Source organism: Polynucleobacter necessarius, assembly GCF_900095215.1.
In the GTDB taxonomy this organism is placed as follows: domain Bacteria; phylum Pseudomonadota; class Gammaproteobacteria; order Burkholderiales; family Burkholderiaceae; genus Polynucleobacter; species Polynucleobacter necessarius_H.
Genome location: NZ_LT606949.1, coordinates 1 through 226657 on the forward strand (window position 1 = coordinate 1; position 226657 = coordinate 226657).

Here is a 226657-nt window from a genome sequence, read left to right on the forward strand (position 1 = left end):
AAAGACGAAGGTGGCCGCCATACTCCATTCTTTAACAACTATCGTCCACAGTTCTACTTCCGTACTACGGACGTAACTGGTTCAATCGAGTTGCCAAAAGACAAAGAAATGGTAATGCCTGGGGATAACGTAACCATTACCGTAAAACTCATCGCTCCAATCGCGATGGAAGAAGGTTTACGTTTTGCGATCCGTGAAGGTGGCCGTACTGTTGGCGCCGGAGTGGTTGCAAAGATTTTGGCTTAAGTTTTACTAGTAATTAATATTTAGCGGTTTGCTAACCGGTGACATCAGTGCTGCTGATGTCACCGTGCTCTTTAGATGTATAACGTGGCAGCACCACAACGCTCTTTGGAATTAATATGCAAAACCAAAAAATTCGTATTCGTCTTAAAGCATTTGATTACCGTTTGATCGACCAGTCAGCAGCTGAAATCGTTGATACAGCTAAGCGTACCGGTGCAGTTGTTAAGGGTCCAGTACCTTTGCCAACCCGTATCGAGCGTTTTGATATCTTGCGTTCACCACACGTGAACAAGACATCCCGCGACCAGTTAGAGATCCGTACCCACCTTCGTTTGATGGATATCGTTGATCCTACAGAGAAAACTGTTGATGCCTTAATGAAATTAGACCTGCCAGCAGGCGTGGACGTCGAAATTAAATTGCAGTAATTTGTTGTTTCTAATCTTTTTGCTTGTCAAGACTGGGTTTTCGGGATAGAATTTAAGGCTTCGCTCAATTATTTTGGCGAAAATCTTAGTTTTATCAGCATCCAAAACGTTGGAAGTTATTGAGTTAGAAGTACTTTTACTTGTAAATCACTTAAATTAATTTTGCCGACCAATCGAAGTCGGCGTGGAGCATGAATATGAGCTTAGGCTTAATCGGCCGCAAGGTCGGCATGACCCGTCTATTTACGGACGAAGGGGAAGCGATTCCTGTCACCGTAATCGACGTGAGCGACAACAGAATCGCTCAAATCAAGACCCAGGCAACTGATGGCTATGACGCTATCCAGTTGGCACATGGCACACGTAGAGCTACTCGCGTTACCAAAGCAATGGCTGGTCACTTCGCTAAAGCGGGTGTGATGGCTGGTAATGCACTCAACGAATTCCAATTAGACGCAGCAAAAATCGCAGAAATGACACCAGGACAAGTTGTTCCTGCCGAAGCTGCATTTACTGCTGGTCAAAAAGTGGACGTGCAAGGCGTAACAATCGGTAAGGGTTACGCAGGCACCATCAAGCGTTATCACTTCGCTTCTGGTCGCGCATCACACGGTAACTCACGTTCACATAACGTACCAGGCTCTATCGGTATGGCGCAAGATCCAGGCCGTGTTTTCCCTGGTAAGCGTATGACCGGTCACTTGGGTAACGTTACACGTACAGTGCAAAATTTAGTCATCGCACGCATTGATGCAGAACGCAATCTCATCATGGTTAAAGGCGCTATTCCAGGTGCCCCAGGCGGTAAAGTTATTGTTACTCCAGTGGTGAAGACACCGTTGAAGAAGCAATAAGGAGAGCGAATATGGAACTTAAGCTTCTCCAGGACAACGGTACTTTAGGTGCGGGCGTACAAGCTTCACCAGAAGTATTCGAGCGTGAATATAACGAAGCATTGGTACACCAGGTTGTAGTCGCTTACCAAGCAAATGCACGTAGTGGTAACCGTGCACAAAAAGACCGTGAGCAAGTTAAGCACACAACCAAAAAACCTTGGCGTCAAAAAGGTACTGGTCGTGCACGTGCTGGTATGAGCTCTTCCCCGCTGTGGCGTGGAGGTGGTCGTATATTCCCAAATTCTCCAGAAGAGAATTTCAGTCAAAAAGTAAACAAGAAAATGTACCGCGCTGGCATGAGATCGATTTTGTCTCAGTTAGCTCGCGAAGGTCGTTTGAATGTGGTTGATCAATTTAATCTTGACGTTCCAAAGACCAAAGTTTTGGCCGAAAAAGTGAAAGCAATGGGCTTGGATTCAGTCTTGATCATAGTTGATCAGGTTAGTGAGAATTTGTACTTGGCATCACGTAACTTGCATAAAGTTGTCGTGGTTGAGCCACAGCACGCTGATCCATTGGCTTTGGTTCAATACAAAAAAGTATTGGTAAGCAAAGCAGCGATCGCAAAAATTGAGGAGTTGCTGAAATGAGCCAAGTCCGTAAAAACGATCACAACCTGATGAAGGTTCTGCTTGGACCGGTGATCTCTGAAAAAGCCACTATGGTTGCAGAGAAAAACGAACAAGTAGTTTTCCAAGTAGCTCGCGACGCAAACAAGAGCGATGTAAAACAAGCAGTTGAATTGCTCTTCAAGGTGCAAGTTGACTCAGTTCAAATCGTGAATCACAAGGGTAAGCCTAAGCGCTATGGCCGTTTTGAAGGTCGTCGTGACCACACCAAGAGGGCCTATGTGAATTTGAAGCCAGGTCAAGAAATTAACTTTGAAGCGGAGGCGAATTAATCATGCCTTTGATGAAAACTAAACCGACCTCACCAGGTCGTCGCTCAATGGTCAAGGTGGTCAATCCTGACCTCCATAAAGGTAAGTCTTTTGCACCATTGTTAGAGCCACAGTTTCAAAAAGCAGGCCGTAATAACAACGGTCATATCACTACTCGCCATAAGGGCGGTGGCCATAAGCATCACTACCGTGTTGTTGACTTCAAACGCAACGACAAAGATGGTATTCCAGCAAAAGTTGAGCGCTTGGAATACGATCCAAACCGCAGTGCAAATATTGCATTGATCGTGTTTGCGGATGGTGAGCGTCGCTACATTCCTGCTGCTAAAGGCATGACTTTTGGTCAGGCAATCATGAATGGCGCTGAAGCGCCAATCAAGTCTGGTAACAATTTGCCTATTCGCAACATTCCAGTTGGTAGCACGATTCACTGTGTAGAAATCATGCCTGGTAAAGGTGCTCAAGTAGCGCGTTCTGCTGGTGGGTCCGCAGTATTGTTAGCGCGTGAAGGCGTATACGCTCAAGTGCGTTTGCGCTCCGGTGAAGTTCGCCGTGTTCTGATTGAGTGCCGCGCCACTATTGGTGAAGTTGGCAATGAAGAGCATAGCTTGCGTCAAATTGGTAAAGCAGGTGCAAATCGCTGGCGTGGTATTCGCCCAACCGTTCGCGGTGTAGCAATGAACCCAGTAGATCACCCACACGGTGGTGGTGAAGGTAGAACTGGCGAAGGCCGTGTACCTGTATCTCCATGGGGCACTCCAACCAAAGGTTATCGCACACGTCGCAATAAGCGTACAACTTCGATGATCGTTCAACGTCGTCAAAAACGTTAAGCGATAAGGATAAATAGATATGACACGTTCAGCTAAAAAAGGCCCATTTTGCGACGCCAGCTTAGTAAAAAAAGTTGAAGTTGCACAAGCCAACACAGACAAAAAGCCGATCAAAACTTGGTCACGCCGTTCAACAATCCTTCCAGACTTTATTGGTCTGACGATTGCTGTACATAACGGTCGTCAACACGTTCCGGTATATGTATCAGAAAATATGGTTGGTCATAAGTTAGGCGAATTTGCCTTGACCCGTACTTTCAAAGGTCACGCTGCTGACAAGAAAGTAACAAAGAAGTAAGGGGATGATGATGGAAGTTAAAGCTATTCACAAGGGTGCCCGCATTTCTGCGCAAAAGACACGTTTGGTCGCCGACCAAATTCGTGGTTTGCCGATTGCTCGCGCATTAAACATTTTGAACTTCAGCCCCAAGAAAGCTGCCTTCATCGTGAAGAAAGTTGTTGAGTCCGCAGTGGCCAATGCTGAACACAATAAAGGTGCTGACATTGACGAGCTCAAGGTTGCAGCAATTATTGTTGATAAAGGCACTTCATTGAAGCGCTTTACCGCACGCGCTAAGGGTCGCGGTAATCAAATTGAAAAACAAACTTGTCACATTAGCGTGACCTTGAGTAACTAAGGAAAAATATGGGCCAAAAGATACACCCAACTGGATTCCGACTCGCGGTAACGAAGAATTGGACATCACGTTGGTATGCGAGCAACACTGACTTTGCGAAGATGCTGAAAGAGGACGTAGATGTCCGTAGCTATCTCAAGAAGAAGTTGAAGAATGCATCCGTAAGTAAAGTAGTGATTGAGCGTCCTGCTAAGAACGCACGCATCACCATTTACAGCTCACGTCCAGGCGTTGTAATCGGTAAAAAAGGCGAGGATATTGAAGTGCTCCGTCGTGAATTACAAAAGCGTATGGGTGTTCCAGTTCACGTGAACATTGAAGAGATTCGTAAGCCTGAAGTCGATGCACAATTGATCGCTGACTCTATTATTCAACAGTTAGAGAAGCGCATTATGTTCCGTCGCGCTATGAAGCGCGCCATGCAAAATGCGATGCGTCTTGGCGCGCAAGGCATCAAGATCATGTCTTCTGGTCGTTTAAATGGTGCGGAAATTGCTCGTCGCGAATGGTACCGTGAAGGTCGCGTTCCACTTCATACATTGAAGGCGGACATTGACTACGCAACATCAGAAGCTGAAACAACATACGGCATCATCGGTGTAAAAGTTTGGGTATACAAAGGCGACACATTGGGTCGTGGTACAGAAGCGCAAGTTGCTGCACAAGCTGCTGAACCAGCTGCCGAAGAAAAGAAAACTCGTCGTGTACAAAGCAAGACGGCTGCTCGTAAACCAGCTGCTGGCACAGACAAGCCATTAGTTGCTGCTAAACCAGCAGTAAAGCGTGTGCATAAGGTTGAAACACCAGCCGCAGATACGCAGAAGTCAGGAGAGTAAGCATGCTACAACCAAAGCGTCGCAAGTATCGTAAGGAACAAAAAGGCCGTAACACTGGCGTGGCAACACGCGGAAGTTCTGTAGCCTTTGGTGACTTTGGATTGAAGGCCGTTGGCCGTGGTCGTTTGACTGCTCGTCAAATCGAGTCAGCACGTCGTGCAATGACTCGTCACATTAAACGTGGTGGCCGTATTTGGATTCGCATTTTCCCAGATAAGCCAATTTCACAAAAACCTGCTGCAGTACGTATGGGTAACGGTAAAGGTAACCCAGAGTACTACGTAGCTGAAATTCAGCCAGGCAAAGTGCTTTACGAGATGGACGGTGTTGATGAGCAATTGGCGCGCGAAGCTTTCAAGCTTGCTGCTGCTAAGTTGCCTTTACAGACCACTTTCGTGATGCGCCACTTAGGTTGATCGGGGGATAGAGATTATGAAAAATACAGAATTAGCTTCAAAAGATCTGAACGCTTTAAATGCAGAGTTGACCGAGTTGCTGAAGACCGGTTTCAAGCTCCGTATGCAAAAAGGCACTCAGCAACTCACAAATACCAGTCAATTGGGTAAAAATAAGCGCGACATCGCTCGTGTGAAGACTTTTATTGCCCAAAAGACTGCACAGAAATAAGGAAAAAGGGATATGACAGAATTATCTAAACCCTTGCGCCGCACCATTGTGGGCCGCGTTGTTAGCGACAAAATGCAAAAAACTGTGACGGTGTTGGTTGAGCGTCAAGTTAAGCATCCTGTGATTGGTAAGTACGTTGGCCAGTCCAAAAAGTACCATGCTCATGACGAAGCTGGCACATATAAGATCGGTGATACCGTTGAAATTGCTGAATCTAAGCCAATGTCACGTACTAAATCTTGGGTTGTGACCCGTTTAGTTGAGGCTTCAGAGGGTCTTTAAAGAAATATTAGGGATTTTAGCGAAGTTTCTTCCCAAATCCCTGTTTTACGTAGTAAAATAAAAAGCTTCTCTAGTTTTATTGGAGAAGCGGTGTTTTTCATTAATTCCGGGTTTTAGTTTTCGTTAAAACCCATAGACGGAACCAAGACTGTTTGCCTTTGGCAAATAAGTTGGGGATTAGAAATGATACAAACCGAAAGTAGATTACAGGTTGCCGATAACACAGGCGCCAGTGAAGTGTTGTGCATCAAGGTATTGGGCGGATCTAAGCGTCGTTACGCCAGTATCGGTGATGTCATCAAAGTCAGCGTTAAGTCTGCTTCTCCACGTGGCCGTGTAAAAAAAGGCGACATTTATAACGCCGTAGTAGTGAGAACTGCTAAGGGTGTTCGCCGTCCAGACGGTTCATTGATTAAGTTTGATGGCAACGCTGCGGTATTGCTCAACGCTAAGTTAGAGCCAATTGGCACACGTATCTTTGGACCAGTGACGCGCGAATTGCGTACTGAAAAGTTCATGAAGATCGTTTCTCTCGCCCCCGAAGTTATTTAAGAGGCTGATATGAAAAAGATTCGTAAAGGTGATTCCGTAGTTCTATTGACTGGCCGCGATAAGGGCAAGCAAGGAACTGTTACAGCCGTTCTCGAGAACAAATTAGTAATCGAAGGCGTCAATATTTACAAAAAGAGCGTTAAGCCAAACCCAGCAGCCGGTGTTACTGGCGGCATGATTGACAAGACGATGCCTGTTCACATTTCTAATGTGGCTTTGGTTGACGGTAACGGCAAACCATCACGTGTTGGTATCAAACTCGTTGACGGTAAAAAGCAGCGTTTCCTCAAAACCACTGGCGCGACTTTAAGCGCATAAGGGGCACGGAGAAATTATGAGCACACGTTTTCAAGAGCACTATCAATCTAAAGTTGTTGCAGATTTGATCGCCAAATTTGGTTACAAGTCTGTAATGGAAGTTCCACGCATCACTAAGGTAACCCTGAGCATGGGCTTAGGCGATGCAGTGAATGATAAAAAAATTATCGAAAATGCAGTTGGCGATTTAACTAAAGTTTCTGGTCAAAAGCCAGTGGTAACTAAGGCCAAAAAAGCGATTGCAGGTTTCAAAATTCGTCAAGGTTACCCAATCGGCGCCATGGTGACATTGCGTGGTGCACGCATGTACGAATTCTTGGATCGTTTCGTTACTATTGCATTGCCACGCGTACGCGACTTCCGCGGTATCTCTGGTAAAGCATTTGACGGTCGTGGTAACTACAACATCGGCGTTAAAGAGCAGATCATTTTCCCTGAAATCGAATACGACAAAATTGATGCCCTCCGTGGTCTCAATATCAGTATTACGACGACTGCTAAAACCGACGAAGAAGCAAAAGCTTTGTTGGCAGCATTCAAATTCCCTTTCCGCAATTAAGAGGCTAACGTGGCAAAACTATCCCTAATTGAGCGCGAGAATAAACGCGCACAAACTGTAGAAAAGTACGCTGTTAAGCGTGCTGAACTCAAAGAGATCATTGCTGATCAATCACGCAGCGATGAAGAGCGCTATGAGGCTCGCTTGAAGCTACAGGCACTTCCACGTAACGCAAGCCCGATTCGTCAAAGAAATCGTTGTTCATTAACCGGTCGCCCACGCGGCACATTCCGTAAGTTCGGTTTGGCTCGTAGCAAGATTCGTGAAATCGCCTGCCGTGGCGAAATCCCCGGTTTAACCAAGGCCAGCTGGTAAGCGGCGAAAGAAGTAGGAGAACTCATGAGTATCAGCGATCCAATCGCCGACATGTTGACAAGGATCCGCAATGCGCAAGCAGTGCAGAAACCCGTAGTCTTGATGCCGTCGTCAAAAGTTAAAGTAGCCATCGCAAAAGTTTTGCAAGATGAAGGCTATATTGAAAATTTCGAAATCAAAGGTGAAGCAGCGAAGCCAGTGTTGCAAATTGATCTCAAATACTATGCAGGCCGTCCTGTTATTGAGCGTATTGACCGTGTATCAACACCAAGTCTACGCATCTATAAAGGCCGTCATGACATTCCAGAAGTAATGAATGGCTTAGGCATTGCAATTATTTCAACCCCTCAAGGCGTAATGACTGACCGTAAAGCACGTGCAACAGGCGTGGGCGGCGAAGTTATTTGCTACGTATCTTAAGGAGCGAAATATGTCCCGCGTAGGTAAATCACCAATTACAGTTCCTAAGGGCGCTGAAATCAGCATCAACGGTGAAAACATTACTGTTAATGGCCCTTTAGGCACGTTGACACACAACTTGCATCCTTCTGTTGGGTTGAAACAAGAAGATGGCGTATTGACTGTTGTTTTGAATAACGACACACCAGAAGCTGGTGCTCAGTCTGGTATCGCTCGTGCTTTGGTTAACAACATGGTTGTTGGCGTAACTACTGGCTTTGAGCGCAAGCTCAGCTTGGTAGGCGTTGGTTACCGTGCTGCTGCTCAAGGTGAGACATTGAAATTGCAGTTGGGTTTCTCGAACGACATTATTTACAACCTGCCAAAGGGTGTAAAGGCTGAGACTCCTACTCAAACTGAAATCATTATCAAAGGTTCCAACAAGCAGCAAGTTGGCCAGGTCGCAGCTGAAGTTCGCGCATACCGTTCACCAGAGCCATACAAAGGCAAGGGTGTTCGCTACGTGGATGAGGTTGTGCATCTGAAAGAAACTAAGAAGAAGTAAGCGAGATTAGAAAATGAATAAAGACGCATCCAGACAAAGACGTGCTAGGCAGACTCGTATTCGCATTGCCGAAGCATTGGCAAATCGCTTAACAGTTATCCGTAGCAACTCTCATATTTCTGCTCAGGTTTATAGCCCATGCGGAACCAAGGTTGTAGCAGCTGCTTCAACAATGGAAAAAGATTTGCGCCAAGCGATTAAAAACGGCGGCAACGCTGAAGCTGCAAAACAAATCGGCAAGTTAGTTGCTGAGCGTGCTGTTAAGGCAGGCGTTGTTGATGTTGCTTTTGATCGTTCCGGTCATCGTTACCACGGCCGTATTAAGGCCTTAGCTGAAGCTGCGCGTGAAGCCGGCCTGAAGTTCTAATAGGGTTTAGGAAAAAACATGGCAAAAATGCAAACTAAGATGCAAAACGAAGACCGTGATGATGGTCTTCGCGAGAAGATGATCGCTGTTAATCGTGTAACTAAAGTGGTTAAGGGTGGTCGTATCCTCGGATTCGCTGCACTCACTGTAGTTGGCGATGGCGATGGCCGCATCGGCATGGGTAAAGGCAAATCAAAAGAAGTTCCAGTTGCCGTTCAAAAAGCAATGGACGAAGCACGTCGCAAAATGATTAAAGTCACTCTACGTAAAGGTACTTTGCAGCACACGGTTACTGGTCAACATGGCGCGTCACGCGTTTTGATTGCTCCAGCTAAAGACGGTACTGGAATTATTGCTGGCGGCCCAATGCGCGCGATTTTCGACGTAATGGGCGTAACTAACGTGGTTGCTAAGTCACTCGGCTCAACAAACCCATACAACTTGGTTCGTGCAACCATTGATGGTTTGAGCAAGATGAGTACTCCTGCTGAGATTGCTGCTAAGCGCGGTAAGTCAGTTGAAGAGATTCTCGGTTAAGACCAAAAGATTAGGAATCTATAAATGACAACATCTACCTCCAAAGTCAAACTGCAATTAGTACGCAGCTTGATCGGTACACGCGAAAGCCATCGTGCAACTGTACGTGGCTTAGGCCTTGGTCGCATCAATTCAGTTTCTGAATTGGAAGACACTCCAGCTGTTCGCGGCATGATTAATAAAGTTTCTTATCTAGTTAAAGTCATTGGCTAATAACTAGCAAGTAAATAGGCGAAGAATATGCAACTCAACACAATTAAACCCGCAGAAGGCTCTAAGAAAAACCGTCGTCGCGTTGGTCGCGGCATTGGTTCTGGTCTTGGTAAAACTGCTGGCCGTGGTCACAAAGGTCAAAAATCCCGTTCTGGTGGTTTCCACAAGGTAGGATTTGAAGGCGGTCAGATGCCTATGTACCGTCGTTTGCCAAAGCGTGGTTTCGTGTCTTTGACGCGTCGTCATGCTGGTCAAATTACTTTGAATGACTTAGCAAGAATCAATTTGCCAGAAGTGGACTTATTGGTATTGAAAGCTCATGGCTTCGCTGGTGATCAAATCAATGCAGTTAAGGTTATCAAAACTGGCGAACTCAAGATTGCTGTAACCCTCAATGGCATCACAGCAACTGCCGGCGCAAAAGCAGCTATTGAAGCAGCTGGCGGCAAATTGGTTGAATTGGCTTAATAGGCTTTTAGTAGATATGGCATTAGCACCTACCAATAACGCAAGCACCGCAGCATCAGGTGGCAAGTTTGGCGAATTACGCCAACGCTTAGTCTTCCTGGTGTTGGCTTTGCTCGTGTTCCGTTTGGGTGCTCATATTCCAGTTCCTGGTATTGATACAGACCAATTGGCGCAGCTGTTCTCTGGTCAAAAAGACGGTATCTTGGGAATGTTCAATCTGTTCTCAGGTGGCGCTTTATCTCGCTTTACCATATTTGCTTTGGGAATCATGCCTTACATTTCCGCATCGATCATCATGCAGTTAATGACGATTGTTGTTCCTTCTTTAGAGTCTTTGAAAAAAGAAGGTCAAGCAGGTCAACGTAAGATTACTCAGTACACCCGCTATGGCACTGTGTTCTTGGCTACATTCCAGGCTTTAGGTATTTCTGTTGCATTGCAAGCTCAACCAGGTTTGGTGATTAACCCAGGCTTAATGTTTGAATTGAACACCGTGGTGACCCTAGTAACTGGCACGATGTTCCTCATGTGGCTTGGCGAGCAAATTACTGAGCGTGGTCTTGGTAACGGTATCTCCATCATTATTTTTGGCGGTATTATTTCTGGTCTGCCAAATGCATTAGCTAGCTTGTTAGAGCTGGTTCGCACTGGCTCAATGAATATTATTTCCGCATTGCTCATCGTAGTGATTTGCGTGGCGGTGACTTATTTTGTGGTGTTTGTAGAGCGCGGTCAGCGCCGTCTCTTGGTGAACTATGCTAAGCGTCAAGTTGGCAACAAGATTTACGGTGGCCAATCCTCTTATTTCCCATTGAAGTTAAATATGGCGAGTGTTATTCCTCCAATTTTTGCTTCTTCAATCATTTTGTTCCCTGCAACAATTGCTGGCTGGTTTACATCAGGCGAGCCAACCAATATGTTTAGCAGAATTATTAAAGATTTAGCAGCGACTTTAGCCCCAGGTCAGCCTGTTTACACAATTTTGTATGCAGCTGCGATTATTTTCTTCTGCTTCTTCTATACCGCTTTGGTATTTAACAGCCGTGAAACTGCTGAGAACTTGAAGAAGAGCGGTGCATTTGTTCCAGGTATTCGTCCAGGTGACCAGACAGCGCGTTATATCGATAAGATCTTGGTGCGTTTGACTCTAGCAGGCTCTATTTATATGGTTCTGGTTTGCTTGTTGCCAGAATTCTTGGTGTTGAAGTACAACGTGCCGTTCTATTTCGGTGGTACTTCATTGTTGATTATTGTGGTTGTTGCAATGGATTTCATGGCTCAAGTTCAGTCATTTGTTATGCAACAGCAGTACGGCTCTTTGATGAAAAAAGCTAACTTTAAGATGGGCGCTTAACTGAATGTCTAAAGACGATGTAATTCAGATGGCGGGAGAAGTTGTAGAGAATTTGCCGAACGCGATGTTTCGCGTGAAGCTGGAAAACGGACATGTGGTGTTAGGGCACATTTCTGGCAAGATGCGGATGCACTACATCCGTATTTTGCCGGGAGATAAGGTGACAGTGGAGATGACTCCTTACGACCTGACGCGTGCCAGAATTATTTTCCGTGCGAAGTAAAGATTAAGTAGTACCTATTTTTTAAGAGGTGAGTTATGAAAGTTTTAGCATCCGTTAAGTGTATTTGCAGAAATTGTAAGATCATTAAGCGCAAACGCGTTGTGCGCGTGATCTGTTCTTCAGACGCACGTCATAAGCAGCGTCAAGGCTGATCTGGTTAATTAAGAGGAAATCTTATGGCACGTATCGCTGGGGTAAACATCCCAAATCATCAACATACTGTCATCGGTTTGACAGCAATTTTTGGCATCGGCACAACTCGTGCACACCAAATCTGCAATATCACAGGTGTTGCAATAGACAAAAAAGTTAAAGATCTTACTGACGGTGACTTGGAAAAGTTGCGTGATGAAGTAGGTAAGTTCGTCACGGAAGGCGATCTTCGTCGTGCAGTAACTATGAGCATCAAGCGATTGATGGACTTAGGTTGCTACCGTGGCGTTCGTCATCGTAAGGGCTTGCCTGTACGTGGTCAACGTACTAAGACAAACGCGCGTACCCGTAAGGGCCCACGTAAGTCTGGCGTGCAACTGAAGAAATAATCAAGAAAGTTTATTGACATGGCACAACAAAAATCTGCTGCAGCTGCTTCACAGCGCGCTCGTAAGAAAGTTAAAAAGAACGTTTCTGACGGTATTGCACACGTTCATGCTTCGTTTAATAACACCATTATTACGATCACTGATCGTCAAGGAAATGTGCTTTCATGGGCAACTTCTGGCGGCCAGGGCTTCAAAGGCTCACGTAAATCAACACCTTTTGCGGCGCAGGTAGCTGCAGAAGTTGCTGGTAAGACAGCCATTGAATGTGGTATCAAGCACCTGGAAGTTCAGATCAAAGGCCCAGGCCCAGGTCGTGAATCAGCAGTTCGCGCATTGAACTCTTTGGGCATCAAGATCACCGAGATTCAAGACGTAACTCCAGTTCCACACAATGGTTGTCGTCCTCCTAAGCGTCGTCGTATCTAAGCTTGGAAGTTGGCAGTACAAATAGTTTCAGTAGTTTTTTTATTAAAGCCCACTGTTCGCCTGATTTAAAGGGTGAACTCACCGCCGGTCGTAAGACTGCGGCAAAGAAAGGAAATTAACGTGGCACGTTACTTAGGGCCTAAGGCCAAATTAGCACGTCGGGAAGGTATCGACTTATTTTTAAAGAGCGCACGTCGCGCCATGTCAGACAAGTGCAAGTTAGATACTAAGCCTGGTCAACATGGTCGTACATCTGGCTCAAGAACATCCGATTACGGCCATCAATTGCGTGAAAAGCAAAAGGTTAAACGTATCTATGGCGTATTAGAGCGTCAATTCCGTCGTTACTTCGCTGAAGCCGAGCGTCGTAAGGGCAATACTGGTGAAACATTGCTCCAATTGCTTGAGTCACGTTTAGACAACGTGGTTTATCGCATGGGCTTTGGTTCAACACGCGCTGAAGCACGTCAGCTGGTTGCTCACTGTGCAATTTTGCTCAATGGCCAACCCGTGAATATTCCATCCATTCAGGTTAAACCTGGTGATGTAGTTGCTATTCGCGAAAAAGCGAAGAAGCAAGCGCGTATTACAGAATCACTCAATTTGGTCGGACAAATGGCAGCTGTTACTTGGGTTTCAGTTGACGCAGCCAAGCTCGAGGGAACATTTAAGCAAGTGCCTGACCGCGAAGAGATTAGAGGTGAAATTAATGAAAGTTTTATTGTCGAATTGTATTCACGTTAATTTAGGCACTCTCAAGGAAAAAATATGCAAACAAATTTGCTCAAGCCAAAGATTATTTCTGTTGAAGCGCTTACCGCCAACCAAGCTAAGGTTGTTATGGAGTCGTTCGAGCGTGGCTATGGCCACACACTCGGAAATGCATTACGTCGTGTACTGTTGTCCTCGATGGTTGGTTATGCGCCAACTGAAGTAGCTATTGCTGGTGTTGTTCATGAGTACTCCACATTGGATGGAGTGCAAGAGGATGTAGTAAACCTCTTATTGAACCTCAAGGGTATCGTATTTAAGTTGCAGTCACGTGACGAAGTTACTATCAATTTGCGTAAAGAAGGCCCAGGCGTTGTAACCGCAAAAGATATTGATTTGCCACATGATGTAGAAATCATGAATCCTGATCACGTTATCGCTCACTTGTCCGCTGGCGGCAAGTTGGATATGCAGATCAAGGTTGAAAAAGGCCGTGGCTATGTTCCAGGTAACGTTCGTCAGTACAACGATGAAGCCACTAAGATCATTGGCCGTATTGTGTTGGATGCGTCATTCAGCCCAGTAAGCCGTGTTAGCTATGCTGTTGAGTCTGCTCGTGTTGAGCAACGTACTGACCTCGATCGTCTCGTAATGACTATCGAAACAAACGGCGTGTTGTCTCCTGAAGAGGCGATTCGTCAAGCGGCTAGCATGTTGGTTGATCAGTTAGCTGTATTCGCGGCTCTTGAGAGCAGCGAAGTTTCTGGTGATTTGACACCAAGCCGCTCTTCAATGGTTGACCCAATGTTGATGCGTCCGGTTGATGATCTCGAGCTCACAGTTCGCTCTGCAAACTGCTTGAAGGCTGAGAACATTTACTACATCGGTGACTTGATTCAACGTACAGAGAATGAATTGTTGAAGACGCCTAATTTAGGTCGCAAATCTTTGAATGAAATCAAAGATGTATTGGCGGCTCGTGGCTTAAGTCTTGGCATAAAACTCGAAAGCTGGCCTCCAGCTAATCTCGAGAAATAATTAGAAAGGAAGCATCATGCGTCACGGAAACGGCTTACGCAAACTAAACAGAACATCATCACATCGCTTGGCGATGCTGCGCAATATGTCCAATTCTCTTTTGGAGCACGAAGTCATTAAAACGACTTTGCCAAAAGCTAAAGAATTGCGCATGGTTGTTGAGCCTTTGATTACATTGGGTAAAAAAGATAACTTAGCAAACCGTCGCTTAGCATTTAATCGTACACGTGATCGCGATATCGTGACAAAGCTCTTCAAAGAACTCGGCCCACGTTACGCAACACGTCCAGGTGGCTACCTTCGTATTTTGAAGTTTGGCTTCCGTCATGGCGATAATGCACCAATGGCTTTGGTTGAGTTGGTGGATCGCCTAGAAGTTGAAGAAACAGCATCAGTAGCTGAAGAGGTGTAAGTCCTTTAGCTGCATTGAAAAGCCAGGCTCCGGTCTGGCTTTTTTCATTTATTGGTTTTTATAGATACAGAATGTCTAAAAATTCCCCGGCCTCTTCCAGCACGCTTTTAGTAGTGGCAACAAGCCTACCAAGCGTGGAGCTTGCCAAAACTATGGCTCGTGCCATGGTGGAAAACTATTTAGCCGCTTGCGTTCAGTTGACCGAGGGCATTCAATCAATTTATCGTTGGGAAGGTAAGATTTTCGAAGAGAAAGAGGTGTTGCTATCCGCTAAAACTACTGAAGCTAAGTGGCTTGAGATAAGCACCTTTATTAAAAATGCACATCCTTATGATCTTCCTGAGATATTGGCTTTTTCTCCTGAGCAATATGAAAAGCAATACGGCAAATGGGTAGAGTCTGAGGTAAATTTGAAGTCATGAGAATGCATTCATTCGTAGCAAAAATCGTTGCCCTGTTTGTACTCTTGTCTGCGCAAGTTTTTGCTGCGCCCGATGTTTTACCTCTCGAAAAAGCATTTCGCGTTGAGGCTACTTGGTTAGAAAACAGCAATCAAATTGAGCTGGAATTCTTGCCGGCTAAAGGCTATTACATCTATCAAGAATCGCTTAAGTTTCAGGCGGGTGTGCAGGCTGGAAAGCTAAGTAACATAAGGCCTTCGCTGCCAGTGGGCGTGGAAAAGTTTGATGAAACCTTTCAGAAAAAACTGCAGGTATACAAAGAGCCATTCTTAGTTATTTTGGATGCAAAACCGGCCACTGGAAAACCACTTCATGCTGAGGTGACGCTCCAAGGTTGCGCAGAAGCGGGTATTTGTTATCAGCCAATGACCCTTCAGTTTTTACTTGCTGCGCCGGACGTAAAAGCGGCCCCAATTCCAGAAGCTTTAAATTCCACCGCAGCAGCCAATGTTCAGGCCAATGGAGAATTTGGCCTCACTGATTTATGGCGTGAGCGCGATGACATTAATGCAATTGGCCGTTTTTTAGAAAGCACCTCAACTACATATTTATTTCTAGCATTTTTTGTTTTAGGCCTCGCTTTAGCGTTTACGCCTTGCGTACTTCCCATGCTGCCCATTCTCTCGAGCGTGATCTTTGGAACTCAGGGTGGCAAAGCAATGTCTAAGGGCCGTGCCAGCATTCTGGCGCTAGCCTATGTCTTGGGTATGGCTCTGGTGTATGCCTTGGCTGGCGTGCTGATGGCTGCTCTAGGAGGTAGCGTTCAGCGTGCTTTGCAAAGCCCGTTTACCCTAGGTGCCTTTGCATTGCTGCTTCTAACTCTTTCTGGCAGCTTATTTGGCTTATATGACCTCCGTTTGCCGCAATCATGGCATCACCATGTGGATAAACTCGCAGGGCGTCAAAAAGGCGGAAGTGTGTTGGGTGCTTTTGCTTTGGGGGCCATTTCTACCTTAGTAGCCAGCCCATGCATTACCGCTCCTTTAGCAGGCGTTCTGGCCTTTATTGCGCAAACTGGCTCCATGAGCCTAGGTGCAGGACTGCTCTTTGTGATGGCTATAGGAATGGGTCTGCCACTGCTTTTCATTGCCATTGAAGCGCGTATTTTGATCCCATCTACTGGCATTTGGATGGTGTATTTGCAACGCATGCTAGGCGTTTTGTTGGTAGCTACGGCTGCTTGGATTGCCTCACCGTTGCTACAAAAAAATGATGGCGTTGGCAGTACAAAAACTATCAATGGACAGAGTGTTCATCAAGTGGGTGATTTATCTTTTACGGTAATTCAGTCTCCAGCGCAGCTAGATGCGCAATTGAGCAAAGCGAAATCAGAAAATAAATTCGTTCTCTTGGATTTTTATGCTGAGTGGTGTATTAGTTGCAAGGAGATGGAAGTCAATACTTTTGCCAATCCAGAGGTGAGCAAAGAGCTAAAGCAGTTTGTGCTGATACAAGCGGACGTCACTGCAAATAGCCCTGAGAACCAGGCATTGCTTAAGCGTTTTGGTTTATTTGGCCCTCCGGGTATTTTGATTTTTAATCAAAATTCACAAGAGCAAAAAGATCAACGCGTGATTGGCTATATGCCACCGCAGCGTTTTATTGAACGCCTCAGGAATGCGTTGAAAAACTAAAGCAGCCATTCATTAATAAGAAGCAAGCAAATAACCAAATAGTTACTTGCTTGCTTTAATTAGGCGCGCAGCCTCAAGCGCAAAGTAAGTCAATACACCATCTGCACCTGCGCGCTTAAATGCGAGCAGCGATTCCATCATGACGGGATCATGATCTAACCAGCCATTTTGTGCAGCTGCTTTGAGCATGGCGTATTCACCGCTTACTTGGTATGCATAGGTTGGGTAATTAAATTCATCTCTTACGCGGCGTACGATATCCAAATAAGGCATGCCAGGTTTGACCATGACCATATCGGCGCCTTCGCTGATATCAAGAGCGACCTCCCGAAAAGCCTCGTCGCTATTGGCGCAATCCATTTGGTATGTCTTTTTATCGGCATTGCCTAGGTTCTTGGCAGAGCCTACTGCATCTCTAAATGGGCCATAAAAAGCGGAGGCATACTTAGCTGAGTAAGCCATGATGCGCGTATGAATGAGCTTCTTTTGCTCTAATGCTTCACGAATTTTTCCGATGCGACCATCCATCATGTCCGATGGCGCGACAATATCGACGCCAGCCTCTGCTTGCGCAATCGCCTGCTGTACCAAAATTGCGGTGGTCTCATCATTCAGAATACGACCTTGTGCATCGAGTACGCCATCTTGACCATGGCGGGTGTACGGATCTAGCGCTACATCGGTCATGATGCCTAAATTAGGAAAGCGTTTCTTGAGTTCACGCACAGCCTTCGGAATCAAGCCATTGGGATTAAAAGCTTCCTTGCCGTCGGACGTTTTTAATGTCGCATCAATCACTGGAAAGAGTGCTAGTACTGGAATACCCAAGTCGACACACTCTTGCGCGACTGGAAAAAGTAAATCTAAAGAAACGCGATTAACCCATGGCATTGAGGCAACTGCTTCAGATTTGCCTTGTCCTTCGAGTAAAAAAACTGGGTAGATCAGGTCGCTGGCAGAAACGCTGTTCTCCTGCATGAGACGACGTGACCAATCGGCACGACGCATGCGGCGTGGACGATGTCCTGGAAAATTAAGCAATGAATTAGCTGGTGATTTCATCTTCTTTAGTCTCTGCTTCAAATAACCGCTTAATAACAATGTTGTCGGCCTCTTCTAAGCCAATGCGTTTGGTGCTTGAGAATAATTGTGCCGTAAGTTGCTTGGACTCACCATGGCCATCAGGCAAAGCGGGGTCATATTGCTGTAATTGTTTGCGAACAGCTTCTAGGGCATGTTTGCACTCACTTTTGTTGAGTTTGTCGCATTTACTGAGCAAAACATGGATGGGTTTGCCGGTGGGCACAAACCACTGAATCATTTGTTCATCTAGGTCTGTAATGCCATGCCGAGAATCCACGATTAGAACCATGCCTACTAATTGCTCCCGCTCCTGCAAATAGTCGCTTAGGAGGGTGTTCCAGTGGCATTTGGTCTCATGGTTAACGGCCGCATAGCCATAACCAGGCAGGTCCACCAAATAGGCTAAGAGATCGTCCTTCGCGAAAAGGCCGAAATAGTTGATGTGTTGGGTGCGCCCAGGCGTTTTACTGGCAAAAGCCAGCCTTTTTTGGTTGCAAAGGACGTTTATAGCGCTAGATTTGCCCGCATTTGAGCGTCCAGCAAAGGCCACCTCACGCAGGGGGGTGGCAGGCAGGCAATGGGTGTCATTGACTGTGGTGGCGAATCGGGCTTGAAAGAGTTTAGACATATCCAGAAGCTATTGTAAAATCACGCAAAATCATGAAATATCTCATGGTGTTGGGTAAAAGAGGTTGTAAATGCAGGGCCCAAACACTTTTAGGAATTTTTGCCAAGGTAAACATAGTGCGTCAAACCTCTCAAATCTCCAAATTAACTAGCTTACGTGCTGGTTTGGCGGCTTTCTCTATTGTCGCCTTGATTGGCATTTCTGGCACAGTTTTTGCTGCTGATGCAGCTCCTGCCGCAGAAGCTAAGGCTTCTGTTCCAGGTAAGCCAAAGGTTGATGCAGCTGTTGGTGAAACTCTCTATTCGAATGGCGATGCAACGCGTGGCGTTACTGTTTGCTTGGCTTGCCATGGACCTAAATAGCAAAGCGCTGTTGCTACTTGGCCTAAGTTGTCTGCTCAGCATGCAGCTTATACAGCTAAGCAATTGAAAAACTTTAAAGAAGGCACTCGCGCCAATCCAGTCATGATGGGTATGGCTGCGACTTTGACAGAGCAAGATATGCAAAACATCGCGGTAAAAGGCGTGCCAGCGTGCGCTGCTTTCCATAGCCCAACTGGCGCCGGCATCCCTGCACAGTACCCACGTTTAGGTGGTCAGTGGGCCGAATATTCATCTGCGCAATTGGTTGCGTTTGGTAATGGCACACGCAAGATTGGTCCAATGATGACTACCATTGCTAGCAAGATGTCTGACTTAGCAATGAAAGCCGTTTCTGATTACATCGCTCGCTTACGTTAATTAGTCACCAGCACAATAAAAAAACCCCGCTCATGCAGCGAGGTTTTTATTGCCTAAACTTAATGAAGTTTTTAAATACGTCGCCAGTGTTTAATTTGGCAAAACCGCTTCAGAGGAAAATAAATCAGCGATTTTTTCACGCGCGCGAATAACGTAAACATTTTTTCCGTCAACCATGATCTCGGCAGGTTTAGGGCGTGTGTTGTAGTTGGAGGCCATTACAAAACCATAAGCGCCGGCAGACAGAATGGTCAGAAGATCGCCTTCTTCAACCGCTAGTTGACGATCACGTCCTAACCAGTCGCCAGATTCGCACACGGGGCCAACAACGTCATAGGTTAAAGCTTTTTCAGCTTTATTCTGCGCAGGAACAATGCCGTGATGTGCCTCATATAAGGCTGGGCGCATGAGCTCGGTCATTGCGGCATCGACAATGCAAAAGTTCTTTTCAACACCGATTTTTAAATACTCAACAGTCGTTAAGAGCACGCCAGCATTACCAACCAGCGATCTGCCAGGCTCAAGCACAACATCTAAATGGCCAAAGCCACGTTCGGCGACACAATTCAATAAGGTGTTTGTAAACTCGGTGATATCAGGCGGTGTTTCATCGCTGTAAGAGATTCCTAGGCCACCACCTAGGTCTAGGTGATGAATCACAATGCCTTCCCGTTTGAGATGCTCTACTAAATCCAGCACTTTATCGAGTGCATCTAAGTAAGGTGCGGTTGTAGTGATTTGTGAGCCAATGTGACAATCGATGCCAACAACATCAATTTGAGAAAGTTGCGAGGCTTCGCGATAAGTTTTTAAAACTTCGTGATCAGCGATGCCAAATTTATTTCCTTTTAAGCCTGTGGAAATGTAGGGGTGGGTTTGCGCATCCACGTCGGGATTCACTCGCAAGGAAATTGGAGCGCGTAGATTGAGCTCGGCGGCAACTTTATTAATCTTATGCAGCTCCGCAATGGACTCAACGTTGATGCATTTGACGCCAACTTTTAAGGCGGTCGCGATTTCTGCAGCAGATTTACCAACACCAGCAAACACTAAACTTTTGGGATCTGCGCTAATCGCCAGTGCGCGCGCTAACTCACCGCCGCTAACTAAATCAAATCCAGCGCCTAGTTTTTTAAAGCAATCGATTACCGCTAAATTGCTATTGGCTTTCATGGCATAGTGCACACGTGCACGACGCTTGCCATTGGCATCAACACAAGCCTTATCGTAGGCCTGGTAGGCGTCAGTCAACGCCTTTTTGCTATAGATGTAGAGTGGCGTCCCAAATTCTTTCGCTAGATCTGCGAGTGCAATTTCTTCGGCATACCAATTGCCATTGCTTTCGGTAAATCCAGATAACTTATGGAGTGGAAGCGCTTTACTTGTCATTATTTGGCTGATGAAGAATTGCTTGGGCTGGCGGGGGTTTGGGGCGGGTAGAGCTTGCCTTTAGGTTCTGGCTCTGTAGGAGCGGGCGGAACGGGTGGCACATTTGGCATATATAGCGGCCCTCTTACCCCACACCCAACAAGGGATATTAGTAGGCTAAGGCGGAGGGCTCTATTAAGAATCGCTATCATGAATGTCTCTAAAACGAATGATTGAATATAGCATGCAGGGCTCTAGTATGAATCCAAATAATTCAAACGTGGAAACCATTGATGACAAGCAGTTTTATCAACTGGGAAGTCATTTATTGCACTCTATAGAGGTAGCACTAGAGAAGGCGGATGATGAATTAGATCTCGATTTGGATGTCGAGCGCCAAGGCGGTAATGTCATCAATATTCGCTTTAAGGATAGGAGTCTGATTGTGGTCAATACTCAGCCATACTTACATGAAATTTGGGTCGCAACTAAATCAGGGGGTTATCACTATCGCTGGGCTGGCACGACCGCAAAACCTTTATGGCTGGATACCAAAACAGGTAAAGAGCTGTTGAGTGATTTATCCGACTTTGCTAGCGCTCAGGCAGGTCAGGCCGTAAAGATTCATCTAATCTGATTAGAGTTAAGCAGCGCCTGTAGCGTTTAGAGTTTCAAGGACTTGAGCATCAGCGACGCTTTTAATCTGAGCCTTACCAATTTTTTCTAAAACGACGTAACGAATTTGTCCGCCCTCAGTCTTTTTGTCAACCTGCATGAGTTCCATATAGCGTTTCGCGCCAAATTTTGGCGGAGTAATCGGTAGATTCATTGAGTGGATGATCTTAGTGAGGCGCTGTGCATCGGCTTCGCTAATGTAATTAAGGCGGCGTGATAAATCCGCCCCTAGCACCATGCCACAACCAACTGCTTCTCCATGCAACCATTCGCCATATCCCATGCCCGCTTCAATGGCGTGACCAAAGGTATGACCAAAATTCAAGGTCGCGCGAATGCCGCCTTCTCTTTCATCCGCGGAAACGACTGCGGATTTAATTTCGCATGAGCGCAGCACAGCGTGACCCATTGCCTCAGTGTCGCAAGCTAGTAATGCTGTCGAATTGGCCTCAATCCAATCCAAAAAGTGAGAGTCAGCAATGGCGCCATGTTTGATCACTTCAGCAAGACCTGCGGACAGCTCTCTTGGTGGCAGAGTCTTCGGGGTATTAAGGTCCGCAATCACGGCAGCTGGCTGATGAAACGCGCCAATCATATTTTTACCAAGCGGATGGTTGATGCCAGTCTTGCCGCCTACAGAAGAGTCGACTTGAGCAAGTAAAGTGGTTGGCACTTGAATAAAGCGAATGCCACGCATGAAGCTGGCTGCGGCAAATCCAGTCATATCACCTATAACACCGCCGCCCAAAGCGACCAGCATGGTCTGACGATCGGCGCCAAACTTTAAAAGATCATCAAAAATAAGCTGGAGATTTTTCCAGTCCTTGTAAGACTCGCCGTCAGGCAAAATGATTGTTCTGACAGGCTTGCTAAAGGTTTTTAGTGTGTTAGTGAGGCGCTCCGCATAGAGCGGAGCTACTGTGGTGTTGCTAACAATGTAAATAATAGATGTGGCTTTTTTACAGGCGCTAAATAAACTCGGTTGATCAATCAGGTCGGTGCCAATGTAAATTGGATAACTGCGATTACCCAGATCAACTTCAAGTGTTTTCATCATAGTGCCAATCTATTTAAGCGGAGAGTTCAAGTTGCATGATTAAGGTGTTAACCAGTTGATTGACGCTGGGTTTGCCAGTTTCAATAACGTGATCGGCTATTTCTCGATAAAGAGGATCGCGAATGGCATACAAATGTTCTAGAATTTTTTTAGCGTCGCCATTCTTCAGTAAGGGACGTCCTTCACTGCCTTTAGTGCGAAGCCAAAGTTCAATGGGGTTCGTATGCAAATAAATTACGGTACCGTGTTCGCTAAGTGCTTGACGATTTTCTGGCAACAAAATGGCGCCACCACCAGTCGCCAAAATAATGCCCTGCTCAGCGGTGATTTTGCGAATGGCTTGAGCCTCTCTTTTACGAAAACCCTCTTCACCTTCCATTTCAAAAATGACCGGGATTTTTACGCCGCAACGCTCTTCGATAACATGATCGGCATCCAAAAATCGACGCCCTAATTTCTTTGCCAGTACTTTGCCGACGGTCGACTTTCCGACGCCCATGAGGCCGATCAGAAAGATATTGTTTGTCGAAGAGTTCACTCTTCGATTTTATTAGGGTTTGTCGAGAACGGTCGGAGTTAAAAAGACAAGCAGCTCAGTTTTGTCTTGCAACTTAGATTTATGGCGAACAAAGTGGCCAATGAGGAGAATATCCCCTAGTAGGGGGATTGTGACTTCATCCTCTAGTTCGGTAGTTTGAAAGATTCCGCCAATAATCGCTGTTCCCCCATTTTCAACGGTGACCTCAGAGCTTAGGCTTTTAGTGTCAATCGTGTATCCCTGCTCTGTTTTCATACCTACCGTCTCCTTATTAATGCCAACTAGCATTGAAATCTTTCCATCGGGATGGATTTTGGGGAGAACCTCAAGGCGTAGATTAGCCTTGCTAAATTGCAATTTGCTGCCGTTTTGATTGGAGGTTTGGTAGGGGAGTTCAGTGCCTTGCTCGATCGTGGCTTTGACTTGGTCGCCCGTCATGATGCGAGGGTTAGGCAGAATTTTTCCTTGACCCTCTGACTCCAAAGCGGAAAGCTCAGCTTGAAGAATGCGACTGGCATTTCGAGAAACCAGGGTCGCAGCCACCGCTGCCGGATTAAAGCCATTTAATCCAGTGCCAGCTAGATCGAAATTACCCGTCAATGTTTGATCGGCATTGCCACCAAGCCCATTGACCTGATATCCCAGTTTGACACCCAATTCCCTAGCAAAACGCTCATCCGCCTCCACAATGCGTGCTTCAATCAGAATTTGCCTTGGGCTATTAATGTGATCTCCCCCAAAGGGGAGGGCAACATCCTCGCGACGGAATTTTTGAAAGGCCTGGATTTCGGCATGAGGCCCAATCCAATAAATATCGCTATTGCGAACTAGACGCAAACCACGGCTAGCCAGGATGGAATGGAGCGCGGTTTGCCATTGGGTGTTTTTGAGATTCACTGAACTCTTGCCCTGAATTGACTCGCTTAATAAAAAGTTGGTATTACCTAATTTAGCCAAAACTTGTAAAAGCGCTGTTGTTTCAATGTCGGTGAATTCCAGGCTAATGGGTGCTAGCAAATGACTTTTTGAAGGCGTGTTTCCACCTGCCGGATTGGCCAAAAAAAAGCATGAATAAAACAAATGCAATTCCAATGTCTTGTAGATATTTTTTTGAGGTTGTAGATGCTCAGCTTCATTCCCCTGATGCAGTCTTCAGAGTGAGAGATCTACCCTGGGGATGAGTAAAGATTGCTAGCCCATTTTCGAGTTTGTTAAGACGCCATTCCCCTAAAACCTGAGCACCTATTTCAAAGGCGATATTCCCTTTCGCAGTATTGAAAAATGCTTGATGAGTTGTGCCCATATGGGCCGCTCCTAGATGGCGCCAACGTCGCAATTCAGCTTCATGAGGGGGTGTCTGGGCTTTGCTCAAAATCCTAGTTTCAGGCCTTTTCTCTTTTAATGAGTGAATGCTCACTTCTATTTCGTCTATTACCATATATAAGTCATCTTGATTTATCCTGTTGAATTTCATCGCGCATCATGTCCAACTCCTTGCTTAAGTCGGAGATCTGCTGATGGGATTCTTCAAGGGCGCTTTGGGAGTGATTGTTTAAGGCGTTGTAGATCACAAAATAAGTAACTGCCGAAGCCATTAGGATCCCAATCAGAAGGGTAAGTAAGCCGCCCAATTTTTGAAAGTGGCCAGGAATTTGTAGCTGGGCAAGAGGGGTCTTAAAGGGCTGGTTATTGCTTTGGTTTGAGGGTCTTGATGGTGGGTTTTGTGAGGGAGTGGATTGATGAATTCCGTGGGGATCTGGGATGGCAGGGGCATCGCCAAGATCACTCAAAATCTCATCAAAAGATTGGTTGGAAATATGGCGTGCAGACATGCCCCTATTCTTCGATTTTGAGGGTTGAAAAACTATCGGCCCAATTTGATTCCCGTGTCAGAAATCCGGCCATCACTATTTGCAAAACAAGGGTTTTGGCGCTCTTTTAAGGAAATCGTCCAAGCACCCTATAATTTGGGAATGGCCTTACCTCCAAAAGACAAGCCGCCGCTAAATCGGCGTCCAATTCGTCCTTCCGATAGACGTCCTCGGCAGACACGTACTGAACCTGGCTTGCCACGCAAAAATTCCAGCAATCCACTAGTTAAGGGTTTGTTGATCATTGGGGTGGTTTTTGCTTTGGTGATTACCTTGCTGATGGGGTATGCCTTCTTGGTAGCCAAACCTAATCTTCCAAAGATCTCCGCCTTAACCGACTACAACCCTAAAACCCCTCTCCGCATTTACACGGCAGATAAAGTGCTCATTGGCGAGTTTGGTGAGGAGCGTCGCAAGGTAATCCCGCTAAATGAAATTCCTCAAAGTATGCGTAATGCTGTTTTGGCAATTGAGGACGATCGCTTCTATTCTCATGGTGGTGTCGACTATGCGGGCATTTTGCGCGCAACGGTAACTAATTTGCGCGGGCATCTTTCGCAAGGCGCCTCTACGATCACCATGCAGGTTGCACGGAACTTCTTCCTCAGCAATGAGAAAACCTTTAGCCGAAAAATTTATGAAGTGCTGTTGGCCTGGGAAATCGAGTCTCAATTAACTAAAGACAAAATTCTGGAAATCTATATGAACCAGATTTTCTTAGGGCAGCGGGCTTATGGTTTCTCTAGCGCAGCGCAGATTTATTTTGGCAAAGAGTTAAAAGACATCACTGTTGCTGAGTCGGCCATGTTGGCTGGTTTGCCAAAAGCCCCGTCCGCCTATAACCCCGTGAGCAATTTCCGTCGCGCCAAGATTCGTCAAGAGTACATTCTTCAGCGTATGCGCGATCTTGGCTACGTCACGCCCGAGGAATACCAAAAGGCGATGATTGAGGAATTGCATATTCGCGGTCTTGGGAATGAGTTTGCTGTGCGTGCTGATTTCCCGGCCGAAATGGTTCGGCAATTGCTATTCACGCAATATGGTGAAGCTATCTACTCTCAAGGAATCGATGTTTACACAACCATCCGGAAGGCCGATCAAGACGCCGCCTATAAAGCAGTCCGGAAGGGGATTTTTGAATACGATTTGCGTCATGATTATCGCGGTCCAGAAGGACTTATTGATCTACCGGAAGATTTAGTAAAACGCCAACGTGCGATAGATGAGGCATTGCTGGCATATCCACAGTTGGATGATTTGCAGTCTGGCGTTGTGCTTGATGTAAAGCCAAAAGAAATGCAGGTCATGATTGCTACTGGCGATACCATCACTATTAAAGGTGATGGTATGAAGTTGGCGGCGGCTTCCATTACCGATAGCACTCAACCCAAGAAACGCTTGCGCCCTGGGGGTGTAGTGCGCTTACTGTCTGACGGCGGGGTTTGGAAGTTGGCTCAGTTGCCACAAGTTGAGGCGGCTTTTGTCTCGATGAATGCGGAGACTGGCGCTATTCTCTCCTTGGTAGGCGGTTTTGATTTCCGTCGCAATCAATTCAACCACGTGACACAAGCCTTACGTCAACCAGGCTCTTCGTTTAAACCGTTTATCTATGCAGCCGCGATTGAAAAAGGCTTCACACCTAGCACGATGGTGAATGATGCGCCTTTATCTATCGGCAGCATGGAAACAGGAAGTCAAGACTGGGAGCCAAAAAACTACGATGGCAAATATGATGGGATGATGCGCTTGCGCAATGCCTTGGCGAAATCGAAAAACTTAGTTTCAGTTCGCATTATTCGCGCCATTGGCCCTTCTTATGCACAGGAATATATTCAGCGCTTTGGTTTTGAGCCTGAAAAGCATCCACCTTATTTAACAATGGCCTTGGGCGCGGGTTCAGTAACCCCGCTACAGATGGCCTCTGCTTATAGTGTGTTTGCTAATGGCGGTTATCGTGTCGACCCATTCTTAATTGACAAGATGGTGGATTCAAAAGGCACAGTGATGTTTGAAGCTAAGCCTACTCGTGTGCGTGAAGATGCTCCGCGTGTACTCGATGCGCGCACTGCATTTGTGATGGATAGCATGTTGCAGGAAGTAACTAAGACTGGTACCGCCGCCTCGGCACGAGGACAATTAGGTCGCAATGATATCGCTGGCAAAACAGGCACCACTAACGATTATCACGATGCCTGGTTTGCTGGTTATAACCCGAAAGTCGTTGCGATTGCGTGGATCGGTTTCGATAAGCCTGCGAGCTTAGGTGATCGGGAAACTGGTGGAGGTCTTGCGTTGCCGATGTGGATCTCTTATATCGGAACTGCCTTAAAAGAAATTCCACAAGAAGCGCGTGAGGTGCCGAGTGGGGTGACTCAAGTTGATGGTGACTGGTTTATTCCAGACTTCTCTCACAATGGCGGTGTGCGCGAACTGCAATAGTTCGTTTCCAGCATGGCACGGCAAGCGCGCACCGTAATACCTGGCAAAGCCATGCATGTGATGGTTCTTGGAAACAATCGCGAGACACTTTTTTTGTCGATGAAGATCGCCGAACTTATTTAGAGTGGTTGCGTGAGGCTGCTAGACAGTTTGGCTGCGCGGTACATGCCTTTGCATTAATGCCAAATCATGTGCATTGATTGATGACTCCGCAAAACGAAGACTCTCTTGCGAAAACGATGCAGTCATTGGGTCGTCGATATGCGCAGTATTTCAATCGGCAGCATCGTCGCTCCGAAACAATTTGGGAGGGAAGATACCGCTCTTCTTTGATTGAACCAGGCTATTTTTTGCGTTGTCAGCGCTATATCGAGCTTAACCCCGTTAGGGCTGGGTATGAATCAAACCCTCAAAGCTCTACCTGGACTAGTTTCGCAACCCATATTGGGGGTAAGACTGAACCCTGGCTTGTAGACAATCAATCCTGGTGGAAGTGAGGTCATACGCCATTTGAGCGGCAGATGGGCTGGTCTAATTTTGTCAAAGAGGGCTCTCCGCACTGGGAAGACCGTCAAATTACAGAATCCCTGATTCGCTCAAAGCCTTGGGTAAGTGATATTTATGCTAAAAAGATTTTGAAAGATGCCTCAGAAATTGCGGCAATACGACACCGTGGCCGCCATAGCAAAATAAATTCAGTCAATTCAATAGCTTAGAGAATTTCTAATACGCCCGAATTGGGATTTGGGTATTGAATATTTTGACTCCGTCCCCATATACATAATACATTTTGGTGCGACATCAAAATAAATGGGACAGGCTCATTTTATTTCTATTGCATCAGTGTGGGTATTCACCTATATTTGATCCTCCAAAAGTAATCAGGCCTTTGTCGCCCCTCGGCAATACTATGACTACAAAATTAAATTCAGATCTTCGCCCTATCGCTCAAGGTGTATATGATCCCAGTAATGAGCACGACGCTTGCGGCGTGGGATTCGTAGCGCACATCAAGGGTAAAAAATCCCATGAAATCGTTTCTCAGGGTTTCAAGATTCTTGAGAATTTGGATCACCGGGGAGCGGTTGGTGCCGATCCTTTGATGGGTGACGGTGCCGGTATCTTGATTCAAATTCACGATACTTTGTATCGCGAAGAGATAGCTCAACAAGGCGTGACATTGCCACCTTTGGGTGAATATGGCGTCGGTATGATTTTCTTGCCTAAGGAACACGCCTCTCGTTTGGCACGTGAACAAGAATTGGAGCGTACTGTACGTTTAGAAGGTCAGGTTGTTTTGGGTTGGAGAGATGTTCCGGTAGATGTGAAATTACCAACGTCGCCAACAGTGTAAATGACAGAGCCATTCATTCGTCAGATTTTTCTTGTCCGTGGTCGTGACATCATGACAACGGATGCACTTGAGCGTAAGTTATATGTGATTCGCAAAACAGCACGTCACGCAATTCAAGATTTGCATTTGAAGCATGGCAAAGAATATTTTGTTGCCTCTATGTTCGCTAGAACCATTGTTTATAAGGGTTTGCTGTTAGCAAACCAAGTGGGTGCTTATTACCAAGATTTGCAAGATAAACGCACTGTATCTGCACTCGCTTTAGTGCATCAGCGTTTCTCCACCAATACATTCCCTGCATGGGAATTGGCGCATCCATACCGCATGATTACGCACAACGGCGAGATCAATACTGTTAAAGGTAACGTCAATTGGGTGAATGCACGCGAAGGCGCGATTAGCTCCCCGGTGCTCGGCGATGATTTGCAAAAACTCTGGCCATTAATTTATCCAGGTCAATCAGATACAGCTTGTTTTCAATCAGATACAGCTTGTTTTGATAACTGTTTAGAGTTACTAGTGATGTCTGGTTATCCATTGACTCAAGCCATGCTGATGATTCCTGAGGCATGGGAACAGCATGCGTTGATGGATGACAATCGTTGCGCTTTCTATGAATACCATGCAGCCATGATGGAGCCATGGGATGGTTCATCGGCCATGGCATTTACCGATGGTCGTCAAATTGGCGCCACTTTGGACCGCAATGGTTTGCGTCCAGCACGTTATTACGTGACTGATGATGATCTGGTCATCATGGGCTCTGAAGCGGGCGTATTGCCAATGCCGGAGAGCAAGCTCGTTCAAAAATGGCGCTTGCAACCAGGCAAGATGTTCATGATCGATATGGAACAAGATCGCATTATTGATGACGTTGAGTTGAAGAATGCCGTTTCTAAAGCGAAACCATATAAGAGCTGGATCGATGCGGTTCGCGTGCGGTTGGACGAAGTGGACGCTAGCAAAGCGGACTTGATTGATGAAAAAACTACCATTCGTCCCGCGGCTAAATTATTAGATCGCCAGCAAGCGTTTGGCTATACCCAGGAAGATATTAAGTTCCTCATGGCTCCAATGGCCATGAATGGTGAAGAGGCAATCGGCTCTATGGGCAATGACAGCCCGTTAGCTGTTCTGTCTAATAAGAACAAGCTACTTTATAACTACTTCAAGCAATTATTCGCGCAAGTAACCAATCCTCCGATCGATCCGATTCGCGAGAATATGGTGATGTCCTTGGTGTCATTCATTGGGCCTAAGCCAACTTTATTGGATACCAACAACATTAATCTTCCAATGCGCTTGGAAGTGAGTCAGCCAATTTTGGATTTTGATGACATCACCAAGAGTCGTCATATTGGTCGCTACACCAACGGTAAGTTCCGTTCTTATGAGTTGGATATTTGCTATCCAGCTTCATGGGGTAAGGCTGGTATCGAAGCCCGCTTAGCCTCTTTGTGTGCTGAAGCGGCCGATGCTGTGCGCTCGGGTTACAACATTTTGATCGTGAGCGATCGGCAGGTTGACGAGAAGCACGTGGCAATTCCTGCTTTGTTGGCGACTGCTGCAATCCATCAGCATTTAGTGCAAAAAGGTTTGCGCACTAGTGTTGGTTTGGTGGTTGAAACTGGTAGTGCGCGTGAGACACATCACTTTGCACTCTTGGCTGGTTATGGTGCAGAAGCGGTGCATCGATATCTCGCAATGGAAACTTTGGCGGAAATGGCTAAAGGTTTGTCTGGTGATTTGTCTGCGGAAAAAGCAGTAAAGAACTTTGTGAAGGCAATCGGTAAGGGCTTGCAAAAAGTGATGTCCAAAATGGGCATCTTTACTTCTTATATGTCATACACGGGCTCACAGATTTTTGAAGCTATTGGCTTAAATCGCGACATCATTGATCAATACTTCAAAGGCACTCCATCGAATGTAGGGGGTATCGGCGTATTTGAAGTGGCTGAAGAAGCATTGCGCATGCATACAGCCGCGTTTGGTAATGACCCGGTATTAACCAATACGCTTGACGCTGGTGGTGAATATGCATTCCGTATTCGTTGTGAGAACCATATGTGGACTCGAGATACGATTGCGAAGTTACAACATTCAACACGTGTTGGCGCTGAAAAAGGCTATCAGACTTATAAAAGAGTACGCCAATATCATCAATGATCAAACCAAGCGTCAAATGATGTTGCGTGGCCTGTTTGAATTCAAGATCGATCCAGTGAAGGCTATCCCATTGGACGAAGTAGAATCTGCAAAAGAAATCGTCAAACGTTTTGCAACGGGCGCGATGTCTTTGGGTTCAATCTCTACCGAGGCGCACGTTACGTTGGCAATCGCAATGAACCGTATTGGCGGCAAGTCCAATACTGGTGATGGTGGCGAAGATCCAAACCGTTATGTGAATGAGCTCACAGGTATTCCAATTAAGAAGGGCGAGTCCTTGGCGAGCATCTTGGGTAGCGATGTAGTTGAAGCGAACATTCCATTGCAAGATGGTGATTCATTTCGCTCCAAGATTAAACAGGTTGCTTCTGGCCGCTTTGGTGTAACCACCGAATATTTGCGTTCCGCTGATCAGATTCAGATCAAGATGGCGCAGGGTGCCAAGCCTGGCGCAGGTGGTCAATTGCCTGGTCGCAAAGTTTTCGACTACATCGGTAAGTTGCGTGTCTCGGTACCGGGCGTAGGTTTGATTTCTCCCCCTCCGCACCATGATATTTATTCGATTGAAGATATCGCCCAGTTGATTCATGACTTGAAGAACGTCAATCCAAAAGCAGACGTTTCTGTACAACTGGTATCTGAAGTGGGTGTTGGTACTGTTGCTGCTGGCGTTGCTAAAGCTAAAGCGGATCACGTTGTGATCTCTGGTCATGATGGCAGTACAGGCGCATCCCCATTGTCTTCAATCAAGTATGCTGGTTCCCCATGGGAATTGGGCTTGGCTGAAACACAGCAAACCTTGGTTCTGAATGGTTTGCGTAGCCGTATCCGCGTTCAAGCTGACGGTCCCATGAAGACAGGTCGCGACATAGTGATTGGTGCTTTATTGGGTGCGGATGAATTCGGCTTCGCCACAGCGCCATTGGTCGTTGAGGGTTGCATCATGATGCGTAAGTGTCATTTGAAGACCTGCCAAGTAGGCGTAGCTACTCAAGATCCAGGGTTGCGTAAGCAGTGCTCGGGCAAGCCAGAGCATGTAGTGAACTTCTTCTTTATTGCTGAAGAGGCGCGCGAGATCATGGCGCAATTAGGCATTCGTAAGTTTGATGACTTAATTGGTCGCGTTGATTTATTGGATACCCGTAAAGGTATCGAGAACTGGAAAGTTCATGGCTTAGATTTCAGCAAGATCTTCGCTGAGCCACAGGTTGCCGCTGAAGTTCCGCGTTATCAAGTGTTGACCAAAGATCACGGCTTGGCCAGCGCTCTCGATAACATTTTGATCGAGAAGAGCGAGCCTGCATTAGAGCGTTGTGAAAAAGTATCTTTCATTGTTCCAGTCAAAGACGTAAACCGTACTGTAGGCGTAATGCTTTCAGGCGAAGTGGCACAACGCTATGGTCACGCAGGCTTGCCTGATGACACGATTCATATTCAGTTGAATGGCACAGCCGGTCAAAGTTTCGCAGCCTTCTTGGCGCGCGGCATCACCTTGGATTTGGTTGGCGATGGCAATGACTATGTTGGCAAAGGCTTGTCTGGCGGTCGCGTGATCGTTCGCGCACCTCATGAGTTCCGTGGCGATACAGTGCAAAACATCATTGTTGGCAATACCGTTCTCTATGGTGCGATTGCTGGTGAGGCTGTCTTTAATGGCGTAGCTGGTGAGCGTTTCACGGTCCGTAACTCTGGCGCTACTACCGTTGTGGAAGGTGCCGGTGATCACGGTTGTGAATACATGACCGGTGGAACCGTAGTTGTATTTGGTGCGACAGGATGTAACGTTGCCGCAGGTATGAGTGGCGGCATCGCTTATGTTTATGACGAAGATGGTTTGTTTGATAAGCGCTGCAATACCAGCATGGCGACCTTAGAAAAAGTGCTACCTTCAGCTGGGCCGATCGCCAAGATGCCGAAGTCTGAATGGCATGCCCCTGTTGACGTGAAAGACTGTGGCGAGCGTTTAACTGAAGAGCCAATTTTGAAAGGCTTGATTGAGCGTCATTTCCGTCGCACCCGTTCTGAGCGCGCAAAAGCGCTCTTGGCTGATTGGGAAAATGCCCGCGGTCGTTTTGTGAAAGTGCTTCCGACAGAGTACAAGCGTGCTCTAGGTGAATTGTGGGAAAAAGCTCAAAACAAAACTGTTTCTGCTTAATCAATAAAAACATTAAGAAAAGATACTAAGGATTCGAGATGGGTAATGTCACTGGATTTATGGAGTTTGAGGGCGTCGAGGAGTCATACGAAGCGCCGGTTAAACGGCTCGATCATTACAAAGAGTGTGTCGCCGCTTTAAATGATGAAGAGGCGAAGATGCAAGGTGCGCGTTGTATGGATTGCGGCATTTCGTTTTGCAATAACGGTTGCCCAGTGAACAACATCATTCCTGATTTCAATGATCTCGTTTTCCATAGCGATTGGAAGAATGCATTGGATGTTTTGAAATCAACTAATAACTTCCCAGAATTCACTGGCCGTATTTCCCCGGCTTCTTGCGAGGCTGCTTGTACTCTGGGAATCAATAGCACTTCAGTGGGTATCAAATCTATTGAGCACGCCATTATTGATAAAGGTTGGGAAAGTGGTTGGGTTAAACCAGAGCCATCTAGGGTGAAGACGGGTAAAAAAGTAGCGATTGTTGGCGGTGGTCCTGCTGGTATGGCGGCTGCTCAGCAATTGGCTCGCGTTGGCCATGATGTAACGGTATTCGAGAAGAATGATCGTATAGGTGGCTTATTGCGTTACGGCATTCCTGATTGCACAATGGAAAAGTGGTTAATTGATCGTCGTGTTGAGCAGATGCAAGCTGAAGGCGTTAAGTTTGAAACAGGCGTATTTGTTGGCAAAGAAGCAATTGGCGCTGAAGTGAAAAACTACTCTACTCAAACAGTTTCACCAGAACAGTTGATGAAGGATTTTGACGCGGTAGTGATTACCGGTGGTGCGGAACAACCGCGTGACTTTCCAGTACTAGGTCGTGAGTTGGCTGGTGTTCACTATGCATTGGAATTCTTGATTCCACAGAACAAAGAAAATGCTGGCGACTTCAAAAATGAAATTCGTGCGACAGATAAACATGTTGTTGTTATTGGTGGTGGTGATACCGGTTCTGATTGCGTAGGCACTTCTAACCGTCATGGCGCAACTAAGATCACTCAGTTTGAGTTACTCCCTCAGCCTCCAGCAGTCGAAAACAAGCCTTTGATATGGCCATATTGGCCAACGAAGTTGCGCACCTCCTCTTCTCATGAAGAGGGTTGTGATCGCGATTGGTCAGTTGGGACTAAGCGTTTTGAAGGTAAAAACGGCAAAGTTGAGAAGCTGATTGGCGTTCGTTTGGAGTGGAAAGACGGCAAGATTTCAGAAGTGCCCAATTTTGAATTTGAGATCAAAGCAGATTTAGTGCTTTTGGCAACGGGCTTTGCCTCTCCAGTACAGCAGGTGCTCAATGCTTTTGGTGTTGAGAAGGATGCGCGAGGCAATGCTAAGGCGACGGTAGATGGTCAAACCGCCTATCACACGAACGTTCCTACAGTATTTGCGGCTGGCGATATGCGCCGTGGACAATCTTGGGTGGTTTGGGCGATTCGAGAGGGCCGTCAATGTGCCCAGGCAGTAGACCAGTATTTAATCGGGTCATCTGTTTTACCCCGATAATATCGAGGATATGAATAGTGGCCAGCCAAACTCCTTGGATGTAAATAAGCAAGCTACAGGTGAGGTTGTCGTCTCCATTAAAGACGTCAACTTTGCCTATGCCCCAGGAGATCGGCAAATTTTGTCTGGACTCAATATGGAGTTTCGACGTGGTCAAGTAGTTGCTGTGATGGGCGGTTCTGGCTGTGGCAAGACCACCATCCTTCGATTAATTGGCGGTCAATTCACTGCTCAATCAGGGCAAGTTTTATTCGAAGTTCAAGACATTGGCAAGATGAGTGGCGCTGAGTTGATGGTGGCCCGTCGACGCATGGGCATGTTGTTTCAGTTTGGCGCTTTATTCACCGACCTCAGTGTTTTTGAAAATGTGGCCTTCCCTTTGCGTGAGCATACCGACCTGAGTGAAGAGCTCTTGCGCTCGTTAGTGTTGATGAAACTCAATGCGGTTGGTTTGCGTGGCGCGCGGGATTTAATGCCTTCACAAATTTCTGGTGGTATGGCAAGGCGTGTTGCGCTAGCTAGAGCGATTGCCTTGGATCCACCGCTCATCATGTATGACGAGCCATTTGCTGGTCTCGATCCTATTTCACTTGGTATTACCGCGCGCTTGATTCGCGATCTCAATAATGCTCTGGGAGCCACGAGTTTATTGGTGACCCACGATGTTGAAGAAACTTTTGCTATTGCAGATTATGTGTACTTTATTGCGAATGGCCGCATTGGCGCAGAAGGCACTCCTGAGGAGTTGAGTCGCTCAACAGATCCTTTTGTTAGACAGTTTTTAGATGCAGCTCCAGATGGCCCTGTACCTTTTCACTATCTCGGCAATAGCCTGGAAGAAGATTTTGGGATGACCGCGCGATGAATATGCTGCTCAATTTATTTGGTGATCTGGGATTTTTTGTTCGTCGCAATTTAAGTAGTCTTGGCTTGGCTGCTCGTATGTTGGTAGCGGTTATTGTACGTTCAGGATTCCTGCTAAAGAGACCGCGCCTAGTAATCGACCAAATTCTATTTGTTGGCAATCATTCATTTGTCATCATTGCAGTTTCAGGATTATTCGTGGGTTTTGTTTTGGGTTTACAGGGCTACTACACCTTGAATCGTTATGGCTCTGAGCAAGCGCTTGGCCTATTGGTTGCCATCTCTTTGACTCGTGAGTTGGGTCCAGTGATTACCGCCTTATTGTTTGCCGGCAGGGCTGGGACTGCATTGACTGCGGAAATAGGCTTGATGAAAGCAGGGGAGCAATTAACCGCCATGGAGATGATGGCGGTTGATCCCTTGGGGCGGGTGATTGCGCCGCGACTCTGGGCCGGCATTATTTCTATGCCAATTTTGGCGACTATTTGTACAGCAGTGGGTGTTCTGGGCGGCTATCTGGTCGGCGTTCCGCTCATTGGTGTGGATTCAGGTGCTTTTTGGTCTCAGATGCAGGGGGGAGTAGATTTGTTTTCCGACATCGGCAATGGCTTAATTAAAAGCATGGTGTTTGGTCTTGCGGTAACTTTTATTGCTCTCTACCAGGGCTATGAATCTAAGCCTACGCCAGCAGGTGTTTCGCAAGCGACTACTCGCACGGTCGTGATTTCTTCTGTATCGGTTTTAGCGTTGGATTTCTTGCTAACCGCGATGATGTTCTCAAATTAGAAAGAATAAACTGGGGCTCTTATGAAAAAAAGTGCAATTGATATTTGGGTGGGAATCTTTGTTGCCATTGGTTTATTGGGGGCGCTTTTCCTCGCGCTGAAAGTTGGCAATATGAATGCAGTTTCATTTGCTCAAACTTACAAAATTTCCGCGCGCTTTGACAATATCGGCGGTTTAAAGCCACGCGCGCCAGTAAAGAGCGCTGGTGTAGTGGTCGGCAGAATCGCGAATATCTCTTTTGACGATAAGACCTATCAAGCGACGGTGGTGATGACGATTGAAGACTCGTATAAGTTTCCAAAAGATTCTTCAGCCAAGATTTTGACATCCGGTTTATTGGGTGAACAGTACATTGGCCTTGAGGCTGGTGGATCCGATGATATGTTGACCAATGGCGAGAAGATTTCCCAAACTCAGTCGGCGATTGTTTTAGAAAGTCTTATTAGTCAATTCCTCTATAACAAGGCTGCAGATAGCGGCCAAGATAAGGGTGCCGCGAAATGATGTTTTTCTTGAGCAAGCTAAAACACTTGGCTTTGCTTGGGGCTACTATTGTTTGCGTCGGTTGCGCCTCCATTCCTCCTGGGGTTGAGCCTTCTCCGCAGGATCCATGGGAGTCGTTTAATCGCTCAGTCTTTGAATTCAATGAAGGCTTGGATGCTTATCTTCTAAAGCCAGTAGTTGCAGGTTATCGCTTTGTATTGCCTGAATTTGTTCTCGAGGGAATTTACAACTTCTTTAGCAACTACAACGATATCTATACCGCGCTCTATAACTTATTACAAGGCAAGCCAGATTACGCTTTCAATGATCTCATGCGCGTGGTGGTGAATACGACTATGGGTCTAGGTGGACTCTTGGATATAGCAACCCCAGGAGGTCTTGAAAAACATAAAGAAGACTGGGGTCAAACTCTGGGTGTTTTTGGTGTGCCTTCGGGGCCTTATGTGGTCTTACCCTTCTTTGGGCCAAGCAATGTGCGTGATACTGTTGGTATCGTGGCCGACTTGGAATCTGATTACTTATTGAGATTGCTGCCAGACGTTGCCTTGCGTAATAGTTTGACTTGGTTACGCGTAGTCAATGCGCGAAATACGTATTACGAAGCCGGTGATTTATTGGATGGTGCCGCAATTGATAAATACAGCTTTATGCGTGATGCTTATATTCAAAGACGGGCGTATCAAATTAATGAGGGGCGTGATGATGACGAGCCTCTCATGCCGGTTTACGAGAATCCATATCAATAAGCAATTCGCCAAGGCGGTTTTCAACGACTAAAATGTGTCTCAATATAGATAAAGATGGCGGACAGAGAATATGAAGAGTTTGAAAAGAATCTACAGCCTTGTTTTGACGAGCCTGCTATTGGTTTCCACCGCTATTGTTGCTCACACCCCTGATCAATCAACACCCCCAGATGCATTAATTAAGATGGTTGTTACAGATGTGATGACAACGGTCAAAGCTGATCCCGATATCCAGAAGGGCAATATTCCGAGGATTGTGGATTTGGTGGAAAAGAAAATTGTTTCCTATACCAATATGCGCCGCACAACAGAAATGGCAATGGGACCCAATTGGAAAAAGGCTACGCCCGAGCAGCAGGCGCAGCTGTCCTTGGAATTTAAGAATTTATTGATTCGCACCTACTCTGGTGCCTTGAGTCAGTTGCGTGATCAGACTGTGCAATTTAAATCTTTGCGTGCGGCACCAGATGATAAAGAAGTGGTCGTTAAAACTGTCGTACTCGGTCGTGGCGATCCAGTGCCTTTGGACTATCGCTTAGAGAAAACAGCCAATGGTTGGAAGGTCTATGACATGAACATCATGGGCGTATGGTTGGTTGAGGCTTACCGCAATCAATTTGCTAATCAAATCAGCCAAAACGGGATTGAGGGTTTGGTTAAGTTTTTACAAGATCGCAATAAACAATTGGCTGCAGCAAAGCCAAGCAATTAATTCACGAATAAAGACATCATGCCTTTTATTTTGCCAAAAATAGTCACGCAAAAAACTGCCTCGCAGTTGCAGAAGGAGGGCTTGTTAAATCCCCATAGCTTGCAATTGATTAATTGCTCAGCTTTAAAAGATTTTGACTCGACTGTATTAACTGTTTTATTGGCGTGGAAAAAAAAGCTCATGTCAGAGGGTAAGTCTATTTCAGTTGAGCATGCGCCAGAAAAGTTGAAAGTCTTGGCTGGTGTGTATGGTGTTGCCACATTGCTGGGTTTGTAATGACGATGCACTCCGCGATATCGATTCAGAATATATCTAAGCAGTACGGCGCACTTCAGGCTTTGGATGATGTTTCTTTGTCTATTGAGCCTGGAGAATTTTTTGGTTTATTAGGGCCGAATGGCGCCGGTAAGACGACTTTGATTTCGATATTGGCTGACTTGGTAAGGCCAAGTCGCCGTCATGCAGCCATGATGGGTGCGGATGTTCAGAAGGGTTTTCGTGAAGCCCGCAGAATGCTCGGCGTAGTTCCTCAAGAACTCGTTTTTGATCCCATCTTTACCGTTCGTGAAACCTTGCGATTTCAGTCGGGTTACTTTGGTGTACGCAATAACGATGCATGGATTGACGAGATCATGGCAAATCTTGATCTCACCTCTAAAGCTGACAGCAATATGCGTTCTTTATCAGGCGGAATGAAACGTCGGGTGTTGGTTGCCCAGGCCTTGGTACATAGGCCACCAGTCATTATTTTGGATGAGCCAACTGCTGGTGTTGATATCGAGTTGCGTCAGTCCTTATGGCAATTTATTAGTCGACTTAATCAAGATGGTCATACGATTGTTTTAACTACGCATTATTTGGAAGAGGCTGAAGCTTTATGTCAGCGCATTGCGATGCTCAAGCAGGGGAGGATCGTGGCTTTAGATACCACTGCGAATTTACTCAGTCGTTATAGTTCAGTTAAAAAAGATGGCGAAGGCAAAACCGGTTTAGAAGAAGTCTTTGTCAATATTATGTCCGGAGGCGCGCTATGAAGCATGGGCTGAATAGACCCCTGTTGGTGTATGGCAGTGGCTTTCCGACTTTATTGTTTAAAGAGGTCAAACGTTTTTATAAGGTGGCATTTCAGGCGATTGCAGCCCCAGTTCTGACTGCTGTCCTATATCTCATGATTTTTGGTCATGTGCTTGAGGGGCGCGAGGTTTATGGTCGCTTAAGCTATACAGCCTTTCTGATTCCCGGACTTGTCATGATGAGTGTTTTGCAAAATGCGTTTGCAAACACTTCCCCTTCTTTGATTCAGTCAAAAGTCACAGGGAACTTGGTATTTGTTCTCTTAGCACCTTTAAGCCACTTTGAGTTCTACGCTGCATACATCCTGGCTGCGGTTTTTCGTGGGATTGTGGTTGGCCTCGGTGTTCTGCTGATTACTTCTTGGTTTGCATTTTCCGCGCTTGAGTATCCGCTTTGGATTTTAGTATTTGCCTTCTTAGGTGCGGCAATATTGGGCAGCATTGGCTTAATCGCTGGTATTGGGTCGGATAAATATGACCAGTTAGCGGCTTTTCAGAACTTCATCATCATGCCTGCCACGATGTTGTCAGACGTTTTTTATTCCATCCATTCTTTGCCTCCGGCATGGTAAGTGGTTTCCAACTTCAATCCTTTCTTTTACATGATTGATGGCTTCCGCTACGGATTTTTCGGGGCATCTGATCACTCGCCATGGAGTAGTGTGGCAATTGTGTTTTGCTTCTTTGTGGTGGTGTCGGCTATTGCATTGCGCCTGCTGCAAAAAGGCTACAAGCTCCGTTACTAATGATTCATATCCCGATTCTTTAGGAAAATAAATGTTACCCACTCCGGCACAAATTGAAGCTTATATCAAGCAAGGTATTCAGTGCACGCATATACGGGTAGAGGGCGATGGCCAACATTTTTTCGCAACCATTGTGAGCCCTGAGTTTGAAGGAAAGCGTTTAGTGCAACGTCATCAATTGGTTTATGGCGCTATGGGTGATCGCATGAAGGCGGAAGTTCATGCGTTATCAATTAAGGCGTTTACACCTGAAGAATTTGCGCAAAATTCAGCAGCATAAAAATTACATCATTGCCCATACACATTAATTAATCACTAAGTTTTTATTGGAATCGTTTCATGGATAAATTACGAATGGTTGGCGGAGCTCCTCTCAAAGGAGAGGTCATCATTTCTGGCGCTAAAAATGCCGCATTGCCGATTCTGTGCGCTTGTCTATTGACCGATCAACCAGTGGTTTTGCGCAATGTTCCTGATTTACAGGACGTGCGTACGATGCTCAAACTTTTGCAAGAAATTGGCGTTACGGTTGACTTTCCCGGTGCTGGCGATCGCGGTCATGTAGTGTTAAATGCGGCCGTTATTAAGAGTTCTGAAGCAACTTATGAGATGGTGAAAACCTTGCGCGCTTCTATTCTGGTGCTTGGGCCACTTTTGGCCAGAATGCATAGCGCTAAGGTCTCTTTGCCTGGAGGGTGCGCGATTGGCGCGCGTCCAGTCGATCAGCACATCAAAGGTTTGAAGGCGATGGGCGCAAGCATCAACATCAAGAGTGGCTATATCCAAGCTGAAACAAAGCCTCAATCGGATCGATTGAAGGGCGCCTCGATTTTGACCGACATGATTACCGTGACTGGTACCGAGAATTTATTGATGGCTGCCACTTTGGCATCTGGCACTACGATTTTAGAGAATGCGGCACGTGAGCCAGAGGTTGGCGACTTGGCGGAGTTACTGGTGAAGATGGGCGTCAAGATTTCTGGGATTGGTAGTGACCGGCTGGTAATTGAGGGGGTTGAAAAACTTCACGGCGCAGAACACTCTGTCATCCCAGATCGTATTGAGGTAGGCACCTTCTTATGCGCGGTGGCGGCTACTGGCGGAGAAATCACAGTGAAGCACTGTCGCCCTGATACCTTAGATGCGGTAATCGTGAAATTAAAAGAAGCCGGCCTGCAGATGGAGATTGGTCCTAATTGGATTAAAGCCTCGATGCACAATCGTCCTAAAGCGGTGAATTTCCGCACCTCTGAGTACCCTGCCTTTCCGACAGATATGCAGGCGCAACTGATGACGGTCAATGCAATCGCATCCGGCAGCTCAACAATTACGGAAACGATTTTTGAAAATCGTTTCATGCATGTGCAAGAGCTCAATCGTTTGGGTGCGGACATTGCCATTGAAGGAAATACTGCTATTGCCCAAGGGGTCGAAAAGCTCTCAGGCGCAATTGTGATGGCGACCGATCTACGCGCCTCCGCTAGCTTGGTCATTGCTGGATTGGCTGCCCAAGGCGAAACCCAGGTGGACCGGATTTACCACTTAGATCGTGGTTACGACCGCATGGAGCAGAAGTTAACCCTTTTGGGTGCCAATATTGAGCGCGTGAAGTAAGGCTGATGGATAAGTAGTCCATGAAATTGACTTTAGCCATTTCCAAAGGGCGCATCTTCGAAGAAACCGCAGAGATCTTATCCAGGGTCGGTATCGTGCCGCTGGAAGATCCAGAAAAGTCTCGAAAACTCATTATTGAGACCACCAATCCGGATGTCCGTTTAATTATTGTTAGAGCCTCAGATGTGCCAACGTATGTGCAATTTGGTGGCGCTGATTTTGGTGTTGCGGGCCTAGACATTTTGATGGAAAAAGGTGCTGACGGACTTTACGTGCCATACGACTTAGATATTGCCAAGTGCCGCATGTCTGTTGCCGTGCGTGAAGGATTTGATTACGCCGCCGCAGTTAAGCAGGGATCACGCCTAAAAGTAGCTACGAAGTACGTCAATTGCGCACGCGAACACTTTGCCAATAAAGGTGTACATATCGATATGATTCAACTATACGGTTCAATGGAATTGGCTCCATTGGTAGGTTTGGCGGATGCCATTGTTGATTTGGTTGCGACAGGCAATACGCTAAAAGCAAATGGCTTGATTGAGGTTGATCCTATCGCCGATATCAGTGCTCGCCTGGTAGTGAACCAAGCTTCATATAAGCGTAAGCGCGCACAGTTGCAGCCTATTTTTGAGTTGCTGAAGTAATTAGCAGCCAATCCGCCGTCTATATGTCTTCATCAAGCAACGTTAAGCGCCTGAATAGCAAGGATACGGGTTTTAGGGATGCTCTGCGCTCAAGCCTTTCGCTGCCTTCTGCTGATGATGAGGCGATAGATTCCGCTGTAGTCAAAATCTTGGCTGCGGTTAAAGACAAAGGCGATGAAGCGGTTTTGAGTTTTACAAAACAGTTCGATCGTCTAAATATTGGAAGCATTTCTGACTTAGAAATTCCTCGTAAAGATTTAGAACTTGCTTACAACTCTCTATCAGTCGAGCAAAAAAATGCTTTGGATATTGCTGCGCAAAGAGTGCGCGCTTATCACGAGAAGCAAAAAATAGAAGCGGGTTGCCATTCTTGGGAGTATGAAGAGAAAGATGGAACGCGCTTAGGTCAAAAAGTTACTCCACTAGATCGTGTTGGCATCTATGTGCCTGGTGGTAAGGCGGCATACCCATCATCGGTATTAATGAATGCGATTCCTGCCAAGGTCGCAGGTGTTACCGAGGTCATTATGGTGGTGCCTATGCCTGATGGTGCTCGCAATCCTTTGGTATTAGCGGCCGCTTATCTAGCTGGTGTTGATCGCGTCTTTACGATTGGTGGCGCTCAGGCAGTTGGTGCTTTAGCCTATGGCACTAAAACCATTCCTTCAGTCGACAAGATTGTTGGGCCTGGTAATGCCTATGTAGCTGCAGCTAAGCGTAGAGTATTTGGTAGTGTGGGTATCGACATGATTGCTGGTCCTTCAGAGATTGTGGTTCTTTGTGACGGATCTATTAGCCCTGATTGGGTTGCTATGGATTTGTTCGCACAGGCTGAGCACGACGAGCAAGCGCAGTCTATTTTGCTTTGTCCAGATGCTGCATACATAGAACAAGTTCAAGCAAGTATTAATAAGCTTCTCCCCGAAATGCCAAGAGCCAAAGTAATTGAAGCTTCACTTACTAATCGCGCATTATTGATTCAGGTGAAAGACATGCCAGAGGCGTGTGAGATTGCTAATGCGATAGCCGCTGAGCACTTAGAAATTTGTGCGGCTGAATCGCGGAAGTGGGCTGAGCAAATTTGTCATGCAGGCGCCATCTTCATGGGGAACTATACCAGTGAATCCCTGGGAGATTATTGCGCTGGCCCTAATCATGTGTTGCCGACGGCACGTACGGCGCGCTTCTCTTCGCCATTGGGCGTCTACGATTTTATTAAGCGCTCGAGTATGATTGAGGTGAGTGAGGCTGGTGCTCAAATTTTGGGTGCAGTGGCTAGTACGTTAGCCCGTGGCGAAGGCTTGCAAGCTCACGCTCGCGCAGCTGAGATGCGCTTAAAAAAGTAATTCCAAAAAATTTAACTCAGAATTTCTTTTACAGCGGCGACAAGTTCATCGCTTTGTTCATCGGTACCAATCGTAATACGCAAAAACTCCTCAATGCGCGCAGATTTAAAGTGACGCACGATGATGCCTCGATCCCGCAAGGCTTGGTAGAGCTTCACGCCAGCATGTTTGGGGTGACGAGTGAAAATAAAGTTCGCCGTTGAAGGTAATGTTTCAAAACCCAAAGCATTGAGCTCTTCAATTAACTTGCTGCGAGTTTGCATTACCTTGGCGGAAGTTTCTTTAAGATGTGCTTGATCTTCAATGGCTGCAATGGCGCCAGCTTGAGCAAGACGGCCTAATGGGTAAGAGTTAAAACTATTTTTTACGCGTTCTAAACCCTCGATCAAGTCAGGGTGACCGACAGCAAAACCAACACGCAGACCAGCTAGGGCGCGTGATTTAGAGAGCGTGTGAACAACAAGAAGATTTTCAGGGTAGTCACTGCCACGCAATAGTGGAATGCAAGACTCGGTTCCATAATCGACGTAGGCCTCATCAATCACTACTACCGAGTCTTTGTTGTGCGTCAGCAAGGATTCGATTTCCGAACGAGGTAGAGATCTACCGGTTGGTGCATTTGGGTTGGGGAAAATAATTCCACCGTTTGAAGATTGGTAGTCAGTGGTGTTGATCTCAAACTTTTCATTTAATGCGATTGTTTGGTAATCAATTCCAAATAAGTTGCAGTAGACGGGATAGAAGCTGTAAGTAATATCTGGAAAATGCACAGGCTTGCTTTGTTTGAGCAGTCCAGCAAAGACATGGGCTAAGACCTCATCTGAGCCGTTGCCTAAAAAGACCTGTTTTGACTCTAAGCCATGTAATTGGGCAATCGCTTGTTTTAGGGATACACCTTTTGGATCTGGATAGAGGCGTAGATCGGCGGTGTTTTGACTCTCGATTGCAGCTAGTGCTTTTGGTGATGGGCCATAAGGACTCTCATTGGTATTGAGCTTGACCAGTCGCTGCATTTGCGGTTGATCCCCTGGAACGTAAGGAGTTAAGGTTTTAACAACAGGGCTCCAAAAACGGCTCATGGGGGTGCTCAGGTCAAAAATCAGGTCGAAAGTACGGCAATAGCGATATTTAAATCTTTTCTAGGAATGATATTATGAGGCTTCAATCAACACTTCGCCTCGCGGCGCAATGAAGTATGCGGCAATCCGACGTTACCCGAAACACTTCGGAAACCAAAATTCAGATTTCCATCAATTTAGATGGTACCGGTAAGGCTGAGCTAGCCTCCGGCGTCCCCTTTCTTGATCATATGTTGGATCAGATTGCCCGTTACGGGATGATTGACCTCACAGTGGTTTCCAATGGCGATACCCATATTGACGATCATCACACGGTTGAAGATGTGGGTATTACCTTGGGTCAAGCTTTTTCTAAAGCGGTGGGCGATAAGGCGGGTATTACTCGTTACGGCCACTCTTATGTACCGCTGGATGAAACCCTTTCTCGTGTTGTGATCGACTTCTCTGGTCGCCCAGGTTTGGAATTTAATGTTCCATTTACCCGCGCTCGTGTAGGTGACTTTGATGTGGACCTCAGTATTGAATTCTTCCGTGGTTTTGTGAACCATGCCGGAGTGACTTTGCATATCGATAACTTGCGTGGCATTAACGCGCATCATCAGATTGAAACGGTATTCAAGGCCTTTGGGCGTGCATTGCGTATGGCCTTGGCAGTGGATCCTCGTGCTGCCGGCTCTATTCCGTCAACCAAAGGCAGCCTCTAATCTAGAACTTCTAGGTGCCCGTTAGATAACAGCAAAGATAGGCTCAATTTTGGCGCAAACCATTGCGATTGTTGATTATGGAATGGGTAATCTCCGTTCCGTGTATCAAGCATTTCATCATGTCGCACCTAATCACAATGTATTGATCGCGCATCAGCCAGAAGAGATTCGTTCGGCTGATCGCGTAGTTTTGCCTGGCCAAGGCGCAATGCCCGATTGCATGAAGCATCTTGAGGAATCGGGTTTATTGGAGGCTTTACTAGAGGCATCTAAAACCAAACCGCTTCTGGGTGTTTGTGTGGGCGAACAAATGTTGTTTGATAGAAGCGCAGAGGTTCGTTCGATTGAGCCATGGACACCTTGTTTGGGATTGATTCCCGGAGAGGTGCGTCGCTTTGACCTAGCTGGTAAGAAACAGCCAGATGGATCTGCTTATAAGGTGCCGCATATGGGCTGGAATCAGGTGCGCCAAGATAAAAAACATCCTATTTGGTATGGCATCCCTGATTTGACGAGTTTTTACTTTGTACATAGCTACTATGTTGTGCCGCAGGGCAATGAAGATGCTGCTGGCTCAACTGAATATGGCGCTTGGTTTACTTCCGCAGTGGCGCGAGATAACATTTTTGCTACACAATGGCATCCAGAAAAAAGTGCAGAATACGGATTAAAGCTTTATCAAAATTTTGTTTCTTGGCAACCTTAATATTTATTACTCTTAGCTATGCTGCTGATTCCCGCGATTGATCTAAAAGACGGCCACTGTGTTCGACTTGAACAAGGTGATATGGATAAATCCACGGTTTTGTCAGAAGACCCTGGTGCGATGGCGGCGCATTGGATTAGTAAGGGCGCGCGACGTTTGCATTTGGTGGATCTCAACGGCGCATTTGCGGGCAAGCTCAAAAATGAATCCGCCATTAAATCGATTCTCAAGGCGGTGGGGGATGAGATTCCCGTGCAATTGGGCGGCGGCATTCGTGATCTAGAAACGATTGAACGTTTATTAGATGACGGTATCAGCACGGTCATCATTGGTACCGCTGCGGTTAAAAATCCTGGTTTTGTGCAAGATGCTTGCACCGCATTCCCCGGACACGTCATGGTTGGCTTAGATGCGCGTGATGGGAAGGTGGCAACCGATGGCTGGAGCAAGATTACTGGTCATGAAGTGATTGATCTTGCTAAAAAGTTTGAAGACTGGGGTGTTGAAGCCATCATCTATACCGATATTGGGCGAGATGGCATGCTCAAAGGTGTGAATATTGATGCCACTATTAAGTTGGCTCAAGCTATTCGCATCCCCGTTATTGCGAGTGGCGGCTTATCAAATAATCAAGATATTGATGCGCTCTGTAAGGCTGAGGAAGAGGGTGTAATGGGCGTGATTGCTGGCCGCTCTATTTATGCTGGTGATCTTGATCTTGCTGCGGCTCAAAAATACGCCGATGAGTTGATGCTTAAATATCAAAAGAAAATTGTCTAGTGTTAACTAAGCGAATTATGCCTTGCCTCGATGTCACTGCAGGGCGCGTAGTTAAGGGTGTGCACTTTGTTGGTCTTCGCGATGCAGGAGATCCTGTTGAAATCGCAAAACGGTATGACACGCAAGGCGCAGATGAGTTAACTTTTCTCGACATTACTGCAACATCGGATGCGCGCGATCTCATGTTGCACATCATTGAAGATGTGGCATCACAAGTATTTATCCCGCTAACAGTGGGTGGTGGTGTGCGTGCTGTTTCTGATGTACGTCGTTTACTCAACGCAGGCGCAGATAAAGTGAGTATGAATTCCTCTGCAGTAGCCAACCCTGATTTGGTGTCTGATGCGGCAGCCTATTACGGCTCTCAATGTATCGTGTTGGCCATCGATGCCAAACAAACAGAAGCGGGTAACTGGGAGGTTTTTACTCACGGTGGTCGAACTGCTGCTGGTATGGATGTAGTTACGTGGGCTAAAGAAGTGGCCATGCGTGGCGCCGGGGAGATCCTTTTAACCAGTATGAATCGCGATGGCAGCAAAGATGGTTTTGATTTGCCTTTAACTGCCGCTGTGAGCGATGCAGTCTCTGTACCAGTAATTGCTTCTGGCGGCGTTGGTAATTTGCAGCATTTGGTTGATGGCATTACCAAGGGTCATGCTGATGCGGTATTAGCGGCCAGTATCTTTCACTATGGTGAATACACCGTGGGACAGGCAAAAGAATATATGGCTGCCCAAGGAATCCCGGTTCGGATTTAACGAGGGTGATTAAGTGCTAATCGCCATATGAGCGATAAAGGCTGAGCGATTTTCACCAGCGGACTTAGCCTTCGCATCTAATCTAGCTAATACCCTTTTGGGTAATGAGATATTTACTCTTTCAATGTCGTCTGACAATAAAGCAGGATCAATCTCTGCAATAGCCCAGACATATCCTCTAAATTCTTTTTTCTTTTGTAAGCTAGTAATTGAGCTGGGTTTTGGGATGTCTTGACTTGCATCTAGTGCCGTTTCAATCCAAAGTTCGATTGCTTCCTTGGCATTTTCAATGGCTTCATCAATTCCACTGTCGGCAGCAGAAAAGCATCCTGGCAAATCAGGAACAATAACGCCCCATGCAGTCTTATCACTGCCAGGTTCGATAGCAATTGGATATTTCATAAGATTCCTGATTTAATGTCAGCTTGTTTGAGTAGTTTTTGAACTACTCCAATGCCCACATCCTTTTTGGGGTGTGGAATGGTTATATGACCTCCTTTGCAGAGATGATTAAACACATGATGAGAGCCTTTTGAGCTCCGCAACACCCAACCATCTTTTATCAATGCTTTGATGAGTTCTTTGCTATTCATCTACTATTTATACACATCATACACACAAATAAAAAACATGTCCATAAGCTGGGACGGGTTATTGCAATAGACCTTAGGCAGCCGCTTATTTCCTAGGGGCAAAACAATTCTGTCAAAATTGAGCAAATGGCAGATACCAATAGAAACTCACAAGCGCAGGCTTTACTGGAGGCTGTAACTTGGAATGAACAAGGCTTGGTTCCGGTAGTTGCCCAAGAAGTGGGTAGCAAAGACGTATTAATGATGGCCTGGATGAATCGCGATGCCCTTCTAGAAACTTTGCGTTTGGGCGAAGCAGTCTATTGGACTCGCTCTAGGCAGAAGTTGTGGCACAAAGGTGAAGAATCTGGCCACACTCAGAAAGTAAAAGAAATTCGCCTAGACTGTGATGGCGACACGATTTTGCTATTGGTTGAACAAAAAGATGGCATTGCTTGTCATACAGGGGAGCACGGTTGCTTCTTTTTGCGTTTGGACTCAGCAAAGGCCGTTTGGGTTGATGAGTCAGTTTCGAAAAAATAGAGAACGTCAGTTTGCTCTTAAACGACATAAAATGACCAGATGACTAGTTCTGAAAATACACCTTCTAATTTAGATTCCGCATTAGCTCATTTAGCTGATGTGGTGGATCAACGTCGTGATGCATTTAAGGCGGGCCAAGCAGATCCTAAAACTTCTTATACTGCTTTGCTCTTCTCCAAGGGTGATGATGGGATCTTAAAGAAGATTGGCGAAGAGGCTACTGAAGCGGTGATGGCTGCCAAGGATGCGCGTAACTCTCATCTAGCCGCCGACCAGCAAAAGCTGCTAGTGGGTGAAATGGCTGACTTATGGTTTCACTGTTTGATTGCCCTCTCTCAATTCAACCTTCGCCCAGAAGATGTGAGCGCTGAGCTTGATCGTCGCCTGGGAACTTCGGGTATCGAAGAAAAGGCAGACAGAAAAGCTGCTGGCAAAGAGTACTTACCAAATAACTGCAGAAGCGTTACGGAATAAGCATGTCACACGACCCCAATTGCCTGTTTTGCAAAATTTCTCAGGGATTGATCCCTTCTCAGAAGGTCTATGAGGACGAGGAAATCTACGCTTTTAAAGATATCAACCCAGCGGCATTGATTCACTTTTTGATGATTCCTAAAAAACATATACCCATGTTGGAGTCTGCAGAAAGCGCAGATGCGCCTTTGCTGGGTAGAATGATCGAATTAGCACCCCGTCTTGCCAAAGAACAGGGTTGCCGTCCAGGTAAGGATGGTGGCTTTAGATTAATGGTGAACAATGGTGCGGATGGTGGGCAGGAGGTTTATCACTTGCATTTGCATGTGATGGGCGGTCCCCGCCCCTGGAAAAAATAATCCAAGGAGATTAAAGATGGGTTCATTTAGCATTTGGCATTGGTTAATTGTTTTAGTGATCGTAATGTTGGTATTCGGTACCAAAAAATTGCGTAACATTGGCCAAGATTTGGGTGGCGCTGTTAAAGGTTTTAAGGATGGCATGAAGACATCTGAAGAGCCTAAAGAACAAATTCAACAAAGTTCTGCAGCAGCAGAGAAGACTGTTGATGTGCAGGCTAAAGACGTAAACAAATAAGCAGCAATCAATAATAAATAATTGAAGCGCAATAGAAACTCATGCAACTTTTAATGACTGAGTTAAATGATTGATCTCGGAGTTTCAAAACTTGCGCTGATTGCTGTAGTTGCTTTGGTGGTGGTTGGGCCGGAACGCCTGCCAAAAGTAGCGCGCATGGCGGGTAACTTATTTGGACGTGCCCAGCGCTACATGGCTGACGTGAAATCTGAAGTCAATCGCCAAATGGAAGTAGAAGAGTTCAAAAAGTTTCGAGAAGAAACTCTTGCCACTCTCAAGGAGGTTGAAAATAGTATTGGTTCAACAGTTCAGGAGGCTGGTGCCAACTTAAGTGATCAGGCTGATCTCTTCGAGACTAGCTTTGATAAGCCACCCCTTGATGAAAAAGAAGTGCTTCGTAAAACCAAGCGTCAAGGGCGCAATAGCTGGGGTGTACGCCGTGCGGCAAGACCAGTGTGGTTTAAGCGTTCCGCGGGTATTCGTACTCGTGTGCAATCCGGTGCTGCCAGAATGAAGCGCTTTCATCACAGCGCTGGCAAATAACAGTACAAAGCAAAAGAATAAAAACAATGACGCATGACTGAAAATCATTCAACTGAAGACTCTGGATTGCAAGAGACATTCCTATCCCATTTATTTGAATTACGTGATCGCGTCATTAAATCAGCGCTCGCTATTATTATTGTCTTTGTCTGTCTTGTCTATTGGGCGCCCGACATTTTTCATTTGTTTGCGCAGCCTTTATTAGAGGCTTTGCCTGCTGGCGGCAAGATGATTGTGACTGACGTCACGGGTTCATTTTTTGTGCCCATGAAAGTCACCATGTTGGTGGCCTTTCTGATTGCATTGCCAGTGGTGATGTATCAGCTTTGGGCTTTCATTGCACCCGGTCTATATCTGCATGAAAGAAAGCTCATTCTGCCTTTGGTGGTGAGTAGCTACACCTTATTCATCATCGGTATGGCTTTTGCTTACTTCTTGGTATTTCCAGCGGTATTCAAATTCATGGCTAGCTATAACGCACCATTAGGTGCGGAGATGTCTACCGACATCGATAACTATTTGAGTTTTGCGATGACCACCTTCTTGGCATTTGGCATCACCTTTGAAGTGCCTGTTGTTGTTGTTGTCCTAGTTCGCATGGGTATGGTGCCTTTGGCTAGGCTTAAGGAAATTAGGCCTTATGTCATTGTTGGCGCATTTGTGATTGCAGCGATTGTGACGCCACCCGATGTGCTCTCGCAATTGCTGCTGGCAGTGCCGATGACTTTGCTCTACGAATTAGGACTCGTGATCTCGCGCTTTTATGTGCCTAAGGCTTCAGAGGACGAAAGCAAGGCAGATTCTCCTGCTTAAGTAGTCTCTGTGTCGACTACATGCCCGGCGAAAGTTGTCTTTAACCACTCGGTCACTCGATCAAAACGATAGCGTCTTTGACGTAGATTTCCCTCTAGATCGATTTCGGAGCCAGCAAAAGCTTTGCCAGCAGCCAAAAGGGCGCGACGTTGCTGAATGGTTTCAATCTGAATCAATCTAGGCAATATCTTTGGCAATTCCCAGCGAATATCCACTACTACGCAGTGCTCATGCTGAAGTTGACCAACTTCGCATAACAATAATTCGGCTTTGCTGAAATTAAATTGATTCGCAATGATCAGGCGATGACAGGGTAGCAGCCAGTCTTCATCTAGTGTGTGCTCGGCATGATGATTTAATGCCTTCTCGGCAAACTGCGCCAGCTCAAACCATTCATTCTTTTTAGGATCAGGACAGCTTTCTAAAATTTTGCCGAGCAATTCTTTTGCTTCAGATATGCCTTGCTGATGTGCCTGCCAAACCCAGTAAGACGCTTGTAATCCACGCACTTTTTCTTCAGACTTTGCACGCTTACGCCAAAGATTGGCGCCCTTGCGCAATTGCGCTTCTGGGTGACCTAGGTCCGCGGCACGATCAAAGCAGCGATCACTTTCCGCAGCGTTATATCCAGAAAATTGTGGTCGTCGATAAATGTCACCGAGTGCATACCAGGCATCTCGATCGCCGTCTTTTGCGGCAAGCTCTAACCAATGTGCTGCTTTTTTAAGAGAAGCGTTGGATTTTGTTTCGATTGCCTCAGCTCTGCCGTCTAGTTGCGCGAGCCGCAAACCTAAAGTCAGTTTCGCAACAGTTAATCCCAGCTCCGCAGCCTGAGTCAGTGCATCTTCATTTTGTTCATCAAGCCAAACTTGCCACAAAGAAGCAAGGGCTTCATTTTTTGGCTGGAGCTTAATCAGTAATTCTTTTGCATTAGATACAAAAGCAGAATTACTTTCGGCCAGATCGTTTAAATATTTCTTTGCGATTTTCTGAAGACTGCCGAGATCTAATCCAGAAACCTTTTCTACTGACGTAACCCCATTAGCCTTTGTAAGCCAATCCGACAGTTTGGATTGAGTGTCTTGATATTGTGGATTGATGAGCAAGTTAACCAGTTGCCATTTGGCTGCAGATGAATGCTCCAAATCCGCATTGGATTCAGCAAGCCGCCAAAAAGAGTCCCAACCAAACCCAAATGCGGGGGAATTAACGGTTTCGACCAGGGGAATGCCGGCTACTTGAGTCAACACTTTAAAAATCTCAGGGCTACTTGAGCTTTGGTCTTCAAGTAATTGATTTGTAATGGAAAAATAGGATTTTTCTAACCAAATCAAGGCATTAGCAGGTTGAATAGGGGTTTTAAATGCGCCAGTTAGGTAGGCTTGAGCCAGATTTTGTTGCGCATACACATCACCTAATCGGGCTGCACTGAGGATTTTTAAGAATTCGCGGCTTGCCATATGACAATTTTGACATCTGAGGCCGATAAAAGACACAAAACAGGGGTCTTGTTGTCGAGATACAACGAAGAAAACCAAAAAACTGCCTTTTGACAAGCAAAAAGAGCTCCTAAATACCTTGATCCCCAGTCTAGTGGGGCAAAAGAAGCAAAATTCATAAGTCCCAGTTTTATTTGGGCATTACTTTTAATTTTTGGAGATTTAAAGAATGAAAAAATCGCTATTAGCAGTTGCAGCTATCGGTGCATTTGCATCTGCTGCTCAAGCTCAGTCCAGCGTAACCGTTTACGGTATCTTGGACGTTGGTTACATTGGTGCTAATTCACGTGTTAGCTCAAGTGCTATTACAAACAACGGTGGTCAGAAAAAAACTACAATGAACCAATTCGGTCAATCTGCTGAATCAACGTCACGTTTAGGCTTCAAGGGTACTGAAGATTTGGGCGGCGGCACTTCAGCTTTCTTTACGGCTGAATTTGAACTCTATCCACAAGAGCAAGACTTGTCTGGTAACACACGTGGTGGTTTGCGTAATCGCCAAACTTTTGTTGGCTTGAATAAGAATGGTATCGGTCAAGCAGCTTTCGGTACACAGTACACACCAGTATTTAATGCTGGTACAGCAACTAACCCTAACGGTCAAAACAATATGATCGGTGACTTGGTGTACGCTGGTGCGCCTGCTGTTTCCACGGCCGGTTACGATAATGGTGGCAGCGTTTCTGCTTCCCAAACTAACCGTACTGCAAACACATTAACAGCAAAGACGGCAACATTTGGCGGTTTCTCAGCAAGTGCAATGTGGGCGTTGGCTAACCAAAACCAATCTTCAGTTGTTGCAGCTTCAGGTGCTAGCGCTGGACAGATCACTTCTGGTGGCAATACAAATGCTTCTGGTTGGGGCCTCGGTGCAGACTTTACTTACAATAAGTTCTATGTAACTGCTGCTTACCAAGCATTGAATCAGTTAACTTCAGCATCTAACTACACAGTTGGTGCTGGTGCTCCTAATTTAACAATTTGGACTAGCGCACAACCTAGCTCTGGTTTGGCAGCTACTGACAATGCATTGAACATTCAAGATAATCAATTCTTGGCAGGTACAACTTATGACTTCGGTATCTTGAAGGCATACGCCCAGTACATTAGCCGCAAAGCTACTTCAACAGCAAGCACTAACTACTACATGAAGCGTTCTGCTGAGCAGATTGGTGTACGTAGTTACATCACTCCAACAATCGAAGCTTGGGCTTCTGGTAGCTTGGGTCGCTACACAGCTTACGGCGTTGGCTCACCTACAGTGAACATGAATGCATGGCAGTTGGGTTCTAACTACTACCTCAGCAAGCGTACTAACTTGTATGCGATCTATGGTCAGCAGATCAATGCATCAGGTGCAGCTGGTACAACTACTGGTAGCTCAAGTGCATCTAACTATGCAGTTGGTGTACGTCACACTTTCTAATTTAATGCTAGCCTGAGCTAGCTCTGAATTAGTTTGGTATTCAATTAACCCACTGTGGAAACACGGTGGGTTTTTTCATTTTGACCTGGGTTAACCTTAGAATATTTCATGAGATCTCCGTATGAATATAAAACTTTGGATGAGCGTATGAATCTCTATTTGAAACGTTGGGTTTTGGCCATAACCACTGCTTCTGTTGCTCTTGGGGCGCATGCGGCCTCAACGCTTGCCATTGAGAAGATAAAAACTTCTGTCCCAGTCACTATGGGTGTGCGTGAATCTTCCATTCCGATGTCCTATACCACTGGCGATAGTCGTTTTGATGCATATCATATTGAAATTTGCCGCATGATTTTTGCTGCTATTAAGGATCGTTGAACGCTGGGAACCCTGCGAATTAATTACCAACCTGTGACTTCGCAGAATCGGGTTCCTTTAGTGCAAAACGGTACCGCGGATATCGAGTGCGGCACAACTACTAATAATCTGGCTCGTTCAAAGGATGTTTCCTTTGCGAATACGCTCTATGTTGAAGAGGCGCGTATTGCCGTGAAAGCAAATTTAGGAATGAATTCGATTTCTCAGCTGGCTGGGAAAAAAGTAGCAACTACAACAGGCACAACATCGGTTCAGTTATTGCGTCAACATGAAAGAGCCAATGGGGTTAATTGTGATGAGGTTTTTGGCAAGGATCATGTTGATAGCTTCTTGTTATTGGAGTCTGGCCGCGCAGATGCATTCGTAATGGATGGCTCTATTTTGGCTGGCAATATTGCGAATTCAAAAAATCCAAAAGATTACAAGATTGTTGGTGAAGTATTGAGTACGGAGCCTATCGCAATTATGGTTCGCAAGGATGATCCTGAGTTCAAGGCCGCAGTGAATGAAGCAATTGATAAGATTGTGAAGCATGGAAATATGCCTAAGCTTTGGAATAAGTTGTTCTTATCGCCCATTCCACCGAAAAATATTGTGGTTGGTCTCGAGTTATCGCTTGCAACTAAAAATGCGTGGGCCAATCTCAACGATAAACCCGCCGAAGAGTATCAAAAGAAATAATGGCGCTAGATTTAGGGGTTTTTTGTAAAAGCACCTTAGATGGTGAGTTAGTAGAACACTGCTTTTCATCGATTTTCGGTCTTAGTCAGAATGTTGATCCTAGTTATCTAGATTGGTTGATAAAGGCTTGGGGCTGGACCTTGGCGGTTGCTGGCTTAAGTTTGATCATCGCCCTGGTCTTGGGTGCAGTCTTCGGCACTTTGCGCACCCTGCCTGATACAAGTAATGCGAATAAATGGCTTATACGTTTTTCTACGGCTTGGGTTGAATTATTTAGACATATCCCCCGTTCTAGCTCAAGTATTTCTTTGGTAGCACGTTGTTCCCGCATTTTTTCTACCTCTAAAGGCTCTGCCATCATATTGGTTGGTCAGCATTGCTTTAGGATTTTTTACCTCCGCCCGAATTGCGGAGCAGGTTAGGGCTGGTATTGAGTCATTGCCTGGTGGGCAGCGCATGGCTGCCACGGCATTGGGTTTGACCGCCTCACAAAGTTACCGCTATGTAATTCTGCCTGAGGCCTTGCGAATTGTTATTCCGCCGCTTACCTCAGAGAGCATGAATTTGATGAAACATTCTTCTGTCGCATTCGCAGTCTCGGTGCCGGAGTTAACCTTGTTTGCAATGCAGACTCAAGAAGAAACATCGCATGGAGTTGAAATTTACTTGGCAGTGACGTTGTTGCACGCTTCATCGGCATTTGCGGTGAATCGTTTCATGGCGCTAATTGAGAAAAAATCGCGCATCCCAGGATTTATCGCCAAATCTAATGATGCAGGGGGTATCACACTAAATGTTTGAGCTCGATCTAAATTTTTATAACTGGGAACTCTTCACAAATTACATTTTGAAGGGCTGGCTCTTTAGTATTCAGTTAACAGTGATTGCAACTATTGGTGGAATTGTGGTCGGCACTATTCTGGCATTAATGCGCCTATCCGGTAAGCCTGCTCTTGCTTATCCCGCTACGTTTTATGTAAATACCATGCGCTCGATTCCTCTGGTGATGGTGATTCTCTGGTTCTTTTTATTAATTCCCATGCTGATTGGGCGTCCCATTGGAGCGGATCTCTCCGCAACCATTACCTTCATCGCTTTTGAGGCCGCATTTTTTCTGAAATGGTCCGTGCCGGTATTCAGTCGGTTCCAAGTGGGCAGGGCTATGCCGCTGAGGCGTTGGGTATGACCTATGGTCAAAATATGCGCTTTATTGTTCTGCCGCAGGCTTTCAACAATATGATTCGAGTGTTTATGACACAGACAATCATCTTGTTTCAAGACACTTCATTGGTTTATGCAATCGGAGCATATGATTTGCTTAAAGGCTTTGAGATCGCGGGTAAAAATTATGGTCGCCCGATCGAGACTTATATTCTGGCCGCTTTTACCTATTTCATTATCTGTTTCTCGCTTTCAAAAATGGTTCGCAAGATTCATGCCAAAGTCGCCATTATTCGCTAACTAATTCTGAGTGATTCAAACAACATGATTGAACTTCGCAATGTCTCTAAGTGGTTTGGATCATTTCAGGTCTTAAATCACTGCACTGCATCGATGCAGAAAGGTGAAGTTGTGGTTATCTGCTGGCCTTCTGGATCGGGTAAGTCGACATTGATTAAAACCATTAATGCTTTAGAGTCTTTCCAGGAAGGTGAAATTATTGTGGATGGCGTGCAATTGCATGAATGACCCTAAAATAAACTTGCCGCAATTGCACGCTAGGGTGGGAATGGTATTTCAGCACTTTGAACTATTCCCACATTTGAGTGTTGCTGAGAACTTAACTCTGGCGCAAATGAAGGTCCTTGGGCGGAGTAGTGAAGAGGCAAAGAGTCACGGCCTGCAATATCTGGAGCGTGTAGGTTTATTGGCGCAGAAGGACAAGTTTCCTGGTCAGCTATCTGGGGTGCAGCAGCAACGCGTTGCGATTGTGATGGCGCTGAGTATGGATCCTATCGTTATGTTATTCGATGAGCCCACATCGGCCTTAGATCCTGGGATGGTTGGTGAGGTTTTGGATGTGATGGTCAAGCTGGCGAATGAAGGTATCACTATGTGTTGCGTCACCCATGAAATGGGCTTTGCTAGAAAAGTCAGTGATCGAGTGATCTTTATGGATCAAGGCCGCATCGTAGAAGATTGCAGTAAAGATGAGTTTTTTATAGCCGTGAAGCGCATTCATCCAGGGCTAAGGAGTTCTTGTCAAAAATAATGCTGCCATAGATATTCGAAGCCTTTAACTTTTTATATCAAGCAAATGAATGTCTGGCTAATTAATTGCAATATAGTCTGGCAATAAATCGTTTTGATATCTTTGATACATCTGTTCGCAAGCTAATTCACGATGTGTAGTAAATAATGGGGTATCAAATAAGGGCGCATTCAAAAGCTTGCGTATTAGCTTTTGTTTGATCTCTGCTAATTTATCTGGGTGATGCGCAAGTTCAATCGCAAGTGCTTCATAACTTTCTTGATTGGGCGAAATTAGCTCGGGAAGATTAACCGCAGTCAAAAGACTTGAGCCCACTCTGCTAGCAAAAGATTTGCCCGGTAATGTAAGAGTAGGTACGCCAGCTTTTAATGTATCTACCGCAGTGGTGTGAGCGTTAAATGGTAGCGTATCTAAAAATAAATCTGCCAGGCCATATCTCTTTAAATGTTCTCCTCCCATAGAGTTTAAGTATTTAGTAAAAATGATACGTTCAGATGGAATTCCAAGCATTGAAAACTCTTTAAGAAAGTTTTTCTTAAATGAGCCATTATTTTCGGAGATCCACAAAATACTTTCGGGGGTTTTGAGTAAAATTTTTTCCTAGCTTTGTAGGGTCTGTGGGTTAAATTTATAGCTATTATTGAAGCAGCAAAAAATAAATTTATTATCTGGCAAACCAAAATCGTTTTTAGTTAATTGTTTGGTTGACGGTAGTCTTATTGAGTTATCCACCATATAACTGTTTGGCAAGCACACCACTTTTTCTGTATAAAATTTTTGGGAGTGGGTTGGGATTAGTATTTTGTCGCCAATAATATAGTCAATATAGTTGGCTCCCGACGTCCCAGGGTAGCCAAGGTAATTCACTTGGATTGGGGTAGCCCTATATGAAAAAATGCCCATTCTTGAGTTTTGAGTATGGCCGCCTAAATTGATCGCAATGTCAATTTTGAGATCTCTTGAGAGTTGTGCGATTTCTAAGTCAAGTTTATTTTCAACATTTAAGAAATGATCAAATGCATTGAGAAGTCTTTGGCGCAACGGATCATTTTGATTAGCGGGCTGCAGTGAGAAAGCATACGTTTCAAAGCGGTTACGATTATGAAGTTCAAAAAGCTCTGCCATTAGCAATGGGTGGCTTTTAAAATCGGGTGAGAAATACCCAATACGAATTTTTGAATGCGAATTTCTTGATATTGGGGGAAGTGTATTTTTGCTGGGAAATTTATTATTAACCACAGTCTCTGCAGCCATCAAGTGCAGGCTAGGGTCATCAAGGAGAGAGGGCAGTGGAAATGGCTCGCTCACGTCTTGACCTAATGCTACTTTGCTGGTGATTGTCTCTAAGTCATAGGAAAAACGATCCCATTGCGCAATTACCATTTTGAAGTGTAATAGGTTTCCTAAAAATGGTGTCTCTTTAGGATTTAATTTAATTGCTTGCTCATAAGAAGCGATGACCTCTTCATGCCGTTTAAGTTCGTTTAGGGCATTGCCTTTATTGGACCAAGCCTCTGGATAGTTCGGATTAAACTTGATGGCTTCAATAAAATGTTGACAAGCAGATTCAAAGTTCTTGAGTTTTACTTGAATTAGCCCCAAGTTTAAATAGGCTTCAGCGCAATTCATATCGATTTTGATAGCGGTCGATAAATTAGCTATGGCATCGCTAAATTTATTTAATGCGATTTGTGCTGCTGATAGGTTGAGCAGGGTTGATATCCTATCAGGAATCAATTTCAAGGATTCCTGAAATTTTATTTCAGCCTCTAACTATTGTTTCTGTTGAAGTAAATCGATTCCATCCAAAAATAATGCTTTTGCAGTTTCAAAATTTTTCAAGATAGTTTTGGTAGAAATAATTAACAAAATTTAAAGATGTAACTGGACGTCTTTTAAAGACACCATTTTCAGGATAATTTTTTTGGCTTAGGTCTCTTGCCAGTTTGAACGGTCCATTCCACTTCTTTGTCCTTACGAAGGATTTTTAACTTAGCTTCGTTGCCAGGTGCGATCTGTGCAATTTGATTAAGAAGCTGTCTGACGTCCTTTGTTGGGTTGCCATTGACGGCAATCAGAACATCACCTGGCTTGATTCCACCCCGTGATGCTGGACCTCCTTCAAGCACCCCTGCAAGTAATACTCCCTGGGTGTTGGCGGGCAATCCCAGAGACTCCGAAAGCTCTTTAGAAAGGTTTTGCGGCTCAACTCCAATCCATCCTCGGGTGACGCTGCCATTCGACAGAATTGACTCCATGACCTGTTTGGCAAGGTTGATTGGGATGGCGAATCCAATGCCCATAGAGCCGCCATTATTGGAGTAAATGGCGGTATTGATGCCAATCAGATTGCCGCGAGTATCAATTAAGGCGCCACCGGAGTTTCCGGGGTTGATTGCCGCATCTGTTTGAATGAAATTTTCAAAAGTGTTAATGCCGACGTGATCTCTACCCAATGCGGAAACAACCCCTGAAGTAACGGTTGTGCCGACCCCAAAAGGATTGCCGATCGCGAGAACCACATCCCCAACGTGCACCGATTCAACTTTTCCTAGTGTGATTGGAGTGGGTAGCTGTTTGGCATCAATCTTCAATACAGCGATATCAGTTTCAGGATCGCTACCAATGACCTGTGCTTTTACCTTGCGGCCATCTGATAGAGTAACGTCAATATCATCTGCATCGCTAATGACATGATGGTTGGTCAAAATATAGCCTTCTGGACTTACCAAAACTCCAGACCCTAAGCTAGAGCTAGGCTCTTCCTCTGGTGGTTGATCTCCAAAGAAGAACTTAAACAAAGGATCTGCGGAATTGGGGTTGGCGCCCTTACGAGCTCTAGGCTTATTAGAGGCTTTACTGGTAAAAATATTGACAACGGCCGGCATCGAACGTTTTACAGCTTCGTGATAAGAGCCTGGGCTTAGTTGGCCGTCATAACCACTTTCTTTTAATGAGACAGTCTCTACAAAAGAACCAATTCTAGACTCCGAAAGCCACTCTGGTTTTAGAGTTGCCACAATAAATAGGGCTGCCAGCATGATGGTGACAGTTTGCGCAAATAGGAGCCAATATTTATTGAGTGAGGAGTTCATTAGAGGCGCACTTTAGTGAGTTGATTTTTGCATCTGTTTGAGTAGAAAATTTTCCAATGCCCTAATGGGCTCTAAATCATTAAACAAGATGTTTTGAGTTTGAGAAATTTTTTCTTTAATTACATTAAGTCGTTCTCGATTCTGAATTAACTCAACCGTTTTATCAATATATTCCCAATCGGATTTGCATACCAATTCTTTTAAATCTAATTTATTGAGAAGGGCGCCGGCTAAGCGGCCGCGCATCTTGGTTCCCTCTGTCGTCATCACGGGTAAGTTACAAGCAAGCACTTGAATTGCTGTATTCAATCTAGCAAAGCCAATGGTGTCGAGGTACAGATCGGATGTTTGAATCAAGCCATGAACCTCTGTCCTTTTCAAAAAGGGAATGAAGTGAACAAATTGAGAGGCGTTTAAATTCGCCATTTCGAAAGCCGTATAGAGACGTTCTTTTAGAATGGCGGTGAGATTCTCATTGAAGTTAAAAAAGACAAATTGGCAATTACCAAGTCTTTTGGCGATCTGGACCGGGATCTGATCATGTAGTGGAGAATATTTTGAGGGAGAGCCCGAACACAATAAGATGGGTGATTGTGAATCTATTCCCAGTTTTTCTAAATTTGGATCGACTGTATTTACAGGCTCATATTCAAAGTAGGTCCCTCAATTGGGGAGGGCAACGAGCTCTTCACTGTAATAGTCATGTGAATTATCTGGCTCCATGAGTTGGGCGGATAAATAGAAATCGATAGTTGAGAGCCCTGTTGTTTCTGGGTGCCCCTAACTTACCGCTTGAATGGGCGCTAAGCGTAAACAGGCAAGGGTTTTGCTTACAGCATCCATGCCAATCTCGGGATAAAGAATCACATCAAGATGTTGATCTGCGGTTGCTGGCGCTGCGCTTACAACATCAGTTCCGCAATTGTTATAACTGGAGACCCTGGATTTGGCTAGCTGAGTTTGCTCATCCTCTAGGCCATTGGTGTTGAAGATGTGAAGCTCAAATTGCTCATTATTGAGGTGGTGTACCCAACCTTTGGTGATGGCATGCCAGACTGGATGGTCGCAGAAATAGCACCCCACAATTCCCATCTGAATTTTGGGTGATCTTCCGATAGATTGAGGTGAGACTTTTATCTTTTGCTGCAGGGCGCGCGCCCTACTGACAGGGTGCCGTACTTGGCCAGCAGGGACTTATTATTTTCATCTTGATAGGCCAGATAAAAGGGGTGCTTGCCCAATATCGTGGTCATTTTTCCCCATTGAGATTTTATGGAGTGCTAGGCTTTCCAATGCGTCAAGCTGCTTTGTAAATGCTGACCTTGAATCACGTATTTCATCTGCATGTTTATATACCTTGGGAATTTGTGAGATGGCTAATGCAAAGTGCGCTTCAACATTTATTGGGTCAAGCTCTAAAGATTTGGCTAAATATGTTTTTGCTAACGCGCTATCGCCAGTGTCGTCATAGGATTCACCTAATAAATAAAATGCCTTCGCGCTATTGGAGTGTATTTTTAAGGCGTGCTGATAGCAATCAATTGCCGTTTCAATTTGCTTGCATTTCTTTAAGCTATTACCAAAATTAAGGCAGGCATCAAGAGATCCAGGATTAATTTGCAGAGCGCGCTCAAAGCACTGAAACGCATCTTCATAGCGCTGCATATGAGTAAAAGCATTGCCTAGATTGTGATAAGCAACTGCAAGGTTAGGATTGGCTTGAATGGCTTTTGCAAATAAGGCAATGGCTTTTTCTGGCTTACCCGATTCCAAAAATAAGGCGTCTTGATTGCTGAGAGTCTCGGCATAGTTTGGTCGCAGGGTAATGGCAGTTTCATAGGCCTCGTTAGCCTCAATATTTCTCTCGAGGCTTTTTAAGGCGTTCCACCGATTATTGTGAGCCTCTGGAAATATTGGGATCGTACTCAATGGCCAGATCAAAAAAATGAAGTGCTTCTGAAAATTCGCAGAGTGCGTTATGCGTCAATCCTAAATTACTTAATGTGTGTGGAGAATTGCGGTGAATCAGATTTGCTTGGTTTAAAAAATCCAATGCACTTTTGTAATCTTGTTTTTGATATGAGCGAATGCCCAAAAGATTAAGCGCATCCACATTTTTTGAATCTAGTGCGTAGGCATCTAAAAAAAGTTTATCCGTTTCTTCGAGCTTGCCTTGTTGAAGCAATCTCAAGCCATTTTGAAAAATGAGTTGAGATTGCGTCTGTGTTGCTTGGGCAATATTTGAGGACAAATTATTTTTTTAAGCTGTCACGCATCTCACGAAGTAAGACCACATCCTCCGGAACTGGTGGGGGAGGGGGTGCATCCATTGGTCGAACTTTGTTGACCACCTTGACCATTTGGAAAATAACGAAAGCCAACAGGATGAAATTAATCGAGATGGTAATGAAATTGCCATAGTCAAAAATCGGCACTCCTGTCTTTTTGAGAGCGTCAAATGTTCTCGGCACCCCTTCTGGGACATGTCCGAGGACGATAAAAAGGTTCGTAAAGTCGATATGGCCCCCTAAAAAGGTGGACATTACCGGCATAACGATGTCATTTACTAGAGAATCGACGATTTTTCCGAAGGCGCCGCCAATAATGACGCCGACTGCCAAAGCAATCACATTACCCTTGACGGCAAAGTCCCGAAACTCCTTTAAAACGCTCCATAAATGCCTTCCTTTGAATTTAGATCCAGATTAACCCCATAACTTTCTTGCTTACCCCACTTTTTACTTTAAAATCCTACCTTTAAGCAATTTCCACCCATAAATACCCTTTTCTAGGAATTTTGTAAAAATGAGTGACAAGCCCTGTATGGACAAGGATCGCCGCAACTGGTTGATCGCCACTGCGGCGGTTGGAGGCGTAGGCGCAGCCGCTGCCCTCTACCCTTTTGTGGAGAGTTTTGAGCCTTCTGAGCGCGCGAAAGCCGCTGGAGTCGCTGTTGAAATCGATATCGCTGGTATGCAGCCAGATGAGATGAGAATGGTTGAATGGCGCGGCAAGCCTGTTTGGGTGGTTCGTCGTACTCCTGAGCAAGTTGCTGAGTTATCCAAGATCGATAGCGAATTGGCTGACCCAGATTCATTGCGTGATCCAGCTCAATTTACGCCTCCATATGCCCAGAATCAGTGGCGCTCTATCAAGCCAGAATACCTTGTAGTTGTTGGTATTTGCACCCATTTAGGCTGCTCCCCAACGCCAAAATTCGAGGCGGGCGCTCAACCATCCTTGCCAAATACTTGGCCAGGTGGCTTCCTTTGCCCATGTCATGGCTCCATATTTGATATGGCAGGCCGTGTATTTAAAAACAAACCAGCCCCAGATAACCTTGAAGTGCCGCCACATATGTATTTGAGCGACACCAAGATTCTGATTGGCGACGATAAGAAGGCCTAAGGAGAGATAAATGGCATTCCACGAAAAAGAAGTCCCAGCGGACGCTCCAGTTGCACAGAAGGTCTTAGCTTGGGTTGATTCCCGTTTTCCTTTGACCTCCTCGATTAAGGCTCACTTAACCGAGTATTACGCACCTAAAAACCTCAATTTTTGGTACTTTTTTGGTTCTTTAGCGATCGTTGTATTGGCTTTGCAAATCATCACCGGCATTTTCTTGGTGATGAACTACAAGCCTGATGCAGCCAAGGCGTTTGAATCCGTCGAATACATCATGCGTGAAGTTCCATGGGGCTGGATGATTCGTTATCTGCACTCCACTGGCGCATCTATGTTCTTCGTGGTGGTGTATCTGCACATATTCCGTGGTTTGATCTACGGCTCATATCACAAGCCACGTGAATTGATCTGGATTTTTGGCTGCGCAATTTTCTTGTGCTTAATGGGTGAGGCATTCTTCGGTTACTTGCTCCCATGGGGTCAAATGTCCTATTGGGGCGCCCAGGTTATCGTGAACTTGTTCTCCGCGATTCCATTTATTGGTCCAGACCTTTCATTGTGGTTGCGTGGCGACTACGTTGTGGGTGATGCAACCCTCAACCGCTTCTTTGCATTCCACGTTATTGCTATTCCATTGGTCTTGATTGGCTTGGTTGCAGCTCACATCATTGCTTTGCATGAAGTTGGCTCTAACAATCCAGATGGCGTGGAAATCAAAGAGAACTTGGATGCGAATGGCCACCCGGTTGACGGCATTCTTTTCCATCCTTATTACACCGTGCATGATGTATTTGGTCTTGGCGTATTCTTGATGGTATTTGCTTGCATCGTGTTCTTCGCTCCAGAGATGGGCGGTTATTTCCTTGAAGCAAATAACTTCATTCCCGCAAACCCATTGCAAACGCCTCCGCACATTGCGCCAGTTTGGTATTTCACGCCGTTCTACTCCATGCTGCGTGCGACTACAACAAACTTCTTGTTGCCTTTGTGGATCTTCTTGGCAGTTATTCTGGGAATTTTTGCTACATCTTCTGAAGACAGACGAGTCAAGGTTGTTTGCGTAGCAATCGCGGTAATTTTGGCTGGCGGCTTCTATTTATTTGATGCGAAGTTCTGGGGTGTCGTGATCATGGGCGGTTCAGTTGTGATCATGTTCTTCTTGCCTTGGCTCGATAGATCACCAGTGAAATCAATTCGCTATCGTCCTCAGTTCCATAAATATATTTATGGCGTGTTCGTAGTGAGTTTCGTGATTTTGGGTTACTTAGGTATTCAACCACCATCACCAGTATTTGAAAAGATTTCTCAGGTATGCACTATTTATTATCTGGGCTTCTTCTTGGCAATGCCGTTCTGGAGCACGCTTGGTAAATTCAAGTCAGTTCCTACACGCGTTACTTTTAAGCCCCATTAATTTAGACACCAAAAGAGAAACTAGGAACTAGTATGAAACGAATTTTGCAAACCTTGATGGGCGTCTGCCAAGCAACAGTATTGGTCGCGGCCCTTGGTGTTGGTGTTAGCGCCAATGCAAACGAAGGTGGCTTTCCACTGGATAAAGCGCCTGATCGCGTAAGTAGTAACGCATCATTGCAAAATGGCGCAAAGTTGTTTGTGAACTATTGCTTGAACTGCCACGCGGCTTCAAGCATGCGCTACAACCGTTTACGCGACATTGGTTTGACTGATCAGCAAATTAAGGACAACCTCATTTTGACTGACGCCAAAGTGGGTGATTTGATGACCATCGCCATGACGCCAGAAGAAGGCAAGGCTCTCTTTGGTAAGAACCCTCCAGATTTATCAGTTGAGGCTCGTGCTCGTGGGACGGATTGGCTCTACACCTACTTCCGCACTTTCTACAAAGACGACACCACTCAAACGGGTTGGAATAACTTGGTTTACCCAAGCGTTGGTATGCCACATATGCTTTGGCAGATGCAGGGTGAGCGTGCCGCGAAGTTTGAAGAGCACAAAGACCCGCATGACGAAAGCAGGACAGAGAAAGTATTTGTTGGCTTTGAGCAGTTGACCCCTGGCACTATGAAGCCACAAGAGTACGACGACAACATTGCTGACTTGGTTGCTTTTATGTCATGGATGGCTGAGCCAGTTCAGTTAGAGCGCAAGCGTCTTGGTGTAATAGTGCTCTTGTTCTTGGCAATTTTCACCATCTTGGCTTGGCGCTTGAACAAAGCCTATTGGAAAGACATTCATTAATTGAGTTTGGTGAGCCCTGTGTCTGGGGCCCATTGGTAAGAAGATTTAACGCTGCTGTGCGTTTGTTGTATTGAAGTAGAAATTTAAGGAAATAAATTTATGATGGTGTTGTACTCGGGTACTAACTGTCCATTCTCGCAACGCTGCCGTTTGGTGCTTTTTGAAAAAGGCATGGATTTTGAAATCCGCGATGTTGACTTGTTTAATAAGCCAGAAGACATCTCTGTAATGAATCCGTACGGCCAAGTTCCTATCTTGGTTGAGCGTGACCTCATTTTGTATGAATCAAACATCATCAATGAATATATTGATGAGCGTTTTCCTCATCCGCAATTGATGTCGCCTGATCCGGTTGCTCGTGCACGTGCGCGTCTCTTCCTCTTCAATTTTGAAAAAGAGTTATTTGTACACGTTGCCGCTTTAGAAAATGAAAAGGGTCAGGCTGCTGAACAGGTTCATGAAAAAGCGCGTTTAGCGATTCGTGATCGCTTGACTCAACTGGCGCCTATTTTTGTAAAAAATAAGTACATGTTGGGTGATGAGTTCTCTATGTTAGACGTTGCGATTGCGCCGTTGTTATGGCGTCTTGAGCACTACGGCATTGATCTTTCACGTAATGCGGCTGCTCTCCTCAAATACGCTGAGCGTATTTTTAGCAGACCTGCCTATATTGAAGCTTTGACACCTTCTGAGAAGGTAATGCGCCGCTAAGTTTTCCTAGCGGCTCACGACGAGTCAGTATGTCTGGCATCCAAAGCAACAAACCCTACCTAATCCGTGCTCTTCATCAGTGGTGCACGGATTTTGGTTTTACGCCCTTCATTGCTGTATTTGTAGACGCCAGGGTGGAAGTGCCCATGGAGTTTGTTACAAACGATGAGATCGTGCTCAATCTCTCTCTGGAAGCGTGCCATCAGCTGCAGATGGAAAATTACTGGATTAGCTTTCAGGCCAGATTTGGTGGAATTCCACGAAAAATTATGGTGCCCGTCACTCATGTTCTGGCTATTTACGCCCGGGAGAATGGTCAAGGCATGTCCTTTCCATTCGATCCGGCCCAGGCTCGAGATATTCACATGGCCGATTCTGAGGACAATGCCCCAGAAAAGCCTAAAACTGCAAGACCGTCCTTGAAGATTGTGAAATAGGCTAAAATATCAACCGTTGCCCCTTTAGCTCATCTGGTAGAGCAACTGATTTGTAATCAGTAGGTGGTCTGTTCGAGTCGGACAAGGGGCACCAAATTCTAAAAGCTTCTAGGTAATCACTTAGAAGCTTTTTCATTTTCAGCGGGCCTTGCTAATTAATAAATTAGAATTTTCATATGCACGTACTTATTAATAATCTAATAACACTGGCAGTAGGCAATCTCCAAAATGGAGATTTGGAAAGTGCAGAGCGATTACTCAAGCAGTCATTGACTTTGGCCAAAAAGAATTCAGAGGTGTTGCGTTTATTGTGCGTTACATATGCCTTTAAAAAGGATTTGCAGGCGTCATGAAAGGCGCTAGATAAAGCAATTAAAGTTGATGCGAATAATTGGCTGGCCCATAGTAATATCGGCAATGTGCTTAAAGACTTCAAGCAATTCGATGCGGCGTTAAAGGCTTATCAAAAGACAATAGCCTTGCAACCAAATTATGCAGAGGCTGATAACAACATAGGCAATCTACATCAGGATTTAAATCGTTATGAGGATGCGGTAAAAAGCTATGATCGCGCCATTGCATTGCAGCCAAATTATGCAGAGGCTTATGGCAATGCGGGTAATGCGCTTAAGAAATTCAATTTACTTGAGCTTGCCCTGGCGGCATATGAAAAGGCTATGGCATTGGGTTGGGACAATGAGTTTGCTTTAGCCGCCTATCTAAGCTGCAAGATGCAGTTGTGTGACTGGGGTGGAAGTAAGGGGCGACTTCAGAAGATAGAGCGGGGTGATATTGCCCGCAAAGACTTGTTTTATCCTTTTCACATCCTTTCTATTTGCAATTCACCTGAAATAATTAGGGATGTGACTCAAAGCTATATGAGTGCAGAGTACCCCGCGAAAAGTGATTTAGGTGGACTTGGTAAAACCATTAGAAATGAAAAAATTCGTCTGGGTTATTTTGCTCCAGACTTTAGAAATCAGGCTGTTTCATTTTTAATTGCTGGATTAATTGAAGCGCATGACAAAGATCGCTTTGAAGTAATCACCTTTTTTATGGGCTCAGATAGGTCTGATGAAATGCATGAGCGTCTAAAAGCCAGTTTTGACCAATTTATAGATGTGTCATCTAAAAGTGATCTTGAAGTTGCCAAGTTAGCAATGGAGATGAAGATAGATATTGCCATTGATCTTGGTGGAATTACTCAGAATTCTCGCCCGAGTATTTTTGCTTATCGCGCGGCTCCAATTCAGATTGGTTATATCGGTTATTTGGGGACGATGGCTGCTTTCTATTTCGATTACATCATTGCTGATGAGATAATTATTCCGCCTGACTGTAGGGATGCGTATTCAGAGAAAATTATCTATTTACCTAGTTATCAGGCTAACGATCCTAAGCGCAAAATTTCAGAAAGAATTTTTACTCGTGAGGAGTTTGGTATACTCAAGGATTTATTTGTCTATTGTTGCTTTAACAATAATTACAAATTCACTCCAAGTATTTTGGATAGTTTGGTAAAAATATTGTTGTGGGTTGATAAAAGCATAATGCTTCTTCATGCGGAAGATGATACGGTAAAGAGCAATTTGCTACTGGAATTTGGTGATCGTGGAATTGATGCATCCAGAATATTTTTTGCAGAACGTTTGCCGAGGGCGGAATATTTATCTCGTTACCGTATAGCAGATTTATTTTTAGATACTTCGCCATACAATGCAGGCACTACAGCTAGTGATGCGATCTGGGCTGGATTGCCGGTTCTCACATTCCTGGGAAAACCATTTTCGTCTAGGATGGGTGGAAGCCTACTAAAGGCCGTTGGTTTGCCTGAACTGGTTTGCAGTTCTCAAGATGAGTATGAAGAGTTGGCACTTGCGCTTGGATTGGATTTGCCTCGAATTGTTGCCCTTAAAGAGAAGTTGGCTGCCAATCGGTTGAGAGCGCCTTTGTTTGATATAGAGTCATGTAACAGAAGCTTGGAAGATGCCTTTGAGTAGGCTTATAGACTGTATATAAATGGATTGCCCGCAGAAAATATTTTTATTCAATAATGTTCTGTGGTCTTAAAAAATTTCTCTTTCGCCAATAAATTAATTCAACTTGTTAAGTTTTCTCTATTTGTGTTTCTGGTAGATACTTAATGGCGATTGTCGCGCTAATTGCTAGAAAAATAGTTGGATACCACAGACCCGCAACACTACTGTCCCAATGTTGATTTATCCACGTCACAATCAATGGAAGTAGTCCACCAATCCAGCCCGCGGCTAGGTTATGCGGAAGTGTTGCCGCACTATTTCTGGATCTAGCTGGCAATAACTCGGCAAGTAAGGCAGTTTGTGGGTCTACCACTAAGGCCAGTATTGCCGATAAGCCAATTAGAATGATTCCAAGCAAGATTACGGATAAGTTGTTTCCATCTTTTGCATTTACTCCAATCTTCTCCAGCAAATCAAAGGCTGGAAGAGTAAGTAGCGCACCGAATATCAATCCACTAATTACAACTGGTTTCCTGCCAAGCTTGTCAGATAGCCAGCCCGCCGAAATAGTGAGCGGTAGGAGGGCAAGCGTAGCGTAGATGCTGAGTTGATCTGCAAGTGCTGTTGAAATCTGCACTGTTGTTTTTAAAAATATGGATGCATAAACTTGAACGCAGAAAAATAAAATGACGCCGCTTGACGAAACGCAAAGAAAAAGTAAGAACATTCTTTTTCTGATTTCAGCATCCCTAAAGTTATTGAGCAGTTGCGATTCAGTTTTTTTTTGACCTTGCTCTGTTAGTTCTAAAAATACATGCGTCTCCTCTAATGCCATTCGGACTTTAAATGCAATCATCAGTAACAAGATCGAAATCCAAAATGGCACACGCCAGCCCCAGGCCTGAAATTCTTCTTGTGATAGGTAGTGTCTAAGCAAGGCAATTTGCAAGGTGGAGACTAGGATTCCTAGTGGCCTCATGAGCTGGAGGAAGCTGGTTTAAATCCTCTGTATTCATTGCCGGTATGCTAGGTGAGGTGACTTGCGCTTCCACCGATTGCGCCGCCTGCATAAAGCCATTGGAGAAGGCGTAGGCTGACAAGCAAGATGGGTGCCCATATTCCAACTTGTGAATAGGTGAGTAAAAATCCTACGCTTACCGCCGTAATCCCCATTAAGGCAATGGTGATCATAAATACAGGCTTTCGGCCGATATGATCGCCCATGGAGCCAAATAGAGCTGCTCCAATGTGTCTGACCACCATACCAACCCCAAAGGTTGCCAGGCTTGCCAAAATGGCTGTATTCGGGTCGCTGACTGGAAAGAAGAGGGGCGCAAAAACCACCGCCAGACTGGCAAAGGTCAGAAAGTCATACCACTCTAAAAAGGTGCCAAAGCAGGCTGCAATAGCCACTTTTCGATAGGAATGAGAATCCTTTTTTTATCATTAGCTATTGATTATTTAGCATAAATTTGTTGCAAAGCAGCAAAAATTTCTTGATTTGTCACATTTCATCGGTTACAGTTTCATGGTGCAGTGCAATATTTAAGGCGTCTGAAATTTTCCACAAATCGTGCGCTTAATAGATATTTGTACCACTTAATTGCTGGAGAAATACATGAACCAAGACCAAATTACCGCTAAATTGTCCCAAATTAGCAACAAAGGCCTAGAGGCTACATTTTCTTTGAGCGAAGCTGCTTTGGAAAATGCTCAAAAATTGGCTGAGTTGCACTACGCAGCTTCTAAAGATGTATTGATAAATGCTCAAGCTGGTATTCAACAAGTGTTGACTGCTAAAGATCCAAAGCAAGTTACTGAGATTGTTACTGTCGATTCTTTTCAAGCCTCTGGTAACCAAGCTGTTGCTTATCAAAAGAAACAAAGTATTGCGTGATAGCAATAAAGAATTTGTAAACGTAGTTGATGCCAGCATCGACCAATTGCAAGACGGTTTCCAAGATTGGATCAACACTGTAGCCGCTAACGCGCCTGCAGGCTCTGATGCTTTCTTGTCTTCATTCAAGACTGTATACGGTAGCGCATTGCAAGGTTTCGAGCAGTTCCGTGCCGCTAGTACAGAAGCATTAGCAGCTGCAGAGAAAACTGCTGAGCAAGCCATTGAGTCTGTACAAGGTCAAATCGCTCAAGTGCAGAAAGCCGCTACACCTGCATCATGTAGCCGTAAAGCTGCTTAATTGATCGTTGATTAAGAGTAAATTCAGCAGTCAGTTTTAAATAAAAACCCCGCTTATTGTGAACTAGGCGGGATTTTTGTTTGCTTATTTTTGTAATATTCTTACGTTTTAGATGTTAGCTACTCAAAGTTCGATGAGGATTCAAGTAACGGCGCAGCTAGATTTTTACTGGGCTTGACACCGAGGTCTCTGACTCTTTCAGCAGAGCGGATGAGATTGCCTTTACCCGTTTTGAGTTTATTAAACGCGTCGTGATAACTGGTTTGCGCTTGATCTAGGCGTTGACCGAGTGTCTCTAGATCATCAACAAAACCAACAAACTTATCGTAGAGATTGCCACACTGTTTTGCGATCTCTAGAGCATTGCGATTTTGATGATCCTGTCGCCACAGATGAGCAACCGTTCTAAGCGTGGCCATTAAAGTGCTTGGGCAAACTAAAACAATGTTTTTCGCAAGCGCTTCTTGGTATAGATTCGGCGCAGTCTTCAGTGCAAGCAAGAATGCAGGCTCAATTGGCACAAACATCAACACAAAATCAACTGAGCCCACGCCATAGAGTGAGCTATAGTTTTTTCCAGAAAGCCCTTGGATGTGCTGGCGTAGCGATTGAATATGTGCCGCCAGCTCTTGTTCAGCGGTGGCGGGATCGGTAGTTTCGGTATGCCGGGCGTAAGCGGTGATCGAGACTTTGCTATCTACCACCAAGCTTCTACCTTCGGGCAACTTAATCACAACGTCAGGCTGGAGGCGTGAACCATCGCTTTGCGTATGGCTGTCCTGGACCACATACTCTTCACCTTTACGCAAGCCAGAGGACTCCAAAATAGACTCCAGTACTAGCTCACCCCAATTACCCTGAACTTTGGAGTCGCCTTTTAAGGCCTGCGTTAGAGAGCGTGTCTCATCTGACATTCTCAGATTGAGATTGGCTAAGCGCTCAATTTCACTTTTGAGGGCGTGGCGTTCGCGAGCTTCATTGCCATACGAGGTGCTGACTTGCTCTTTAAATTCAGTAAGCTTAGTTTGTAAAGGCTTTAGTAGGGCATCTAAGCTAGCTGCGTTTTGTTCTGTAAAACGCTTGGACTTATCCTCCAAGATTTCATTGGCTAAATTTTTAAACTGATTTGTTAAGGCTTCTTTCGCTTCATTGAGCGACTCAATTCTCCCCAATCCTTGTTTGCGTTCTGAATCCAATTCAGTCTCTAGGCGGATTGCGTTTTGCAGTGCCTGATCGCGCTCGGTGCGCAAGCTAAGAGCTAGAGCTTGCTCTGTTTGGACTTGTAACTCCGCGCGATTGAGGGCGGAGCGTAGATTCAAGGCATAAACTAAAAGGCCTGCGCAGACTCCAAAAGACAGGCCAAACAACAGAAGGGAGCTTAGGTCAAACGTCACAGCATCAACAGTCTCAGTGAAAAGATCAATTACGCTTTAACGAGTTTTTGCAGTTCACCAGACTGAAACATTTCAGTCATGATGTCAGAGCCGCCAATAAATTCACCATTGATATAGAGCTGAGGAATGGTTGGCCAATTGGTATATTCTTTAATGCCTTGACGAATTTCGGCGTCTTCTAATACGTTTACGGTGTGAAGGTTCTCAACACCACTAGCACGCAAGATATTCACGGCATTGCCAGAAAAGCCGCACTGAGGAAACTGCGCAGTTCCCTTCATAAATAGAACAACGGGATGGCTAGTAACGATTTCTTTAATTTGAGCTTGTGTGTCCATAAATTCTCTCTATCTATATTCGGTAAGGCGATCTTATTGCTAAGATGGTTTGCAATTCGGGCTTATTTGATTTTAAGACTTAATGCGAAAAAAGGTTATTTCGCCTTATTTTCTGCCTGAGGCAACACGGTAATGGCCGCCTAAATCCAAATGGGTTTGAATGTCATGAAGGCCTGTCTGCTTCATTAGATTAACAACGGCTTCGGATTGATCAAAACCATGCTCCACTGCAATCAAGCCATTGGGAGAGAGGTGCGGCTTGGCTCCAGAAATAATCGTTTCCAGGCAGCTCAATCCATGTTGGTGGTCGGTAAGCGCTGAGAGTGGCTCAAAGCGTAGGTCGCCTTGACTCAGATGCATGTCTTGGGAGTCTATGTATGGCGGATTGCTGAGGATGATGTCGAAAAAGTAATGCGGTTCTAGGGCTTGGTACCAACTACCCTGAAGAAATATTACTCTTGCGCCTACATTTAATAGTTGCGCATTGTGTTTAGCAATCTCTAGAGCTGCAATCGATTGATCCGTTGCGGTGAACAGGGATTGGGAGGCCTCATGCGCAATCGCCAAGGCAATTGCCCCTGAACCTGTGCCAAGATCCAGAATACTTGCGGGTTTGCCCAAGCATTTTATTTCTTGTAAGCCAATTTCAACCAGAAGTTCAGTTTCAGGACGTGGAATAAGAACGCCGGGAGCAACACGGAGCTCAATATTATAAAAACCTCTTTTACCTACTAGGTAAGCGATAGGCTCTCCATTTGCTCTTCTGGTTTCAAGATCCTTCCAGTGCGCTAAGGCTTCCGCATGAAGTTGCATATCATCGCGCGAGAGTAGTGCAGAGCGCGGTAGTTGGTAATGCTTTTCCAGAATGTAAGCCATCAGAATTTTTGCTTCAGCAGGAGCAATTGCCGAGGAGCTCAATAGTGAGCGTAGGCTTAAATCGGCATTCACAGATTTAGTGATCGTTTAGATATGACTTAGTTATCGCCAAAAGCGGCAAGCAATGCCGCTTGATGTTCAGAGGCGAGCGCATTGCAAAGATCATCAATATCACCATCCATCATGGCATCAATCCTGTAGAGGGTGAGGTTGATGCGGTGGTCGGTAATGCGACCTTGCGGGAAGTTATAGGTACGAATACGATCGCTACGATCGCCTGAGCCGATAAGGGATTTACGGGTCTGCGCCTCGAGCTGATGTTGTTCGCGTTCACGCGCATCCATGATGCGAGAAACTAAAACTTTCATCGCTTGCTCGCGATTGCGGTGCTGGCTTCGATCATCCTGGCACTCTACTACTGTGCGAGTGGGCAAATGAGTAATGCGAACCGCGGAATCGGTTTTATTAATGTGCTGACCGCCAGCGCCGGAGGCGCGGAAGGTATCAATACGCAATTCAGCAGGATTAATTTTGACCGCTTCAAGCTCATCTGCTTCAGGCATAACAGCTACAGTACAGGCGGAGGTATGAATGCGTCCCTGAGTTTCGGTTTGGGGAACGCGTTGCACGCGATGACCACCAGATTCAAATTTGAGGCGCGAGTAGACGGATTGACCCACTATGCGCAAGACCACCTCTTGATATCCACCTAAATCCGATTCGGCGGCGCTTACTACTTCCACTTTCCAACCTTGGCGTTCGGCAAAGCGGGTATACATGCGCAGCAGATCGCCAGCAAATAACGCGCTCTCATCTCCGCCAGTACCCGCCCGGATTTCTAGGAAGACGTTGCGTTCGTCATTCTCGTCTTTGGGGAGCAAGAGCTTTTGTAAGGCACCCTCAAGCACCTCCATCGTAGCAAGAGCCTGCTTTTGCTCTTCGTCCGCAAAGTCCTTCATTTCCGGGTCTTTGCGCATTTCTTCTGCCGCTTGAGCATCAGCCTCGGCTTGCTTGTACAGGCAAAATTGCTCAACCACAGTAGCAATATCGGAATGTTCGCGCGTGAGCTTTCGATAAGCATCCATATCTTTGGTTGCTTCTTCAGAAGTTAAAAGGGAGTTGAGTTCGGCTAAGCGCGTGTCTAGGTGGTCTAGCTTAGCCCGTATGCTGGGCTTCATCTAATGGTCTTCTGACTTGGAATGCGAGGCGAATAATTTAGGTAACAACTTAATCAAGGCGTCACGCTCAGCGCCATTCGAGTGTTGCAGCGCATGGAGTGAACCATGTAAGAATTTGTTGGTAAGACCTTGCGCCATGGCATTGAGGACTTCTTGTGGATCATCGCCGCGCATTAAACGCTTCATCGCGCGTTCGAGTTCCAGTTGGCGCAGTCGCTCACCTTGTTGCTGAATATCCTGAATCAGTGGCACAGCGTTGCGGCCTTGCATCCAATGCATGAAGTTGCCAACGCGATCTTCGATAATCGCCTCTGCTTGACTAACGGCTGCTTGACGCAAGTTGGCGCCCGTCTGAATCATGACTCCCAAGTCATCCACTGTATAACGATAGATGTCATCGAGACCGGAAATTTCTGGTTCAAAGTCGCGAGGCACCGCTAAGTCAATCATGACCATCGGCTTATGGCGCCGTTGTTTGAGAGCGCTTTCCACCATGCCAAGGCCAATAATGGGTAGAGAGGATGCGGTACTAGAAACAATGATGTCGAATTCATGCAGTCGCCCCGGTAGCTCTGAGAGCTTGAGGGATTCGGCTTTGACATCTTGCGCGGCAATGGAGTCTGCTAATTCTTGACCACGTTCAATGGTGCGATTCGCGATCGCGACATTTTTAGGTTTTCGCGCGACAAAATGCGTCGCGCATAGAGTGATCATGTCACCAGCGCCAATAAACAAAATCTTTTGATCTGAAATTTTTTCAAAGATACGCTCAGAGAGGCGAACCGATGCTGCTGCCATTGAAATGGAGTGAGCGCCGATTTCTGTTGAGACGCGCACCTCTTTGGCTACCGCAAAAGTTTTCTGAAAGAGTTGGTTGAGGTAAGTTCCCAAAACACCAGCATCATTCGCGGTGCGAACCGCATCTTTCATTTGACCCAAAATTTGAGTTTCGCCAATCACCATGGAATCTAATCCGCAGGCGACTCTGAAAGCGTGTCGTACCGTATCGGATTGCGGGAAAGAATAAAGGTGGGGCTCCAGACTACTAGGAGCGAGTTGCTGAGTTTTAGCGAGCCAATCAAAAGTCGCTTCATGCAAGATTCCAGCTGCATTGTCATCGTTGGCGGCGCAATAGACCTCGGTGCGGTTGCAGGTCGACAAAATAGTGGCTTCGGGCAGCCCAGCATGATTCGCGCCAACTAAATGTTGGCGAAGATCGTGCAATGCTTCTTGAAGAAATTCAGGGTCAAAGGCGACTTTTTCCCGAATGGCGACCGGCGCTGTGTGATGATTGATGCCGAGTGTCAACAACTTCATAATGGCGATTATAGATTTGATGGCAGCATTAATTGGGGTATCAATGGGGTTTTTGGCTTTTCTGGTGATTGGGGGTATTTCTGGGGTGTCAGCCTGGATTGTTTATCCCAGACCTTCCTTCGGGTTTAAACCTCTAAAAATCTTGATTGCCTTCTGAATTGGATTTATTTCAGCTACCGCAAGCTCGTATTTGGGGCAATACTGTGGCTTTTTCCAGTCTGCGCAAATTCTGGAGTGGGGCACTGCTATTTTTGCTTCTTGTGCACTGGCCCGTGTATTTACAGCCCTAGATAAAGAAGTCCGTCTGAGCGCCCTTTACCAGTCTATAGGGCGGCTTTTGTGTTCCGTAAGCCATTGATTGGCTATTGTGAAGTGATTGCAGCTTGCTTTGGCACCGGGTTCTAAAAAAGGCTTATCTGTTTTGTATACGCCCAAGCCTGAAGGGTGGGAGGATTGCAATACAAATTGGTCTTGGCCATTTTCAATGAGAGGTAGTTTGGATTGGGCATGACCACCCCATAGCATCCACACTAAATGTGGTCTAGCTTTAGATAGCCCGCTGATTAAATGATCAATGAGGCTTTTCCAGCCAAGGTTGGTGTGGCTACCAGCTTCACCAAGTTTGACGCTCAGGGCAGTATTTAGAAGGAGTACTCCTTGTTTAGCCCATTCGTGCAGATCACCATTGGGCAAATGACCAAAACCCTCCAACGCAAGCGCTTTGCTGATATTGCGTAGCGAACTGGGAAATTCTCGAGAGTGCACTGCAATCTCGGCAGGAATAGAAAAAGCCAATCCTTGCGCCAAGCCTGCTGAATGATAAGGGTCTTGTCCCAAAATAACTACTTTTACAGAATCTACGGGAGTAAGTTTGAGTGCTTTAAAAAAGTGTTGGGGCTCAGGTCTCACCATACTCGGATCAAGATTCAGAGCGGTGTGCAAATTCTTTTCGAGAGATTGCCAATCCGATGATTCGAAATAGTTTCCGAGCAATTCTTGCCAATCACTTGGGCTATCGTCTTTTGAAAATAAGGCTTTCAATTTCAATCAAGCATCTTTCTTTAGCGTTAATTCATATTGTGTGGGTGCTTGATAGGCTTGCAAGGAAACCATGCGCTCATGCTCAATATCGTCTCGATAAAAAGTGATGCGAGCATGGGCATTTTCAGAGAGGCTACCCAATACTTTGTCCGAGCGCGGGCTGGTAACTCGCTGTCCGTCAACGCTCGAGAGCAAGTCCCATGCTGCTAGGCCTGGGGCTTGAGCAATCCCATCATCCAGTACATGGGCGATCTTCAGCCAGCCATTTGCATCTGTATGGCGCATACCAAATTGCAACTTCAATTTTTCGAGGGTTTATAGGGTTTTTGATTTTACCACAACCCGGTTTGAGCCAATCCATTTTTGTAGCGGAATATCTTCAACGCCAAATACATAACGGGTTTGTATCCCATTCCAAAGTTTGCTAAAGCCGGCTCCTAGCAATTCAAGAATGGCTTCATCTAGGCCACCTTCCGAAATGCCATCTAAAGTGATGCCGTGCTTGCGCCAAATGAGCCGCATGAGATCATCAAGTGATTGTTTATTTTGAGTGAACGCGCGAATTTGCAAAGCAAGGCCGAGCGCTAGTAAAGCCCCCTGGCCGTAATAACTCACGACTGCATTGGGGGTGTTTTCATCGCTCTGGTAATACTTAGTCCATGCGTCAAATGAGCTGTCCAAGGCTTTGTTTCTGACGGTCATGACCGCGCAAGATGCCATTCCAATTGCCTGCAATAAGCTTTAAAGAAGTCTTGATATCAATTCGTTTACTGCGCAATAGTTGCAGATCATCGTAGTAGCTAGTAAAGCCCTCAAACAGCCAGAGTAAGCGTGTGTGATTGCGCTTTGCTAGAGCATAGGGCTGAAAAGCTTTTGGTTGAATGCGCTTAACCAACCATGCATGAAAGTACTCGTGACTGCATAAACCCAAAAACTCCCTGTAGGCAGACTCTTCAAAGAGGATATTTTCCTGCGGGATTTAATCTCGTCGACAGAGTAACGCGGTGCTATTACGATGTTCAAGGCCGCCATAGCCATTTAGTACTGCATTGACTAAGAAGAGATACTCTCCAAATGGGGCGCGCTTAGATTTGGGTTCGAAGAGATTAATAGTGGAGGTGCAAATAGCCTCAAGATCGTCCGCGCGGCGTTTAGCATAAACGATGTGATTACATCCCTGAATAGCCATGCGATGAGCAACCCCATTTGATTTCCAGTGAACCATTTGAAGCTCACCCATCGCGACAGGGTGATCAAGTAGGTCATCATAATTTTGTGCCAAATAAAAACCAAAGCCACGATCATCAGTTTTGACTGCTCTTAAGGTGGTTTGAATCATCCAATGGTCGGCAAAGGCAACTTTAGGCTCGGCAATGGCAAGAGAACAAGGTAAATGCTCTTGTCCTTTGACCGCAAGACAGAGGCTGCTTGCGTTAAAGAAGGCGCGCTCAGTATCTAGATAGGCTGCACGTACTGATGAGTCGAATGTATAAACGGTAGAGAGTACTTCTATAGGGCCATTGACTGGTGGCAAGCGCCAATGATCGTTATCAATCCGTTCGCGCGGAACTTTTTTCCTAGTGCTGTCCGCTGAAAAAGCCTCAATTGACTCTATATGCTTGCTAAAGTCCTGAATGAGATAACTGCCTGGTATCCAGGCTGGCATTTGTAAACCCCGACCCTAAGGGTCGGGGTTGGCAATATGCAGTTTGACGCGAAAGTGATGACCATGAAGGTCGACCGGCCAGACCGTATATTGAATTACAGGTAAGGCGGCAGAGTTCATGATGATTATTTCAGTGAGCTGAATTTCTTTTCGATATCAGTGATTTGTACCGCGCCAGGGAAGCGACTACCGTCAGTAAAAAATAAAGTTGGTGTACCTGTAATGCCATGGGTTTTGGCGAAAGCCATATTTTTAGCGAGGGGTGTGCTGCATTCACCTTTGCCGCTCGGTGCAATTCCATTAATCATCCAGTCAATATACGCTTTGTATTGATCAGATGAGCACCAAATTTGCTTTGATTTTTGCGCGGAATCTGGAGACAGAATCGGAATTAGGTATGTATAGATGGTGACATTGTCTAATTGCTGCAGGGATTTTTCTAGGCGCTTGCAGTAACCGCAATTGGGGTCTGAGAACACGGCTAATTGACGGCTGCCATTGCCACGGACATTTTTAATCGGATTGGCAGGGCTTAAGTCGCTCCATTTGAGGCGGTTTAAGTCTGCTTGCCTTTGTTCGGTAATATTTTTACCGCTCGTGAGTTCAATAATTTCACCTTGAATGAGGTATTTTCCAGAAGCATCGGTATAAAAAATATCGTTACCGACTAATACTTCATATAGGCCAGAAACCGGTGCTGGAGAAACACTTTTTACTTTGGCATTGGAGCCTAGCTTTTTTTGGATTTCAGTTTTTATTTGTTGCTCTGGTTGGGCGTGAGCTGGTTTGACGCAAAGCAGTGCGGCACCAATAAAAGCCATCGTGGATAAAAATTTATTCAAAATCAATTTCTCCTAAAGCGCGTTCAATTAAGCGCTGTTTAATAAAGTGGCTTCTATTCACGAGGCCTAATCCCCAGTTACGAAGTTGTCGTTCAGTGTTGCTGCTCGCGGAAAATAATTTCTTGAGTTTATCGGTGACCCATAAAAGCGCGCTAGTGTCACCCTGCCGTTGTCGTTCATAGCGACGCAGTAAGACGAGATCGCTTGGTGAGCGGAAGGATTCTCGTTTGCCAAAAATATTCAGTAAGACTGCAACATCGCGTAGCCCTAAATTAAGCCCTTGGCCAGCCAGCGGGTGCATGACATGGGCTGCGTCGCCAATGAGAGCCGCCTTTGGATGGGTATCTGGACCTATAAATCGTTTGGCCTGAATTTTGCACAATGGGAAGGCAGCCGGTGTTGAGTTGAGAGTCAGCTCACCCAATTGTTTTGCAACCGTACCGTTAGCAATGGATGAGAATTGGTCGAGCCATTGCGTTTGGTCGAGCTTTAATAAATCCGCTGCACGCTCAGGGGATGTAGACCAAACCATGGAGACTTGTTTTCCTGGCAATGGCAGCATGGCGACAATATCACCGCCTGGCAAGAACCACTGGAATGCAGTTTCTAAATGCGGGTAGGTGCAAAGCCAATTGGCGACGACTGCGCTTTGTGAATAGCTTTCTTTGCTGGCACGAATACCAAGCGCATTGCGAATGGGTGAGTTTGCGCCATCAGCAGCGATGACTAGTTGTGCCCGAATACTGTCGCCATTCTTTAAATGCAGTGTGCTTCCTTCGGCATCTACATTGATCTTTTCTACGACATCGCTAATGCACTCTAATTTATTTTGAAAGCGAGAGGCTTGGTCAATCGTGTGCTCAATTAAATTCGATTCTCCTATCCAAGCAAGTTGTGGCGTTCCCGCCTCAAATGCGGAAAGGTGGAGTTGATCATTTTTTTCACCACGATCACCATAAATCCGCATATCCCGGACCGGTTGTAGGCGGCTGTGATCAAGAGCGTCCCAAATTTGTAAATGGGCTAGTAATTTTTGGGTGCTTGGGGAAAAAGCGTAAATTCGTTGACCCCATTGACTGCCCTGTGGGCTGGGGATGTTTTGGCCTAAATCGGGGGCGATTTCTACGGTTTGCAGACCAAGTTGGGCTAGACCTAGGGCGCAAGCCTTACCAGTAATGCCTCCGCCAACCACCACAACGTCTGCTGTGCGCATTTGGGCGGTATGGCCTGTAGATTTGGGCAAGTGATTTGCGTGAACTTCTGACATAACTCGATGATATCGAAACCAGCCCCTTTACAATAACGCTATGTCTTTGAAATGTGGCATCGTCGGCCTGCCTAACGTCGGCAAATCTACCCTCTTTAATGCGCTTACCAAGGCTGGGATCGCAGCGGAAAACTATCCTTTCTGCACGATTGAGCCCAATGTAGGCGTAGTTGAGGTTCCTGATCCCCGTCTAGCCGCCTTGGCTGAGATCGTCAAGCCGGAGCGTATCCTGCCAGCAGCCGTCGAATTTGTCGATATCGCTGGCTTGGTGGCTGGCGCCTCTAAAGGTGAAGGTCTTGGCAATCAGTTCTTGGCCAATATTCGTGAAACGGACGCCATTACCCATGTGGTGCGGTGTTTTGAGGATCCAAACGTGATTCACGTCGCGGGAAAAATCGATCCTATTGCTGATATCGGCGTGATCGATACCGAATTGGCGTTATCTGATTTGGCAACGGTTGAAAAAACCTTAAAGCGCTCAAGCAAGGCTGCAAAGTCTGGCAATGACAAAGAGGCTGCTGCTCTGGTCGCAGTTCTGACTAAGGTGCAAGCGCATTTGGATTCTGCGCAGCCAGTGCGTAGCCTAGATTTAAGTGACGATGAAAAATTATTGATTAAGCCTTTGTGTTTGATTACCGCTAAACCGGCGACGTATGTTGCGAATGTGAAGGAAGATGGCTTCTCAAGCAATCCGCATCTCGAGGCGGTGAAGCAGCATGCCGCAAAAGAAAATGCTCCGGTTGTGGCCGTATGTGCTGCGATTGAGGCGGAAATCGCCGCCTTGGATGAGGCCGATAAGAGCGAGTTCCTAGCCGACTTTGGTATGGAAGAGCCCGGTTTAGATCGCGTGATTCGTGCAGGGTATGCATTGCTCGGCCTGCAAACTTATTTCACTGCCGGTGTTAAAGAGGTGCGTGCGTGGACCATTCATCAAGGTGATACAGCTCCTCAAGCCGCTGGTGTAATTCATACTGACTTTGAGCGTGGCTTTATTCGCGCGCAGACAATTGCTTATGATGACTTTGTTCAGTTTAAGGGTGAATCGGGTGCCAAAGAAGCGGGCAAGATGCGCGCTGAAGGTAAAGAGTACGTTGTTAAAGACGGGGATGTGCTGAACTTCTTGTTCAACGTCTAAGAATTCCGTCTGAAGCAAATAAAAAAGCCCTGAACAGGGCTTTTTGCTTATGCGCTTGAAGGCAATTGTTTTTTTAAATGGCTTTGGCGGCCTTTTCTAGGCGCTTAGACATTTCTTCATAGCGTTTTACAGCCATCTTGGTAGGAAGCACCTCTTTTTTGCGGCCACCTCCATTAGCTGCCATTTTGATGTAGCCCATCGCGCTGAGATTTTTTAAGCGACCATGTAAGGTGGCTTGTGATCCTAAGCCGGCGATAGAAATAATGTCACCAACCAAAATAGCTTGTTTTGCATGGGCACACACAACAATCTTATCGAGCAAACTTTCTTCTATGGAGTCTAGCTTCTTCCCCGGGTTGATGCGATCTATGGCATCAATCAGGTTCAGAAACTTGATGTAAGACGCAGTTTTTACAGTGGATATATCTCTGACGTTTGTTGAGTGCTAGCTACAGGGTTAATATAACTGTATTCCCTAGGCACGATTTTAGCAATTGACCCATATCAATTAAAACAATTAATCCATACTGATAGTAATGTCTCAATTATTCGCAATGTCTACAGAATGGCTTATTGAGTGTGCTATCAGTGCGGTGGCGTATGCTTTTCTGTTTTATTTCAATGGCTGGATAACAAGCAGTCTAGTTTTTGGTCTGGGTTTTAGTGGGATTTATCTTCCTGCTGGATTGCGCTTATTTCTGACATCGATTTTCGGTTTGCCGGGAGCTCTTGGAATTGTCTTTGCTTCATGCTTGATTAGCTATTACGGCGACTTTCCGCATGAATTCACTACCTGTATCGGTGTTGGGTTGATTTCCGGATTTACACCTTATTTAGCTCGATTTTTTGTCTTTAGCAATCTTCGTCTTGAGTCCGATTTAAGTAATCTGCATTTCCCAAAACTGATTGCTTGTATTTTGATTTATTCCTTGCTTTCTGCTGGGCTACATCAATGGTGGTTTTCTGCTATGTCTCTAGAGGATGCCGGCAGCGTCAATCATTTCCTGGTGATGTTTGCGGGGGATGTGCTGGGTTCCTTGCTTTTGATCTCTTTGATCAAATACTGCTTAGATCTTTTGAGGAAAGTTAGAAGAACAGCTCACTAAGGGCTACGCCTGGATCGGCCGCGCGCATAAAGGCTTCACCCACCAAGAAGGCGTTTACCTGGTTGTCACGCATCAACTGAACATCAGCCCGACCGAGTATTCCCGATTCAGTTACCAAAGTCTTATCCTTTGGGACCATTGATAGGAGCGAGAGGGTGATTTGCAGTGTTACTTCAAATGTCTTGAGATTGCGATTATTGATTCCAAGCAATGGCGTCTTTAGTTCGAGCGCTTGTTCTAATCCTGGTGCGTTATGAACTTCGACTAAGACGTCCAAACCAAGCTCATGCGCGCAAGCCTCTAGCTCTTTCATTTGATTGAGCTCTAAACAAGCTACGATCAATAGGATTGCGTCTGCTCCAATCGCACGGGCTTCATAAACTTGGTACGGGTCTATGGTGAAATCTTTGCGTAGCACTGGAATATTGCAGGCAGATCGAGCCTGCTGAAGAAAGTCATTGCTGCCTTGAAAGTATTCAACATCCGTTAGGACGGATAAACAGGCGGCGCCGTGATGTTCGTAAGATCGAGCAATCTCTGCGGGTATGAAGTTCTCACGCAACATCCCTTTGCTTGGACTTGCTTTCTTGATTTCGGTAATGACTCCTGCCTTGCCAGTGGAAATCTTGTTTTGAATGGCTTGGATAAAGCCTCTTGGCTTTAGAAGAACATCCTTATTGTTTGCATCCGCTTGCTCACGCTGATTGGCAAGCGATATTTTCTGCAGGCAATGCGCAACTTCAATCTTTTTGGTGGCAACAATTTTGTCGAGAATATCGCTCATGGATGTAATTTACTTTGACTGGGTTGCTGCAACAAATGCATCTAGTTTTTGACGAGCAGCGCCTGAAGCAATGGCTGCTTTTGCTAATGAAATACCGTCGGCAATATCTTTAGCTACTCCGGCGACATGGAGCGTAGCGCCTGCATTAAGACAAACAATATCACTTGCAGGGCTTGGGTTGCCATCAATCACATCTAGGACAATTTTTTTAGACTCTTCAGCCTTGGCTACCTTAAAACTATTGGTGGGCGCTGCACTTAAACCAAAGTCTTTTGGGTGAATTTCATATTCGCGCACAATGCCATCTTTGAATTCACCAACTAAGGTAGGTCCTTCTAGGGAAATCTCATCAAGTCCATCACGCCCATAAACCACTAGGGCATGTTCCATGCCGATGGCCTGCAATACGCGAGCCTGAATGCCTACAAGGTCGGGATGAAAGACGCCCATCAAAATACGTTTGGCGTCAGCGGGGTTGGTGAGCGGCCCTAAAATATTAAAGATGGTCCGTACGCCCAGTTGCTTGCGAATAGGCACTACGTTTTTCATCGCGGGATTATGATTTGGGGCAAACATAAATCCTGCGCCTACCGTTGAAATGCATTTGGCGACTTGATCGGCGGATAGCGCTAGATTGACGCCAAGCGCTTCCAGCACATCAGCGCTGCCAGATTTGCTACTGACGCTGCGATTGCCGTGTTTGGCAATTTTTGCCCCCGCAGCTGCTGCGACAAACATTGCCGCGGTAGAGATATTAAAGGTGTGCGCTCCATCGCCGCCGGTTCCGACTACGTCTACTAAATGGCTGCGGTCATCGACTTGAACCGCGGTAGCAAACTCACGCATCACTTGTGCAGCCGCAGCGATTTCACCAACAGTCTCTTTTTTGGTGCGCAGGGCGACCAATAATCCGGCAACCAGCTCGGGCGGCATTTCACCACTCATGATGAGCCGCATCATATCTGTCATTTCATCATGAAAGAGTTCGCGATGTTCAATGCAGCGTTGTAAGGCTTCTTGCGGAGTGATTGGCATAGCGCTGTAATTAAGGTGAATTACTTATTTAGTAGGAAATTCTTGAGCAAAGCATGGCCACGCTCGGAAAGAATGGACTCAGGATGAAATTGCACGCCTTCGACAGCGAGTTCTTTATGGCGCACACCCATAATTTCTCCGTCGGAGGAGGTTGCCGTCACTTCTAATGCTGCAGGCAAAGAGCTTTTCTCGATGGCTAGGGAGTGATAGCGGGTTACTTTAAATGGATCGGGTAAATTTTTAAATACGCCAACACCCGTGTGATGGATGCTATCGGTTTTGCCGTGCATGACCTTTTGAGCACGAATGATTTTGCCGCCAAATGCTTCGCCAATCGCCTGGTGTCCCAGGCAAACCCCCAGAATGGGAACTTGGCCTGCATAGCGTTGAATGGTTTCAACGGAGATGCCTGCCTCAGCTGGGCTGCATGGTCCTGGTGAGATGCAGATGCGCGCAGGGTTGAGCTTGGCAATATCGTCAACGGTAATTGCATCATTACGCAATACTTTTACCTCTTCACCCAGTTCTGCAAAATACTGAACGAGGTTGTAAGTAAATGAATCGTAGTTATCAATCATTAGGAGCATCAAGTCCTCCTTGTACTAGATCTGCCGCAGTAAGTGCCGCGCGTGCTTTAGCTTCAGTTTCTTTCCATTCGGCAGTCGGGTCAGAGTCGGCGACCACGCCAGCCCCAGATTGTGAATGCAATATGCCATCACGGATAACGCCGGTACGAATAGCGATAGCCACGTCCATATCGCCAGAGAAGGAGAGGTAGCCAACCGCACCACCATAAACACCCCGTTTCACAATTTCCATCTCATCAATGATTTCCATCGCGCGAATTTTTGGAGCGCCAGATAAAGTGCCCGCAGGGAAAGTGGCTCGCAATACGTCCATATTGCTCATATTGTCTAAAAGATCGCCTTCTACTGAGCTGACAATGTGTTGAACGTGGGAATACTTTTCAATAGACATTGAATCAGTTACTTTCACTGATCCTGTTTTAGCAATGCGACCCACATCATTGCGCGCTAAATCAATCAGCATGACGTGTTCAGCGATTTCCTTGGGATCCGCTAAGAGTTCTTTAGCCAGGCGCTCATCTTCCTCAGGGTTCGCTCCACGCGGGCGAGTGCCCGCCAGCGGGCGTATCGTGACAATTTTCTCAGCAGCGCGTTTTTCCTGGCGCACCAGAATTTCAGGGGATGAGCCCACGATTTGCATATCGCCAAAGTCATAGAAGTACATGTATGGCGATGGATTGAGAGAGCGCAGGGCTCTGTAGAGCGACAGCGGAGAATCAGTAAACGGTTTGCTAATACGTTGACCAATCACCACCTGCATGCAATCACCCGCCAAAATATATTCTTTGGTTTTCAGAACGGCGGTTTCAAAATCGGCAGCTTTAAATTTGCGAATCAGATCTGTTTTAACGCTTGGTAAAGATGCGGGCATATTCGCTGGATTACCAAGGCAAGTCATTAATTCTTTTAAGCGTGCTTGCGCTTTTTCAAAGCTGTCACTAACGCTAGGATCTGCGTAAACAATGAAGTAAATTTTTCTAGCCACGTTATCAAGCACCGCCAACTCTTCAGTTAACATCAATTGAATATCTGGGACGCCCAATTCATCGGGTAGTTGATGTTTCTCTAAACGGGATTCGATATAACGAACAGTGTCATAACCAAAGTAACCGGCGAGACCACCACAAAAACGCGGCATATCTGGTTGCAAAGCAACTTTAAAGCGTTTGAAATAAGCGTCTACAAAATCTAATGGATTGTCGGTGTTACTTTCAACTACGTTTCCATCGGTGACGACTTCGTTGATGGGTGAGCTGGGTGTGCCTACGGTTCTGACGATCGTCTTGGCAGGCAGGCCAATAAAGGAGAAGCGGCCAAAACGTTCACCACCCAATACAGACTCGAGTAGGTAGGTATTTTTCTTTCCAAAGGCTTGACTGAGTTTGACGTAAAGCGAAAGCGGAGTGTCAAGATCTGCTAATACCTCTTTTACAAGGGGAATGCGATTGAAACCCTCTTTAGCTATGGTATTGAATTCTTCGGGTTGCATTAGGATTTTCCTGGCTTTCCTAATTCAGTGCGCATCGCGTCAATCACTTGCTTGTAATTATCGTTTCCGTAAATGGCGGAGCCCGCAACAAAAGTATCGGCGCCGGCCTGGGCTACTTCTGCAATATTGTCGACTTTGATTCCACCATCCACTTCAAGGCGAACGTATCTACCGGTCTCAGCGTGATAGCGATCCAGGCGCGCACGCACTTGAGCGATCTTATTCAGGGTGCTTGGGATAAATGATTGACCGCCAAACCCTGGATTCACTGACATGAGTAAGACGAGATCAATTAATTCCAAGGTGCGATCCAGATGATCCAGTGGAGTTGCTGGATTGAATACCAGTCCTGTTTGGCATCCTTGATCGCGAATTAAATTCAATGTGCGATTGACATGAGGACTCGCCTCAGGATGAAAGCTAATTAAATTGGCGCCAGCTTTGGCAAAATCAGGAACGATGCGATCAACTGGTTCTATCATGAGATGCACATCAATTACTGCCGGTTTGCCATCTTTATGGGCATAAGGGCGAATGGCCTCACACACTAAAGGGCCAATAGTGAAATTGGGTACATAGTGGTTGTCCATTACATCAAAGTGAATCCAGTCGGCGCCCGCCACTAAAACGTCCTGCACTTCCTTGCCTAGACAGGCAAAGTCAGCGGACAAAATCGATGGGGCGATCACAAATTGACTGTTTGAGGATGATTTTTGGCTTTCCATCCCTAGATTCTAGCTTGCAGTTGGCCTTAGGATGGAGCAGAATTGGACCATGAATCCCCATGAAATGAGCATTACGGTCAAAGCCCAGTACCTTCCTGAGCAATCTGACCCCGATAATCGCCAATTTGCCTTTGCGTATACCGTCACCATCCGCAATACCGGGATGGCCAGTATTCAGCTGATTGGCCGCCGTTGGTTCATCACCGACGGGGACAACGATGTCCAAGGGGTTCGGGGTTTAGGGGTTGTGGGGCAGCAGCCGCTGCTACGTTCTGGAGAGCATTTTGAGTACACCAGTTTGGCTACTCTGCCCACCCCTGCTGGAACTATGCGCGGGGAATACTTCTGTGTCACTGAAGATGCGAAATTCTTTCAAGTTCCCATTCCAGAATTTGCTTTAGTAATGCCGCGCACTTTGCATTAACGCAGGGCGGTAACAATGCTATTTTTTGCCTTTGCCTGTCCAGAGAACAATAAACAACAAAAGTCCCAAGGCAACAATGCCTTCGAAGGCAAACAGTAGCATTGGGTATTCATCGAGTAAATTGGCGATCATGATTTCTAAATTTAAATTTGTTTCATTAAGTGTATTCGCATTCGTGCTAGCTAGTTTAATTATTGGATGCTCTACACCGCCTACTCGTGGCACTGGATATCGCTCAAGTGGCTCCGGTGCCTCACCATCAGGCTACAGTTCTTCGATTGCCAGTTTTAGCGCCGTCTCTTGGCAAGCGTTGCCTGGCTGGCAAGAGGATGATTTAACTCAGGCTTGGCCTGCGTGGTTGAAAAGTTGTGATGGTTTGCGTAAGAAAAGTGGTGAGCTTAATTGGCGTCAGGTGTGCGCACAAGTGAGTAATGTTTCAGGCTCCGACACCCAATCTATTCGTAAATATTTTGAGAGCAACTTTCAAGTGTATGAAATTCGCACTAGCTCTGGAAGTGATATGGGCTTCATGACTGGCTATTACGAGCCAGTAATGAATGGCTCACTCACCCGCACCAGTATTTATAACGTGCCGCTCTATGGCTATCCGAATGCTTGGCGTAAATCGCAACCCAATCCAGGCCCAAGCCGCGCTGACTTGATGAGTTCTGGTATTTTGCAGGGCTCTGAAATTGCCTGGGTGGAACACCCTGTGGCTGCGGCATTTATGCAAATTCAAGGCTCTGGAAAAATTCGCCTTGATGACGGGCGTATTTTGCGTCTTGGTTTTTCGGGAACAAATGATCAACCATTTAAGTCATTTGCCCAATGGTTGTTAGATCGAAAAGAAATTACGCGTAGTGAAGCGACGATGCAAGGTATCTCGCAATGGGCCAAACGCAATCCCGATCGCGTGAATGAAATGTTGAATGCCAATCCCCGCTTTGTTTTCTTCAAAGAGTTACCTGGTAATGTGGCTGCAGATTTGGGGCCGAATGGGGCTTTAGGAGTTCCGCTTACTAGCGAGCGCAGTATCGCAGTAGATTTGCAAGCTTTACCTCTAGGGGCTCCGGTATTTTTGGCGACGACCAAGCCCTTAAGTACGCAACCATTGCAGAAACTGGTGATGGCGCAGGATACCGGCAAAGCGATTGTGGGAGGCGTTAGAGCCGACTATTATTGGGGGTCAGGGGATGCTGCTGGAGAGATGGCAGGTCGCATGAAACAAAATGGCAGGATGTGGTTGTTGCTGCCACGTTAATTCAATATCTAACCGAAAGAGAGTCATGAGCTACAAAGAGAGTCATGAGCTACAAAACAATTTTGACTGAAGTCGATGGCAAGGTTGCCACCATTACTTTGAATCGCCCTGAAGTATTGAATGCGCTGAACGATCAACTAATGGAAGAGCTGGGCGCAGCGCTATTGGCTTTTGATGCGGATGACAATATTGGCTGCATGATTACACTGGTAGTGAAAAAGCATTTGCTGCGGGCGCGGATATCGCTTCCATGGCGAAATATGGCCTAAAGGATGGCTATCGAGGTGACTTGATTACCCGCAATTGGGAAGAAATTAAAAAAAGTACGTAAGCCAGTGATTGCTGCTGTTTCTGGATACGCTCTTGGCGGTGGTTGCGAGTTGGCCATGATGTGCGACACCATCATGGCGGCAGACAATGCGAAGTTTGCTCAACCTGAAGTAAAGCTTGGCATCATTTCTGGTGCTGGCGGTACACAACGTTTACCGCGCGCAGTTTCTAAAGCAAAGGCAATGGATTTAGCTTTGACGGGTCGGATGATGGATGCGGCTGAAGCTGAGCGCTCTGGTTTGGTTGCGAGAATCTTTCCTCAAGCGGATTTATTGAAAGAGGTAAAAGCAATTGCAAAAGGGATTGCTGATATGCCTTTATTGACCGCGATGATGGTGAAGGAAAGCATCAATACGGCGTATGAAACTACTTTATCTGAAGGCATTCATTTTGAGCGCCGCCTCTTTTATGCTTATTTGGTATGCATGATCAGAAAGAGGGTATGGCTGCGTTTATGGAAAAACGTCCAGCCAAATTTACGAATTCTTAAAAACGGCTATTTAAAAGAATTTAGTTTTTTTCCAGCAAGCGTTGAGCTAGTTTGACCCAATAGCTCGCGCCTACTGGAATCAAAGAATCATTAAAGCCATACGAGGGATTGTGGAGATGGCATGGCCTAATGCCATGACCTACTGAGCGATGATCGCCATCGCCATTACTCAGGAATACGTAGCAGCCTGGTTTTTCCAGCAACATAAACGCAAAGTCTTCTGCTCCCATCGTTGGGTCTATGGTGCTATTGACATTCTGCTTGCCAACTAATTCGCTCATAACCTCAGTGGCGCATTCCACTTCATTGGCGTGCTTAATGAAGGGTGGTAGTTACTGGTTTCACCCGCATGAAATTGGGTGATAGATAAAACGGCGGCGTCTACTGGGCGTTTATTGCGCGTGATGATGCTTTGTAAAGCAAGTACCACTTGGGCGCCAGCAAACACGGGGTCAGCGCTGTTGTGAGGTAGGGCTGCTGCCCACCTTTCCCTGTGAGGGTGATTTCAAAGATATTGCTTGAAGCTATCATTGGGCCAGGGTTAACGCCAAAATGACATTCTGTCAAACCGGGCCAATTGTGTAAGCCAAATATCGCGTCACATGGAAACTCTTTGAAGAGTCCAGCTTTAATCATTTCGTTAGCGCCAGCGCCACATTCTTCTGCCGGTTGGAAAATAACAATCACCGTGCCTTTAAAGTCGGGATGATTGGATCAATACTGCGCGGCACCGAGCAGCATGACAGTGTGACCATCATGGCCGCAAGCATGCATTTTTCCTGGATTTTTCGAAGCATGCGCGAAGTTGTTGTGTTCTTGCAGTGGCAATGCATCCATATCGGCACGCAGGCCAATCATCTTGCCTGGCCCCCAAGTCGCCATCTAAGCGACCAACAACCCCTGTTTTTCCCATACCGCGGTAAACCGTAATTCCCCAGCTGGAAAGCGCTTCCGCTACCAGGTCGGCTGTGCGATTTTCTTCGAAGCGTAACTCAGGGTGCGCATGAATATTGCGGCGAATTTCTTGAATGGCTTCTGCTGATTCGGTAATTTCTGGGATTAAATGCATTCCTTCATCTTATCCGACAGTCTTTTGAAATGCCCTCCAATTCAAATGAGTGTGGATTATTTCTGCGGTAATTGAATGTGCTTTGCAGCAAAAGTAAGTGCCTCAATGGAATAGGGGCTATTAATGGCTTTTGCAAGCGCTTTTGGAAGCGTAGGAATAAGCCCTAGAAAAGGAATATCCATTCTGAGTTTCAGAGTCTGCAAATTTTCTTGAAGACGTGGCATTTCTTCTGAAAGAGTATTGGCTACCCATCCTGCAATTTGAAGATTACGCGTTTTGATTGCTTCGAGCGTTAAAAGGGCGTGATTGATGCAGCCTAATTTCATGCCTACAACCAGGATAATCGGTAAATCAATTGCTTTTGTGAATTCACCCAAGTCTTCCGTTTCATTTAGGGGAACGAGCAAACCGCCCGCCCCTTTAGCCACAACGCAATCTGCGCACGTTTGAATAGTTTGAAAAGCCTCCGTCATCACAAATTGAAGCCCAACTTCTTGAGCCTGTGCCACAAGATGGAGGGCTGCTGCTTGATTAAGTACATAAGGGCACAAACTCACTTCGTTGGAGCTGAAGTGTGAGGCAATGCGCAAAGTTTCTAGATCTTCATTCTGGGTTTCGCCATGCGCATTTTGATAAGTTCCTGCGACTACAGGCTTAAAACCAATCGTTTTAATTCCTTGTTCGCGCAATTTCAAAATCAGTGCGCCACTCACTAAAGTTTTGCCAACTTCGGTGTCGGTGCCAGTGATAAAGAAACCATTAGCCTTACTCATGAGTAGCCTCAATGACAGTCTGCTCAATTTTTTGTAAAGTCGTGATGAGCCGACGTAAATCTGACTCACGGTGATTAGCAGAACAAGTGATGCGTAATCTCGCACTTCCATTGGGTACGGTGGGCGGACGCATGGCTGGGATCCAATAACCAGCCTCATCTAGTAATTTGGCTGCCAGCAAGGCATTAGCGTTGCTACAAAAAATAACAGGCTGAATAGCGGTGCAAGAAGGCACTTTTTCCCATCGGGAAAAATGCATTTCATCTTGTCAGATGCGAATGAGTCGATTAAGTTGAGTGCGACGACTGCTTCCCTCGGCTCCCTCGATGATTTCTAAGCTTTTACAAAGAGCATTGGCTATCGCTGGTGGCGTTGCTGTGCTGTAAATAAAAGGACGACCCTTTTGAATCAGCCATTCAATCAAGGTTTGATCTGCACAAACAAAAGCGCCGCTGACACCGGCAGCCTTACCAAGGGTGCCGATATACACGATACGATTGGAACAGATATTTTCTTGCTACAAAATGCCATGCCCATGTTTACCTAAAACTCCGCAGCCATGCGCATCATCCACCAAGAGAAATGCATCGTATTTCTCCGAAAGATTTAATAATTCTTTAATAGGAGCTTGATCGCCATCCATGCTAAATACGCCATCGGTCACGATGCTCTTTAGGGGATTTTTATCAATCTGAAGTGATTCGTTTAAAGAATTGACTTGTGTGTGATCGAACAAGGTAACGCTTGCTTGAGTTTGCGCGGCCGCTAAACGCATGCCATCAATGAGAGATGTGTGATTGAGTTTTGCAGAATAAATGCTCGTGGAGTTTTGTGGCGCAAGTCTTGCTAGTGCTGTAATGGCTGTCATATTGGCGAGATAACCCGTACTAAAAAAACAGGATGCGCGCATTTGGTATGTGTTGCTCTTGAAAAGCGGTTAATTTTTTTTCAAGCAGCTCATGAGCCACACTGTGACCGCTAATCAGATGGGAAGCTCCGCTACCAACCCCATACTTTTGGCCGCCTGACGCCAGTGCTGCGACTAAATCGGGATAGTTTGCTAATCCCAGATAGGCGTTTCTGCAAAATGCTTTTAGCTCTCGCCCCTCAAGAAATGCTTTGGTATCGCAGGGAGATTCAATGGCCTTGAGTTTGCGTTTCAGTAACTGCGCATCAAGATCCGCAATTTGTTCTTGCGCTAAATGCAGTGCCTTAAATGGGTTTGCAGAGCTCATGATGCCAAGGTCTTCTCAAGGGCGAGCTGTACAGCGGAACCTAACTGTACGGTTTCTTCTGACGACAAAATATAGGGGGCATGACATAAATCGTATTACCGATAGGTCTAATCAAGGTCTAATCAATACTCTCTTTTCTAAACTATTAGCAAACATCGTACGCGCAAATGTTTTGGAGTCTTTCAGGCAGTCATCTTTAACGTCGAAAGCCAAGATCATGCCTTGTTGTCGCCAGTGCTCAATGCGAGCATCAGTTTTCGCCAAAGCAAATGCCTTGGCTAAATCTTTTGAGCGCGCAATATTTTTTTTCTAGCACCTGTTCAGTCTCGAAACTTTCAAGACAAGCTAAAGCTGCCGCGCAAGCAAGTGGGTTGCCAGTATATGAATGAGAGTGTAAAAACCCTTGCTGAGTTTGATCGCCATAAAAGGCTTGATAAATGTTATCAGTGGTAAGGCAAAGCGATAGCGGTAGATAGCCGCCACTGATGCCTTTTGATAGCGTTAAGAAGTCTGGATGCCCGCATATTCGCAGGCAAAGAACTTACCGCCGCCCGCAACCAACTGCGATTTCATCGGCTATCAGATGTACTTCATAGCGATTGCATAGCTCTCTTACTAGACGCAGGTATTCGGGAGAGTACATGGCCATTTGTCCAGCGCATTGCACCAAGGGCTCCATAATCACAGCAGAAATATTGTGATGTTCTCTTGCCAATAATTCTTCTAGTTTTTTAGCGGCATACTTTGCTACATCTTCCGCATTCTCTCCGGTTTTTGCTGTGCCTGCGTCTGGCGAGGTAATCGTGAATACATCTTGTAAGAGTGACCCATAAGCTTCCCGAAAGATTGCTACGTCAGTTACCGATAAGACGCCAAGTGTTTCGCCGTGGTAGCCATTTTCTAAGCAGAAAAATTTTTTCTTTTGTGGCTGTCCATGGAGTTGCCAATAGTGATGACTCATTTTTAGCGCAATCTCTACAGCGGATACGCCATCAGATGCATAGAAAACATGCCCTAAATGATGATCGGTTAATGCGGAGAATTTTTCAGACAACTCCACTACTGGTGGATGAGTAAATCCCGCGATCATGACATGCTCAATTTTTTCTAGTTGTTCTGTAATTGCGTGATTGATGCGTGGGTTGGAGTGACCAAAGAAATTGGTCCACCAGGAGCTAATCGCGTCCAACAAGGCATTGCCGTTTTCGTCATATAACCAAGCCACTTTACCTTTGGTAATAGCAACTAGCGGAAAAGACTCATGGTGCTTCATCTGAGTGCAGGGATGCCAAACAGCGGCGAGGCTGCGATCAACGAGGGGGCTTGATTTAAATCAGAAATAACCTTCATGTTTGATATTTGACCACTAGTTTTTCCAATTTCAGACCTGTATCTGTTATGTTTATGCCCTGAATCCACCTAATTTCTGGAATTTACCCATGCAGGATGCTCAAACCGTTGAAAAACCCTTAACCCAATTCAAATCGAAGGCTGATTTGCATTAGGGCGCAAATGCGGAGACAGGAGCTGCTGGAGAGTGGTCGGTAGCCCAGATTGAAGCTTTATTTGCGCTGCCTTTCAATGAGTTAATGCTCAGGGCCCAAGAAACCCATAAGGCATATTTCCCAGAAGGGGATGTGGAATTGGCTACCTTGCTATCCATTAAGACGGGTGGCTGTCCCGAAGATTGCGGTTATTGTCCTCAATCGGCACGTTATGACACGGATGTTAAGGCTGAGAAGTTAATGGGCCTGGAAGAGGTTTTAGAGGCTGCTAACGCAGCTAAAGCAGCCGGTTCGAATCGTTTCTGTATGGGTGCTGCTTGGCGCGAACCTAAAGACCGCGATATTGAAAAAGTCACCGCCATGATCAAAGGCGTTAAGGCTTTGGGTCTGGAAACTTGCGCGACCTTAGGCATGCTGGAGGCTGATCAAGCCCAGGCTTTACAGGAAGCCGGCTTAGACTGTTATAACGATAATTTAGATACCAGTGAAGATTTTTACCGCTCTGTGATTTCCACCCGAGGTTACCAAGACCGCTTGGATACGATTTCTAATGTCCGCGCCGCAGGCATGTCGGTTTGTTGCGGTGGAATTGTCGGTATGGGTGAGTCCAGAGAGCAGCGGGCCGCATTCTTGGCGCGTTTGGCCAATTTGAGTCCTTATCCAGAGTCTGTGCCCATTAATCATTTGGTGCCAGTTTCAGGTACACCATTAGCCGAGCAAAAACCTTTGGATCCATTGGAGTTTGTCAGAACCATCGCGGTTGCTAGGATCACCATGCCCAAGGCTCGCGTGCGCTTATCAGCTGGTCGCCAAGAGCTGGGGAGAGCTGTTCAGGCCATGTGTTTCTTGGCTGGTGCCAACTCCATCTTCTATGGTGAGCAACTACTCACTACCGGTAATCCAGAGGCAGCACAAGACCGCGCACTCTTGGCGGAGTTGGGTTTAAAGACCAAGCAAAGCTGTAAAGCAGAGGTTCTGGTTTAGTGTGTCCTGCAATGTCTCCGATAGATCGTTTTATTCTGGAGTTTGATACCGCCCTTCGATCGGTAGTCGGGGGCGCTAATGCTCAAAGACCTACTCCGGGATCTGAGTTTGCGAATCATTCTGGCCTAGATGCCGCTGAACGAAAATATGCGGCAGGTCTTATGCGAGTCAATCATGTTGGTGAGGTTTGTGCGCAAGCGCTTTATCAATCACAAAAGTTAGTCGCGCGTAATCCAGAAATTCAAGAGATGTTGGATCACTCCGGTCAAGAAGAAATGGATCATCTTGCATGGTGTGAAATTCGATTGCAAGAGCTTGGTTCACACACGAGTTATCTCAATCCACTTTGGTACGCCGGATCCTTTGCAATCGGCTTGGCAGCAGGCTTGGCGGGTGATAAGTGGAGTCTAGGTTTTGTTGCTGAAACAGAAAAACAAGTTGAGAATCATCTGGAAAGTCATCTAGAAAAATTGCCAAAAGAGGACCAACGGTCTCGCGCAATTGTTCATCAAATGCGCATCGATGAAATTGCCCATGGGCAAGCGGCGAAAAATTTAGGTGGTATGAATTTGCCGGAGCCTGTTCAAAAAATGATGCAGGCGATTTCTAAAGTAATGACGACTACTGCTTACAACATTTAGAATTGAAATGGGATTTAATTCGTTAAATCTATTTCTGATTAATGTAGATATTTTTGTAGCATATTACTGTTTTTAAATACAGCATATTTAGGGGTAATCTAGCCAAACAGCTAAGATCTGTTCTTAAGTATATTTTCCAAGCCATTGTTTCCATTAGCTATTTTATTAACACCATTTTCTGAACACACGACGCTAAGTGTTTGTAAACACTAGAGAAATTCCTAAAAAAACTCCTAAAAACACTTGACCCTCTTAGGGTGACCCTCTAAAGTGGGAGGAAGTGTGAAAAAGTGGGGTCAATGGTGTTTCAAGGTGCGTCAGCTCTCAATTTAGATTCAAAAGGCCGCATGTCTGTGCCGGCTAAGCATCGTGACGCCTTGTTGGTACAAGGTGAGGGCCCAATCACACTCACAAAACACCCCGATGGCTGCCTCCTTCTCTTCCCTAGGCCTGAATGGGAAACCTTTATGGCGAGAGTTGCAAAGCTTCCAATGGATGCCCATTGGTGGCGTCGCATCTTTTTGGGTAATGCTGCGGAAATGGATTTGGATAGTGCTGGTCGTGTACTGGTGAGTCCAGAATTACGCGCAGCGGCGGGACTTGAAAAAGAAGTGATTTTGCTTGGTATGGGAAGCCATTTGGAATTGTGGGATGCGGCAACATACGCCGCAAAAGAACAGACTGCAATTGCGCAGGGCATGCTTGAAGTACTCAAGCAATTTAATTTTTGATGACAGGGTGCCATGAACATAACTCATCGCCCAGTGTTACTGGCCGAGGCGGTGACGGCGCTAGTTGGCGGTCCGCTGATTCAAAATCAAAATGCAGCAAAGCCTATTTTGGTAATCGATGGAACCTTTGGTCGCGGCGGTCACACACAAGCGCTACTCAACGAGTTGAATCCATCCGCTCGCATGATCTCGTTCGACAAGGACTTAGATGCGATTGCGGTAGCGCAGAAAATCAACGATCCACGCTTGAAGATTGTGCACGACAGTTTTGCGCAGATGGATCAGTACGCAGAGGCGGAATCAGTCGATGGAATTTTGTTGGACTTGGGCATCAGCTCGCCTCAAGTGGACGAGGCGCATCGGGGATTTTCTTTTCGTCGCGCGGGTCCGCTCGACATGCGCATGAATACCAATTATGGTCTAACTGCTGCAGAGTGGTTGGAGCAAGCGTCGCCGGAGGAAATCACACACGTGATTAAGACTTACGGAGAGGAACGTTTTGCATATCAGATCGCGAAGGCTATTGTGGCCAAGCGCGAAGAGGGACTGTCTCCCAAAACCACAACAGAGTTAGCTAGTTTGGTGGCAAGCGTTGTGCGTACACGTGCAGCAGGTCAAGATCCCGCAACCAGAACTTTTCAAGCCTTGCGTATTTTTATTAATCGCGAGTTGGAAGATTTAGAGCTTGGCTTAAAAGCGGCTTTGAAATTATTAAAACCTGGCGCAAGACTTGCGGTGATTAGTTTTCATTCGCTTGAAGATCGTATTGTCAAACAGTTTTTACAGGCTCACGCAAAAGTAGAGGTGCCACGTGGTTTGCCTGTGCGTGCGAAAGATTTGCGGCAAAGCGCATTAGAAATTATTGCTCGCGTTAAACCAAGTGATGCTGAGGTCTCTGAGAATCCTCGGGCACGTTCAGCCATTATGCGTGTCGCCGAAAAACGCATGGGATCGTTTGCATGAATCGTGCGACATTAACCTTGCTCGCTTTGCTATTGATCTGCGCTTTATCGCTGGTGGCAGCGCAGCAACGTGCGCGTAAGTTATTTATTTTGCAAGAGCGCGCGCAGATTGAAGAGCGCAAGTTGAATCAAGAATGGTTGCGTCTTGAGTATGAGCAACGCAATCTTTCGCAGTCCGCGCGCATTCGTGATGTTGCGCGCAATCAATTGCACATGTCTCCTATTAGCCCAGAGCGTACTTTGTACCTGAAGGCGACTAAATGAGGCCGGTCGGTTTTTCCACTACGCCAAATTTAGTGCTGCGTCTGCCCATGTGGCGGTCGCGCTTAATGCTATTTCTCTTATTCTTTGTTTTCATGATGCTATTGCTGCGCGCGTTTTGGATTCAGGGTCCAGGAAACGCGTTCTACGAAGCAAAGGGTGTGCGCGGTACGCAACGTGAATTGGAGTTGCCTGCTAGTCGTGGAAAAATTTTGGATCGCAATGGTCAAGTTATCGCAACTAGCTTAGAGGCGAAATCGGTTATCGCTTATAACGATACGGTGCCTGATGATTTGGCTGCTGACAAAGTACAAAAGCTAGCAAGCCTGCTGCAAATTAGTGAAGCAGAGTTGCGTAAAAAATTAAAAGAAGAACGTAAGCAAATCTTCTTAAAACGCCAAGTCGATCCAGCTGTTGCGCAGCAAATTAAACAGCTAGAAATTCCGGGTATTGGCCTGAACAATGAGTATCGCCGCTTCTACCCAGAGGGCGAGGCGATGGCCCATGTGGTTGGTTTCACTAATGTGAACGACAAAGGGCAGGAAGGTATGGAGCTTTCTCGTGAGAATGAGCTTGCCGGTCATCCTGGACAAAGACGTGTAGTGGTGGATCGTTTGGGTCGTGTTGTTGAGGATGTCGCGATCTTGCAGTTGCCACAAAATGGAAAAGACTTAAATCTGTCTATTGATAGCAAGATTCAGTTCTTAGCGTATAACGCGGTTAAGGACGCGGTTGCAAAACATCACGCTAAAGCGGGTGGCGCTGTCGTATTGGATACGCAAACCGGCGAAATCTTGGCTTTAGCCAATTACCCAGGCTACAACCCAAATGATCGACGATTTTTAACTGGCGAACAATTACGTAATCGCGTATTGACTGATACTTTTGAGCCTGGCTCAACCATGAAGCCTTTAACAATTGCGATTGCATTGGAAAAGGGCGCGGTTAAGCCAGATACCAATATGGTGATTGGCGCGAAATACTTAGTTGGACCAAAGCCAATTACGGATACGCATCCCTATGGAAATTTAACGGTTGCCCAAATTATTCAAAAGTCCAGCAATATTGGTATCGCCAAGATCGCAATGAATAATCTCTCTGCTGAAGAGATGTGGGATTTCTATACGGCAGTTGGCTTAGGCCAGACGCCGAAGATCGGATTTCCTGGCGCTGTAGCCGGAACCGTGCATCCTTATAAAAAGTGGATGCCTACCGATCAAGCGCGTATCGCATTTGGTTACGGTATTTCTGCATCGTTGTTTCAAGTAGCGCGTGCTTATACCGTTTTTGCCCGTGATGGCGAATTAGTGCCTTTGACGATTGAGCGTAGTCCAGAGTTCAAGCCAGGCACAAAAGTTCTCTCTCCAAAAACCGCGATTGAAATACGCAACATGATGGAGGCGGTTACTGAGCCTGGTGGCACCGCGATTAAAGCGCAGGCTGAAGGATTCCGCGTGGGTGGAAAGACTGGAACAGCGCATAAGTTGGTTGGCAAAGGGTATGGCAATAAATACCGCGCCTACTTTGCTGGGTTAGCCCCAATTAGTGCGCCACGGATTGTTGTTGCGGTAATGATTGATGAGCCTACTGGCGGAAGTCACTACGGTGGAGATGTGGCTGCGCCAGTGTTTTCAACCATTGTGAGTGAAACGCTGCATACCTTGAATGTATTACCTGATAGCAAAGTCAAGCAAATGGTATTGCAGGACAAGAGCCCGGCGGAGATTCAGGCTGCCAATGCGCAAGCGCAACATGTGGTTTTGAAAAGATGAGGGTGGCATTGAAAATAGACACCAATCATTTGATTGACCACCTACATACTTTGGCGAATGCTTCCGCTAAAGTATGTGGGGATAGTCGCCAGATTCAGTCTGGCGATATCTTTTTTGCATACCCAGTAGGTCATGGCAATGTGTTGCGTGACGGTCGCCAATTTATTGAAGCCGCTCTTAACAATGGGGCTGCTGCTGTGGTATTTGATCCGGCGGGTATGGGTAATCAATTTACTGAACATCCACAATGCTTTGCGATTGAAAATCTTGCAGGCAAAGCTGGTCAATTATGTTCGGAATGGTATGGGCATCCTAGTAAAGCATTAAATATCATTGGTGTGACAGGTACTAATGGAAAAACAAGCATCACGCAGTGGTTGGCTCAAGCTTTGGATGCTAGTAATCATCCCACTGCGGTGTTGGGTACTTTAGGCACTGGGTTCCCTGGGGCATTGGTTCAGACTGGCTATACCACGCCAGACGCCCCCAAGTTGCAAACTCAACTAGCAGAATTGCGAAGCGTTGGTGCAAAGCAAGTAGCCATGGAGGTATCTTCACACGCATTGCATCAAGAGCGAATTACTGGAACGGAAATTGCTTGTGCAGTGTTTACCAATTTGACACAAGATCATTTGGATTACCACGGTAATATGGCCGATTACGCCGAAGCTAAGGCTAAGTTGTTTCAACAGGCTGGCCTCAAGCATGCGGTGATTAATTTAGACGATGCTTTTGGCCGTGAATTAGCTATGAATCTCTTGGCTAAAGAAGGCTTAAAGGTTTGGGCGTACGCATTATCACAATCAGCGTTTGATGGCTTTGAAAAATTTGGTGATCGCCTGCAGCGTAGCTATGCAAAAGATGCTGTTCTGAGTGGCGCAGACTATAACGCAAAATTTATTTGCAATGGCGCAGACAGTGTTGATTTGCATATTCCATTATTAGGCGAATTTAATTTAAGTAATGCGCTTGCGGTATGGACGGTATTGCTTTCTCAAGGAATGAGTGGCGACCTAGCTGCCCAAAAGGTGAGTCAATTAAATCCAGTTGTCGGTCGCATGGAGTTGATTCGCTGCGGCAAATCGCAAAAAATGGATGGTTTGTTGGCGGTTGTGGATTATGCGCATACTCCAGATGCGTTAGAAAAGACACTGCAGGCATTGCGTCCAATTGCGGAGCAGCGTGGCGGGAAAATTTGGTGTGTATTTGGTTGTGGTGGTGATCGCGACGCGGGTAAGCGACCGCTTATGGGGGCTGTTGCTGAACGCAATGCCGATCACATCTTGATTACCAGTGACAATCCTCGCTCCGAAGATCCGCAGGTCATTATGCAAATGATTCGCGACGGCATTAAGAGCGATGGGAAAAGTATTCAAGTGATCGCTGATCGTGCGGCCGCAATTATGGCCGCCGTTCGCCATGCGAGCACGCGGGATATTGTTTTGGTTGCGGGCAAGGGGCATGAAACCACACAAGAAATCAATGGCAAGAAATTTGATTTCTCTGACCAAGAACATATTCGCTTGGCTGCTGTAGGCGGGGTCTAATGTCTGTTATGACAACCCTTGCGCAAGCACAGGCTATGTTGCCTGGAAGCACATTGCTCAACACTTCTACAGAAGCCGCGCGGGAAGTATCTATTTCTCGGGTGGGAAGCGATAGTCGTCAGATTGAGCGCAATGAATTATTTGTGGCGTTGGTTGGCGAACGCTTTGATGCGCATGATTTCTTGGTTGATGTTGCTAAAGCTGGCGCAGGCGCTGCTCTTATTAGCGAACAAAATAAATGCCTGGCAGATTTGCCAGCCATTTGCGTGTCCAATACCCGCGTTGGCTTAGGAAATTTGGCAAAAGCATGGCGTGCTAATCACCCCATTCCTTTAGCGTTGGTTACAGGTAGCAATGGCAAGACCACGGTTAAGGAAATGATTGCTTCGATTTTTAAGGCCGCAGTTGGCGAGCAACATACCTTGGTAACTAAAGGCAACCTCAATAACGATATCGGATTGCCATTAACTTTGTTGAAATTGCGATCAAGCGATCGCCTTGCCGTTGTTGAGCTTGGTATGAATCACCCTGGTGAGACAGCCCAGTTAGCTGCAATAGCGCAAGCCAATATCACATTAATCAATAATGCTCAGCGCGAGCATCAAGAATTTATGGCTACCGTCGCAGCAGTGGCGGAAGAGCATTCTGATGCGATTCGGGCTTTGCCAAGCGATGGTATTGCTGTATTCCCGGCGGACTCCCAATTTGGGGATGTGTGGCGCAAGGCTGCTAGTGGACGCAAGGTCATCGATTTTGTATTGTCATCAGGGCAAACTCAAGTATCGGCCGCAGCGACAGGAAGTGTATTAAGTAATGGTCATGTGCGAATTGAAACTGAGCAGGGCGTCATTGAAGTTCAGTTGAATACTTTAGGTAGCCACAATGTTCGCAATGCTCTAGCGGCAAGCGCTGTAGGCATTGCTGCTGGTGTAAGTCTTGAAAAAATTCAGCAGGGTCTCGAATCTTTCTCGCCAGTTAATGGTCGCATGCAATCCAAAGTGATGGATGCAAAGCACACCTTAATTGATGATAGTTATAACGCTAACCCAGATTCAGTAAGAGCTGCGATTGATGCTTTAAAGCAATCAGGTAATTTATCTTGGGTGATTTTGGGTGATATGGGCGAAGTTGGTAATCAGGGGCCAGAATTTCATCGAGAAGTCGGCGCTTATGCGGCTGAGCAAGGTGTCTCAAAGTTATTTGCTTTGGGTGCGCAATGTCAATTTGCTCTTCAGGGCTTTAATGAGGCCGCAAAAAAAGATGTCACTCTCTCTAAGGCGCAACATTTTGTGGACATAGATAGTTTGATTGCGCACTTGAGAAATGCATTACATGCGCAGTCCGGTGGTAGTAATGAACATTTAAATATTTTGGTCAAGGGTTCACGATTTATGCGTATGGAGCGTGTAGTGCAGGCCTTGTTAGAGGAGACTAAAACATGCTCTTAATGTTGGCGCAATGGTTGCAGGACGACTTTGGCTTCTTCCGGGTATTTAACTACATCACGTTTAGGGCGGTGATGGCGACAGTGACTGCCTTGTTAATTGGCTTATCTGCGGGACCATGGGTTATTCGTAAGTTGGCCACTTTGAAGATGGGTCAAGCGGTTCGCACTGATGGACCGAAAACCCATTTAGTGAAATCAGACACCCCAACCATGGGTGGGGTTTTGATTTTGATCGGCATCTTTATCTCATCCATATTGTGGGCTGATCTGAGCAATCGATTTATTTGGATTGTGATGATTGTGACTTTCGGTTTTGGTTTGGTGGGTTGGGTAGATGACTACCGCAAAGTGGTCTACAAAGATCCAAAGGGCATGGCCTCGAGAGCGAAATTCTTTTGGCAAACTTTAATTGGCTTGTTTGCCGCTATCTATCTTGCGTTCTCTGTTTCTGAGGTCAACAACCTCAAAGTGTTGCAATTGTTTTATGAGTGGCTCAGAAGTGGCTTTGCTTTAGATCTACCGGCAAAAACCCATTTGCTGATTCCTTTTATGAAAGAGATCAGTTATCCGCTGGGCATCATGGGTTTCATTATTTTGAGCTACCTAGTCATCGTGGGCAGCAGTAATGCCGTCAATCTAACGGATGGACTTGATGGCTTAGTCATCATGCCAGTAATTTTGGTAGGCGCCGCTTTGGGTGCTTTTGCTTATGTGATGGGTAACTCTATCTACGCAAAGTACCTTCTCTTTCCTTACATTCCGGGTGCTGGTGAGCTTATGATTTTCTGTGGTGCTATGGGCGGTGCTGGGCTGGCATTTCTTTGGTACAACACTCATCCAGCGCAAGTCTTTATGGGTGATGTGGGCGCGCTGGCCTTGGGTGGCGCACTCGGCACCATCGCCGTGATTGTTCGTCAAGAAATTGTGTTGTTTGTGATGGGCGGCATCTTTGTTGCTGAGACAGCATCAGTGATGCTGCAAGTATTTTGGTTCAAGTTAACCAAAAAACATTTTGGCGAGGGTCGTCGTATTTTTCGTATGGCGCCGCTGCACCATCATTTTGAATTGGGTGGTTGGAAAGAGACGCAGGTAGTTGCGCGTTTCTGGATCATCACTATTCTCCTGGTCTTAATTGGCTTATCTAGCTTGAAATTACGGTGATCCAAAAGTAATGTTGATTTTAGCAAACACCTTTGCGAATTCAGCCTTCATGAGTGATGAAGGCTATCAAGCGCCTAGCCGATTCCTAATCTTGGGTGTAGGTGAGACCGGCGTAGCAATGGCGAAGTGGTGTTTACGTAATGGTGCAGAGGTGCGATTAGCAGATACACGTGATCAATCCACTTTTACAGAGCGTCAACATGCTTGGCTGGAAGAGCTTCGTATTGCTGGTTTAAAAGATGTTTGTTTTGGTCCTCTGGAAGATGACTTGCTCAAAGAGATTGATGTGATTGGCATCAGCCCGGGCTTATCGCCAGTGCAAGACCCACCATACTCTTTCTTGGTAAAGGCTGAGGAAGCTGAAATCCATGTGTGGAGCGAGATTGAATTTTTTGCTCGTGCAATTGCAGCATTGAGCCGTATGGCGCAAGCGCAAGAGTCAGCTTATGAGACTGCAGTATTGGCTATTACTGGTACTAATGGCAAAACAACCACCACAGCATTAACTGGCCAACTCTGTGAGCGCGCCGGTAAAAAGGTTGCTGTCGCAGGAAATATTAGCCCTGCCGCTCTGGATAAGTTAATGAACTGCTTGGAGTTGGCGGATCAAATTACTGACATGCCAGATGTTTGGGTATTAGAGCTCTCGAGCTTCCAATTGGTTTATACCCACACGCTGAATGCTACTGCGGCAACCGTCCTAAACATTACCCAGAATCACTTGGATTGGCATGGCGATATGCACGCTTATGCAGAGGCTAAAGCGAGAATATTTGGGGTTGATACGGTCTGCGTTCTTAATCGTGATGATGCTCTTGTAATGGGATTGCTTTCCGAGGAACAAAAGTCAGAGAAATCAATTGTGACTTTTGGCTCTAATCGCCCGGATGAGCAGGGTGCTTTTGGTATTGAGCATGATTTGCGCGCTGGTGGAATTGATTGGTTGGTATTGGCTGAAGTAGATGAGGATGTTGATCCTAAGCCAAAACGCCGTCGCAAGTCCGCAGTGGTCGAAGATGATGAACCATTAAGGCTCAAGCGTTTGATTCCGGCGGATGCCTTAAGAATTCGCGGCAGACACAATGCATTAAATGCCTTGGCTGCGCTTGCTTTGGCCCGCGCTGCTAATTTACCAATGAATGTTCTGTTGCATGGCTTACGTGATTACCATGGCGAGCCGCATCGCGTGCAAAGCATCGCAATTGTTAAAGATGTCGAGTATGTGAATGACAGCAAAGGCACCAATGTGGGCGCGACTGTTGCCGCATTAAATAGTTTAGGCAGCAATGAGTCCGGAAAGCGCATTTGGTTAATTGCTGGTGGCGAGGGTAAGGGGCAGGATTTCAGTCCGCTACGTGAACCAGCATTGCGCTTTGTGAAGGGCGCTTTCTTGATCGGCAAAGATGGAGTTGCGATAGGTGAGGCTCTTGGTGCTGGAATTCAAAGTACCAATTGTGGTGACTTGAAATCTGCCGTTCAGGCTGCCGCTGCGCAAGCAGTATCGGGGGATTTGGTATTGCTCTCACCAGCTTGCGCAAGCTTGGATCAGTTCCGAGACTACATTGAGCGAGCCCAGATGTTCGTCGCGGAAGTGGAAGAGCTGGGAATGCAATTTGAAGGAGTTCAGGCATGAACTTAAAAGAGAAATTTTTTCCTGAAAATCGTCTTGGGCTAACTCGCTTCTGGAATTTTTCTCGAGGCGGAATTGATAATTTCCGTACGGGTTTACGTGATGCGGTATCAGGCGTAAAGCAGACGCGTTCACGCATGATGGAGTATGACCAGTTGCTTGTCTGGGCAGTTTTATCTCTGATGCTCATTGGTCTAGTGATGGTGTACTCCGCATCTATTACTTTGGCTGATGGCCCTAAGTACGCAAACTACAGCAGCAATTTTTTCCTTATTCGCCATTTGATTTCTTTAGCAATCGCAATTGGTGTTGGAATTTGGGCATTTAAGATTCCGACAAAGATATGGGACCGGTATTCGCCAGTCATTTTTGGATTTACTGTTTTATTGCTGATTGCCGTTTTAATTCCTGGCATAGGTAAGGGTGTTAACGGGGCTAAGCGCTGGACTCCCTTGGGTCTGATGAATTTCCAGCCTTCCGAATTGATGAAGTTCGCTGCCGTGATCTTTGCCGCCAGTTATACTGTTCAACGTCAAGAATATCTTCATTCATTTGTTAAGGGCATGCTCCCCATTGGTATTGCGGTTGCCTTGGTTGGCTGCTTGCTCATGGCTGAACCTGATATGGGCGCATTCGTAGTGGTCGCCTTAATTGCATTTGGCATTCTCTTTTTAGGCGGTATTAACGCTAAATTATTTGGTGGTTTGATTGCAGTTGGTTTGATGAGTGGCGCAACAATGATTGCGCTCTCACCATTCCGTCGTGGACGCATGTTAGCTTTTATGGATCCTTGGCAGGTCGATAACGCAGCCAACAAGGGTTACCAGCTAACGCATTCGCTCATGGCATTCGGACGTGGCGAATGGTTTGGTTTGGGACTCGGCGGTAGCGTAGAAAAATTACATTATTTGCCTGAAGCGCATACCGATTTCATTATGGCGGTGATTGGTGAAGAGCTTGGGTTTGTTGGTGTGGCGGTCATGATCTTCTTGTTCTACTGGATCGTGCGGCGCGCTTTCTTGATTGGCCGTACCGCTTTGCAATTGGATCGTAGTTTTGCCGGGCTTGCTGCTAAGGGTGTGGCCATTTGGATTGGTTGGCAGGCCTTCATCAATATGGGCGTGAATCTTGGTTTGTTACCAACCAAAGGCTTAACCTTGCCATTGGTGAGTTATGGCGGCTCTGGAATCTTGATGAATGCCGTTGCCATAGCAATGTTGCTACGGATTGATTACGAAAATCGCATTCTCATGCGCGGAGGGAAGCTTTGACGAAACCCTCAATCTTAGTGATGGCTGGCGGTACTGGCGGGCATATTTTCCCAGGCCTTGCTGTCGCTGAATATTTACGGATTTGCGGCTGGAATGTTTCTTGGTTGGGAAATCAAGCTGGCATGGAATATCGCCTCGTGAAGTCTTGCGATTTTCCATTTGAATCTGTGGAGTTTGGCGGCCTGCGTGGCAAGGGCTTAAAAGCCAAATTAATGCTTCCCATTAATTTGATGCGCGCTTGTATTCAAAGCTGGAAGATTGTGCGTCGCGTAAAGCCTAATGTCGTTTTAGGTATGGGTGGATACATCACCTTCCCTGGTGGTTTGGTCTCGAAATTTTTGAAGCGCCCCTTAGTCCTCCATGAGTCAAATTCTGTAGCTGGAAGCGCCAATCGTGTCTTGAGCAAAATCGCCATGCGCACTCTCACTGGATTTCCTGGCACGATGGAAAAGGCGGAGTGGGTTGGCAATCCGATTCGTGAAGAGTGTGACCATATGCTGGCACCAGCAGCTCGTTATGAACAGCGCCAAGGAGTCCTGTCGATCTTGGTAGTGGGTGGCAGCTTGGGAGCCGCCGCTTTAAATGACAATATTCCCGCTGCTTTGGCATTGATTCCAGCGGAATCACGTCCAAAAGTAATTCATCAAGCTGGCGACAAGCATTTGGCAGATCTACAAAAACGTTATGCGGATCTAGGCGTCGCTGCAGACATTCGTCCTTTTATCGACGATATGCCAGCTGCCTATTCGCAGGCGGACTTAGTGATTTGTCGCGCCGGCGCTATGACTGTCTCTGAAATCGCGGCCTGTGGTGTTGCTTCTTACTTAATTCCATTCCCATTTGCAATTGATGACCATCAAACCGCGAATGCGCAGTTTTTATCAAATGCAGATGCAGCGGTTTTACTGCCGCAGCCATTACTGAATCCACAAGATTTAGCAATGATGTTGCAAAACCTCAATCGGAGAGATTTAAAAGAGATGGCGCTACGTGCTCATGCCTTAGCGAAGCCACATGCAACTCAGCGGGTGGCTGAAGTTTGTGCGGGTTGTGCGGGAGTGGGTATATGAAGCATATCGTTCAGCAAATTCACTTCATCGGTATCGGTGGTGCTGGCATGAGCGGCATTGCCGAAGTGCTTTTGCACTTAGGTTATCAAGTATCGGGCTCAGATCTTGCCGAAGGCGCAGTGACTAAGCGCCTCAAAGAATTGGGTGCAGTCATTCATATTGGGCATGATCCTAAAAATATTGATACCGCCGAAGCTGTCGTGATCTCCACAGCGGTTGCAGGCAACAACCCAGAAGTATTGGCGGCGCGCGCCGCAAAGATTCCAGTCATCCAACGTGCCGTGATGTTGGGTGAGTTAATGCGCTTAAAACAAGGCATTGCCATCGCCGGTACCCATGGCAAAACTACTACTACCAGTCTAGTTGCATCGGTTTTGGCTGAGGGTGGCCTGGATCCAACATTTGTGATCGGCGGCAAACTCAATTCAGCTGGCGCTAACGCGCGTTTGGGGCGTGGCGATTTCATTGTGGTTGAGGCAGATGAATCCGATGCATCTTTCTTGCAATTATTTCCCGCAATGGAAGTGGTAACCAATATTGATGCTGATCATATGGATACCTATCAGCATGATATGGCCAGCTTAAAGCAGGCTTTTGTGCAGTTCATCCAGCGTATGCCGTTCTATGGTGTGGCGGTGCTCTGTATTGATGATGCTAATGTGCGCGACATCATTCCTTTTGTTTCACAGCCAGTATTGCGCTATGGCCTGTCGGATGATGCGGATATTCGCGCAAGCAATGTGCGTGCAGATGGCACACAGATGGATTTCACTGTTGATCGCCGGACAGTGCGCAGGCACGGCAATAAGCCTGGCCCACTTCATGTCACACTGAACTTGCCTGGATTACACAACGTACGTAATGCCTTAGCTGCAATTGGTATTGCAACCGAGTTGGGTGTGGGTGATGAAGCGATTATCAAAGCGCTCTCAGAGTTTGGTGGAGTGGGTCGTCGCTTCCAGCGCTATGGAGAGATTCCATTGGCATCGGGCGGTAGCTTTACTTTGATCGATGACTATGGGCATCATCCAGTAGAAATGGCGGCAACTTTAGCTGCGGCTAGGGGTGCATATCCAGGCCGTCGCTTGGTCCTGGCATTTCAACCACATCGCTTCACTAGAACTCGTGATTGCTTTGGTGAATTTGTGCAGGTGCTCAGAAATTTTGATGCTTTGGTGCTCACGGATGTATATCCGGCAGGCGAGGCCAAAATTCCGGGGGCAGATGGTAAGAGTCTGATGAAGGCTGCTATTGCTGAAGAGAAAAATTCGAAAGCTTTATTGGATTCAAGCGCGGTTGCCTATGCCGCAAGTATTGCAGAGATGTCAGAAAAACTAAGTCAGGTTTTAAAAGATGGAGATGTATTAATCACCATGGGCTCAGGATCAATTTCCGCGTTGCCGCATACCTTATCGGAGGCAAAGCATGTCTAAGGTAGGTGCTAATTTGAGCTCTTTTGGTGATCGCGTTAAGTCTAGCTTGGCCGAATTAGACATGAAGTCTTTGGGACGTGTTGGGGTATTACTAGGCGGTAAATCGGGCGAGAGAGAAATTTCTCTGATGTCGGGTAATGGCGTTTTAGAGGCTCTCCGCTCCAAAGGTATCGATGCTCATGCCTTTGATACAGGCTTGCGTTGTCCGACTGAGTTAGCTAACGAAAATTTTGACCGTATCTTTATCTCTCTGCATGGTCGCTTTGGTGAGGATGGAACTATTCAAGGTCTTCTGGAGTTGCTAGGTCTACCTTACACCGGTAGTGGCGTATTGGCCTCAGCTTTGGCAATCGACAAAATTGTCACTAAGCAAGTTTGGATTAGTAATGGACTCGCTACTCCTGAACATGAGGAGTTGACAGCCGATAGCGACTGGAATGCGGTTGTAAATCATCTAGGCTTGCCTCTCATTGTGAAGCCTGCGAACGAAGGTTCTTCTTTGGGTCTGACTAAAGTTCAGTCGGTTGAAGAATTGCCTGCGGCATACAAACTTGCTGCTGGATTAGATAAAAAGGTCATCGCAGAGATTTGCATCATTGGGGATGAATTAACTTGTCCATTGGTTGGACAAGGGAAAACTGCCGAGGCTTTGCCGGTAATTAAAATTATTCCGCCGCAAGCAAATTACGATTTTCACAACAAGTATTTCTCTGATGAGACTCAGTATTTATGTCCAACAGGACTTGCTCCCGAGGTAAATGCTGCCGTTCAAGAATTAGCCTTGGCAGCGTATACAGCCTTGGGTTGCCGTACATGGGGTCGTGCCGATGTGATGCTTGATCAGAAGACTGGGAAACCTTATTTGCTGGAAATGAATACTTCTCCTGGCATGACTTCCCATTCTTTAGTGCCAATGGCTGCAAAAGCGGCTGGTATTGAGTATGCGGACTTGGTGCTTTGGTTGTTGAGCCAAGCGCTAGAGCAAAAAGAAGGTCTTCCTGCATGAGTAACTTCATAGACCGCTTCGGTGAAATTTTCTCTATGTTAATGACTCCACTTCGGAATCATTCTGGCCGTATGGAGAAGTTGAGTCGGTTCTTGATGCGTTGTTTCGTGGTGATATTAGTAATTGGTATTTTGGTCTGGTTGAGTCAGCGCCCAGTATTTGCTTTAAAGCAAATTCAAATTGAGCCAGTTGCCGGACAAACGCTGAAGCATATTAATAAACCCATTGTGAAACAGCAGGTCCTTGAAACGGTGCAGGGCAATTTTTTTAGCGTGCGTTTAGAGGATGTGAAACGTGGCTTTGAGAGCATGCCCTGGGTAAGACATGTAAATGTTCGCCGCGTTTGGCCAAATGGGTTGGTAGTGAGTATTGAAGAGCAGAAGCCTTTTGGCACTTGGGGTGGGGTGGATAGTCACACTCTGATGAATACCCATGGGGAGCTTTTCGCAGGATGCGTTTCTGAGGTAGGTGACGATATTCATTTAGTGGATTTCTCCGGTCCTGCGGATGCTGGCAAAGAGGTGATGAGTCTTTATGAAAAAGCCAACAATTGGTTTAAGCCGTGGGGTGCTGAAGTAACTAGCCTTGTCTTGACGGAGCGCTATGCATGGCACGTCAGACTTTCCAACGGTATGAAGGTGGAATTTGGGCGTGATGAAGAAAGCTCCAATAAAAATTTGATTGAAGAGCGCGTTGCTCGTTTATTGAAATATTGGCCGCAAGTGCAAGAGAAATGGGCAAATCGAATTGATGCGGTTGATTTGCGATATGCAAATGGGTTTGCGGTTCATCTTGCCTCTGCAAGTGTGAAAAAGAATGAAGTAGATAGTAAAAAAAGCGTGCTGAAGCAATGAGGAATGGTAATGAGTAAAGACAATCGCGATATTTTGGTTGGTTTGGATATTGGAACTTCCAAGGTGGTTGCCTTGGTTGCTGAATTAGCTCCCGATGGTCAATTTAACGTTGTTGGCGTTGGTCAAACTGCGTCCAAGGGTTTGAAGAAGGGCGTTGTAGTCAATATTGAGGCTACCGTTCAATCGATTCAAAAGGCGCTTGAAGAGGCTGAGGTAATGGCCGATCGCCAGATTGTCCAAGTGTTTACTGGGATTGCTGGTAATCATATTGTGAGTTTTAACTCAAGCGGCATGGTTGCTATACGCGATAAAGAGGTTAGTGCCGGAGATGTGGAGCGTGTTTTAGAAACCACTAAGGCAATCAATATTCCAACAGATCAGCAGATTTTGCACATCCTAGTTCAAGAATTCATTATTGATGGACAGGAAGATGTGCGCGAGCCAATCGGTATGAGTGGCTTGCGCCTAGAAGTGAAGGTGCATATTGTTACTGGCGCTGTCAGTGCCGCGCAAAATATTGTGAAGTGCGTACGCCGTTGCGGGCTGGAAGTAAACGATCTTATTTTGCAACCTTTGGCCTCAGGTTTGGCAGTGCTAACCGAAGATGAGAAAGAGCTTGGTGTCGTATTGGTGGATATTGGTGGCGGCACTACTGATATAGCAATTTATTGCCAAGGTTCTATTCGTCACACCGTAGTAATTCCAATCGCAGGCGATCAAATTACAAATGACATTGCGATGGCATTACGCACGCCAACAATCGATGCTGAAGATTTAAAGATTGCACATGGTATTGCGCGTCAAGAAATGGCTGATCCTACTGCAATGATTGATGTGCCTGGTGTAGGTGATCGTGAGCCTCGCCCAATGTCTAAGCAAGCATTGGCCGCAGTAATCGAACCTCGTGTTGAAGAGTTATTTACGCTCGTGCGAGGCGTGGTGCGTGATTCTGGTTATGAGGATATGGTTTCTTCGGGAATTGTTTTGACGGGTGGCACTGCGCTTATGCCTGGCATGGTGGAGTTGGCCGAACAAGTCTTCTTAAGGCCGGCCCGTATTGGTACACCTGAATACCGTGGCCATTTGCATGAAGTGTTACGTAGCCCCAGATATGCCACCAGCATTGGTTTGTTAATGGAAGGCCAGGCGCAGTTATTGCGTGGTCGTCGAGTTTCTCAGTCAGGCGCGTTACAAGCTGTTATCTCGCGCATGAAAGAATGGTTCGCAGGAAATTTTAAGTTTTTTCGTCGTCGTCAATGTAGTACGTTTTTTACCTAGGAGGGTATATGGCATTTGAAATGTTAGATCAAGAAACAGCTGGCAAAACCATTATTAAAGTGGTTGGAGTCGGTGGCGCCGGTGGTAATGCTGTCCAGCACATGATCCGTCGTGGTGTTAACGGCGTAGAGTTTATTTGCATGAACACCGATGCTGGCGCGTTACAGCGTTCTGAGGCATCTGTGAATTTGCAACTGGGCTCTAGCGGATTAGGTGCGGGCGCTAAACCAGAAATCGGCGCAGCTTCTGCTGAAGAAGCGCGTGCACGTATTGCGGATACATTGCAAGGTGCGCATATGGTATTCATCACTGCGGGTATGGGTGGCGGCACTGGAACTGGTGCGGCTCCCATCGTGGCTCAAGTGGCTAAGGAAATGGGCATTTTGACTGTTGGCGTAATCAGCAAGCCATTTGACTTCGAGGGTGTGAAGCGCTTGAAGGTTGCTGAAAATGGTGCGGCAGAGCTCGAGTCTTATGTGGATTCATTGATTGTGGTTCTCAATGAAAAACTCTTTGAGGTAATGGGTGAAGACGCTGAGTTCGATAAGGCATTTGCTTGTGCTGATGACGTATTGCACAACGCTGTTTCTGGTATTGCAGAAATCATTAACGTTCAAGGTTTGATTAACGTCGATTTTGAAGACGTGAAGACAGTCATGGGGGAGCAAGGTAAAGCGATGATGGGAACAGCAACAGTTTCCGGCATGGATCGCGCACGCTTGGCTGCCGAAGCTGCAGTTGCATCTCCATTGCTCGAAGGTGTTGATCTCTCTGGTGCACGTGGAGTGTTGGTAAATATTACTGCTAGCCGTTCACTGAAGTTATCTGAGACTCGTGAAGTAATGGCTGCGATTCGTGGCTATGCTGCGGATGATGCAACCGTGATTTTCGGTACTGTATATGACGAGAGCTTAGGCGATGCCTTGCGTGTGACTGTTGTTGCTACTGGTTTGAATAATCCCCAAGCTCGTAAAAACAACCAGCCTGAAGTAGTTTGGAGACAAGCTACTGGTACGCATGATGCAATGCCAACAATGGCCGATCTCAATAGCTTTGCTCCTGATAGCCCATCAGCAGCTATCAGTAAGGTGAGCTTAGATGCTGCTTTAAGTACTAGTGCAGGCATGACTTTAACTGGCACTGGTAGCGCTCCAGCAATGGCAGCTCAGCCAGCAAGCTCTGGTGTTGACTACAGTCAATATGATTTGCCGCGGGTTTTTCGTAGCTCTCGTGAAGCGACTCCTGCGCCTACATTAGGTTCGGATAGTTCTCCGCAAGCTAAATCCATGTTGGATAAAGGGGCTGATTACTATGAAATCCCGGCCTTTTTGCGTAAGCAAGCAGATTAATTAACTGCTTAATACAATAGGTAATTGCAGAATGCCAGCGCCGCGCCCCTCCGGACGACGAATCCCGCGCTTTCGTTGGTATGCTTACTAACAATTATTTATTGGAGACGTCATGATTGCTGTTGGACAAAAATTACCGAACGCTACCCTTTACGAATTGTTTGATGAAGAGAGTGAAGGCTGCTCTTTAGGGCCAAATGCCTTTGAAGTTGAGAAGCTAGCGGCAGGAAAAAAGATTGTGCTTTTCGCATTGCCTGGTGCATTTACACCCACTTGTTCTGCTAAGCATGTGCCTGGCTATGTTGAGCACTACGATGCGATTAAGGCTAAAGGCGTTGATGAAATTTGGTGCGTTTCTGTAAATGATCCATTTGTGATGGGCGCATGGGGCCGCGATCAGAAGGCTGGTAAAAAGATTCGCATGCTAGGTGATGGTAGCGCCGAGTTCACCAAAAAGCTCGGTTTTGGGTTGGATTTAACCGCTCGTGGTTTCGGTGTTCGTTCTGATCGTTACGCAATGATTATCGAAGATGGCATTGTGAAGTCACTGGATCGCGAAGCTCCTGGCAAGTTCGAAGTGAGTGATGCGGCCTCTATTTTGAAAAAGCTGTAATTCGAATGTATTTAATAACCCATATCCCCTGAATTTAGATATCTCAATATGATGAAGCAACGCACTATCGCTACTCCGGTCAAGACCGTGGGGATTGGCTTGCATTCTGGGCGCAAGGTCACGATTGCAATTAAGCCTGCGCCAATCAATTCAGGGGTTCAGTTTGTTAGGGTGGATACGCCTGAGCAGGCTATTGTTCCCGCAACTGCTCTAGCGGTATGCGACACCAGACTGGCTTCCGTGATTCAGAAAGACGGCGTACGTGTTTCCACGGTAGAGCATTTGTTATCGGCTTGTGCTGGTCTAGGTCTCGATAATTTATTGATTGAATTGGATGGGGAAGAAGTGCCCATCATGGATGGCAGTGCTGCTTCATTTTTATTTCTAATTGAATCAGCAGGCATCGCCGAACAAGAAGCGCCACGACAATTTCTGGTAATTAAAAAACCAGTAGAGGTTCGTGAGGGCGATAAGCTTGCGCGTTTAGAGCCATTATTTGGATTTAAATTGGATTTCACGATTGACTTTAAGCATCCGGCGGTAGATAAAACAGGCCAGCGTTTTGTAGTCGATTTTGCAGAACATGCTTATCGCAGTGCGATTGGGCGCGCACGTACTTTTGGATTCGCTCATGAAGTTGAAGCGTTGCGCGAAATGGGTTTAGCGCGCGGCGGCAGTTTAGATAACGTAATTGTTTTGGATGAACACCGCATTTTGAATAACGAAGAACTTCGTTATGAAGATGAATTTGTGCGTCACAAGATCTTGGATGCGATTGGTGATCTCTATCTCATCGGGCATCCTATTGTGGGTGCTTACGTTGCCGAGAAGTCGGGTCATGCTCTGAATAACGCGCTTTTGCGTAAATTATTGGAAGACCAGAGTTCTTATGAAATCAGCACTTTTGCTGAAAATAAAGCTCCGGGAGCTTACTCTCACGAAAGTCAGCCCCTCTTTTTCTAAAGAGATACGGACTACTGTTGGTTACTTTGGCTTGTTTTTGAGTAGCTTCTCAATAGAGGAGCGTAAGCCCGAGTCTGGCCCTAATTTTTCTAAAAGAGACTCCCAGGACTTTTTCGCCACATCATTTAGTCCCGTGGGCTTTTCGCGTTGATCTAGGCGCGGCTTCACTTCCCACGCGGGTGGGGCGGGTTTTACCCGCACTTTCACTGCGCTACACTGCAGGCCATATTTCCATAACTCATTGATTAGGCTGGGTAAAATTTGCTGTAGGCGGCTGGCAATACTAGCGCTACTGACTAGTAAAACAAGCTCATTTTGCGAGCCAGAGCGCCATCCAGTCTCAATTTTCGAACTCAGATGCTCTAAATCAAGATTTGCGAGTGCCAAGTTAATGCTTGTCTTGAGTTTGGCTAGATCCTCGGTTTTGGCCAAAATACCCCCTAGACCATGGGACTCTCGTAGGTAATCCATCCAGTCGTGTGCTGTGTGCTTGCGGGATGATTTTGGGGTAAGGTTCATAAAACATGGGGTTGCGGGTGATAAACTGAATGACTTAATTTTCTTCGATATCCCATGGTAATCGGTCTTCTTAAAACCCTGGTCGGCAGCCGTAACGACCGCCTCTTAAAACAGTATCGCACAGTCGTTGCCAAGGTCGGCGCTTTTGAGGCGTCCCTGCAATCTTTGGATGATGCTGCGCTTACGGCTAAAACTGCGGAATTTAAGTCCCGTCTGGCTGCTGGAGAGTCGTTAGACGATATCGCAGCCGAAGCTTTTGCGGTCGTGCGTGAGGCAAGTGTGCGCGTCATGAAGATGCGTCATTTTGATGCCCAAATTCTGGGTGGCTTGGCTTTACATCAAGGCAAGATTGCTGAGATGGGTACTGGCGAAGGAAAGACCCTTACCGCTACTCTCCCAGTCTATTTAAATGCGTTGACTGGTAAAGGTGTCCATGTTGTAACGGTCAATGACTATTTGGCGCAACGCGATGCAGAGTGGATGTCTAAGTTGTACAACTTCTTAGGTATGAAGGTGGGTGTGAATTTATCCCAAATGGATCACACCACCAAGCAAGAAGCCTACACGGCGGATATTACCTACGGCACGAATAACGAATTTGGTTTTGATTATTTGCGCGACAACATGGTTCAGGATTTGAATCAGCGAGTTCAGCGCGGATTAGCTTACGCGATTGTTGACGAAGTCGACTCTATTTTGATTGATGAGGCTCGCACTCCATTAATCATCTCTGGACAGGCCGAAGACCACACTGATCTCTATATCAAAATTAATGCGCTGCCATCCCATTTGGAACGCCAGATTGGTGAAGAAAAAGTGGATGGCACTGGTGTTGAGAAGCCGGGTGACTATTGGGTAGATGAGAAGTCTCAGCAGGTTTACTTAACAGAGCAAGGTCACGATAAAGCCGAGGCTGTATTGGTGCAGCTAGGCGCGCTCAATGATGGCGATTCTTTATACGCGCCACAAAATATTACTTTGATGCACCACGTGTACGCCGCTCTGCGCGCACATTCTTTGTATCACCGTGATCAACATTACGTTGTTCAGAATGGCGAAGTGATCATCGTAGATGAATTCACTGGCCGTTTGATGCAAGGTCGTCGTTGGTCTGATGGATTGCATCAGGCCGTGGAAGCTAAGGAAGGTGTGCAGATTCAGAATGAGAATCAAACCTTAGCTACGATCACATTCCAAAATTATTTCCGCATATACGGCAAGTTGGCCGGCATGACGGGTACTGCCGATACTGAGGCGTATGAATTTAAGGAAATTTACAACTTAGAAACTGTTGTGATTCCTCCAAACCGTATGAGCCAAAGAAAAGACAAACAAGATCAAATCTACAAGTCTTCTCGTGAGCGTTATGACGCGGTCATTAAAGATATTCAAGATTGCTATGAACGTGGTCAGCCAGTATTGGTGGGTACCACTTCAATTGAGAACTCAGAGTTGATTGCGAATTTATTGGATCAGCGTAAATTACCGCATCAAGTCTTGAACGCTAAGCAGCATGCGCGTGAAGCAGAAATTATTGCTCAAGCAGGCCGTCCAAAGATGATCACCATCGCTACTAATATGGCGGGTCGTGGTACTGACATTATTTTGGGCGGTAATGTGGGCAAGCAGTCTGCATTGATTGAGCTTGATGACGCACTGTCCGATCCTGAAAAAGCGGCCAAGATTAAGCAATTGCAAGATGAGTGGCAGGGTATTCATGATCAAGTTCTGGCATCAGGTGGCTTGCATATTATTGGTACCGAGCGCCATGAAAGCCGTCGTATTGACAATCAGTTGAGAGGTCGTTCGGGTCGTCAAGGTGATCCTGGATCTTCTCGTTTCTATCTTTCATTGGATGATCCGCTCTTACGTATTTTTGCTGGTGATCGTCTGCGCGCCGTTATGGAGCGCCTCAAGATGCCAGATGGAGAGCTGATTGAGGCAGGCATGGTGACTCGTTCGATTGAGTCTGCGCAGCGCAAAGTAGAGGGACGTAACTTTGATATTCGCAAGCAATTGCTAGAGTATGACAACGTCGCGAATGATCAGCGTAAAGAAACTTATCGTCTCCGCAACGAAGTTCTTGAAAGTGGCGATATTGGTGAATTAATCGCTAACTTACGTGAAGATGTATTACGTTCCGTTTGCTCAGTGTATGTTCCGCTTGAGTCTATGGAAGAGCAGTGGGATCTTACTGGGCTCGAGAATGTTTTAGCTAGCGAGTGGGGTCTCTCAGTTGATCTGAAAGCTTGGGTTGAGGGCGCAGATACTGTAGATGATGCTGAGATAGTTAATCGAGTCTTGCGGGCTGCCAAAGAAGCTTACGATGCAAAAGTAGATCTCTCTGGTCGCGAATCCTTTGCTAGCTTTGAGCGCTCAGTTCTTCTATATAGCCTAGATAGCCATTGGCGCGAGCATTTGGCTGCCTTAGATCATTTGCGCCAAGGCATTCATTTGCGTGGTTACGCCCAAAAAGATCCAAAACAAGAATATCGTCGCGAAGCATTTGAGCTATATGGCGAATTGCTCAACGTTATTAAGAATGATGTTGTCAAAAGCATCATGACTGTTCAGATTCGTAGTGCCAGTGAGCTAGACCAGGCTTCTGAATCTATGAATGATGATTTAGCTAAGCTTTCTGATATTCAGTATCAACACGCTGATCCAGAGAGAGAGGTAGCGGGTTCAACGGGGGATCGCGGCGCTCCAATTGATATTCAGCCAGTCCCGCTTCGCACCGGACCCAAGGTAGGTCGAAACGATCCTTGCACCTGCGGTAGTTGGAAGAAGTATAAGAACTGCTGCGGCGCACTAGCCTAAATTAGATTGTTTGTCGCATTCATCACTGGGGGTCTTGTACCCCCATTTTTCTTATGGCAGTAAACAATCGATTTCAGGGCTTTCCCTAGCTATCTAGGTATATCAATTTCGAAGATTATGAGTCCTTATATGCAAAACATTGCATTTATTGGCAAAAGGAATCGACATGCAAAAGTCACTGCTCATCAACGCAGACAAATGTACTGGGTGTCTTCAATGTGAGATGGCCTGTAGTTATGAGAACTACGGGGTTTTAATACCTCTAAATCGCGCATTAAGGTATTTGAATTTCATAAAACCGGCAAAAAGGTGCCATACACCTGCACCCAATGTGATGAAGCATGGTGCTTGCAAGCTTGCCCTGTTGACGCAATTCGAGTGGACTTGGTTACAGGCGCTAAAGTGGTTTCTGAAGATACTTGTGTTGGGTGCAAGGTCTGTACGATTTCTTGCCCTTTTGGAACTATTAATTATGTTCAGAATACCGGTCAAGTACAAAAGTGCGACTTGTGTGGTGGCGATCCAGCATGCGCCACAGCATGTCCAACCGAGGCGATTACCTATGTGGATGCGGATTGGACTGGCTTAGACAGAATGCGTGAGTGGGCCGATAAGCTTGGCAACCAAGATAACGCTAACTAAAAAAGTATAGGAAAAATATCATGTCATGGGCTGGAAAATTACTCCGCGTTAACTGACGCAAGGGCACTTGCCAATCTGAACCTTTGAATATGAAGTGGGCCAAGGAATATTTGGGTTCACGTGGCTTGGCTTCAAAGTATTTTATTGAAGAGGTGGATCCTAAGGTAGACCCTCTTTCTCCAGAAAATAAAATTATTTGGGCTACTGGCCCTTTAACTGGAACCACAGCATCTACAGCTGGTCGCTACACTGTTGTTACTAAGGGCCCTCTAACATGAGCCATTGCTTGCTCTAACTCTGGTGGTTATTGGGGTGCGGAATTAAAGATGGCTGGCTGGGATATGGTGATATTGCAGGGCAAGTCGGCTAAGCCCGTATATCTTTATATCGAAAACGATAAGGCAGAACTCATTGATGCTTCTGACTTATGGGGCCGATCTGTTTGGGAAACGGAGCCCACAATCAAAATCAAATATCAGGACCCGCAGATACGAGTTTCTTGTATTGGGCGTGCCGGTGAAAGCCAAGTGCTATATGCGGCGATTGTGAATGACTTGCACCGTGCGGCAGGGCGTTCAGGGGTTGGCGCGGTGGTGGGCAGTAAGCATTTAAAGGCTGTCGCAGTTCGCGATACCAAAGGGGTTGGCAATCTAAAAAATCCAAAAGCATTTATGGAAGCAGTGGCGGCAGGTAAGGCGGTGTTGGCTGGTTATGCTGTTACTGGGCAAGGTCTACCTACGTATGGCACGCAAGTATTAATGAATGTCATTAATGAAGTAGGCGCACCTCCAACTCGCAACCACCAAGATGTTCAGGTTGAGGGTGCCAAAGATATTTCCGCCGAAGCCATGGCGACCCCTCGTGAAAGTGATGGCAAAGCGCACTCGGTAACCAATCAAGATTTCTTTGCTTGTACCATCGCGTGCGGTCGTATCTCAAAAATCGACGACACCCATTTTTCAATCGAGAATAAGCCTCAACATATGCACGCTTCTGGTGGGCTTGAATATGAAGCGGCTTGGGCACTTGGTGCGGCGAATGGTGTCAATGATTTGGAAGCTTTGCAATACGCCAATCAGCTGTGTAATGAACAAGGTTTAGATCCCATTTCTTTTGGAGCCACCATTGGCGCTGTGATGGAGCGTTATGAAATGGGTGTTTTAACCAAAGAGCAAATTGGTATTGAGTCTCCATTTGGATCCGCGAAAGCGCTTTGCTATTTGGCTGACATTCCAACTGAGGGCACCGGTTTTGGCAAAGAGATTGGTCTTGGCTCTGCGCGCTTGACGAAAAAATATGGATATCCAGATCTTTCTATGAGTGTGAAAGGGCAAGAGTTTCCTGCTTACAATGGGCGCGTGATTCAGGGTATTGGTTTAGCTTATGCCACCTCAAATCGGGGTGCTTGCCATCTTCGCGGCTACACCATTGCATCAGAAGTGCTGGGCATTCCTGTAAAGACTGAGTCAACTGAAACTCAAGGAAAGCCAGAATTGGTTAAAGCATTTCAAGATGCTACTGCTGCCTTTTATTCGGCGGGCATTTGTATCTTTACGAGTTTTGCATGGACCTTGGCGGATGTGGCGCCACAACTGCAAGCAGCGTGTGGAGATGAATTCACAGTAGAAAATTTAACGACTATTGGTGAACGCATCTGGAATATGGAGCGAGACTTTAATAATCGTTCTGGCTTTACAAATAAAGACGATAAGTTGCCTAAGCGTTTGATGGAAGAGGCTGCTAAAACTGGCCCAGGCAAAGGCGTGGTGAGTGGTTTGGATAAGATGCTTCCTGAGTACTACCAGGTTCGTTGTTGGGATGCTGAGGGTCGTCCAAGCGCCGAAACATTGAAGCGCTTAGGTCTTTGAGTCAGCATCAATGAAGCATGTCATTTTGGGCAATGGCCCAGCTGGCGTCATCGCCGCGGAAATCATTCGTAAGCGCTCTCCTCATGATCAGATCGTCATGATTGGATCTGAGGACGCGTCGCCGTATTTTCGAATGGTAATTCTATTTGCTGATGGGTAATATTCAAGAATCGGGCACTTATTTGCGTAAGGATCCCGATCATTACCAAAAACTGCAAATTGAGCAGATAAGCGGGCAAGCTGTTGCTGTTGATCATAAGACAAAGAGGCTAGAGCTCACGGATGGTCAATCTATTCAATTTGACAAGTTGTTAATTGCCACAGGTTCTGTTCCTGTCCGGCCGCCGATTCCTGGGATTGATTTGCCAGGAGTTCATCCTTGCTGGACTTTGGAGGATGCGCGCGCAATTGCCAAGTTGGCTAAGCCCGGTTCACGTGTTTTACAAATGGGCGCAGGCTTTATTGGCTGCATTATTTTGGAGGCACTTGCTAGCAGAAAGCTGGAGCTCACTGTAGTCGAGATGGGTGATCGAATGGTGCCCCGTATGATGACTGCGGTTGCTGGCGGCATGATAAAAAAATGGGTTGAGGGAAAAGGTGTTCAGGTCTATACCGACACAAAGGTTGAAGGAATTTCCCAATCCGCTAATGGATTGAGCGTCAAACTTTCGAAGGGAAAATCACTGGAGGTCGCTTGAGTAATTTCAGCCACAGGCGTGCGTCCCAACATTGCCTACCTTCAAGATTCCGGTCTGGAGATAAAGACGGGGATTTTGGTGAATGAGCGGATGCGAACTTCTCATTCTGATATTTATGCCGCTGGAGATGTGACCGAGAGCATTGATTTTTCAACGGGTCAGCGCATCGTCAATGCAATTCAGCCCAATGCTGCTGAGCAGGCTCGTATCGCCGCTATTGCCATGACTGGTGGGAATGCCAACAACCTGGTGGCGCTACAGATAAATGTTTTGGATACATTGGGACTTATCTCTTGCTCATTTGGTTTTTGGTCCGGTGCCGCAGGAGGAGACCATGTGGAAATCGTTGAGCCGCAGCTGTTCAAATACATGCGACTTGAATTCTTAGGAGATGTTTTGGTGGGGGCTACTTGTGTTGGAAGTACCGCCCATATTGGAGTGCTCAGGGGTTTGATCCAAGGCAAGATTGCGCTCGGAGAGCGGGAAGAGACTTTAATGGGTGATCCTACTAAAGCGATGGACGCGTATTTGGCGTCAAGACAAGCACAATCTGCGTGGATGAATGCAGCTCTAAGGATGCAGATTACCTTGAAGTTGTTTGCCAGCTTGGCAAGCTATTTACCATCCAATAAAAAAAGCAATGTCGCGACGGACATTGACTTGGCCGATGGTAGCACTATTGGTGACGTGATCATTCTTTATAAAATTCCCAGTAAATCAGCGCACTTAGTCATGGTAAATGGGGTTTATATTCAGCCTGAGGAACGTGATCAATATGCCCTCAAGTCGAATGACGCTCTGGCCATTTGCCCTCCGGTAGCTGGTCGCTAATTCCATTCTGTTTTGCTGAATGCCGCAATTTGAGCGAAAGATGGGCTGCACCCCCGTGGATTTACTGCGCTGGTTGCCTCAAGCTCTTGGCAGCCTTTATTCCAATACGAGTTTAGTGATAGACGGTAAGACTTGAATAGAGAGCGATGAACCTGAGTTAAGAATTTTTGGGTTTAGTCAGCAGGTCAGAAAAATTGCGCTTCTGGAGATACCGGTTTTGCTGGTGAGACTCCAGTTCTCTGAAAATTGGACGCAGAGCGATTGCGAGAATGCCCTCAATCGATTTGATCTTTATACTCGTAGAGGTGGTGGCTAAATTGAAGACCCACTTTAAATCTATTTATTGAGTTTTTATATGACCGTTAATTTACCTCTACCCCAAAAAGCCGAACTCAAACCTGTCACAGGTTTCCAGATGGGCATTGCCGCAGCTGGCATTAAAAAGGCAAATCGCAAAGATTTACTTGTAATGACCTTGGCTCCCGGTTCGCAAGTAGCTGGCGTTTTTACCTTGAATCGCTTTTGCGCCGCCCCTGTCCAGGTTTGTCGTGAACATTTGGCGCAAGAGGGTCGTCATGGCGAGATCAGGGCTTTGGTGGTAAATACCGGCAATGCCAATGCTGGAACGGGCGAGTCAGGCATGAAACATGCTTTGGAAACTTGCTCGGCCTTGGCCAAGGATCTTCAGATTAATCCAGAGCAAATTCTGCCATTTTCAACGGGCGTGATTTTAGAGCCACTGCCAATAGAAAAAATTATTTCCGCTCTCCCAAGGGCGGTAGCCGACTTGGGTGAGGACAATTGGTTTGATGCTGCTGAAGCCATCATGACAACAGACACTCAGCCCAAGGCTACTTCAGTGACTGTGCAAACGCCTGATGGTGCAGTAACCATCACTGGTATCTGTAAGGGTGCTGGCATGATTCATCCCAATATGGCAACAATGCTCGGATTTATCGCAACTGATGTAGGATTCGCGCCAGGTCTCTTGAGTAGTCTCACTCGCGAGATTGCCGACCTTTCATTTAATGCCATCACGATTGATGGCGATACATCCACCAATGATTCTTTCATCATCATGGCAACAGGACAGTCTGCGGTGCAGATTAAATCCGTTACGGCTCCTAGTTATGCCATTTTGCGTGACGCATTAATTGCCTTGACTAGAAAGCTGGCTCAAATGATTGTGCGTGATGGTGAGGGCGCGACCAAGTTTATGACAATTGAGGTTGTTGGTGGCAAAACTGCCGAAGAATGTCGCCTTGTTGCGAAAGCGGTCGCGCATTCTCCTTTGGTTAAAACAGCATTCTTTGCTAGCGATCCGAATTTGGGTCGTATCCTTGCGGCCGTTGGCTATGCGGGCATTGCAGACTTGGATGTCAATCGCGTGCAAATGTGGTTAGGGGATGTTTTGGTTGCTAAAGATGGTGGCCGTAATCCTGACTATCAAGAATCGGATGGTCAGCGAGTGATGCAAGCTTCAGAAATCACCGTCAAGATTGATCTGGGTCGTGGCGAGGCGACACAAACCATGTGGACATGCGACTTATCGCATGATTATGTATCTATTAATGCAGACTATCGCTCATAAAAGAAAATGATTGTTTGAAAAATGCATGAAAAATTAGATCGCCTTTTAGATCATCTCGATATTTTTTTGCCAAAGCCATTGACTGAAGAGCAGTGGAAGTCTTCTACTGCCTTTAGATGGCATCGTCGTGACAGTATCTTTGGAAGTATTGGATGTTTACAGCCAGTCAAGTATGTAGCGGATATTACTTTCGAGGATCTGCAAAATATTGATCGCCAACGTGACGCGATACGTGATAACACCAAAAACTTTATCCAAAAAAGCCTGCGAACAATATTTTGTTGACGGGTGCACGAGGAACAGGAAAGTCCTCTCTGATTAAGGCGAGCTTGCATGAGTTTGCTAGCCAAGGTTTGCGCCTAGTCGAGGTTGAAAAAGAGCATCTAGCCGATTTCGCCGACATTACCGAACGTTTGGCGGCGCGTCCTGAGTGCTTCATTATTTTTTGCGATGACCTGTCGTTTGAGGACGGCGAATCTGGCTATGAGGCCATGAAATCAGCCCTAGACGGCTCGGTTTCTGCTCAAGTCGATAACATCTTGATTTACGCCATATCGAATCGTCGCCATTTATTGCCTGAGTATATGAAAGATAACGAAGGGTATATGAATAGCGATGATGGTGAAATTCATCCTGGTGAAGTGGTTGAGGAGAAGAGTTCCTTGTCGGAGTGCTTTGGGCTTTGGCTGTCTTCTTATCCACCAAAACAAGATGAGTATTTGGCGATCGTGTCGCATTGGTTGCAGCATTTTGGTTTGAGTGCTCCGCAAATCGAGGCTGCTCGTGCCGAGGCTTTGGTTTTGGCTTTAGAGCGTGGCTCACGTTCAGGCCGGGTTGCTTGGCAATTCGCGAAGCACTGGGCTGGCTCAAAGTCTTAAGATGATTTTTCTGAATGAGTGAAATCAATCGACCCATCACTGAAGTGGCGGCGGGAATATTGCTTGATGCTGAAGGCCGCTATCTTTTAGGACAAAGACCAGAGGGAAAGCCATATGCTGGTTATTGGGAAATTCCTGGTGGAAAAATCGAAAAAGGAGAAACCGTTTTCGAAGCGCTGAAACGCGAATTGCAAGAAGAGCTTGGTATTGAGATTCAATCGAGCGAAGAGCTGACTGTTTTAGAGCAGATTACCCACACGCTTATGTTCGCTTACATGTCAGCATTATTCGTGATTGGTATGGCATACCCAAGGGTTGTGAAAATCAATCTTTATCATCGGAATTGCTCGCCGCAGAAAAGACTAGTGTAGAGCCCTTATTACCAGCCGCCTGGCCAATGCTGGAAAGGCTTAGAAGCCTTTTAGCTTAAAGCTGGCAGAGGGTGAGTTTGAATGGCACATCGGCATTAACCAACTGTGTTTTCTTATCTCGCTCTGACTTTAAGAAGCGCACAGAGAGTAAATATTTATTCGCGCTAATTTCCGAGAATAAAGAATTATCTTCAACAGCGATGCGCATTAATTGGTATACCTTGCCAGAAGGGGCTTGCTGGAAAGACCCATTATGCGCAGTCACATCTTTAGCCTCACCCGATTGACGAAGTAAGCGTAAAAATAATTGACACGCTTCATGCCAAGGTAACAGCGGACTAATATACTTTTCGAGTAACTCGCGACGCTCGGATGTGGGACTATTTTTCCATGCGTGATAGCTGGGTAAATCCATTGGACTTGTGCCACCCGGAATATTTAAGCGTGTACGAATTGCATTCAACCATTCACTTTCAGTAATGATTGAATTAGACCTACCAGCTGCTTGATTAATGCCACTTGCTACCGCATCAATTTCAGAGAGTGTTTGGGATAACGCCTCTTGATCTACTTTTTGCGATGACTTCAAACCATTGAGCGCATATTTTTGACGCTCAAATTCTTGAAGGAGTAATGACTTGATATCGCCACGAGCGCCAATATCACCAAGATCAAACAAAATAGAGATAGCGTTGTGATGTAACTCTGGATCGTCTGATCGGACAAAGTGATTAAATCGGGAGAATAAATACTCCAGTCGAAGCATGCTTCGAACTAATTCATTGAAAGGGTATTCGTAGACAATCACAAACCCATATTCTATGACGAACTGGAGTGCTTTTTCTGAATCTGTAAGACTTTTTGGTGCAGTGCAAAGACTTCTGTCTCTAGATGATTGAGGTCACCCTGGTTTTCAATGACTACGTCTGCATTGGCGATACGGTCTTGTCTGCTGGACTGCGCCTGAAGGATTCTTTCAACCTCATTTCGAGATAATTTGCTGCGGTGCATCACGCGTTCGATTTCGGTTTCTTCTGGGCAGTCCACCACCACCAGGTAATCCAAAACTGATCTCCAATCGCCAGATTCAATCAGCAAGGGAACCACAAAAACAATGTAGGGAGCATTTTCCTGAAGTAGTTGCCTAGTCTGCCGCACAGTTTCCTCCCGAATTAACGGGTGAGTGATGGCCTCCAAGGACTTTCTGGCGGCGGGGTTAGCAAAGACCAGGGCTCGCATCTTACTTCTGTCCAGCGCCCCATTGGAATCAATGAAGTTCGGACCGAACTCTTTTTGAATCGGGGGGATTGCTAGGCCCTTTGGGGCGGTAAGCTGGTGAGCAATTAGGTCGGTATCCACTATGCCGGCGCCTAACTTAGCAAGTGCATCGCTAACGGCAGTTTTGCCTGAGCCAATACCACCAGTAAGACCTACAAAAAGGGCGCGCCCTTTTAATAAGCCTAAGCTAGATTGCTCAGTAGGAAGTTTTGTGGGGTCTGCGGCCATAACAATTCAATGATGCCAGCAATAGCAAGAAAATGGCCAAATGGAAAAGTGGAGCGATGATTTTGCTTGCTCCACAATAGCCAAGCAAATCCGCCAACCAGTCCAGTCAATGAGGCTACTAGTAGGATATGGGGTAAAGCATGCCAACCTAGCCAGGCCCCGAGGGCTGCCAATAATTTGGCATCGCCCATACCAATGCCGTCCTGTTTTTGTTAAGCATTCGATAAAGAAAGTTAAGAAGCCAAAGCCCACAATAACCCAGAAGAGCTCCAATGATTGCATCCTGAATTGGGGTAAAACTCTGGCTTGTGAGATCGTTAAAAATTAAACCCACCAAGATGAGTTGGAAAGTGATGACATCTGGCAATCTGAAGGTGCGCAAATCAATGTATGCCAAATAGACTATGGCCAATATCAGAGATATTTGAATCCACTCAAGCAAAACAGCGCTATTCATTAAACAATTTGCCATAGGTTGAAGATTTGCCATAGGTTGAAGATTGGAAGATACAAGATTATGACCAGACTGCCAATGATGAGTCCAACAACAATAATCAGCAAAGGTTCTAGGCTGTGGCTGAGGGTATTTAGTCGATTGCTTAACTGAGCGCTAAGAATTTTTGCGCGCCTCTGTAGTATTTCTGAAAGTGCGCCACTTTCAGAGGCAAGCCTCAAGAGCTGCAGAGTTTCTAGATCAAACAGCAGGCCTTTGGCATCGGCTTTGCTGATTGCATCACCAAACGACCAACCGCGGGTTACGTGCTTGAATATTTCGGCGCTAAAATCATGACTAAGCCAGTGATTAGATGATTGCGCCGTAACTCGGAGAGCATCTGGCAGAGGTAATCCAGACTTCAGAAGGTGGCTCAAGACACCAATAGGTGAGTTTTGCTAGCCTAAGGAGCTGTCCGCTTAAGAGTATTGAGAAGCTTAGTCGATCACAAAGCTTTTGTAGTCCAGGAAGTTTGATCCATGCAAGGCTAGATAGCCCTGCAAAACCGGTAATCACCGCAATTATCTGAAAATAAAATTCTTCGAACCAGGTAGACATTTCAATCAATACTTTTGTGGGGGTTGGTAAGTCCGCCTGAAAATGAGCAAAAACATCTTTGAAGCCTGGTACAACCCAAATCATCATGACAATGACCAAAAGACAGGAACTGCCTATGGTAATGATGGGGTAACTCATTGCTTGTTGAATTTTCCGACGCAATTCAATTTGCGCTTCTAATTGTTGGCAAATAGTTGTCAGTGCTAGATTACAGTCACCGGTACGTTCACTCACTCGAATGAGGTTCATGAACTCCATGGAGAATAAGTGTTTCTGTGCGCGCAAGCATTGAGAAAAACTTTCTCCCTGTTTGAGTTGTCCATAGACGCTCGATATCCAAAGAAGCCAGTATTTCGGGGCAGTGGAATAAATGCGATCAATTGCATTAAGCAGCGGCAGACCGAATTCCAGGAGAGTTAAAAGTTGCCCAGCGAAATGCAGTTGGTCTTGTTTGCTTAGTCTCATTAGCCCACTTCTGTTTCTAGGGCTATTTGAGTAATGAGACCTTCTTGTACGTGGACAAGCCCAGCGTGTCGCATATCGACATGCTGAAGAGATGGATCAAAGAGGTTGAATTTATCCGGCACCTCATGAACTCCCATGCGTCCAAAGTAGCCAATGCCTTGGCAGCTAGTGCAAGCCAATTTTTCATTCTCATGATGTTGGCTGCATTGGGGGCACGTTTTGCGAATCAGGCGTTGTGAGCTCACGCTAAAGAGACAAGCTTCAAGCGAATCTTGATCAATACCCAGGTTTTGAAGTTTTGGGACTGCTCCACGCGCGTTGCGAGTATGTAATGTACTCAACACCAAGTGCCCAGTTTGCGCAGCTTGAATTGCTAATTGTGCTGTGGCGGCATCTCGTATCTCACCAATCATAATCACATCGGGATCTTGTCGAAGCAGGGCTCGAATAATCGTGGGAAAGTCTAGACCTGCCCGCGGGTGATAGGCTATTTGATTGACGCCTGCTAGACCAATCTCAATCGGATCCTCTATAGAGCACAGATTGCGATGAGATTGGTTGAGGTGCTTTAAGCAACTATAGAGAGTGCGTGTCTTGCCGCTACCCGTTGGTCCTGTAACAAGAATTAAGCCGTTCGGCTGAGCAAGCACTTGTAGGAATATGCGCAATTGATCGGGAAGAAGACCAAGTTCCTGCAGATCAAGTTCTGCAAGATTGCTTGGCAGTATTCGCACTACCGCTTTTCCCCGTGCAGTGTCGGCAAGATGGAGACACGACAATCTATATTGGGTTTAGAAAAATGATGCCCAATTGAAAGCCGCCCCTCTTGTGGAAGCCGTTTTTCGGCGATATCTAGGCGCGCTAAAACTTTAATTCGTGCAATCAGGCGGTCATGTAGATCAATAGGGTGTCGAGAATGAATTTGCAGGAGGCCATCAACCCTAAATCGGATGAGCGTGGCTTGAACCCCGGCTTCAATATGAACATCACTCGCTCTAGCATCAATGGCATGATCTGCAATTTCATACCAGGTGCGAATAATTAATGAGTCATCTGCGGAAACGCTCAATCTTGCTCTTGAGCTAGTGTGGGGCAATAGAGTTTGACTGTTTTCACGCCGTGTTCATCACATTGCACGATTTCCATGACGATCCCGGCAATGCGAATGCTGACATCATGACCAGGGATGGCTTCTAATTTTTCGAGGATGAGCCCATTCAGAGTGCGTGGTCCATCCAGTGGCAGATTGAGGTTCAGCAGGCGATTGAGGTCTCTTATGGAGGCGCTACCACTGGCAAGGTAAGTGCCATCGGCAAGCCAGCGGGGATCGGTTGACAGATTGGAAAAAGAGGTGGTGAATTCGCCAATGAGTTCTTCAATAATATCTTCAAAAGTCACTAATCCCAGCACTTCCCCATATTCATTCACAACCAGACTTAAACGCTGTTGGCTATCTTGAAAAAATTGCATTTGCTGTAGTACGGGTGTGCCACTAGGAATGAAGCAGGGCTCATTGAGCAAAACCCTAAAATCCTCATATGTCAGATCGGTATCCCCCAATAGGGATAAAGCCTTTTTCACTGAGAGAATGCCGACAATACGCTCGGAGTCTGTATCGCACACTGGTAATTTGTTGTGATAGCAGGTTTCTAATTGCTGAACTACCTCATCAATGGGTCTTGAAAGATCCAACACTTCAATTCTGGATCTGGGTGTCATTACATCATCAATAGTAATATTTTCTAAATTAAATAGATTGAGAAAGATGTTGCGATGATGATTGGAGACAAAGCGATTGGATTCCAAAACAAGGCTGCGTAACTCCTCTTTGCTCATAGCTCTGCTATCGGAAGAGGTTTGCAAGCCAGATACTTTCATGAGTCCAGAGACAAAACTGTTAATAAACCAAAGCAAAGGCTTCAGCAAAAAAGTGAGCGGCAATATAAACCAGCCGACATTAGAAGCAATTTTTTCTGGAAATGCGGCGCCAATAACCTTAGGGGTTATTTCGCTAAAGATAATGATCAGCAGGGCAACCACTAAAGTGGCAATCGACAGCACGAGCCCACCGTCGCCAAAAATATGTAAGGCAATGCCCGTTACTAGAATCGGTAAAACCGTATTAATGATATTGTTGGAAATGAGCAGCACTGATAGCAGTGAATCAATGCGTTTTAAGAGTCTTTCGGCTAGCGCTGCACCGGTGTTGCCGCTATTAGCCATTGCACGGAGGCGATGGCGATTGGACGACAGCATGCTGGTTTCCGCCATTGAGAAAAAGCCGGATAACGCCAGCAAAAATAGGACGAGAGCAACTTGGCCATAAAACGGCCAATCGTCAAAAAAGGTGTCCATGAGGTCTGCCTGAAAAAAGTAAGGATGAGTCAATATAGCAAAGTGGCATTTGGCATGCCAGAGCTAGAGCGTAACGGGCGATAGGTTGACTTGTTTAATTGTGTGAGAATGAACCCGATGACATCCTCTTCAGCCCCAATCCGCCACGAGAGTGCAAGTTATTGCGTTATTTCAGCGCCCTTCGGACGTCTGGGAATTTTGACGGAGTTGGTGGATGGGAGTTTGATGCTATCTAAAATTGATTACTTGCCGGTAGATGCAAAATTAGTCACCCCCAAGAATCAGCTGGCTAAAGAAGTTGCGCGACAGTGCAAGGAGTACTTCAAAGATCCTAGTTGGCAATTTGACCTACCCATTAAACCCGTGGGTACTGAGCACCAGAAAAAAGTATGGGCTAGCATTCAAGAAATACCTGTTGGTAAAACAAAAACCTACGGCGAGTTGGCTAAGAAAATCAAGAGTGGACCAAGGGCTGTCGGTACCGCATGTGGAGCGAATCCTTATCCCTTGATTGCGCCTTGCCATAGAGTGGTTTCTGCTCAGGGGATCGGTGGGTTTATGAAAGAAAATGCCCCTGGTTTGTATCGCCAAATTAAGCGCTGTCTTCTAAAGCACGAAGGCGCTTTGTAAATGCCTACTTAGCCAATGATCGGCCAGTGAGATAGAAAAAGACTTTCATTAGAGCATCACTTCTAACGGCAATTTTGGTAAAGCCATAAAACTTCGTGACGGTGTTTCTAGAAAGTTGTACTTCATCTTTGTTGTTAAATTCAGCGGACTGAGCAATTTTTGCCAGCGTCATCACTGCTAGACCAAAAGCCAAAAAGCAAAAACGCCTTATGCCTTGTTCTTGCTTTGGGATCAATAAAATATATTCCAAGGAGGCTTGTAGTTTTTGATAGGCAATTTTTAAAAGAGCTGCTTGGCTCATATTGGCCGGCTTCCAGGAGACTCCACGCGCCCTGTCCTCGGGAGAATCTTTGAGGATATTGGTCATTTGCAGTGCCTGACCAAATGCGACTGCCAAATTTTCATGTCCAATCAGCGCTCTTTCAAAGGCGCGGGAACGATTGCTAAAGATGGTGGTGAGCAGCTCGCCAACTACGCCGGCAACCACATAGCAATATTTCTCAAATTCAGTGAGATCCTGAAGACCTGCCTGATTTTGCTTGCCATGAAAGTAAGACATTCCTTCGGACATGATGGAAACGCAGCGGCTGACAGCCTGTTGGTCATTGCTTGAGCAGGTATGCAGTATCCGCAAAACAGTGGGCGTATTAGAAATTAAATCGAGCTCATCCTGATTGCCGTAGTTCTTGAGTGCCGCAAGACAAGGCTCAACAAAAGTTTCAACAGGCGCTTTTTCAAGGACTGCATTTAAAAAGAGTGCTGATAGTGATTGTTTGGTTTTGGCGTCCAAGTCTGCCGCATCTTCGATGGTGTCAATAATGCGACAAAGCAGGTAAGTATTGCCAACCACCTTTTCAATGTCTGGAGGCAAAAGCGGGATAGTGATGGCAAAAGTGCGCGATACAGAACTCAGCATGGCTTTTTGGTATGCCAAATCGTCTGATGGACTCATTGTTGGGGTTTGTCTAGGCGCTCTCACTCTTGAATTATGTCAGACGGGCGCCTCTCTTGGGGCGATCTAACTCAGCACTTTTGTTAACTGTCAAAAGTGCTAAGGCCATATAATTCCTTCACATTTCAGAAGGAGCATTTAGGCGTGCTAATTTGGTTCCTCATCATTTACTGGGTTATCTCAGTCGGAATTGGCTTGTGTGCAGCCCTCCGAGTGAAAGATACAGCTGATTTTGCCGCAGCTGGTCATAGCCTTCCTTTGCCGATCGTTACCGCAACAGTATTGGCTACCTGGTTTTGGTCTGAAACCGTTTGAGGAATTCCAGCTATATTTTTAAAAGAAGGTCTTGGAGGCGTTGTCTCCGATCCGTTTGGATCTTCTCTGTGCCTCATTTTGGTGGGCCTCTTTTTTGCACGGCATGTATATAACCGTCGCATGCGTACTATTGGTGATTTCTTTCGTGAAAAGTATGGGCGTAGAGTAGGAGTTTTAGTGACTCTTTGTATCGTGGTTTCCTAATTGGGGTGGGTGGCTGCGCAAATTAAGGCTTTGGGCCTTGTATTTAATGTGGTGTCCGAGGGCAGTATTTCTCAAACAGGCGGTATGTTGATTGGCGCAGGTAGCGTATTGATTTACACTTTGTTTGGCGGCATATGGTCAGTCGCTATTACCAACTTATCCAAATTCCGTGAAAGCTGCTTTGTTAGGCGGCGTACTGTATTTTATTTTCGCCTTTGTGCCGATGTATTTGTCTTACTCGGCGACCTTAATTAGTCCGGATTTGATCAAGGAATATCTCTCAACTGATCCGCAGATGATTTTGTCTAAATTGATTCTGAACCATGCGCCTTTAATTGCGCAGGTCATGTTCTTTGGTGCGCTTTTATCGGCGATTAAGAGTTGCGCTAGTGCAACCTTATTGGCGCCATCAGTGACTTTTGCTGAAAACATTGTTCGTGGATTTTTCAAGCATTTATCGGATCGGGATTTGCTTAAGGTCATGCGAATCACCGTTCTCTGTTTTTCGGTTGTGGTGACGTTCGTTGCCATCAATTCTCATCTGTCTAGTTTTAAGATGGTCGAAAGCGCCTATAAGGTGACTTTGGTGGCCGCATTTGTTCCGCTCGCCTTCGGGGTGCATTGGTCTCGTGCGAATTCTTTGGGCGGCTTGTTAGCCGTGGTTGGCGGTCTGACAGTCTGGATAAGCTGTGAAACCTTAGCGCCAGAAGCAATCATGCCTCCTCAGTTGGCTGGCTTGGTGGCCAGTATTGTGGGAATGCTTTTGGGGAGCTTAGTGCCTAGAGATCAGTTAAAAGTGGTTTCAAGTTAATTTTGCTTAAAAAATAAGCACCTAATAAATTGTTGCATCGCAAAACAATCCCATTCAAATGAGCGTAATACAAAATTTTTTAGTTCTTATGGAGTTCCTATGAAAATCTGTGTGATTGGTGTGGGAGGCGCAATTGGCGGCTACTGAGCTGTCATGTTGGCGCGAGCAGGTAATGACGTAACCGTTGTTGCGCGCGGCGCTACTTGAGCCGCGATCAAAGAGGGTGGTCTTGCTTTGATTATGGATGACCAGCCAGAGCCTTTGGTTTCTCAAGTAAAAGCGGTGGAAAAAATTCGTGATGCAGAAACTCCGGATGTAGTCATTCTGGCTGTGAAGGCGCATCAAGTTGAGCCGATCATTGATGACTTAGCTGCCATCATGGGCCCAGAAACTATTTTGATTCCCATGCAAAACGGAATTCCTTGGTGGTATTTCCAGCAGTTGGGTGGGAAGTACCAAGACCATTCAGTAGAAACAGTAGATGCTGGTGGCGTAGCTAAGAATGCTATTAATTCAAACAATAGTAGTGTATCCAGCAACCTTTACTCAGACGCCTGGCGTCATTCGTCACGTTGAAGGTAATCGCTTCCCGTTGGGTGAATTGGATGGCAAAACTACTGAGCGTATTCAGAAGATGTCAGAAATGATGTGTGCGACTGGCTTTAAGTCACCCATCTTGGATGATATCCGATCCGAAATTTGGCTCACGTTATGGGGCAGCATGACTTTCAACCCAATCAGCTCGCTGACTCATGGCACTTTGGAGGGTATCTGCCAACCAAAGAGTTGGCGCGCAACATGATGGCTGAAGCCCAGACAATTGCCGAGAAGTTAGGTGTGACTTTCCGGATGGATATTGAGCGTCGCATCGCTGGTGCCGAAAAAGTGGGTAAGCACAAGACGTCTCTATGTTGCAAGACTTGGAAGCTGGCCGTAGTTTGGAAATTGATGCATTGTTAGGGTCGGTGATTGAGCTTGGCAAGATTACGCAAACACCAACACCTTGTTTGAATACAGTCTTTGCTTTGACAAAATACCTGGATGAAAACGTGTAAGCTTCTAAAGGAAGCTTAGCGTTGCCATCGGTATCAGGCTACTAAGTAATTAAATCGCTTCAAACAAAAAACCCTTGCTACGTTGAGTAGCAATGGTTGTTTGTTTTAAAGACTGCCAGTATTCTAGGAATTATTCGAAGCGATTATCCAAGCGCCCAACGTCGTCAATAATGATGTTGACATTGCTGCCAGGTTTCATTGAGCCAACGCCAACAGAGGTGCCGCAAGCCAATAATGTCGCCAGCTTCTAGTGGAACGTCTTGCGAAAGCAGACTTACCAATTTGGCAGATGCAAAGAGCATGTCTGAAATAGGATAGTTTTGACGCTCTTGATCATTCAGAATCGTTTTAATGCTGAGTTTGCTAGGGTCTACATCGGTTGTAATGTAAGGTCCAATACACCAAAGGTATTAAAGCTCTTCGCACGAGTCCACTGCGCATAGCCAGGATCACGATTCAGAATTTCAATGGCGGTAACGTCATTGGTACATGTGTAGCCAAAGATGGCTTTGGGCGCTTCTGCTTCGTCGACGTCATGGCAGCGTTTGCCGATCACGGTACCAAGTTCACCTTCGTAAACCACTTTTCCGGAGTATGACTTAGGTGTGCGAATCACTTGGTTTGCCGCGAGGAAGAAGTTGTTCCATTTGAGGAAGTACAATGCGGGTACGGTATGCTCAAGCTTGATCACCAATGCATGAAAGTTATCTACCATCGCAACCATTTTTGATCGAGTACAAGGGATATCAATCGTGATGTCAGCCAATTTGAGGGTTTCGCCGGTAGCCTTAGGCCCGTTGAATAAATCACCTTCGTACACGGCAATTTGATCGCCTTGCACTTGTCCTGGTCCACTTTTTTCTTGATGCTGAAAGCGCAGCATATGCGATATCTTACAGGTATGAATTGATGTCTAAGACTTCTGAGCTCACCTTTGCACCAGAACAGGATCAACCTGTTCGGTATATAAGAGTGAACCCGAAGCTATTACCTGGGGTTGTGTTATGACAACCCTTATACCTGGGCACATTAGATTGATGTGCCATTTTCGCCTCTCAAAAACCGCTTTCCCAGTCTGTTTTGGGGCTCATTACTACGGCTGTTCCATATGACTCCACCAAGGGTGCGAAAGTTCAGGGTGCGCCTTATAACGCCGAGGCAAAGTTTTATCAGCCATATCGACAATCAATCGATGGAGATATCGATTTAAGAATCGCTCATGTGGGGATTGATCGTCGCAATGCCAATATGGAAGATAGCAATTGCTGGTTTCCGTTGGCCGCCGCTAAGCGAGCGCTTGCAGGCGGGGAGATAAAGGCGCTTCCCCCGAATGTTTATGGCTTACCAACCAATCGAAGTCAGCGTCATACGTTGGAGGTTGATGCACCTCGAATTTTGGAGATGCTCACAGCGGATAGCGTGGATGTAGTGGTGGTAATTCCAAATTGCCCGATATGCCATCAGGGTCAAAGTCTATTGGCGTGTTATTTAGAGTCCGCAGGAATTTCAACTGTGGTGATTGGTGCGGCAAAAGATATTGTTGAGTATTGTGAGGTGTCGCGATTTTTATTGAGCGATTTTCCTGTGGGAAATGTAGCCGCAAAGCCAAATGATATTGCTGCACAAGATTTAAATTTTCGGTTAGCTGTGCGTCTACTTGAGTCTGCTCCCGGACCTCGCACAGCACTTCAAGCGCCATTGGTATGGTCTGTCGACTCATCCTGGAAATTAGATTATTCAAATTTAGAAAGATTATCGGCGCAAGAAATTGCGCGTTTGCGTGAATAGGCTGAGCGGGCGCGAATTACAGCGCGTGAACTCAGAGTCAATAGCCTACGGACTTAAGTCTGCCTTTTGAGAGAGTAAGCGCATAGCGCCTCTAAGGCCTTACTAGCTTCGTTTGCGGGGAAAGCTTTTAGGCAAGATAAGGCTAAGTCTGCTTCCCGTTTGGCTGCAGCTTGTGTGTAATCGAGTGCGCCCGAGTTTTGTACGGCAGCAAGAATCTGCGCGAATACATCCTCTGGTAAATCTTGATTTTGTTCAATTGCAGCGCGAACTAAAAGGCGTTCTTCCTTGCTGCCATTTTCTAATAGGTAAAACAGTGGCAGCGTAGGTTTGCCTTCACGTAAATCATCACCAGCATTCTTACCCATCTGCGCAGCATTCGCTGTGTAATCCAGCAAGTCATCCATCAATTGAAACGCGGTACCAATATGACGTCCAAACGCGGCAGCTTGTTCGCGTTGCGCATCACTAGCATTTGCCAAAATAGCGCCCAACTCGGTTGATGCTTCAAATAGCTTAGCTGTTTTGTAGCGAATGACTTGTAAGTAACTTGCTTCATCCACTTCCGGGTCATTCATATTCAGAAGTTGGAGTACTTCACCTTCGGCAATCGTATTGGTTGCATCGGAGAGGATTTGCATGACCCGCAGATCATTTGGCCCCACCATCATTTGGAAGGCTCTGGAATACAAAAAGTCACCCACTAAAACACTGGCGGCATTGCCGAAAGCGGCATTAGCGGTTTCGCGACCTCTTCTGAGGGTGGATTCATCCACAACGTCGTCATGCAGGAGGGTGGCCGTGTGAATAAATTCAACTACAGCCGACATTTCCAGGGTGTGGGGGGTTTCTTGGCCATTGGCCAGGGCTTTAGCCACCAGCATCAATAGGGCCGGTCTGACCCGCTTGCCGCCGGCCTGGATGATATAGGTCGAGATTTGGTCAATTAAGGCGACTTTTGAGACTAAACGCTGACGGATAACCTCGTCTAAGGCCTTGAAATCTAAGGCAATTGAGGCGAGGATTTGGCTTAAGTCATTGATTTTGACAGTGCTGGGCATGCAAGATATAATAATAAGCCTAGCTGGTCCAGGGTGGATTAGCTTAAATGTAGATATTAATTGAGGTTTCAAACCATGTACGCGGTCATAAAAACCGGTGGCAAACAGTATAAAGTTGCTGCAGGCGAAAAATTGAAAATAGAACAGATACCAGCGAAAATCGGCAGCGAAATCACTCTTGACCAAGTCCTCGCCGTTGGCGAAGGCGCTTCACTGAAATTAGGTGATCCATTGGTTAATGGTGCAGCTGTGATGGCCACTGTTGTCTCCCAGGAACGTCAGGATAAAGTGACAATCTTTAAGATGCGCCGTCGCAAGCATTATCAAAAGCACCAAGGCCATCGTCAGCATTTCACTGAAATTTTGATCAACACGATTAAAGCCTAATTCAGGGTAGGAGAAAGATATGGCACAGAAAAAAGGCGGCGGCTCAACACGAAATGGCCGCGACTCAGAATCGAAACGCTTAGGCGTTAAGGTATTTGGCGGCGAGCATATTAACGCTGGCAGCATCATCATTCGTCAACGTGGCACACGTGTTCATCCAGGTGCTAACGTTGGTATTGGTAAAGATCACACTTTGTTTGCCTTAATTGACGGACAAGTGGAATTTGGCGTTAAGGGTGCTTTGAAGAAGGCCCAAGTTTCAGTCTTGCCTCGTTCATAAGGCGCCTGACTGAGATACGTTTGATTCAGATTTATTCCGAATTTAACTCTTAGGAACAGGCCTCGCTAAGCGAGGCCTTTTTTATTCATGAAATTTATAGACGAAGCACGTATTGAAGTGATTGCCGGGCAAGGTGGTACCGGAAGCGCCTCTATGCGCCGTGAAAAGTTCATTGAATTTGGCGGACCTGACGGCGGCGATGGCGGTAAGGGTGGAAGCGTGTGGGCAACTGCTGACCGTAATATCAACACTTTGATTGATTACCGTTACGCAAAAACCCATACCGCTAAAAATGGCGAGCCTGGTCGTGGCGCAGATTGTTATGGTCGCGCTGGTGATGACATTGAATTGCGTATGCCTGTGGGCACTATCATTTCTGACTATGAAACTGGTGAACCTATCGCAGACTTAACTACGCACGGTGAGCGTCTTTGTTTGGTTCAAGGCGGTGTTGGTGGTTGGGGCAACATTCACTTTAAGAGCAGTACGAATAGAGCGCCACGTCAAAAGACGAATGGCAAACCTGGTGAGCGTCGCAAACTCAAACTTGAATTAAAAGTATTGGCTGATGTCGGTTTATTGGGTATGCCTAATTCGGGTAAATCTACTTTGATTACCGCAGTGTCAAATGCGCGTCCAAAGATCGCAGATTATCCATTCACAACCTTGCATCCAAACTTGAGTGTAGTGCGTGTTGGTAATGAACGCAGCTTTGTTATCGCTGACATTCCTGGTTTGATCGAGGGTGCCGCTGAGGGTGCTGGTTTGGGCCATCGCTTCTTGCGCCACTTACAACGTACCGGTGTGTTGCTTCATCTGGTGGACATCGCTCCTTTTGATGAAAACGTGGATCCGGTTGCCGATGCGAATGCGATTGTGAATGAGTTGCGTAAATACGATGAGGCTTTGGTTGAAAAACCACGTTGGCTGGTGCTCAATAAAGTCGACATGATTCCAGAAGAGGATCGCAAAAAGGTAGTTACAGACTTTGTGAAAAAGTTTAAGTGGAAAGGTCCAGTATTTGAGGTCTCGGCTTTGACTGGCATGGGTTGCGATAAGCTTTGCTATTCTCTGCAGGATTATTTAGATTCCGTGCGCCGTGATCGGGATGATGCTGATGAGCGTGCTCAAGATCCCCGCTATCAAGACCAAACAGAAGATAAAAAAACCAGATTAAATATCCTACTAATTCCTTCCTATGAACGCTAAAAAAACTCAACGGATTGTTGTCAAAGTAGGTTCCAGCCTCGTTACTAATAATGGCGAAGGCTTGGATCATGCTGCGATTGCGATGTGGGCTGAGCAAATGGCTCGCCTATTGAAAGCTGGCCATGAAGTATTGATGGTCAGTTCAGGGGCTATTGCGGAAGGTATGCAGCGTTTAGGTTGGACTAAGCGCCCACAAGAAATTCATCAATTACAGGCTGCCGCCGCTGTTGGTCAAATGGGTTTAGTGCAAGTGTACGAGAGTTGTTTTGCCCGCTTTAATTTGCGCAGTGCCCAGATTTTGTTGACGAACGCGGATTTGGCGGACGCCGAACGCAACGCCAATGCCAGAGCAACGCTAGATACTTTGTTGAAGCTAGGTGTTGTTCCGATCATTAATGAGAATGACACAGTCGTAACCGATGAAATTAAGGTCGGTGATAACGACAGTCTTGCTGCCTTGGTGACCAATTTAATTCATGCGGATCTCTTGGTGATTTTGACTGACCAGGGCGGTCTCTTTACGGCCGATCCACGTCAACATCCCAATGCCACACTGCTAACAGAGGTTGTTGCTGGAGATCCTGCTCTAGAAAAAATGGCAGGTGGCGCAGCCAGTGAACTCAGTAAAGGCGGCATGTTAACCAAAGTGTTGGCCGCCAAAATTGCTGTGAAAACTGGCGCAGCGACAGTGATTGCGTATGGGCGTGAGTCTAATGTGTTAACTCGTCTATTGGCAGGCGAGAAAATCGGAACCTATTTAGATCCCCTCAACAATTAGTTTTTAGTTAATTTGGCCAAAGGAATTGGACGGCTTTGTGCCGCCAGTAAACCCATGTGGAGTCAGGAATTGAAGAAAGGTTTTGATATTTTTTTCCTGGGAGCTAAAGTTGCAAAAAGCACCTTGTGCCAGAGCGGCTTGATAGCGATTTGGCACGTTACTTTGAATGCTGCCAAGTAGACAGTGGATTTTCTTTCCAGGCTCCGTTTTCTAAGGTGCCATAGAGGCGCCACTGAAATGAATCGCAACGAATACCTTCGTACTGAGTTTGAATGCTGCCGCTGGGACTAGTCATGACAACGATATAATGAGTAACCCCATCTGCGCCGATGAGGATGGAGTCCGTATCGACGGCAAACTTAAAGATGGTGTGCTGAGAAACGTAAAAAGGAAGTAACGTGGATTGGTTAGGCGGGTTTAGGGGCATCGCCGTTGTGCCTTCTTTAAACACCATGGGTGCAAAAGGATCTACTCCACTAATTTAGCGCATCACCTCCACACGCGGATAATCCTAGGCTTAGAATGAGGCCGTAAAAATAGAGCAAGGTCCGTTTTAATCTAGTGGTCATTTGAGCTAATCTTTTTTATCTTTTGGGTTTTCGTCTTTAGGTTGTTCGTGAGAGCCACCATAAAAGGATTGCATGAGATCTAGAGGGGTTCCCCATGCGAGTTGCTGCATGCGCATACCTCGTGAAAGGTAGCGTGCTAGCTCGGATAGGGCTAGTTGATAGACTTCACGTTTAAAACCAACCACTGCGTCTAATTGGATCCAGAAGGGAACCCAGCGCCAAGCGTCGAATTCAGGATGCTCGGAAGCGCGTAATTGAATGTCGCTATCTAGACCTACTAAGCGCAAAAGAAACCAGATTTGTTTTTGTCCCCGATAAGCGGCTCGATGTACGCGGGTAGAGTTCTGGCGGCGGAGGTATTCCTCAGGGACGTCGTAGCGAAGCCAATCCCTGGTCCGTCCAATAATCTGGACATGTTCCGGCAGTAAGCCAACCTCCTCATGCAATTCGCGGTACATAGCCTGTTCAGGGCTTTCACCATGCTGAATCCCGCCTTGCGGGAACTGCCACGAATGCTGCCAAACGCGTTTTCCCCAGAAAACCTCGTTACGGCTGTTGAGGAGGACAATGCCGACATTCGGGCGATACCCTTCACGGTCAAGCATGATCGTGCCTCAAATCCTTTAAAATCAACGATTTGATTATATCCATACATGAAAGCCTCACAATCATTTCTCGCCACGCTAAAAGAAGCCCCTTCTGACGCTGAGGTGGTTTCGCACAAGCTCATGGTGCGCGCAGGATTAATTCGCAAGTTGAGTGCGGGCATTTATAACTATTTGCCGCTCGGATTGAAGGTGATTCGCAAGGTGGAAAACATCATTCGCGAAGAAATGAACCGTGCTGGTGCTATCGAGTTGCTCATGCCAATGATTCAACCCGCTGAATTGTGGCAAGAGACTGGCCGTTGGGAAAAAATGGGCCCAGAATTACTCCGCATCAAAGATCGACACGATCGTGATTTCTTAATTCAGCCGACCTCTGAAGAAGTGGTGACCGATTTAGCTCGCAATGAAATTAAGAGCTACAAGCAACTACCGGTAAATTTTTATCAAATTCAAACCAAATTTCGCGACGAGCGTCGCCCCCGCTTTGGAATCATGCGTGGCCGTGAGTTCTGCATGAAAGATGCATATTCATTTGATCGTGATACCGCAGGTCTGAAGAAGTCGTATCAAATTATGTTTGATGCGTATACCCACATCTTTAAGCGTATGGGCCTTCAGTTTCGCGCGGTGACTGCGGATAATGGCGCAATTGGCGGATCTGGTAGTCAAGAGTTTCATGTGATTGCTGATACTGGTGAAGATGCGATTGTGTATTGCCCAAACTCGGATTACGCAGCTAACTTGGAGGCAGCTGAATCGCTGGCTTTAATCGCTTCTCGCGCTGCAGCCTCTACCGTAATGGCCAAAGTTCCCACGCCGGATAAAACGAACTGTGCTGATGTAGCCAAGTTCTTAAATGTTCCACTTGAATCTACCGTTCAATCATTGTTGTTTGCGGTTGATCAAGAAAATGGACCCGAAAAACTCTTTATGTTGTTGGTGCGTGGCGATCATGAGTTGAATGAAGTGAAAGCTAGCAAGATTCCTGGAATGACTGACTCCCGTTTTGCTACAGAAGCAGAAATTAGACAAGCTTGTAATGCGCCTGCTGGTTATCTAGGTCCTGTTGGAGTGAGTACTGATGTGACAGTCGTTGCCGATCGTACCGTCGCGAATATGGCTGATTTTGTTTGTGGCGCTAATGACTCGGGCCATCACTTGACTGGCGTGAACTGGGGTCGTGATTTGCCAGAACCGTTGGTGTTGGATATTCGCAATGCAGTAGTTGGTGATCCCTCCCCTGATGGTAAAGGGGTGGTGGATATTTGCCGCGGTATTGAAGTGGGGCACGTATTCCAGTTAGGTACACGTTATTCAGAAGCCATGGGTTGCACTTATTTGGATCAGCAGGGCAAAGCCCAACCGATGGTGATGGGTTGTTATGGGATTGGTGTTACTCGTTTTCTAGGCGCTGCAATTGAGCAAGGCCATGATGAGAAGGGCATTATTTGGCCCATCTCGATGGCGCCATTTGAAGTGGTGATTTGTCCAATGGGTTACGAAAAGTCAGAGGCAGTGAAAGCCGCATGCGATCAATTGCATGATGAGTTGTTGGCTGCTGGCATCGACGTCATTTTGGACGATCGCGATGAGCGTCCAGGGGCGATGTTTGCTGACTGGGAGTTGATTGGTGCCCCATTCCGCGTAGTGATTGGCGATCGCGGTTTAGCGGATTCCACAGTGGAATTTAAAGGCCGAACCGATGCTGAGTCACAAAATATCCCGCTTGGCGATATCAAAGCAAAAGTGATTGCCGCAGTACAAACTGCTAAGCAATCAATTGCTTAAATCAATACTCCACGGTTTTATTTAGAGCGGTTTATTTTTTAAAGAGTCCGCCAATGCCTTTGGCGGCTCCTTTTGCGGCCATGCCGGCGATTGCGCGTGCCATTTTTCCGCCTTTAAATTGCTTCATCATGGTTTGCATTTGTTCAAACTGAGTCAGTAGACGGTTCACCTCTTGCACTGCTACGCCAGATCCGGCGGCAATGCGACGCTTACGACTGGCTTTGAGCAATTCAGGTTTCCTACGTTCTTTCGGGGTCATGCTGTCAATAATTCCACGCATGCGGGTGGTTTGCTTATCGGCATTGCTTAAATTAGCTTTTGATGCTGCTTGAGCAACTTGGCTTGGTAATTTGTCCATCAAGCTGGCCATGCCACCCATCTTTTGCATTTGCATGAGTTGCTCTCGGAAATCCTCTAGATCAAAACCACCTGTAGAAATTTTGCTAGCTAGCTTTTCCGCTTTGGCAACATCCACATGTTGCTGGGCTTGTTCAACCAAAGCCAGAATATCGCCCATACCCAGAATGCGGTTCGCCATGCGTTCAGCATCAAACGCTTCAAGGCCATCCATCTTCTCGGCAACACCGATGAATTTGAGTGGTACGCCAGTTACTTGGCGAACAGATAGTGCAGCGCCACCACGTGAGTCGCCATCAAGTTTGGTGAGGATAACGCCGGTCAAGGGCAGCGCTTCATGGAAAGCCTTGGCCGTGTTCACGGCATCTTGACCAAGCATGGCATCCACTACAAATAGAGTTTCGATTGGATTGAGGCTGGCATACAGGGTTTTAATTTCTTGCATGAGGGCTTCATCAATGCCCAGGCGACCTGCCGTATCGACGAGCACTACGTCAAAGTAGTGGCGGCGTGCCCAATCCAAAGCGGCGAGGGCAATGTCATTAGGTTTTTGACTAACATCACTTGGAAAAAACTCCGCGCCAACTTGCTTAGTAACAGTTTCTAATTGCTCAATAGCGGCCGGACGATAGACGTCGCAGGAAACGGTCAGTACTTTCTTTTTCTTTTTCTCTTGCAGCCATTTGGCCAGTTTGCCAACAGAGGTGGTTTTACCAGCGCCCTGTAAGCCAGTCATCAAGATCACAGCAGGTGGCTTGGTGGCTAAATTGAGTTTACCACTTTCGTTGGCGTCGCCCTGCATGACTTGGGCAAGCTCACGCTGAACTACCCCAACCAGGGCTTGTCCTGGACTGAGGCTGCCAACGACTTCTTCGCCAAGCGCTTTAAATTTAATTTGCTCAAGTAAGGACTTCACGACTGGCAGCGCTACGTCAGCCTCCAATAAGGCTAAACGGATTTCTCGCAGCATTTCTGCGGTATTGGCTTCAGTGAGGCGGGCTTGGCCCCGCATTGTTTTAACAAGGCGAGATAGACGGTCGGTGAGGTTTTCTAGCATTTATCGATTAGACTTTCCGGATGGATATTTTAGGTTACTCAAGTTACGGATGGCTTCCTTCTACGCTTTATTTGGCTCTTTTGCTCGTTTTAAGCTTTAGACCCAAGAGTGGTGTGGAGTCTGGGCTCACAACCCTCTTGGTACAAGCAGCCATTTTTGTAATTTTGGTGGTTCATGGAGTGCAACTTCATGACTCCGTCTTTACCCCTGAAGGCTTTGTTTTTGGTTTTGCCCAGGCTTTATCCTTGATTGCCTGGGTTGGACTTGCGTTTTATTGGTTCCAATTTTGGTTTTTGCCAATCTCCAGCTTGCGTTGGATGGCCTTAATGTGCGCGCTGGTTTGCGCATTTCTCCCCAGTGTTTTTCCGGGAGTTCTGATTTCTCCCAAGGCGGTTTCAGCCCCTTGGTTTAAAGGCCACTTTGTTGTGGCAACGGTTTCAGTGGGGTTATTGAGTTTGGCGGTAATGCACGCGATGTTGATGAGCGTTCAAGATCGTGCTTTGCATCGTCAGTTGGCCATCATTCGCAATAGTCGCTTTGCGCATTGGTTAGAAGACCTTCCCCCATTAATGACGATGGACAGTCTTTTATTCAACTTGCTCTATGTTGGCTTTGCTTTACTGAGTTTGACGGTGTTCTCTGGTTTGTTGTTTTCTCAAACGCTATTTGGCAGGCCTCTGGTGTTTGATCACAAAACAATTTTTGCCTTAGTGTCCTGGGTTTTATTCGCAGGATTGCTCTTGGCTCGCTGGCGTGTAGGTCTACGAGGCAGGGCGGCTATTCGTTGGATATTGAGTGCATACACCGCTTTATTGCTCGCTTATGTTGGCAGCCGTTTTGTGCTTGAAGTCATTCTTCAGAGAGCGTAATTCTTGTTTAAGTGGCTTTTATTGTTTGCGGGTGCAGGCCTTTTTTATCTCTGGATTCAAGGTAAAAAACAGGCGAAACTTGATTCAGAAAATCCCCTTAAACCCAGTAAAGATAAGCCTAAGAAGGCTTCCGAACCTGAAGTCATGGTGCAATGCCAATATTGCAAGGTACATCTACCGCAATCAGAAGCAATTGGGTATGACGATCGGTTTTATTGCTCTCAAGAACATTTCCATGCTTTAGATGCACAAGGTTGGATTGGTGATGCGCGGTGGAGAATTTCGCCAAACCAAGATGCAAGACCAGAAAACATTTCACCTGATTTAGTGGTGATTCATCACATCAGTCTTCCACCTGGTGAATTCAGAAACCAATTCTCTAGCTACCATATCGTTGATTTTTTTCAAAATAAGCTCGATCCGAATGCGCATCCCTATTTTGAGGAAATTGCCAATCACAAAGTGTCCAGTCATTTTTTGATTGCTCGCTCAGGTGAGCTGGTGCAGTGCGTATCCACACAGAAGAAAGCCTGGCATGCTGGCGTTTCTACTTTTCTTGGAAGGGAAAAGTGCAATGACTTTTCTATAGGCATTGAATTGGAGGGCGATGGTGATACGCCATTTGCGGAAGTTCAATATCAAGCTTTAACAAATCTCATTGAGAAATTGGCAAAAACTTATCCCGGCTTGCAGTTCTCTGGACATAGTGACATTGCGCCTGAGCGCAACACTGATCCGGGAATGTCTTTTGATTGGAAAAGGTTCCAAAAAGAGACGGGAATTTCTGTTCAAAAACTGCCATTCGGCTTGGACTTTCGCTAAGCCATTTTTTGTATGTGAGCGTACGCTTACTTGTTTTAGCCTTTGTCTAAAAATGGCTAAAAAATTCGCACCAAAATGACCACAAAATAACTCCAAAAATTAGTAAAAATACTAATAAATATTTGTCATAAATAGCTTACCAAATATCAAATATTTCCCTATACTTAGCGCCTAATGCACTTCAAGACACTAGATGTAGTGTTTGAATCCAGCAATACCCCATTGTTTTTTAACGATATTTTGTCCAAATAACTATATATAGATGCAGGAGTAACATGACATACGCTAATCCACAAGCATCAGGCCAGCCAACTGGCGCTAATAACCCAGGAATGAGTCCTGCAGGGGCAATGAATCAAGCGCCTTCCGCCGGTTTTGTTGCCGGCGGTGTTGGTGGTACTCAGGCAACCCAATTGTCTGATTACAAAATTATTCGCCGCAATGGTTCGGTTGTCGCATTTGAGCCATCCAAAATTGCAATTGCTGTTACCAAAGCATTTTTGGCAGTTAACGGTGGTCAAGGTGCCGCATCTGCACGTGTGCGTGAGCAGGTAGAGCAATTGACTCATTCCGTTGTGCGCGCATTGTTGCGTAGCCGCCCAAATGGCGGCACTTTCCACATTGAAGATATTCAAGACCAAGTTGAATTGGCCTTGATGCGTAGTGGCGAACACAACGTAGCTCGTGCTTATGTTCTCTATCGTGAAAAGCGCAATCAAGAGCGCGCTGCTCAGCAAGAGGTCTCACAAGAAGTTCAAACCGCCAATCAGGCCGCTGAGTCTGGTATCAAAGTTACCGATAACGGTGTTGAGAAGTGGCTGGATATGACTGCTTTGCGTACTGTGATTGAAGCAGCTTGCGAAGGTTTGGGCACCCATATTGATGCCAGCCCAATCATTCCTGAAACCATTAAGAATTTGTATGACGGCGTGCCGATGGCTCAGGTTTATGACTCCGCTATCTTGGCTTCCCGTACTTTGATTGAAAAAGATCCTGCATACAGCCAAGTAACAGCGCGTATCTTGATGCACGTGATTCGTAAAGAGATTTTTGGTAGGGAAGTATTGCAAGGCGATACACAGGCTGAGTACAGTACTTACTTTGCTCAGTACATCAACGAAGGTATTTCTTCTGCGTTGTTGGATCCACGTATGCGTGAGTTCGACTTGCCACGTCTGGCTTCGGCCTTGAATGCGAGCCGTGACTTGAAGTTCACCTACCTTGGCTTGCAGACTTTGTATGACCGCTATTTCTTGCATATTGAAGAGCGCCGTATTGAAATGCCACAAGCTTTCTTCATGCGCGTAGCTATGGGCTTGGCTTTGAATGAGATGGATCGCGAGCGTCGTGCTATCGAGTTCTATGAAATCCTTTCCACATTTGATTTCATGTCCAGCACACCGACATTGTTCAATTCAGCAACGACTCGTCCACAGCTTTCTAGCTGCTACTTGACGACAGTGGATGATGATTTGGACGGCATTTATGAGGCATTAAAAGAAAACGCTTTGTTGTCTAAGTTTGCGGGTGGTTTAGGTAACGACTGGACTAATGTTCGCGCATTGGGCAGTCATATCAAAGGTACGAACGGCAAATCACAAGGTGTTGTGCCATTCTTGAAAGTGGTAAATGACACTGCTGTAGCTGTAAACCAAGGTGGTAAGCGCAAGGGCGCGGTTTGCGCCTACTTGGAAACATGGCACTTGGATATCGAAGAGTTCTTGGAGTTGCGCAAGAACACCGGTGATGACCGTCGTCGCACCCATGATATGAATACCTCTCACTGGATTCCTGACTTGTTCATGAAGCGTGTGATGGAGGGTGGCGATTGGACTTTATTCTCACCATCCAATACTCCTGATTTGCATGACAAATTCGGTAGAGCATTTGAAGAGGCTTATGTTGCCTATGAGCAAAAAGCGGATCGCGGTGAATTAAAGCCATTCCGCCGTATTCCGGCACAACAATTGTGGCGCAAGATGCTTGGCATGTTGTTTGAAACTGGTCACCCATGGATCACTTTCAAAGATCCTTGCAATATCCGTAGTCCACAGCAGCACATTGGCGTAGTTCACTCGTCTAACTTGTGTACTGAGATCACTCTGAATACCAATGAAACTGAGATTGCGGTTTGTAACTTGGGTTCCGTGAACTTAACTGCTCACATGACAACTGACGCTAACGGCAAGATGATTTTGGATCACGAGAAGCTCCAAAGAACCGTACGTACCGCAATGCGCATGTTGGATAACGTGATCGATATCAACTACTACGCAGTGGCTAAGACGCGTAATTCCAACTTGAAACACCGTCCAGTGGGTATGGGCATCATGGGCTTCCAGGATTGCTTGCATATGCAGCGCATTCCTTATGCGAGTGAAGAGGCTGTGAAGTTCGCTGACTCTTCTATGGAAGCGGTTTGCTACTATGCTTACCAAGCATCCAATGAGTTGGCTGAAGAGCGTGGCGTTTACAGCACCTACAAAGGCTCATTGTGGGATCGCGGCATCCTCCCGCAAGATTCAGTAGCGATGTTGGCAGCTGAGCGCGGTGGTTATGTAGAAGTGGACAATTCTTCCGCTATGGACTGGAGTGGCTTGCGTGCACGTATTAAGCGGCACGGTATGCGTAACTCCAATTGCGTGGCAATTGCGCCTACAGCAACGATTTCAAACATCATTGGTGTCTCAGCCTGTATCGAACCTACTTTCCAGAACTTGTTTGTGAAATCTAACCTTTCTGGTGAATTCACAGTAGTAAATGAGTACTTGGTGCGTGATTTGAAAGATCGCGACCTTTGGGATGAGGTAATGATTGCCGATTTGAAGTACTTTGATGGCACTTTATCTAAGATCGATCGCATTCCACAGGATTTGCGTGATTTGTATGCGACTGCCTTTGAGGTGGAGCCAAGCTGGTTAGTTGAGGCTGCTTCCCGTCGTCAGAAGTGGATTGATCAAGCTCAGTCATTAAATATTTACATGGCAGGTGCTTCCGGCAAGAAATTGGACGAAACCTATAAATTGGCTTGGTTGCGTGGCCTCAAGACCACTTATTACCTCCGCACAATGGCCGCAACCCACGTTGAGAAATCAACGGTTGCAAGCGGTCAATTAAATGCCGTTTCTAGTGGTGGTGGCGTCAATGGTACTGATGCGGCTGCTGCAGGTGGTGTCGAGGCGGATGGCCCAGTTTGCACAATGCGCCCTGGCGATGCTGGATTTGAAGAATGTGAAGCATGCCAATAAGCAAATTGCTTCTTGGATGGAAATAGAAGAATTAGGAGAAAGTTATGTTGCATTGGGATGAGGAAGTTGCTCCAGCGCTGGCGAAGGCTGGCCTTGCACCGCAGCCGGTTGCAGTGGAGACACAACGTCCACAGCCAGATCAAGTGGCAATGGCATCGCAAACTGCCGCGCCTGCACCAGTAGCAACCGCCAATTTGTCTGGCGGAGCATCTTTGCGTGTAAATGCCGCTGATAAACGCGTTATTAATGCCAAGACTGACGTCAATCAGTTGGTGCCGTTTAAGTACAAGTGGGCTTGGGAGAAGTATTTGGCTGGTTGCGCAAACCACTGGATGCCACAAGAGATTAATATGAATCTCGATATCGCGCTTTGGAAAGACCCCAATGGCTTGACAGCAGATGAGCGTCGCATCATCAAGCGCAATCTGGGTTTCTTCACAACGGCCGATTCTTTAGCTGCAAACAATATTGTTTTGGGCACTTATCGCCACATTACTGCCCCAGAATGCCGCCAATACCTATTGCGTCAGGCTTTTGAGGAGGCGATTCATACCCACGCTTACCAATATATTGTGGAATCTTTGGGCTTAGATCAGGCCGAAATCTTCAACGCATATCACGAGATTGACTCGATTCGCGCTAAAGATGAGTTCTTAATTCCTTATATCGATGTACTGACCAACCCAAATTTCAAGACGGGCACACTAGCAGCCGATCACACATTGCTCCGTTCGCTCATCGTTTTTGCCTGTGTGATGGAAGGTTTGTTCTTCTATGTTGGTTTTACGCAAATACTTGCAATGGGTCGTCAAAACAAAATGACGGGTGCTGCCGAGCAGTATCAATACATCCTTCGCGACGAGTCAATGCACTGCAATTTTGGTATCGATTTGATTAACCAAATCAAGCTGGAGCACCCGCAGTTATGGACTTCCGCGTTCAAAGACGAGATCAAATCGATCTTCGAAAAAGCGGTTGAATTGGAGTACCGTTACGCCGAAGATACGATGCCTCGCGGAGTGCTTGGATTGAACGCTCCGATGTTCAAAGGGTACCTAAGATACATTTGTAATCGCAGATGTTTGCAAATAGGACTTGACGCGATGTTCCCAAATGAAGAGAATCCATTCCCATGGATGTCAGAAATGATTGATCTGAAAAAAGAAAGAAACTTTTTTGAGACACGCGTTATTGAGTATCAAACCGGTGGTGCGCTTAGTTGGGAGTAGTAAAGCAGTAATAAAGCGCATAACTGGCTAAATAGGAGATTAGACGGTTGGATAGTTTTAGAAGTCAGCAAAACCAGACTCAAATCCAAAAACCCTTGCTCAAGGGTGGCGGAGCTATTCTATCTATTTTTGCCCAGCACATTTAAGCAGCCGTTGTCCTTCGGGGCCACGGCTTTTTTCCAGGATTCATTAGCGTGCAGCACTTAGCATCAAGCCGCGCGCCGATGAATGGCTCGCTCGTCAGATCCAAAAGGTTGCAAAACCAGGCGGAAATGAGTGGTCGGGTCTTCTTAATGTAGTTTGTACTAATCCTCACGTGAAGGAGCAATGCTATGGCAACTGCCAAGAAAAAACCTGCTGCAAAGAAACTAGCTGCGAAGAAAAAAGTAGCTGCTAAGAAGCCTGCTGCTAAAAAAGTAGCTGCTAAGAAGCCTGCTGCTAAAAAAGTAGCTGCTAAGAAGCCTGCTGCTAAAAAAGTAGCTGCTAAGAAGCCTGCTGCTAAAAAAGTAGCTGCTAAGAAGCGTCCAGCCGCAAAAAAACGCGTAGCAAAAAAAGTAAGTAAGCCTGCTGCGAAGAAAGCGGGCTCTGCTGTAAAAAAGCCCGCGGCTAAGAAAGCTGCGCTAGCAACATCCGCCGCTGCTTGGCCCTTCCCAACTGGCACACGTCCTTAAGCTTCGGCTTTAGACGGGTGTTACTAGAAGGGGTCTCTCACGAGACCCTTTTTTTATTTCTGAATTGAAGATAGACTGATTCCAGTGTGTTTTGCGATCGTTATGGATTAAAAGCTAAAGTTAAACGCCGCTTTAAATTGGGCTGCGATCTCATCTTTGCTTAATTGGTGGTTTTGTGGTCCTTGATGGGTAATTTTGATTGAACCCATAAGGCTGGCAAGGCGGCCAGTGGTCTCCCAATCCATCCCGTTTTCCAATCCAAACAGCAAGCCACCACGGAATGCGTCTCCACATCCAGTTGGATCCACTACTTTTGATGCCGGCACAGGTGGGATGGCGATAACCTTGCCACCAACATAAACGTCCGTACCTTCGGCGCCCTTGGTAACAATGAGTGCTTTAACGCGCTCAGCGACTTTTGCTAAGCTCAGCCCCGTTCTTTGAGAAAGCATTTCGCCTTCGTAGTCGTTAACTGCCAGATAGCTCGCAATATCGACTAATTCGAGGAGTTCTGGGCCATCAAACATCGGTAAGCCTTGGCCTGGATCAAAAATAAATGGAATGTTGGCATCGGCTAGTTGATGGCAGTGTTCCCACATACCTTGGCGTCCATCAGGAGCAACAATTCCGAATTTGACTGGGTCTTTGGTGTTTGTATCGCGTTCTGCCACAACTGCGGCAACTTGATTGAGGTGGGATTCGCTCATGGCGCCAGGGTGAAAAGCGGTGATCTGATTATTGGTCTGATCGGTGGTGATCATGGCCTGTGCGGTAAATGCATTGTCAATTTGACGAATATGGCTTGCGTCAATTTTGAGTTGTTCAAGATGATTGAGATAGGGTGTCGCATCACCGCCAACGGTAGCCATGATGATGGGGTCGCCGCCTAAAAGACTCAGGTTGTAAGCAATATTGCCAGCGCAACCGCCAAATTCACGACGCATGGTTGGTACTAAGAAGGCTACGTTCAAAATATGAATCTGCTCAGGGAGAATTTGATCGGCAAATTTGCCTTCAAAGTTCATGATGGTGTCGTAGGCGATGGAGCCACAGATCAAGCTAGCCATAAATTACTTTCTTTCTAAAAATCGTGGGGTAAATGGGGTTTTGATAATGGTTGTAGAGGTACAGCACTTGCACTCGATATCCTGCGGCGTTCGGCGGCAAGGTGATGGGCAACTCAATTTGCAGTATCTCGCCCGAAGGAACCCCTTTTTTCAAAAAATCAGGATGTGCCTCTTGCCAAACTTGAGGTAACCATTCTTGCGGAGTGAAGCGCAGTGATTGCACCTCGGATTCTTCCGCATCAGTCAGTGTAATTTCTAAATTTGGCGGTAAAACGGTAATAGCAAGACGATTTTGTATCTGAACTTGCAATGTGGATTGATTTGCGGAGCTTTTAAGGCTCTCTCTCGCGTTTTCTGGTGAAAGTGTGGCTGAAATTATTTTCCAGGCAGAAAAATCGCTCACAGAGCGATCTAGACATCCTAGTGCGCGACAAAGTTTCGCATCGATGTGTTGTAAAACTTGAAACGCGCGCACAACAATGGCATTGGATGTTCCATCTACTCTTGGCGCTAATGCCGGGAGAAGTGAATTTCTTGAAAGATGCTCTCCAAAAACAAGCAAGAGTAATGATAACCAGATGTAGGCGGCTAACTTAAGACTTTTTTTTTGAGCAGGCGCAGCAAAAATGCTCTCGCCATCACTTTGCAATGCGGGTTTGAGGGTTCCATGCAAACAAACCCATCCCTCACTCTCTTTCCAAACAGAAAGCGTGAGCCATTGGCTGTAGGTGGCAATGACTTCTTCCGCTTGGCGCACAAGGACTCCAGATAAAACAATACGTCCGCCCATTTTCATCTTATTCACGAGCGCAGGAGCGAGCACCTGCAATGGGTTTGCCAGAATATTAGCCATCACGATGTCATATTTGGTTTCGGCAGCGAGTTCTGGCGCATCTTCATTTGGAAGTACGAAGCGAATGATAGTGTGATTAATTTCCGCATTACTGCGAGCGGCAACCATGGCTTGCAGGTCAATATCAGTGCCAATAACAGGCTTACAACCGAGCTTTGCCGCGGCGATTGCCAAAATGCCTGAGCCGCAACCGTAATCCAGCAAGCTTTGGTTTCGTAAATTGTTTTGTTGCTCAAGCCAAAGAAGGCATAAGTGCGTAGTGGGGTGGCTACCTGTGCCAAATGCCAGTCCTGGATCAACCGCGAGACAAATCGCATTGGGGTCGGTGGGGGCATCGTGCCAAGAAGGCACAGCCCATATCCGTTCGCCAATCTGCATGGGTGCGAATTGACTTTGCGTCAGTCTCACCCAATCCTGCTCTTCAACGGTTTTTTCTTGTGGAGGGGATAAGTGGAAACCCGCTTCTTTTAGCGAGACAAGAAGTTCGGGAATAAATTCCGCGCTGCCAGATGCATCAATCTCGGGATTGAAGAGGGCGCTTACCGCGGATCTATCCCAGGCTTGTACTTCGGGGGATAGTCCTGGCTCTCCGTAAAGCGGGTTTTCATCGTACCCACCAGCGGCGTCATCTTCAATGGTGACCGATAGGGCGCCCAAATCCAAGAGCGCATCACCTAATGGTTCTGCGGTTTCAGCGGCTACCGTGAATACCAGTTCACGATAAGACATAAAGTGCTCGCATCAATTAAGGTTTGCCGCGACTTGCAGCTTGGTCGTCTAAGCGATGCTCCAGGTAGTGAATGTTAGTGCCACCTTCAATGAAGTTAGGGTCGAGCATCAACTCACGATGGAGTGGCACATTGGTTGTAATGCCATCAATCACCATCTCAGAAAGCGCAATTTGCATGCGGCGTATGGCTTGCTCACGGGTATTGCCGTAAGAAATCAATTTGCCAATCATCGAGTCATAGTTTGAGGGAACCATGTAACCGCTGTAAGCGTGTGAATCTACCCGAATGCCAGGGCCACCAGGCATATGGAATGAACCAATGCGACCAGGGCTTGGGGTAAATTTAAATGGATCTTCCGCGTTTAAGCGGCACTCAATTGCATGTCCACGGAACACTATGTCTTGCTGGCGATAACTAAGTTGCAGGCCAGCGGCAATCCGAATTTGTTCCTGAACAATATCCACCCCAGTGATCATTTCAGTAACAGGGTGCTCTACCTGAACACGTGTATTCATTTCAATGAAGGAGAATTCGCCATTTTCATAAAGAAACTCAAATGTGCCCGCGCCGCGGTAGCCGATCTTGCGACAAGCTTCTGCGCAACGCTCACCAATTTTGGCGATTAAGCGACGGTCAATACCGGGCGCTGGCGCCTCTTCAATCACTTTTTGGTGGAGACGCTGCATGGAGCAATCACGCTCGCCTAACCAAATGGCGTTGCCATGAGTGTCGGCTAAAACCTGAATTTCTACGTGGCGAGGCTTTTCTAAAAACTTCTCCATATAGACTTCTGGGTTCCCAAAAGCACGACCAGCTTCTTCGCGCGTCATATTGACCGCGTTAAGTAAGTGCGCTTCGGTGTGTACTACACGCATACCGCGTCCACCACCACCACCAGCCGCTTTAATAATGACCGGGTAACCTACTTTTTTAGCGGCCGCAATAATTTCTTTTGGATTGTCAGGAAGCGCCCCTTCAGATCCGGGAACGCATGGCACACCGGCTTTAATCATGGCGCGTTTAGCGGAAACCTTGCCACCCATTAGTCGAATAGATGCCGCTGTAGGTCCGATAAAGGCAAAACCTGATTTCTCAACGCGTTCCGCAAAGTCGGCGTTTTCGGAGAGGAAGCCGTAGCCTGGATGGATCGCTTCCGCATCAGTAACTTCAGCTGCAGAAATAATCGCTGGCATATTGAGGTAGCTGAGCGGAGATGGCGCTGGCCCGATACAGACAGCTTCATCGGCAAGCTTTACGTATTTCGCTTCTTTGTCTGCGGTGGAATACACCACAACAGTTTTAATTCCCAACTCGCGGCACGCGCGTTGGATGCGGAGAGCAATTTCTCCCCGATTGGAAATCAGAATCTTATCGAACATGTCGGCTCTGAGTTAAGTAACGGTGAATGGAAGTAAATCTAAATAATGATTAATGGTGATTAATTAAGCGATGACGAAAAGTGGCTGGTCAAATTCAACGCCTTGACCGTTTTCGCAAAGAATTTCTTTAATCACACCAGCTTTTTCAGATTCGATCTCATTGAGTAACTTCATGGCTTCGATAATGCACAGCGTTTGACCTACTTTGACGGTATCGCCAATATTGACGAAGTTTGGAGATTCTGGATTGGGCGCGCGGTAGAAAGTGCCCACCATCGGAGACTTGGCAGTAAAGCCTGTCTCAACAGCTGGTGTTTCAGCAGCAACTGCTGCTGGAGCAGGGGCGCTAGCTGCTGGTGCAGCTTGAACCATTTGCGCTGGCGCAGGATTTGCATAAACCACCTGACCAGCAGGAGCTGGGAAACCCGCATTGACGATGCGAATACGATCTTCCCCTTCGTTTACTTCTAATTCTGAAATACCAGATTCAGAGACTAGGTCGATTAAGGTTTTTAGTTTTCTCAGATCCATACGAGTGCTTCCTCTCTTGTGATTCTTTAAATAGATTTTCTTCTGTTTACTTCTTTAATAAGCGGGTCATTGCTGCGTGTAGCGCTAATTCATAACCAATTGCGCCAAGCCCACAAATCACGCCTGTCGCGATGTCTGACAGGTAGGAGTGCTTGCGGAATTCTTCGCGCTGGTGAATATTGGATAAATGGACTTCGGTAAAGGGAATGGTTACACCGGCCAATACGTCACGAAGGGCAACGCTGGTATGGGTAAAGGCGCCTGGGTTGATGATGATGAAATCAACGCCATCTTGTTTTGCTTTTTGAATGCGGTCAATCAACTCGCCTTCGTGATTGCTTTGGTAAGTGCTGAGGTCGACAGATTGCGCTTGTGCTAGTTCGCCTAGCTTTTGGTGAATATCTTCCAAGGTTGTTTTGCCGTAAACATCGGGTTCACGAGTGCCTAATAGATTTAGGTTTGGGCCTTGAATTACGAGAATTGAAGCTTTTTTCGACATAGATCCCTTATAGGCAGTTAAGCGTTAATTAATAGAAGATTTGGATTTGATCCCGCGTATAACTTCAGGCTTCTTATGCTGCAAAAGTATACCTTTATAAGGTCTGGAAAAGTTCAAAAGATTGTCTAAAAATTGGAATTTTCGAAACTTTTAAACGCAGATGTTGAAAAATACGGAGCTTATTGCTTAATTGTTGAGCAAAATTGATTATTGATCGATGAGGGAAAATCTCTTAAAAATGCTTATAAAGCAGATTTAATGGCATTTCTGATGTCATCTTCGCTTATCTTTCCAAATTTACTGTAGGTTGCCTTCCCTTTGGCATTAATGATGATGGTGTAGGGGAGCGCACCTTGAGTATTTCCCATTTGCTTAGAAAGATTGCTCCCCTCTAAGCCGCCAATCATGATCTGGTAGCTAACTGGGTTTTTTTCAAGAAATTCGCGAATATTAGATGGTGAATCGATGCCGATGCCGACAAATAAGACATTTTGCCGTAGAAATTCCTTCTGTAGTTTATCTAAAGTCGGCATTTCTTCAACGCAAGGAGGGCACCAGGAGGCCCACAAGTTCACCACAAGGACTTTTCCTTGCCATTCTTCGGTATTGGCAGTTTTTCCATTTGGAGTTTGCCAAGCATTGGCAAAAAGAGCTTTTACAGCAGGATCGCTAGCCAATCCTGTTTTAGAAATCCACTGAGAAGTGAGAATTCCGCCAAGGAGTGCAATAAGACCTATTGCGGCAATCATGATCCATTGTCTGCGGTTCACTGCAACTCCTTCGCTAAAATTCGCTAATGCATATATATATCTTGGGCATTTGCGGTACTTTCATGGGCGGCATTGCCGCAATCGCGAGACAGGCTGGACATCGCGTTACTGGTTGCGATGCCAACGTGTATCCACCAATGAGCACGCAGCTTGAGGCTCAAGGCATCGAACTGATTGAGGGATTTTCACCCGATCAATTATCTCAGTTTGAGACCATGCCGGATTTCATTTGTGATTGGTAATGTGGTCTCACGCGGTAATCCCCTAATGGAGGCGATTCTGAATCAAGGTTTGCCTTACATCTCTGGACCGCAATGGCTGGGGGAACAAGTTTTGTATGGCAGACATGTTCTGGCTGTTGCGGGTACCAATGGCAAGACAACCACTTCAGCGATGTTGACTTGGATTTTGGAATTCAACGGCTATAAGCCTGGTTATCTTATTGGCGGCGTGCCTTTGAATTTCACCGTCTCCGCGCGTTTAGGCGAGAGTCAATATTTTGTCATTGAGGCCGATGAATACGACATCGCTTTTTTTGATAATCGCAGCAAGTTTGTTCACTATCGACCACGCACCGCTTTATTAAATAATTTAGAGTTTGATCACGCGGATATTTGTCCGGATCTTGCCGCAATCGAAACGCAATTTCATCATTTGGTACGCGCCGTTCCGAGCGATGGCTTATTGGTGGTCAATGGTGAGGAGCCTGCTCTGGCTAGTGTGATTACGCGTGGCGCATGGGCTTCCGTTGAGCGCTTTTGTCAAGAGCTTACCAACGAGTGGTCTTTGATTGCTCAAGAGGCTGACGGCTTTATTGTGCGCAAGTCTGGCAAGGAAGTGGCAACTGTGAAGTGGGAACCTGATTCAGGCGTGCTGGGTCGACATAATCAGTTAAATGCACTGGCGGCGATTGCTTCCGCAAATCATATCGGCATCTCTCCAGCAGATTTGGCACGTGCTTTGACCGAATTTAAGAACGTAAAGCGTCGTCTAGAAACTATTGGTGTCGCAAACGAGATTACGGTCTACGATGATTTTGCGCATCACCCAACAGCGATTACTACCACTGTTGATGGTTTGCGTCGCCGTGTTGGTGAATCTCGCATGCTGGCGGTGTTGGAACCATGCTCCAACACGATGAAACTTGGCGTCATGCAGGCTCAGCTTCCTGGAAGTTTGCATGCTGCAGACAAAGTATTTGCCTATGGTGCTAATGCAGGCAAAGAATCTTTAGGTTGGGATCTGGCAGAGGTTTTATCCCCTCTCAATCAACAAGAGCAAGGTAAGGCATTTGCTTTTGTTGATCTTGATGCTTTGGTAAAGGCTGTTGCCCAGGAAGCAAGGCCGGGCGATCACATTTTGGTGATGAGCAATGGTGGGTTTGGTGGCGTACATCAAAAAATATTAAAAGCCATTGCTGCGTAGTAACAAGTATTCGTAAAAAAACAATAGAACACACGGCAGTAAATACAGAAAGCGAAAAATGGGCGATAGATTAAAAGACAAAGTGGCCATCATCACCGGTGCCGCTAAAGGCATCGGCTTTGCTACAGCCCAGCGATTTGCGCAAGAGAGTGCGCAAGTCATTATTACCGATGTGAATCAAGAGGCTGTCAACGGAGCGGCCGCGCAAACACCCAACGCCGAAGGCTACGTCATGAATGTTACGGATCGCGCCAGCATTCAAGCGGTGGTGGATCACGTAATGCAAAAACATGGGCGGATTGACATCTTGATTAATAACGCTGGCATTACGCAAGATGCGCGCTTAATTAAGATGACTGAAGCGCAGTTTGATACGGTGATTGATGTGAATTTGAAGGGTGTATTCAATTGCACCCAATTGATCGTGCCACATATGCTCGAGGCTGTCTCGGGTGCGGTTGTCAATGCTGCTAGCGTAGTGGGTCTTTATGGTAACTTTGGCCAAACGAATTACTCGGCGACAAAATTTGGCGTCATTTGCTTGACTAAAACATGGGCTCGTGAGCTAGGCCCTAAGGGCATTCGAGTCAATGCGGTATGCCCTGGTTTTATCGCCACCGAAATGGTGAAAGCGATGCCTGACAATATTTTGCAAGATATTGAAACGCGCAGTTGGCTCGGTCGCCTAGGTACTCCCGTCGAAATGGCGAATGTGTATTTATTCTTGGCGAGTGATGAAGCGAGCTATGTCAATGGAGTGGCATTAGAGGCCAGCGGCGGGATCTCCCTCTAAGCATGAATCTTTTATATGAAGAAGGTGGCGATATTAAGATCGCCACAGTGCAGTCCGCATCAGGCACTGGTGATGAGGAGTCTTGGCAGGCCACCAGTCTTTCTGGGAAGAAGATTAAGCTCAAAGCCAAAGAGGTTTGGTTGCGTTTTGAAAAACCAGAAGCTCAGGCGGCGATGGATGAGGCAGGCGCACTCACTGCCGATATAGATTTGCAATTGCTGTGGGATTGCGCGCCGGACGAAGAATTTGGTTTGGTGGATGTGGCGCATGAATACTTTGGTTCGCAAGCGAGTGTTGCTCAACAAGTCGCATTGGCGATCGCTTTGCAAGGTGCACCCGTATTTTTTCGTCGCAAAGGGCGTGGCCGTTTTCAGAGGGCGCCGTTAGAGCAGTTACAGGCGGGTCTGACTGCTTTAGAGCGCAAGCAGAAAGAGCTTGAGCAGCAAGTAGTGTGGCAACAAGAATTAGTTGCTGGAACATTTCCTGAGGTGCTGAAGTCTTCAGCCAAGCAATTACTGTTCGCTCCGGATAAAAATACTTCAGCGTACAAAGCTTTGATAGCGGCTTGTGCCGAGACTGGTGAAGCTCCAGCTCAGCTGATGATTCGTTGCGGCGCTATTGATTCACCTTTGACTTATCACCAGGGAATGTTTTTGAAGGCGCATTTTCCAAATGGCGCTGCTCACAATCCAAATGTGGGAATTGATCAGGACGCTTACGCTGCTGCGGTTGCTCAGCTGCCGCTTGCGCAAGTGCAAGCATTCTCTATTGATGACTCCGGCACCACAGAAATTGATGATGCCTTATCAGTAACAGAGCTGCCTGATGGTGGGCATCGGGTGGGTATTCATATTGCCGCACCGGGCTTGGCTATTACAAAAGATGATCCATTGGATCAAATTGCACGTAATCGGATGTCTACCGTGTATTTCCCGGGCGACAAAATTACGATGCTGCCTGATTCGGTGATTGAGCAGTTCTCATTAGACGAGGGTATGCCAAGGCCAGCCTTGTCGATCTATGTTGATATTGATGCGCAAGGGGTTGTGAATCGAGATACTTTGCAGATGCAGGCGGAAATGGTGCCGATGGCGGCCAATTTGCGCTTAGAGGATATAGAACATCTTGTTAGTGAAGAAAGCTTGCTTGATGAAATCGCTAACTATCCCTATCGCAAAGAATTAGCCATCTTGTGGAAAGCCGCCAAACTGCTACACGCGGGGCGCCAAGAAAAACGTATAGCAAATGGCTTGCGGGCGGAGCAACTTGGCCTCATAGATCTCAATGCACTAGCGCGAGATTTTCATTTTCAGATTCAGGATGTAGAAGGGGTGCAGCGGGTTGAGATCGTGCCGCGTCAACGAGGATCTATTTTGGACACCATTGTTGCGGAGTGGATGATTTTTTGTAACAGCGCCTCTGGCCAACTCTTGGCGGATCATGGTCTTCCAGGCTTATTTAGAACTCAGAAGGGTTGGGGCCCATTGCGCACTCGCATGCAAACTACTACAGGGCCTCATGAAGGTTTGGGATTGGATTACTATGCCTGGTGCACTTCTCCTTTGCGTCGATATTCAGATTTAGTCAATCAATGGCAATTAATTGCCTTAGCTAAACATGGTGTTACTGCCAAAATGGTGGCGCCTTTCCCGCCACGTGATGCGACCCTCATGGGGATTGCGGCTGACTTCGAGTCTTGCTATCAAGCCTACGGCGAGTTCCAGGATCGACTGGAAAAATATTGGTGTTTACGTTGGATCATGCAAGACGGTGAATCAAAAACAGTTCACGTGCGCCATTTAAAAGAGGGTATGTCTCGAGTCGAGTTGGTGCCGTTGCATTTGCCGATTCCTGAATTGGCAAGTCACCCCCGCATGACGCGTGCAGAGGTGGTGATTGCGGGCGTGAATTTATTGCAGTTGAGTGCGGGTGTTCGTGTGCTCGAGATAGAGGCAAAGCTAGAGTCTCCAGAAAAGGACTTAGCTGATCAGGCTGAGAAGTCTGCGCCGGAGTCATTAGATAGTCCTGAAGAAGATGCTAGCCCGAATTAAGCTCGTTGATATCCCTTGTCCTGAGAAGCTCAGCAAGGCCATGCATTACCTTCGTAGTGCTTGGAATCGCTACCCATTTCGTTTTGCATTGTACGTTTCCATTTTGATTCATATCCTCTTTTTATCTTTTCGTTGGGGTGTTGTGGAGATTCAGAATCGCAGGTTAAACACTCCTTTGAGCGTGGTGCTAGTCAATGCCAGCAATAACACGCCCACACAAACAGCAAACAAATTGGCGCAAGCCGATTTGCAGGGTGGTGGCAAAACAGAAAACCAAGATGCCACCGCGCTCCATCGCGCTAGATTGGGTGCCGAGGCTAGACTTGAAGTCTTGGAGAAACAGCAAAAGCAAATGCTGGCAAAGCTGGATGAGCAACGTATTCGTTCTGGCGGTCGAAAAAGTGGCGAAGAGCAAAAAATCACGCCGCAACTCAATTCCTTGGAAGCTGAATTAGCTAATCGGCTGCAATCCGATGGCAGAGAGCCAAGACGCAAAGTACTCACTGGCGCCAATACAAAAGCGGTAAGCTTTGCGCATTATTACGATTCCATGGGTCAAAAAATTGAAGCTTATGGCAGCGCATTTTTCCCCAGAGCAAATGGTCGCCCCTTGTATGGCAGCCTAGTGATTGTGGTGAGTGTTGATAAGCAAGGCAGAATCACGACAAACGCTCAAGGCAAAGATGGGCTCTCGATAGGCCGCAGCTCTGGTAATCCAGAACTAGATCGCCAAGCCCTTGCTATTGTGAGGGCATCTGCCCCATTTGGCCCCTTCCCATCTGAAATGCGTAATCAGATTGATGTATTGGATTGGATATCCACATTTGAGTTCACGCGCGATGGGGTAGATCGTTTAGAGCTACGTCATTAAAGCAATTTAACTAACTTCATAAATTCGCTTATTCTGTAGTCATTATGAGTTCTACGAACACCACCTCACTGCATACGGATCCCAGTCTTTTTGCTGGTGTGGATGTTTATGCCGTAGCAGGCAATCCGATTGCGCACAGTAAATCTCCGGCAATCCATCAACGTTTTGCGGAGCAAGCAAATCAACGTATGCACTATAGGCGACTCCAGCCCGAGATCAACTCATTTGCCAAAGCAGCTCAAGCATTCTTTGCCGCCGGCGGTAAGGGTATGAATGTCACAGTGCCGTTTAAATTGGACGCACAAACTCTCGCCGACGTTCTAACGCCGCGTGCGCAACTAGCAGGCGCGGTAAATGCCTTATGGAAAACGGAAGGCAAGATCTTTGGCGACAACACAGATGGCGCGGGTTTAGTGCGCGATCTGTTGGCAAAAGGCATTGCCTTGCATGGCGCTCGTATTTTGCTCATAGGCGCTGGCGGTGCAGCGCGCGGTGTGATGGGCCCTTTGCTCGAGCAGTCGCCTAAATCCTTCATCATCGCTAATCGTTCCAGTGCTAAGGCAGATGATTTAGTAAAAATCTTTGCTGATTTAGCTGCCTCCAAAGAGGTGGCACTAGAGTCTCGGACATTGCTGGATTTGGAAGCTGCTACAAAAACCCTGCATCCATTTGATTTGGTGATTAATGCCACTGCCGCTGGTTTGACCGATGAGTCTCCTGTGAGTTTAAAAGCGGTCGGCAATATTTTTGTCCCCAGCTCTTTCGCATATGACATGGTTTATGGCAAAACCACCTCCTTTATGCAACAGGCCCTACAACGAGGCGCACGCGTGAGCGATGGGCTTGGAATGTTGGTTGAGCAAGCCGCAGATGCATTCTTATTGTGGCGTGGCGCTCAGCTGGCTACCGCCATTGATCCTCGCGCAGTTTTGGCAGAGTTACGTAGCTAACTCATTCTAATTCGCTGGCTTCTTTATCCAGTGAAGTGTTTGCTAGCGGGGTTTATCGCAATGCAAATCCACTTTGTGCTGCAGATTGCTTTGTGGACGAGCTTAGACCCCAGTAGTACTGCGTTTCAGAGAGCGGAGCGTTGGCGTCTATGTACATGGCATTGGACTTGCTCGGTGCAATCTCGTTGGGCGTCTTATGACAAGATTTCTAATAATTTGAAACAGGCGGTTCTAGTCAGTGAAGATGACATTTTCTTCCAGAACAAAGGTGTGCGAGTGGAGGATATGCAAAAGGCTTGGGGAAAAACCAACAATAGAATCGGCAAAAATCCCAAGTTGGCAATCCATCTAAAACCGCATTGCGCGGTGGCTCAACCATTACTCAGCAGTTAGCAAAAAATTTATTTCTATCTTCAGAGCAAAACTATTTACGTAAAGGGCAAGAGCTCATCATTACTGGGCTTCTGGAGTTAACGCTCTCCAAACAAAGGATGTATGAGATTTACCTAAACTCAGTGGAGTGGGGTGAAGGGATTGTCGGAATTGGTGCTGCGGCTCAACACTATTACGCTACAAGTCCAGCGGCATTGGGTCGAGAGAAATCCGCCGCTCTAGCTTCAGCGCTGCCAGCGCCTAAGTGTTTTGACCAGCAGCAGTATTGCCGTCGAGGAAGTATTAATTACTCCACTCGCCAGGAATTTATTTTAGAGAATATGGATCGGGTGGCTTTAGCGCCTTACCCAAAGAAGCAAGGAACCTAGTTACTTGCTTGCAGCAATTCGGAGTGCGTCTCGTATACTCATGGCCATCGCTCTAGCGGCTTCCGCAAAATCAGTGCCAGAACTGGCATACAAAATCGCCCTTGAAGAATTGATGATCATTCCAGTTCCTGCCTTACCTGCGACTTTTCCGGCGCTGACGGTGGCGTCAATATCGCCGCCTTGAGCGCCAATGCCTGGAATCAATAAAGGCATCTCGCCAACAATGGCGCGCACCTTAGCAATTTCCTCTGGAAAGGTAGCTCCGACTACTACGCTGATTTGACCAGAGCTATTCCACTGTTGCGAGGCGAGCTTGGCTACGTGTAGATACAGAGATTCACGATTGGGTGCAACATTCAAAAACTGTAAATCGGATCCACCGGGATTGGACGTGCGGCACAACACGATGACCCCTTTGCCTGTATGTTTTAAGTAGGGTTCGATGGTGTCAAAGCCCATATATGGGTTCACTGTCACCGCATCCGCACCATAGCGCTCAAAGGCTTCTAGAGCGTAGTGATCAGCGGTGCTTCCAATATCACCCCGCTTTGAATCCAAAATGACTGGGATGTGGGGGTATTGATCTTTGAGGTGCTTGATCAGTTTTTCTAATTGGGCCTCGGCTCTTTGGGAGGCAAAGTAGGCAAATTGTGGCTTAAAAGCGCAGACTAAATCCGCAGTCGCATCGGCGATTTCGCGGCAGAACTCAAAGATCCCTTCTGCTTTCCCTTGTAGGGACTGGGGTAAGCGCCTTGGGTCCGGGTCACAACCAACACACAGCATGCTGCCTTGAGAAGCCCATGCGGACTGGAGTTGCTGGTTAAAGGTATTTGAGCGAGAGTTCATTGGATTTGGCTTATTTTAGTGAAACTGTCATGGTCTCTATAGGATAAACTAGCGCACATTCCTTAGGAGTTCACCATGATCAACTTGTTCGTCCTGCAAAATGGCCGCCTCTCTCAAGAGCAAGTCGAAGATCGCAATGAATTGTTGCAATATGCCAATCCTATCTGGATTGACGTGGTTGATCCAGAAGAAGAGGAATTAATCTGGATTAAAGAAGCGTTTGGCGTACTCTTGCCTGAGTTGGATGACTTGGGTGACTTAGAAGCTTCTGCGCGTTATTTCGAGGCAGATGATGGCCACCTCCATATCCGTACTGATTTCTTATTGGATGAAGAAGAAATTTCTCGTAACGTACGAGTGGCTTTCGTTCTCACCAAGCAAGTATTGTTCTCTATTCATGACGAAGATTTGCCAGTGTTCCGCTTGGTTCGTTTGCGCGCGCGTTTGCGTCCTGGATCAGTGAGTAATGCGAAAGATGTGTTGCTGGATTTGTACTCCACTGATGCGGAGTACTCCGCTGATGCTTTGGAAGAGGTTTATGAAAACCTGGAACAAGCAGGTAAGCGAGTGTTGCAAGACGACATCAATGATGCGGATGCGGAACAAGTTCTCGAGACAATCGCAAAAGAGGAAGATACTAACGGACGTATTCGTCGCAATGTGATGGATACCCGCAGAGCCTTATCTTTCCTGATGCGCAGCAAATTGCTTTCGGATGAGCAGCAAGAGGAAGCGCGTCAAATTTTGCGCGACATCGACTCTTTAGAGAACCATACCGCCTTCCTATTCGACAAGATTAACTTCTTGATGGATGCGACGGTTGGTTTTATTAACCTGAACCAATCCAAGATTATTAAGATCTTCTCGGTGGTATCGGTAGCATTAATGCCACCAACTTTACTGGCTAGTGTTTGGGGCATGAACTACAAACACATGCCTGAATTGGACGCGACTTGGGGGTATCCGATGGCAATTTGCGCCATGGTGATTTCAGCAATCATTCCTCTGTGGTACTTCCATAGCAAAGGGTGGATGAAGTAATTGACAGTAAGCGCTACGTTTGCGCTTAGCTTCTGCGCAAAGCAATCAACTCAGCAAGTGCAAATTCGGTGGCTTGTCGTCTGATCGTATGACGGTCACCGTCAAAATACTGGGTTTTAGTGACTGTTTGACTTTCAGTAGCCCAGCCAAAGCACACAGTTCCAACCGGTTTTTCCTTTGTGCCACCAGTGGGCCCTGCAATTCCAGTAATGGAAATAGCCACATTGCTTCCAGAATTGATGCGAGCGCCCTCAACCATGGCCTTGGCCACTTGCTCGCTGACCGCCCCATGAGCTTCAATTAGCTCGGGGGGTACACCAAGAGATTCTGTTTTAGCTTCATTGCTATAGGTGATAAAACCACGCTCAAACCATTTGCTTGAGCCTGCTAGTTCAGTCAAGGTTGCGCAGACAAATCCCCCGGTGCAAGATTCCGCCAATGACACTGTCCAATTTCTGGAGAGCAGTATTTGCGCCAATGTTTTGGTGAGGTCCGTCGCATTCATTATTTAATTAAAAACTGAATTAAAGCGATTGTGAGTAGTGTGCAAAAGGCCGCTGCAAGATCATCAAGCACGATGCCAAATCCACGCCAAATGATTTGTAAAAGAGAGGAGGGTGAAGTGTGATCGCTTTTTAAATTTTTAAAATGTCGATCAATCATGCCAATCGGCCCTGGTTTGACTACATCAAAAAAACGAAATAATGCGAATGCCAAAATCTGGATCCAAATCGTTGTTGGCATGATGAAGATGAGTACTAACCAAAAGGCAACGATTTCATCCAAAACAATGCCACCAAAATCTTTTTTACCGAGCTTTTCGCTGACATGGCCACAGATCCAGCATCCGATCAAAATACCGCCACCAATAATCCAAAGAAAGTCTTGTGTGCTGAGAAAGTATTCACCCACCAGGAAGGCGGCCCAGGCCCAGAGTGTGCCCGCTGTGCCTGGTGCTACGGGGCTTAAGCTGCTTCCAAAGCCAAAAGCAATGGTGCGGCTAGCGGTTTGAAATACCCACTTGAAGTTTGGTTTCACAACTATGGAATGCTCAGTATTGGTCATGATGCAAAGTGATCAAAAGATTTTAGAAGAGGCTCTGCTTGAGCATCGCTTAGTAAATCACCTGCCGCATTTAATAGATCCTTGCTTCAGTCTCTTTTCTTGGAAGAATTTTTCCAATGCGTATTAATTGTAGATTAAGCGACTTGCTAATTGCTTGAATTTTGTCTCGCTGACTTGCGGGCGCGGTAAAGCCAATTTCATAATCATCTCCACCACATGCGGCAAATTGATTTTGAATAGACACCTCTTGTTTTTGCAATGTGACTGACTTTGGCAATTGATCCAACTGAATTTGGGCATCTACTTGGGATTGACGCAGAATGTGGCGTAAGTCTCCCAGTAATCCATCGGAGATATCCAAGGAAGCACTCGCAATTTCTCTCAGTTGCATGCCTAACTCTATTCGGGGAGTTGGTTGATGCATGCGATGTTCGATTTGTTTTAAATCTTCCTTGGGTAGGTTGATTGCATGACGCAGTGCAGCAAGCACGAGCCTTGCGTCGCCAACTGTTCCGGATACCCAGATATCGTCGCCCGGTTTTGCCCCTGATCTGCGAATGGCTTTGCTCTGAGGAATACTGCCAAAGGCGGTGATAGAGATGGTGAGCAGGCCAGCTGTGGTATCGCCGCCAATGAGGGCGCAGGAATATTGCTTTGCGATAGCAAATAAGCCTTTAGAAAAGCCTGCTAGCCACCCCGTATTTACAGCGGGTAGGGCAATCGTTAGCGTAAATCCCAATGGTCTCGCGCCAATCGCCGCCAGGTCTGAAAGGTTGACTGCGATGGCTTTGTGGCCCAAAAGGACAGGATCAGCGTCTGTGAAACAATGTCGACCCTAAACCAACAGGTCACTGGTAATGGCGATTTCTTCATCCGTAGGGGGTTTTATCAGGTCGCAATCATCTCCAATTCCCAGTGTGACCCGTTGATCTGCGTTTTTGCATAACGCCCCCGTTTTAAAAAAACGTTCGATTAGGTCAAATTCTCCTAGGGGTTTGGAATGAGAAGACATACCCGATTTTAGGGTGCTTATGTGACGAGCGCCCGAGAGGAATAGAATTGCAGTCTTATAAGTCTTAGATAAAACGTAAATAAAGACAGAACTTAGCGAGTTAGTGGAATGAGCAAAGAAAATAACAAAGAGCAACAAATCGCAGCCTTAAGAGAGGCAGCCCTTCAGTATCACGAGTTTCCGACTCCCGGCAAAATTGAAATTGCCCCAACAAAACAACTCATCAATCAACGAGACTTAGCACTGGCATATACGCCTGGTGTCGCCGCTCCTTGCGAAGAAATTGTTAAAGATCCTGCGAATGCTTTTAAGTACACGAGACGCGGTCATTTAGTCGGCGTTGTCACGAACGGTACTGCCGTATTAGGTTTGGGAAATATTGGTCCATTGGCGAGTAAGCCGGTGATGGAAGGTAAAGCGGTTCTCTTTAAAAAATTTGCTGGCATCGATGTGTTTGATATCGAAGTTAACGAAAATGATCCGGACAAATTAGTTGAGATCATTGCAGCATTAGAGCCAACTTTTGGCGGCATTAATTTAGAAGACATTAAAGCGCCAGACTGTTTCGTAGTTGAGCGTAAGTTGCAAGCACGCATGAAGATTCCGGTCTTTCATGATGACCAGCACGGTACGGCGATTGTCGTCGCAGCCGCTATCCTCAATGGTTTGAAGGTGGTTGGCAAAAAAGTAGAAGATGTAAAACTGGTTACTTCTGGGGCGGGTGCGGCAGCATTGGCCTGTTTAGATTTATTAGTTGATCTTGGTATTCAGCGTAAAAATATTTGGGTAACCGATTTAGCGGGCGTTGCTTACAAAGGTCGCAAAGAACTGATGGATCCTGAGAAGGGGCCATTCTGTCAGGAGACAGATTTGCGTACGCTTGACCAAGCGATTGAAGGCGCGGATATTTTCTTAGGCCTTTCTGCTGGCGGCGTATTGAAGCAAGATATGGTCAAGAAGATGGCGCCTAAGCCATTGGTCTATGCCTTAGCGAATCCAACCCCAGAAATTTTGCCTGAAGCAGTGAAAGCAGTTCGTCCAGATGCAGTGATGGCAACGGGCCGCACTGATTATCCAAATCAAGTAAATAACGTCTTGTGTTTCCCGTTCATCTTCCGTGGTGCATTGGATGTGGGCGCAACGACCATTACGCGTGGCATGGAAGTCGCAGCGGTAAAGGCTGTAGCCGAGTTGGCTCAAGCGGAGCAGAGTGAAGTGGTGGCCTCTGTTTACGGTATTGAGAACCTTTCCTTTGGACCAGAGTATTTAATTCCAAAACCATTTGATCCACGTTTGATCACTGTGATTGCTCCGGCAGTTGCGAAGGCGGCAATGGATGATGGGGTAGCCTCGCGTCCAATTAAAGACTTCGATGCGTATCGTAATCAGTTGCAGCAATTCGTGTACCACTCCGGTACCTTGATGAAGCCACTCTTTAGTATTGCTAAGCGTGTACCAGCGAATCAAAAACGCATTGTGTTTGCTGAAGGCGAAGACGAGCGCGTATTGCGCGCGGTGCAAATCATTATTGATGAGCACCTTGCAACACCAATCCTGATTGGTCGCCCTGCGGTAATCGAGCATCGCATCGAAAAATTTGGCCTACGCATGAAGTCTGGCGATGACTTTGAGATTGTTAATCCAGAGAATGACTCACGCTTCCGTGACTTCTGGCAAACCTACCTGGCGCTGACTGAGCGTAAGGGCGTTACCCAGTCATTCGCCAAGCTAGAAGTGCGTCGCCGCAATAGTTTGATTGGTAGCCTTTTGATCAAAAAAGGCATGGCCGATGGCATGATTTCTGGCACGGTGGGTAATTTAGCTACCCACTTAAAGTATGTTGATGAGGTGATTGGCCGTGAGACGGGCGCGAATGTGTATGGCGCAATGTCTGGTTTGATTTTGCCGGGCCGCCAAGTATTTTTAGTGGATACCCATATCAATATCGATCCAAGTGCTTGTGAATTAGCTGAGTTGACTTTGATGGCTGCTAGCGAAATGCGTAAGCTTGGCCTCGTGCCTAAGGTGGCGCTACTTTCTCATTCCAACTTTGGTTCAAGCAATGCGCCATCCGCAGTAAAAATGCGTGAAGTATTGGCGTTGCTGCAAAAGGCGGATCCTACTCTAGAGGTTGATGGTGAGATGCATGGCGATAGCGCTTTGGATGAAACGATTCGTGCGGGCACGGTAACTGCATCCCCATTAAAAGGCGATGCAAACCTTTTGGTCTTGCCAAATATCGATGCCGCGAACATTTCTTACAACTTGCTAAAAACAGCGGCTGGTAATGGAATTGCGATTGGGCCATTGCTGTTAGGTGTTGCTAAGCCGATTCATATTCTGATTCCAGCGGCTACGGTTCGCCGCATTGTTAATGTGACCACTTTGGCGGTGGTAGAGGCTGCAAGCAACGCAAGACGCATTTCTTAAGCTTCTGAAGTAATGAGTAATGTATGTAAGATAGCGATAACTTACATAAAATGCACTGTATCTGGGCTTGATTTGATGGCGTGTTACGGGTAACCTAGCACTCATCATGAATAATCGCTCTGAAAACAGCAATACAACTAGCTTCGATGAACATAGCCGCGCTGAAAGTTGGGATAGCAATGATCGCCTTGAAACCGAATCATCCGCTGCCAATATTTATGCTGAAGGCGGCTTATCTCGTTTACAAACCTATGCAGAAAATCAAGTTTCGGGGAAAAAAGTGACAGCTTCTTGGCGTGCCGCTTTGGCCGTTCGCGATGCCGGACCGCCGGCAATGTTGCGCAGTGTGCGCCCTAATATTGTGCAATCTATTCGTGCTTTCCGTACCCCTGATTTGCAAGAGGCGGCAACAGAATTGGGTCAGCACTTCATTTATGCCAATTGCGCCAATGCAATGACTAAAGGTGAGGTTTTGGAGTTCATTGCGATTGCATATTCATTTACTAAGCAGCAGGCAAAAAACTACGATCCTTTATTGGATGCCTTGACTACAACCGTTGATAAATCTGGCCCACAGCCTGGATTCGTTGTAGTGCTCGAAGGTTTGCCATGCACTCAGAAGTTTGACAAAGAAGCGCGTGAAACTCTCTTAGATGTTTTCCGTGATGCGGTTGATTTCTGGGCTGAGCGCCGCACGCCCTATCGGGTTTTCTACTCTTTTGCTTAATCGCTAAAGACTAAATAGTTCAGTAAATCGCCTCTACTTGAGGCGATTTTTTTTTGCATTTCAGGATTCCATACGCTATGCACTGCTGTAATGGCAACTACACCGGCTGTTTCAGTTCTGAGCACACGCTCTCCTAGGGAAACCAATTGATAGCCTGCTGCCTCTGCCTGAGCCTCCTCCTCGGGAGCATCGCCACCTTCTGGTCCGATCATCAAGACAATGTCTTGAGGCTGGTTTTCTATTAAGACTGAATACATGCTTTTGGTGGCATCAGGGCGCAGAAGTAACTTGAGGGCTGGTTTGGGGCTCGCCTGCAGATAATCTTGAAATGTGTGAATGGATTCCAGGCTGGCAAAGACGGTTCGGTCACATTGCTCACAGGCTGCTTGAATAATGCCCTTCCAGTAGACAAGACGCTTCTGGGCGCGCTCTGCATCGCTTGAACGAGTGAGTTTGAGAATAGAGCGCTCGCGTCGCATGGGGGCAATATTCTGCGCGCCGGTCTCAACGGCTTTTTCGACAATCTAATCCATTTTGTCGCCGCCGGCAAGTCCTTGGGCCAGCGTGATGGCGTCGGGGGTCGCGCGGTGGGTGTCTGTGCGGATATCGGATGCTTGAACTTGACCCGTTGTTCCGCTGAAAGAAAGGAGCTCCCCCATTGGCAATCTGGCCTTTTCCATCAAATACCGGGACGAATGCCCCGACTTGAACGCGTCGAACACGTAGGTGGTGGGAAGCCTCGGGTGTGAGGTTGGTTGGCTTTTGGCATTCCAATGGTCCGGGAAGATAAAATTGAGGCATTACTGAAATATAGCCAATTTATTTTCCTCGAGACCACTTTTACGATGTCAAACCTTCAAATTCGCATGGCGAATGCCATTCGCGCCTTATCCATGGATGCGGTACAGCACGCTAATTCAGGACACCCTGGTATGCCAATGGGCATGGCAGATATTGCCGTTGGTTTATGGAATGAGCATTTAAAACATAATCCGACAGATCTGCATTGGATTGATCGCGACCGTTTTGTTTTATCCAATGGTCACGGCTCGATGTTGTTGTATTCACTCTTGCATCTTTCTGGCTACAATTTGCCGATTGAAGAGTTGAAAAATTTCCGCCAACTCCACAGTAAGACTCCAGGCCATCCCGAATATGGAATGACTCCTGGAGTCGAAACAACTGCTGGCCCATTGGGACAGGGAATTTCGAATGCGGTTGGAATGGCGTTGGCTGAAAAATTGCTCGCTGAAGAATTTAATCGCCCAGGCCACAATATCGTTGATCACTACACCTATGTATTTTTAGGTGACGGTTGTTTGATGGAAGGCATTAGTCATGAAGTGTGTTCTTTGGCTGGCACACTTAAGCTCAATAAACTGATTGCCTTGTGGGATGACAACGGCATCTCGATCGATGGCAAAGTGGTTTCTTGGTTTAACGAAGATACGCCTAAGCGTTTTGAGGCCTATGGTTGGAATGTGATTCGCGATATAGATGGTCACGATGCTGAAGCGGTGTCAGCCGCGATTGCGAAGGCTAAAAAGAGCGATAAACCCACCCTGATCTGCTGTAAGACCGCTATCGGCCAAGGCTCGCCCAATATGGCGGGTAACGATAAAGTCCATGGCTCACCATTGGGCGGCGCTGAAATTGCCGCGACTCGTGTTGCCTTGAATTGGCCGTATGCGCCATTTGAAATTCCGAAAGATATTTACGCGGCGTGGGATTTTAAAAAGCGCGGCCAAGCTGCCGAACATGAATGGAATAAAGAATTTCAGAAATACAAAAATAAATATCCAGAGCTTGCTTCGGAATTGCAACGCCGTATGGAAGGTGAGTTATCAAAAGATTTTTCATCTACCTTAAATGCGTATTTGAAGACTTGCCAAGCAAAAGCGGAGACCATTGCGACTCGCAAAGCAAGTCAAAATGCGATTGAAGCATTAGCACCCGCTTTGCCAGAATTCATGGGCGGCTCTGCTGACTTAACTGGATCTAACTTAACCAATTGGTCTTCATGCAAACCGGTGCGTGGTGATCAGTGGGGTAACCATATCAATTACGGTGTGCGCGAATTTGGTATGAGCGCCATCATGAATGGTATTGCTTTGCATGGCGGTTACATTCCATTTGGCGGCACATTCTTAACTTTCTCAGACTACAGCCGCAATGCATTGCGCATGGCTGCGTTGATGAAGTTACGTAGTATTTTTGTCTTTACCCATGACTCCATTGGCCTGGGTGAAGATGGCCCAACCCACCAGTCCGTAGAGCACGTGACTAGTCTGCGTCTGATTCCGAACCTCATGGTTTGGCGTCCTTGCGACACCACAGAGAGCGCCGTGGCCTGGGGCGCGGCGATTGAGCGTAAAAACGGTCCTAGCGCCTTGATCTTTAGTCGCCAGAACTGTCCATTTGTATCTCGCACTCCTGCGCAGATCAAAGATATTGCGCGTGGCGGTTATGTATTGCGCGATCCTAAATCTGGAAAAATTGACGCAGTCATTATCGCTACGGGTTCAGAAATTGCGCTCGCTATACAAACTGCGGAACGTCTTGAAAAAGATAGCGCAGGAAAAATCGGCATTCGAGTGGTATCGATTCCTTCAACTACAGTTTTTGATCAACAAGATGCTGCATATAAAGCAAAAGTATTACCAGCCAATATTCCACGCATTGCAGTAGAGGCAGGGGTGAGTGATTTCTGGTGGAAGTATGGTTGTGCCGCAGTTCATGGCGTGGACACTTTTGGTGAATCTGCGCCGGCACCAGTGTTATATGAATATTTTGGTTTGACTGTGGATCAGATCGCTAAAACAGTGAAGCAATGCATCGCAAAGAAATAGAAAAGACAAGAAGCAAAGTATTTATTTAAGAATTCCATATTAGTAAGGGGAAAGTAATGACAATTCGTGTCGCAATTAATGGTTATGGACGTATCGGCCGCATGGTGTTGCGTGCCCTCTATGAAGATCAGGTAAACGGCAAGCCACGTCGTGATATCAAGATCGTCGCAATTAATGCGATGGGTGATATCGCTATTAATGCTCACCTTACCCAATACGACTCTGCGCATGGCCGTTTCCCAGCGGAAGTGTCTGTGGATGGTGATTACATGGTGGTGAACGGTGATCGCATAAAAATGTTCTGCACACGCAATCCCGCGGAAACTCTATGGGGTGAATTGGGTGTGGATTTGGTTTTGGAATGTACTGGTAAGTTCACTTCAAAAGAAAAGGCCATGATTCACATCGAACAGGGCGCAAAGAAAGTATTGATTTCAGCGCCTGGTGCAAAAGATGTGGATGCGACGATTGTGTATGGCGTCAATCAAAATGTATTGAAGCCAAGTGATGTTGTTGTATCCAATGCAAGTTGCACAACCAATTGTTTGGCTCCATTGGTGAAGCCTCTCTTAGAAAAGATTGGTATTGAATCTGGTTTGATGACCGCGATTCATGCGTTTACTAATGACCAAGTGTTAACTGATGTGTATCACAAGGACATGCGTCGCGCGCGTTCCGCCGTGACTAGCATGATCCCAACCAAGACTGGTGCCGCACAAGCGGTTGGTTTGGTATTGTCATCTTTGGCTGGACGTTTTGATGGTTTTGCGATGCGTGTGCCAGTCATGAACGTTTCCGTAGTGGATTTAACTTTTGCCGCTAGCCGCGCAACGAGCGTGGATGAGGTGAACTCGATTTTGAAGGCCGCCAGCGAAGGCGAGCTCAAAGGTATTTTGGGCTTCAACACATTGCCTTTGGTATCCAGCGACTTTAACCATGATCCTCACCCAAGTATTTACGATGCTTCTCAAACTCGCGTTTCCGCGGATGGCAAGTTGGTGAAGGTTTTAGCTTGGTATGACAATGAATGGGGTTATTCAGTCCAAATGCTTAATGCTGCTGAAGTATTGATGGCAGTTAAGTAATTAACTTTCATTAACTGTAGTTAAAAGCTGTTAAAAATTGAATAAATTGGTAATTTACCCATCCATTTAATTTATTAGCAATAAAAAAGACCTCCAAGTGAGGTCTTTTTTGTATCTCAAGTATTTAAAAATCGTTATTATTTATATCTAAAAGTAGTTATTTTTTTGCTGATTTCTGCAATTTTTCTTTTGGCAATGACCATATATGGCTAAGGCGTGTTCTTGGAGCTTAAAACCCAGGTTTTTAGCGATATCCCGTTGCCGCTTTTCGATTGCCTCATCGACAAATTCCTCGACATGACCACAGTCGATACAGACTAGGTGATCATGGTGCTGCCCCTCATTCAGCTCATAGATGGCCCTGCTGTCACCTTTGCTGGATTCAAAATGGCTGCGTAGGAGCAAGCCTGCACGTTCAAACTGGGTAAGCACCCGATAAACGGTTGCCAAACCAATCTCTTTATCGTCTTTGGCTAAAGCCATAAAAACGTCTTCAGCGCTAAAGTGGGTGCCACCGTTTTGATGAAAAAAATCGAGGATTTTCATCCGTGGTCCGGTCGCCTTTAGGCCAATGTCGCGTAAATCTTCTGGGGTAGGGATTTGGGTCATATTTATGGCATTGGGAGCTAAAATCAATGTATTAATGATACGGCCAGCCATGCAAAATTGCCTTGAACTTTTTATCCGCTTTTTGAACCCAGTATTGAGGGGTGTTTATTCCCCCGCTCGATTAGGAATTATGGCTTTAGCTCTGTTTAGTTTATTGGGTGCTGTTGGCTGCATTTCGGCTGTTGATGAAACTCAACGCGCTTGGATGAACAAGATGTTTAGGCCTTATGTGCCTGATGTTGTGCAAGGGAACTTCATCTCTAGTGAACAGTACTCGAAGTTGAAAGTGGGTATGACACGTGAGCAGGTGCGTCAAATTATGGGTACCCCATTGTTGGCGAGTTACTTCCACGCGAATCGCTGGGATTACATTTTTGAATTTAAGCGTGCTGGTCAGTCCATAGGCAAAGAGCGTCATGTCACTATCTATTTTGATGGCGACAAAGTAGTGAAGTTTGAAGGCGATGCATTGCCAACTGAGGTAGAGATGGTGGCTGAAATTGATAATTACGCCAAAACCAAGCGCTCCTTCTGGGAGGTAATCACCGGAACCAATAAGCTACCAGTCACTCCGCCATTGCAACAACCGGAAGTGTTGGTGCCAAGCAAAACGGATAATTTGCTGGCTGGCGCAGCGATACCTCCAGCCAATACGAGCTGCTCGTTCTGGGACTTTTTTAGTTTTTCAAAAACTGAATCTGGCACTCCGTCTCCTCAGTTAGACCCTGGCGAACTCAACGTTCCACAGGCTGTGGAAGCGAAGTAAGCATTACTTTTGTATTGATGTCGAATAGAGAACATGCGACATCCTTTAAATAAGAAGCGAAGAAACACATGATGAAAATTGCAATTGCCGGCGCAACGGGTCGTATGGGTAAGATGCTTGTTGAGGCTGTTCTCAATACGGCGGATGCTCAATTGGTTGGCGCCCTCGAACACACCACTTGCCCAAAGTTGGGTGAGGATACTGGCGCATTCTTAGGCAAAAAAACAGGCGTTCTCATTTCTGCTGATGTTGCTCAAGTACTGGCGAATGCGGAGTTTTTAATTGACTTCACGAGACCTGAAGGCACGATGGCGCATTTGATTGTTGCTGAAAAGACCGGCGTCAAAATGATTATTGGCACTACGGGCCTGACCACTGATCAAATTGCGAGTTTGAAAAAAGCTGCCGCTAAGTTGGCGATCGTGTTTGCGCCTAATATGAGTGTGGGCGTTAACGCCACTTTCAAACTCTTGGAGATCGCCGCCAAGATGCTCAATCAAGGCTACGACATTGAGATTATCGAATCCCATCACAAGCACAAGGTAGATGCTCCATCCGGCACTGCCCTGAAAATGGGTGAGGTCATCGCAGATGCATTGGGTGAGAAGCTGGATGATGTAGCGGTTTATGCGCGCGAGGGTCACACTGGTGAGCGTAAAGAAGGCTCGATTGGTTTTGCGACGATTCGTGGTGGCGACATCGTGGGCGATCACACCGTGTTATTCGCTGGTGATGGCGAGCGTATTGAAATCAGTCATAAGTCTTCAAGTCGTCAGTCTTATGCGCAAGGATCGTTACGCGCCGCACGCTTCTTGCAAAAGCAAAGCAATGGTTTATTTGATATGCAGGATGTTCTCGGTTTGCGTAAATAAGCAGTCCATCAATTAAACATAGAAGAAAAGAGTTGTTTAAGAATGAGTAAGGATTACGACTACCGCAGTATTGAGGCGGCAGCGCAAGCTGATTGGGAAGCTGCGCAAGTCTATCAAGTGGTTGAGGGCGCGGTGGATGCGCAAGGCAAGCAAAAGCCAAAGTACTACGCGTGCTCTATGTTGCCTTACCCATCCGGCAAGCTCCACATGGGGCATGTGCGCAACTACACCATCAATGATGTGATGGTGCGTCAGCTTCGTATGCAGGGCTATAACGTCTTGATGCCTATGGGTTGGGATGCCTTTGGTATGCCTGCGGAAAATGCGGCGATTCAGAATAAAGTACCGCCAGCGAAATGGACCTACGACAACATTGCTTATATGAAGAAGCAAATGGCTGCGATGGGTTTGGCTATCGATTGGTCACGTGCAGTAGCAACCTGTAATCCTGATTACTATTGTTGGAACCAGTGGCTCTTTTTGAAGATGCTAGAAAAAGGGATTGCCTATCGTAAGACTCAGGTGGTGAACTGGGATCCAATCGATCAAACGGTTTTAGCAAACGAGCAAGTGATAGATGGTCGTGGTTGGCGCTCTGGTGCTTTAGTGGAAAAGCGCGAGATCCCAGGCTACTATTTCAACATCACTGCTTATGCTGAGCGGTTGCTTTCCGGTTTGGATGGTCTGGGTTGGCCTGAGCGTGTGAAGACCATGCAGCAGAACTGGATTGGTAAAAGTCGCGGTGTGCGTTTTGCCTTTAAGCATGACATTGCTGATGATCATGGCAACGTCATTCAAGATGGTCTGCTGTATGTTTTTACAACGCGTGCAGATACCATTATGGGGGTTACTTTCTGTGCTGTAGCCGCTGAGCATCCCTTAGCTGCTAAAGCGGCAGCCAATAATCCAGAACTTGCTGCATTTATTGAGAAATGCAAAACAGGTAGCGCTATTGAAGCTGATTTGGCTACCCAAGAAAAAGAAGGCATGTTTACAGGTCTTTATGTCACACATCCTTTGACGCAGAAGCCTGTTCCAGTTTGGGTTGGTAACTACGTCTTAATGTCTTACGGTGATGGTGCAGTGATGGGTGTGCCTGCGCATGATAAGCGTGATTTTGCTTTCGCGCTCAAGTATGACTTGCCGATTAAGCAGGTGATTGCCCGCAAAGGTGAATCACCTATGTTTAATGCGACACGCTGGGAAGATTGGTATGCTCAAAAAGATGATGCGGTTTGCTTTAATAGCGCGCAGTTTGATGGTCTGTCCCATGACGAGGCAGTCAGTGCTGTTGCTAAAGAATTAGGAAAACTTGGTATTGGTGAGATCAAAACCACCTATCGCTTGCGTGACTGGGGCATCTCTCGTCAGCGCTATTGGGGTACGCCGATACCGATTATTCATTGTGGCGATGAAGGTAATCCAGGTTGTGGCGCAGTGCCCGTGCCCGAGGCCGATCTGCCGGTAGTGTTGCCAGAAGATTGCGTGCCAGATGGCAGTGGTAATCCGCTCAATAAGCGGGCTGATTTTTTGAATGTGAAATGTCCGAAATGCGGTAAACCAGCACGTCGTGAAACCGACACCATGGATACCTTTGTGGATTCTTCTTGGTATTTCATACGCTATACCGGCCCTAATGCGAAAACCATGGTCGATGAGTGTAATGAATACTGGATGCCTATGGATCAATACATTGGCGGTATTGAGCATGCCATCTTACATCTGCTGTATGCGCGATTCTGGACTAAGGTTATGCGTGATCTCAATCTCATTACTTTTGATGAGCCTTTCCAGAATTTGCTGACCCAAGGCATGGTTCTCAATGAGACTTATTACTCCGAAGATGCTTCAGGTAAAAAGACTTGGCTCAATCCTCTCGATGTGGAATTAGATCTAGATGAAAAAGGCCGCCCTCAAGGCGCCCAATTGATTGGAGACGCTTCTAATGCGCCGGTAATCATTTGTGGCGTGGAGAAGATGTCCAAGAGTAAGAACAATGGCGTTGATCCTCAGGCTCTCATTGATCAGTATGGCGCAGATACTGCCCGTTTGTTTGTGATGTTCGCCGCTCCCCCTGAGCAGCAGTTGGAGTGGTCTGGGGCTGGCGTCGATGGCGCTTCCCGTTTCTTGCGCCGAGTATGGATGTACTCCAGCAGTCAAGCGGCCGCCTTACGTGATGCGTCAGATGTATTAGCAAACAACTTAAATGACGCTGAAAAAGAACTGCGCCGTGAAGTCCATACGATTTTGAAGCAAGCCAATTTTGACTATCAACGTCGTCAGTACAACACGGTTGTTTCCGCGGCAATGAAGATGCTCAATATTCTTGAGCCGATTAAGCTCGATCAAAATGCCGCTATTAGCGTACCGGTGTTGCGAGAATGTTTAAGCGTTTTGTTGCGCGTTCTTTATCCAGTAGTTCCGCACATGACCCATGTATTGTGGAAAGAGCTGGGCTATACCAAGACTTTTGGTCTTTTGCTGGATGCCCCTTGGCCTTCTGTGGATGAGGCTGCATTGGTTCAGACTGAATTGACCTTGATGTTGCAAGTGAACGGTAAGTTACGTGGCGATATTAAGGTGTCAGCAGATGCCAATAAGGATCAAATTGAGGCTTTAGCTTTGCAAAGTGAGCCAGCTCAAAAAGCCTTAAATAGTAGCGCACCAAAGAAAGTAATCGTAGTGCCTGGTCGTTTGGTCAATATTGTTGCTTAAATAGAAAAAAGATATGAGCGTAAATTCCCTGCGTCGTGCAATTCTAGGTTTCATGGCTACTGCACCCTTCAGTGGGTTGATCGCTTGTGGCTATCGTTTGCGCGGCATGGTGGATTTACCATTTAAGGTCATCGCGATCACAGGCAATCCATCCCCACCATTGCGAGCCGACCTGCAAACTGCCATTCTGACGGGCACTGATGCAAAGGTGGCTATTAATCCTAAAGGCGCTGACCTGATTTTAGAAATTACCAACGATATTAATGGCCGCGAGATCTTGGCCTACAACTTGAATGGTCAAGTATCCGCATATCGACTCAATATCCGTGTTGGTTTCAGGGCTTACGATTTAGCTGGATCTGAAATAGTTCCTGAGGCAGAGATTTACATGACCAGAGACATGGACTTTACGGTATCGACCGTTTTGGCTACCGATGCACAAATTCAGAAATTCTTAACTTTGAGGCGTAAAGATTTAGCGATACAAATCTTACGTCGTGTTGCCGCCGCAAGGGCGCCGCAATCAAGAGCTTTCTAGAGACGAGTTCAGGGCATGGTTAAAGTGGATTTTTTGCAAGCGCACCTCAAATCCTTGGGCTCTGGGGGTGCAATGTTGCCGCTCTATGTATTTAGTGGCGATGAACCATTGCTCATGATGGAGGCTATGGATCAGCTGCGATCTGCTGCCAAAAAACAAAACTTCACCGAGCGTGAAGTCTTATTGCAAGAGCGCGGATTTGACTGGAGCGCCCTATTAAATGCGGGTCAAACCATGTCTCTGTTTGGCGATAAGCGTTGGGTAGAGTTACGTATACCTACTGGCAAGCCTGGGCGTGATGGCGCAGATGCTTTAAAACAATTCGCCGCTCAAATTGCTTCGCAGGGAGCTAGTTCAGAAGGTTCTGGTACGGTAGTGTGTATCGTTTTACCTCGCCTGGATGGCAAGACAAAGACGTCCGTATGGTTTAGCGCCTTAGATGATGCCGGTATGGCGATTCAGATTGATTCTTTGGATCGCAGCCATTTGCCGCAATGGATAGCAGGACGATTAAAGCGTCAAGAACAAGAAGTGGAAGCAGGGCAAAAAGGTCAGCGTGCATTGGAATTTATCGCCGATCAAGTGGAAGGTAATTTGATTGCTGCTCACCAGGAGATTTTGAAGCTCGGACTGCTTTACCCCACTGGAAAACTCACTGAAGAGCAAATTCGTTCCTCCATTTTGAAAGTGGCGCGTTATAACGTCTTTGAATTAACCGAAGCAATGCTTGCTGGCGATCTGGCGAGGCTCAATCGCATGTTAGATGGCCTAAAAGGCGAGGGTGAGCCGCTGGTATTGATTCTGTGGAGCGTAACTGAAGAGCTTCGGATACTATCTAAATTAAAGGCAGCCAGTGATGCGGGTGAGTCTGTGCAGAACTTGATGCGTGCAAACCGAATTTGGGGCAATAAAGAACGTTTATACCCAGCGGCATTAAGAAGGGTGCAGCCCCTCAAGTTGCGCAGAGCAATGCAGGTTGCTGCCGGTTTAGACCGCCAAGTTAAGGGATTGCATGCGGCAGAGTTGCCTGCGGATCCCTGGGATGGTTTGCGTTTAGTTGGGCATTTATTGCGTTAAGAAGTAAATAAAGCAAATATACAAAAGTGAATTAGAGAGTAACAAGAGAATAAAAATGAGTTCAGCTATACAAGAAATGATGCAAAACATTGGCATTCGAGCACGGGCTGCATCGCGCGCAATGGCGCGTGCATCGAGTGAGCAAAAGAATCAGGCTTTGTTACATATCGCTAAAGTTGTTCGTCAGCAAGCAGATGAGATTCAGAAGATTAATCAGATGGACGTTGAGCGTGCGAAAGCAAATGGACAAGATGCAGTCTTTGTTGATCGCTTAACTATGACCCCTAAAACTATTGAGACCATGGCTTTAGGTTTGGAGCAAATTGTTTCTATGGAAGATCCTATTGGAAAAATTTCAACTTTTCAAAAGCAAGCATCAGGAATTGAATTAGGTCAGATGCGTGTTCCACTGGGCGTGATTGGCATCATTTATGAATCACGTCCTAATGTCACTATTGATGCTGCTGCCTTGTGCTTAAAGTCAGGTAATGCGGTAATTCTGCGTGGCGGTTCTGAAGCCATTGATTCCAATACTTTATTGGCCGAAATTATTCAGGATGGCTTAGCTGCCCCAGGCCTGCCTAAGGATGCAGTGCAGGTGGTGACCACTACGGATCGTAGCGCTGTTGGTGAAATGATCACCATGACTCAATATATCGATGTGATCGTGCCGCGTGGCGGCAAGAGCTTGATTGCCCGTTTAATGGCGGAAGCACGTGTACCAATGATTAAGCATTTAGATGGTATCTGCCACACTTATATTGACGCTGATGCTGATGTGGCGATGGCCGTTAAAGTATGTGAGAACGCCAAGACCCAGCGCTATGCGCCTTGCAATGCAATGGAGACCTTGCTTGTTAATCAAGAGATTGCGCAAAAAGTATTGCCTACACTCTGTAAGATTTATCAAGATAAAGGTGTCGAGCTACGAGTGGATCAACTCACTCGCAAAACACTTGAAGCCAATGGCTTTCAGAAGTTAGTAGATGCTAAAGAAGAAGATTGGCAGACCGAGTACTTAGCGCCAATCTTGTCGATTAAGACCGTGGCCAATATTGATGAGGCGATGAATCATATTGAGCAATACGGGAGTAAGCATACTGATGCCATCATCACCAATAACAAGGCGCAGGCTGACCGATTCTTGCGTGAAGTCGATAGCGCCAGCGTCATGGTCAATGCGAGCACACGCTTCGCGGATGGCTTTGAGTATGGCCTCGGTGCTGAAATCGGTATTTCGAATGACAAGCTGCATACCCGCGGCCCAGTTGGCCTCGATGGCTTGACCTCATTGAAGTACGTGGTCATGGGTCACGGCGAGATTCGGACTTAAATCAATAAAAATAAGCAGAAATAATAAAAATCACTAGATAACTTATATGAGCAATGCCTACCTTTGGGTAAAAACCTTGCACATCGTATTTATTACCTCCTGGTTTGCTGGTTTGTTCTATCTGCCGAGAATTTTTGTCAATTTAGCTGAAGAGACAAATGCGGAAGCGTATGCAAGACTCTTGGGTATGGCAGATCGCCTCTTTCGATTTATGACGATCTTGGCGGTTCCCGCGGTTTTGTTTGGCCTAACGCTCTGGCTTTATTTTGGTATTGGCGCGGGCGATGTTTGGATGTATGCCAAACTATTTTTTGTGATCTTGGTGATTGGTTATCACCATACGTGCCTCAGCTTGCTGAAGAAGTTTCGTGCTGGTATCATCAATAAGCGATCCGCCGTATGGTTTCGTTGGTTTAACGAAGTGCCCGTAATCTTGCTGGTCATTATTGTCGCCCTAGTGCTTTTTAAGCCCTAAGCTCTAAAGTCAGCCGATGAATGCTGCCCAATACCATTCCACTTTCTAATACCCCCCCAATTGCAAGATTGTTAGCCCCATGAGATTTTTTGTCGTTTGTCCAGGTGGATTAGAGGTGCCGCTTGCCCAGGAGCTAGCTGATATCGCTGGACGCCCAGAATGTAAGGCTTTGGGGGTGTGGGTAATAGACCCCACTCCGACTGGTCCTACTGGTGGTGTCGGTCTTGCCGCGCCGCTTTCCGCGGCTATGGCATTGAACTTGCATTCTCGTATTGCAAGTCGGGTGTTATTGCAAATGGCCCAATCACCCTACAGACAAGAAGAGGGTTTATATAAATTAGCTAGTGGTTTCGCGTGGGAAGAGTGGTTTACTTCTAAGCAAACTTTGCGAGTTGATGTCACTGCGCATCGCTCTCCATTAAAAAGGGGTTTAAATTTCGCAACCCTCAAAATTAAAGATGCCATCGTTGATCGCTTGCGTGATGTGACGGGAGATCGTCCAAGTATTGATACGGCCTTTCCGGATGTCAGGGTACAGGCGCATTTAACTGCAACTCAAGTAACTATTTATTTGGATACTTCTGGTGAAGCTTTGTTTAAGCGCGGTTGGCGTGATGAAAAAGGTGATGCGCCACTAAAAGAAAATTTAGCAGCTGGTATTTTGTCATTCACTGCGTGGAAGCCTGGTAAAACCTTATTTGATCCAATGTGCGGTAGCGGCACCTTTTTAATTGAAGCTGCTCAGATGGCTTTATCCATTCCGCCTGGCGCCATTCGTGCAGGTATGTATGGCGATGATGCTAAGCCGAGTCGATTAGCTTATCGTCCTTTGCTTACTTCATCCCATGGGTTTGGATTTCAGCGACTCAAGCCATTTAATGAGGCTGCCGAGCAAAAGCGCTGGGGCGATTTAAAAGAGGCGGCACTGGCACTGATGCTGGAAAAGCGTAAGCAACTTCCGAACGTAGAATCTTTGAAAATTTCTGGCGGTGATATCAATGAGAAGTTGGTATCCATGTTCAAAGGCAATTGGCAAAGAGCGCAATTGCCCGATCAACCGGCAGTTCGTCAGATCGATGCTTTAGCGGCTAAGCCTCCTGGCAACGCGAATGAAGGGGTGATGTTATTAAACCCGCCGTATGGTGAGCGCTTAGTGATTAAGGGTGGTCGTGGTCAGGAGTGCGTCTCCAATCAAGATGCAAACGATAGCTATGCCGATGAACCGGAAAATCGCTTTGAAATGAATCTGGAGACAGGGCGTCAAAGTGCGAAACGTTCCAGTCGTGAATCGCTAAAGAAATTGCAGGCACAGGAAGAGCAAGATCCGAAATTTGTTGAGTTCTTGCGTCAGTTTGGACAACATCTCAAAGATGATTTTGGTGGCTGGAATATATTTGTGCTGACGGCGGATATGGCCCTGCCAGGCCAATTGCGTATTAAAGAGTCTAAGCACACACCCATGTTTAATGGTCCTATTGAATGTCGTTTATTCAAGTTTGAGATGCATGCTAAACGACTCACTTAAGTGGTCATAAAATAAGCTAAGTTGCTTGAAGAAAAAAGAACATGAGAGAGCAGGCAATGGAATTGAAAACGTATATGTGTTTGATTTGTGGCTGGGTCTATGACGAAGCCGCGGGCTTACCAGAGGCAGGCATTGCGCCAGGAACTCTATGGAAAGATGTGCCAATGAACTGGACTTGTCCAGAGTGCGGTGCCCGTAAAGAAGATTTTGAAATGATGGCAATTTAATTAGAAATAACGATGGCACAAGTGGATCAAAACGAAGCGCTGTTTGAGCGCGCACAAAAAACCATCCCTGGTGGTGTGAACTCTCCAGTGAGGGCTTTCCGGCAGATTGGTGGAACACCACGTTTTGTTGCTAAAGCCAAAGGCCCTTATTTTTGGGATGCTAATGATCAGCGCTATATCGATTTAATTATGTCTTGGGGACCTATGATTGTGGGCCATGCAAATCCAGAGGTAGTGGCAGCGGTTCAAAAGGCCGCTGAAACCAGCTTTAGTTATGGCGCACCCACAGAGGGCGAGATTGAATTAGCAGAGCGCATTTGCGCCTTAATGCCTAGTGTTGAACAGGTGCGCATGGTCTCTAGTGGAACTGAGGCGACGATGAGTGCTTTGCGCTTGGCTCGTGGCTATACCGGTCGTGATTTGATTATCAAGTTTGAGGGTTGCTATCACGGACATGCTGCAAGCCTACTAGTGAAAGCTGGGTCAGGATTGCTCACTTTTGCGGATTCTACGCAAAATGCGCCATCTTCTGGTGGGGTGCCGCAGGATTTAGTGAAACATACTGTGGTGCTGCCGTACAACGATGTTGCAGCCATTGAAGAGGTATTCAAAAAGCAGGGTGATCAAATTGCCGCAGTCATCATTGAGCCGATTGCTGGCAATATGAATTTGATTAAACCTTCAAAAGAATTTGTATCCGCTATTCGTAATCTGACCAGCAAGCATGGCGCTGTATTGATTTACGACGAAGTGATGACTGGCTTTCGAGTTGCTTTAGGCGGTGCACAGTCTTTGCAAGGTATTACTCCAGATCTAACCTGTTTAGGTAAAGTGATGGGCGGCGGCATGCCGATGGCAGCCTTTGGTGGCAAAAAAGAAATTATGTCCAAGCTTGCTCCGCTAGGTAATGTGTATCAGGCCGGCACCCTCTCGGGCAATCCGGTGGCTGTAGCCGCGGGCTTAAAGACTTTAGAGATTATTGCCAGAGAAGGTTTCTACGAGTGCTTAACTGGCCAGACTGAAAAACTCATGGCTGGTTTAAAAGCAGCTGCCGATAAAAATAAGATTTCTTTTGCGGTAGACAGTGTTGGCGGCATATTTGGGTTTTACTTTGCCGATTATGTACCCAACTCGTATGAGGCAGTGACAAAAACTAATATTGATGCCTTTAAGAAGTTCTTCCACCTGATGCTGGATGAGGGTGTCTATTTGGCGCCATCAGCCTACGAAGCGGGCTTTACCTCTATTGCGCATGACAACGCGGTATTAGATGAAATTATTTCCGCTGCCGAAAATTCATTTAAAAAGCTTTAGGCTTTAAAGATAAAAATTTGCAATGATTTACATTCTGAGTGGGTGGTCATAACCATCCGCTTGAATGATTTGTAATTTCTTGCTGTCTTTGTTTGCAGATGCGATTTCAAGAGCAGTGAGTTTTCCGCCCCAAACGCAACCAGTATCTAGGCCAATGACATTGTGTTTGCGTAACAGCCCCAATGTGGACCAATGTCCAAAGTAAATCAAGGTATCCGTGGTTTTTCTATTGGACGCCATAAACCAAGGGGTATAACCCTCGGGACCATCTTCTAAACCCTCTTTACTTTCAAACTCCATTTGGCCAGTAGGGCTACAAAAGCGCATGCGGGTTAATGCATTCGTGATCACTCGCAAGCGATCATAGCCCTTTAATGAGTTGCTCCATTTCGTTGGAGTATTGCCATACATATTGGCTAAAAAGGTTTTATAGGACTTACTACGCAAAGCTTTTTCTACCTCATGTGCGCACTCAATCGTTTGTTGTAAATCCCATTGCGGCAGCACTCCTGCATGAACAGTCAGTACATTACCGTTGCTCAAGGCCATAGGACGTTTTCGTAACCAATCAACCAATTCAGTGCGATCGGGGGCATGCAAAATGGGCGCAACCGTATCTAGTCCTTTGGTTTTGCGAAGACCGGCATCAATCGCGAGAAGGTGTAAATCATGATTACCCAAGATGCATTCAGCGCGACCGGATGCTTGTATGGTTTTTAAGTAGCGCAATGCGCCCAGGGAGTCTGGACCGCGATTGACTAAATCCCCCAAAAAAATCATTTTAGATTTGGCTGGAAGCTTTTTGATTAGGGCTTTTAACGAAGATGCGCAGCCTTGGACATCACCTATGGCATAGATCTTGCTCATACCCCATCTTAAAGCGGAAACCGGGAGATATTTTAGATGCTAAGCGATTTTTTTCACAACGCTATAGCGCACCAGAGTCTTCTTGCGCGCTTCATCATGCTCAAAAACTGGCATTGGGTAATCTCTTCCAAGGCTGATGCCTGCGGCCTCTAGCTCGATATGACCAGCTTTCCAAGGGGCGTGCATCGATTTTTTTGGAGAGTGTTTCCAGTTGCGGAAGATAGCGTTTAATGAATTTACCCTCAGGGTCAAACTTGTCCGACTGGGTAATGGGATTAAAGATGTGGAAATAGGGCTGGGCATCGCAACCGGATGAGGAGGCCCATTGCCAATCTCCGTTATTGGAGCAGAGCTCAAAGTCATTGAGGTGCTCGGCAAAATAGGCTTCACCCCAGCGCCAATCGATGCCTAAATCTTTTGTCAGCAAACTGGCGACAACCATGCGTAAACGATTGTGCATATAGCCACTTTGATTGAGCCGGTGCATTGCTGCATCAACTAATGGATAACCAGTTTTACCTTCGCACCAAGCGGTAAATAATTTTTTAGCAGTAGCACCGCCTTCCCAAACGATATTGTCATAGTCGGGTTTAAATGATGCGCTCGCTGCTAAACGTGAATGATTGGCCAGAATCATGAAATAAAAAATCACGCCAGATGAGTTCGTTTAACCAAATGGTTGCGCCCATACTGCCTGCGAGCATTTTTCGATGGGCTTCACGCACTAAGCCCCTGATGGATAGCATCCCAAAACGCAAGTGAGTGGATAGATAACTTACCCCTTTAATTGCGGGAAAATCTCTACCGATTTGGTATTGATCGATACGTTGTAAGAAGTCTTCTAAAAAGGCTTGTCCGCCTTCTGAGCCAGGTGGCAAATAGCTTGCGATGGCGGTAGGACAAAAACTCATGGACTGCAAAGAGGGGAATGGCTCGGCTAATTTTTTAGGTATGGCCGCCAGTTGACCAGGTTTTGGGTTGCACTCATAAGCGGTCAGGTCTTTTTCTTGAAGCGTCTTAAGCCAATTATTTTTGTAGGGCGTAAAGATTGAAAAAACGGTATTAGAGTTAGTGAGAATTTCTTTTTTCTCAAAGATAACTTGATCTTTAAAAGTTGAAAAAGCAATGTCTTGTGTTTCTAATGTCGTTTTGACGGTTTTATCGCGTTCGATGGCCGAAGGTGCGTAGTCATGATTGGTGAAGACAGCTGCAACACCCAATTCTTTGGCAATTTGTGGAATGCACTCAATAGGATTGCCAAAGCGCACAATGAGGCCTCCGCCTTGAGTGCGTAGTTGATCATCTATTTGTTTAATGCCTTGCCAAATGAAATCCACCCGGCGCTCATGTTTTAAGCCATTGGCGTCGAGCTCACCCTTTACTAGCGGTTTCAGAATCTCCGTATCGAAGATAAAGGTAGGCCAGACCTGCTCACTTTCCTTGAGGGCGTGGTGAAGGGCGGTATGGTCATAAAGACGAAGATCACGGTGGAGCCAAACAAGCGCTTTTTATTGCTGGCGTTATTGGATTTATTGGTGGTCGGTTGGTTGCCAGCCTCCGAAGTCGTATTGAGAGGCATGGAAAATCTTATCCCTAAGGTGGAGCTATCCAAAGATCTGGCGAATGAGGTCGGCGGCATCGTTATTTTGGGCGGGGCAATCAAAGGTGGGGAAATTGCGGTAGATCGGGGTGAGATATCGATTCATTCCTCCGTGAAGCGAGTGACAAAAGCATTTGAGTTGATTCGTAAAAATCCAACGCTGCCGTATGTTTTTAGTGGTTACTCTGGACGCATTACCACAAAAGGTATATCCGCGAGGCAGACGCCTTCAAGCAATTGATTCAAGAGCAGGACTTAAGTGAAGAAAAGGCCTGTTATGAAAATCAATCGCGTAATACCTATGAGAATGTGCTTTATATGAAGCCCCTGATTGAGAAATATGGAGTCAAAGACGAACCGGGGCAGTTAAAACACTGGTTATTAATTACTTCGGCTAGTCATATGTACCGGTCAGTAAAAATCTTTCAAAAACAGGGTTTGTCATTATTGCCAGTACCGGTGGACTACCAGACTGCTAACAGCCTTCAGTGGACCGAATTTGATTTGGTAGATGGCGCGCAAAATTGGCATGACGTCATACATGAGGCCGTTGCCCTTTTCGCCTACTGGATTACTGGAAAAATCTAGATATTCGGTAAAATAGACCTCATGACTTCCGCTAAAAAAGCGCCCACTGCTTCAGACTGAGCGTCTATGCCGGAGTCCTCTATTTCCTTTTCCGCAGATGACCTGGCCAATCAATTTTTAATTGCTATGCCGTGGATGGTGGACCCTAACTTTGCGGGTTCAGTGATTCACCTCTTTGAGCATACTGAGAGAGGCGCGATGGGCTTGGTCGTTAATAGGCCAACAGAAGTCAATTTGAGTACTCTTTTTGACAAAATCGATCTCAAATTAGAAATCGCTCCCCTGCTAGATCAGCCTGTGCACTTTGGCGGCCCCGTTCAAATTGAGCGCGGATTTGTGTTGCATGAATCTAATCCCCAGCTTTCTTATAGTTCCTCGTTTATTATTCCTGGTGGACTAACAATGACCACTTCCAAGGATGTGTTGGAGGCGGTGGCGGATGGTGAAGGGCCGCATCAGTTTTTAATGACTCTAGGCTATGCCGGCTGGGGTGCTGGTCAGCTCGAAGAAGAAATCACCCTGAATGACTGGATTAATGTGCCGCTGACGCGTGAACAAATGACGGACATCATCTTTAATACCCCTTCAAGCCAGCGTTATCAAAAGGCGATGCATCATTTGGGGTTTGGGCCATCCGACCTTTCTGGGGAAGCGGGCCATGCTTAAGTCCAATGTTCTCATGACGGTGATGGCATTTGACTATGGAACACGCCGTGTAGGCATAGCAGTTGGGAATTCAGTAACAAAAGCAGGTGAAGCTCTCAAGACCATTACCGCAGCTAATAGCGATGCTTTATTTAGAGATATAGAGTCTCTACTGGCTGACTGGCATCCTAATCAGCTGGTAGTAGGTCGCCCTACACATCCTGATGGCACGCCCCATGAGATGACCGCTAAGGCAACCCGCTTCGGCAATCAATTGCACGGCCGTTTTCAGTTGCCAGTAGCCTGGGTGGATGAGCGCTATACCTCGGCAGTTTTAGCGGGCGATGCCCGAATGCGGGACAATCTAGATGCGAATTCGGCGGCTTTGATTTTGGAGCAATATTTTTCAGAGCTAGAGACAAGCTTGGAAAGTAATTTAGATACAAAAACTGTCGATTGAAAATGTAGTATTGATACGGTGTAGATTAAAGAATGAACGCAGAACAGTTATACGCAAAATTACTAGCAAAACTACGTGAGATTAAGCAGGTAGACTCTTTTGAGTTAGTGGGTCTTGCGATGGGTGGTGCTTGGATCGCTGAGCGTTTGGCTAAAGATTTGAATTTGCCACACTATGGCGTGATCAATGTGGCTTTTCATCGAGATGATTATGCTGAAAAGGGTATGACAGCGCTGCGTACTGCCAGCACGATGACAACGCATTTGCCATTTGATGTGAATGGCGCTAAGGTGATTTTGATTGATGATGTTTTGTTGACTGGAAGAACAGTAAGAGCGGCTTTGAATGAATTATTTGATTTTGGTCGTCCTGCGCAGGTTGAGTTAATGGTCTTAGCTGATCGCGGTAATCGAGAGCTTCCAGTGTGCGCTAATTTTGTGGGTGAAGCGCTCCATGTCCCAGAGTACCAAATTCTGGTTTTAGAAAAAAATGTGGCTGGAAAATTCAGCTTCGTACTAGAGGAGCGCGAGTGATGAGTTCAATTTATCAGCCAGTTAATCAATTTAATACTGCCGGTGAGCTCACCCATCTTCTGACGTTAGAGGGTTTACCAAAAGAGCAAATCATTCATATATTAGATACGGCTCAGCAGTTTGTGAGTGTTACTGATCCATCGCGTGAGGTAAAGAAAGTTCCCTTGCTTAGGGGCAAGAGCGTATTTAATCTGTTCTTTGAGAACTCAACCCGCACTAGAACCACTTTTGAAATTGCCGCCAAACGTTTATCAGCAGATGTCATTAATTTAGACATATCTACTTCATCTACCGCTAAGGGTGAGAGTCTTCTCGACACTATTGATAGTTTAGTGGCGATGCAAGCGGATATTTTCGTTGTGCGTCATAGCGTATCGAGAGCCCCTATTGAAATTGCTAACCATGTGCCAGCGCATGTGCACGTGGTGAATGCGGGCGATGGTAGTCATCAGCATCCTACTCAAGGTTTGCTCGATATGTATACGATGCGCCACTTTAAGCAGAGCTTCAAAGGCCTGAAGGTGGCAATTGTGGGAGATATTGTCCATAGTCGTGTAGCCAAGTCGAATATTCATGCGCTCACTACTTTGGGTTGTGAAGATATCCGCGCTATTGGTCCAGAAAGCCTGTTGCCAAGCGATTTGGAGATGCTGGGCGTTAAGGTTTTCTATTCGATGGAAGAGGGCTTAAAGGATGTTGATGTGGTGATGACGCTGCGTATCCAAAAGGAGCGTATGGATGCGGGGCAAGTTCCCGAAGGCGATGCTTTCTTTAAGCAGTATGGCTTAACACCTACACGCTTAGCTTTAGCGAAGTCAGACGCTATCGTGATGCATCCAGGCCCCATGAATCGCGGTGTGGAGATTGATTCGGTAGTGGCTGATGGCCCGCAATTGGTTATCTTGAATCAGGTCACCTTTGGAATCGCGGTACGTATGGCGGTGATGTCTATAGTGGCAGGTAACTAACAAAGCGTGCTGACAAAAAAACGCTGGTTGATTCTCGCGCATGGCTTCAATATGGATGGTCGTGCATCCAGTCAAACGATCACCGATAAAATGCCCTATCTGCTAGAGGCAGGTATTGAGCCCATCGTGTTTAGCGCGATTACAGGCATTAAGGATCAGCGTTTTCCGCACCGTCAATTTTTAGCTTGGGGGCCAGCAGCATTTCGGTTTGATTTTAGGCACTGGATTGCCAATCAATATGGCAGAGGATTGTTTTATAAAGTTTCCACCGGAATGGTTTCTCTATTGCTTGCGCCTTTTATCGCGCTAGAGAAGTTTGTACTCGGCTATTCGAGTCAGTGGTCTTGGTCTATTCCCGCCTATCTTCATGGCTTAAGCCTCATTCGCGCAGGCAAGGTCGATCTGATTTATTCCACTGGGGGTGCATGGTCTGCCCATTTTGCGGGGCTTTGGCTCAAGAAAAAGACAGGTGCCCCCTGGATAGCGGAGATTCATGATCCACTCGTGATTCGTAAGAGTCCAGATGATCAGGGCTTTGAAACGCGCAGCAATCGCGATGCCCGCTTTAGGCAATATCTAGAAAAGCAAATTTGCAAATATGCGGATTTGGCTTCGTGGTTTACCGAAGGCGCCGTGCATTATGCGAAGGTGCGCAATCCCAATCTCAATACTCCAAGTAATGCACATGGCTTTATGGTGCTTCCTGGTGCTGAGCCGCCCGGCGGATTAAGCCATGCAAAAACGCACCAATATACTGAACAATTAAATTTATGTCACTTTGGCTCTTTGGCCAACGACCGCTCTCTCTCGACTATTCTGAATGCTCTAGTTCCACTATTTAAAAAATATCCTCAAGCAAGAGAGCGTGTTCAAGTTCATGCCTACGGAGCGCCCTTAGATCCATTAACGGTAGATGCTATTAAAAGGCTGGAGTTTGATGATGTCTTACTTGCTCATGGGCGCTTAGAAAAAGACCCTAGTACCGGCAAATCTGGAAGAGAGCGTGTTGTTGAAAAGATGCAGGCGGCCGATGTATTAATTCTCTTGCATGGGAATGACGAGTGGTGTGCTGAATACATCCCATCCAAGTTCTATGAATACCTTTGGGCCGATAGACCAATTTGGGGAATTACTCATCGCAACCCCCAGTTAGATCAGATGCTAGTAGAGCGAGGGGCCTATTTAAGCCCTCAAAATGATCTAGAGACTGTGGAATTTGCTCTCGAGAAGATCTGGTTAGACTGGGAAAATCGGCAATTAGTAGTGCCCACAGGCGTACCAATTGATGTGAAGCAGGCTACATATAGAATACTTGCTGAAATGCAAGACAAAATCGAAAGAAGCGCTTGAAAGATATCGTTCTCTACTGCAAATCTTACCGCCGTGATTTTTTGCGTCTAAAGCGTTTGTTGGATTCGATCAATAAATATAACGTCGACCAAATCCCTTTTTATATTTCTACTCCAGCAGACCAATATCAAGAGCTGCAGTCGGTTTTAGGCGCAAGCTCTGGGTATCAATGGGTTTCAGACGAATCGATTATCGCGTCTAATCCCCGCGTTCCCGTAGGCATTGAAAAGACTCGCTCCGGAGGCTTAAGTCAACAAGCGATTAAATCTGAATTTTGGCGCCTTGGCTTAGCTGAAAATTATGTATGCTTAGACTCAGACTGCATCTTGATTAAAGATTTTTATAAGGCCGATTTTTTGAGCCCTGATGGCAATCCCTACACAGTGCTTCATCAAAATAAAGAATTTTTTCAAATTGCGTTAAATCGCGAGAAGGATTATGTTGAGAGAAATATTAGACTTGAGTCTGAGAGAGTAAAGTCTCTTTTTGAAAGGGAGGGACCAAATTTTTATTGCGCACCAGCACCTTTTATTTGGTCGGCTAAGGTTTGGGAATCTCTAGATGTCAACTTTTTGCAGTCTAAGGGTATTTCTATATGGGATCTGATTGATTCCGAGCATCCTGAGTCATTAATTTATGGCGAAACTCTTTTGAAGTATCGTGCAATCCCGCTCATTGTTATCGAACCACTGTTTCGTGTCTACCATTATGATTGGTACTATTACTCGATGCGACGTTTGGGGGAGACTAAAAGCAAAGTTGCAAGAAATTACCTGGGCATTATTTACCAATCTACCTGGGAGGCTGGGTTAAATTTTGGTGCACTATCAAAACCACTTTTTTCTCGAGCACTCAAAAGAATTAAAAGATTTGGCCGTTATTTACAAAGTTTTTTATAAGATGAGTCTTCCACCGGTATTACTTACATCAAGTGTTGTTGCAATGGATCCAACGGTGGCGCTTAAGAGCCAAGAGGATCGCATTTTTTATACCATAGAGTCCATAGGAAAGTGGGCAAAGATCAGTCCTAGAAATAAATTTATTATTTGCGATGGATCTGGCTTTGACTTTACCCCCCTGGTTCAAGAGCGTTTTCCTGATTTAGAGGTTGAATGCATTTTTTTTATGAATGATCCTGTATTGATAGGTAAGTATGGCAAGGGGTTTGGAGAGGGGGAGATTATTCGTTTTGCACTAACGCACTCCCAATTTCTTAGCGCATCCGATTGGTTTGTGAAATGCACCGCTAAGCTTTGGGTAGATAACTTCTTCGCATGCCTGCAAGAGTGGAATGATCAATTTCTGTGCAGAGCATTTTTTGCAAACGTGTATTCTTTAGCGCCAACTTCTTTAGAGTATATTGATACACGTTTTTATATGATCACCAAAGACTTTTATTTGAGAAACTTCTCAAATATCTATGTTAATTTGGGTTTAGATGATGGCTCTAGTATTGAGGGGGAGTTTCTCGACAAGATTCGAGAATTAAAGTTGAAACATTTCTTATTTAGGGCCGTCCCCATTATTTCTGGTGTGGGAGGGGGGTCTGGGAAGTACTACAATACCTCATTTTGGAGGCGAATGAAAGAGAAGCTGCGATCTTACTTGGCCTCTAAAAATTTAGAATTCTGCGACCTTTTTAATCGACCATAGAATTGAGTTTATTTTGCGCCAAAACAATACCAGCAAACAGAGCGATGATAAATGCCTGCATTTCAAGCATTTGATCGCGCATAGTGGAGTCTAGTAATCCGCGCAATGCCCACATTACTGCGCTAGCGAATAAGGCTAAACCAAAAGGGGATGATGATAAGTGCGCTCTAAATGAGATTAAGCCTATTTGTGCATAGTTAATTAAAACCATCAGCAGTAGTATGGCTCCCAGAATGCCAATGGCTAAAGAGGTATCTATCCAAGCATTATGCGTATGGGAAATAAATATTTTAGGGGTATGGTTGCAGTACTGGGTAATGGCTTGTTGGTAGGCCTCCTTGGATTGATTAATACCCATCGGATTTTCATAGATCAACATTAAGCCAGCTCTGGCGGCCATCATCCGCGCTCCATCACCGTCAACAACACTATCAAGACCCTTTTGTATTGAAGGGGTCATTTCTATACCCTTGTCTTTTAGAGCATTTTCTAGGACTTCAATTCCTTCGCAATAAACCTTACTTGGATTACCTTCTAGGCCAATCGCAACGCGAGATAGAATTCCGCTCCAACGATTTGGATTACTGACAACGCCAATTTTGTAAATGCCTGCGATAAGAATGGGTATGGAAAGCAGCAAAAAGATTTTTTTCTTATTGCTAATCCTATTGTCTCTATCAAACAAGAAATAAGTGATCATTACGAAAAAGGCGCCGATAAAAGAAAACCCCACCCCCCCACGACTTGCTGCAAGCAAAGGTGAGACAACACAAATTGTCATAAGGGCGATAGCTATGTAGCGATAAATTTTACCGTTGGTTTGAAGAATGCAGAAAGTGCAGAGCAAAATGATGGCCTCCAATGCTGGATACGCAAAGTCACCGTGAATGAGGTTGATGCCCGAGTAGCCCCAAGGAATTGCACCAATAGAAATACTTTTGAATAGGAAGAGAATAAGGTGAATGTAAAGTGGGACTGAGAAAGCAATGCCAAGGTAAAGTAAAAATTGATGTGAATTTTTTCTGCCTAAGATAAGGCCTGTACCAGCGCCAATAATGGAGAACAAAATAAAATGCATCCACTCAGCGCGAAAGTTGCTGAAGGCAGCTTGGTAATTCTCCGAGAAGAAAATCAGTTGAATACCCAGGTAAACAAAAAAGACCACCAAAAGCTTATTTTTTTGGAAGAATGAACTCCAGTCTGGCTTATAAAAGAGAACGCATATTAACAATGCCCCCTCGCATAGGTATCTGCCTGCAATAGTATGTGGAATGTTCCATAGTGGAATTAGCGTGAACAAAGCCACAAAAAATACCATTTTGTGGATGCTTTTTAAATTGATCAACATTGTTCGCTCTGTAGCAGATATTTTGAGGATTATTACCTAGATTTGCCTGGCTTTCTTAAGTTTCTCGCATTGAGGTTGGTAAAATGACGTTTCACTGAAGCTTAGAAACTAATAAAGAGAGTATTGATGATTTTAGTAACCGGCGGTGCTGGATTTATTGGCGGTAACTTTGTCCTCAATTGGCTACAAGTTCCTGGTAATGAAGGTGTGGTTAATTTAGATAAATTAACCTACGCTGGAAATTTGGCTACCCTGGAATCTCTGAAGAACGACCCTCGCCATGTTTTTATTCATGGCGATATTGGTGACAAAACATTGGTTACCAAGTTATTAAATGAGTACGTGCCTCGTGCAATCGTTAATTTCGCTGCAGAGAGTCATGTGGATCGATCAATTCATGGCCCTGCTGATTTTGTAGAAACCAATATTGTTGGCACATTTAATTTATTAGAGTGTGCTCGTGAATACTGGAATCATCTTGCAGGTGCAGCCAAAGAGAAATTTCGCTTTCATCATGTGTCAACCGATGAAGTGTATGGCTCACTTGCTCTAACAGATCCTGCTTTTACTGAAACGAATCCTTACGAACCTAATAGCCCTTACTCAGCATCTAAGGCGGCCTCTGATCATTTGGTGCGCGCTTGGTTTCATACCTATGGCTTCCCGGTTGTGACAACTAATTGCTCCAATAACTATGGCCCTTATCACTTTCCAGAAAAATTAATTCCGTTGGTGATTTTGAATGCGCTCAATAGCAAGCCATTGCCGATTTATGGTGATGGCCAACAGATTCGCGATTGGCTCTATGTGGGCGATCATTGTTCTGCTATCCGTGAAGTATTGGCTAAAGGCAAATTAGGTGAAACTTATAACATCGGCGGCTGGAATGAAAAAGCCAATATTGATGTTGTGGAAACCATATGCGGCATTTTGGATGAACTTAAGCCCCGTGCTGATGGAAAAGGCTATGCAGAGCAAATTACCTTTGTCAAAGATCGTCCAGGGCACGACCGCCGTTATGCAATTGACGCTAGCAAGGTTGAGAGGGATTTGGGTTGGCGACCTTCTGAAACTTTTGATACTGGCATCCGTACAACAGTTCAGTGGTACTTAGATAATCCTGTTTGGATTGAGGGCGTGGTGAGCGGCTCTTATCGTGACTGGCTGCAAAAGCAGTACACCTAATTTTTTGACGAAGAATCTACGTGAATATTCTCGTTTTCGGCAAAGATGGTCAGCTAGGTAGAGCATTTAAAGCTGTTTTTGACCCACTACTTACCTCTGCAAATCTGCAAGTAGCTTATTTCGGTAGAGCAGAGTGCGACCTTAGTACAAAAGAGGAAGTGCTTGCACAACTCAATGCAGCTAAGCCAGATCTTATCATTAATGCCTCCGCTTATACGGCAGTCGATAAGGCGGAAACGGAGATGGATTTAGCCTTTGCAGTCAATGTAAAAGCTCCAGAACTCATGGCCCGTTATGCCACAGAAAATGGCGTCACTTTTTTGCATTATTCCACTGATTATGTCTTTGATGGCAGTAAAGAAGGCTTTTATATAGAGAGCGATGCTCGCAACCCATTGAGTGTGTATGGAAAAAGTAAAGCTGCAGGTGAAGAAGCGATAGAACAAGTGTTTGCAACTTCCTCGCAAGGTCAATTTGCAATTTTCAGAACCAGCTGGGTATATGGCGATGGTGGGAATTTCATTCGCACGATATTGCGTTTAGCAAAAGAGCGCGAAGAATTAACAGTCATTCATGATCAGCGCGGCGTTCCCACGAGTGCGTTATGGCTTGCACAAATCAGTTTAGATTTGGCGCTCGATGCGGGATGTCGGTTAAAGCAGTTTTCATCAGGCATTTATCACGCCGTACCAGCCGGGGAAACGACGTGGCATGGTTTAGCTTCTTTTGTGGTCCAGGCTGCCCTCGATGCAGGTGTTGAGCTCAAAGCAAAGCCAGCGGCTATTAAGCCCATTTTGGCTATGGAATACCCCCGTCCAGCACCCAGGCCCATGAATTCCAGTATGGATAGCACCAAACTTCGCTTAGCACTGCAAAGTGGGTCTGCAAAAGCTTCAAACTCCTATAATGAACTCCACAATGTGCCAAATGTCCCTAGTTGGGATCGCATGGTTCAAGAATATGTATCCACGCTAGCCTCAAAAGGTCTTATTTAAAGATCTGTAGATGGTTTTTGGTGCTAAACAGGGGTTATGAATGGCTGTAAATCGTAAAGGCATTATTTTGGCTGGTGGGTTTGGTACGCGCCTATATCCAGTGACTCAGGCGGTTTCCAAGCAACTCATGCCGGTCTATGACAAGCCCATGGTGTATTACCCACTAAGCACCTTAATGTTGGCTGGTATTCGAGATATCTTGCTTATTTCTACACCACATGACACCCCAAGATTTTCGGAGCTTCTGGGCGATGGTTCTCAATGGGGTCTCAATATTGAGTATTGCGTGCAGCCCTCACCAGCCGGTTTAGCGCAAGCATTTACGTTGGGTAAAAACTTTGTTGGCAACAACCCAAGCGCATTAGTGCTGGGCGACAATATTTTCTATGGCCACGAATTAGTTGACCAGCTTAATAGCGCAAATGAGCGCACTGTTGGGGCATCGGTATTTGCGTATCACGTCAATGATCCAGAGCGTTATGGTGTTGTGGGGTTTGATAAAGACTATAAAGCGCTATCAATTGAAGAGAAGCCTCTAAAACCTCGCAGCAGTTATGCGGTTACTGGCCTCTATTTTTATGACAATCAGGTTTGTGATATTGCCGCTTCAATTAAACCTAGCGCTCGTGGTGAACTTGAGATTACTGATGTGAATCGTGTCTATCTCGATAAGAACGAACTCAATGTGGAAATTATGGGTCGAGGTTTTGCCTGGTTGGATACCGGTACACATGATTCATTGCTCGATGCTGCTGGCTTTATTGCAACTTTGCAAAAGCGACAAGGCCTCATGGTGGCCTGTCCTGAAGAGATTGCGTATCGCCAGGGCTGGATCAGCGCTGAAACTGTGCAGAAGGTTGCTGCGCAGTTAAGTAAAAACAGTTATGGTCAGTACTTGGGCAAAATTTTGAATGAGCTCAATAGTTCAGCTCAACCAATTTCTCTCTCGGCCAAAAAAGCTGCGAAGTAATGATGAGCTCAAAATTGCGAATTACTCCTACTACCATTCACGATGTGTTTATCGTAGAGCCAAAAGTATTTGGTGATGAGCGTGGTTGGTTTACTGAATCATTTAATGCGGAAGACTTTGCAAATGCAACTGGATTGAATGTTCAGTTTGTGCAAGATAACCATTCATTTTCTCGTCAATGGACCTTGCGTGGTTTGCACTATCAATTGGAAAAAACTCAGGGTAAGTTGGTACGCGTTGTGGCTGGCAGTGTATTTGATGTAGCGGTGGATATCCGCAAAGATTCACCAACGTATGGAAAATGGGTAGGCGTTGAACTCAGCGCAGAAAATCATAAGCAATTGTGGATTCCACCAAAGCTTGCACACGGATTTTTGGTGCTTTCAGAAACGGCCGAGTTTCTTTACAAGACAACAGATTACTACCACCCTCAGAGCGAGGCCTGCCTTGCTTGGAATGATCCAGCGGTTGGAATTGAGTGGCCTTTGCCTGCTGGAGTCCAACCCAATATGCATGCCAAAGATGCAGACGGTCTTTCATGGGATGCAGTGCCCAAGTTTGAGTCGTATTGGACAATTTTAAAAAGATAAGATAATTCTCATATGAGTGACTTATCTTCGATCTATTCAAAAGGTCTTTCTTCAAATCCCAAGATTTTGTTGGTCAAGCTCTCCTCATTGGGAGATGTGCTTCACAACTTACCGATTGTTTGGGATTTGCGTGCCCGTTTGCCAGAAGCGCAAATTGATTGGGTGGTTGAAGAAGGATATGTTCATCTACTGACACCGCTCCTCTCCAAAGATGGTTTTAAGGGGATTGATCGCATTATTCCTTTTGGCTTGCGCCGCTGGCAAAAGAATCTATTTAGGCTTTCTATCTGGCAGGAGTTTTTTGCATTCAAGCAAGATCTCCAGAAAATTTCTTATGATGTGATCATTGAAACTCAAGGATTGCTCAAATCCGCCATCGTTTGTTCGCTGGCAAATAAGACTCCGAATGCAGTGATCACTGGCCTTGCTAATGCCACAGAATTTTCTGGCTACGAGCCAATCGCTAGATCTTTTTACAATCAAGCGGTGCAAGTGCCTCTGCAGTGTCATGCAGTAGATCGTTCGCGCTGGATAATGTGTTCTGCTTTAGATATGCCATTACTTGACCGGAGTAGTGCCCCGCAGTTTTACCCTGAGGCTTATGTCAAATCCTTGAGTGAGAAATCCAAAAGCACCCCTGTTGAATTGAAATCTCCTTATGTGCTTTGCTTTCATTCGACAGCTAGAGAGGCTAAGCGCTGGCCTAACGAGAGCTGGATCGCTTTGGGTAAAGAGCTCGCTGCTCGTGGCTACCAAGTGGTTCTACCTTGGGGAAGCTTAGCTGAGCAAGCGGTGAGCAAGGAGCTTGCTTCGCATATTCCGAATGCCTTAGTGCCTCCTGCATTTTCAATGCAGGATGCGTTTTCAGTGATTGCGGGCGCTGCCCTAACCGTGGGCGTTGACACGGGTCTCACACATCTTGCAGCTGTTTTGGATAGACCAACAGTTGAAATCTATTGCGATTCGCCCAGATGGAAAACGGAAGGGTATTGGTCTAGGCGGATTCGTAACGTCGGAGATATTCAGGCGTCACCACCAGTTACCGAAGTAGTCGAGGCTTCTTTGAGTTTGCTTGCTTAGCGCAGTAAAGCGTTAATCGCCACGAGGTCTTCATCCGTCAATGCGGCAGCATGTGCTTTTAACCTGATCGCATTCAAGATAGTGTTATATCTAGCTTGTTGTAATAATGAGCGGGTATTGATTAACGAATCCAAGGCAATCAACACATCAATATTGATTAAGGTTCCCACGTGGAAGCCAAGTGTGCTGGATTCCAGCCCAGATGAGCTTGCACGTTCTGCTGCCTCGTAGGCCTTAACGCTAGCTAAGCCACCATAAAAACCAGTAAAGGCAGTACGAGTATTTTGCGCGGCTGTACGACGGTAGTTATCGTAGTTGGCTTTTGCCGCATCAACCAGCGCGGCATTTTGACGAATAACAGAACTGTTAAATCAACCTGAAACCAGTGGAATAGTCATTTGCAACGCTAAGGTGTTGTTATACACATTGGTATTGGATGGCGTGTAATTATTGGGTGTGCCATTCGAAGTGTTGTATTCAGATGTACCCACTAAATTAATAGTTTGGTAATTTAATGCTTGGGCAGCCCGATAGGTGCTCGCTGCAAGGCTGACAGAGAGCTGACCTGCTAAGACATTAAAGTTGGCTGATTCTGCTTGGTTGATCCAGTCCTCGAGTGTTTGTCCGGGCGGTAGTTGCGGGTTAACACTTTCCGCAATGGGATTGCCTTTGGCATCCTTACGCTTGCTGCGTGGATCCTTAAGTACACCTTCAATTTTGGCATCCTTCACGAGAGGCTTAAGTGCACCTACTGGGCGTCCAACGATTTGTTCTAATGCGCCACGCTTCACAATTAAGTCTGCTTGCGCGGCAATCTCTTGAGAGTTTGCTATATCTAGAGCGGCTTGAGCCGTGTTGACATCGACAATGGTTTCAAGACCCGCATCAAATTTTGCTTGAGCAGCTTCGAGCTGCTATTTGATCAAATCTTTTTTGTTTTTGTAGGGCGCCACATTATCTTGGCTAGTGAGTGCATCAAAGTAGGCTTGCGACACTCGCAAGATTAAATCTTGTTGCGCCAAGAAAAAGCGCATAGCCGCTAACTTGGTATTGAGATCACCTTGTTTAAAAAGCTCTAAGGCGCCGATATTAAAAACAGGTTGAGTAAGCGTAACGGTATAACTCTTTTGATCAAAAACACGTGAGTTACCCGAGTTATTGGAGACGACAGTACTGCCTGTGGCATGCTGGTAGCAACGGGTACCGCCAGGAGTGGCGTTGGCTTGATGTATTGACAGGGAAAAGCCTTGCCAGAAGAGCTCTTTGCTAGCTTGGTAGTTAAATCGAGCAGCGGTGAGTACTGGGTCACTGCAAGCGGCTTCTTGATAAAGCTGAATTAAATCGTTTAATTGTCCTTTAGTCTCATTTGCTTTGCCCCCATTACCCCCAACTAAATTAGATGGTGCTACAGCTGCAGGAACTGCTGGCTTACTGGGAGTGGGAGCTATTTGTGGAGGTTGCTTCAGTCCAATTAAAGTGGATGCGCTTATTGGGGTGGGTAAAGCAGGTCTTGCGGCGCCATTGGGGCTTTGTGCAAGGGCAATGTTAGGTAGCGTGCTAAGACCGAACGCCTGACTCAGGATCAAACCAAAGGCGGTAAGTCGCGAAAGTCTAAAGCGGTTAGGGGTCATGTAATTTGGATAGTTTTCAATGTGCCATGGAGTTTAAGGCCAATTTCTTCAAAATGCTGATTTAGACACTATTTTGCCAAATCCCCTGAGCTGTCTCTATATACCTATAAAATTTGGCCCATGGATCTTATTTGGTTACTACAGGCAGTCATTCTGGGTGTGGTCGAGGGCTTAACGGAGTTTTTGCCGATCTCCAGTACCGGGCACCTGATATTGGTTGGAGACTCGCTCGATTTCAACGATGAACGTGGCAAGGCTTTTGAGGTGATTATTCAGTTTGGCGCCATTTTGGCGGTGTGCTGGGAGTTGCGTGAAAAGTTGCTGAAGGTAGCCAGTTCTTTTTCTAGTAGTCCTGATGCTCGTCGTTTTGTCCTCAATTTGTTAATTGCTTCCATTCCCGCAATGAGTCTAGGCTTCTTATTTGGTAAGCATATTAAGGCGGTATTTTTTTCACCTATTCCGGTGGCGAGTGCCTTTATTGTGGGCGCGCTCATTATTTTTTGGGCAGAGCGTCGTCAGCAGAATGTCGCCGATGTTTCGAGGCAGATCAAATCTGTAGATGATTTAAGCCTCCTCGATGCGCTTAAAGTGGGCTTGGCGCAATGCGCTGCTTTAATTCCTGGCACATCACGCTCAGGCGCAACCATTATTGGTGGCATGTTATTTGGATTGCCTCGCGCAGTTGCTACAGAATTTTCTTTCTTCTTGGCGATGCCGGTAATTGGTGGCGCTACCGCCTATGAGTTGCTCAAGCTTTGGAAGGCCCCAGTCGCTTTCTCTGGAGAATTTTCCATCGCTATTGCTATTGGAGTCGGTTTTGTAGCTGCATTTATTTCCGCTTTTGTATGTGTACGCTGGCTGATTCATTATGTAGCTCACCATAATTTCATTCCATTTGCTTGGTACCGAATCGCTTTTGGATTATTGGTTTTATTTACCTCTTACACCGGCTTAATTGGCTGGTCTCATTAATTTCACTAATAAAACATTATTCAAGCTGAGGCAATAATTTATGGACGCATCAATCGACGCAATTACCAATAATATTCAGATCGCCTTGGCGCCAGTATTTTTACTCACCGCAGTAGCCACTTTAATTAATGCGATTTCAGGACGGCTTGCCAGATCAGTTGATCGTATGCGAGCAATTCGACACTCGATTGATCGTGGCGAGGTTAAAGATCAGGTCCTTTTGCAGCATATGAATAAAGAGGCGGATGAGGCGAAAATTCGGGGTCGTCTTTGTACTGCTGCGATCTTTTTCGATGTTCTTAGTGGCGTTTTTATTTCACTAACCGTACTGGAATTATTTTTCTTTCAAGCGGGTGCGGTACGCTCTTTGCAGACAACCTATGTTATTTGGACTTTTGTCTTGGGATTGATTTTCTTTATGACATCACTCTCCATTGTTCTTGCTGAAATTGTTTATGCTTACCGCTCAGCAGGGTGGAATACACCGCACGGCGCTGGTAAATGATCAGAACCGACCGAATTCGCTCGTTTGTTCTTAGGGCCGGAAGAACCACTGCTCGACAGCAACGTGCTATTGAGGAGTTTGGTCCTCAGTTCTTAATTCCCTATCAAGCATCGAGTCTCAACTTACGTGAGGCGTTTGCAGGCTCGGATAGGCCAAAAATTCTGGAGATTGGTTTTGGCATGGGTGAGACCACTGCCAAGATCGCCGCTTTGAGAAGTGATGACGACTTCTTGGCGATCGAAGTTCATCCTCCTGGTGTGGGTGCTTTGCTCAAGCTTATAGGTGAGAATCAGTTAACCAATTTGCGACTCATTCGTCATGACGCTGTTGAAGTACTCGAGCAGATGATTGCACCAGATAGTTTAGATGGTATTCATATTTACTTTGCCGATCCATGGCATAAGCAGCGCCACCACAAGCGTCGTTTGATTCAGGCTGAGTTTGTACGATTGCTGGTTTCTAGATTAAAGCCTGGCGCCTACTTGCATTTGGCTACCGATTGGCATAATTATGCGGAGCAGATGCTCCTCGCCTTAAATGCTGATCCCGCTTTACACAATACTTCCACTGATTTTGTGAAGATTGCAACATTTGATGTTTCTGATGTGGCACAGCCAGATGAAACTCCAAATGAATTTAAGCCAACCCTTGAGCAATTAAATGCTCAGCATGCTGGATATGTGGAAAGGCCAGAATATCGGCCAGTCACGAAGTTTGAAAACCGTGGCATCAAACTAGGCCATGGTGTTTGGGATTTGGTGTACCAGAAAAAATAACAAATTTAGAAAAAATCTGGAAGGTAAAAGTAAGCGAGAGAATGTGTAGTCCTGCTTACAGGCCTACACAAACGTACTTCATTTCTAGCTATTCATCCATCCCATAGACGCTACCATCGCGTCCCAGTCCGGCTTGCTTGATTCCGCCAAAAGGAGCCACCTCATTGGAGATGAGTCCGGTATTAACGCCAACCATGCCGTATTCTAGAGCTTCCGCCACTTTCCATACGCGACCGATATCACGACTCAAAAAGTATGATGCCAAGCCAAATTGGCTGTTGTTCGCTAGCTTAATGACCTCTTCATCGCTTTCAACAGGAATGATGGGCGCTCCTGGACCAAAAGTCTCTTCGTAGGTGATGAGCATCTCGCTATTCACATTGGCCAAAATGGTGGGCTCGTAAAAGTTCTTGCATTCCACTGTTCGTTTGCCGCCAGAGACTAATGTCGCACCTTTGCCAAGAGCATCAGCTACATGCTTTTTCACTTTTTTCAGTGCAGCAGTTTCAATCAAAGGCCCCTGTGTAATGCCAGTCTGTATGCCGTCTCCAACCTTAATCACAGAGAGCGCTTTGGCAAACTTCTCTACAAAGACATCTTGCACTTTTTTGTGAACATAAAAGCGATTCGCGCAAACACAGGTTTGACCGGAGTTCCTAAATTTGGATTCCATGGCACCACTAACTGCCGCATCAATATCGGCGTCCTCAAACACGATAAATGGTGCATGCCCACCTAGCTCTAGGGCAAGCTTTTTAACAGTGGGAGTACATTGCTCCATCAGAATGCGTCCGACTTCTGTCGAGCCTGTAAAGGATAAGTGACGCACGGTAGGGGAGGCACACAGGGTTTTGCCAATCGCGATAGATTGATTTGCATCGGCAGTCACAATATTGATCACCCCATCGGGAATACCAGCACGCTTCGCAAGCTCTGCTAAAGCTAATGCGGATAAAGGAGTCAGCTCCGCTGGTTGAATCACAATCGTACAGCCCGCCGTCAATGCCGGCGCAATTTTGCGGGTGATCATAGCAATCGGAAAATTCCATGGGGTAATGGTTACGCAAACATCTATCGGTTGCTTTACTACCATCAGACGCTTGTCACTCCATGTGATGCCAAGAATCGAACCTTCAACTCGCTTCGCTTCTTCAGCAAACCACTCGACAAAAGAGGTGCCATAAACTACTTCACCAGCGGCTTCAGCCAGAGGCTTGCCTTGCTCCAGCGTCATGAGCTTTGCTAGATCTTGCGTATTTTCAAGAATCAGGTCAAACCATTTGCGCATGATTTGCGCGCGCTCTTTGGCGAGTTTGCTGCGCCAAGCTGGCAAGGCTTTTTCTGCGGCAGTGATCGCTAGTTCAGCATCTTGCGTTCCCAGATTAGCAACATTGGCGATCATTTCATCGGTAGCAGGGTTATTTACTAAAAAAGTATTTTTAGATTGAATCCAGTTGCCATTGATAAATGCCTCTTCTTTAAAAAGGCTATGGTCTTTGAGGAGGCTACGGATATCTACGGTTTGCATATTAATTCCTTTGGAATATATGCAGATGATGTTCTCTCCTTCTAAGCAAAAAGCCTTCAGGCTTTAAGGTCTGAAGGCTGATGTTTCTTGCTAATGATTTAGGGCTATTGGCCTGCTCTAGTCTCGGCAGTTCGCAGTTTCTGGGCGAGTAGATCTAAGACGCCATTTACATATTTATGACCATCTGTGCCGCCAAAGGTTTTAGCAAGCTCAACTGCTTCGTTAATGGCCACCCTATACGGTACAGAGAGATCGGCGGCTAGTTCATAGGCGCCAATTAAGAGGGCCGCATGTTCTACAGGCGATAGTTCATTCATCGGGCGATCTAGCGCGGGGGTAATGATGGCTTCTAACTCATCAGTACGCGCTAAAACACCGTCAAAGATTCCTTTAAAAAGATCAAGTTGGCAACGACGAAATGCAGGGTCTTCTGACAGCTGTTTGGCAATAGCAGCCCCATTGGGGATGCTGCCAGCACGACGCATGACTAGGCTTTGATAAACGCCTTGAAGGGCGTATTCACGAGCACGACGACGCGGCGTTAAGGAACGCTTCGCGGGAGCTTTCGCATCTTTGGCTGCTACTAGATTTTCTGTATTCGGAAGAGATTTAGGCATTCAATTACTCTTCACTCGAATTAATTTCGATATCGATATCGGGAGCTAAAGCGAGAGCTAGGTTGGCCATTTCGACTACAGCTTGTGCGCACTCAGCACCTTTAACCTCTACACGCGCAAGAGCTTGTTCATCGGTATCGCAAGTGAGTACGCCATTGGCGATTGGTAATCCAGAATCGATTGAGATACGGGTAATTCCGGCGGCAGTCTCATTGGAGACCAATTCAAAATGATAGGTCTCGCCGCGAATGACCGCACCGAGCGCTACCAAACCATCAAACTCACCAGTCTCCGCCATTTTTTGCAGGGCAAATGGAATGTCCAATGCGCCTGGCACTGTAACGAGTTTGATATCGGATTGATTTACGCCGAGTGAAATGAGCTTATTGATACAAGCATTGGTTAAGGCAACGCAATGGTCTTCGTTGAAGCGCGCTTGCACTACGCCAATGCGCAGGTCTTGCCCATTTAAATCGACCTCTAATACGCCTACAAATTCATTGGTGGAATCGGTCATGATGCTTTTCTTAATTAAGGGTTAAATGGGGTGTAGCCTGTTACCTCAAGCTTGTAACCCGCAAGGCTTGGCACAGGGCTTGGATTGGCTAGGAGGCGCATTTTTCCTACGCCAATATCTTTCAAAATTTGCGCGCCGATACCATAGCTTCTGAAATCAGTTTTTCGCGCTAATGGCTTTTGCTCGGCATCATGAGCAAGATTGAGTTTGTGAAATTGGGCAAGCCAATCGCTATCGTTGGGCGCTGCGATGCCAGAGGCGTTCAGGAGAACTACAACGCCGGCAGGCGCAGCTGCAATTTGCTCTAACGCTTTAGCCAGGGGCCAAGAGTGAGTACTGATATCGGAATCTAGGAAATCTAATACGGTCACGGGCGCATGCACGCGAACCAGCGTTTCTTGGGCTTCAGAAAGTTTGCCATGTACCAAAGCGAGATGTACACAGGAGCGGGGAGTATCGCGATAAATAATGCCTTGGAATTTCCCCCAAGGAGTAACAAATTCTCTGGCACCTTCGCGAACCACAATACTTTCGTGTTGACTGCGATATTGAATCAGATCGGCAATGCTGCCGATCTTTAATTGATGATCTTTAGCAAATTCCAATAAATCAGGAAGGCGAGCCATGCTGCCATCGTCTTTCATAATTTCGCAAATGACTGAGGTAGGCGAACAGCCAGCTATTTCTGCCAGATCGCAGCCTGCTTCAGTGTGGCCTGAGCGAATCAGTACGCCGCCAGGTTGAGCCATCAACGGAAAAATATGACCAGGCTGAACTAGATCGCTAGGCTTTGCATTGGGTGCGACTGCGGTTTGAATGGTGAGCGCACGATCTGCCGCGGAAATGCCAGTAGTTACACCTGTCGCCGCTTCAATAGAAGCCGTGAAATTCGTAGCCATAGAAGTGCCGTTGTCTATCACCATTAATGGCAAGTTGAGTTGTTGGCAACGCTCACGAGTGAGGGTTAAACAAATTAATCCACGACCATGTTTAGCCATGAAATTCACCGCTTCGGCAGTCACATGGTCTGCAGCCAGCACCACATCACCCTCGTTTTCACGATCTTCTTCGTCAACAAGGATCACCATTTGGCCGGCACGCATGTCGGCAATGATTTCTTCAGTGGAGGCTAGGGTATTTGGCATAGCCCTCTATTTTAAGCTCAGGCTAGGGTTACCGTGAGGTTTCACAGCAATATATTGCCTTTCTGACGGTAAGAGCCTGGCAAGACTGTTTTATCTGGTCTATACCCCTTTGAAAATGGCTTATGACTATTCAAGGCTGGGATTACCAACGAGGTGGGGGCGCTCCGCCAAACGGCTTTATTTTGCTTGAGGTGTTGGTGGCAATGAGTCTCATTATGGGCGCCTGGATGGTCTCCGCCCATACTTATCCCATGCTTATCAGAAGTTGGCTTTAATCCTAGGTCAACAAGAAGGTAAAAGATCTGAATGCAGAAAGGAAATAGACGCACATGAAATTGCAATCCATACCGAGGCTATTGCGTCTCATGCAACTAAGAGTGTGAAGCATGAGTCTACTCGAGTGCCTAGTCGGAATCACGCTGTACGCTCTTCTATTAAATCCCCTGCTAAAAGCAAGCGCTCAATTGGAAAAGAAACAAATGGAATATGAAAAAACTCAATCTTTGATCTCAGAGGCGGACCGCGCTTTTGAGTTGATGGGGCGCGCGATTCGCATGGCAGGCTATCAAAATATCAAAACATACCAATTCACCTAATAAAGTGAAAGCCGATACCTCATTATGGTTTATTCAAGTAAACAAAAAAGTGGGATACCGAGGGTCGGATGCATTCAATGTTCAGCATGCGCTATCGGATGGCATTGACTTTGATTGCATTAGCAATATTCTGAGTAAAGATCGAACCAGAAAAGATTTAGCGTTCCAAGGTTTTATTGTTGAGCGACAAGCTCGAATTACCAAAGGCGCTAAAGCCAATGTGGGCTTGCTGATCTGTCAGTCACTTGATAGCCAAGGAAGGGTGCAAAGCACTACCCTCATGAATGATGTGAATTACTTTGCTATTGAGAGGCTTGACGCGATGCAAGCTAATAGCAGCAAGAGCTACAGAGATGATCAAGGCAAAAACTATATCGCTTAAGTCTCCAAATGACCGATGGGGCTGGACTTCAAGTCAATCTGAAGCGGACTTTTTCGACCAGGAATTTACCTTGATATTGGCTTGGGTCATTTCTTTATTGCTACTGTGTGCTTCTCTGATTATCTACATAGAGCGCTTAGGAGCATTACGTATTGTCGAGATCAATACCATGGTCGAATCTCAGAAAAAATGGATTTCGGCAGAGAAGGCAGTTCAAGCTTGCGAGGAAAATATCACTGCGCTCTCACAAGCGCACAGCAGCCTTTGTTTTACCGAATCCCTTGGTAATCAACGTTGGCTCATATCGAGCAAAGAAACACCAGGAATTCAAATCGGAGATCTTGTGGATGAAACAACAGGAATCGTTACGCGCATAAATTGGAGACAAATATTTGAATAACAAATGGCTCCCTCAGAAAGAAAAGGGTTCTACCTTATTGGAGTTAATGGCAGTAGTACTCATTATTGCCATTACTGCGACGATGAGCCTGCCGCTATTACAAGAACAAATTGCCGCTCGAGAAATGGATGCTGCTGCGCGCTGATTTATTGCATATGCCCACTTTGCTCGTCAGCAGGCTTTGCATACGGGTCAGTCCATGCAACTCACGCCTATCAATGATGGACTTTGGGAAGATGGTTGGCTTATTCAGAGTGGATGCATTGGCAAGAAGGTGAGCTCAAGTTGCCAGTCTAAAATTTGGCTTTTCCAAGGGAGGTACTGAGTCTATTTATTTTAAAGCTGGAGGCAGGCAATTTACTGACCCGCATTCTGGCAAAAGAGGCATGTTGTTTAATGCCGCGGGGGCCGCCAAAACAGGTCAGGGCGGCTTTGTGGCGAATCGCCTGATTTTGGGCCATAAAAGAGCGTCACACCTAGAAAGGCAAATGATTTTGGGTAGTGGTGGGCGATGGCGTATCTGCGATTCCGCCAGAGATTCAAAGCGCTGTCATTGAATGGTTTAATAGACTCCATGTACAGCGCACTTGACCACCAATTGATGGGCGAGGCTTTAGCCGAGGCTCAAAAATCACTCTACCTCTCCAACCCGAATCCCCGGGTGGGATGCGTTATTGCCAAAGATGGAAAAGTGATTGGGCGCGGCTTTACTCAAGCAGTTGGAAAAGCGCATGCAGAAGTGCAAGCCTTGGCAGACGCCAAAGTGTTAGGTCATGCTGTTGCTGGTTCAACCATCTATGTCACTTTAGAACCTTGTAGTCATACCGGTAGAACGCCTCCTTGTGTTGATGCCTTAATTGCCGCCAAACCAAGCAAAGTGATTGTGGCGATGTCTGATCCCAATCCACTTGTCGCTGGTAAGGGATTAGAAAAGCTGCGAGCTGCTAGTATTGAAGTGCAGTGCGGTTTACTCGAATCGGAAGCGCAACAAATTAATCGTGGCTTTATTTCTAGAATGACGCGTAGTTTGCCATGGGTGCGCATGAAGATCGCCGCCAGCCTTGATGGAAAAACTGCCTTACCGGATGGTCGCAGTCAATGGATTACTGGCCCACTTGCCAGAGCGGATGGCCACCATTGGCGCGCTCAAGCTTGCGCTATTGTCACCGGCGTTGGCACGGTGAAAGAGGACGATCCAACTCTCAATGTAAGAGAGGTCGAGACTCAGAGACAGACCGTAAGAATCATGATCGATTCCAAATTAGAAACGCCACCCACAGCGAAAATGTTGCAAAACACAGAGCAGTCTGGTGTTTTGATCCTGTGCGCCGATTTGACTAATTTAGGGATGCAAGCAAAGGCAAAAGCATTTGAAGCGCGCGGTATCGAAGTGATTGCGATGGCGAATGCCTTTGGCAAGGTGGATTTACCAAGTCTATTTTCTTATTTCGCTAAAGAGCGTGAGATGAATGAACTCCACATCGAAGCGGGTTTTAAGCTCAATGGTTCGATGTTGAGAGAAGATTGTGTGGATGAGTTATTGCTCTACTACGCACCATTCTTAATGGGTGATGGTATTGGTATGGCAAACGTTGGTCTCTTAAATGATTTAAGCCAACGCCAGCACTGGCAGATGATCGATCAAGCTGTTTTTGGCCCTGATCTGCGCCTACGTTTAATTAAGAACTAAAATTACCACATGTTTACAGGAATCATCACTGCTGTCGGTCAAATTAAAAGCGCTCAAGCCAGAGGGGATGGCTTTCATCTTCTGGTGGAGGTTCCAGCAGGCTATTTGGACGATGTCGCTTTGGGCGATAGTATTGCCATTTAGGGTGCGTGTATGACCGCTACCCAATTAAATAGCAATTCTTTTGCTTTGGATATTTCTCGCGAATCGCTTAATAAAACGGTAGGTCTGGATAAAGTAGGCCCAGTCAATCTAGAGAAAGCGATGCGTCTCAATGATCGCCTAGGTGGACATTTGGTCAGCGGTCACGTTGACGAAGTGGGGCAAGTAGCCCACTTTGCCGAAGTAGCGCATGATACCTATGGATCTTGGCTTTTACGAATCGAAGCGCCAAAAGAGTTGGCGCAATACCTGGCTTATAAGGGATTCATTGTGGTCAATGGAGTGTCGCTTACTGTTAATAAGACAGAAGATACGGCAAACGCCCGCATTATTGATATCAACTTAATTCCTCACACCTTGCAAAGTACTACCCTAGGTAAGCTTGTGCAAGGTGATGCAGTGAATCTTGAAGTGGATCTGATTGCGCGCTACGTAGCTCGCATGCTTGAGACGCAAGCAAAATAAGATCTACATCCGCTTTAAATTTTTTTTACCATTTTAGTTTTGCCACTTTTATGATCTTTGATGGTTTGAACAAGCAAGGCATCGTCAATTAAATCCAGCAACGTTTCGTAAGCTTTAATTGATAAGAGATAGGCTATTGGCTTATTGCGACTTAAGATGATCGTAGGTTAATTATCGGATAGCGGTATGAGCATACCTGGATTGCGTCTTAATTCAGTTAGCTTGACAATGGCGTTGCGGTGAATTTTGGACATATAAGAGGATTGATATAAACCGAAATCATGGCTTAAAAGCGATAGTAAAGCCTTTGCTTGACCTTGTTAAATCAGTGGTTTTAATTCTTTCTGTAGTATTGACGGCTAAACAGCAAATGAGTGAAGTGGTATTCAAATATTGCCATTGGGACAAACATGCAAGAACTAAAGCTACTTTTGAATGAAGTTGAGTATGAGGCTGCAATGGCAGAGGTGGTTAAGTTCTTTGAACTTGAGCCAAAAGCAGGTAGTTCAGATGCCGATAGATTCCAATCTTTGCTGAAATTAATAGATGCTTACGAATCTAAAAACTACCCAATTTGATTCATGCAGCGTTTGTCTGTGAGTCTAATGATTGAATCAATTATTTATTTTTTGGTAACGAGTAGGATCGCTCACATTAGCTTGTTCAAAGCCAAGCCTGCCTTAAACGGCAAGATTCACATTCACCGCAGGCTTCACCCAAATCATTTGCTTGGTAGCCAGACACTGTTTGTGAATAGTCCACACTCATAGTGCTGCCTAGTTGAATGATTTGCGCTTTGGTAAGGCTGATGATGGGCGAATGCATCCTAAAGCGGTTCTCATCATTGATTGCTTCAACGCCGGCCTTAGTGGCTCAGTTCGCCATGCGTTCGAAAGAGGCGACATATTCAGGTCTGCAGTCTGGGTAGCCTGAGTAATCTACTGAGTTAGCTCCATCAAAAATATCTAGGCCGCCGAGAGACTCCGCACAACCCAATGCGAGTGACAGCAAAATCGTATTACGTGCAGGCACATAAGTGACGGGGATTTCTTGATCTTTTCCTGGGGTGGTGGGTACTGCAATGTTGGAGTCAGTCAAAACAGAACCACCAAAACGAGTGAGATCTAAATTCACTACTTCATGGCGCGCCACCCCAATTTGCTTGGCGATATGTTTTGCAGCAGTCAATTCTGAGGAGTGACGTTGCCCATAACCTACGGAGAGGGCATAAGGTGTATATCCCAGATCCTTGGCTAAAGCCAATACGGTCGCGGAGTCCAAGCCGCAAGAAAACAAGATTACCGCAGGGGTGCCAGGCTGGCGGGGCGCCAGCGATGCAAAGGCAGCAGAGAGCTTAGACATGAGTGGGGGTAAAGAAAGAAGTGTTACTTGGTGCCAGCAATAAGTTGCTGTGCATCTTTAGCCGCTTCAGTGTCGGGATATTTGGCAATGATGTCGCTAAATGTTTTCTTGGCTGTTGCTTTGTTGCCGCTCTCTAATTGAGCATTGCCCAAAGTCACCATCGCTGCGGGAATGCGCGGATGGTTTGGATATCGCTTAATGAGATTTTGTAATTTGCTAATTGCACCAGCGTATTCTTTATTCGCATACTTGCTATTACCGCTCCAGTAAAGAGCAAGTGGTAGGTAAGGACTCTTTGGGTACTTCGCAGTGAATGCTGCAAAGCTATCCTCAGCCTTTTTCAGGTTGCCCGCCTGAAATGCTTTGAGCGCATCGTCATAAGCTTTTTTCTCACCTGGCTGCACTGTGCCGCTAACACCTTCGATGGTGATGGTGCGAGGTTCAAAATTACCTAGGCGGGTATCAAGATCTTGATAGTACGTTTTTTGACTAGCGCTGATATCTTCGCCTTGCTTCTCAAGTTCTTCTACTTTGCCACGGAGTTCCGCATTCTCGGTCTTGAGTTTGTCGATTTGCCCTTGTAGCTCGAGCTGGGTAGTGGCTAGAGACTTGCGCAGATCCAGAATAGCCTTACGCGCTTCATCGTCCGAGAAGAGAGCCCAAGCGCTATTGGAGGCACTCAAACAAATGAGAGCGGCACTTAAACAAAACGCTCGTGAGAGCGTTTGTTTTGCTGAGTGAGAAAACGTCATCATTAGTTCGTGATGTAAACAATGTCAGCACGGCGATTTTCTGCCCAAGCCGCTTCGTTATCCCCTTCTGCTTTTGGTTTTTCTTTACCAAAGCTTACGGCTTCCATTTGATTGTCAGATACGCCCATCAAGTTCAGTGATTTACGTACAGCATCAGAGCGACGTTGGCCGAGTGCCAAGTTGTATTCCGCGGTGCCGCGTTCATCGGTATTGCCTTGGATGATGATCTTCTGTTGTGGGTTTGCTTTTAAATAGCTTGCATGAGCAGACAACATCTTTTGATACTTAGTCTGCACAGTGTATTCATCGAAGCCAAAGTAAACGTTCTTTTCAAAGAGTGGGCTGCTTGGATCATTCCATGGCTGTGAGGCAAAATTACCGCTACCACCACTACCGTTGGCGCCATCGGTGTCGTCTAATTTCACGCTGGAGCAAGCTGCCATGAGTAATGCGGTAGCGCCGATGAGGGCAAAAGTTGCTGCGCGACGTGCGATAGAAATCTTCATGAATTTCCCTTTTTCCTACAAGCTGAATCTATAAATGAGTCAATAGCCAATATTATGCCCCCAAGCGCATCAAAAGTGACTATTTCAAGCTACAAGAATAAAGCCCCAAGGGTTACTTGGGGCTTTAGCAGGCTGGGATAAGTTTTTCTGGGTTCTAGTCCACAAAAGGACCCCAGGCTGGCTGACGAACATCAGATCCTGGAATGCTCAGCACCTGCTTGGAATTGCCGTCGACCGAGACAGCAGCTAGAACACGTTTACCACCCACTTTGGTGGAATACAGAACGTAGCGTCCATTGGCCGCAAAGGAAGGAGATTCATCGCTGATGCCATCGGTGAGTGCCTGAGCATCACCGGTAGCCAAGTTCAGAATATAGAGTCGATAAGCGTCGCCAATATTAGCGATATAAGCTAAGTATTTTCCATCCGGGGAGATGCGAGGTGAAGTCACAAAGCCTTGTTTGAAAGTAACGCGCTTCACACCTTCAGCTTGTTCGCCATCAGCATGCATGCGATAGATTTGGGGATTGCCACCGCGATCGCTCGTGAAGTAGATGTAACGACCATCAGCGGAGTACTGTGGCTCAGTATCAATTGTGTTGCCGCGAGTTAAGCGATGTAAGTTAGTTCCATCCGCATTAATACCGTAGATTTGTGTATTGCCATCTTTAGACAATGAGATCGCTAGTTTTGTGCCATCAGGTGACCAAGCTGGCGCACTGTTATTACCCTTTTGATTCGAGAGGGAAATTCGACGACCGGTAGTGAGCTCATGCACATAAATCACAGGCTTGCGATCTTCAAAAGACACGTAGGCTACTTTCTTGCCATCAGGTGACCATGATGGAGAAATGATTGGCTCACCACTGTTCATGGCATTACGAATATTTTGTCCATCCGCATCGGAGATCACAAGTCGGTAACGCTTGCCATCCTTGATGACATAAGAGAGACGGGTGGAGAATACGCCGCGCTCACCAAGCAATTTGAAGATGATGTCATCGGCAATTTTGTGAGCTGCTGCACGTAAGTTATCAGCGCTGGAGTTGAGATTTAAACCACCTAGACTTTGGGAGTTGCGTACATCAAATAATTTGCAATGAATCTCAACTTGAGATCCACTGATTTGCACAACAGCACCTACTACCAATGCATCGGCACCACGCGCAGTCCAATATTTGTAATTTGGGGTGCCTTCATCGCTCTCAACGGCATTGCCGTTCTCGGTATTTTTGAAGTAACCACTGCGAGCTAAATCTTGACGAATGATTTCAGTAACGCTGGTGGGTAATTTATTTTCATCTTTAAAGCGCATTACTGCGATTGGATAAAGCGATTGACCGACGCCAGTAACTTCAATATTCATCTGCGCAAGCGCAGGTGTCGACATACTAATCAGCAGTGCAAAGACCATTAAGCCAAAAGAGTTCAGTTTCGATATCAGTCTTTGTCTTTTTGCTAATGGCAACATGCATTAATCCTTGGGTTTAAAAGTCAGTTTTACTTCGCGTTGTGGAATTTTGCCATCGTCGTCTTTTGGCAGACTCTCTGCACGTGAAAGGGCTAACAATACTGCGCGATCCCAGCCCGCATTACCGCTAGAAGACTGAATGCTAGTGCTCAAAATGGCCCCATCTGGCGCAAGATTGACCAAAACGACTGCTGAAGGGTTGCCGCTGACGGATTCTGGATTAAAGACGATTAATGGCTTCACCTTTTTGATCACTTTATCGGTCCAGCCAGGTGGTGCGTTACCATCGCCACCAACGCCACTACCGACTGTGCCACCACTACCACCTTCTGCTACCGCTGCTGCGCGTAAGCGTGCTAACTGATCGGCGCGCGCTTTTTCAGCCGCAGCATTAGCTTTAGTTTCCGCTCGAGATTGCGCCTTGGAAGCTTCCGCTTTTTTAGGTGGCTCCTCCTTCTTTGGTTTTTCTTTCGGCGGAGGCGGTTTGACTGCCTTTGGTTTTTCCTTCACTACTTCTTTTTTAGGAGGCTCTTTTTCTAGCTTCTTTTTCTTAATGGCGATATCAGCCGCTTCTTCTTTGACTTCAGTTTTGAGTTCTGGCTCAGGTGGTGTTTCAACTTGTGGTGCGGAATCCCAGAGCTCTACTTCTATTCCAGATGAAGTGCTGTTGTTCCACCTAATACCAATCATCAGAAAAGCGAGCAAGCCTAAATGTGCGATTAATGAAAAAGTAAACGCGCGTTTAGTGCTTTCTTGCTTTGTATATCGTCCCCGCTTGAATGGCGAGAGGGAAGATTGAAAAGTGGGAGCGCTATTCATGGGCAATTACAGCAAGCCTCAAAGCCTTATTGGGTCTTGACCGCAAGGCCAACCCGTTTCACGCCATTCTCTTTGAGCTTGGACATGACTTCCATCACAGTTTCATACTTAATGGATTTATCGGCTGCAATCACAATCGGTTGGTCAGCGGATTTTTCGGCATTTGACCGGGCAAAAGCACCGAGTTCAAATTTATTTAGTGTTTGTGTTGGGTCGCCATCTTTTCGTACGATGACATCTTCATTGGTGTCGATAGTTAAAAAGACAGGCGGCAAGGATTGCACTTTGGCGCCACCAACAGTTGGCAAGTTGACAACGCCGGGATTAACCATGGGTGCGGTAACCATAAAAATCACCAACAACACCAACATCACGTCGATGTACGGAACGACGTTGATGTCGGCCATTGCCCGACGTTTGTTTTTGCGTAATGAAAAACCGGCCATTACTTATCGTACCGCAGTTTGGCGCTGTAAGATATTGGTGAGCTCTTCGATGAATGTTTCAAAGCGAATGGAGAGGCGGTCAACATCGGTGGCGGCGCGGTTGTAAGCAACTACCGCTGGAATCGCGGCAAACAAACCAATTGCGGTTGCGATCAAAGCTTCTGCGATGCCGGGGGCAACAGTAGAAAGGGTGGCATTTTGCACATTGGCCAAGCCGCGGAAGGAGTGCATGATCCCCCAAACGGTGCCAAAGAGGCCGATGTATGGGGAGACCGAGCCTACAGAAGCCAGGAAGGGCAGATTGGCCTCCAAAAGGTCCATTTCACGCTGATAAGTGGCTTTCATGGCTCGGCGGGCAGCGTCAATTTCACGGCCTTTGTTGAACTCCTGCATACCGGCTTCAAAGATGTGCTCCAGGACAGCATCGCTGCGGGTATTCCGCTGAGCTGCCTCCAGAAGGGTATTGAGGTCTCCGTCTGACCGGAAATCACGCTCAAAGCGGTCTGTATTTTGTCTAACCCCACGTAAAACGGCGGTTTTCTTGAAAATAATGGTCCAAGAGGCGATGGACATGCTCAGTAATAACAACATTACCAACTGGACTAATAGGCTGGCATTGAGGACTAGAGAGAGGAATGAGAGGTCTTGTGTGGAGGTCATGGTGGAATTTTGTATGATGTAGGTTGATTTTACTAAGTTAATTTACTCAGCCATTCAACTTCCTCAGGATTATCACCATGTTTGACCGCCAAAACACATTAGCCAAAACCGATCCCCAGTTATGGGAAGCTATTCAGAACGAAAATCAGCGTCAGGAAGACCATATTGAGATGATTGCTTCTGAGAACTACACCTCACCAGCGGTGATGGCTGCCCAAGGCTCTCAGTTGACCAATAAGTACGCTGAAGGTTACCCAGGCAAGCGTTATTACGGTGGTTGTGAATTCGTGGACGTTGCTGAGCAATTGGCGATTGATCGTGTCAAAGCTTTGTTTGGTGCTGAAGCGGCAAACGTGCAACCGCATTGCGGCGCATCCGCAAACCAAGCGGTATTTTTGGCTTTCTTAAAACCAGGCGATACCTTTATGGGGATGAGTCTTGCTGAAGGTGGTCACTTGACCCACGGCATGGCTTTAAACATGAGTGGTAAGTGGTTCAACCCAATCGCTTATGGCTTGGATAAGAACGAAGAAATCGATTACGAGCAGATGGAGGGTTTGGCTCGCGAGCACAAACCAAAATTGATTATTGCTGGCGCATCTGCATATTCCAAAAAGATTGTTTTTGAGCGCATCGGTAAATTAGCAAAAGAAGTGGGCGCGATCTTTATGGTAGATATGGCTCACTATGCTGGCTTGGTTGCGGCAGGCGTTTACCCAAATCCAGTGCCCCATGCTGACATCGTGACTTCGACAACCCACAAGAGCTTGCGTGGCCCTCGTGGCGGCATCATCTTGATGAAAGCCGAACACGAGAAAGCCATCAATTCCGCAGTGTTCCCAGGCTTACAGGGCGGCCCTTTGATGCACGTGATTGCTGCTAAAGCGGTAGCGTTCAAAGAGGCTGCAGAACCAGGTTTTAAAGATTATCAAAAGCAAGTAGTTGCTAATGCAAAAGCGCTGGCTGAGACATTGATTGCGCGTGGCTTAAGAATCGTTTCTGGCGGCACAGATTCACATGTGATGTTGGTGGATTTACGCGCCAAGAAAATGACCGGCAAAGAAGCTGAGCGTGTGTTGGGCGAGGCCCACATTACTTGTAACAAAAACGGTATTCCAAATGATCCAGAAAAACCAATGGTGACTAGCGGCATTCGTTTGGGCTCCCCTGCAATGACAACGCGTGGATTCAAAGAGGCGGAAGCAAGACAGATCGGTAACTTTATTGCAGATGTTTTGGATAATCCAAATGACCCTGCGAATATCGCTAAAGTGCGCGCACAAGTTGTCGAGCTCACTAAGCGTTTCCGGGTTTACGGCTAAGTAATTAATAGCTCAACCAAGACAAGAAGAGTTCATTGCGCTGCCATTTTTGCCATAACGAAGATACCCAGGTGTTAGATACCCGGGTATCTGACGATGGCGATACTATTCGCCGTCGTCGCCGTTGTGCCAAATGCGATAAGCGCTTTACAACTTATGAGCGTGTTGAATTGGCGTTGCCAGCTATCGTTAAGAAAAACGGTAGTCGTGTGGAATACAGTCACGATAAGTTGGCAAGCTCAATCAAGTTGGCTTTGCGTAAGCGTCCAGTGTCATCAGACTCTGTCGATGAATCCATTGCACGCATTGAAGAAAAACTCCTGAGCCTTGGTGAAAAAGAAATCCCGAGCGAACGTGTTGGCGAGCTTGTGATGCGCGAGCTTAAGCGTTTAGATAAAGTGGCTTACATCCGCTTTGCCTCGGTCTACAGAAGCTTTGCCGATATTGAGTCTTTTGAAAGCGCTTTAAAAGAGCTCAAATAAGAAGAGTCTAAATAAATAGAAATAAAAAAGGACTGCATTGCAGTCCTTTTTTATTGGCTAAACAATGAACGGTGAGTTATTTCAGCGCCGCAAAAATAGAAGCGGTTATGTCTTCAACACTGCCAGTACCGCTGACTTTGCGATAGGCTGGCGCCTTCACTTTATCGGCTGGATTGGCTTGCGCAGCCCATGAAGAGTAGTACTCGACTAATGGGCGAGTCTGATCGTCATACACTTGTAGGCGCTTGCGAACAGTTTCTTCTTTGTCATCATCACGTTGGATCAATGGATCGCCAGTGACATCATCTTTACCTTCAACCTTGGGTGGGTTGTATTTGATGTGATAAGTGCGGCCAGATGCTGGGTGAACACGACGACCACCCATGCGATCGATGATGGCATCAAATGGCACATCGATTTCTACAACGTAATCAATTGGTACGCCAGCATCTTTCATCGCTTGCGCCTGTGGAATGGTTCTTGGAAAACCATCAAACAAATAATCTTTGCTGCAATCTGGTTGAGCTAAGCGATCTTTCACGAGGCCAATGATGATATTATCGGAAACAAGGCCGCCAGCATCCATAATTTTTTTAGCAGAAATACCCAGTTCAGTTCCGGCTTTCACGGCAGCGCGCAACATATCGCCTGTGGAGATTTGTGGAATAGCGAACTTTTCGCAAATAAACTGAGCTTGTGTGCCTTTGCCAGCACCTGGTGCACCGAGCAGAATCAACCGCATTGTTTTCCCCTTAGAAGAGCTGTCATTGTCCCGTATTTTGTCGGGATCCTTAGTACCTATTGCCTAGGATTATCCCCGAGACCCATTGAATGGTCTGAGATTGCTTTGCTAGACTAGGGGCGGCCCAGTAGCTTCCGCACCCTTTCTAGGTCCTCTTGGATATCGACACCTGCTGGAGACGCTTCTAGGGCGGTATGAACCGCTATACTGTAGCCATTCCAGAGGGCGCGTAGTTGTTCTAGGGCTTCAGCTTGCTCTGGAGGTGCTGGTTCTAGGCGGGTATAGGCCTGTAAAAAGTTAGCGCGATAGCCATAGATGCCTAAATGGCGCAAATGGATAGTTTTTGCACTGCTTTGCGCGTCTCTTACAAAGGGAATTGGGGCTCTTGAAAAATAGAGCGCTTCGCCAGATCGATTGAGAACTACTTTCACTACATTGGGATTATTGATCTCTGCAATATCGGCAATCGGAACGGCAACTGTGGAAATAGCGCACTGCTCATGTTCAGCAAGAGTGCGAGCTACCTGATTAATGAGTTCGGGTGGAATCAGTGGTTCATCACCTTGCACATTCACTACCAATGCGTTGTTGGGTAACTTCAGTAGCTGCGCAACCTCTGCAATTCGCTCTGTGCCAGTATGGTGATTCTCGCTAGTGAGCAAACACTCAATACGATGCTCATCACAAGCAGCTTGTATTTCCGGTGAATCTGTTGCAACAACTACGCCTTGTGCAAGCGATTGCTTTGCGCGCTCAGCAACCCGAATGACCATCGGTTTGCCGCCAATATCTGCTAAAGGTTTGCGAGGCAAGCGAGTCGACCCCAGTCTTGCTGGAATGACTACTAAAAAATCAGGCGCTTTGGAATCCGCGTGCATGAAATAGTGGTGCTGAATTAAGCGATTTCATCGGCGCTAAGACTGCGCGCTTCATCTACCAGCATCACTGGCACATCATCCCGAATGGGGTAAGCCAAGCGATTTGCCTTGCAAATCAGCTCCTTTTTCTCAGCATTTAAATGCAGCTGACTTTTACATAAGGGGCAAACCAAAATATCGAGCAGTCGTTTATCCATGATTTCTTGAGTTACGTTTTTATTAGTGTTTCTAACAGAGTTTCTAGATTGGTGTTGGGACAGTGTAGTGCTTTGTCAACCAAGATCACAAGTGTTACAAGTTATAGCGATAAGGATCTGGTCTTCGCAGGATGGATTGCAGCCAGTCAGCCAAGCTATCCGAGAGGCGAAGAGATATCGGCACCACCCAAATGCGCTCATCGACAATAGTTGAGCATTTCACAGCATCTTTTTCAGTAATTAGAATGCACTGCGCATTGGTCTTGGCGAAAAACTCAGAAGTGTAGGTGGCGTGATCAGGTAGCGGAATGGTTTTGGCGGCAATACCGTTTTTTAGTAGATCATCAAAAAATCCCTGTGGGTTACCCAGGGCCGCAACAGCGGTGATTTTGCTAGGCAAATAGCTATCTGCAATTTGCGCTAGTGTCTGCGTGTTCGCTGGATTATTCAATTGGTATGCCTTGCCAAAATGACTCAATAGTGAAAAGGCGCGACGCCCTAAAAAATATTCATCGTGCGAACCCAGTTGAGCATTGCCCTCTTTGATTTTCCCTGTAAATAGCGTCGCATCACGTTCACGGGTAGCGGGTTCACGTAATGGGCCAGCCGGTAGCAAAAAGCGATTACCTTCTCCGCGTCCATCGCGTACTACGAACTCAATGTCACGCCCACCTTCTCGAGCAGGCCAGCGAGCTAAGCCGCTGTGTTGTAGGCCGTCGTCACTAATGATCACGTTGACATTCGGAGAGTGCTTCAACAAGGCTTGGATGCTTTTTTGACGGTTAGGAAACACCCAAATCGGAAACTGATCATGTGTTCGTCTAGCGATTAACGCGGGTTCATCACCAACGAGTGCTGGGTCGGAATTACTTTTGACTTGAACGGGAGTGGTTTGCGCTGAAGAGCCATAGCCACGACTAATGATCCCGGGATTCCAGCCTAGTTGCTGCAATCGTTCTGCCAGTGCGATAACGATGGGAGTTTTGCCAGTGCCGCCAACTCTGATATTGCCAACGATGATGATGGGTACAGGGGCGGGCTGCTGTTTGATGAAGTCAGTGTCCTGAATCAGTTTTCGAGCCCGTAAAACCAAACCATATAACCAGGAGAGTGGCCACAGCAATAAGCTGGTGGGACCGCGTCTTTCCCAGAATTGAGGTGCTTTACGGAAAAAAGAAAAGGCCATGAGTAATATTTTTCTTAATACGTAATTACTTTTTAGTTTGGCGGCTAAACACGATATTGGGACGATTCGCATCTCTAGCGGATTCAAGCGCGCTCATCACGGCTTGATGCGGTGCTTTAGCATCGGCATCAATATTCACTTGCAATCTATTGACACCTTCTTTTTGAGTGGCCTGCCCGCTGAGCTGAGTTAGGGCCGCACTTAACTGTGAGCGATCGGTGACTTTGCCGTTGATCGCAAAGCGCCCATCGCGGCTAACCGCAATATGGATTTGTTTGACCTCAGCTTGACTCTCGCTGCCATTGGCAGTTGGCAATGTAATAGCAAGCTCTTGATAGTGCGTGAAGGTGGTGGAGATCATCAAGAATATCAAGACCACCAACAGCACATCAATAAAGGGGATGAGATTAATCTCGGGATCCACTGGAGTAGAGCTTCTCCCTAAAGGAAATCTTCTTCTTGCTTGCGAGAGTGTTTCTAACCAACTCATTTAGTCACATGAACTGCGTCGCTTGGATAAAGCTTCTTAAAAATTTGCCGTGTGAATTCTTCACACTCACGCTGACGTTGATTGGCCATAGCGCGTAATCCACGCCAAGCGACTAATGCAGGAATGGCAATTAACAATCCAAATGCAGTGTTGTACAGCGCCACAGAAATGCCGTGCGCTAGTTGTTGTGGGCTACCTGCGGCACCATTGATCGCACCTTCGCTACCAAAGATCTCAATCATGCCCACTACGGTGCCAAATAAGCCTAGCAAAGGGGCGACGGTGGCAATCGTTGTAAGAATGCCAAGGTAGCGATCCAGCTTGAGCCATATGGTTTGTGCGCTTACTTGTAGCTCTTCGAGCGCGGCTTTAGCGCTACTGCCAATCAACTGCTCTTTCAGGGCGTATGCGAGCAATGGGCTTGCTGGCGACATTTGGGCTAAATCCGCAATTTGTAAATCGCTGACGCTAGTCCTTGAGTTTTGCATCTGATTAGCGAGCGAAAAAGCGGTTTCAAGGCAGTTTTTGGGGAAAATATGGGTTTGACGCAAATACCAGCTACGCTCTAGGGCGATAGCCATACCCAACATAGAAATCATGAGAAGAGGCCAAATAGGCCAGCCAGCGGATAGTAAGATGGAGTACATAAGCTCAGTACTTTAGCTGAATTAAAAAGCCTGTTTCAGAAAGCTAGCCTGTGGATAACTCTGTGCAAAACTTTTTGGAATTTGTGTCGTAAGTCCTTGATTGATCGTGGTCCTGATCATTTATTGCCAAAAATGCAGTTTATCGTATAAATTTATTTCTATATAAATCAATGACTTATATTATGTATGTTGGATTTATGAGACGTTTTTGGTCAGTAATTACTTACTTATAGGTATTAAACCTAAAGCGAACTGGAATCTGTGGATATGTCATTGTCTCTCAGCCAGATAGCTAGAGGGTTCAAGAGGAAAAATGTCGGCAACGATAGACAAATCAAGGGAAATTCTGAGCGTTGGCGATCTCAACCGCGCCATAGCGGCCTCTTTAGAGGACCGTTTCGATACGGTCTGGGTAAGCGGGGAGATTTCGAACTTCAAGGCTTATGACAGCGGGCATTGGTATTTCTCTCTCAAAGACGAAGAGGGTCAGATACGTTGCGTGATGTTCCGCGGACGCAATGGTCAAGTTGGGTTTATGCCGCAATCTGGCGACTTAGTGGAGGTTAGCGCGAATCTGGGTATGTATGTGCCACGCGGGGATATTCAGCTGACGATTCAGACTTTGCGTCGCGCAGGCATGGGTGGATTGTACGAAGCCTTCCTGAAACTCAAAGCCAAACTCGCTAAAGAAGGATTGTTTGATGACGAACGGAAACGGGATATGCCCACTCACCCAAGATCGATTGGCATCATCACATCAGCACAAGCGGCAGCTTTAAAAGATGTCTTAAGTACGTTAGCTAGAAGAGCGCATCACATTCCGATTGTGATTTATCCGACACTAGTGCAGGGACCAGACGCACCCGCTGGAATTGTTTCAGCGCTCAAGACGGCTGAAAAAGAAAAAGCAGTCGATGTCATTTTATTGGTGCGAGGCGGTGGCAGTATTGAAGATCTCTGGGCGTTT

The 226657-nt window shown here is 46.3% G+C and carries 233 protein-coding genes, 1 tRNA gene and 33 pseudogenes (1 of these 267 cut by a window edge); 172 read left to right on the forward strand and 95 right to left on the reverse strand.

The window, feature by feature from the left end:
- The 32 genes from DXE35_RS00005 to dsbD form a co-directional block, all read left to right on the forward strand.
- Positions 1-246: EF-Tu C-terminal domain-related protein (locus DXE35_RS00005; protein ID WP_462803956.1), on the forward strand; the 246-nt coding region annotated here is incomplete at its 5' end.
- 116 nt (positions 247-362) lie between these two features.
- Positions 363-674: a 30S ribosomal protein S10 gene (rpsJ, locus tag DXE35_RS00010; protein WP_011901899.1), complete on the forward strand. Its 312-nt coding sequence runs from the start codon at positions 363-365 to the stop codon at positions 672-674.
- A 197-nt stretch (positions 675-871) separates the two neighbouring features.
- On the forward strand, positions 872-1528 hold the full coding sequence (rplC, locus tag DXE35_RS00015; RefSeq protein ID WP_114690317.1) for a 50S ribosomal protein L3: 657 nt from the start codon (positions 872-874) through the stop codon (positions 1526-1528).
- Positions 1529-1539: 11 nt separating this feature from the next.
- Entirely contained in the window at positions 1540-2160 is a 621-nt protein-coding gene (gene rplD / locus DXE35_RS00020; RefSeq protein WP_114689100.1) for a 50S ribosomal protein L4, read from the forward strand.
- Positions 2157-2471, forward strand: a complete 315-nt coding sequence (gene rplW / locus DXE35_RS00025) for a 50S ribosomal protein L23 (protein WP_114689101.1) — start codon at positions 2157-2159, stop codon at positions 2469-2471. Before rplD ends, rplW begins: the two co-directional genes overlap by 4 nt.
- Positions 2472-2473: 2 nt before the next feature.
- Positions 2474-3304 (forward strand): 50S ribosomal protein L2, encoded by an 831-nt coding sequence (rplB, locus tag DXE35_RS00030; RefSeq protein ID WP_114689102.1) that lies wholly within the window; start codon positions 2474-2476, stop codon positions 3302-3304.
- Between the two features lie 19 nt (positions 3305-3323).
- On the forward strand, positions 3324-3602 hold the full coding sequence (gene rpsS / locus DXE35_RS00035; RefSeq protein WP_114689103.1) for a 30S ribosomal protein S19: 279 nt from the start codon (positions 3324-3326) through the stop codon (positions 3600-3602).
- A 7-nt stretch (positions 3603-3609) separates the two neighbouring features.
- A complete protein-coding gene (gene rplV / locus DXE35_RS00040) occupies positions 3610-3942 on the forward strand; it encodes a 50S ribosomal protein L22 (protein WP_197713907.1) in 333 nt (110 codons plus the stop codon).
- Positions 3943-3950: 8 nt separating this feature from the next.
- Positions 3951-4778 (forward strand): 30S ribosomal protein S3, encoded by an 828-nt coding sequence (rpsC, locus tag DXE35_RS00045; RefSeq protein ID WP_114689104.1) that lies wholly within the window; start codon positions 3951-3953, stop codon positions 4776-4778.
- A 2-nt stretch (positions 4779-4780) separates the two neighbouring features.
- Positions 4781-5194, forward strand: a complete 414-nt coding sequence (gene rplP, locus DXE35_RS00050) for a 50S ribosomal protein L16 (protein WP_114689105.1) — start codon at positions 4781-4783, stop codon at positions 5192-5194.
- Positions 5195-5210: 16 nt separating this feature from the next.
- Positions 5211-5405 carry a 50S ribosomal protein L29 gene (gene rpmC, locus DXE35_RS00055; RefSeq protein ID WP_068320118.1) on the forward strand — a complete coding sequence of 65 codons (195 nt, stop codon included), beginning with the start codon at positions 5211-5213 and terminating at the stop codon, positions 5403-5405.
- A gap of 12 nt (positions 5406-5417) precedes the next feature.
- Positions 5418-5687: a 30S ribosomal protein S17 gene (gene rpsQ, locus DXE35_RS00060; RefSeq protein WP_114689106.1), complete on the forward strand. Its 270-nt coding sequence runs from the start codon at positions 5418-5420 to the stop codon at positions 5685-5687.
- Positions 5688-5870: 183 nt separating this feature from the next.
- The gene (gene rplN / locus DXE35_RS00065; RefSeq protein ID WP_114689107.1) at positions 5871-6239 is read left to right on the forward strand and encodes a 50S ribosomal protein L14; all 369 of its coding nucleotides are present in this window, start codon (positions 5871-5873) and stop codon (positions 6237-6239) included.
- Positions 6240-6248: 9 nt separating this feature from the next.
- On the forward strand, positions 6249-6557 hold the full coding sequence (gene rplX, locus DXE35_RS00070; RefSeq protein ID WP_015420242.1) for a 50S ribosomal protein L24: 309 nt from the start codon (positions 6249-6251) through the stop codon (positions 6555-6557).
- Positions 6558-6573: 16 nt separating this feature from the next.
- Positions 6574-7116, forward strand: coding sequence for a 50S ribosomal protein L5 (rplE, locus tag DXE35_RS00075; protein ID WP_114689108.1), 543 nt, complete (start codon positions 6574-6576; stop codon positions 7114-7116).
- A 9-nt stretch (positions 7117-7125) separates the two neighbouring features.
- Positions 7126-7431, forward strand: a complete 306-nt coding sequence (gene rpsN / locus DXE35_RS00080) for a 30S ribosomal protein S14 (protein ID WP_114689109.1) — start codon at positions 7126-7128, stop codon at positions 7429-7431.
- Positions 7432-7455: 24 nt separating this feature from the next.
- A complete protein-coding gene (gene rpsH, locus DXE35_RS00085) occupies positions 7456-7851 on the forward strand; it encodes a 30S ribosomal protein S8 (RefSeq protein ID WP_114689110.1) in 396 nt (131 codons plus the stop codon).
- 10 nt (positions 7852-7861) lie between these two features.
- Positions 7862-8395 carry a 50S ribosomal protein L6 gene (gene rplF, locus DXE35_RS00090; RefSeq protein WP_114689111.1) on the forward strand — a complete coding sequence of 178 codons (534 nt, stop codon included), beginning with the start codon at positions 7862-7864 and terminating at the stop codon, positions 8393-8395.
- A gap of 13 nt (positions 8396-8408) precedes the next feature.
- A complete protein-coding gene (gene rplR, locus DXE35_RS00095; protein WP_114689112.1) occupies positions 8409-8762 on the forward strand; it encodes a 50S ribosomal protein L18 in 354 nt (117 codons plus the stop codon).
- Between the two features lie 18 nt (positions 8763-8780).
- Positions 8781-9299, forward strand: a complete 519-nt coding sequence (rpsE, locus tag DXE35_RS00100) for a 30S ribosomal protein S5 (protein WP_114689113.1) — start codon at positions 8781-8783, stop codon at positions 9297-9299.
- Between the two features lie 24 nt (positions 9300-9323).
- Positions 9324-9512, forward strand: a complete 189-nt coding sequence (gene rpmD, locus DXE35_RS00105; protein ID WP_114689114.1) for a 50S ribosomal protein L30 — start codon at positions 9324-9326, stop codon at positions 9510-9512.
- Between the two features lie 27 nt (positions 9513-9539).
- Positions 9540-9980 (forward strand): 50S ribosomal protein L15, encoded by a 441-nt coding sequence (gene rplO, locus DXE35_RS00110; RefSeq protein ID WP_114689115.1) that lies wholly within the window; start codon positions 9540-9542, stop codon positions 9978-9980.
- A 16-nt stretch (positions 9981-9996) separates the two neighbouring features.
- The gene (gene secY, locus DXE35_RS00115) at positions 9997-11334 is read left to right on the forward strand and encodes a preprotein translocase subunit SecY (RefSeq protein ID WP_114689116.1); all 1338 of its coding nucleotides are present in this window, start codon (positions 9997-9999) and stop codon (positions 11332-11334) included.
- 4 nt (positions 11335-11338) lie between these two features.
- Positions 11339-11557, forward strand: a complete 219-nt coding sequence (infA, locus tag DXE35_RS00120; protein ID WP_068320132.1) for a translation initiation factor IF-1 — start codon at positions 11339-11341, stop codon at positions 11555-11557.
- Between the two features lie 35 nt (positions 11558-11592).
- The gene (gene rpmJ, locus DXE35_RS00125) at positions 11593-11709 is read left to right on the forward strand and encodes a 50S ribosomal protein L36 (protein WP_012357167.1); all 117 of its coding nucleotides are present in this window, start codon (positions 11593-11595) and stop codon (positions 11707-11709) included.
- Between the two features lie 24 nt (positions 11710-11733).
- Entirely contained in the window at positions 11734-12099 is a 366-nt protein-coding gene (rpsM, locus tag DXE35_RS00130) for a 30S ribosomal protein S13 (protein WP_114689117.1), read from the forward strand.
- A gap of 18 nt (positions 12100-12117) precedes the next feature.
- Positions 12118-12525 carry a 30S ribosomal protein S11 gene (gene rpsK, locus DXE35_RS00135; protein ID WP_114689118.1) on the forward strand — a complete coding sequence of 136 codons (408 nt, stop codon included), beginning with the start codon at positions 12118-12120 and terminating at the stop codon, positions 12523-12525.
- 120 nt (positions 12526-12645) lie between these two features.
- Positions 12646-13269 carry a 30S ribosomal protein S4 gene (gene rpsD, locus DXE35_RS00140; RefSeq protein WP_114689119.1) on the forward strand — a complete coding sequence of 208 codons (624 nt, stop codon included), beginning with the start codon at positions 12646-12648 and terminating at the stop codon, positions 13267-13269.
- Between the two features lie 24 nt (positions 13270-13293).
- The gene (locus tag DXE35_RS00145) at positions 13294-14274 is read left to right on the forward strand and encodes a DNA-directed RNA polymerase subunit alpha (RefSeq protein WP_114689120.1); all 981 of its coding nucleotides are present in this window, start codon (positions 13294-13296) and stop codon (positions 14272-14274) included.
- A 16-nt stretch (positions 14275-14290) separates the two neighbouring features.
- A complete protein-coding gene (rplQ, locus tag DXE35_RS00150) occupies positions 14291-14686 on the forward strand; it encodes a 50S ribosomal protein L17 (protein WP_114689121.1) in 396 nt (131 codons plus the stop codon).
- 71 nt (positions 14687-14757) lie between these two features.
- Positions 14758-15108, forward strand: a complete 351-nt coding sequence (gene cutA, locus DXE35_RS00155; protein WP_114689122.1) for a divalent-cation tolerance protein CutA — start codon at positions 14758-14760, stop codon at positions 15106-15108.
- A gap of 2 nt (positions 15109-15110) precedes the next feature.
- Complete coding sequence (gene dsbD, locus DXE35_RS00160) at positions 15111-16781, forward strand: protein-disulfide reductase DsbD (RefSeq protein ID WP_231969884.1); 1671 nt, start codon at positions 15111-15113, stop codon at positions 16779-16781.
- A 42-nt stretch (positions 16782-16823) separates the two neighbouring features.
- Here dsbD and hemB read toward each other — a convergent pair whose 3' ends face one another.
- Both hemB and yihA read right to left on the reverse strand, forming a co-directional pair.
- Positions 16824-17843: a porphobilinogen synthase gene (hemB, locus tag DXE35_RS00165; protein WP_114689124.1), complete on the reverse strand. Its 1020-nt coding sequence runs from the start codon at positions 17841-17843 to the stop codon at positions 16824-16826.
- Entirely contained in the window at positions 17827-18492 is a 666-nt protein-coding gene (yihA, locus tag DXE35_RS00170; RefSeq protein ID WP_114689125.1) for a ribosome biogenesis GTP-binding protein YihA/YsxC, read from the reverse strand. The genes hemB and yihA overlap by 17 nt, the downstream gene beginning before the upstream one ends.
- Positions 18493-18608: 116 nt before the next feature.
- Between yihA and DXE35_RS00175 the strand changes: the two are divergent.
- Positions 18609-19232, forward strand: a pseudogene (locus DXE35_RS00175) (c-type cytochrome).
- 90 nt (positions 19233-19322) lie between these two features.
- On the opposite strand, the gene lysA reads toward DXE35_RS00175, so the two are convergent.
- Both lysA and lptM read right to left on the reverse strand, forming a co-directional pair.
- The gene (gene lysA, locus DXE35_RS00180) at positions 19323-20621 is read right to left on the reverse strand and encodes a diaminopimelate decarboxylase (RefSeq protein WP_114689126.1); all 1299 of its coding nucleotides are present in this window, start codon (positions 20619-20621) and stop codon (positions 19323-19325) included.
- Positions 20621-20812, reverse strand: coding sequence for an LPS translocon maturation chaperone LptM (gene lptM, locus DXE35_RS11275; RefSeq protein WP_114689127.1), 192 nt, complete (start codon positions 20810-20812; stop codon positions 20621-20623). Before lptM ends, lysA begins: the two co-directional genes overlap by 1 nt.
- A gap of 47 nt (positions 20813-20859) precedes the next feature.
- On the opposite strand from lptM, the gene cyaY reads away from it, so the two are divergent.
- Entirely contained in the window at positions 20860-21237 is a 378-nt protein-coding gene (gene cyaY, locus DXE35_RS00190) for an iron donor protein CyaY (RefSeq protein ID WP_114690319.1), read from the forward strand.
- A 6-nt stretch (positions 21238-21243) separates the two neighbouring features.
- Here cyaY and aroB read toward each other — a convergent pair whose 3' ends face one another.
- The 4 genes from aroB to DXE35_RS00215 form a co-directional block, all read right to left on the reverse strand.
- Complete coding sequence (gene aroB / locus DXE35_RS00195) at positions 21244-22329, reverse strand: 3-dehydroquinate synthase (protein WP_231970124.1); 1086 nt, start codon at positions 22327-22329, stop codon at positions 21244-21246.
- 16 nt (positions 22330-22345) lie between these two features.
- Positions 22346-22870, reverse strand: a complete 525-nt coding sequence (locus DXE35_RS00200; protein WP_114689129.1) for a shikimate kinase — start codon at positions 22868-22870, stop codon at positions 22346-22348.
- 12 nt (positions 22871-22882) lie between these two features.
- Positions 22883-23887 (reverse strand): secretin and TonB N-terminal domain-containing protein, encoded by a 1005-nt coding sequence (locus DXE35_RS00205; RefSeq protein WP_231969885.1) that lies wholly within the window; start codon positions 23885-23887, stop codon positions 22883-22885.
- Positions 23888-24315: 428 nt separating this feature from the next.
- Entirely contained in the window at positions 24316-24702 is a 387-nt protein-coding gene (locus DXE35_RS00215) for a hypothetical protein (RefSeq protein WP_114689132.1), read from the reverse strand.
- Positions 24703-24843: 141 nt separating this feature from the next.
- Between DXE35_RS00215 and DXE35_RS00220 the strand changes: the two genes are divergently transcribed.
- From DXE35_RS00220 to hisD, 17 genes and pseudogenes are all read left to right on the forward strand, one after another.
- On the forward strand, positions 24844-27180 hold the full coding sequence (locus tag DXE35_RS00220) for a penicillin-binding protein 1A (protein WP_114689133.1): 2337 nt from the start codon (positions 24844-24846) through the stop codon (positions 27178-27180).
- A 128-nt stretch (positions 27181-27308) separates the two neighbouring features.
- A complete protein-coding gene (locus DXE35_RS11280; RefSeq protein WP_415070253.1) occupies positions 27309-27380 on the forward strand; it encodes a hypothetical protein in 72 nt (23 codons plus the stop codon).
- Positions 27381-27383: 3 nt separating this feature from the next.
- Positions 27384-27677: a transposase gene (locus DXE35_RS09385; protein WP_197713908.1), complete on the forward strand. Its 294-nt coding sequence runs from the start codon at positions 27384-27386 to the stop codon at positions 27675-27677.
- Between the two features lie 413 nt (positions 27678-28090).
- Positions 28091-32855: pseudogene (locus tag DXE35_RS00230) on the forward strand (glutamate synthase-related protein).
- Positions 32856-32893: 38 nt separating this feature from the next.
- Positions 32894-34357 carry a glutamate synthase subunit beta gene (locus DXE35_RS00235; protein ID WP_114689134.1) on the forward strand — a complete coding sequence of 488 codons (1464 nt, stop codon included), beginning with the start codon at positions 32894-32896 and terminating at the stop codon, positions 34355-34357.
- Positions 34358-34367: 10 nt separating this feature from the next.
- A complete protein-coding gene (locus tag DXE35_RS00240) occupies positions 34368-35222 on the forward strand; it encodes an ABC transporter ATP-binding protein (RefSeq protein ID WP_114689135.1) in 855 nt (284 codons plus the stop codon).
- Positions 35223-35224: 2 nt separating this feature from the next.
- Complete coding sequence (gene mlaE, locus DXE35_RS00245; protein ID WP_114690320.1) at positions 35225-36007, forward strand: lipid asymmetry maintenance ABC transporter permease subunit MlaE; 783 nt, start codon at positions 35225-35227, stop codon at positions 36005-36007.
- A 21-nt stretch (positions 36008-36028) separates the two neighbouring features.
- Positions 36029-36511, forward strand: coding sequence for an outer membrane lipid asymmetry maintenance protein MlaD (mlaD, locus tag DXE35_RS00250; RefSeq protein WP_114689136.1), 483 nt, complete (start codon positions 36029-36031; stop codon positions 36509-36511).
- An 8-nt stretch (positions 36512-36519) separates the two neighbouring features.
- Positions 36520-37257 carry an MlaA family lipoprotein gene (locus DXE35_RS00255; RefSeq protein ID WP_415069715.1) on the forward strand — a complete coding sequence of 246 codons (738 nt, stop codon included), beginning with the start codon at positions 36520-36522 and terminating at the stop codon, positions 37255-37257.
- A 70-nt stretch (positions 37258-37327) separates the two neighbouring features.
- Positions 37328-37969, forward strand: coding sequence for an MlaC/ttg2D family ABC transporter substrate-binding protein (locus tag DXE35_RS00260; protein ID WP_114689138.1), 642 nt, complete (start codon positions 37328-37330; stop codon positions 37967-37969).
- A gap of 18 nt (positions 37970-37987) precedes the next feature.
- On the forward strand, positions 37988-38245 hold the full coding sequence (locus DXE35_RS00265; protein ID WP_114689139.1) for an STAS domain-containing protein: 258 nt from the start codon (positions 37988-37990) through the stop codon (positions 38243-38245).
- Positions 38246-38250: 5 nt separating this feature from the next.
- A pseudogene (locus DXE35_RS00270) lies at positions 38251-38934 on the forward strand (ABC transporter ATP-binding protein); the annotation flags it as partial.
- Positions 38935-38999: 65 nt separating this feature from the next.
- Positions 39000-39788: pseudogene (locus tag DXE35_RS00275) on the forward strand (ABC transporter permease).
- A gap of 31 nt (positions 39789-39819) precedes the next feature.
- Positions 39820-40068: a BolA family protein gene (locus DXE35_RS00280; RefSeq protein ID WP_114689140.1), complete on the forward strand. Its 249-nt coding sequence runs from the start codon at positions 39820-39822 to the stop codon at positions 40066-40068.
- A 59-nt stretch (positions 40069-40127) separates the two neighbouring features.
- Positions 40128-41402, forward strand: a complete 1275-nt coding sequence (gene murA / locus DXE35_RS00285) for a UDP-N-acetylglucosamine 1-carboxyvinyltransferase (protein WP_114689141.1) — start codon at positions 40128-40130, stop codon at positions 41400-41402.
- A 20-nt stretch (positions 41403-41422) separates the two neighbouring features.
- A complete protein-coding gene (gene hisG / locus DXE35_RS00290) occupies positions 41423-42049 on the forward strand; it encodes an ATP phosphoribosyltransferase (protein ID WP_114689142.1) in 627 nt (208 codons plus the stop codon).
- A 23-nt stretch (positions 42050-42072) separates the two neighbouring features.
- Positions 42073-43395: a histidinol dehydrogenase gene (hisD, locus tag DXE35_RS00295; protein WP_114689143.1), complete on the forward strand. Its 1323-nt coding sequence runs from the start codon at positions 42073-42075 to the stop codon at positions 43393-43395.
- A gap of 11 nt (positions 43396-43406) precedes the next feature.
- Here the strand turns inward: hisD and hisC are convergent, their stop codons facing one another.
- Complete coding sequence (gene hisC / locus DXE35_RS00300; RefSeq protein ID WP_114689144.1) at positions 43407-44474, reverse strand: histidinol-phosphate transaminase; 1068 nt, start codon at positions 44472-44474, stop codon at positions 43407-43409.
- A gap of 116 nt (positions 44475-44590) precedes the next feature.
- Between hisC and hisB the strand changes: the two genes are divergently transcribed.
- The 4 genes from hisB to hisF are packed head-to-tail and all read left to right on the forward strand — an operon-like array spanning position 44591 to position 47422.
- A complete protein-coding gene (gene hisB / locus DXE35_RS00305) occupies positions 44591-45178 on the forward strand; it encodes an imidazoleglycerol-phosphate dehydratase HisB (protein WP_114689145.1) in 588 nt (195 codons plus the stop codon).
- A 49-nt stretch (positions 45179-45227) separates the two neighbouring features.
- Positions 45228-45884, forward strand: a complete 657-nt coding sequence (hisH, locus tag DXE35_RS00310; RefSeq protein ID WP_114689146.1) for an imidazole glycerol phosphate synthase subunit HisH — start codon at positions 45228-45230, stop codon at positions 45882-45884.
- Positions 45885-45902: 18 nt separating this feature from the next.
- Complete coding sequence (gene hisA, locus DXE35_RS00315) at positions 45903-46664, forward strand: 1-(5-phosphoribosyl)-5-[(5-phosphoribosylamino)methylideneamino]imidazole-4-carboxamide isomerase (protein WP_114689147.1); 762 nt, start codon at positions 45903-45905, stop codon at positions 46662-46664.
- Positions 46664-47422 carry an imidazole glycerol phosphate synthase subunit HisF gene (gene hisF, locus DXE35_RS00320; RefSeq protein WP_114689148.1) on the forward strand — a complete coding sequence of 253 codons (759 nt, stop codon included), beginning with the start codon at positions 46664-46666 and terminating at the stop codon, positions 47420-47422. The genes hisA and hisF overlap by 1 nt, the downstream gene beginning before the upstream one ends.
- Before the next feature lie 9 nt (positions 47423-47431).
- On the opposite strand, the gene DXE35_RS00325 is transcribed toward hisF, so the two are convergent.
- Together DXE35_RS00325 and DXE35_RS00330 are read right to left on the reverse strand one after the other, a co-directional pair.
- Positions 47432-47824: a type II toxin-antitoxin system HicB family antitoxin gene (locus tag DXE35_RS00325; protein ID WP_114689149.1), complete on the reverse strand. Its 393-nt coding sequence runs from the start codon at positions 47822-47824 to the stop codon at positions 47432-47434.
- On the reverse strand, positions 47821-48015 hold the full coding sequence (locus DXE35_RS00330) for a type II toxin-antitoxin system HicA family toxin (RefSeq protein WP_114689150.1): 195 nt from the start codon (positions 48013-48015) through the stop codon (positions 47821-47823). Before DXE35_RS00330 ends, DXE35_RS00325 begins: the two co-directional genes overlap by 4 nt.
- A 126-nt stretch (positions 48016-48141) precedes the next feature.
- On the opposite strand from DXE35_RS00330, the gene hisI reads away from it, so the two are divergent.
- From hisI to tatC, 6 genes are all read left to right on the forward strand, one after another.
- Positions 48142-48537 (forward strand): phosphoribosyl-AMP cyclohydrolase, encoded by a 396-nt coding sequence (gene hisI, locus DXE35_RS00335; protein WP_114689151.1) that lies wholly within the window; start codon positions 48142-48144, stop codon positions 48535-48537.
- Between the two features lie 39 nt (positions 48538-48576).
- A complete protein-coding gene (locus DXE35_RS00340; protein ID WP_114689152.1) occupies positions 48577-49011 on the forward strand; it encodes a phosphoribosyl-ATP diphosphatase in 435 nt (144 codons plus the stop codon).
- Between the two features lie 2 nt (positions 49012-49013).
- Positions 49014-49370: a histidine triad nucleotide-binding protein gene (locus DXE35_RS00345; RefSeq protein WP_114689153.1), complete on the forward strand. Its 357-nt coding sequence runs from the start codon at positions 49014-49016 to the stop codon at positions 49368-49370.
- Positions 49371-49386: 16 nt separating this feature from the next.
- On the forward strand, positions 49387-49608 hold the full coding sequence (gene tatA / locus DXE35_RS00350) for a Sec-independent protein translocase subunit TatA (protein ID WP_114689154.1): 222 nt from the start codon (positions 49387-49389) through the stop codon (positions 49606-49608).
- A 66-nt stretch (positions 49609-49674) separates the two neighbouring features.
- On the forward strand, positions 49675-50151 hold the full coding sequence (tatB, locus tag DXE35_RS00355) for a Sec-independent protein translocase protein TatB (RefSeq protein WP_114689155.1): 477 nt from the start codon (positions 49675-49677) through the stop codon (positions 50149-50151).
- Positions 50152-50184: 33 nt separating this feature from the next.
- Positions 50185-50964 (forward strand): twin-arginine translocase subunit TatC, encoded by a 780-nt coding sequence (gene tatC, locus DXE35_RS00360; RefSeq protein WP_114689156.1) that lies wholly within the window; start codon positions 50185-50187, stop codon positions 50962-50964.
- Here tatC and DXE35_RS00365 read toward each other — a convergent pair.
- Positions 50961-52424, reverse strand: a complete 1464-nt coding sequence (locus DXE35_RS00365; protein WP_114689157.1) for a tetratricopeptide repeat protein — start codon at positions 52422-52424, stop codon at positions 50961-50963. The genes tatC and DXE35_RS00365 overlap by 4 nt on opposite strands.
- Positions 52425-52632: 208 nt before the next feature.
- Here DXE35_RS00365 and DXE35_RS00370 point away from each other — a divergent pair, with 208 nt between their 5' ends.
- The 5 genes and pseudogenes from DXE35_RS00370 (at position 52633) to DXE35_RS00390 (ending at position 57171) form a co-directional block, all read left to right on the forward strand.
- The gene (locus DXE35_RS00370; protein WP_114689158.1) at positions 52633-53889 is read left to right on the forward strand and encodes a porin; all 1257 of its coding nucleotides are present in this window, start codon (positions 52633-52635) and stop codon (positions 53887-53889) included.
- A gap of 159 nt (positions 53890-54048) precedes the next feature.
- Positions 54049-54948 (forward strand): annotated as a pseudogene (locus DXE35_RS00375) (amino acid ABC transporter substrate-binding protein).
- Positions 54948-55749: pseudogene (locus DXE35_RS00380) on the forward strand (amino acid ABC transporter permease). Before DXE35_RS00375 ends, DXE35_RS00380 begins: the two co-directional pseudogenes overlap by 1 nt.
- Positions 55742-56409 (forward strand): annotated as a pseudogene (locus DXE35_RS00385) (amino acid ABC transporter permease). Before DXE35_RS00380 ends, DXE35_RS00385 begins: the two co-directional pseudogenes overlap by 8 nt.
- A gap of 24 nt (positions 56410-56433) precedes the next feature.
- A pseudogene (locus DXE35_RS00390) lies at positions 56434-57171 on the forward strand (amino acid ABC transporter ATP-binding protein).
- A 46-nt stretch (positions 57172-57217) separates the two neighbouring features.
- On the opposite strand, the gene DXE35_RS00395 reads toward DXE35_RS00390, so the two are convergent.
- The 8 genes and pseudogenes from DXE35_RS00395 to mscL form a co-directional block, all read right to left on the reverse strand.
- Positions 57218-57754: an O-linked N-acetylglucosamine transferase family protein gene (locus DXE35_RS00395; protein ID WP_114689159.1), complete on the reverse strand. Its 537-nt coding sequence runs from the start codon at positions 57752-57754 to the stop codon at positions 57218-57220.
- Between the two features lie 6 nt (positions 57755-57760).
- Positions 57761-58903 (reverse strand): O-linked N-acetylglucosamine transferase, SPINDLY family protein, encoded by a 1143-nt coding sequence (locus tag DXE35_RS00400; protein WP_114689160.1) that lies wholly within the window; start codon positions 58901-58903, stop codon positions 57761-57763.
- Positions 58904-59070: 167 nt separating this feature from the next.
- Positions 59071-60255, reverse strand: a complete 1185-nt coding sequence (locus tag DXE35_RS00405; RefSeq protein ID WP_114689161.1) for a Do family serine endopeptidase — start codon at positions 60253-60255, stop codon at positions 59071-59073.
- Positions 60256-60267: 12 nt separating this feature from the next.
- Complete coding sequence (locus DXE35_RS00410; RefSeq protein ID WP_114689162.1) at positions 60268-60681, reverse strand: O-linked N-acetylglucosamine transferase family protein; 414 nt, start codon at positions 60679-60681, stop codon at positions 60268-60270.
- A gap of 354 nt (positions 60682-61035) precedes the next feature.
- Positions 61036-61338, reverse strand: a complete 303-nt coding sequence (locus DXE35_RS00415; protein WP_162784915.1) for a hypothetical protein — start codon at positions 61336-61338, stop codon at positions 61036-61038.
- 120 nt (positions 61339-61458) lie between these two features.
- On the reverse strand, positions 61459-62184 hold the full coding sequence (locus DXE35_RS00420) for a tetratricopeptide repeat protein (RefSeq protein WP_162784916.1): 726 nt from the start codon (positions 62182-62184) through the stop codon (positions 61459-61461).
- The gene (locus DXE35_RS00425; RefSeq protein WP_114689165.1) at positions 62147-62506 is read right to left on the reverse strand and encodes a tetratricopeptide repeat protein; all 360 of its coding nucleotides are present in this window, start codon (positions 62504-62506) and stop codon (positions 62147-62149) included. The genes DXE35_RS00420 and DXE35_RS00425 overlap by 38 nt, the downstream gene beginning before the upstream one ends.
- Position 62507: 1 nt before the next feature.
- Positions 62508-62930, reverse strand: a pseudogene (gene mscL, locus DXE35_RS00430) (large conductance mechanosensitive channel protein MscL); the annotation flags it as partial.
- A gap of 130 nt (positions 62931-63060) precedes the next feature.
- On the opposite strand from mscL, the gene petA reads away from it, so the two are divergent.
- The 7 genes from petA to DXE35_RS00465 all read left to right on the forward strand — a co-directional run bounded on the left by petA (position 63061) and on the right by DXE35_RS00465 (position 69028).
- A complete protein-coding gene (gene petA / locus DXE35_RS00435; protein ID WP_114689167.1) occupies positions 63061-63663 on the forward strand; it encodes a ubiquinol-cytochrome c reductase iron-sulfur subunit in 603 nt (200 codons plus the stop codon).
- Positions 63664-63673: 10 nt separating this feature from the next.
- A complete protein-coding gene (locus DXE35_RS00440) occupies positions 63674-65074 on the forward strand; it encodes a cytochrome b (RefSeq protein WP_114689168.1) in 1401 nt (466 codons plus the stop codon).
- Between the two features lie 32 nt (positions 65075-65106).
- Complete coding sequence (locus DXE35_RS00445; protein ID WP_114689169.1) at positions 65107-65880, forward strand: cytochrome c1; 774 nt, start codon at positions 65107-65109, stop codon at positions 65878-65880.
- A 99-nt stretch (positions 65881-65979) separates the two neighbouring features.
- The gene (locus tag DXE35_RS00450; RefSeq protein ID WP_114689170.1) at positions 65980-66591 is read left to right on the forward strand and encodes a glutathione S-transferase N-terminal domain-containing protein; all 612 of its coding nucleotides are present in this window, start codon (positions 65980-65982) and stop codon (positions 66589-66591) included.
- Between the two features lie 29 nt (positions 66592-66620).
- Positions 66621-67028, forward strand: coding sequence for a ClpXP protease specificity-enhancing factor (locus tag DXE35_RS00455; protein WP_114689171.1), 408 nt, complete (start codon positions 66621-66623; stop codon positions 67026-67028).
- 18 nt (positions 67029-67046) lie between these two features.
- Positions 67047-67122: transfer RNA gene (locus tag DXE35_RS00460), tRNA-Thr, on the forward strand.
- A 325-nt stretch (positions 67123-67447) separates the two neighbouring features.
- Positions 67448-69028 (forward strand): O-linked N-acetylglucosamine transferase, SPINDLY family protein, encoded by a 1581-nt coding sequence (locus DXE35_RS00465; RefSeq protein ID WP_114689172.1) that lies wholly within the window; start codon positions 67448-67450, stop codon positions 69026-69028.
- A gap of 106 nt (positions 69029-69134) precedes the next feature.
- Here the strand turns inward: DXE35_RS00465 and DXE35_RS09390 are convergent, their stop codons facing one another.
- The gene (locus tag DXE35_RS09390) at positions 69135-69956 is read right to left on the reverse strand and encodes an MFS transporter (protein WP_197713909.1); all 822 of its coding nucleotides are present in this window, start codon (positions 69954-69956) and stop codon (positions 69135-69137) included.
- 77 nt (positions 69957-70033) lie between these two features.
- Complete coding sequence (locus DXE35_RS09395) at positions 70034-70420, reverse strand: MFS transporter (protein WP_197713910.1); 387 nt, start codon at positions 70418-70420, stop codon at positions 70034-70036.
- A gap of 205 nt (positions 70421-70625) precedes the next feature.
- On the opposite strand from DXE35_RS09395, the gene DXE35_RS00475 reads away from it, so the two are divergent.
- Both DXE35_RS00475 and DXE35_RS00480 read left to right on the forward strand, forming a co-directional pair.
- Positions 70626-70904: a phasin family protein gene (locus DXE35_RS00475; RefSeq protein WP_114689173.1), complete on the forward strand. Its 279-nt coding sequence runs from the start codon at positions 70626-70628 to the stop codon at positions 70902-70904.
- A complete protein-coding gene (locus DXE35_RS00480) occupies positions 70897-71205 on the forward strand; it encodes a hypothetical protein (protein WP_114689174.1) in 309 nt (102 codons plus the stop codon). The genes DXE35_RS00475 and DXE35_RS00480 overlap by 8 nt, the downstream gene beginning before the upstream one ends.
- A 119-nt stretch (positions 71206-71324) precedes the next feature.
- On the opposite strand, the gene DXE35_RS00485 is transcribed toward DXE35_RS00480, so the two are convergent.
- The 11 genes and pseudogenes from DXE35_RS00485 to DXE35_RS00530 all read right to left on the reverse strand — a co-directional run bounded on the left by DXE35_RS00485 (position 71325) and on the right by DXE35_RS00530 (position 81124).
- Positions 71325-72524 carry a DNA recombination protein RmuC gene (locus DXE35_RS00485; RefSeq protein ID WP_231969886.1) on the reverse strand — a complete coding sequence of 400 codons (1200 nt, stop codon included), beginning with the start codon at positions 72522-72524 and terminating at the stop codon, positions 71325-71327.
- Positions 72525-72628: 104 nt separating this feature from the next.
- Positions 72629-72937: a Grx4 family monothiol glutaredoxin gene (gene grxD / locus DXE35_RS00490; RefSeq protein ID WP_114689176.1), complete on the reverse strand. Its 309-nt coding sequence runs from the start codon at positions 72935-72937 to the stop codon at positions 72629-72631.
- A 105-nt stretch (positions 72938-73042) separates the two neighbouring features.
- Positions 73043-73855 (reverse strand): peptide chain release factor N(5)-glutamine methyltransferase, encoded by an 813-nt coding sequence (gene prmC, locus DXE35_RS00495; RefSeq protein ID WP_231969887.1) that lies wholly within the window; start codon positions 73853-73855, stop codon positions 73043-73045.
- Positions 73856-73911: 56 nt separating this feature from the next.
- Positions 73912-74991, reverse strand: a complete 1080-nt coding sequence (prfA, locus tag DXE35_RS00500) for a peptide chain release factor 1 (protein WP_114689178.1) — start codon at positions 74989-74991, stop codon at positions 73912-73914.
- Positions 74992-76308: a glutamyl-tRNA reductase gene (gene hemA / locus DXE35_RS00505; protein ID WP_114689179.1), complete on the reverse strand. Its 1317-nt coding sequence runs from the start codon at positions 76306-76308 to the stop codon at positions 74992-74994.
- A gap of 315 nt (positions 76309-76623) precedes the next feature.
- Positions 76624-77355 (reverse strand): uracil-DNA glycosylase, encoded by a 732-nt coding sequence (locus tag DXE35_RS00515; RefSeq protein WP_231969888.1) that lies wholly within the window; start codon positions 77353-77355, stop codon positions 76624-76626.
- Positions 77356-77634 (reverse strand): PDZ domain-containing protein, encoded by a 279-nt coding sequence (locus DXE35_RS09915; RefSeq protein WP_231969889.1) that lies wholly within the window; start codon positions 77632-77634, stop codon positions 77356-77358.
- 30 nt (positions 77635-77664) lie between these two features.
- Positions 77665-78280: pseudogene (locus tag DXE35_RS09920) on the reverse strand (M61 family metallopeptidase).
- A 48-nt stretch (positions 78281-78328) separates the two neighbouring features.
- Positions 78329-79015, reverse strand: a complete 687-nt coding sequence (locus DXE35_RS09930) for a M61 family metallopeptidase (RefSeq protein WP_231969892.1) — start codon at positions 79013-79015, stop codon at positions 78329-78331.
- A 125-nt stretch (positions 79016-79140) separates the two neighbouring features.
- Positions 79141-79857, reverse strand: a complete 717-nt coding sequence (locus DXE35_RS00525; RefSeq protein ID WP_197713911.1) for a DsbC family protein — start codon at positions 79855-79857, stop codon at positions 79141-79143.
- The gene (locus tag DXE35_RS00530) at positions 79850-81124 is read right to left on the reverse strand and encodes an FAD-dependent monooxygenase (RefSeq protein ID WP_114689180.1); all 1275 of its coding nucleotides are present in this window, start codon (positions 81122-81124) and stop codon (positions 79850-79852) included. Before DXE35_RS00530 ends, DXE35_RS00525 begins: the two co-directional genes overlap by 8 nt.
- A 40-nt stretch (positions 81125-81164) precedes the next feature.
- Between DXE35_RS00530 and ychF the strand changes: the two genes are divergently transcribed.
- Positions 81165-82259 (forward strand): redox-regulated ATPase YchF, encoded by a 1095-nt coding sequence (ychF, locus tag DXE35_RS00535; RefSeq protein ID WP_114689181.1) that lies wholly within the window; start codon positions 81165-81167, stop codon positions 82257-82259.
- Positions 82260-82332: 73 nt separating this feature from the next.
- Here the strand turns inward: ychF and DXE35_RS00540 are convergent, their stop codons facing one another.
- Entirely contained in the window at positions 82333-82581 is a 249-nt protein-coding gene (locus DXE35_RS00540) for a hypothetical protein (protein ID WP_231969893.1), read from the reverse strand.
- 214 nt (positions 82582-82795) lie between these two features.
- On the opposite strand from DXE35_RS00540, the gene DXE35_RS00545 reads away from it, so the two are divergent.
- Positions 82796-83365 (forward strand): hypothetical protein, encoded by a 570-nt coding sequence (locus DXE35_RS00545; RefSeq protein ID WP_114689183.1) that lies wholly within the window; start codon positions 82796-82798, stop codon positions 83363-83365.
- Here the strand turns inward: DXE35_RS00545 and trpC are convergent.
- Genes trpC through rpe form a run of 5 tightly spaced genes read right to left on the reverse strand, consistent with a single transcriptional unit; the run spans position 83346 to position 87985 of the window.
- Positions 83346-84149, reverse strand: a complete 804-nt coding sequence (gene trpC / locus DXE35_RS00550) for an indole-3-glycerol phosphate synthase TrpC (RefSeq protein WP_114689184.1) — start codon at positions 84147-84149, stop codon at positions 83346-83348. The two genes, DXE35_RS00545 and trpC, sit on opposite strands and share 20 nt — an antisense overlap.
- 9 nt (positions 84150-84158) lie before the next feature.
- A complete protein-coding gene (gene trpD, locus DXE35_RS00555; RefSeq protein WP_114689185.1) occupies positions 84159-85184 on the reverse strand; it encodes an anthranilate phosphoribosyltransferase in 1026 nt (341 codons plus the stop codon).
- Positions 85185-85204: 20 nt separating this feature from the next.
- Positions 85205-85771 carry an anthranilate synthase component II gene (locus tag DXE35_RS00560; RefSeq protein WP_114689186.1) on the reverse strand — a complete coding sequence of 189 codons (567 nt, stop codon included), beginning with the start codon at positions 85769-85771 and terminating at the stop codon, positions 85205-85207.
- The gene (trpE, locus tag DXE35_RS00565) at positions 85755-87260 is read right to left on the reverse strand and encodes an anthranilate synthase component I (protein ID WP_114689187.1); all 1506 of its coding nucleotides are present in this window, start codon (positions 87258-87260) and stop codon (positions 85755-85757) included. Before trpE ends, DXE35_RS00560 begins: the two co-directional genes overlap by 17 nt.
- Positions 87260-87985, reverse strand: coding sequence for a ribulose-phosphate 3-epimerase (rpe, locus tag DXE35_RS00570; protein ID WP_114689188.1), 726 nt, complete (start codon positions 87983-87985; stop codon positions 87260-87262). The genes trpE and rpe overlap by 1 nt, the downstream gene beginning before the upstream one ends.
- Positions 87986-88034: 49 nt before the next feature.
- Between rpe and apaG the strand changes: the two genes are divergently transcribed.
- From apaG to DXE35_RS11475, 4 genes and pseudogenes are all read left to right on the forward strand, one after another.
- On the forward strand, positions 88035-88409 hold the full coding sequence (gene apaG / locus DXE35_RS00575; protein ID WP_114690324.1) for a Co2+/Mg2+ efflux protein ApaG: 375 nt from the start codon (positions 88035-88037) through the stop codon (positions 88407-88409).
- A gap of 130 nt (positions 88410-88539) precedes the next feature.
- Positions 88540-89670, forward strand: coding sequence for a murein transglycosylase A (mltA, locus tag DXE35_RS00580; protein ID WP_114689189.1), 1131 nt, complete (start codon positions 88540-88542; stop codon positions 89668-89670).
- A 44-nt stretch (positions 89671-89714) separates the two neighbouring features.
- A pseudogene (locus DXE35_RS00585) lies at positions 89715-90356 on the forward strand (enoyl-CoA hydratase-related protein); the annotation flags it as partial.
- A pseudogene (locus DXE35_RS11475) lies at positions 90330-90490 on the forward strand (enoyl-CoA hydratase-related protein); the annotation flags it as partial. The pseudogenes DXE35_RS00585 and DXE35_RS11475, both read left to right, overlap by 27 nt.
- Positions 90491-90510: 20 nt before the next feature.
- Here the strand turns inward: DXE35_RS11475 and DXE35_RS00590 are convergent.
- From DXE35_RS00590 to DXE35_RS00605, 6 genes and pseudogenes are all read right to left on the reverse strand, one after another.
- Positions 90511-91559 (reverse strand): annotated as a pseudogene (locus tag DXE35_RS00590) (amidohydrolase).
- 56 nt (positions 91560-91615) lie between these two features.
- Entirely contained in the window at positions 91616-92332 is a 717-nt protein-coding gene (gene bioD / locus DXE35_RS00595; RefSeq protein WP_114689190.1) for a dethiobiotin synthase, read from the reverse strand.
- Positions 92325-93242 (reverse strand): annotated as a pseudogene (locus DXE35_RS00600) (aminotransferase class I/II-fold pyridoxal phosphate-dependent enzyme). Before DXE35_RS00600 ends, bioD begins: the two are co-directional and overlap by 8 nt.
- Entirely contained in the window at positions 93220-93567 is a 348-nt protein-coding gene (locus DXE35_RS11100; protein WP_331851913.1) for a hypothetical protein, read from the reverse strand. The pseudogene DXE35_RS00600 and the gene DXE35_RS11100 overlap by 23 nt, the downstream one beginning before the upstream one ends.
- 111 nt (positions 93568-93678) lie before the next feature.
- Entirely contained in the window at positions 93679-93831 is a 153-nt protein-coding gene (locus tag DXE35_RS09935) for a hypothetical protein (RefSeq protein WP_162784917.1), read from the reverse strand.
- Positions 93818-94840, reverse strand: a pseudogene (locus tag DXE35_RS00605) (aminotransferase class III-fold pyridoxal phosphate-dependent enzyme). Before DXE35_RS00605 ends, DXE35_RS09935 begins: the two are co-directional and overlap by 14 nt.
- A gap of 256 nt (positions 94841-95096) precedes the next feature.
- Between DXE35_RS00605 and bioB the strand changes: the two are divergent.
- The 19 genes and pseudogenes from bioB to lpxC form a co-directional block, all read left to right on the forward strand.
- A pseudogene (bioB, locus tag DXE35_RS00610) lies at positions 95097-96056 on the forward strand (biotin synthase BioB); the annotation flags it as partial.
- Between the two features lie 11 nt (positions 96057-96067).
- Positions 96068-96697 (forward strand): 2-polyprenyl-3-methyl-6-methoxy-1,4-benzoquinone monooxygenase, encoded by a 630-nt coding sequence (gene coq7 / locus DXE35_RS00615; protein WP_114689191.1) that lies wholly within the window; start codon positions 96068-96070, stop codon positions 96695-96697.
- Positions 96698-96999: 302 nt separating this feature from the next.
- Complete coding sequence (mraZ, locus tag DXE35_RS00620) at positions 97000-97428, forward strand: division/cell wall cluster transcriptional repressor MraZ (protein ID WP_114690325.1); 429 nt, start codon at positions 97000-97002, stop codon at positions 97426-97428.
- A 12-nt stretch (positions 97429-97440) separates the two neighbouring features.
- Entirely contained in the window at positions 97441-98391 is a 951-nt protein-coding gene (rsmH, locus tag DXE35_RS00625) for a 16S rRNA (cytosine(1402)-N(4))-methyltransferase RsmH (protein ID WP_114689192.1), read from the forward strand.
- A complete protein-coding gene (ftsL, locus tag DXE35_RS00630) occupies positions 98388-98654 on the forward strand; it encodes a cell division protein FtsL (protein ID WP_114689193.1) in 267 nt (88 codons plus the stop codon). The genes rsmH and ftsL overlap by 4 nt, the downstream gene beginning before the upstream one ends.
- The gene (locus DXE35_RS00635) at positions 98651-100423 is read left to right on the forward strand and encodes a peptidoglycan D,D-transpeptidase FtsI family protein (protein WP_114689194.1); all 1773 of its coding nucleotides are present in this window, start codon (positions 98651-98653) and stop codon (positions 100421-100423) included. The genes ftsL and DXE35_RS00635 overlap by 4 nt, the downstream gene beginning before the upstream one ends.
- Positions 100420-101970: a UDP-N-acetylmuramoyl-L-alanyl-D-glutamate--2,6-diaminopimelate ligase gene (locus DXE35_RS00640; RefSeq protein ID WP_114689195.1), complete on the forward strand. Its 1551-nt coding sequence runs from the start codon at positions 100420-100422 to the stop codon at positions 101968-101970. The genes DXE35_RS00635 and DXE35_RS00640 overlap by 4 nt, the downstream gene beginning before the upstream one ends.
- Entirely contained in the window at positions 101970-103418 is a 1449-nt protein-coding gene (locus tag DXE35_RS00645) for a UDP-N-acetylmuramoyl-tripeptide--D-alanyl-D-alanine ligase (protein WP_114689196.1), read from the forward strand. The genes DXE35_RS00640 and DXE35_RS00645 overlap by 1 nt, the downstream gene beginning before the upstream one ends.
- On the forward strand, positions 103409-104578 hold the full coding sequence (gene mraY / locus DXE35_RS00650; RefSeq protein ID WP_114689197.1) for a phospho-N-acetylmuramoyl-pentapeptide-transferase: 1170 nt from the start codon (positions 103409-103411) through the stop codon (positions 104576-104578). The genes DXE35_RS00645 and mraY overlap by 10 nt, the downstream gene beginning before the upstream one ends.
- 49 nt (positions 104579-104627) lie before the next feature.
- A complete protein-coding gene (gene murD, locus DXE35_RS00655; RefSeq protein WP_114690326.1) occupies positions 104628-106211 on the forward strand; it encodes a UDP-N-acetylmuramoyl-L-alanine--D-glutamate ligase in 1584 nt (527 codons plus the stop codon).
- On the forward strand, positions 106208-107479 hold the full coding sequence (gene ftsW, locus DXE35_RS00660) for a putative lipid II flippase FtsW (RefSeq protein ID WP_114689198.1): 1272 nt from the start codon (positions 106208-106210) through the stop codon (positions 107477-107479). The genes murD and ftsW overlap by 4 nt, the downstream gene beginning before the upstream one ends.
- A complete protein-coding gene (gene murG, locus DXE35_RS00665; RefSeq protein WP_114689199.1) occupies positions 107476-108549 on the forward strand; it encodes an undecaprenyldiphospho-muramoylpentapeptide beta-N-acetylglucosaminyltransferase in 1074 nt (357 codons plus the stop codon). Before ftsW ends, murG begins: the two co-directional genes overlap by 4 nt.
- Entirely contained in the window at positions 108546-109982 is a 1437-nt protein-coding gene (gene murC / locus DXE35_RS00670) for a UDP-N-acetylmuramate--L-alanine ligase (protein ID WP_114689200.1), read from the forward strand. Before murG ends, murC begins: the two co-directional genes overlap by 4 nt.
- 61 nt (positions 109983-110043) lie before the next feature.
- A complete protein-coding gene (locus tag DXE35_RS00675; protein WP_114690327.1) occupies positions 110044-110988 on the forward strand; it encodes a D-alanine--D-alanine ligase in 945 nt (314 codons plus the stop codon).
- Complete coding sequence (locus DXE35_RS00680; RefSeq protein WP_114689201.1) at positions 110985-111842, forward strand: cell division protein FtsQ/DivIB; 858 nt, start codon at positions 110985-110987, stop codon at positions 111840-111842. The genes DXE35_RS00675 and DXE35_RS00680 overlap by 4 nt, the downstream gene beginning before the upstream one ends.
- Before the next feature lie 9 nt (positions 111843-111851).
- Positions 111852-113120: a cell division protein FtsA gene (gene ftsA, locus DXE35_RS00685; RefSeq protein ID WP_114689202.1), complete on the forward strand. Its 1269-nt coding sequence runs from the start codon at positions 111852-111854 to the stop codon at positions 113118-113120.
- An 8-nt stretch (positions 113121-113128) separates the two neighbouring features.
- A complete protein-coding gene (gene ftsZ, locus DXE35_RS00690; protein ID WP_114689203.1) occupies positions 113129-114469 on the forward strand; it encodes a cell division protein FtsZ in 1341 nt (446 codons plus the stop codon).
- Between the two features lie 112 nt (positions 114470-114581).
- Entirely contained in the window at positions 114582-115082 is a 501-nt protein-coding gene (locus DXE35_RS00695) for a peroxiredoxin (RefSeq protein ID WP_114689204.1), read from the forward strand.
- A 48-nt stretch (positions 115083-115130) separates the two neighbouring features.
- Positions 115131-116045: a UDP-3-O-acyl-N-acetylglucosamine deacetylase gene (gene lpxC / locus DXE35_RS00700; RefSeq protein WP_114689205.1), complete on the forward strand. Its 915-nt coding sequence runs from the start codon at positions 115131-115133 to the stop codon at positions 116043-116045.
- Positions 116046-116066: 21 nt separating this feature from the next.
- Here the strand turns inward: lpxC and DXE35_RS00705 are convergent, their stop codons facing one another.
- Positions 116067-116564, reverse strand: a complete 498-nt coding sequence (locus tag DXE35_RS00705) for a hypothetical protein (protein WP_114689206.1) — start codon at positions 116562-116564, stop codon at positions 116067-116069.
- A 54-nt stretch (positions 116565-116618) separates the two neighbouring features.
- Between DXE35_RS00705 and secA the strand changes: the two genes are divergently transcribed.
- From secA to DXE35_RS00745, 9 genes and pseudogenes are all read left to right on the forward strand, one after another.
- Positions 116619-119384, forward strand: a complete 2766-nt coding sequence (gene secA / locus DXE35_RS00710) for a preprotein translocase subunit SecA (protein WP_114689207.1) — start codon at positions 116619-116621, stop codon at positions 119382-119384.
- 166 nt (positions 119385-119550) lie between these two features.
- Positions 119551-120026, forward strand: a pseudogene (locus DXE35_RS00715) (4Fe-4S dicluster domain-containing protein).
- 20 nt (positions 120027-120046) lie between these two features.
- Positions 120047-121894 (forward strand): annotated as a pseudogene (locus DXE35_RS00720) (aldehyde ferredoxin oxidoreductase family protein).
- Positions 121895-121904: 10 nt separating this feature from the next.
- Complete coding sequence (locus DXE35_RS11105; RefSeq protein WP_331851914.1) at positions 121905-122054, forward strand: hypothetical protein; 150 nt, start codon at positions 121905-121907, stop codon at positions 122052-122054.
- Positions 122047-122709: pseudogene (locus DXE35_RS11110) on the forward strand (NAD(P)/FAD-dependent oxidoreductase); the annotation flags it as partial. The gene DXE35_RS11105 and the pseudogene DXE35_RS11110, both read left to right, overlap by 8 nt.
- Positions 122710-123168: 459 nt before the next feature.
- Entirely contained in the window at positions 123169-123423 is a 255-nt protein-coding gene (locus tag DXE35_RS00730) for a MoaD/ThiS family protein (protein WP_114690328.1), read from the forward strand.
- A 355-nt stretch (positions 123424-123778) separates the two neighbouring features.
- Positions 123779-125014 carry a bifunctional glutamate N-acetyltransferase/amino-acid acetyltransferase ArgJ gene (gene argJ / locus DXE35_RS00735; RefSeq protein WP_114689208.1) on the forward strand — a complete coding sequence of 412 codons (1236 nt, stop codon included), beginning with the start codon at positions 123779-123781 and terminating at the stop codon, positions 125012-125014.
- Positions 125015-125035: 21 nt separating this feature from the next.
- Positions 125036-125892 (forward strand): annotated as a pseudogene (locus DXE35_RS00740) (ATP-binding protein).
- A gap of 14 nt (positions 125893-125906) precedes the next feature.
- A pseudogene (locus DXE35_RS00745) lies at positions 125907-126322 on the forward strand (NUDIX domain-containing protein).
- Here DXE35_RS00745 and zapD read toward each other — a convergent pair.
- The 8 genes and pseudogenes from zapD to DXE35_RS00775 form a co-directional block, all read right to left on the reverse strand.
- Positions 126319-127071: a cell division protein ZapD gene (gene zapD / locus DXE35_RS00750; RefSeq protein ID WP_114689209.1), complete on the reverse strand. Its 753-nt coding sequence runs from the start codon at positions 127069-127071 to the stop codon at positions 126319-126321. The pseudogene DXE35_RS00745 and the gene zapD sit on opposite strands and share 4 nt — an antisense overlap.
- 11 nt (positions 127072-127082) lie before the next feature.
- A complete protein-coding gene (coaE, locus tag DXE35_RS00755; protein WP_114689210.1) occupies positions 127083-127769 on the reverse strand; it encodes a dephospho-CoA kinase in 687 nt (228 codons plus the stop codon).
- Positions 127724-127960 carry a prepilin peptidase gene (locus DXE35_RS10835; protein ID WP_269459909.1) on the reverse strand — a complete coding sequence of 79 codons (237 nt, stop codon included), beginning with the start codon at positions 127958-127960 and terminating at the stop codon, positions 127724-127726. The genes coaE and DXE35_RS10835 overlap by 46 nt, the downstream gene beginning before the upstream one ends.
- Complete coding sequence (locus DXE35_RS10840; protein WP_331851915.1) at positions 127918-128259, reverse strand: A24 family peptidase; 342 nt, start codon at positions 128257-128259, stop codon at positions 127918-127920. Before DXE35_RS10840 ends, DXE35_RS10835 begins: the two co-directional genes overlap by 43 nt.
- Positions 128226-128639, reverse strand: a complete 414-nt coding sequence (locus DXE35_RS09940; protein WP_231969896.1) for a type II secretion system F family protein — start codon at positions 128637-128639, stop codon at positions 128226-128228. Before DXE35_RS09940 ends, DXE35_RS10840 begins: the two co-directional genes overlap by 34 nt.
- Positions 128572-129285 (reverse strand): type II secretion system F family protein, encoded by a 714-nt coding sequence (locus DXE35_RS09945; protein WP_231969897.1) that lies wholly within the window; start codon positions 129283-129285, stop codon positions 128572-128574. Before DXE35_RS09945 ends, DXE35_RS09940 begins: the two co-directional genes overlap by 68 nt.
- Positions 129285-130381: pseudogene (locus tag DXE35_RS00770) on the reverse strand (GspE/PulE family protein). The gene DXE35_RS09945 and the pseudogene DXE35_RS00770 overlap by 1 nt, the downstream one beginning before the upstream one ends.
- The gene (locus DXE35_RS00775) at positions 130351-131640 is read right to left on the reverse strand and encodes an HlyC/CorC family transporter (RefSeq protein WP_114689211.1); all 1290 of its coding nucleotides are present in this window, start codon (positions 131638-131640) and stop codon (positions 130351-130353) included. Before DXE35_RS00775 ends, DXE35_RS00770 begins: the two are co-directional and overlap by 31 nt.
- Before the next feature lie 225 nt (positions 131641-131865).
- Between DXE35_RS00775 and DXE35_RS00780 the strand changes: the two genes are divergently transcribed.
- Positions 131866-132270 (forward strand): methylated-DNA--[protein]-cysteine S-methyltransferase, encoded by a 405-nt coding sequence (locus tag DXE35_RS00780; RefSeq protein ID WP_415069746.1) that lies wholly within the window; start codon positions 131866-131868, stop codon positions 132268-132270.
- Positions 132271-132274: 4 nt separating this feature from the next.
- On the opposite strand, the gene DXE35_RS00785 is transcribed toward DXE35_RS00780, so the two are convergent.
- A complete protein-coding gene (locus tag DXE35_RS00785; RefSeq protein WP_114689213.1) occupies positions 132275-133222 on the reverse strand; it encodes a squalene/phytoene synthase family protein in 948 nt (315 codons plus the stop codon).
- 144 nt (positions 133223-133366) lie between these two features.
- Here DXE35_RS00785 and DXE35_RS00790 point away from each other — a divergent pair.
- A pseudogene (locus DXE35_RS00790) lies at positions 133367-134552 on the forward strand (high affinity choline transporter 1).
- A 153-nt stretch (positions 134553-134705) separates the two neighbouring features.
- Positions 134706-135607 (forward strand): annotated as a pseudogene (locus DXE35_RS11285) (2-dehydropantoate 2-reductase).
- Positions 135608-135737: 130 nt separating this feature from the next.
- Here the strand turns inward: DXE35_RS11285 and DXE35_RS00800 are convergent.
- Positions 135738-136499 (reverse strand): annotated as a pseudogene (locus tag DXE35_RS00800) (fumarylacetoacetate hydrolase family protein).
- A gap of 188 nt (positions 136500-136687) precedes the next feature.
- On the opposite strand from DXE35_RS00800, the gene DXE35_RS00805 reads away from it, so the two are divergent.
- Entirely contained in the window at positions 136688-137395 is a 708-nt protein-coding gene (locus tag DXE35_RS00805; RefSeq protein WP_197713912.1) for a hypothetical protein, read from the forward strand.
- Between the two features lie 53 nt (positions 137396-137448).
- On the opposite strand, the gene DXE35_RS00810 is transcribed toward DXE35_RS00805, so the two are convergent.
- The gene (locus DXE35_RS00810) at positions 137449-138453 is read right to left on the reverse strand and encodes a polyprenyl synthetase family protein (RefSeq protein WP_114689214.1); all 1005 of its coding nucleotides are present in this window, start codon (positions 138451-138453) and stop codon (positions 137449-137451) included.
- 75 nt (positions 138454-138528) lie between these two features.
- Between DXE35_RS00810 and rplU the strand changes: the two genes are divergently transcribed.
- From rplU to proB, 4 genes and pseudogenes are all read left to right on the forward strand, one after another.
- A complete protein-coding gene (rplU, locus tag DXE35_RS00815) occupies positions 138529-138840 on the forward strand; it encodes a 50S ribosomal protein L21 (protein WP_114689215.1) in 312 nt (103 codons plus the stop codon).
- Positions 138841-138859: 19 nt separating this feature from the next.
- The gene (rpmA, locus tag DXE35_RS00820) at positions 138860-139120 is read left to right on the forward strand and encodes a 50S ribosomal protein L27 (RefSeq protein WP_011902041.1); all 261 of its coding nucleotides are present in this window, start codon (positions 138860-138862) and stop codon (positions 139118-139120) included.
- A gap of 87 nt (positions 139121-139207) precedes the next feature.
- Complete coding sequence (gene obgE, locus DXE35_RS00825; protein WP_114689216.1) at positions 139208-140329, forward strand: GTPase ObgE; 1122 nt, start codon at positions 139208-139210, stop codon at positions 140327-140329.
- Positions 140319-141089: pseudogene (gene proB, locus DXE35_RS00830) on the forward strand (glutamate 5-kinase); the annotation flags it as partial. The gene obgE and the pseudogene proB, both read left to right, overlap by 11 nt.
- 175 nt (positions 141090-141264) lie before the next feature.
- Here the strand turns inward: proB and DXE35_RS09400 are convergent.
- Both DXE35_RS09400 and DXE35_RS00840 read right to left on the reverse strand, forming a co-directional pair.
- Positions 141265-141534 carry a CNP1-like family protein gene (locus tag DXE35_RS09400; RefSeq protein ID WP_231969903.1) on the reverse strand — a complete coding sequence of 90 codons (270 nt, stop codon included), beginning with the start codon at positions 141532-141534 and terminating at the stop codon, positions 141265-141267.
- Positions 141535-141681: 147 nt separating this feature from the next.
- A complete protein-coding gene (locus tag DXE35_RS00840) occupies positions 141682-142281 on the reverse strand; it encodes an RNA pyrophosphohydrolase (protein WP_114689218.1) in 600 nt (199 codons plus the stop codon).
- A gap of 48 nt (positions 142282-142329) precedes the next feature.
- Between DXE35_RS00840 and DXE35_RS00845 the strand changes: the two genes are divergently transcribed.
- Positions 142330-144072 carry a proline--tRNA ligase gene (locus DXE35_RS00845; RefSeq protein WP_114689219.1) on the forward strand — a complete coding sequence of 581 codons (1743 nt, stop codon included), beginning with the start codon at positions 142330-142332 and terminating at the stop codon, positions 144070-144072.
- Between the two features lie 31 nt (positions 144073-144103).
- Here the strand turns inward: DXE35_RS00845 and ffh are convergent, their stop codons facing one another.
- Positions 144104-145486: a signal recognition particle protein gene (ffh, locus tag DXE35_RS00850; protein WP_114689220.1), complete on the reverse strand. Its 1383-nt coding sequence runs from the start codon at positions 145484-145486 to the stop codon at positions 144104-144106.
- A 20-nt stretch (positions 145487-145506) separates the two neighbouring features.
- Here ffh and DXE35_RS00855 point away from each other — a divergent pair, with 20 nt between their 5' ends.
- The 5 genes from DXE35_RS00855 to DXE35_RS00875 all read left to right on the forward strand — a co-directional run bounded on the left by DXE35_RS00855 (position 145507) and on the right by DXE35_RS00875 (position 152325).
- A complete protein-coding gene (locus DXE35_RS00855) occupies positions 145507-146355 on the forward strand; it encodes a cytochrome C assembly family protein (protein WP_114689221.1) in 849 nt (282 codons plus the stop codon).
- Positions 146356-146376: 21 nt separating this feature from the next.
- Positions 146377-147177, forward strand: a complete 801-nt coding sequence (gene ampD, locus DXE35_RS00860; protein ID WP_269459890.1) for a 1,6-anhydro-N-acetylmuramyl-L-alanine amidase AmpD — start codon at positions 146377-146379, stop codon at positions 147175-147177.
- A gap of 275 nt (positions 147178-147452) precedes the next feature.
- Positions 147453-150425: a ribonucleoside-diphosphate reductase subunit alpha gene (locus DXE35_RS00865; protein WP_114689222.1), complete on the forward strand. Its 2973-nt coding sequence runs from the start codon at positions 147453-147455 to the stop codon at positions 150423-150425.
- Positions 150426-150469: 44 nt separating this feature from the next.
- Complete coding sequence (locus tag DXE35_RS00870) at positions 150470-151654, forward strand: ribonucleotide-diphosphate reductase subunit beta (protein WP_114689223.1); 1185 nt, start codon at positions 150470-150472, stop codon at positions 151652-151654.
- Positions 151655-151986: 332 nt separating this feature from the next.
- Positions 151987-152325 carry a histone H1 gene (locus DXE35_RS00875; RefSeq protein ID WP_114689224.1) on the forward strand — a complete coding sequence of 113 codons (339 nt, stop codon included), beginning with the start codon at positions 151987-151989 and terminating at the stop codon, positions 152323-152325.
- Between the two features lie 107 nt (positions 152326-152432).
- On the opposite strand, the gene DXE35_RS00880 is transcribed toward DXE35_RS00875, so the two are convergent.
- The 7 genes and pseudogenes from DXE35_RS00880 to DXE35_RS00905 form a co-directional block, all read right to left on the reverse strand.
- Complete coding sequence (locus DXE35_RS00880; protein WP_114689225.1) at positions 152433-153392, reverse strand: carbohydrate kinase family protein; 960 nt, start codon at positions 153390-153392, stop codon at positions 152433-152435.
- Positions 153385-154065 carry a DUF3426 domain-containing protein gene (locus DXE35_RS09970; RefSeq protein WP_231970127.1) on the reverse strand — a complete coding sequence of 227 codons (681 nt, stop codon included), beginning with the start codon at positions 154063-154065 and terminating at the stop codon, positions 153385-153387. Before DXE35_RS09970 ends, DXE35_RS00880 begins: the two co-directional genes overlap by 8 nt.
- A pseudogene (gene prmA / locus DXE35_RS09975) lies at positions 154054-154974 on the reverse strand (50S ribosomal protein L11 methyltransferase); the annotation flags it as partial. The pseudogene prmA and the gene DXE35_RS09970, both read right to left, overlap by 12 nt.
- Positions 154975-154990: 16 nt before the next feature.
- A complete protein-coding gene (accC, locus tag DXE35_RS00890; protein WP_114689227.1) occupies positions 154991-156355 on the reverse strand; it encodes an acetyl-CoA carboxylase biotin carboxylase subunit in 1365 nt (454 codons plus the stop codon).
- Between the two features lie 63 nt (positions 156356-156418).
- A complete protein-coding gene (accB, locus tag DXE35_RS00895; protein WP_114689228.1) occupies positions 156419-156886 on the reverse strand; it encodes an acetyl-CoA carboxylase biotin carboxyl carrier protein in 468 nt (155 codons plus the stop codon).
- Between the two features lie 46 nt (positions 156887-156932).
- Positions 156933-157385, reverse strand: coding sequence for a type II 3-dehydroquinate dehydratase (gene aroQ / locus DXE35_RS00900; protein WP_114689229.1), 453 nt, complete (start codon positions 157383-157385; stop codon positions 156933-156935).
- Positions 157386-157627: 242 nt separating this feature from the next.
- Positions 157628-158155, reverse strand: a complete 528-nt coding sequence (locus DXE35_RS00905) for a TlpA family protein disulfide reductase (RefSeq protein WP_114689230.1) — start codon at positions 158153-158155, stop codon at positions 157628-157630.
- A 26-nt stretch (positions 158156-158181) separates the two neighbouring features.
- On the opposite strand from DXE35_RS00905, the pseudogene mpl reads away from it, so the two are divergent.
- The 6 genes and pseudogenes from mpl (at position 158182) to mtgA (ending at position 165006) form a co-directional block, all read left to right on the forward strand.
- A pseudogene (mpl, locus tag DXE35_RS00910) lies at positions 158182-159580 on the forward strand (UDP-N-acetylmuramate:L-alanyl-gamma-D-glutamyl-meso-diaminopimelate ligase).
- Positions 159581-159638: 58 nt separating this feature from the next.
- Complete coding sequence (locus DXE35_RS00915; RefSeq protein ID WP_114689231.1) at positions 159639-160373, forward strand: glucose 1-dehydrogenase; 735 nt, start codon at positions 159639-159641, stop codon at positions 160371-160373.
- A 2-nt stretch (positions 160374-160375) separates the two neighbouring features.
- A complete protein-coding gene (locus tag DXE35_RS00920; protein WP_114689232.1) occupies positions 160376-162424 on the forward strand; it encodes a ribonuclease catalytic domain-containing protein in 2049 nt (682 codons plus the stop codon).
- Positions 162408-163295: an energy transducer TonB family protein gene (locus tag DXE35_RS00925; protein ID WP_114689233.1), complete on the forward strand. Its 888-nt coding sequence runs from the start codon at positions 162408-162410 to the stop codon at positions 163293-163295. The genes DXE35_RS00920 and DXE35_RS00925 overlap by 17 nt, the downstream gene beginning before the upstream one ends.
- A 44-nt stretch (positions 163296-163339) precedes the next feature.
- Positions 163340-164245 (forward strand): shikimate dehydrogenase, encoded by a 906-nt coding sequence (aroE, locus tag DXE35_RS00930; RefSeq protein WP_114689234.1) that lies wholly within the window; start codon positions 163340-163342, stop codon positions 164243-164245.
- 9 nt (positions 164246-164254) lie between these two features.
- Positions 164255-165006, forward strand: a pseudogene (mtgA, locus tag DXE35_RS11115) (monofunctional biosynthetic peptidoglycan transglycosylase).
- Here mtgA and pyrF read toward each other — a convergent pair.
- A complete protein-coding gene (pyrF, locus tag DXE35_RS00940) occupies positions 165007-165852 on the reverse strand; it encodes an orotidine-5'-phosphate decarboxylase (RefSeq protein ID WP_114689235.1) in 846 nt (281 codons plus the stop codon).
- Positions 165853-165927: 75 nt separating this feature from the next.
- On the opposite strand from pyrF, the gene corA reads away from it, so the two are divergent.
- On the forward strand, positions 165928-166893 hold the full coding sequence (gene corA, locus DXE35_RS00945) for a magnesium/cobalt transporter CorA (protein ID WP_114689236.1): 966 nt from the start codon (positions 165928-165930) through the stop codon (positions 166891-166893).
- A gap of 25 nt (positions 166894-166918) precedes the next feature.
- Here the strand turns inward: corA and DXE35_RS00950 are convergent, their stop codons facing one another.
- The 3 genes from DXE35_RS00950 to thiL form a co-directional block, all read right to left on the reverse strand.
- Positions 166919-167398 carry a CinA family protein gene (locus tag DXE35_RS00950; RefSeq protein ID WP_114689237.1) on the reverse strand — a complete coding sequence of 160 codons (480 nt, stop codon included), beginning with the start codon at positions 167396-167398 and terminating at the stop codon, positions 166919-166921.
- Positions 167398-167958, reverse strand: coding sequence for a phosphatidylglycerophosphatase A family protein (locus DXE35_RS00955; protein WP_114689238.1), 561 nt, complete (start codon positions 167956-167958; stop codon positions 167398-167400). The genes DXE35_RS00950 and DXE35_RS00955 overlap by 1 nt, the downstream gene beginning before the upstream one ends.
- Before the next feature lie 70 nt (positions 167959-168028).
- Positions 168029-168757, reverse strand: coding sequence for a thiamine-phosphate kinase (gene thiL, locus DXE35_RS00960; RefSeq protein ID WP_231969904.1), 729 nt, complete (start codon positions 168755-168757; stop codon positions 168029-168031).
- Positions 168758-169078: 321 nt separating this feature from the next.
- Here thiL and DXE35_RS00965 point away from each other — a divergent pair, with 321 nt between their 5' ends.
- On the forward strand, positions 169079-171400 hold the full coding sequence (locus tag DXE35_RS00965; RefSeq protein WP_114689239.1) for an NADP-dependent malic enzyme: 2322 nt from the start codon (positions 169079-169081) through the stop codon (positions 171398-171400).
- A gap of 106 nt (positions 171401-171506) precedes the next feature.
- A complete protein-coding gene (locus tag DXE35_RS00970) occupies positions 171507-172127 on the forward strand; it encodes a barstar family protein (protein ID WP_114689240.1) in 621 nt (206 codons plus the stop codon).
- On the opposite strand, the gene DXE35_RS09980 is transcribed toward DXE35_RS00970, so the two are convergent.
- Positions 172124-172606: an RsmE family RNA methyltransferase gene (locus DXE35_RS09980; protein WP_231969905.1), complete on the reverse strand. Its 483-nt coding sequence runs from the start codon at positions 172604-172606 to the stop codon at positions 172124-172126. The genes DXE35_RS00970 and DXE35_RS09980 overlap by 4 nt on opposite strands.
- A 25-nt stretch (positions 172607-172631) precedes the next feature.
- Positions 172632-172928 carry an RNA methyltransferase PUA domain-containing protein gene (locus DXE35_RS11120; RefSeq protein ID WP_331851916.1) on the reverse strand — a complete coding sequence of 99 codons (297 nt, stop codon included), beginning with the start codon at positions 172926-172928 and terminating at the stop codon, positions 172632-172634.
- Positions 172929-172972: 44 nt separating this feature from the next.
- Between DXE35_RS11120 and tkt the strand changes: the two genes are divergently transcribed.
- Entirely contained in the window at positions 172973-174976 is a 2004-nt protein-coding gene (gene tkt / locus DXE35_RS00980) for a transketolase (protein WP_114689241.1), read from the forward strand.
- A 56-nt stretch (positions 174977-175032) separates the two neighbouring features.
- Complete coding sequence (gene gap, locus DXE35_RS00985) at positions 175033-176061, forward strand: type I glyceraldehyde-3-phosphate dehydrogenase (RefSeq protein WP_114689242.1); 1029 nt, start codon at positions 175033-175035, stop codon at positions 176059-176061.
- Between the two features lie 147 nt (positions 176062-176208).
- On the opposite strand, the gene fur is transcribed toward gap, so the two are convergent.
- A complete protein-coding gene (fur, locus tag DXE35_RS00990; RefSeq protein WP_114690330.1) occupies positions 176209-176661 on the reverse strand; it encodes a ferric iron uptake transcriptional regulator in 453 nt (150 codons plus the stop codon).
- Between the two features lie 139 nt (positions 176662-176800).
- Between fur and DXE35_RS00995 the strand changes: the two genes are divergently transcribed.
- The 10 genes from DXE35_RS00995 (at position 176801) to hemL (ending at position 187512) form a co-directional block, all read left to right on the forward strand.
- Complete coding sequence (locus tag DXE35_RS00995) at positions 176801-177436, forward strand: outer membrane protein assembly factor BamE (RefSeq protein WP_231969906.1); 636 nt, start codon at positions 176801-176803, stop codon at positions 177434-177436.
- 71 nt (positions 177437-177507) lie between these two features.
- Positions 177508-178308, forward strand: coding sequence for a 4-hydroxy-tetrahydrodipicolinate reductase (dapB, locus tag DXE35_RS01000; RefSeq protein ID WP_114690332.1), 801 nt, complete (start codon positions 177508-177510; stop codon positions 178306-178308).
- A 42-nt stretch (positions 178309-178350) separates the two neighbouring features.
- The gene (leuS, locus tag DXE35_RS01005) at positions 178351-181023 is read left to right on the forward strand and encodes a leucine--tRNA ligase (RefSeq protein ID WP_114689243.1); all 2673 of its coding nucleotides are present in this window, start codon (positions 178351-178353) and stop codon (positions 181021-181023) included.
- A 13-nt stretch (positions 181024-181036) separates the two neighbouring features.
- A complete protein-coding gene (locus DXE35_RS01010; protein ID WP_114689244.1) occupies positions 181037-181561 on the forward strand; it encodes an LPS-assembly lipoprotein LptE in 525 nt (174 codons plus the stop codon).
- A gap of 15 nt (positions 181562-181576) precedes the next feature.
- On the forward strand, positions 181577-182638 hold the full coding sequence (gene holA, locus DXE35_RS01015) for a DNA polymerase III subunit delta (protein ID WP_114689245.1): 1062 nt from the start codon (positions 181577-181579) through the stop codon (positions 182636-182638).
- Between the two features lie 55 nt (positions 182639-182693).
- Positions 182694-183971, forward strand: a complete 1278-nt coding sequence (locus DXE35_RS01020) for a glutamate-5-semialdehyde dehydrogenase (RefSeq protein WP_114689246.1) — start codon at positions 182694-182696, stop codon at positions 183969-183971.
- 46 nt (positions 183972-184017) lie between these two features.
- Positions 184018-184446, forward strand: coding sequence for a CopD family protein (locus DXE35_RS01025; RefSeq protein ID WP_114689247.1), 429 nt, complete (start codon positions 184018-184020; stop codon positions 184444-184446).
- Positions 184447-184525: 79 nt separating this feature from the next.
- Entirely contained in the window at positions 184526-185971 is a 1446-nt protein-coding gene (locus DXE35_RS01030; RefSeq protein ID WP_114689248.1) for a THUMP domain-containing class I SAM-dependent RNA methyltransferase, read from the forward strand.
- Positions 185972-186027: 56 nt separating this feature from the next.
- Complete coding sequence (locus tag DXE35_RS01035; protein ID WP_114690333.1) at positions 186028-186198, forward strand: rubredoxin; 171 nt, start codon at positions 186028-186030, stop codon at positions 186196-186198.
- 21 nt (positions 186199-186219) lie between these two features.
- On the forward strand, positions 186220-187512 hold the full coding sequence (gene hemL, locus DXE35_RS01040; protein WP_174220949.1) for a glutamate-1-semialdehyde 2,1-aminomutase: 1293 nt from the start codon (positions 186220-186222) through the stop codon (positions 187510-187512).
- A 27-nt stretch (positions 187513-187539) separates the two neighbouring features.
- On the opposite strand, the gene DXE35_RS01045 is transcribed toward hemL, so the two are convergent.
- Both DXE35_RS01045 and DXE35_RS01050 read right to left on the reverse strand, forming a co-directional pair.
- Positions 187540-188379 (reverse strand): symmetrical bis(5'-nucleosyl)-tetraphosphatase, encoded by an 840-nt coding sequence (locus DXE35_RS01045; RefSeq protein ID WP_114689250.1) that lies wholly within the window; start codon positions 188377-188379, stop codon positions 187540-187542.
- Positions 188380-188418: 39 nt separating this feature from the next.
- Positions 188419-189884: pseudogene (locus DXE35_RS01050) on the reverse strand (cryptochrome/photolyase family protein); the annotation flags it as partial.
- On the opposite strand from DXE35_RS01050, the gene DXE35_RS09405 reads away from it, so the two are divergent.
- From DXE35_RS09405 to DXE35_RS01090, 9 genes are all read left to right on the forward strand, one after another.
- Positions 189843-190220 carry a YdcF family protein gene (locus DXE35_RS09405; protein WP_197713914.1) on the forward strand — a complete coding sequence of 126 codons (378 nt, stop codon included), beginning with the start codon at positions 189843-189845 and terminating at the stop codon, positions 190218-190220. The pseudogene DXE35_RS01050 and the gene DXE35_RS09405 overlap by 42 nt on opposite strands.
- Positions 190217-190567, forward strand: coding sequence for a YdcF family protein (locus DXE35_RS09410; protein WP_197713915.1), 351 nt, complete (start codon positions 190217-190219; stop codon positions 190565-190567). Before DXE35_RS09405 ends, DXE35_RS09410 begins: the two co-directional genes overlap by 4 nt.
- 66 nt (positions 190568-190633) lie before the next feature.
- Positions 190634-191233: a YqgE/AlgH family protein gene (locus DXE35_RS01060; protein ID WP_114689251.1), complete on the forward strand. Its 600-nt coding sequence runs from the start codon at positions 190634-190636 to the stop codon at positions 191231-191233.
- Positions 191226-191672, forward strand: coding sequence for a Holliday junction resolvase RuvX (ruvX, locus tag DXE35_RS01065; protein WP_114689252.1), 447 nt, complete (start codon positions 191226-191228; stop codon positions 191670-191672). Before DXE35_RS01060 ends, ruvX begins: the two co-directional genes overlap by 8 nt.
- A gap of 32 nt (positions 191673-191704) precedes the next feature.
- The gene (gene pyrR, locus DXE35_RS01070; RefSeq protein ID WP_114689253.1) at positions 191705-192205 is read left to right on the forward strand and encodes a bifunctional pyr operon transcriptional regulator/uracil phosphoribosyltransferase PyrR; all 501 of its coding nucleotides are present in this window, start codon (positions 191705-191707) and stop codon (positions 192203-192205) included.
- Entirely contained in the window at positions 192205-193173 is a 969-nt protein-coding gene (locus DXE35_RS01075; protein ID WP_114689254.1) for an aspartate carbamoyltransferase catalytic subunit, read from the forward strand. Before pyrR ends, DXE35_RS01075 begins: the two co-directional genes overlap by 1 nt.
- Before the next feature lie 6 nt (positions 193174-193179).
- Positions 193180-194523, forward strand: a complete 1344-nt coding sequence (locus DXE35_RS01080; RefSeq protein WP_114689255.1) for a glycosyltransferase family protein — start codon at positions 193180-193182, stop codon at positions 194521-194523.
- Positions 194520-195422 carry a DUF6492 family protein gene (locus DXE35_RS01085; RefSeq protein ID WP_114689256.1) on the forward strand — a complete coding sequence of 301 codons (903 nt, stop codon included), beginning with the start codon at positions 194520-194522 and terminating at the stop codon, positions 195420-195422. The genes DXE35_RS01080 and DXE35_RS01085 overlap by 4 nt, the downstream gene beginning before the upstream one ends.
- A complete protein-coding gene (locus DXE35_RS01090; protein ID WP_162784918.1) occupies positions 195394-196176 on the forward strand; it encodes a hypothetical protein in 783 nt (260 codons plus the stop codon). The genes DXE35_RS01085 and DXE35_RS01090 overlap by 29 nt, the downstream gene beginning before the upstream one ends.
- Here DXE35_RS01090 and DXE35_RS01095 read toward each other — a convergent pair.
- Complete coding sequence (locus tag DXE35_RS01095; protein ID WP_162784919.1) at positions 196163-197521, reverse strand: O-antigen ligase family protein; 1359 nt, start codon at positions 197519-197521, stop codon at positions 196163-196165. The genes DXE35_RS01090 and DXE35_RS01095 overlap by 14 nt on opposite strands.
- 129 nt (positions 197522-197650) lie before the next feature.
- Between DXE35_RS01095 and rfbB the strand changes: the two genes are divergently transcribed.
- Genes rfbB through waaC form a run of 5 tightly spaced genes read left to right on the forward strand, consistent with a single transcriptional unit; the run spans position 197651 to position 202344 of the window.
- Entirely contained in the window at positions 197651-198709 is a 1059-nt protein-coding gene (gene rfbB, locus DXE35_RS01100; RefSeq protein ID WP_114689259.1) for a dTDP-glucose 4,6-dehydratase, read from the forward strand.
- A gap of 20 nt (positions 198710-198729) precedes the next feature.
- Positions 198730-199704: a dTDP-4-dehydrorhamnose reductase gene (gene rfbD, locus DXE35_RS01105; protein WP_114689260.1), complete on the forward strand. Its 975-nt coding sequence runs from the start codon at positions 198730-198732 to the stop codon at positions 199702-199704.
- 40 nt (positions 199705-199744) lie between these two features.
- Positions 199745-200674 (forward strand): glucose-1-phosphate thymidylyltransferase RfbA, encoded by a 930-nt coding sequence (gene rfbA / locus DXE35_RS01110; RefSeq protein WP_114689261.1) that lies wholly within the window; start codon positions 199745-199747, stop codon positions 200672-200674.
- Positions 200675-200676: 2 nt separating this feature from the next.
- Complete coding sequence (gene rfbC, locus DXE35_RS01115; protein ID WP_197714039.1) at positions 200677-201264, forward strand: dTDP-4-dehydrorhamnose 3,5-epimerase; 588 nt, start codon at positions 200677-200679, stop codon at positions 201262-201264.
- 12 nt (positions 201265-201276) lie between these two features.
- Positions 201277-202344: a lipopolysaccharide heptosyltransferase I gene (gene waaC / locus DXE35_RS01120; RefSeq protein ID WP_114689262.1), complete on the forward strand. Its 1068-nt coding sequence runs from the start codon at positions 201277-201279 to the stop codon at positions 202342-202344.
- On the opposite strand, the pseudogene DXE35_RS10855 reads toward waaC, so the two are convergent.
- Positions 202341-203975, reverse strand: a pseudogene (locus DXE35_RS10855) (TolC family protein). The gene waaC and the pseudogene DXE35_RS10855 sit on opposite strands and share 4 nt — an antisense overlap.
- 120 nt (positions 203976-204095) lie before the next feature.
- Between DXE35_RS10855 and DXE35_RS01130 the strand changes: the two are divergent.
- From DXE35_RS01130 to trmB, 3 genes are read left to right on the forward strand one after another with little or no spacing between them, the layout of a single operon-like run.
- Positions 204096-204947, forward strand: coding sequence for an undecaprenyl-diphosphate phosphatase (locus DXE35_RS01130; protein ID WP_114689263.1), 852 nt, complete (start codon positions 204096-204098; stop codon positions 204945-204947).
- A 40-nt stretch (positions 204948-204987) separates the two neighbouring features.
- A complete protein-coding gene (locus DXE35_RS01135; RefSeq protein ID WP_114689264.1) occupies positions 204988-205452 on the forward strand; it encodes a DUF2721 domain-containing protein in 465 nt (154 codons plus the stop codon).
- On the forward strand, positions 205449-206228 hold the full coding sequence (gene trmB, locus DXE35_RS01140) for a tRNA (guanosine(46)-N7)-methyltransferase TrmB (RefSeq protein ID WP_114689265.1): 780 nt from the start codon (positions 205449-205451) through the stop codon (positions 206226-206228). The genes DXE35_RS01135 and trmB overlap by 4 nt, the downstream gene beginning before the upstream one ends.
- An 88-nt stretch (positions 206229-206316) precedes the next feature.
- Here trmB and DXE35_RS01145 read toward each other — a convergent pair whose 3' ends face one another.
- The 4 genes from DXE35_RS01145 to ribBA all read right to left on the reverse strand — a co-directional run bounded on the left by DXE35_RS01145 (position 206317) and on the right by ribBA (position 210035).
- Complete coding sequence (locus tag DXE35_RS01145; protein WP_114689266.1) at positions 206317-207756, reverse strand: NAD-dependent succinate-semialdehyde dehydrogenase; 1440 nt, start codon at positions 207754-207756, stop codon at positions 206317-206319.
- A 104-nt stretch (positions 207757-207860) separates the two neighbouring features.
- Entirely contained in the window at positions 207861-208373 is a 513-nt protein-coding gene (gene nusB, locus DXE35_RS01150; protein WP_114689267.1) for a transcription antitermination factor NusB, read from the reverse strand.
- Between the two features lie 4 nt (positions 208374-208377).
- Positions 208378-208890 carry a 6,7-dimethyl-8-ribityllumazine synthase gene (gene ribH, locus DXE35_RS01155; protein ID WP_114689268.1) on the reverse strand — a complete coding sequence of 171 codons (513 nt, stop codon included), beginning with the start codon at positions 208888-208890 and terminating at the stop codon, positions 208378-208380.
- Between the two features lie 14 nt (positions 208891-208904).
- A complete protein-coding gene (ribBA, locus tag DXE35_RS01160) occupies positions 208905-210035 on the reverse strand; it encodes a bifunctional 3,4-dihydroxy-2-butanone-4-phosphate synthase/GTP cyclohydrolase II (RefSeq protein ID WP_114689269.1) in 1131 nt (376 codons plus the stop codon).
- Between the two features lie 386 nt (positions 210036-210421).
- Between ribBA and DXE35_RS01165 the strand changes: the two genes are divergently transcribed.
- The 8 genes and pseudogenes from DXE35_RS01165 (at position 210422) to DXE35_RS01200 (ending at position 214308) form a co-directional block, all read left to right on the forward strand.
- Positions 210422-210631, forward strand: a complete 210-nt coding sequence (locus DXE35_RS01165) for a hypothetical protein (protein WP_114689270.1) — start codon at positions 210422-210424, stop codon at positions 210629-210631.
- 4 nt (positions 210632-210635) lie between these two features.
- Positions 210636-211013, forward strand: a complete 378-nt coding sequence (locus DXE35_RS01170) for a hypothetical protein (protein ID WP_114689271.1) — start codon at positions 210636-210638, stop codon at positions 211011-211013.
- Complete coding sequence (locus DXE35_RS01175; protein WP_231969907.1) at positions 210985-211413, forward strand: hypothetical protein; 429 nt, start codon at positions 210985-210987, stop codon at positions 211411-211413. The genes DXE35_RS01170 and DXE35_RS01175 overlap by 29 nt, the downstream gene beginning before the upstream one ends.
- The gene (locus DXE35_RS09985; RefSeq protein ID WP_231969908.1) at positions 211406-211558 is read left to right on the forward strand and encodes a prepilin-type N-terminal cleavage/methylation domain-containing protein; all 153 of its coding nucleotides are present in this window, start codon (positions 211406-211408) and stop codon (positions 211556-211558) included. Before DXE35_RS01175 ends, DXE35_RS09985 begins: the two co-directional genes overlap by 8 nt.
- Positions 211559-211594: 36 nt before the next feature.
- A complete protein-coding gene (locus DXE35_RS11125) occupies positions 211595-211738 on the forward strand; it encodes a hypothetical protein (RefSeq protein ID WP_331851917.1) in 144 nt (47 codons plus the stop codon).
- A gap of 249 nt (positions 211739-211987) precedes the next feature.
- Positions 211988-213103: a bifunctional diaminohydroxyphosphoribosylaminopyrimidine deaminase/5-amino-6-(5-phosphoribosylamino)uracil reductase RibD gene (gene ribD, locus DXE35_RS01185; RefSeq protein WP_114689272.1), complete on the forward strand. Its 1116-nt coding sequence runs from the start codon at positions 211988-211990 to the stop codon at positions 213101-213103.
- 9 nt (positions 213104-213112) lie between these two features.
- Positions 213113-213730 (forward strand): annotated as a pseudogene (locus DXE35_RS01190) (riboflavin synthase).
- A 374-nt stretch (positions 213731-214104) separates the two neighbouring features.
- Entirely contained in the window at positions 214105-214308 is a 204-nt protein-coding gene (locus tag DXE35_RS01200; protein ID WP_114689274.1) for a transcriptional regulator, read from the forward strand.
- Between the two features lie 36 nt (positions 214309-214344).
- Here the strand turns inward: DXE35_RS01200 and queC are convergent.
- From queC to tolQ, 7 genes and pseudogenes are all read right to left on the reverse strand, one after another.
- Positions 214345-215092: pseudogene (gene queC, locus DXE35_RS01205) on the reverse strand (7-cyano-7-deazaguanine synthase QueC).
- Positions 215093-215115: 23 nt separating this feature from the next.
- Positions 215116-215775, reverse strand: a complete 660-nt coding sequence (gene ybgF, locus DXE35_RS01210) for a tol-pal system protein YbgF (protein ID WP_231969910.1) — start codon at positions 215773-215775, stop codon at positions 215116-215118.
- 71 nt (positions 215776-215846) lie between these two features.
- Complete coding sequence (pal, locus tag DXE35_RS01215; protein WP_114689276.1) at positions 215847-216350, reverse strand: peptidoglycan-associated lipoprotein Pal; 504 nt, start codon at positions 216348-216350, stop codon at positions 215847-215849.
- 154 nt (positions 216351-216504) lie between these two features.
- Entirely contained in the window at positions 216505-217764 is a 1260-nt protein-coding gene (tolB, locus tag DXE35_RS01220; RefSeq protein ID WP_114690336.1) for a Tol-Pal system beta propeller repeat protein TolB, read from the reverse strand.
- Positions 217765-217824: 60 nt separating this feature from the next.
- The gene (tolA, locus tag DXE35_RS01225) at positions 217825-218511 is read right to left on the reverse strand and encodes a cell envelope integrity protein TolA (protein WP_231969911.1); all 687 of its coding nucleotides are present in this window, start codon (positions 218509-218511) and stop codon (positions 217825-217827) included.
- Positions 218512-218666: 155 nt separating this feature from the next.
- On the reverse strand, positions 218667-219086 hold the full coding sequence (tolR, locus tag DXE35_RS01230) for a protein TolR (RefSeq protein WP_114689278.1): 420 nt from the start codon (positions 219084-219086) through the stop codon (positions 218667-218669).
- A 3-nt stretch (positions 219087-219089) separates the two neighbouring features.
- A complete protein-coding gene (gene tolQ / locus DXE35_RS01235) occupies positions 219090-219746 on the reverse strand; it encodes a protein TolQ (protein ID WP_114689279.1) in 657 nt (218 codons plus the stop codon).
- A 77-nt stretch (positions 219747-219823) separates the two neighbouring features.
- Between tolQ and glyA the strand changes: the two genes are divergently transcribed.
- Both glyA and nrdR read left to right on the forward strand, forming a co-directional pair.
- Complete coding sequence (gene glyA, locus DXE35_RS01240) at positions 219824-221068, forward strand: serine hydroxymethyltransferase (protein WP_114689280.1); 1245 nt, start codon at positions 219824-219826, stop codon at positions 221066-221068.
- Between the two features lie 35 nt (positions 221069-221103).
- A complete protein-coding gene (gene nrdR, locus DXE35_RS01245) occupies positions 221104-221550 on the forward strand; it encodes a transcriptional regulator NrdR (RefSeq protein WP_114689281.1) in 447 nt (148 codons plus the stop codon).
- Positions 221551-221626: 76 nt separating this feature from the next.
- Here the strand turns inward: nrdR and adk are convergent, their stop codons facing one another.
- The 6 genes from adk to DXE35_RS01275 all read right to left on the reverse strand — a co-directional run bounded on the left by adk (position 221627) and on the right by DXE35_RS01275 (position 225690).
- A complete protein-coding gene (gene adk / locus DXE35_RS01250) occupies positions 221627-222292 on the reverse strand; it encodes an adenylate kinase (protein ID WP_114689282.1) in 666 nt (221 codons plus the stop codon).
- Positions 222293-222405: 113 nt separating this feature from the next.
- A complete protein-coding gene (kdsB, locus tag DXE35_RS01255; protein WP_114689283.1) occupies positions 222406-223170 on the reverse strand; it encodes a 3-deoxy-manno-octulosonate cytidylyltransferase in 765 nt (254 codons plus the stop codon).
- Between the two features lie 17 nt (positions 223171-223187).
- Positions 223188-223367 carry a Trm112 family protein gene (locus tag DXE35_RS01260; RefSeq protein WP_114689284.1) on the reverse strand — a complete coding sequence of 60 codons (180 nt, stop codon included), beginning with the start codon at positions 223365-223367 and terminating at the stop codon, positions 223188-223190.
- A gap of 94 nt (positions 223368-223461) precedes the next feature.
- Complete coding sequence (gene lpxK, locus DXE35_RS01265) at positions 223462-224553, reverse strand: tetraacyldisaccharide 4'-kinase (RefSeq protein WP_114689285.1); 1092 nt, start codon at positions 224551-224553, stop codon at positions 223462-223464.
- 25 nt (positions 224554-224578) lie between these two features.
- Positions 224579-224977 (reverse strand): ExbD/TolR family protein, encoded by a 399-nt coding sequence (locus DXE35_RS01270; protein ID WP_331851918.1) that lies wholly within the window; start codon positions 224975-224977, stop codon positions 224579-224581.
- A 62-nt stretch (positions 224978-225039) separates the two neighbouring features.
- On the reverse strand, positions 225040-225690 hold the full coding sequence (locus tag DXE35_RS01275; protein ID WP_114689287.1) for a MotA/TolQ/ExbB proton channel family protein: 651 nt from the start codon (positions 225688-225690) through the stop codon (positions 225040-225042).
- A gap of 313 nt (positions 225691-226003) precedes the next feature.
- On the opposite strand from DXE35_RS01275, the gene xseA reads away from it, so the two are divergent.
- Positions 226004-226657, forward strand: the 5' portion of a protein-coding gene (xseA, locus tag DXE35_RS01280; RefSeq protein WP_114689288.1) for an exodeoxyribonuclease VII large subunit. 576 nt of this gene lie beyond the right edge of the window; 654 of the gene's 1230 nt are visible here — the first part of the coding sequence; it begins with the start codon at positions 226004-226006; its stop codon lies beyond the right edge, outside the window.

Excerpts from the sequence above, each read along its gene's own strand:
- DXE35_RS01260 (WP_114689284.1), bottom strand. The coding sequence starts at position 223,367 with ATGGATAAACGACTGCTCGATATTTTGGTTTGCCCCTTATGTAAAAGT.
- rplO (WP_114689115.1), top strand. The coding sequence starts at position 9,540 with ATGCAACTCAACACAATTAAACCCGCAGAAGGCTCTAAGAAAAACCGT.
- DXE35_RS00560 (WP_114689186.1), bottom strand. The coding sequence starts at position 85,771 with ATGCTCCTAATGATTGATAACTACGATTCATTTACTTACAACCTCGTT.
- gap (WP_114689242.1), top strand. The coding sequence starts at position 175,033 with ATGACAATTCGTGTCGCAATTAATGGTTATGGACGTATCGGCCGCATG.
- apaG (WP_114690324.1), top strand. The coding sequence starts at position 88,035 with ATGAATCCCCATGAAATGAGCATTACGGTCAAAGCCCAGTACCTTCCT.
- tatA (WP_114689154.1), top strand. The coding sequence starts at position 49,387 with ATGGGTTCATTTAGCATTTGGCATTGGTTAATTGTTTTAGTGATCGTA.
- DXE35_RS00950 (WP_114689237.1), bottom strand. The coding sequence starts at position 167,398 with ATGAATGCGACGGACCTCACCAAAACATTGGCGCAAATACTGCTCTCC.
- DXE35_RS00695 (WP_114689204.1), top strand. The coding sequence starts at position 114,582 with ATGATTGCTGTTGGACAAAAATTACCGAACGCTACCCTTTACGAATTG.
- DXE35_RS09915 (WP_231969889.1), bottom strand. The coding sequence starts at position 77,634 with ATGCGCCATACAGATGCAAATGGCTGGCTGAAGATCGCCCATGTACTG.
- murA (WP_114689141.1), top strand. The coding sequence starts at position 40,128 with ATGGATAAATTACGAATGGTTGGCGGAGCTCCTCTCAAAGGAGAGGTC.
- DXE35_RS00545 (WP_114689183.1), top strand. The coding sequence starts at position 82,796 with ATGTCTCAATTATTCGCAATGTCTACAGAATGGCTTATTGAGTGTGCT.
- DXE35_RS11120 (WP_331851916.1), bottom strand. The coding sequence starts at position 172,928 with ATGCCTCAATTTTATCTTCCCGGACCATTGGAATGCCAAAAGCCAACC.
- adk (WP_114689282.1), bottom strand. The coding sequence starts at position 222,292 with ATGCGGTTGATTCTGCTCGGTGCACCAGGTGCTGGCAAAGGCACACAA.
- DXE35_RS00955 (WP_114689238.1), bottom strand. The coding sequence starts at position 167,958 with ATGACCAATACTGAGCATTCCATAGTTGTGAAACCAAACTTCAAGTGG.
- lpxK (WP_114689285.1), bottom strand. The coding sequence starts at position 224,553 with ATGGCCTTTTCTTTTTTCCGTAAAGCACCTCAATTCTGGGAAAGACGC.
- rplD (WP_114689100.1), top strand. The coding sequence starts at position 1,540 with ATGGAACTTAAGCTTCTCCAGGACAACGGTACTTTAGGTGCGGGCGTA.
- tolB (WP_114690336.1), bottom strand. The coding sequence starts at position 217,764 with ATGGTCTTTGCACTGCTGATTAGTATGTCGACACCTGCGCTTGCGCAG.
- DXE35_RS00530 (WP_114689180.1), bottom strand. The coding sequence starts at position 81,124 with ATGTCAGAAGTTCACGCAAATCACTTGCCCAAATCTACAGGCCATACC.
- DXE35_RS00870 (WP_114689223.1), top strand. The coding sequence starts at position 150,470 with ATGTTGCATTGGGATGAGGAAGTTGCTCCAGCGCTGGCGAAGGCTGGC.
- rplC (WP_114690317.1), top strand. The coding sequence starts at position 872 with ATGAGCTTAGGCTTAATCGGCCGCAAGGTCGGCATGACCCGTCTATTT.
- rfbB (WP_114689259.1), top strand. The coding sequence starts at position 197,651 with ATGATTTTAGTAACCGGCGGTGCTGGATTTATTGGCGGTAACTTTGTC.
- DXE35_RS11105 (WP_331851914.1), top strand. The coding sequence starts at position 121,905 with ATGAAGCATGTCATTTTGGGCAATGGCCCAGCTGGCGTCATCGCCGCG.
- tolR (WP_114689278.1), bottom strand. The coding sequence starts at position 219,086 with ATGGCCGGTTTTTCATTACGCAAAAACAAACGTCGGGCAATGGCCGAC.
- infA (WP_068320132.1), top strand. The coding sequence starts at position 11,339 with ATGTCTAAAGACGATGTAATTCAGATGGCGGGAGAAGTTGTAGAGAAT.
- coaE (WP_114689210.1), bottom strand. The coding sequence starts at position 127,769 with ATGGCCGCAGACCCCACAAAACTTCCTACTGAGCAATCTAGCTTAGGC.
- lysA (WP_114689126.1), bottom strand. The coding sequence starts at position 20,621 with ATGACAAGTAAAGCGCTTCCACTCCATAAGTTATCTGGATTTACCGAA.
- tolA (WP_231969911.1), bottom strand. The coding sequence starts at position 218,511 with ATGATTGGTATTAGGTGGAACAACAGCACTTCATCTGGAATAGAAGTA.
- ruvX (WP_114689252.1), top strand. The coding sequence starts at position 191,226 with ATGCTTAAGTCCAATGTTCTCATGACGGTGATGGCATTTGACTATGGA.
- murD (WP_114690326.1), top strand. The coding sequence starts at position 104,628 with ATGAGTGATGAAGGCTATCAAGCGCCTAGCCGATTCCTAATCTTGGGT.
- trpE (WP_114689187.1), bottom strand. The coding sequence starts at position 87,260 with ATGCAACCCGAAGAATTCAATACCATAGCTAAAGAGGGTTTCAATCGC.
- DXE35_RS00345 (WP_114689153.1), top strand. The coding sequence starts at position 49,014 with ATGTCACACGACCCCAATTGCCTGTTTTGCAAAATTTCTCAGGGATTG.
- DXE35_RS00995 (WP_231969906.1), top strand. The coding sequence starts at position 176,801 with ATGGCTTTAGCTCTGTTTAGTTTATTGGGTGCTGTTGGCTGCATTTCG.
- DXE35_RS09980 (WP_231969905.1), bottom strand. The coding sequence starts at position 172,606 with ATGCGACGCGAGCGCTCTATTCTCAAACTCACTCGTTCAAGCGATGCA.
- mlaD (WP_114689136.1), top strand. The coding sequence starts at position 36,029 with ATGAAAAAAAGTGCAATTGATATTTGGGTGGGAATCTTTGTTGCCATT.
- nusB (WP_114689267.1), bottom strand. The coding sequence starts at position 208,373 with ATGCCTAAATCTCTTCCGAATACAGAAAATCTAGTAGCAGCCAAAGAT.
- DXE35_RS00340 (WP_114689152.1), top strand. The coding sequence starts at position 48,577 with ATGACTAGTTCTGAAAATACACCTTCTAATTTAGATTCCGCATTAGCT.
- rpmJ (WP_012357167.1), top strand. The coding sequence starts at position 11,593 with ATGAAAGTTTTAGCATCCGTTAAGTGTATTTGCAGAAATTGTAAGATC.
- rplF (WP_114689111.1), top strand. The coding sequence starts at position 7,862 with ATGTCCCGCGTAGGTAAATCACCAATTACAGTTCCTAAGGGCGCTGAA.
- mltA (WP_114689189.1), top strand. The coding sequence starts at position 88,540 with ATGATTTCTAAATTTAAATTTGTTTCATTAAGTGTATTCGCATTCGTG.
- hemA (WP_114689179.1), bottom strand. The coding sequence starts at position 76,308 with ATGAAGTTGTTGACACTCGGCATCAATCATCACACAGCGCCGGTCGCC.
- obgE (WP_114689216.1), top strand. The coding sequence starts at position 139,208 with ATGAAATTTATAGACGAAGCACGTATTGAAGTGATTGCCGGGCAAGGT.
- DXE35_RS00925 (WP_114689233.1), top strand. The coding sequence starts at position 162,408 with ATGCTAGCCCGAATTAAGCTCGTTGATATCCCTTGTCCTGAGAAGCTC.
- DXE35_RS01025 (WP_114689247.1), top strand. The coding sequence starts at position 184,018 with ATGAGCAATGCCTACCTTTGGGTAAAAACCTTGCACATCGTATTTATT.
- ribBA (WP_114689269.1), bottom strand. The coding sequence starts at position 210,035 with ATGCCAAATACCCTAGCCTCCACTGAAGAAATCATTGCCGACATGCGT.
- murC (WP_114689200.1), top strand. The coding sequence starts at position 108,546 with ATGAAGCATATCGTTCAGCAAATTCACTTCATCGGTATCGGTGGTGCT.
- ftsL (WP_114689193.1), top strand. The coding sequence starts at position 98,388 with ATGAATCGTGCGACATTAACCTTGCTCGCTTTGCTATTGATCTGCGCT.
- hemB (WP_114689124.1), bottom strand. The coding sequence starts at position 17,843 with ATGAAATCACCAGCTAATTCATTGCTTAATTTTCCAGGACATCGTCCA.
- DXE35_RS11100 (WP_331851913.1), bottom strand. The coding sequence starts at position 93,567 with ATGAGCTCTGCAAACCCATTTAAGGCACTGCATTTAGCGCAAGAACAA.
- rpsS (WP_114689103.1), top strand. The coding sequence starts at position 3,324 with ATGACACGTTCAGCTAAAAAAGGCCCATTTTGCGACGCCAGCTTAGTA.
- DXE35_RS01130 (WP_114689263.1), top strand. The coding sequence starts at position 204,096 with ATGGATCTTATTTGGTTACTACAGGCAGTCATTCTGGGTGTGGTCGAG.
- DXE35_RS09945 (WP_231969897.1), bottom strand. The coding sequence starts at position 129,285 with ATGAGACTAAGCAAACAAGACCAACTGCATTTCGCTGGGCAACTTTTA.
- ychF (WP_114689181.1), top strand. The coding sequence starts at position 81,165 with ATGTCTTTGAAATGTGGCATCGTCGGCCTGCCTAACGTCGGCAAATCT.
- rpmC (WP_068320118.1), top strand. The coding sequence starts at position 5,211 with ATGAAAAATACAGAATTAGCTTCAAAAGATCTGAACGCTTTAAATGCA.
- prfA (WP_114689178.1), bottom strand. The coding sequence starts at position 74,991 with ATGAAGCCCAGCATACGGGCTAAGCTAGACCACCTAGACACGCGCTTA.
- trmB (WP_114689265.1), top strand. The coding sequence starts at position 205,449 with ATGATCAGAACCGACCGAATTCGCTCGTTTGTTCTTAGGGCCGGAAGA.
- DXE35_RS00370 (WP_114689158.1), top strand. The coding sequence starts at position 52,633 with ATGAAAAAATCGCTATTAGCAGTTGCAGCTATCGGTGCATTTGCATCT.
- ribD (WP_114689272.1), top strand. The coding sequence starts at position 211,988 with ATGTACAGCGCACTTGACCACCAATTGATGGGCGAGGCTTTAGCCGAG.
- glyA (WP_114689280.1), top strand. The coding sequence starts at position 219,824 with ATGTTTGACCGCCAAAACACATTAGCCAAAACCGATCCCCAGTTATGG.
- waaC (WP_114689262.1), top strand. The coding sequence starts at position 201,277 with ATGAGTGACTTATCTTCGATCTATTCAAAAGGTCTTTCTTCAAATCCC.
- DXE35_RS00810 (WP_114689214.1), bottom strand. The coding sequence starts at position 138,453 with ATGCCCAGCACTGTCAAAATCAATGACTTAAGCCAAATCCTCGCCTCA.
- DXE35_RS09400 (WP_231969903.1), bottom strand. The coding sequence starts at position 141,534 with ATGCCCCTAAACCCGCCTAACCAATCCACGTTACTTCCTTTTTACGTT.
- DXE35_RS00240 (WP_114689135.1), top strand. The coding sequence starts at position 34,368 with ATGAATAGTGGCCAGCCAAACTCCTTGGATGTAAATAAGCAAGCTACA.
- bioD (WP_114689190.1), bottom strand. The coding sequence starts at position 92,332 with ATGAGTAAGGCTAATGGTTTCTTTATCACTGGCACCGACACCGAAGTT.
- rpsQ (WP_114689106.1), top strand. The coding sequence starts at position 5,418 with ATGACAGAATTATCTAAACCCTTGCGCCGCACCATTGTGGGCCGCGTT.
- rpsK (WP_114689118.1), top strand. The coding sequence starts at position 12,118 with ATGGCACAACAAAAATCTGCTGCAGCTGCTTCACAGCGCGCTCGTAAG.
- tkt (WP_114689241.1), top strand. The coding sequence starts at position 172,973 with ATGTCAAACCTTCAAATTCGCATGGCGAATGCCATTCGCGCCTTATCC.
- rpsJ (WP_011901899.1), top strand. The coding sequence starts at position 363 with ATGCAAAACCAAAAAATTCGTATTCGTCTTAAAGCATTTGATTACCGT.
- DXE35_RS01075 (WP_114689254.1), top strand. The coding sequence starts at position 192,205 with ATGAGTTCAATTTATCAGCCAGTTAATCAATTTAATACTGCCGGTGAG.
- aroQ (WP_114689229.1), bottom strand. The coding sequence starts at position 157,385 with ATGTCGAAAAAAGCTTCAATTCTCGTAATTCAAGGCCCAAACCTAAAT.
- accB (WP_114689228.1), bottom strand. The coding sequence starts at position 156,886 with ATGGATCTGAGAAAACTAAAAACCTTAATCGACCTAGTCTCTGAATCT.
- DXE35_RS00280 (WP_114689140.1), top strand. The coding sequence starts at position 39,820 with ATGTTACCCACTCCGGCACAAATTGAAGCTTATATCAAGCAAGGTATT.
- DXE35_RS00330 (WP_114689150.1), bottom strand. The coding sequence starts at position 48,015 with ATGAATAGCAAAGAACTCATCAAAGCATTGATAAAAGATGGTTGGGTG.
- rpmA (WP_011902041.1), top strand. The coding sequence starts at position 138,860 with ATGGCACAGAAAAAAGGCGGCGGCTCAACACGAAATGGCCGCGACTCA.
- DXE35_RS00840 (WP_114689218.1), bottom strand. The coding sequence starts at position 142,281 with ATGCTTGACCGTGAAGGGTATCGCCCGAATGTCGGCATTGTCCTCCTC.
- dapB (WP_114690332.1), top strand. The coding sequence starts at position 177,508 with ATGAAAATTGCAATTGCCGGCGCAACGGGTCGTATGGGTAAGATGCTT.
- rpsM (WP_114689117.1), top strand. The coding sequence starts at position 11,734 with ATGGCACGTATCGCTGGGGTAAACATCCCAAATCATCAACATACTGTC.
- DXE35_RS00145 (WP_114689120.1), top strand. The coding sequence starts at position 13,294 with ATGCAAACAAATTTGCTCAAGCCAAAGATTATTTCTGTTGAAGCGCTT.
- rplB (WP_114689102.1), top strand. The coding sequence starts at position 2,474 with ATGCCTTTGATGAAAACTAAACCGACCTCACCAGGTCGTCGCTCAATG.
- petA (WP_114689167.1), top strand. The coding sequence starts at position 63,061 with ATGAGTGACAAGCCCTGTATGGACAAGGATCGCCGCAACTGGTTGATC.
- DXE35_RS00215 (WP_114689132.1), bottom strand. The coding sequence starts at position 24,702 with ATGTCTGCACGCCATATTTCCAACCAATCTTTTGATGAGATTTTGAGT.
- DXE35_RS00855 (WP_114689221.1), top strand. The coding sequence starts at position 145,507 with ATGGATATTTTAGGTTACTCAAGTTACGGATGGCTTCCTTCTACGCTT.
- DXE35_RS01010 (WP_114689244.1), top strand. The coding sequence starts at position 181,037 with ATGAGCGTAAATTCCCTGCGTCGTGCAATTCTAGGTTTCATGGCTACT.
- DXE35_RS00920 (WP_114689232.1), top strand. The coding sequence starts at position 160,376 with ATGAATCTTTTATATGAAGAAGGTGGCGATATTAAGATCGCCACAGTG.
- ribH (WP_114689268.1), bottom strand. The coding sequence starts at position 208,890 with ATGACCGATTCCACCAATGAATTTGTAGGCGTATTAGAGGTCGATTTA.
- rfbA (WP_114689261.1), top strand. The coding sequence starts at position 199,745 with ATGGCTGTAAATCGTAAAGGCATTATTTTGGCTGGTGGGTTTGGTACG.
- lpxC (WP_114689205.1), top strand. The coding sequence starts at position 115,131 with ATGATGAAGCAACGCACTATCGCTACTCCGGTCAAGACCGTGGGGATT.
- DXE35_RS01060 (WP_114689251.1), top strand. The coding sequence starts at position 190,634 with ATGCCGGAGTCCTCTATTTCCTTTTCCGCAGATGACCTGGCCAATCAA.
- DXE35_RS00730 (WP_114690328.1), top strand. The coding sequence starts at position 123,169 with ATGCAGATTACCTTGAAGTTGTTTGCCAGCTTGGCAAGCTATTTACCA.
- DXE35_RS09385 (WP_197713908.1), top strand. The coding sequence starts at position 27,384 with ATGACTCCGCAAAACGAAGACTCTCTTGCGAAAACGATGCAGTCATTG.
- DXE35_RS01175 (WP_231969907.1), top strand. The coding sequence starts at position 210,985 with ATGATCAAGGCAAAAACTATATCGCTTAAGTCTCCAAATGACCGATGG.
- mraY (WP_114689197.1), top strand. The coding sequence starts at position 103,409 with ATGCTCTTAATGTTGGCGCAATGGTTGCAGGACGACTTTGGCTTCTTC.
- DXE35_RS00450 (WP_114689170.1), top strand. The coding sequence starts at position 65,980 with ATGATGGTGTTGTACTCGGGTACTAACTGTCCATTCTCGCAACGCTGC.
- DXE35_RS00645 (WP_114689196.1), top strand. The coding sequence starts at position 101,970 with ATGTCTGTTATGACAACCCTTGCGCAAGCACAGGCTATGTTGCCTGGA.
- hisC (WP_114689144.1), bottom strand. The coding sequence starts at position 44,474 with ATGAGCCGTTTTTGGAGCCCTGTTGTTAAAACCTTAACTCCTTACGTT.
- hisD (WP_114689143.1), top strand. The coding sequence starts at position 42,073 with ATGTCTTCATCAAGCAACGTTAAGCGCCTGAATAGCAAGGATACGGGT.
- DXE35_RS00260 (WP_114689138.1), top strand. The coding sequence starts at position 37,328 with ATGAAGAGTTTGAAAAGAATCTACAGCCTTGTTTTGACGAGCCTGCTA.
- rplX (WP_015420242.1), top strand. The coding sequence starts at position 6,249 with ATGAAAAAGATTCGTAAAGGTGATTCCGTAGTTCTATTGACTGGCCGC.
- lptM (WP_114689127.1), bottom strand. The coding sequence starts at position 20,812 with ATGATAGCGATTCTTAATAGAGCCCTCCGCCTTAGCCTACTAATATCC.
- tatC (WP_114689156.1), top strand. The coding sequence starts at position 50,185 with ATGACTGAAAATCATTCAACTGAAGACTCTGGATTGCAAGAGACATTC.
- pal (WP_114689276.1), bottom strand. The coding sequence starts at position 216,350 with ATGAAGATTTCTATCGCACGTCGCGCAGCAACTTTTGCCCTCATCGGC.
- DXE35_RS09930 (WP_231969892.1), bottom strand. The coding sequence starts at position 79,015 with ATGCCAGCCTGGATACCAGGCAGTTATCTCATTCAGGACTTTAGCAAG.
- rpsC (WP_114689104.1), top strand. The coding sequence starts at position 3,951 with ATGGGCCAAAAGATACACCCAACTGGATTCCGACTCGCGGTAACGAAG.
- rplV (WP_197713907.1), top strand. The coding sequence starts at position 3,610 with ATGATGGAAGTTAAAGCTATTCACAAGGGTGCCCGCATTTCTGCGCAA.
- DXE35_RS00780 (WP_415069746.1), top strand. The coding sequence starts at position 131,866 with ATGCTATCTAAAATTGATTACTTGCCGGTAGATGCAAAATTAGTCACC.
- DXE35_RS00455 (WP_114689171.1), top strand. The coding sequence starts at position 66,621 with ATGTCTGGCATCCAAAGCAACAAACCCTACCTAATCCGTGCTCTTCAT.
- DXE35_RS00235 (WP_114689134.1), top strand. The coding sequence starts at position 32,894 with ATGGGTAATGTCACTGGATTTATGGAGTTTGAGGGCGTCGAGGAGTCA.
- DXE35_RS00965 (WP_114689239.1), top strand. The coding sequence starts at position 169,079 with ATGAGCAAAGAAAATAACAAAGAGCAACAAATCGCAGCCTTAAGAGAG.
- pyrR (WP_114689253.1), top strand. The coding sequence starts at position 191,705 with ATGAACGCAGAACAGTTATACGCAAAATTACTAGCAAAACTACGTGAG.
- DXE35_RS01045 (WP_114689250.1), bottom strand. The coding sequence starts at position 188,379 with ATGAGCAAGATCTATGCCATAGGTGATGTCCAAGGCTGCGCATCTTCG.
- DXE35_RS00705 (WP_114689206.1), bottom strand. The coding sequence starts at position 116,564 with ATGAACCTTACCCCAAAATCATCCCGCAAGCACACAGCACACGACTGG.
- DXE35_RS00410 (WP_114689162.1), bottom strand. The coding sequence starts at position 60,681 with ATGGCGAATTTAAACGCCTCTCAATTTGTTCACTTCATTCCCTTTTTG.
- hisI (WP_114689151.1), top strand. The coding sequence starts at position 48,142 with ATGGCAGATACCAATAGAAACTCACAAGCGCAGGCTTTACTGGAGGCT.
- corA (WP_114689236.1), top strand. The coding sequence starts at position 165,928 with ATGATCAACTTGTTCGTCCTGCAAAATGGCCGCCTCTCTCAAGAGCAA.
- rplN (WP_114689107.1), top strand. The coding sequence starts at position 5,871 with ATGATACAAACCGAAAGTAGATTACAGGTTGCCGATAACACAGGCGCC.
- tolQ (WP_114689279.1), bottom strand. The coding sequence starts at position 219,746 with ATGACCTCCACACAAGACCTCTCATTCCTCTCTCTAGTCCTCAATGCC.
- ftsA (WP_114689202.1), top strand. The coding sequence starts at position 111,852 with ATGAGTAAAGACAATCGCGATATTTTGGTTGGTTTGGATATTGGAACT.
- DXE35_RS01165 (WP_114689270.1), top strand. The coding sequence starts at position 210,422 with ATGAGTCTACTCGAGTGCCTAGTCGGAATCACGCTGTACGCTCTTCTA.
- trpD (WP_114689185.1), bottom strand. The coding sequence starts at position 85,184 with ATGCCAATCACTCCGCAAGAAGCCTTACAACGCTGCATTGAACATCGC.
- DXE35_RS10840 (WP_331851915.1), bottom strand. The coding sequence starts at position 128,259 with ATGGCAAATCTTCAACCTATGGCAAATTGTTTAATGAATAGCGCTGTT.
- coq7 (WP_114689191.1), top strand. The coding sequence starts at position 96,068 with ATGTCTCCGATAGATCGTTTTATTCTGGAGTTTGATACCGCCCTTCGA.
- rplQ (WP_114689121.1), top strand. The coding sequence starts at position 14,291 with ATGCGTCACGGAAACGGCTTACGCAAACTAAACAGAACATCATCACAT.
- aroB (WP_231970124.1), bottom strand. The coding sequence starts at position 22,329 with ATGAAAACACTTGAAGTTGATCTGGGTAATCGCAGTTATCCAATTTAC.
- DXE35_RS01030 (WP_114689248.1), top strand. The coding sequence starts at position 184,526 with ATGAGATTTTTTGTCGTTTGTCCAGGTGGATTAGAGGTGCCGCTTGCC.
- rplP (WP_114689105.1), top strand. The coding sequence starts at position 4,781 with ATGCTACAACCAAAGCGTCGCAAGTATCGTAAGGAACAAAAAGGCCGT.
- kdsB (WP_114689283.1), bottom strand. The coding sequence starts at position 223,170 with ATGCACGCGGATTCCAAAGCGCCTGATTTTTTAGTAGTCATTCCAGCA.
- holA (WP_114689245.1), top strand. The coding sequence starts at position 181,577 with ATGGTTAAAGTGGATTTTTTGCAAGCGCACCTCAAATCCTTGGGCTCT.
- rplE (WP_114689108.1), top strand. The coding sequence starts at position 6,574 with ATGAGCACACGTTTTCAAGAGCACTATCAATCTAAAGTTGTTGCAGAT.
- grxD (WP_114689176.1), bottom strand. The coding sequence starts at position 72,937 with ATGGACACACAAGCTCAAATTAAAGAAATCGTTACTAGCCATCCCGTT.
- rpsH (WP_114689110.1), top strand. The coding sequence starts at position 7,456 with ATGAGTATCAGCGATCCAATCGCCGACATGTTGACAAGGATCCGCAAT.
- secY (WP_114689116.1), top strand. The coding sequence starts at position 9,997 with ATGGCATTAGCACCTACCAATAACGCAAGCACCGCAGCATCAGGTGGC.
- DXE35_RS00970 (WP_114689240.1), top strand. The coding sequence starts at position 171,507 with ATGAATAATCGCTCTGAAAACAGCAATACAACTAGCTTCGATGAACAT.
- DXE35_RS00915 (WP_114689231.1), top strand. The coding sequence starts at position 159,639 with ATGGGCGATAGATTAAAAGACAAAGTGGCCATCATCACCGGTGCCGCT.
- argJ (WP_114689208.1), top strand. The coding sequence starts at position 123,779 with ATGACCGTTAATTTACCTCTACCCCAAAAAGCCGAACTCAAACCTGTC.
- DXE35_RS09405 (WP_197713914.1), top strand. The coding sequence starts at position 189,843 with ATGGTCATAAAGACGAAGATCACGGTGGAGCCAAACAAGCGCTTTTTA.
- DXE35_RS00475 (WP_114689173.1), top strand. The coding sequence starts at position 70,626 with ATGAACCAAGACCAAATTACCGCTAAATTGTCCCAAATTAGCAACAAA.
- DXE35_RS00875 (WP_114689224.1), top strand. The coding sequence starts at position 151,987 with ATGGCAACTGCCAAGAAAAAACCTGCTGCAAAGAAACTAGCTGCGAAG.
- DXE35_RS00220 (WP_114689133.1), top strand. The coding sequence starts at position 24,844 with ATGGCCTTACCTCCAAAAGACAAGCCGCCGCTAAATCGGCGTCCAATT.
- trpC (WP_114689184.1), bottom strand. The coding sequence starts at position 84,149 with ATGAGCGATATTCTCGACAAAATTGTTGCCACCAAAAAGATTGAAGTT.
- hisB (WP_114689145.1), top strand. The coding sequence starts at position 44,591 with ATGCGGCAATCCGACGTTACCCGAAACACTTCGGAAACCAAAATTCAG.
- DXE35_RS00785 (WP_114689213.1), bottom strand. The coding sequence starts at position 133,222 with ATGAGTCCATCAGACGATTTGGCATACCAAAAAGCCATGCTGAGTTCT.
- aroE (WP_114689234.1), top strand. The coding sequence starts at position 163,340 with ATGAGTTCTACGAACACCACCTCACTGCATACGGATCCCAGTCTTTTT.
- DXE35_RS00325 (WP_114689149.1), bottom strand. The coding sequence starts at position 47,824 with ATGAAATATCCAATTGCTATCGAACCTGGCAGTGATAAGACTGCATGG.
- rpmD (WP_114689114.1), top strand. The coding sequence starts at position 9,324 with ATGACAACATCTACCTCCAAAGTCAAACTGCAATTAGTACGCAGCTTG.
- hisG (WP_114689142.1), top strand. The coding sequence starts at position 41,423 with ATGAAATTGACTTTAGCCATTTCCAAAGGGCGCATCTTCGAAGAAACC.
- rplU (WP_114689215.1), top strand. The coding sequence starts at position 138,529 with ATGTACGCGGTCATAAAAACCGGTGGCAAACAGTATAAAGTTGCTGCA.
- mlaE (WP_114690320.1), top strand. The coding sequence starts at position 35,225 with ATGCTGCTCAATTTATTTGGTGATCTGGGATTTTTTGTTCGTCGCAAT.
- DXE35_RS00845 (WP_114689219.1), top strand. The coding sequence starts at position 142,330 with ATGAAAGCCTCACAATCATTTCTCGCCACGCTAAAAGAAGCCCCTTCT.
- DXE35_RS00635 (WP_114689194.1), top strand. The coding sequence starts at position 98,651 with ATGAGGCCGGTCGGTTTTTCCACTACGCCAAATTTAGTGCTGCGTCTG.
- dsbD (WP_231969884.1), top strand. The coding sequence starts at position 15,111 with ATGCATTCATTCGTAGCAAAAATCGTTGCCCTGTTTGTACTCTTGTCT.
- leuS (WP_114689243.1), top strand. The coding sequence starts at position 178,351 with ATGAGTAAGGATTACGACTACCGCAGTATTGAGGCGGCAGCGCAAGCT.
- DXE35_RS01135 (WP_114689264.1), top strand. The coding sequence starts at position 204,988 with ATGGACGCATCAATCGACGCAATTACCAATAATATTCAGATCGCCTTG.
- hisA (WP_114689147.1), top strand. The coding sequence starts at position 45,903 with ATGCTGCTGATTCCCGCGATTGATCTAAAAGACGGCCACTGTGTTCGA.
- cutA (WP_114689122.1), top strand. The coding sequence starts at position 14,758 with ATGTCTAAAAATTCCCCGGCCTCTTCCAGCACGCTTTTAGTAGTGGCA.
- DXE35_RS00680 (WP_114689201.1), top strand. The coding sequence starts at position 110,985 with ATGAGTAACTTCATAGACCGCTTCGGTGAAATTTTCTCTATGTTAATG.
- DXE35_RS00865 (WP_114689222.1), top strand. The coding sequence starts at position 147,453 with ATGACATACGCTAATCCACAAGCATCAGGCCAGCCAACTGGCGCTAAT.
- rpsE (WP_114689113.1), top strand. The coding sequence starts at position 8,781 with ATGGCAAAAATGCAAACTAAGATGCAAAACGAAGACCGTGATGATGGT.
- yihA (WP_114689125.1), bottom strand. The coding sequence starts at position 18,492 with ATGTCTAAACTCTTTCAAGCCCGATTCGCCACCACAGTCAATGACACC.
- accC (WP_114689227.1), bottom strand. The coding sequence starts at position 156,355 with ATGTTCGATAAGATTCTGATTTCCAATCGGGGAGAAATTGCTCTCCGC.
- DXE35_RS00405 (WP_114689161.1), bottom strand. The coding sequence starts at position 60,255 with ATGAACTCCTCACTCAATAAATATTGGCTCCTATTTGCGCAAACTGTC.
- DXE35_RS00440 (WP_114689168.1), top strand. The coding sequence starts at position 63,674 with ATGGCATTCCACGAAAAAGAAGTCCCAGCGGACGCTCCAGTTGCACAG.
- DXE35_RS01020 (WP_114689246.1), top strand. The coding sequence starts at position 182,694 with ATGAGTTCAGCTATACAAGAAATGATGCAAAACATTGGCATTCGAGCA.
- cyaY (WP_114690319.1), top strand. The coding sequence starts at position 20,860 with ATGAATCCAAATAATTCAAACGTGGAAACCATTGATGACAAGCAGTTT.
- ftsW (WP_114689198.1), top strand. The coding sequence starts at position 106,208 with ATGAACTTAAAAGAGAAATTTTTTCCTGAAAATCGTCTTGGGCTAACT.
- rplR (WP_114689112.1), top strand. The coding sequence starts at position 8,409 with ATGAATAAAGACGCATCCAGACAAAGACGTGCTAGGCAGACTCGTATT.
- DXE35_RS00880 (WP_114689225.1), bottom strand. The coding sequence starts at position 153,392 with ATGGCTAGCTTGATCTGTGGCTCCATCGCCTACGACACCATCATGAAC.
- DXE35_RS00775 (WP_114689211.1), bottom strand. The coding sequence starts at position 131,640 with ATGGACACCTTTTTTGACGATTGGCCGTTTTATGGCCAAGTTGCTCTC.
- DXE35_RS01035 (WP_114690333.1), top strand. The coding sequence starts at position 186,028 with ATGGAATTGAAAACGTATATGTGTTTGATTTGTGGCTGGGTCTATGAC.
- rpe (WP_114689188.1), bottom strand. The coding sequence starts at position 87,985 with ATGGAAAGCCAAAAATCATCCTCAAACAGTCAATTTGTGATCGCCCCA.
- DXE35_RS01275 (WP_114689287.1), bottom strand. The coding sequence starts at position 225,690 with ATGTACTCCATCTTACTATCCGCTGGCTGGCCTATTTGGCCTCTTCTC.
- rplW (WP_114689101.1), top strand. The coding sequence starts at position 2,157 with ATGAGCCAAGTCCGTAAAAACGATCACAACCTGATGAAGGTTCTGCTT.
- ftsZ (WP_114689203.1), top strand. The coding sequence starts at position 113,129 with ATGGCATTTGAAATGTTAGATCAAGAAACAGCTGGCAAAACCATTATT.
- rfbC (WP_197714039.1), top strand. The coding sequence starts at position 200,677 with ATGAGCTCAAAATTGCGAATTACTCCTACTACCATTCACGATGTGTTT.
- ffh (WP_114689220.1), bottom strand. The coding sequence starts at position 145,486 with ATGCTAGAAAACCTCACCGACCGTCTATCTCGCCTTGTTAAAACAATG.
- rsmH (WP_114689192.1), top strand. The coding sequence starts at position 97,441 with ATGAACATAACTCATCGCCCAGTGTTACTGGCCGAGGCGGTGACGGCG.
- DXE35_RS00675 (WP_114690327.1), top strand. The coding sequence starts at position 110,044 with ATGAAGTCTTTGGGACGTGTTGGGGTATTACTAGGCGGTAAATCGGGC.
- DXE35_RS01145 (WP_114689266.1), bottom strand. The coding sequence starts at position 207,756 with ATGCAAACCGTAGATATCCGTAGCCTCCTCAAAGACCATAGCCTTTTT.
- DXE35_RS00265 (WP_114689139.1), top strand. The coding sequence starts at position 37,988 with ATGCCTTTTATTTTGCCAAAAATAGTCACGCAAAAAACTGCCTCGCAG.
- secA (WP_114689207.1), top strand. The coding sequence starts at position 116,619 with ATGGTAATCGGTCTTCTTAAAACCCTGGTCGGCAGCCGTAACGACCGC.
- DXE35_RS00445 (WP_114689169.1), top strand. The coding sequence starts at position 65,107 with ATGAAACGAATTTTGCAAACCTTGATGGGCGTCTGCCAAGCAACAGTA.
- DXE35_RS00365 (WP_114689157.1), bottom strand. The coding sequence starts at position 52,424 with ATGGCAAGCCGCGAATTCTTAAAAATCCTCAGTGCAGCCCGATTAGGT.
- tatB (WP_114689155.1), top strand. The coding sequence starts at position 49,675 with ATGATTGATCTCGGAGTTTCAAAACTTGCGCTGATTGCTGTAGTTGCT.
- DXE35_RS00640 (WP_114689195.1), top strand. The coding sequence starts at position 100,420 with ATGAGGGTGGCATTGAAAATAGACACCAATCATTTGATTGACCACCTA.
- DXE35_RS10835 (WP_269459909.1), bottom strand. The coding sequence starts at position 127,960 with ATGGGCGATGCCAAATTATTGGCAGCCCTCGGGGCCTGGCTAGGTTGG.
- pyrF (WP_114689235.1), bottom strand. The coding sequence starts at position 165,852 with ATGAACTCTCGCTCAAATACCTTTAACCAGCAACTCCAGTCCGCATGG.